This window comes from Leptolyngbya sp. KIOST-1 (assembly GCF_000763385.1).
Taxonomy (GTDB): Bacteria; Cyanobacteriota; Cyanobacteriia; order Phormidesmidales; family Phormidesmidaceae; genus Nodosilinea.
This window is the reverse complement of record NZ_JQFA01000002.1, coordinates 2,457,845-2,686,672: the sequence shown is the minus strand read 5'-3', so window position 1 is coordinate 2,686,672 and position 228,828 is coordinate 2,457,845. Positions and strand designations below refer to the sequence as shown.

Genomic DNA, 228,828 nt, shown 5'->3' with positions numbered 1-228,828 from the left:
ACGCGGGCTTGGGCCTGCTCCAGGGCGGCCTGGGCGCTGCGCTGCTCGCGGGCGGCGGTGTCCAGGTCGGTGGCGGCCACCGCTCCCCGCTCAAACAGGGCCTGGCGGCGAGCCAGCTCGCTGCTGGCCAGATCGAGCCGCGCCTGGGCGTCGCGTACCTGGGCCTGGTTGGCCGTCACCCCCGCCTCGGCCTGGGCAATTTCCTCGGGGCGGCTGCCCCGGCGCAGATCCGCCAGGGCCGCCTCGGCTTCGGCCACCGCCGCCCGGTTCTGGGCCACCTGGGCCGCGGTGTCGCGGCTGCGCATGCGGGCAATGGGCTGGCCCGCCTCGACGCGATCGCCCTGTTCTACGAAAAGTTCTTCCAAAATTCCGGCATTTTCGGGGCTGAGGTTGACCGTCTGCACCGGGCGCACCGTGCCGCTGGCGCTCACCCGCACCGTCAGCGGTTCGATCGCCGCCTGCGCGGTCAGGGCCTCCACATCGTAGGCTGTCTGGCGGCTGCGCCAGAGGCCAAACCCCACCGAGCCCGCTACAAGCGTGGCGGCGGCCAGCCCGGCCAGCAGCCAAACCAGCGGACGACGCACCTTACCGATCAGAGGAACCTGCATACTTTAATCCTGAATCCTGTATTCAGCGTCTGGAGGCCAGCGGCCGTAGTCCGCAGCCCCATTCAAAAGGTGGCCAGAACGCGACCAACTAAACTACTCAGTTTAATTGTAGCGATCGCAGCTTGCCCCTTACTCTGGGGTAGGGCACTGGCTATCCAGGTGGCCCCAGGCATTGACCCAGCCCCAGACATGGGTCACGGTTTGGCGTAGGGTTTTAGACGAGGTTGCCATGGCAGAAACTTCCCTCAAGGTGGCGGTGGTGGGCACCGGCTTTGGTCAGAAGGTGCACATTCCAGGTTTACAGGCGCACCACCGCACCGAAGTGGTGGCGGTGTACCACCGCAATCTGGCCCAGGCCCAGGCGATCGCCGCCGCCCACCGCATCCCCCACGCCTGCGACACCGTCGAGGCCGTGGTGGCCCTGCCGGAGGTAGACGCCGTCACCATTGCCACGCCCCCCTTTCTGCACCACGCCCAGGCCCAAACCGTGCTTGCCGCCGGTAAGCACCTGCTGCTCGAAAAACCCACGGCCCTGTCGGTGACCGAGGCCCAGGCCATTGCCGAACTGGCCCGCGATCGCCAGCGGGTGGCCACCCTGGACTTTGAGTTTCGCTTTGTGCCCGCCTGGCAGCACCTGGCCGAACGGCTAGCCGAGGGCTATGTCGGCAACCTGCGGTTCGTCAACATCACCTGGACGGTGCCGGGCCGCGCCGATCCCAGCCGCGCCTGGAACTGGTATGCCCGCCAGGACCAGGGAGGCGGGGCCCTGGGGGCGTTTGCCTCCCACAGCTTTGACTACATTACCTGGCTGTTTGGCCCCATTCAGCGGCTGTGCGCCCGCCTCAGTACCGCCATTCCCCACCGCCCTGACCCGGCCACAGGTGAGCTCAAGCCCGTCGATGCCGACGACACCTGTAGTTTGATGCTGGACCTGGCGAATGGTGCCCCCTGCCAGGTCGCCATCAGCTCGGTCACCTACGCTGGCCGCGGCCACTGGGTGGAGGCCTACGGCGATCGCGGCACCCTGGTGCTGGGCAGCGACAACCTCAGCGACTACGTCCACGGCTTCAAGCTCTGGGGCAGTCAGGGGGGAGCACCCCTGGCCGAAATTCCGATTCCCGATCGGCTCCAGTTTCCCACCACCTACAGCGATGGTCGCATCGCCCCCTTTGTGCGGGTGGTCAACCACTGGGTCAGCGATATCGATCGGGGCTTCGCCACCGCCCCTTCCATTTGGGACGGGGTGCGATCGCAGCAGCTGATGGATTTGGCCCACGCCTCCCATCGGCAAAACACCTGGGTCGAGGTGTCTCCACTCCCAGATCAGGTATAGAAATGTTCCTGATTTAGCTGTGTAACCTGGCGGGCTTGGGGCGAAGCGGTATCCTCAAGGGCATCCTTAGGGTAACTAAAGATTGGCTGCCCAAATGCCCTTGGTTTATTGTGCAAACCAGATTCCCTGAACCCTCTAGCCACCGTCCGGTGATTCATGTCGTTCCAAAGATATCCCCTAGCTACAGTTCAAAAGGTCAGCCAGTTCATTCGTGAAACGCTGGTGCTGCCTCCCCATGAACAACAGCCGGGCCAGGCCCCCACCCAAGCCGACGACGACAGTCCAATCCCGGACTCGCTCAACGCCCTGGGCGATCTGTTCCGAGTGGGCGATATGCCGGAAGACAACGTACCGGCGCCCAACACAGAGGGACGGTGGTTTGTCAGTACCCTCGACCCTGCCGACGCCCTGACCAAACTGCCGGGCCTGTGGATGCGGCCCGGCATTCGTCTGGTCACCTACCTGCGCCAGGACGGCAACGGCGGCATGGGGGCCACGGTGGCCCTGCCGGGGCTGCTGAGCACCACAGAATATTTAGAAGATGCGATCACCAACGTCACCGCCGCCGACCAGGTGCCCAGCCCCATGGGGGCACTGCCCAACCTGATGGCGGGCATCGAGGGCGATGGCTCCCTGGCCTCGTTCCTAACCGCCTCGATCTTTACCCGCGAGTTGCGGGAGTTTGGCCGCTTTGGCCGCTATGCCCGCTGGACTCACCACCGCTTTGTCGCCGCCCCGCCCCAGCAGATTCCCTGGCAGTGGCGCTCCAAAATGCCCGAAGACTTTTCTCCCAAAGTGGTGCTGCGCCAGGACTCCGAAGTGATTGTGGAGTTTTACTCCTGCCGGGTGCAAAAGCCCATCGCCCTGTTTCGCCATCTGGATCGCTACCCGCCCAACAGCTACACCGCCGTAACCCAGGACCAGGTGGTGGCCGTGGCTGGAAACTAGTCCTTAGTCAATCCGGTGACGACGGTTGCTATGACCCGAGGTGGAAGGTTTACGGTGCCCGGTTCAAGGCTAGCTTTGGACACCGGTGGGGGACGGCGACCTCGGTGGCGAGGGAGCCGATGGACCTCAGATAGGCGCTCCTGTTGTCGTTGGTTTTAAGTATCTAAAAGAAAATCTTCTAAAAGGTAGGACGTTAGGGCGTAGGTTTGTGCTCCAATAACAGCGGGTCCAACGCAAGCCTTGCCCTATGGATTTTAACCATCTGAGTTTTTATGTGGAGGCGGTGGCCCCCTGGCGCGACTGGTTTGTCAACGCCTGGGGCGCAGTTTGTGCTGGTCCAACCCCAGGGGAAACGGCGGATCAAACCCAGGAGCGAGCCCTGGTCTACATCGGTCAGGTGCCGCTGCTGATCGTCGCCGACAGGGCCGTGGTCGCCCCCTACCTGCACCGACATCCGCCGGGCATTGGCGATGTGGCACTGCGGGTCAACGGACTGGAGTTGATGCTGGAGCAAGTCCTGGCCGCCGGGGGAAGCCTGGTGCAGCCGATTCAAACCGATTCCTGGGGTCGTGGCCGCTGGAGCAAAATTCAGGGATGGGGTTCGCTCAGCCACACGCTGATCGAGTCGCGTCAGCCGGAGATTTGGGTGCCGGGCATTGCCCCTGGCCATCCGCTGATCTCTGGTACTAGCTTGATCAGCGCCATCGATCACGCGGTCCTCAACGTACCGACTGGCGAACTGCCCGAGGCGATCGCCTGGTATGTCAATCAGCTCGGCTTCCAGCCCCGTCAGCGCTTTACCATCGACACCCCCCACTCCGGGCTGCGCAGCCAGGTGCTGGCCCACCCCCAGGGCAAGGCCCAGCTGCCCATCAACGAGCCCGCCACCGCCAACTCCCAGGTACAGGAGTTTTTGGACCACAACCGGGGGGGCGGGGTGCAGCATGTGGCCCTGCACACCACCGACATTGTGCAGACGGTGGGGCAGCTGCGGGCCGGGGGCGTGCGGTTTCTGGCGGTGCCCCCCAGCTACTACGAAACGCTGCGGCGGCGACCGGGGTATTCGACCCAGGACGACATGGAGGGGGACTGGCTGCGTCAGCGCGAGGCGGCGATCGCCCAGCTGGAAATTCTGGTTGACTGGGAACCGCATCGGCCCCAGGCGCGGCTGCTGCAAACCTTTACTCAGCCGCTGCTGAACATTCCAACGGTGTTCTTCGAGCTGATCCAGCGGCAGGTGGTGCAGGTGCAGGAGGAAGCCGTGCAGGCCCAGGGGTTTGGCGAACGCAACTTTCAGGCCCTGTTTGAGGCGATCGAGCGCGAACAACTAAAACGGGGCAGCCTGGTCTAGCCGCGAAGGGCCAGGGCGGGTGGTCAAGTCTGGCTAAAAACCGTTTACTGTCAGCGCTGCCATGTCTGAGCCAACCCGCAAGCGAGGGGCTGTAACCCTTGATGCTTGAGGCAGCGGAGCCTAGTTGGTGGCAGCCCTCAGCGCAGGAAGCTGGTCACGCTCCAGAGGGATACGCAGGTCACCGCTGCCGCCACCGCATCGGGGCTGGCCCAGGCAAACTGAGCCCCCTGGGGAATCAGCAGCTGGCCCACCGTCAGACCCAGGGCCAAACCCACCGCCAGACCACCGATGGTGAGCAGCACCGAGCGCCAGAACTTGTTCTCTTTGCGGTTGAGGAAGTAAATGGCGACCCCAATCGCCACCGCAAGGGCCAGGGACGGGGCGGCAAAGCCCAGCACCGCCAATCCTCCGTAGACCACCGCAGGCCAGAGGATGTCGTCGCGGCTGGGGGTGTCCACCAGGCTGTTGAGCCAGTCGGGGCGGGACAGGCTGGGGGTGGCTTTGGCGGGCGGCGGTGGCTCGGGGGTATTTTCGGCAAAGCGAATGCGATCGGGCACTTTGATTTTGCCCTCCTGACGCAGCCGCAGCCGCTCCATCAAAATGGCGTCATAGGCGGCTTCCACGGCGGCTTTCTGCTTGGGCTCCTCGGCGTACTGCCCGACCAGGCGATCGCGGGCCTCCTGAATTTCTTCAAAGGTCGAGGCCTCGGTCAGCCCCAGCAGTTCGTACGAATTTTGGTCGCTCATCTGCAAAACCCCACAAGCCCCCAGACGACTTAACAACAATAGCTGAGTTGGCCCGCTCATCGCCATCAACCAACGGGGCCATCAACCAACGGGTGTTCGTCTACACCCAGTGTAACCAGCCACCCCGTAATTAGGGAACACCTAGGCCGGATGCGTATACCTTGGCCCATCTTACGGCCTGGGTATACCTGGAGCAGGGGGCCAGCAATTTTTGTTTGCGTGGCGCTGGAGAGGAGTTCACCCCGTAGGATGGGGAAGAGTTTGAGCAAATTGAAACGATTTATTAACGTTGTCAACGCCCATGGGTACACCACCTCTACTGCTGGCTTGGGTGCTGGGTGGGGCACCGCTTAGCTGGCTGGCCCAGGCGCCTGCGGGCGTCAACGGGCTCTCTGTCCAACCCAGCCCTGGCTCCGATGTCACCGGGTTGGTCAACACCTTGATTGTGCTGCTGCTGGTGGCCACCGTGGTGGCGCTGATCACCCGGCGGCTGCGGATTCCCTACGTGGTGGGGCTGGTGCTGGCCGGGCTGACGATTACAAAGTCGCTCTTGCCTGGGTCGGTGGGCCTCAACCCGGAGATTATTCTCAACCTGTTTTTGCCAATTCTGATCTTCGAAGCGGCCATCAACACTGACATTAGCCGACTGCGCAGCACGATTAAGCCCATTGCTCTGATCGCGGGGCCAGGGGTGCTGCTGGCGTCAATTATTACCGCTGCCCTGCTGCAGTGGGGGCTGGGGTTGGCGACCATCACCGCCGCCGCCATTGGCGTGATTTTGACGATTACCGACACAGTTTCGGTGATTGCCGCCTTCAGAACGGTGCCGGTGCCCCCTCGGCTGGCCACTATTGTGGAGGGCGAAAGCCTGTTTAACGATGGCACCGCTCTGGTGCTGCTGGGCATTCTCACCACTATTCATCTCCAGGGGTCATTTACGGCCTGGGAGGGGGTGCAGCAGGTGGTGATTGCCTTTGTGGGCGGCGGATTGCTGGGCCTGGGGCTGGGCTACCTGTGTGTAGGCCTGTTTCAGCAGCTCGACGACGCCCTCAGCAACCTGCTGCTGACGGTGGCGGTGTCTTTGGGCACGTTTCAGATTGGTCAGGCGCTGGGGGTGTCGAGCGCGATCGCCGTTGTGGTGGCCGGCCTGGTGATTGGCGAACTGGGCTTTCGCCAGACCTCGGCGTCAACCAAAGTCACCCTGCTCAACTTTTGGGAGTACGCTGGCTTTGGGGTCAATACCTTTATCTTTTTGCTGGTAGGCATCGAGGTGGACCCAGACGTGCTGCTGCAAACCATTCCGGCGGCCCTGTTTGCGGTGGTGGCTTACCAAACTGGCCGCATTTTGACTACCTACCCCCTGCTGTACCTGCTGCGCTTTGTCGATCGCCCGCTGCCCCTGCGCTGGCAGCACGTGCTGATCTTGGGCAATGTTAAGGGGTCGCTGTCGATGGCGCTGGCGCTCAGCCTGCCCCCCGGTCTGCCGGGGCGGCAGCAGGTGGTGGCCCTGGTCTTTAGCACGGTGCTGGTGTCGCTGGTGGGCCAGGGGCTGAGCCTCCCCTTTCTGGTCAAACGGCTGCGGCTGAGCGCTCCCTCGCGCCACAGGCAGCGCATGGAAACCCTCCAGCTCAATCTGATTGCCGCCAAAGCTGCCCAGCAGGAACTGGCTAACCTGCTGCAGTCGGGTAGCCTGCCCAAAAATCTCTACGAAGAGCTGTTTGCCGCCTACCAGGCCCAGATTGCCGCTGCCGATCGCGACCTACGGGCCTTCTATAACCAGCGCACCTTTAGCGATCGCGACCACCTCGAAGACCAGAGCCAGCTCGATGGCCTGCGCCGCCGCCTCTATCTGGCCGAAAAAGGGGCCGTCAACGATGCCCTCCGCAAGGGCCTGCTGTCGGAAGACACCAGCCAGGCCTACGTGCGATCGCTGAACGAAAAGCTGCTTTCGCTGCGGGACGAGTGAGGGGTGGAGCGCGGCGACTGTCCTACACCGATTCCTCCAGGGCCGATGACAGGTCATAGGGACCGTTGGGAGCAGAAAATCGACCGTTGATTTGTCTCAGCCCCTGGATGTGGTAAATACGGCGATGGCTATCAATTAACAACCCCTCGATTACCCTAGTAGTCTGCCAAGGCAATAATTTTTAGCTTTGACGCTCCACTAGCCCAGGGCGATATCCTAGGGTTCTATTTCCCTAGAGGCCCTCAGGTCACAGCAGCGGCGATGCAGAGTCCGGCGAGTTCTATTCAGCAGGTGCCCTTCCAGGTGGGGGGCACCCTGCGGGCCGATGACCCCACCTACATCCAGCGGCAGGCCGACACGGCGCTGTACGACGGGCTGCGCCAGGGGGAGCTGTGCTACGTGTTGACCGCCCGCCAGATGGGGAAGTCGTCGCTGATGGTGCGGACCAAGCACCGCCTTAGCCGCATGGGCTGGCGCTGTGTGGCCCTGGATCTCAGCGGCCTGGGCACCGAGGACATCACGCCCAAGCAGTGGTACAAGGGGCTCTGTGCCCAGATCTGGCTGGGGCTGGAGATGGGCAGCTACCGGGAGTTTCAGGACTGGTGGACGGCCCAGCCGGAGCGGCCGCCGGTGCAGCAGTTGGCGGCCTGTCTGGAGTACCTGGTGCATGGCTTGCCCCAGGCGGTAGCCGAGGCCATGTCCCAGGCCCCGATCGCCATCTTTGTCGATGAGGTGGACAGCGTGCTGGCGCTGAAGTTCGCCGTCGATGATGTCTTTGCCCTGATTCGCTACACCTACAACCAGCGGGCGATCGCCCCAGCCTGGCAGCGGCTCACCTTTGCGCTGTTTGGGGTGGCCACGCCGTCGGATCTGATTCGCGATCGCCGCCGCACCCCCTTCAACATCGGTCGCGCCATTCCCCTGGCGGGGTTTTCCCTGGATGAGGCCCAGCCCCTGGCGGCGGAGCTGGGCCTACCTCCGGCCCCGGCCCAGGCGGTGCTGGCTGCCATTCTGCACTGGACGGCGGGCCAGCCCTTCTTGACCCAAAAGCTGTGTCGTCTGGCCTGGCAGCAGCTCCAAGGGGAGGACGAGGTGAACCTCACGGTGGCCAATGCCCCAGCCTGGGTGGGGGATCTGGTGCAGCGGCGGGTGATCCACACCTGGGAGACCCAGGACGACCCCGAACACCTGCGCACCATCCGCGATCGCCTGCTGCGCCAGCCCCAGCGGACGGGGCAACTGCTGGGCCTGTACCAAACCCTGCTGGGGAAGGGGGCGATCGCCTACACCGGCAACCCGGAGCAGACGGCCCTGCTGCTGACGGGCCTGGTCAGCCGCCACCAGGGGCAGCTCCAGGTCAAAAACCCGATTTACCAGGTCATCTTTGATGCTGACTGGGTGGCCCAGGCCCTGGCGGCCCTGTGCCCCTACAGCGGTCTGCTCCAGCAGTGGGTGGACTCGGGCCAGGGCGACTCGGCCTACCTGCTGCGGGGGGCGGCCCTGGCCGAGGCCCAGGCCTGGCAGCAGGGCAAAAGTCTCAGCGCATTGGATTACCAGTATTTGCAGGCCAGCGAGGCGGCTAAACAGGTCGAAATTCAGCAGCAGTTGGATACCGCCCAGCTCCAGGCGGAGAATGCTCGCCTGCGCCAGCGGCAGGAGGTCAGCCGCCTGAAAACGGTGCTGCTGGGGGTGGTATCGGCGGCCCTGGCGGCGGCTTTGGGGCTGAGCACCCTCACCTGGCAGCAGTATCAGCGGGCCAAGGCCAGCGAGGTGGCGGCCCTGGCGGCCTCCTCCCAGGGCCTGTTTGCCTCCCACCAGCAGCTCGATGCCATGGTGGCGGCCATCCGGGCCAAGGGGGCCCTGGGACAACTGTCTCGCCCCCGGCCCGACCTCCGGCACCAGGTGGATCAGGCCCTGAACCAGGCGGTGTTTGGCAGCAATGAGTTCAACCGGCTGACCCGCCACGCCGGGGGGGTGCTGACGGTGGACATCAGCGCCGATGGTCGCTATATCCTCACCGGGGGCAACGACAAAACCGCTCGCCTGTGGGCCAAGGACGGCACTCTGCTGCACACCCTGGTCCACCAGGACACGGTGCATCGGGTGGCCTTTAGCCCCACCGGCGATCGCCTGGTCACGGGCAGCCTGGACGGCACCCTCCAGGTCTGGAGCCTGGCGGGCCAGCGCCTCCACCACATTCAGGCCCACCCGCAGCCGGTCTGGGGGGTGGCGGTCAGCGCCGATGGAGCACTCATGGCCACCGCCAGCAGCGATCGCACCGTCAAGCTCTGGCGCGCCGATGGCTCCCTCAAGGCCACCCTGCCCACCAGCGAGGTGGCCTGGGCCGTCGCCTTTAGTCCCAACGGTCGCCAGGTGGCCGCCGCCCTGCTCGACGGCACCATTCCCCGCTGGACTCCCCAGGGGCAGCCCCTGCCCACCCTGCTAGCCCACCAGAGCGAGGTGTGGGATATCACCTATTGCCCTGGGTCGAACCGTCTGGTCTCCGCCAGCTCCGACCACACCGTCAAGGTATGGGACGCCGAGGGTGCCCTGCTGCACAGTCTCCAGCCCCCCGCCGCGGCCACCCAGCTCAGCGTCGATTGCGGCGGTGGCGGCGACGAATTTATCGCCGCCAGCGGCAAAAACAACGCCGTCACCCTCTGGCGCGCCGACGGTACCTACGTTCGCACCCTGCGGGGCCACCGGGCCGTGATTCGCGGCGTGGCCCTGGGGCCAGAGGGCACCGTCGCCGCCTCCGCTAGCGACGACGGCACTGTGCGGCTGTGGCAGCGCCACCGCTACCTGCTGCGATCCCTGGAGGGCCACAGCGATACGGTGTGGGGCATTGTGGTCAGCCCCGACGGCAAAACCGTGGCCTCGGTGGCGGGGGCCGATGAGCTGATGCTCTGGCAAAACTCTTCCCCAACAGCCTCCCTGAGGCTGAGGCAGTTGTCGGGCACCTTTGACGCCGCTGGCGGCACCCTGATCACGGCGGGCTTTTCCAGCCTCCAGGGGTTCAGCGTCGATCAGCTGTTGCAGCAGCGCCCTGTGCCCCTGTGGCAGCGGACCTTTCCGGGAGGATCCACCTTCGCCGTGGGGATCAGTACCCCTAGGGCCTCGGGCCCGCCCTACATTGCCACCGGCAGCGACGACGGCAGCCTGCGCTTCTGGACCGCTGTGGGTCGCCTCACGGGCAGCGTTGCCGCCCACCGGTCTCGCATCTGGCAGATTGCCATCAGCCCCACGGGCGATCGCCTGGTTTCTGCCAGCGAGGACGGCACCGTCAAGCTGTGGCGGCGGGACGGCACCCTGATCGAGACCCTGGTCGAGCAGATGGGAGCCTTTTGGGGCGTGGCCTTCAGCCCCGATGGCGATCTCGTTGCCGCCACCAGCCTGGACGACAGCCTGCACCTCTGGCGGCTGAGCGATGGTCACCACCAGCGCATTGACGGCCAGAGCGAGGGGCTCACCCGGGTGGCCTTCAGCCCCGACGGCCAGACCATCGCCACCGGCGGCATCGATACCACCGTGAAGCTGTGGAGCCGGGAGGGCTCTCTGCAAAATACCCTGCCCGGTCACACCGGCCTGGTCACCAGCCTGGCCTTCGACCCCAGGGGCGACTACCTCTACTCCGGCAGCGACGACAGCCAGGTACTGGCCTGGGATCTCCAGCAGATTTCCACCCTCGATCCCATGGCCTACGCCTGCGACTGGGTGCGCGACTACTTTGGCACCAGTGAGCGGCTGCCCCCCCAGCAGGTGGCCGCCTGTGCCCAACCGCAGTGAGGACCAGCCCTAGGCCTGGGTCTCGAACTGGGCGGCAAAAAAGCGTTGGTAGAGGTCACACAACGGATAGGCCAGCCCGTTCTCGGTGCGGATCAGCCCCATGCTTTCCAGGCGCATGGTGTCGATCGCATTCAGCGCCCAGCCCCGATCCTGGGCGTCGATCACGGCCTGCCAGGCGGCCAACACCGCTGGATTTTTCCGCAGTTGAGCCCAGAGTTCCTGCAGGTGGCTGTGGAAAATGCTGGCCGGGGTGGTGGCGCTGTTCAGCAGGTCGGGGGCAGCTTGTTCCCCCTGGGCCAGGCTGTAGAAGCTCAGATTGGCCAGGTAGGGGTGGCCCGCGATCAGCCGGTAGAGGGCCTCCAGGGTGAAGCGCTGGCGGGGGGCGTCGATGGTGGGCAGCCCGTAGCGGCGACCCAGCTCTAGAAACTGGGCCAGGGTAAAGGGCGGCAGCCGGACGGAGTGGCCCACGTTGAAGGGGGAAACGTCGAGATTTAGGGCGACGTAGCTGTCGGTGTCGTAGACCAGCACCAGCCGCAGCCGCTGCCAGGGGCTGCTGTCTTTGGAGCGCTCGTGCCAGAAGCGCAGCAGGGACAAAAAATCCTGGGCCACCGATGCAAAGAAAAAAACTCGCTCCAGGGCGTTGATTGATAGCACCAGCGGGACTTCGGCCTCGGTCAGCACCTGCTGCACCACCAGACCGCCGTTGACCTTGCTGCCCAGATCCGGGTCCCAGACCTGATCTAGCGGCAGGTCTAGGTCCAGGGTACGGAGCATCGATCGGCAAAACCACCGCAGCAGCCCGTCGATGCTGCCAAACGCATCGTCGTCGGCCTCTAGCAGGTCGATGCGGCAGGATCGATAGCCCTGGGCGGTGCCGTAGGTGATCACCCGCTGCAACAGGGAAGTTTTGCCAAAGCGGCGGGGGGCTTTGATGCAGAGCAGTCCGCCGGGGCGGAGGATTTCTCCGCAGGCGGTGTCCTCCACCGGAGGACGGGCAATGTAGAGGGCAGACCCCAGGGGCAGGGGGCCCGAGGGAAAGTCAAAGCAGGCCGAGGAGAGCTTGACGGGGGCAGGGGCGATCGCCGCCGCATTCCCCCTGGTTGCCCTTTCAGCCGCAGCTAACGCACCACCTGCCTCCCCGGCAGTAGCCGCCTTCTCATTGACAATGCCAAATAGTAATCGCAGGTTTTTTTTAGTAACTGTGGAGCCGGTTTGGGCTGAAAGTTCGGCCCAGAGTTTGGCTCCCACCTGCTTAATGTATTCCTCCACATAGCCCGATTCGTCGGCCATGTGGCGATAGCGCAGTCCCTGCCAGGAGCCCTCAACCACCAGCTTTTCTAGCGTAGTCAGGGGGCGCTGGAGGGTTTGCTCAACTAGCCGAAAAAGCTCATTGCTGGTCATGGGAACGCTGGGAAAACGCCATCGGCGATCGGATATCCCGTCAAAGGTCTCCTCCCCAACCATAGAGCATTTACAAACCTCCGTCACAGCTTCCCTCATAGCTCATGAATGGAGATTTCAGCGGCCCAAATCGATGTGAGTCAGGAGGGATTTTAGTTGTTCTGGGAGGGGGGCTCGCGCATGGTGACATTGCCCGTATCTACAACGCGACCATCCCGCGACAGGGTGCAGGTGGAGCCGCTGTTGGGCACAAACAGTTCCCAACGAGCTTCGCCCCGGAGGTTGCTGTAGTTGTAGCCTTCGGGGTTGGGCTCCCGTTTGGCTTCGGTGTTGAGGAAGATGACGCGATCGCGGCGAGAGTAGATCCGCATGGTGAGGGCGCTGCCCGGTGCTTCCGGATCGCCAGCGCGATAGATGTTGACGGCGTAGGCGGCCCCATCGCAGTAGGCAATGCTGTAGTCGGCGCGGGCCGGGCTAACCATGACGGACAGCGAGGCCAAGGCCCCCGTTCCCAACGCCAAGCCAAGACTGGACAAATAAGCGGCTAAGGAATTTCCCATCGATAATTCTCCAAATTAAGCCCAACGATCCTAAGCTTTCGGCAAACCATTTTGGCTTTGGCAGAAATTTTTCTAAATATTTTTGATTAACGCCTTTAGGGATTTTAATTAATAGAACTTGCTTTTCTAACCTTTCTTTCTTTTGTTGCCTGATAAGGTAGTTTGGGGCGTTTAGATCTAACTTTTTGCGATCGCAGCAATCCCCAAAATATTTTTAACTTCTGGACTAAGTCGCAATAAATGCTGCTAGATTCAAACTGCGACTTTGAGATGGTAGATTTGTGTCGCCTGGCTCAACAAAATGTTTGGAGTCAGCTCTTTTTTTAAACAAAGATTGTTGAGTAGTTAAGGATCGCAATCATCATGTTTGGATATTTGCCCCTGGTAATGGCCATGGGATTGGGAGCGGCGATCGCCCCGGTCAATTCCCTGTCCACCCCACCACTGATGGCCCAGGCTCAGCTTTACGGCACCGTCATTCCCAACGAACTGAACGTGCGGAATGGAGCGGGCACCGATCGCCCCGTGCTCTACGTGCTCCACCGCGACGCCGTGGTGCGTATCACCGGCCAGTACGGCGATGGAGCCGACAGCTGGTACAAGATCGTGCCCATGACCAGCGGCTATCCCCAGACCGAGGGCTGGGTCTCCGGGGCCTACCTGAAGGTGAGAAATAGTCCCCCTTCCGCCTCCTACTACGACACGGGCTATCAAGCGGGGCTGGCCGATGCCCAGGCGGGCCGCACCTACGACCCCGTGGGCGGCAGCCGCGATCTGCCCGCCGATGCCTCCCGTGCCTACACCCGAGGCTACAGCGATGGCTACACCGCCGGACGTCCCGGCAATCCCTCCGGTCTCCAGCGCTACTACGACGATGGCTACCAGCACGGGCTGGAGGATGGTCGTGCGGGCCGCACCTACGACCCGGTGTCCGGCAGCCACGGCCTGCCGGACAACCTGTCGCGGGAATACACCCGGGGCTACGCCGACGGCTACCAGCAGGGGCGGCCCTAGTCGCAGTGTTTCAAAGGTCGTTTCAGCAGTAGTGCCACTTATCACCGCTTAAACCTATGACCGCAACGCTGTCTACAAATACCCCAATTCAAATTCGGGGGTTGACCAAAACCTACGCCAATGGGTATCAGGCCTTGAAAGGGGTCAATCTGGATATCCCCATGGGTATGTTTGGGCTGCTGGGGCCAAACGGAGCCGGAAAATCTAGTCTGATGCGCACCATCGCCACCCTCCAGGAGGCCAGCGAGGGCACCATCCAGTGGGGCGACATCGACGTTCTGCAAGAGAAGGTGAAGGTGCGCCAGGTGTTGGGCTACTTGCCCCAGAGCTTTGGCGTGTACCCAGGGGTATCCGCCGAAAAGCTGCTGGATCACTTCGCGGCACTGAAAGGCATTACCAACGGCAAAGAGCGCAAGGAACTGGTGAAGCACCTGCTGGAGCAGGTGAATTTGCACGAGGCCCGCGATCGCGCCGTCAGCGGCTTTTCGGGCGGTATGCGGCAGCGGTTTGGCATTGCTCAAGCCCTGGTGGGCGACCCCCGACTGGTGATTGTGGACGAACCCACCGCTGGCCTCGACCCGGCGGAACGGGTGCGCTTCCTGAATTTGCTGAGCGAAATCTCGGAGCGGGCGGCGATCATTCTCTCCACCCACATTGTGGAGGACGTAAGCGAGCTGTGCCCCCAGATGGCGGTGCTGATTGCGGGCGAGATTCGCGCCACCGGCCAGCCAGCGGATCTCATGGATCAGCTAGCGGGCAAGGTATGGCGGATTCAGATCAAGCGCGATCAGCTGCCCAGCTATGAGGAAAACTACCAGGTACTCTCCACCCGCTTCTTTATGGGCGACATCATCGCCCGCATTTACAGCAAAGCCGACCCCGGTGCTGGGTTTGAGGTGGTTGAACCCGACCTGGAAGACGTCTACTTCTGCGTCATGAAGCAGATTCCGGCCTTGCAATCCTCAGTGATCCGAAACGCTGTCGTCTCCTAGATTCCAGGGTTCTTCAAGAACCCTGGAATCTCAAGCCCCTTCACTCTTCGCCTTGCCCCATGACCACCCATCCACCCATCCACCCATCCACCCCTGCCCCCGCCCCCTGGCAACCCGTCTGGGAGATTATCCGGTTTGAATTGCGAGAAAGCCTCCGCACCCGCTTTTTGCCGCTGGCCTTTGGCTTTTTCTTGGTCGTGGGGCTGCTGGTCATGCATGTCAACGGCAGCGATGTCCTGTTCTTTCCATTTCTCAGGCAAGCCGCAGGTACTGCCACCAAACCAGGGGAGATAATTCCCTACGCCAATGCCCCCCTGGCAATTATGAATACGGTGAGCCTTCTAGCGGGGATTCCTCTGGCAATTGTGGTAGCGGGCATCTTTGCCGATCGCGCCACCAAGGACTACACAGCCAACATGGATGGGCTGCTGTTCACCTCGCCCCTGAAGGAATGGCAGTTTGCCACAGGGCGATTAATCGCCAGTTTTTTGATCAGCCTGATTGTTTTCCTGGGATTGGGGTTCGGACTTTGGCTGGGGTCAATTTTGCCCTGGATGGCCCCTCAACGCATCGCTCCCTTCAATCTCCTCAGCTATGTCCAGCCGTACCTCGCTTTTGTCATTCCCAATATCCTGATTTTTGGTCTGTTTAGCTTTGCTCTGGGATTACTCAGCCGCCGCACCCTAACCAGTTACCTGAGCATCGTTGGGCTATATTTGGCCTCCAGCATTGTTGCCTTCACCTTTTCTGCGCTTAACTTGGGTGCGTTCTTCAATATTCTGGCGAATCCCTTTGGGGCTGGCTCCGTAGACTACGCTGTCCGGTTTTGGACCAAGATTGAGCAAAATACCTTGTCGGTGCCCTTTGCCCCGGCCATCTGGCTGTCGCGGTTGATCTATCTGGGGCTGAGCGTGGCCTTTTTTGCCTGGGTTTGGCGACGGTTTAGCTTTGCAGGCATGGCCACAGCCCGACCCAACCCCCGCCTGGATCAATTCCTAGACTGGGTAGAACGGCGGTTCCTGGTTTGGAAAACCACCCCACAGCGGGAACTCCCGGCACAAGCCGCCCCTGCCCGGTCTGAATTGGCAGCACTCCCCACCGCCCACCGCCACTATAGCCCCGGCGCCCAAGCGAGCCATGTCTGGCGCATCGCCCAAATGGAACTTAAGCGGTTGATCTGGAACCCGCTGGTGCTGGCGGTTTTAAGTATTAGCGTGCTGGTGTTGATGGTGTTGGTTGGCACGTCTATTCGCGACAATTCCGGTTTGCCCGCCCTGCCCGCTACAAGCTTCATTGTAGAAATGGCATCCTTGCTGATGAAGTTCCTGGCCCCGCTGTTGATTATTTTCCTGGCCGGGGATCTGGTCTGGCGGGAGCGGGAGGTGAAGGTAGACCCCCTCACCGATCCGCTACCCGTGCGCAGTTGGGCCTTGGTATTGGGTAAACTGCTGGCCCTAGCCCTGATTCTGGGGCTCGTCCTGGTTCTACTAACGGTGGGCGGGCTACTGGCCCAGACCCTACAGCAATACACCCACTACGAACTGGGGGTTTACGCCGTTGGGTTGTTTACCCTCGTGCTGGTGGATTTGCTGTTGATCAGCATTCTGGCGATGACCATTCAGGTGCTGGTCAACCAGAAGTTTCTGGGCTATGTGCTGTCTGCCGCCCTGGTGATTGTGTTCGCCCAGGGAGATGCGCTGTTTCGGTCGGCGCGATTGCTCCAGTACGGCTATAAACCCGATGCCATCTACAGCTCGATTAGCGGCTATGGCGGGATGTTGGAGCCAGTCCGCTGGTACCAGGGCTACTGGTTGGCGATCGCCCTCCTGCTCCTCTGCATCTCAGCTCTGTTTTGGGTGCGGGGCGTCGATACCCAACCCAAGCAGCGCTGGCGCATTGCCCGCCAGCGCTTCACCCGCCCCATGCAAACCGTCATGGGCCTCAGTGCCCTAGCCGCGATCCTCCTGGGGGGCTGGATTTTCTACAATACCCACCTGCTCAACCCGGCTCCTAGCCGCGCCCAGGTGGAAGCCCAGGTGATTGCCTACGAACAAGCCTACGGTCGCCTGATCGAGGCCCAGCCCAAGATCACCGCCGTGGATTGGCGGGGGGATCTGTACCCCGAAGCCAATGGCCACTTTGCCGTCAAGGGCACCTATACCCTAGAAAACAAGACCCAAAAGCCCATTGCCACCATTCTGCTGAACCTGCCCAGAGGCATTCAGGTCAATCAACTGACGGTCAACGGGAACGCTGCTACCACCACGGCAGAACATCCTGTGGTGCAAGCCTACGAATTTCCTCTGGCGGTTCCCATGCCACCGGGAGCCACTGCCGAAGTGAGCTTTGACCTGTTTAAACGGCCCGGCCCAGCAGTGGCAGAAGAAGGCATTAAGGATTTCAGCAGCCATTTCGAGAATGGCTTGAATTTCAGAAGCCTTGACTTTATGCCCATGGTCGGATTTTTCCAGCGGCCCCGGCTTAAGAATGAGCAGAAGCGCGAGCAGGCAGGCCTGCCCCCCCTCGATCCAACCGTCGAAGCCGCCAGACTGACCCAATACACCCCCCTCATAGCCGCTGGGGATGCTGACTTGGTCCAGTTCTCGGCCACTCTCAGCACCAGCGCTGATCAGATCGCCATTACCTCCGGCGAACTTGTGCAAGATTGGGTGGAGGGAAACCGCCACTACTTCCAGTACCAGAGCCAGGAGCCCATCCTTCCGGTGGTGCCCATCCTGTCGGGGCGGTACGAGGTGCTCAAGGACAACTGGCAGGACGTCCAGATCGAGCTGTACTCCCACCCAGGGCACGATCGCAACCTGGAACGCATGGTGCGGGGTATGAAAAACACCCTGGACTACGCCACTGAGAACTTCGGCCCCTTCCCCCACAAAACCCTGCGCCTGGTGGAAGTGCCCTACGTGGGCGAAGCCGTCAGCTTTCCGACCACCATCACCCGGGGCGAACGCTTTGGCTATCTGACTAAATTCGACGACAACGACCCCACCAGCGTAGACGAAGCCTTCCGCATTGCCGCCCACGAAACCGCCCACCAGTGGTGGGGACAGCAGCTCCTACCATCAGCCGCTCCAGGGAACAAATTTCTGCTGGAAGCCCTGCCGGAATACACCGCCAACCAGGTCTATGGCCGAGAATATGGCCCCGAAAAACTGGGGTTTGCCCTGCGTCGCAACCTGGATGGCTACTTGCAGAATCGGTCGCAATCCGATGTACCCCTGGTGGAGGCAGAGGCCCAGCACCTGGTTTACCTAAAAGGTGCCTTGGCTCTGTTTGCCCTGCAAGATTACCTGGGTGAAGATGTGGTGAATGGCCCTCTGGCTAACCTGCTGAAGCAGTATGCGGACGTGCCGCCCTACCCCTCTGCCACGGATCTGGTCGCCGCCCTCCGGGCCGTGACTCCCGCAAAATATCAGTACCTGATCGCCGACCTGTTTGAGACCGTTACCCTCTACGACAACCGGGTTACTGCCGCCGCCGTCATCCCCCGCGCCGACGGCCAGTTCGATGTCACCCTCACCATCAACACCGCCAAGGTGCGATCGGACGACATTGGCAACGAAACCCCCACCCCCATGAACCAGGAGGAAATCGATGTCGGAGTTTACAACGCTGAGGGCAAGCTGATCTACCTGAAGAAGCACCCGTTCTCCGACGGCGAGAGCCAGATCACCCTCACCGTCGATCAAGCCCCCGATCGGGTCGGCATTGACCCCCTGCACAAACTGATCGACAAACTGCCCGACGACAACATTGGGACTGTCATTGAGCAGGCCAGCCGCTGAATCCCAGCCATGGGGCCAATCGTGGCTGACTTCCAGAGGAATGCGATCGCGCTATACTAAGCGTAGTCGTTATGAGTTTACCCAGGGAGGTACGCCATGCAGGTTCGTATTCAGCGAATAGTTGAGGCGGTGAGGGCGGCGATCGCCCGCAGCAACGCCGCTGTGGCCGAGGGGCGTCGTTTGGTGCGCCAGGCCCGCGCCTAGCTGCACAGGCCCATAAAATCGAGCATCTGTCGCACCAGTCCAGGTTTGGTGACAGCCAGAATGGTGGAACCGCTCTCCAAAATGGTGCTGCCGTTGGGAATAGTCAAATCCTCGTGGGGGTGGGCCTGGTACCCAATAATCAATGTCCCGGCCGGGAACCGGGTATCCTGGGCGATCTCGGCCAGGGAGCGCCCCACAATGGTGCACTGCTGGGGAATCGGCAGCTTTAGCACCTCCACCTGCCCCTGCTCAAAATGCATCATCGCCTCCACCTGCGGGTATTCAATGGCGCTCACCATGCGGTTGATGGTGAGTTCCGTGGTGCTAATGGTGTGGGTGGCCCCGGCCAACTGGTAGGGTTCGGCAAAGTCGCGATCGCTCATGCGCACCACCGTCTGGGGCACGCCGTAGTGCTTGGAGAGGGTAACGATTGCCAGGTTGAGGGCGTCTTCCGGCAGGGCCGCAATCACCGCGTCGGCTTTGCGAATGCCTGCCTCCAGCAGCGTGGTGGTGTTAACGGCGCTGCCTTCAAACGCCATCACGCCAATTTTCTCGCGGGCGTACTGGCAGGCCAGCGGGTCGGTGTCCACCACCGCCACGGTGTGCCCCTCATCGAGCAGGGTTTTTGCCAGTTCCAGGCCCAGCATGCCAGCGCCGCCAATTAAAACGTACATGCTTTGTGACTCCTTAAGTCTGTGACTCCTTAAAAACAATGCTGGTCAAGCTGCTTTAGCGTGTCCCAACTCAATATCTATTTCGGTATCTCACCGCGATGGCCCAACGGGTTGAGTTCGCGTCCTGAGAAAGGGTGTTTTTTGAGTTGGGATACGCTTAGGGTAAAGTAACCCTCCAGAGGGATATACCAAAGTTTGAGGGTCTAGTATGCTCACCCGAGGAGGGGCCGTACTCAACCTGACTGACTAGAGACTCTACCCCATTTCCCATACTGACCTCTACGGAGCTATTCCATGAAAGGACTGACCGGCAAAACTGCCCTCGTGACCGGTGCTTCCTCAGGCATTGGTCAATCGATCGCCATTCGCCTGGCCCAGGAGGGCTGCAATGTGGCCATCAACTACCGCAAGGACAGCGAAGGGGCCGAAGACACCCGCCGCCAGGCCATGGAAAAGGCCTGCCAGGGCATCGAGGCCTGCGGGGTCAAAGCCCTGCTGGTCCAGGGCGATGTGTCTAAGGAAGAGGATGCGATTGCCATGGTGAAGCAGACCATTGAGCAGTTGGGTCAGCTCGATATTTTGATCAACAATGCCGGTGTGCAGACCGAAAGCCCCTCCGAGGCGATCGAGGCCGACGACTTTGACTGGGTGCTGGGGGTCAACCTGCGCGGGGCCTACCTGTGCGCCCGTGAAACCATCAAGCACCTGCTGGCGCAAAAACGCTCCGGCAGCATCATCAACATTTCAAGCGTCCACGAAATTATTCCACGACCCCAGTACCTCAGCTACTCCATCAGCAAAGGGGGCATGGGCAACATGACCAAAACCATGGCGCTGGAGTACGCCGCCAAAGGCATTCGGGTGAACGGCGTTGCCCCCGGAGCCACCATTACCCCCATTAACGAGTCCTGGACAGAGGATCCCGAGAAACAGGCCGAGGTCGAAAGCCACATCCCCATGGGCCGAGCGGGCACCAGCGACGAAATGGCCGCCGCGGTAGCCTTCCTCGCCTCTGAAGAAGCCGCTTACATCACCGGGCAAACCCTGTACATCGACGGCGGGCTCACCCTGTATGCCGATTTCCAGGAACCGTGGTCAGCGTAAAACTAGGTGTCGGGTGTCAGGGGTGCGGTAAAAGGTGTACGGTTCACGGTTCACGGTGGGACCGCAAACCGCAAACCCTGAACCGCAAATCGTGAACCGTCAACCCTGAACCCCAAACCCCATTCCTGAAGAACTGTTACACTTCCTCAACAATCGGTATTACCCATCGCTGCCGCGATGATACGATGCCCATCAAACGCCCATTAAGTGGTTGAGAGATAGGACTTCATGACTGAAACACTGACAGGTCAAACACCTATTTTTGGAGGCAGCACCGGCGGTCTCCTCACCAAAGCCCAGGTCGAAGAAAAGTATGCCATCACCTGGACCAGCCCCAAGAAGCAGGTTTTTGAAATGCCTACCGGTGGTGCGGCTTTCATGAACGAAGGGGAAAACCTTCTGTACCTGGCCCGCAAAGAGCAATGCCTGGCCCTGGGTCGCCAGCTCCGCGCCAAGTTCAAGCCCAGAATTGAAAACTACAAGATTTACCGGGTCTATGCCTCTGGCGAAACCCAGTATCTGCACCCGGCTGACGGTGTCTTCCCCGAGAAGGTCAATGAGGGCCGTGGGGCTGTCAACAGCATTGGCCGCAACATTGGGGCCAACCCCGACCCTGCCACCATTAAATTTAGCGGCAAAACTCCCTACGAAGTGTAAGCGTTTTTCTTAGGGTTTCAGACCTGGAACCCTAAGAAAAACCCTGCAGTGTAACGCTGCTAATCGCTGACTGTGACTGTTGTGTTGTGAGGGGCGTAGCTTAGGCTAGGCCCCTTTTGCTATCCAAGTCCGATTGCATCCAGGGTCATGTCTTTGTGCCCCCGCTGGGGCGGTAGAATAGGTGCCATGATTTTTCCCGCCTTTGAGCAGTTTCAGGCCTACGCCACCCAGGGCAACTTTGTGCCGGTCTATCAAGAGTGGCTGGCCGACTTAGATACCCCTGTGTCAGCCTGGTACAAAGTTTGCGCCGGGCAGCCCTACAGCTTTTTGCTGGAGTCAGTGGAGGGGGGCGAAACCCTGGGCCGCTACAGCTTTTTGGGCTGCGATCCGCTGTGGGTGTTAGAGAGCCGGGGCGATCGGTCGATTCAAACCCACCGCGATGGCACCGCCGTTGAGCATGGTGGCAATCCCTTTGACACCCTGGCCACCTGTCTTGCCCCTTACCGTCCGGTCAAGCTGCCCGCCCTGCCCCCTGGCATCGGTGGTCTGTTTGGCTTCTGGGGCTACGAGCTGATCCGCTGGATCGAGCCAACGGTGCCCATTTATCCGCTGGAGGAGGGGGATTTGCCCGACGGGCTGTGGATGCAGGTGGACAGTCTGCTGATCTTCGACCAGGTGCAGCGCAAGATCTGGGCGGTGGCCTACGCCGACCTGCGCGATCCCGCAACGGATCTGCGGGGAGCCTATGAGGGAGCCTGCGATCGCGTCCGGCAGCTGCTCCATAAGCTCACGCTGCCCCTGGCCGCAGAGCCAGCAACCCTGGCCTGGTCCCCCCCGTCCAGCCGCACCCCCGCCGTGGACTACATCAGTAACCGTACCCCCGCCGAGTTTTGTGCCAGCGTGGAGCGGGCTAAGGGCCACATTCAGGCTGGAGACATTTTTCAGGTGGTGATCTCCCAGCGGCTGAGCACCACCTACGCCGGAAATCCCTTTGACCTGTACCGCTCCCTGCGGCAGATCAACCCCTCCCCCTACATGTGCTATTTCAACTTCTACGACTGGCAGCTAATTGGCTCCAGCCCTGAGGTGATGGTCAAGGCTACCCTGGCCGACGACGACTCCAGCCAGCCCCGCATTGCCACCGTGCGCCCCATCGCTGGCACCCGCCCCCGGGGAAAAACCGCCGCCGAAGACACTGCCTACGAACACGACCTGCTGGCCGACCCCAAGGAGCGGGCCGAGCACGTCATGCTGGTTGACCTGGGCCGCAATGACCTGGGCCGGGTATGCCTCAGCGGCACCGTGCAGGTGGACGAGCTGATGGTGATCGAGCGCTATTCCCACGTTATGCACATTGTCAGCAATGTGGTGGGGCAGCTCAGCCCCAGCAAAACCGCCTGGGATTTGCTCAAGGCCTGCTTCCCGGCCGGTACCGTCAGCGGCGCGCCCAAAATCCGGGCCATGCAGATCATCCACGACCTGGAGCCCTGCCGTCGTGGTCCCTACTCTGGGGTCTACGGCTACTACGACTTTGAGGGGCAGCTCAACACCGCGATTACCATTCGCACCATGGTGGTGCGGGCCCTGCCCGAGGGCGGTCACAGCGTTGCTGTCCAGGCTGGGGCCGGGCTGGTGGCCGACTCAGTGCCTGAGTTGGAGTATCAGGAAACCCTGAACAAGGCGCGGGGCATGCTGGAAGCAATTCGTTGCCTGGGCTAATGCTGCTGGGCAGAGGTGGTACTGGCTTTATTGGGGTGCCGGGTGTCAGGTATCAGGAATGATTAGCTGAGCTAGGCGATCAGGTACTGGCTGCGCAGCTAGGCTGCTTACAGGGGCCATACCTTGGCCTGTTCTGCGGGTGTACTGAGAGACTATGTTGCCAGACCGATCGCCCGTTACAGACAACCCTCTGCCCAGGTGACCGAGGGAAATTGCCCGGCCCTAAACTGCGTGACGCGCCCCTGGTCGTCGGTTTCAAACACCAGTCGATAGACATCTTCGCCTGGATCCTGGGGGGTGAAGATCACGGTTTTGCCCAGGGTGTTTGGGTTGGTGGTTGCCTCTAGCTGGTTGCCGTACACCCGGACCAGATCGCGCTCGGTGGAGCCAATGCGAATGCCGCTGCGGGTGGTCGTCAGGCTGCCGGGCCAAACATCGACTCGCAGAACCCGGTCGTTGATGGCCATTAGCCCAACCGGTTCGGCGTAGTCCTGAATGCGGTAATACTGGCACTGGCCCTGGCTTGCTTCGGCGATCGCCACCAGGTCCAGCCCTTGCTCCCGCAGCTCCTCCAGGGTGATGCCAATGCGAATGGGGCCAAGGCCCGTGGTCTTGAGCGGGGCCGCCAGCAGCGCCAGGGTCGGGACTTGAGTCGCGTCGATGCCGGGGGAGAGGGCGATCGCCCGCTGCATCACCCGCAGCGAGTTAAGCGGGGCCAGCACGCCATGGAGCAGCGTACTGGCCTTGGGAACGTAGTACAGCGATCCGGTCCCTGAGGCCGCCGCCTGGCTATGGGTCGCCTGGGCTACCCCCCGCGACTGTTGACTGTGGCCAGCGGCCAGCAGGCCCGCCAGAGACGCCGTGGCGATCGCCGCCAGTACTCCAAGCCTTGGTTTTTTCCCTGTGACCATTCTGTTAAATCCGATGCGTGACTCAGCGTGTGTTGTAATCGGCAGGTGTGCCATCTGCGGGGGCAGGGGCGGTGAAATAACCGACAGTTTTAGCTCTAGCCAACCCTGAATTTAAACCGAGACTTTAGGCTGAAACAAGCGTAAAGCTTAGGCAAGAACTATCATAATGGGCAAGCCCAGTCAACATTGTGACCGGCTGCTCTAGTTTAGCAGTAGCCGACGCCCTGCCCAATGCCGCCGCTGTTTCCCCCCTTGCTTCGATTGAAACGTTGGACCCGCTCTCGGTCTGGGGTTGGCTGGCGATCGCTTGTCCCGGCTGGCTTGGCGGCGATCGCCGCAGGTCTGGCTCTGGCGGCCGCGATCGCTCCACCGTCCCCCGAGGCCCCAACCACCCTGATGCCGGTGGCGGCCTCGGGGCAGGCCAGGGGGCTGAGGGGGTGGTTGGGCTGGGGGCGCTACCCGCAACAACCCCTGGTGCTGCCGCCGCCGGTACTGCCCCAGCCCCTGCCGCCCCAGCAGGCCTGGCCCGAGCTACCGCTGGTGCAGGCTCAGCCCGGCTTTAGCGATCTCGACAGTGGTCACTGGGCCTGGCCTGTACTGGCCGATCTGAGCCGGCGCAACCTGGTGACGGGCTTTCCCGACGGTACCTTTCGGCCAACAGCCCCCATGACTCGGGCCGAGTTTGCGGCTCAGCTGGCCCAGCTATTTCCGCTGTCTCCGGAGCGATCGCAGCAGGTTCAGGTCCCCGCCTACGCCGATGTGGCCGCCAGTAACTGGGCCTACGACAGCGTGCGGCAGGCAGTGCAGATGGGATTCCTCAGCGGCTATCCCGACAACAGCTTTTTGCCCAACCAAACCATCAGCCGCATCCACGTGATTGTGGCCCTGTCCAACGGGCTGACGCTGAAGTCGAGCAGTAACCCGGCGACGGCGCTCAAAGCCTACCCCGACCACGGCCAGGTTCCCCCCTGGGCCCTCCGTCCCCTGGTCGCAGCGGTGGAGGCCGGTTTGGTGGTGAACTACCCCGATCGCGACCAGCTAGCGCCCAATCGCCCGGCCAGTCGGGCCGAGGTCGCCGTTATGCTCCATCGGGCTCTGGTCTACACGGGGTCGCTCAAGGCTGTCCAGGGGCCAGGGGGCGGGCTGGAGGCTCCTACCCCCTGATTGGCAGACCAGTACGCCTGTGCGGAGTTAAACGTATAGCGAAGGCTATAGTCCCGCTATAACCCCCAAAGATGCTGCATCACTGTGGGGATGCAGCCTACGGGTACCGATCAGTATGTGGGGAAAGACGCTTGGTAGCTGCTAAAAAGAGGGGAGCGAAATTCCGTCCATGCCGTCCTGCTCGAGGGTGGGCAGCTCCAGGCGCTGGCTGCGGCGCGTCCGCATCGCCAGTCGGTAGCTGACGCTCTGGAGTTCAGCCTGGAGCTGGCGGTTTTCCCGCTGAATCTCAGCGACCCGCTGCTTGACCGCCGCCATCCGATCGGCAAACTTTTGTCGGTACACCGTGGGTAGCTCCTGCACCACCTGCTCCAGCATCCGGGTGCGATCGGTGAGTTCCTGCACGGTTTGTCGCAGCTGCAGCACTTCGCCGTCGCGCTCTTCGAGCTGCCCTTGGTAAAAATCAATTTGCTTTTCAACACCGCGCAGCTGGTCGCGCAGAGCAGACATCTCGGCCTGGTGTTGCTCAGAGACCTCTGGGCTGGGCACAAACCCGGCGTTGCCCTTCACCAGCCGAAACAGCTCCTGGGAAAGCTGCTGCACAAGCTGATCGCGAATGGCCAACTCAGACTCAAGCCGGGCGATTTCCGCCTGGTGTTCATTCATGTCTGTATATGAGGACTGCGCCACGAGATTACTCCCACACCAACAACTAACCTAACTGCTCGATGCCCCAAAGCCTGAACCACCCTGCGTCCAGCCTTTGCCCAGAACGGCCAGGGCTGGCCGATGTAGCTGAGTCTTGCTGGGCCTACTGGGCCTAAATTGCCAGGGTGGATAAGTTGCTGATAATTTATAACACCTGCTAGAAAAGTTGGCACACCTAATTCAAATCTCCAGCGCTAGGCTTAACACTTAATGCAAAATGCCGCTGGTCAATCTACCCCTCAGGGCAGATTGACCAGCGGCACGGTTTGACCAGCGGCAGGGTGAAAATCTTGGGCTGTCACCGTGGCCTGGACTACTCTTCTTCGTCGCTAGCCGTAGCAGCGGCGACAGCCACGGGTTCTTCGACCTCTGCGGGCAGGGGTTCATCAGATTCTTGCTTCACGGTCAAAAATCGAATAACTTCATCGCTGAGGCGCATGGCCCGCTCCAGGGGAGCGATCGCCGCCCCAGGCCCGGTGTAGTTCATCTGGATGTAGATGCCCTCGCGATGGCGGTCGATCTCGTAGGCAAGGCGGCGCTTACCCCGGTGCTGCGTCTCCAGGATAGAAGCGCCCTGGTCCTTCAGCATGGCCTGGTACTTGCCGATGGTGGCATCAATGGCCTCGTCGTTTAGATCGGGCCGCAAAATGTACATGGTTTCGTACATGTAAGCTCTCATGAAAACTCCTTATGGACATAGTGGCCTTTAGCAGCCAAAAATGGGCATAAATAAGCGCTAATGGCGATCGCCACCCAGCGCCCACCCATGCCGAGGCATTGGCGCAAAGACAAGGATCTACAATCATACCAAGAATTAGCAGGCCAAGAGTAAGAAAATTATGGCGCAACGCTACGTTAGGGTTCAGTCTCAAACCGGGCAACTACACTACGGGCTGCTGCGTCCCGATCGCAGCGTGCAGGTGCTCGACGCACCACCCTGGCTCCAGGGACAGCCCACTGAGACTGAACTACTTCCCGGCGGCTACGACCTGCTGGCGCCCTGCGCCCCCTCCAAGGTGGTGGCTGTGGGCAAAAACTATCCCGACCACGCCGCCGAGATGGGCACCGCTACGCCGACTGAACCGCTGCTGTTTATCAAGCCCTCCACCGCAGTGACGGCGGCGGGGGCCCCCGTTTACTACCCTACCCAGGCGTCGCAGGTGGACTACGAAGGTGAACTGGCGGTGGTGATCGGCGATCGCTGTGCCCACGTGCCCCCCGAGGAGGCCCGCGCCAAAATTTGGGGCTACACCATTGCCAATGACATCACCGCCCGCGATCTGCAAAAGCGCGACGGTCAATGGACCCGCGCCAAGGGCTTTGACACCTTTTGCCCGCTGGGGCCCTGGATTGTGCGTGAACTGAGCCCTGGGGCCAGGCTGCAAACCTTTCTCAACAACCAGGAAACCCCCGTGCAGTCGGCCTCGGTCGACGAAATGACCTACAGCCCTGACTATCTGGTGGCATACATCAGCGGGATCATGACTCTGCTGCCGGGGGACGTGATTTTAACCGGCACCCCCGCCGGAGTCGGTCCCCTCAGCGTGGGGGATCAAGTCAGAGTGGCGATCGAAGGCATTGGTACTCTGGACAACTCCATCACCCTGAGGGCCTAGGGGCTGTCATCAATTAGCGGCCAACCGCCCAAAAATTAAAGGCTACAGCCCCTAGCCTGTCTTTTGGGTCGGGTGTGGCAACGCTTAATATACCGAGCTTTTGACCAAAATTGATGACACGCCCTAACGCACCTGCATGTGCACCGCCTCTGAAATGGTTGGAATCTCGGCGTACAGACCGCGAAAAGTCTGAACCAGGGAAAACCCAACCGAGATCAGCATGCCTAAAAACAGGACGTTGGAAAGGGTATTAAACAGCAGCGCCCCAAATACACTGGGATCCAGCAGGCTGAGAATCAGGCTAAACACCGCCAGAATAATGCTGAGTAGAATGGCCTGCATAGTGTTGAAGCGGATAAACCGACTGATATTTTCGTTGCGCACCACCAGCAGGATCAGGGCAAAAAATACGATCAGGCCGAAGAAGGGAATGGTTCGCTCCAGGGTGCCGTAGACGGTAATCAGCGGCGCCAGGGGCAGCAGCAAAAACCCAAAGACCGGAAACTGGCTAATCAGCTGAAGACCGTAGGGCAACCCCGCCGTAACTGGCAAAATATAGGGCAGGGCCGCCAGCAAGCGATCCACAATGTTGGGGTTGGGGGAACTGCTCCAGGTCATAATGTTTCTCCAGGCGACAGGCTAAAGGCTACCGAGTCATAGCTTTACCATATCGCAAACTCCAAGGGGGCGGACATGTTGCGGCGGCGACCGGGTCGCCCACACCGGGACTCAGGCCCACCCGATCGCCCCGAACCAGCCTTTGGCAGTCCCATTGGGTAGGCCGTGCCCACCAGCGCAACATCAATGTCCTTGGATAGGCTTTGAATGGGTCTGCTGAGCGCCACCAGGCCGCTTCCCCAGACGACAGGTCCGCAAGTTTTTCCTACTCAATGTCCGCCACTCGAAAACCCATCTGGCACTCAAACTGGGTCGGCTGAGCCTGGTCTAATCCAGCGATGCGACGACCGCACCGCAGTACCCCTTGCTGCCAGCGGGGCTGGCCGTGGCGATCGGCCATCAAACAGTTGCAGCACACCGTCTGGGGTGAAATGAGTTGGCTTTCAGTCATGATGACCAACATGGCGGTTACCTCCCCCGGGCCAGGGTTAACCTGATCTTTCTCTAATCTTAGGATGCCCTAGAGAACCTGCTGTGTGCTGGCATACGCAATCAAACGCAAACGGGCAGCCCTCCCGTGAGGCTGAAAACGCAGCGGAGGACCCACCCGTTTGCGACGAATGGAGAACGCCTAGTTCAGCGCCAAAGCTAAAAATTGGGGTTCCCGTAGGTGGGTAAAGCGGAGCGGATGCTGTTGGCGAAATCAACAATCTGCAAAATACTTTTGGAAAAGTTGCCCCCAAAAGCCCCCCCGGCCCCCAATCCTGGGGGTGCCGGAAGGTCAAAGTCCCCCAACTTTGGGGGACTTTGGGGGCCATCGCCGAGCAATTCCATGACGAAATAATTCGCCAACAGCATCAGCGGAGCGTAACCCGACGGCAGTCAGCCTTGTTGGGTTCTGCTAGCGCGCCACCCAACCTACAAGCTGTAACCCCTGGGTTTTGAGCGTTGAGCCGTTGATTGACGTCAGCCCCTAGTCTTTGGCCTGGCTGACTTCCCGAGACTCTGTGGAGGAGGGCCCTTTGCGCTTTTTGGGCAGGGGCACACCCCGCTCAGACCCCTCGGCATCGCTGCTGTGGTGCTCCCGCTGCCAGGATGGCACGGTTTTGTCGTAGGCCATCTGCAATGCGGCAGCGGCGATGGTACGCAGGTCATACTCTTCGCTGAGCTGAGACACAATGGGCAAAAACGAGGCCAGCCGCTCGCTGGTAATGGCTTCTCGCACCTGGTTGCGCAGCCGATCCAGATTGCGGGCGGCAATTTCAGCCCGGGTGGGAATTTTCATCAGGGTCATGGGCTGCTTGGTGTGGCGCTCAATTTGCCGCAGCTTGTACTTCTCCAGGGGAGTGACCAGGGAAATGGCCACCCCGTTTTTGCCCGCCCGTCCGGTGCGCCCAATCCGGTGCACGTAGTTTTCCATGGCGTCGGGCATGTCGAAGTTGATCACGTGGGTGAGGTCGTCGACATGGAGCCCGCGGGCGGCAATGTCGGTGGCCACCACCAGCTTCACCTGCTGCTGACGAAACCGCATCATCAGCCGCTCGCGCTGGGACTGGCTGAGGTCGCCGTGGTACTCATCAACGCTATAGCCCGCCGCTTGCAGCTGACGGGTGAGGTCGCCAGCGGTGCGGCGAGTTCGCACAAAAATAATGGCGGTTTCGGGATCCTCCAGCTCCAGGATCGGCTGCAGGGCCCGCACCTTCGTCCAGCCCCGGGGCACGATGTAGCTTACCTGCTGAATCTGCTTGGGGGAAGCCTTGGGGGACTGCACCGTCACGGTGACGGGCGAGTGGAGATACTTGGTGGCCAGCTCGCGGATTTCGGGGGCCATGGTGGCCGAGAAAAAGGCGGTTTGACGATTGGCCGGGGCCTTGCTGAGAATTTTTTCTACGTCTTGAATAAAGCCCATGTTGAGCATTTCGTCGGCTTCGTCGAGCACCAACCAGCCGAGGTTTTGCAGCGACAGGGTGCCCCGATTGAGCAGATCGAGCACCCGGCCCGGAGTTCCCACCACAATTTGAGTACCCCGGTTGAGCTGATCCTGCTGGCGCTCGATGGACTGACCGCCGTAGAGGGCCAGCACCTTGGGCCGCCCGCTGAGGCGAAAGCCGCGCATGGCCTGGCAGACCTGAATGGCGAGTTCGCGGGTGGGGGTGAGTACCAGGGCCTGAACAGCCGGGTTGCTGGGGTCAACCTGCTCCATCAGCGGCAGCGAAAAGGCGGCGGTTTTGCCGGTGCCGGTCTGGGCCTGACCAATCAAGTCGCGGCCCGAAAGCAGATGGGGAATGGCCTCCGCCTGAATAGCCGTGGGTTCTGCATAGCCCAAGCTTTCCAGATGGCTCACGCGGGCTTCTGACAACCCCAGGCTAGTAAACGATAAGGTCATGGTGGTTCCTTGGGACAGTGGACAACGGGTACAGGAAAGCGGGCGAGAAATTGTCAGGGATAAACGTTAGGGATTGAAGGTCAGGGGGCCAGAGTCAGGGCCGGGGTGGGCGCTGCGATCACCGGAGCCACATCGCCGAATAGGTCGTAGGTGTCGGCGGCGGTGATGGTCACGGGCACGATTTGATTGAGGGGGGCGGCCCCGCTCACGTAGACCAGGCCGTCCACCTCGGGGGCAAATCGGGCCGATCGCCCGATCGCCATACCCGTTGCCGGGTTTTCCTGCTCGATCAGCACATCGACCACGCGGCCAATGTGATCCCGGTTGTGCGCCCAGGCAATCGGCTGCTGGGCCAGCATCAGGACTTCGCGGCGGCGATCGCGCTCGGCCTCGGGCACCGGGTTGGGCAGATCATAGGCCGGGGTGTCCTCCTCCGGGGAAAAGCCAAACACACCCACGTGGTCAAACCGATGGCGCTCGACAAAGGCCAGCAGGTGCTCGAAGTGGGCCTCGGTTTCGCCCGGGAACCCAACGATAAACGTAGTCCGCAGCACGGCCTCCGGCAGGGCGTCTTTGATCCGGTGGATGACGTCGTCGTTCACCTGCCCCTGCCAGGGCCGGTTCATGGCCCGCAGCACTTCGGGGTGGGAGTGTTGCAGCGGCAGGTCGAGGTAGGGCAGCACGTTGGGGGTGTCGCGAATGGCGGCGATCACGGCTGGTGTCAGGCCCGTGGGGTACGCGTAGTGCATGCGAATCCAGGGCACATCGACCTCCCCCAGGGCGCGCAGCAGTTCGGCCAGCTGGGGCTTGCCATAGCGGTCTAGGCCGTAGTTGGTGGTGATTTGGGAGATCAGCACCAGCTCCTGTACCCCCTCGGCGGCCAGCTGGTGGGCCTCAGCCACGATGGACTCAATCGGGCGCGATCGCTGATTGCCTCGCAGGTGGGGAATGATGCAGAAGGCACAGCGATAGTCACAGCCCTCGGCGACCCGCAGGTAGGCAACGCTGGAGGCGGTGGTGCGATAGCGGGGTACGGTTTCGTCGGCGATGTAGGTGGGCTCTGGGGAGACCAGCTTTACTCGCTCTCCGGCTTCGGCCCGCTCAATCACCTCGACGATGCGGTTGTAGTCGCCGGTACCCACCAGGGCCACGGCCTCGGGAATTTCCTCGAGCAGCTCGTGCTGAAAGTGCTGGGCCAGACAGCCCGTAATGACGACTTTCTTTTGGGCGGCGGCCAGCTCCACCAGGGTGCGCACCGACTCTTCCCGCGCCGCTTCAATAAAGCTACAGGTGTTGACCACCACGTAGTCGGCCAACTCCTCGTTGGCATCGACCTGATAGCCGGCCTGCACCAGCAACCCCAGCATGTGCTCGGTATCGACCCGGTTCTTCTCGCAGCCCAGGTGGTTAAATGCAACCGTTGGCTTTAGCCCCATGGTGTCCCTTAGTGTCTCTCGAATTTTGTGATCACGCCAATTCTGCCAAAGACGTTAGTCGGTAATTGCTGGGGGTAGCGATCGCATCGGGCGATCGCGCACCGCTTAACAGGTACCAGCATGACTCACGCTACCACTTAGGCATCCATCAATCCTGTGTTGACGAATTGCCCAGCAAATCTTTTGGCCAATGGCACCAGGGGGCAATACAAATTAACACTCATAAATAATACAACACAAAAGCAGCCGGTGTCCCAAATCGGACCCCAGGGGTTGATATGCTGATAGGGTAGATTGGCCGTTGCCGCAGCAAGCGCTGTGGCAAGCTGCGATGATCTAGTGTCCTATAACGTTCTGCGAGTCCAGGCAAAATTCACGTGGACTTAATCGAAGTATTCAACACCCACAACCCGGTCATTGGGGTATTACACCTGTTGCCCCTACCCACCTCACCTCGCTGGCAGGGGGATTTACAGGCCGTTGTCGATCGCGCTGAGCAGGAGGCCACGGCCCTGGCCTCGGGCGGCGTCCACGGCATTATTATTGAAAACTTTTTTGATGCCCCCTTTGCCAAAGGGCCGGTAGACCCGGCGGTGGTCAGCGCCATGGGGCTGGTGGTGCAGCGCCTGCAAACCCTGATCACGCTACCTCTGGGCATCAATGTGCTGCGCAACGATGCCCGCAGTGCTCTGGCGATCGCCACCTGTACCGGGGCGGCATTCATTCGCGTCAACGTGTTGACCGGGGTAATGGCTACCGATCAGGGCCTGATTGAAGGCTGTGCCCACGACCTGCTGCGCTACCGCAAAGAGCTGGGCAGCTCGGTGAAAATTCTGGCCGATGTGCTGGTCAAGCACGCCCGCCCCCTGGGATCGCCCAACCTGACCACCGCCGTGCAGGAAACGATTCACCGGGGCCTGGCCGACGGCATTATACTGTCGGGCTGGGCCACGGGCAGCCCCCCCAGCCTCGAAGATCTGGAGCTGGCCAAGGCCGCTGCGGGCGATCGCCCGGTGTTCATCGGCAGTGGGGCCGATGTGGACAACATTAACACCCTGATGAAGGCTGCCGATGGGGTCATCGTTGCCAGTTCTCTCAAGCGCCAGGGGGACATCAACCAGCCCATTGACCCGATCCGGGTCGGGCAGTTTGTCGAGGCAATGCAGGAGGGGTTGCAGACCCTGGAGGGTAATCCCCTGCCGACCATGGTGGCCCCTTAGGGATTGATTGAGCTCAAATCAGCTCAAAGCTGACGGGTCGGTGGGGTTTCAGGTGCCCAGTTTGGTGCACGGCGCCAGGTTTCAGGTGCAGGGCTGGAACTAGAACCGCAGCCCTGAAACGGGGAATCGTAGATTGCTGCTTCGCCACTGTGCAAATCGGCTGAGTACTGGGGTGCCTGTTGCCCCTTTGGGCTATGCATTAAGATAGACCCGGGAGCCACAGTCCTCGGCACTATTGGCTACCCTAGTCAGCAGGTGAGTTGGATTAACCGTTTTGGAAGAGAGACGCATTATGAGACGCCGCCGCCAGGAGAGCCGCTGGATTCACCGATGGTCACGCTGGATGGTAGCGGGCATTGCCTCGGTGGGCGCGTTAGGGACGGCGTTCCTGACGATCAATAAACTGACCGGCGGCGGCGGTGCCTGTCCTACGGAGGGCTGCGAGCGCGTGTTTGCCAGTCCCTATGCAACGATCTTTGGGCTGCCGTTAACTCTGTTCGGGTTTTTGGCCTACGCCACAATGTTCACCCTGGCGCTGGCTCCCCTGGTGATCAATCCCGACCAAAATAAGGTGCTGCGCCAGAAGCTGGAGGCCTGGACCTGGCCGCTGATGTTCATGGTGGCCTCGTCTATGGTGGTGTTTAGCGCCTACCTGATGACGCTGCTGGCGTTTGAAATCCAGGCGTTCTGTCCCTACTGCGTTTCGTCGGCCCTGTTTGCCCTGGCGATGTTTGGCATCGTTCTGTTTGGCAACCGCTGGGATGATTTGGGCCAGCTGGCATTTATCGGCTTTATTGTCGGGATTGTCACCCTAACCAGTACCCTGGCCATCTATGCGCCCATTCGAGCTGGCGGCGGCGGCAGTCGTCCAGCTACCGTAGCGGCCGGGCAGCCTGGGCCACCGGTCACCACCGCCTCTGGCCCCGCTGAAATAGCGCTGGCCAATCACCTGAATGATATTGGCGCGACGTTTTATGGAGCCTGGTGGTGTCCCCACTGCCACGACCAAAAGCAACTGTTCGGGGCCGAAGCCGCCACCATCTTCACCTACGTCGAGTGCGCCGAGGATGGGCAAAATCCCCAAACCGCTCTGTGCCGCTCTAAGCCGGAAATTACTGGCTTCCCCAGCTGGGAGATCAACGGCGAATTCTACGCCGGTACCCAGAGCCTGACCCGCCTGGCGGAGATCTCGGGGTACACAGGTCCGATGAACTTCCAGCGCTAGGGCTTGATTTAACAAAGCCCATTTGTTATGTCCCAATGACATAAAGGGGAGGACATCTACAGGTGATGCCCTCCCCTTTGTGTTGGTGGTCTATAACAATTGATGACAGCGCCTTAGGTGACAAGCCCTACCCCTAGCACCACCATCACGAACAGGATCAACGCGATCAACAGAAAGCTGCCAAACAGGATTCGAGAGATTTTCGCCGCCCCACGTGCGATGCCGGAAAACCCTAAAACCCCCGCAATAACGGCTATGACTAAGGCGATAGTGGCCCAGGTTAGTAGATCCATTCGCGTTCTCCCGCAAGCAAGCAACGCCTTCAACCTAGAGGTTTGCTCCAGTCCTGTCGTCTACCTTTTGAGTGAGGCCTCCTTGGCCCTCGTCGGCTGTTCGGGGGGCGATAGCGGGAGTTGATGGCATCCCCTGAAGTCTATTGGGGCCAAATGTAGCCCAGGTCGTCGATGGTCAGAGGGGTGTCGGGAAAGTCGCGCTGGGTGAACTGGCGGATGAGAATGACCCCGCCAAAGTGGTCGTCGAGGTAGGGCACGCCGTTGCGATCGAGGGCGACTGGGATAATCCGACCGCCCACAAAGTTGCCCCCGGCATCGAGATCGGTCTGGAGAATCAGCGAGGTGCCCAGGGGGCCAACGGTGGAGAGGCTGCGGTAGCCGACAAAGTTGCCCAGGGAATAGGCGATCAGCTTGCCCTGGTACAGCTCAAGCGCTCTGGGCACGTGGGGGCCGTGGCCTAACACCAGGTCTGCCCCGTGGTCAATGACGGTGCGGGAGAACTGCACCACGTTGCCGCGATTTTCAGAAAAGAAAAATTCGGTCTGGTCGCGGGTGACGGTGGCGTCGGTACCTTCCTTACCCGCATGGAACGACACAACGACGATGTCCGCCTGAGCCTTCGCGGTCTGTACCAGGGCGATCGCCGCCTCCAGATCCTGCACCCGGTTGTGCTCAGGGTAGGTGCTAAAGCCAATGAAGGCCACCGTTTGCCCCCTGGCCTCGACGTACAAAATTTCGTTTTTGCGGCCCACGGCCTTCATCCCCGCCGCCTCGATGTGGGCGATGGTGTCCTCAAACCCCTGCTGGGCGAAATCCATGGAGTGGTTGTTGGCCACGCTGAGCACGTCGAAACCGGCCTCTTTGAGCACGCTGGCGTACCAGGGCGGGGTGCGAAAGGCAAAGACATTGCCCCGGCTGGTATCTTTGGCGCTGCGGGGTACCTCGGTCAGGGTGCTCTCGAAGTTGCCAAAGGTGATGTCGGCGTCGCCCAGGTGATACTGAATGCTGCCAAACAGGTACTGCCAATCCTCGGGCAGGCGGTAGCGCTGGTAGTCGCTGCCGGGGATAATGTCGCCCACGGCTTTGATCGTGAGGGTGACTGGAGTTGCCAGAACCGGGGGGGCGATCGCGGCGGTCCGCTCTGCGATCAGCGGCTGCAGGGGCGTGGCCTCAGGGGGCGTCCCCGAGGCGATGGCGGGCAGGGTCGCTGCTGAAGTTTGAGTCACATCGGCCGCAGTCAGCTCGGCGTCAGCGACCTCGGCGGGGCGCTGCTGGGTGTACCGCCACTGGGTTACCCCGCCAGCCAGGCCAAACCCCAGGCCGATCGCAGTCAAGGTCAGCGCCCACGGCCAGCGGCGATCGCGCGGTGCCGCCAGTCCATGCTCCGCCTGCCCGGCGGCGGGCAGGCCCTGAGGGATACCCGCAGATTCGGGTGAGTGAGCCATCTGGGAGTGCCCCTCGGCCTGGGCGGGTAAAACCGTCTCGTGCGCCTGGGCTGCCTGCGGCATAGGGGGCGCTGGCAGCCCAGGGTCCAGATCAAAGTCGCGCTGCCAGCGGTTGAGCAGGCGCTTCTCCGTGCCGTCGAGGACCTTGAGGTGGGCGATGGTCTCTAGCCTCAGGGCACTGACGGCGGCGTGAATGGGAGGCAGGTAGAGGTCTAACGGCAGCGGTGGGGCGGCGGTGAGAAAGACGTACAGGGTGCGATCGCGCCGCGAAACCTCCACGCGCACCCGGCTGTCGTCTACAACGGTGGCCAGTATTTGGGCGATCGCGCCCAGGTTTCCCGCCTGGGCTTGGGTCCAGGCCACCGATTGGGTTAAATCAGCAATACTCACCGTAAACAGCCATTCTGCACTGCGCTACGCCAAATCATAGCGCCAGGAGAATAGTTTGAGCCGTTTTGACCCGTTTGAGCCGCCATATAGCCATTGCGCTGACCCAGTTCTGGCTAGCAACAGGGGCAGATGTCCTAAGCGCAATGGCCATCGCTATACCTACAAAAAGCCCCGCTGGTCACAACCAGCGGGGCAACAGTGGGTTTATACGGAACGCTAGAAACGTTTGTAAGTGGTCAAGCGACTGCCGCCGCTGACCACCCCCCTATCGAGGAGCTTTGATATCGCGGTAGCGACCCTGGCGACGGGCGGCCCCCCGACGACCGGGGAGACCCACGCTGGCCATCCCCAGCAGGCCCAAAGCCACCTTGGCACCGGGCCGATGGGGCATAGTCTGGGTTTGGGCCTGGGTGGGCTGATAGGGCTGAGTCGTCTGGCGATACTCGGCTCCAGCCAATGAAAGTAGCCCCGCCACAATAAAGGCGCTGAGATGGCTGAGCGATTTGTCAACCGCAGGCACCTCGTAGTGGGTTGAAAAGGTTCTGACTAGAAACCAAATAAACAATCCAACGCAAATTAGCAGGGCGATCGCGTTAATGGCCGGACTATGGGCAAAGGTGTAGATCGCACCTTCGGTGGGACCGTCAATCGCGCCCTCAAACTCTTCAAAGGTAGAGAATGGACTGGACATGGCACTTGTTCCTCAAATGTTAAGCATTCTACTGGGGGCAATTCAGATTTTTTGAGCCGCCTCAGGCATGGTCACGGGAGCCATGGGAGAATGGCCGTTTTGCTGGGGCAGGATGGAGTATTCCGGATAGCCCTCAATGCCAAAGTCAGCCAGGTCCAGACCGGCGATTTCTTCGGCCTCAGAAACGCGCAGCAGGCCCAGCTTTTTGAGCACAAAGCTGACCCCATACCCGGGCAGAAAACCCAGCAGTATTGCACAGATGAGCGCCCCAATCAGCTGAGCCCCAAAATTGATCGCAGGTATCCCATCCGGCTGAGGATAACCAGCGGCAAAAATGCCCACCATGAGGGAACCAAATACCCCGCAGTAGCCATGGACAGCAAATGCCCCAACAGCATCGTCAATGCCGGCTCTTTCGACCGCATTGCCAACAAAGGGCATGGTGTAAGCTCCAACAAAGGCGAGGATAATCACAATCGCCGGGCTATAGATATCCATGGCCGCTGCCGAAGAAATAATGCCCGCCAGTCCACCCGAAATGGTGTAAAACGGGTCGGCCTTAGAACCCATGTAGGCACCAACCAAACCGGCAGATAGCGCCAGAGTGGTGTTGACCCCGACGGAGGCCAGCGTCATCGGCGTGCCGTAGATGGTGATCTCGACCGTCTGACCCGGCACAAAGATCACGCAGGCGGCCAGGAAGGCGTAGAACCCGACAAAAATCAGCATTAACCCCACCATAGTGAGGGGCAAATTGTGGGGCATAATTACCCGAGGTTTGCCCTGGGCATCAAACTTGCCAATCCGGGGACCGAGGTTGAGCAGCACCCCAAGGGCAAAGAACCCCGCCACGGCGTGGAGCAGGGCAGAACAGCCAAAGTCGTGGTAGCCCATCTGGGTAAAGAACCAGCCGTAGGGGTTCCAGCCCCAGGAGGCGGCGACCACCCAGGTAAACGAGCCCAATACAATGGCCAGAATGCCGTAAGCTCCGATCTTGATCCGCTCAATCACCGCGCCGGAGAGAATCGAGGCGGTGGTCATGGCAAACAGGGCGAAGGCGAACCAGAACACGCCCGTTAAATTATCGGCGATGTTGGGACCCAGCGCCGGGGACCAGGGGTAGGAGGCTTCCACCAACTCCAGCACCTCACCGACGGTGCCACCAGCGGCGGCATCAGTCCAGGGTCCGACAATGCCGCCCTGGAGGGGAAACAGCGGAAAGGCGTTGTAGACCCACCAGCCAAAGAAGAAGAAGGTGAGGCCCACCAGCGATAGGGTCATCAGGTTTTTGACCATGGTGGCCAGGACGTTCTTGGAGCGGGCTGCGCCACCCTCATACGCTAAAAAGCCCACATGGATTAGCAACATGAGCACCGAGGCCCAATAGTAGTAAGACTCTGAGACAAAAGTTGCTAAAAACTCTTGCGATTCAGGAGACATAGATAACTCCTAGCTGTCAAATAATTTGCACGAAGGAACCGACGAAAATGCAACGACCAACCTGTGAATTTAGCGATTGTCATTGCACCTAGGACATCGACCCTTGCTGCGGCCCTTGCTGCGTTTGGAGACTGAAGCAGGGCAATGGCGTATAGCCATCGCTTTAAGGGAATCGGCTATGTCCTAACTGGTCTGACGGGGCTTCACAAGTGGGCTAAATTAGGTAGATGAAGCTGAGCGATACAGCCGTTCGACTGTGCCAAGGCAAAGCACTACAGCTCTCTTGGAGAACTGTTAGAGCTGTAACAAGGCCAGAAGCAAATCAATCAAACCCAGGGCTAGAGATGAAGTTAAATCAGTTGAAAAACTCCCAATATTGGGCCGGACTTGGTACAACTAAGCCAGTCAAGTCGCCTTAACCAACTTGTTATGTCAAGAGTGTGCAATGCAAGCTAGGTATGAGCTGTAGTGAGCGATACTGAACTGTGGTTGAAGGCTTGAATCAGCGCCCAAAAAGTTTCAATTTGGTGGCGAGCCAGGTGTAGTTCTAAACCCGATCGACTCCCCATCGGGTGGTGCCAAATCAGTACAGAAATGGAGTTTACCTGAGCGGGTACTGCCCTGTGCAGCGGCAATGGGGTAAGTCGGTGGGGGGCTCGAACGGTGGCCAGCGCCGCGATCGCAGGCCAACCCTCCCCCGGCAGAGCCACCGCCCCCAGCCAGTCCAGCGACTTCACCCACAGGCTGAGGTTGAGCGCCGCGACCCGCTGATCCAGCGGGCCAGGGTAGGTGACACGAAAGTTGCGATCGCACAGCCGCAGCACCGCACAGGGCAATCCGTCCAGCTCGGTCTCCAGCGACTGAAACGGGGCCAGGTGATCCACCGCCTCGCCGAATAGTGCTCTGGCGGCCACCAGCCCGTCGACCCCCGCCATATCCCAGGGCTGTGAAACCGTGACCTCTTTGTTAAATTCGTTCATGCTCGCACCCGATTTTTGGTGGGGTCAAAGGTGGCTAGGGGACCCACCGTGGCCAGCACCCGCCGTTTCAACCCATCCAGCAGACCCACCTCCACCGAGGTTCCAGGTTCGGCATACTCAGGCACCACCTGGGCCATGGCGATGCTGGCGTTGAGGATGGGCGAAAACGTGGCGCTGGTGATCTGCCCCACCCGCCACTGTTCCCCGGCGGCAAACACCGGCTGCCCGTGGGCCGCCACCTCTGGCCCCGTCAGCACCAGGCCCACCGCCAGCCGGGGGGGACGGCGACGGATCGCCTCCAGCGCCGCCCTGCCGATCAAGTCGGGCTTTTTCAGCGCCACGGCCCAGCCGATACCCGCCTGGTAGGGCGAGGTCAAATCGTCAAACTCATGGCCCCTGGCCAGCAGTCCGGCTTCAATACGGGCGCGATCGAGCGCCTTCATCCCCAGGGGCAGCATTCCCCAGGGTTGTCCGGCCGCCATCAGCATTTTCCATAGGGTCGCGCCGTGCTGGGGCGACACAAATAGCTCGTAGCCCAGTTCTCCGGTGTAGCCCGTGCGCGAAATCAGCAGTGGCAGGTGCTCCACCTGAGCCTCGATAAATTGAAAATAGCCCAGGTTCGCCACCTCGGGCACCAGGGTTTGGAGCAGGTTGCGAGCCAGGGGGCCCTGGAGGGCCAGGTTGTGGAGATCCACGGTCTCAATGGCCACCGTCCAGCCTTTTTCCTGGGCGACCTTGTGCAACCAGGCACCGTCAGTATCGCAGTTGCCTACGTAGCGGTAGCGGGTGGGGCTAAAGCACAACACAATGCCGTCATCGACAATGCCGCCGTGGGGGTTGAGCAGGCAGCCGTAGGCCCCCTGCCCAGGGGCAATTTTCTCTAGATTGCGGGAGAAGGCGTGCTGCAGCAGGGCAAAGGCATCGGCTCCACGCACCTCAAACTTCCGCAGCGCCGAGAGGTCCATCAGCGCGGCCCGCTGGCGCAGCGCCCAGTACTCCGCCTGGTCGCCCTGGTGGGCAAAGCTGCCGGGCACCCAAAAGCCGTTGTACTCGGTCAGGTCGTCGGTGAGCTGGCGAATGCAAGGGGTGAAGGCGCTGTCCTGGGTGAGGCGCAGGGGAAAGTCCGCCGCGACCCGTCGACCAATTGCGCGGGCAAAAGTCTGCCCCGCCGCGTAGATCCGCACGTGAATGGGGGTGGGATGCCAGCCGTTGGCTGGGTCGATGTCGTCGGGGCAGGCGGAACTGGCGCAGAGCACGTCCTGGTGGGCCAGCAGCAGCACGTAGTCGCCGGGGCGCGACAGGGGTTCGGCAAAGCCGATCGCCCCCTGGCCATCGACGCTGGTGTTGTAGAAAAAGTTGAGCGCAGGCCAGCCTGGACGGGGAGCAATGCCGTAGGGAGCCAGCACCCGGTTGAAGTTGTCGCTACAGCTGGGGTGACCGGGATACCCGGCGTCTTCGTAGTAGCGGGCGGTGCAGGCAAGCAGAAAACTGTCGTGGCGACCGCAGGTATCCTGCACCACTTCGACCAGGGGCTGCATCGCCTGGGAAAAGACCTTGCTGGGTAGCCCCGCCTGGGGGACCGCCAGCCCCGTCAGCGTGCGGGTGACGGTGGCATCCAGCGGATCGCCATAGCCCTGGCCACCAAAGGCCAAAAAATCGGAGCACTGGGAGCCTGCCACATCAATAAGTTGGACGTACTGGCCAGCGGTGACGGGGTAGGCGATCGCGTCTCCCGGCGCAATTCGATACTCTGCCACTACCTCACCCAGGGGCGGCGGCACATCACTGTATCGCTTTGCTATGGGACGCTGGAGGGGAGTTGTCATAACAAGATTCCACCAGATGTCCTTGGGGCGCGTGGTGGTGCAGGCTACCGAACCGGGGGGGGCTGACGCGCAAACCGGAAACCGCAAAGGCTCGCGAAAGCCGTAGCGCTGGCGAAACTCTAAACCCGATTACTGACGAACCTCTAAAAGTAAGTGGGTGAAACCCTGGGGTTATCTGACGATTTCCCAAAATAGGGTATTGACCCGAAAGAAAATTTTGTCGGGATCTGCATTTCTGCCCTTGGTCATTTTTAGAGCGGTTTTCCACCTTACTTTGCCCCTTAGCTCTGCGATCGCCGGAGTGGATGTGGAGTTTTTGGCAGCTAACGAGGGATCTGCCTGCAAATTTATGGGTATTGCAACCTGCTGTTTTTCACAGTTTGGGCTGACTAAAAAAATGGATCCAATTGCTGACAGCTTGAACGCCAAACGTAGCGTCCAAAGTCGCCAAGAAAATAAAATCATCCCAATGTTATCTATGCCTAACATTTTGGGTAGAATCTCTCTTGAGCAAGAGGTAACTTTCGCATTTTTGTATTCCTTTCGCCGTCACTCCGCTGATTCAAGACGTTCTGGCTTGCTCTGTTGGCCCAGCCACGGTTGGAAACAGGATGTTTTCAGGTTTGTGGAAGGCTTGCAACATTTATTACCTGTATTTTTTGCGCGATCGCAATTTAGACTCCCATGCTAAACCGCTTCATTAATCTCACCGGACTGGCTCTGGTGCTGAGTTTAACCGTGCCTGCTGCCCATCAGGCCCGCTCCAGTTACTGGCCCAACGCTGCTGGGAATACTGCCCCTGCATCAGAGGTGACACGGGAGTTCTCTGCCCTGCTGCCGCAGACCGCCGCATTGCTGGGCGAAAGCAGCCAATCTCTCACCGCCGAGACCACCATTGCCCCCCCGGCTGAATCTACCCAGGCCTTTGCTCCAGCACCAGAGAATGTGCGGTTAGAAATTCACCTGCGGCGTCGCGAAGTCTTAGTCTACCAGGGTGCAACCGTTGCCAGCCGCTATCCCGTTGGGATCGGTCGAGTCGGTTGGGAAACGCCGACTGGCACCTTTCGAGTGCGCCAGATGCGCGAGCACCCCACTTGGATCAGTCCATTTAATGGACAACGAATTCCCGGGGGTGATGCCCGCAATCCCCTGGGAACGCGATGGATTGGTTTTTGGACCGACGGCAACAACTGGATTGGGTTTCATGGCACTCGTAACCCCGCAACGGTAGGCAGAAACTCCTCCCACGGATGTCTTCATATGCACAGGGCTGACCTGGAGGACCTGTACCGGCAAGTCAGACTTGGCACCCCAGTCACGGTGCTGCCGTAGTTAGTTTGAGTGCGCTGACCTCATTCAGGTAGTAGAAAATCTCAGCTAATGCTAAACCAACGACAGATAAGGTCCAGCATGAGCCTCTTTAAGCTTTGAACTAACGCTCTTAAATGAGCCACGTTGAAATCGCTTTGAAGAGGTATTTTATGAACGCTCAAAATCGTATTACTTTGGCCCTAACTGGTTTAGCTGGAGCTTTGGTAACCGGGGTGCTGGTGGGTATGCCCAGTGTAACGGCTCAAGTTGGTGGTGGTGAACAAGCCCCCGGCACCACTCAGCAGCAACCCGGTACCACTGGCGCGGGTCAGCAACAGCAGCCCGGTACCACTGGCACCGTTCAACAGCAGCAGCCCGCCACCCCTGGCACTGGTCAACAGCAGCCCGGTACCATCCAACAGCAGCAGCCCGCCACCCCCGGCGCAGGTCAGCAGCAGCCCGGTACCATCCAACAGCAGCAGCCCGCCACCCCCGGCGCAGGTCAGCAGCAGCCCGGCACCATCCAACAGCAGCAGCCCGCCACCCCCGGCGCAGGTCAGCAGCAGCCCGGCACCATTCAACAGCAGCAAGATCAGTTTGACGATGACGCTCAGTTTGAGGCCGACGACAACGGCGACAACGGCGTTCGTGCCCTGTGGTAATGGAAAAGTTGGGGCTTAGCTTGCAGAATTGAGCCCCAACGAGCGGCAGAAGCAGGCAACACCAGCTTTTGCGGTTAACGCAGTCTATACAGGTTCAGCGTTGCGGTCTGGAACGACACCTTCCCGCCGTAACGCCGAATTTTTGCAGGGGCTTACCTGACCAGAGAACATCCGCAGGTCGGCTGTGCTTGATGAGTCCTAGGGCACAACTCTTACCGGTGTGCCCATTTCAATGCGGCCAAACAAGGCTTCTACGTCGGCATTGTGCATACGAATGCAGCCGTGGGACGCCGCCGTGCCGATGGACGAGGGGTCAGAGGTGCCGTGGAGGCCGACCCACATGTGACCGTCCGTCCAAAATCCAATCCACCGGGTGCCCAGTGGATTGCGTGAGTCATGGTTCGGAATTCGCTCGTCGGTGAAGGGATGTATCCAGATAGGATCTTCCTGCATCTGGCGCACTCGGAAGGTGCCGACGGGGGTTTCCCACCCAGCTCTGCCGATGCCAATCGGGTACTGCTCGATCCGCTTAGTACCCTCGTATAGCGTTACCCGACGCTGGCTGAGGCTGATCTCTAACCAAACCACTTCTTCAGCGGCTCTGGTTGAGTCGGCAAGAACCGCGGGAGAGTTAAAAAAGGAGGATGCTGAGGCGTGGGGATAGTCTTGCAGCAGCAGCCCCCCAATGGCATAAGGCGCAAGCCCCGCCGCTGCTACAAAACTCATGAGGCCAAATAACTGATTCCACGTTCTCATACTGGATCTCCTCGCCCTTTGTCTGACGTTCGGGCGATCGCCCAAGCGCCAATGGCCAGCCCAACCCACACCATTGCCAATCGAATAGCCCAGATCAGCCAACTGACCGAAGTTCGCTTATTTCAGCCTAAAAAGAGTGTCAGCAATTGCCAACACTCCATAGGACTGAAGTTTTCCCTTTGGTCAGTGTCCTGATCGGTCACCCGAGACGGTTACCCTGCCAAACTAACGACTCCCACGGCGCTAAGGCTGTGCACAGGGGAACAGCCCCGCTAAACTAGCGATAATCTAGTGGCATCGATTCTGGCCAAACCCCCTTAACTGTCAGCTCCAAACCAGGCCAGGGGCGGTGACCGCTCATGGATATGTCAGCCAAGGTTGATTGATAATAGCCCCTACGGATCCTTTCCCGCTCTCTCCCTACCATGCTCGGCTACTTGCTCAGGCGTCTGCTGATGGCCATTCCCACCCTGGTGGCGATTAGCGCGGTGATTTTCGTTATTTTGGCGCTGTCGCCCAGCAACCCCCTGGGGGATCTCGCCACCAACCCGGCCATTACGCCGGAGGTGCGGGAGAACATTGTGCGATCGCTCGGTCTCGATCAGCCTATTCATATCCGTTACTTAAAGTGGACGGCGGCGCTGTTTACCGGCAACCTGGGCTACTCCTTTACCAGTCGCCTGCCGGTAGTAGACCTGATTGCCCAGCGCCTGCCCGTCACCCTCTGGATCATTGGGGTGGCCTACCTGCTGAGCGTGGCCCTGGCCCTGCCCCTGGGCATTGTGGCGGCTCTGCGGCAAAACACCTGGGTGGATCGGGCGATTACCACCGTAGCGTTCATGGGGTTCTCAACCCCGCCATTTTTTTCGGGCCTGGTGCTGATTATTGTGCTGAGCGTGCGGTTGGGCTGGCTGCCTTTTATCTACGACAACACTCTGGTGGTGAGGGACCTGGGCAGTCTGGGGCAGTGGCTGCGGCAGTCGATCATGCCCATTGCCACGCTGGTGCTGTTTCAAACGGCGGTGCTGCTGCGGTTTGTGCGGGCCGCCATGCTGGAAGAAATTCCTCAGCACTATGTAAAAACCGCACGGGCCAAGGGACTGGGGCGCTGGCGTATCGTCACCCTGCACATGCTGCGCAACGCGCTGATTCCCGTTGTCACGCTGGTGGCGCTGGATATTCCCACCATTTTTACCGGGGCGCTGGTGACCGAGCAGGTATTTCGGGTGCCGGGGATTGGGGCGCTGCTGATTGAGTCTATCTACCGCAGCGATACCCCAGTCGTCATGGGGATTGCCTTTATTTATGGGGTGCTGGTGGTGGCCTTTAACCTGGTGGCGGATCTGCTCTACGTCGTCATTGATCCCAGGCTGCGCTATGGCCACTAACGTTGAGCTGGCGACTCGGCCCATCGATCCCGGTGGCCGAGCCGATCGCGCCTGGCGACGGCTATGGGGCGATCGCACCGCCCGGCTGGCCCTGGTGGCCCTGGGCCTGCTGCTGCTGGCTGTCACCGCTGGTCCGCTGCTCTACCAGGGGTCTCCCAGCGCCATCGACTTTGGCCGCGCCCTGCGCCCGCCGGGCCTGGCACACCCCCTGGGCACCAATGATCTGGGCCAGGACCAGCTGGCCCGGCTGCTGGTGGGGGGGCGCATTTCCCTGGCGGTAGGGCTGACCGCCACTCTGGTGGGCCTCAGCCTGGGGGTGGGCATTGGCGTGCTGGCCGGGTTCTACGGCGGCTGGCTGGACAGCCTCCTGATGCGCCTCACCGACCTGTTTTTGGCCCTGCCCCAGCTGCCCCTGGTGCTGCTGGTGGTCTACCTGTTGGGGGACCCGGTGCGCCGTGCCCTGGGGCCAGAGCAGGGTATCTTTTGGCTGATCGTGTGGGTGATCGGCGGCCTGAGCTGGATGCCCGTGGCCCGCCTGGTGCGGGCCGGATTTTTGAGCCTGAAGCAGCGCACCTTTGTCCAGGCGGCGGTGGCCCTGGGGGCGCGGCCCTGGGGCATTGTCAAAACCCATCTGCTGCCCAACATTTTGGGGCCGGTGATTGTGGCGGCCACCCTGGGAGTGGGCAACGCCCTGCTGGCCGAATCGACCCTGAGCTTTTTGGGGGTGGGCTTTCCCCCCGATGTGCCCACCTGGGGGCGGATGCTGTTCGATGCCCAGAACTACATCGAGAGCGCCCCTTACCTGGTGCTGGCTCCGGGCCTGGCGATTTTTTTGACGGTGCTGTGTATCAATACCCTGGGCGATCGCCTGCGGGATAGCCTCGATCCGACCAGCCGGTAGTCAGCCAGGCAAGTCTGCGACGAGGCAGACCCCTGGCGGTAGACTGGGCTTGGTACTCTACACCCCAGCCCCCTGTCTCGGCGGGTGCTCCCTATGGCTCTTCCCCAGCAGCAGCTGCTCACCCAGGTCGCCCGGATGTTTCCGGATGCGCTGTTCTACGCCCCGACCCAGGCCCAGATGGTGGCCCTCACCATCGATGATGTACCGACACCGGGCGATCGCAACGATGCCTCCACCCGGCTGATTCTCACTGCCCTCGATCGCTACAACCGCACCGCCGCGCACCCGGTGCGGGCCACCTTTTTTGTGATCACCGACCACCTCAACCCCGGCAGCACCATTCTGCAGGAGATCCTGGCCAGCGGCCACGAGATTGCCAACCACGGCACCACAGACACCACCCCTGCCATTTTGCAGCCGGTCCAGTTTGCCCGCCATTTTCAAGAGGCCCACGATCGCATCACCGACTTGATCCAGCAGCCGATTCGCTGGTACCGACCAGGACGCGGCTTCTATAACCGGGCCATGGTCGACCACATTCGGCTCACCCCCGGTTACGAGTCGCTGGTGGCTCTGGCCTCCATGGTTCCCTTCGATACCCTTAGACCCCTTAGTACCCCCAACCTCAACACCTGGTACCTGTCCCGGTTTATCTTTCCGGGGGCAATTTTTGTCATGCACGGCGGCTCCCTGGAGCGCTGTGTGCAAACATCCCAGGCGCTGCCCACCCTGCTGAGCCTGATCGATCGCCAGGGCTACCGGGTGGTCACCCTCTCAGACCTCTACGACAGCTTGGCGGCGACCGGCCCCACCGCTACAGCAGAAATTCCCACAGCGCCGCCGCCACCCCATCCGCATCCACCCCAGGGGCCACCCAGTCAGCCCCCTGTTTAACCGGCTCCGGAGCATCGCCCATGGCCACGCCAATGCCGGCGTAGCGCAGCATTTCCAGGTCGTTGAAGTTGTCGCCAATGGTCATCACCTGGTCAGGCTTGAGATCCAGCAGGTCTTCGGCCAAAAACCGCACCGCTTCGCCCTTGTGGGCTAGGGGATGGGTGGCCTCCACGAAGTATTCCACCGATCGCGTCAGGTACAGGTCTTCTGTAGGGTAGCGCTGGCTCAGGTGGGCCAAAATATCGCTGAGTAGGTCGATGTTGGTGCTCAGCGTCAGCAGCTTCGTGGTTTCGATCGCCACATTGTTGCTCAACAGCAGGGCCAAATCTCCGGCGGCGATCGGTCGAATGCCCGATCGCTGAGCATAGGCTTCAGTGTCGTCGATAATGCTCCGCACGTGGAGCTGATCGTCGATATACAGGTGAATCGACAGGTCATTGCGGGCCTCCATTGGGGCCAGGTAGGCCAAAATTTCCAGCGCCAGCCGGCGGGGTAGGGGCGTATGCCGGTGCAGCGTTTGGGTTTTGGGATCCTTAATGAAGGCCCCCTGGTAGGCCATCAGGGGTAGTGCCGAACCCACCAGCTGGTGAAACCGCAGGGCCGACTGGTACATGCGCCCGGTGGCGATCGCCACGGCAATGCCGCGCTGCTGCACCTGCCGAATGGCCTCCAGCACGGGGGCGGTGATTTCGTTGGAGACACCAGCTAGGGTGCCATCAATATCGAGCACAAGAAGACGAATGTCGACAGTCATGGGGTGAGCCTGGTGTGTTTTCCCTATGGTAGGCAATTGAGTCCTTGTAAGAGTTCTAACTGTCGCTGATACAAGACGAGAGCACCTTTCTCCAGCAAATCGCCATCTACCTAAAGGTAGGTATCTTTATTAAAACGTGAGCCCTCAGTAAAGCCCACTGCCAGAGCGCCCGCCCCAAGCTTACCTGGAGTAGCTTAGATCCAAGAACATAATTCTTCCTAACAACCCCCATGCTTTCCCCTGTGATTCTGGCTCAAAAACCTGAGGGGTTAAGTCGAAACTTGCCCAGCAGACTCCGTATTTTCTCTGGTTCTGCTAACCCTGGTTTGGCTCAAGAAGTGGCCCAATACCTACATTGCGAATTAGGGTTAATGGTGCGCAAGCGTTTCGCCGATGGTGAAATTTATGTTCAATTTCAAGAATCCATTCGTGGCTGTGATGTTTACCTGATGCAGCCCACCTGTCAACCGGTCAACGATCACCTGCTCGAACTCTTAATCATGATCGATGCTTGTCGGCGGGCATCGGCTCGGCAGATTACCGCTGTCATTCCCTACTACGGCTATTCTCGAGCCGATCGAAAAACTGCAGGGCGCGAGTCAATTACGGCCAAGCTAACGGCTAATTTAATTACACAAGCTGGGGCTCACCGCATTCTTGCCATGGATTTACACTCAGCCCAAACCCAAGGCTACTTTGACATTCCAGTAGATCACATTTTTGCTGCTCCCGTTCTGCATCGCTATCTACGGACTAAGGAAATCGATGACGTTGTGATTGTATCGCCTGATATTGGTGGTGTAGCTCGCGCCCGAGCCTTTGCCAAACACCTCAATGATGCACCTCTTGCGATTATCGATAAACGTCGCCCGGACCACAATTGCGCCGATATTATGAATGTGATTGGTGAAGTAAATGGTAAGACGGCAGTTATTATTGACGACATCATTGATACGGCGAGCACAATCACAGAATGTGCCCGCGCCCTCAAAGAGGCAGGGGCAAGTACGATCTATGCCTGTGCTACCCACGCTATCTTTTCTCCGCCAGCAATCAATCGCATTTCAAACGGTTTTTTTGAGAAGATAATTGTTACTAATACGATTCCAGTCCCTCAAGAAGAAGTTCAGCAACTCAAAATTCTATCCGTTGCCGAACTGATAAGCGAAGCTATTCGCAGAATTCATAAGGAGTATTCTGTCAGCAGCATGCTTCAGTCGCCTTAAGAGCTAAAAATTAAACATATGTTTGATTCTTCTCAACATTTTTAAGGAAATACCAGCATTAAAAATAAAATGCTTATTTTTAATTGTGTAGACATTATTTATTCAATAACTAGCTGTATTGTAAAACACGCTTGGAGCAAAAATATGCTATTCACTAAAGAAAAAAAATCTTTGTTGGTCTACTTGCTTGCGTTACGTCCTAAGCAATGGACAAAAAATTTAATTGTTTTTGCAGCCCCTATTTTCTCCTTGCAGCTTGATCCTGTTTCCTTGCTGCAATCTTTTCTAGCCTTTGTACTTTTCTGCGGCCTCTCTAGCGCCTTCTACTTGCTTAACGACATCGCTGATGTTCAATCAGATCGTTGTCATCCTACCAAGTGTAAGCGCCCAATTGCTGCAGGCTTGGTAAGCATTCCTACCGCCCTAACTATGGCCGGAATTTTGTTGGTGGGAACCGTAGCCGTTGGTTGGCTCCACCAGCCGCTGCTCGGCAGCACGCTGATAGCGTATGCCCTAATGCAGGTCGCCTACAACTTACGGCTCAAGCATACGGTCATCCTTGATGTAATCTGTATCGCCTCGGGCTTTGTGCTCCGAGCGTGTGCTGGGGCCGCTGCTACGGGAATTGTGGTTTCGGTGTGGTTCTTGCTCTGTACCGCTATGTTGGCCCTGTTTTTGGGGATTGAAAAACGCAAAGCAGAGCTTCGCGTTACAAAACTCAAAGGGGGACAAACTCGCCGTGTCCTTTACCGTTATTCTCAGCCCTTGCTAACCCGGATGGAAGGTACTGTTACTACTGGAGTTATTATGACCTACGCACTCTGGAGTGCTGGGCCTGTTGTTAACGGGGCAACTACGCCTTGGATGATGATTACTCTTCCCTTTGTTGCCTATGGAGTATTCCGCTACCAGTTTCTCAGCGATCCAGAGGAAATTAGTCGTCGCGCTAATGGTACCGACCACGGTGGCAAGACTGAACGACCGGAAGAGATCTTGCTTAGCGACCGTCCTCTTGGGCTGACCATAATTGCTTGGCTGATGATGGTTATCGCCGTGCTTTCACTGCACAATCAAGGTATTTTAGCCTAAAGTTTTGATATCAACTTCGAAGTTTTAGTTTGGATGATGTTAGGAGAAAAAGCCAACTCAGCTCTCTTAATCACAGGCAAAAATTTGATGGATTTTACTATTCATAGCTTTACGGGATCTGATCATGCCAATAACAGAGAGATATACCCTCAGAATTAGACAACTCAGCCAGATTGACCGAAGCCTGCTGAGGGAAAAAGGTATTCGAGGCATCATTCTTGACCTCGACAATACCATCGTCTCTGAGGATGATGTATACCTTTCCCCTGATTCTGAAAACTGGATTCGTGAAGCTCAGCATGAGGGCCTGAAGCTCTTTTTGCTGTCCAACGGCAAGCGAAAATATCGAGTTAACTATTGGTCTGCTCGTTTAAATATTTCAGCTATTAGTCCTGCCCGTAAACCATTCCCAAAGAGTTTCCGCAGGGCGATTCAGATCATGCAACTTAAACCTCGTCAGGTGGTTGTCATTGGTGATAGTTTTCACACCGATGTTTTAGGTTCAATACTAGTGGGCTGTTCTTGTGTTCAAGTGGCGAGCCTTCCTCATCCGCCCCGTTGGTGGGAAAAAATTCTTGGTAAATGGGTACAGGTTCCATACCTTAATACTGAAGAGCTTTGGTTGGCAGACTGCGAATATCTTTACCCTTAATTTTTAATTGATTGTATACCAATGACTAATCCATTGATATTTGGTGTTCTAATAACTTCTACTGTCGGTTTGAATACTTTTGCACAAGTCTTACTCAAGATGGGATCTGGTAAGACTCTGCCAAACATATACTTGCTGGGCGGAGTTTTAGCATACGGCATCAGCACCTTAATGTATATTTTAGTGTTGAGTAAAGTGAATCTATCTGTGGCCTACCCCTTGGTAATTGGTTTGACGGTGATCTCTACCACTGTTTTTGGAGCTGCGTTTTTTCAAGAAAAAGTCGGGATAACTGCCTGGCTTGGAATTGGCCTTATGCTAAGTGGCATCTGGGCTATTGCTTTTGCAAAGAATTGAATGCTGTAGCTAATAGAATTAATTTCACAAATTAGATTTTGGGAGGCTGCTTAAGCCGGCTCTTCCGGGTTCAGGGTGATAAGCTCGGCTAATATTCAGGCGCAGCAAGGCTTTCAGAGAATGCAGGGAAAGTAAAATGTATCAGCCAGCACACTTTCAACCACAGATCCGGAAGAGCCCTTAAGCCTTAAATTTGTACGGTAAATCGGCCTTAGTATTTTGTTTTGTACTATTTATTGATTAAGAAGGTTTGAAATCATGATCAAATTTATATCTCGAAAGACATTAAGTAGCGACTTGGCAAAACTTTTCTATCTCTTCTTTATCGGGTTTTTTCTGCGTTTTTTTCTGTTGACAAACCAAAGTCTTTGGTTTGATGAAGGCTTGACTCTTGACAATATTGAAGCTTCTTCGTTCGTCGAACTTATTACAAGATTAAGGAATTTGCCGCACAGTGATATTTTTCAGCCTTTGTATTATGTTTTCTTGTATGTTATACGCCTATTTTTGGGAGATTCGGAGTTTGTTTTAAGGGGGTTCTCGGCAATTCTAGGTTTTTTAGTGTTGCCCATGTTATATGGCCTTGCTAGGCGCTTGTATGGTAAAAACCACAGCATATGGACTCTTTTTATTCTGGTTTTTAGTTCCTTTTTGATTGGCTACAGTCAAGAGGCGAGAAACTATTCCTTGTTGATTTTTATTGCATCGCTACAGCTTTGTATATTCAGTGAAGTTTTGGACGCGGATTCATCTAAAAAACCTTTATCAAGGTTCTTTTTTGCAATCATTTCTTCAATTGGTTTGTTCTGCAGTGTTCAGTCTATTGTGTTTACTGCATCATTAAGCTTTTCGCATTTATTAATTTTTAGGAAGTGGAGGCACTGGATTCAATGGTGGTTGCCTACTGCGATTTTTTGTTTGTTTCCAATAGTTTATTTCCTGACTTTGCCTGCTGATGCAAATCCATCAACCGTTAATATATCGAGGTTCGGTTTTCCTATTATTTACAATGCAGCTTTTGTGATTTACGGGATTTTAGTTGGCACTACTTATGGACCATCGCAAGAGCAGTTGAGAGGAGATGATAAGCTGGCAGTGGTTTTAGGGAGCTGGCCAGTTCTTTTGATATTTATCGCTGTTGTTTCTGTAATTTTTCTGCTTATTATAAGGCTGTTTCTTCAGCGTGACTTTAGGAGCAAAATTTTCCGGCTGGATTGCTTCTTTATTTGTCTTGCAGTTACCTCTTTTGTCTTGGCAATAGTTATGGCTCTAATTACAAAGATGAATTTGGTTCCAAGGCATGCCTACTACCTCTGGTTGCCTCTAGCCATGATTTTGCCATCGTTATTGCATGGCCCATTCCTGATTGGAAAAGTTAGACCCCTTTACAAGGCGATAGCTAGGTTATCAATCCTGTTTTTCATATTTCTAAATTTATATTCCGTTTCCAATTATTACTTCGATCAGAGCTATTGGCGAGATGATTACCGATCCGTTGTTCGTTATTTGATTGAAAATCGAGTTTCTGGTAGTCCATCTGTATTGCTTTTTGGCTCTACTAAATTGATCAGATACTATGGCGATTTTGAAACAATAGATGGTCACGAAGTTGCTTGGAAAATGTTGTCAGGAGATGATTATTGGTTAAAAAGTTTGTCTTCAGTAGCTAATGACTCAAAAAAAATTATATTGGTTGTTAATCGGAAGCATTTTTTGGAGGCAGAATTTCCCCTCGAAGAAAAAATTTCTGATGCATATAAAATAGACTATATAGTTGAGGATTTTAATTATTTCCATATTTACTATTTGTCAGCCATTTGAAGTTTCTAGTACTCTGAGGCAGAACTAAGTCTATCATTCACGAGACTAAGGGTTTACCGGTGTAATTCCACTTAAAGGGCTTGGCCAAGGTGCGATTGTAGTAGTCCACAAAGGCGAGGATTTTAGCTTTGAGGTCAGCCTGACTGGTGAAGTTGGAACGGCGTAGGAGTTTGCTCACCAGGATGCTAAACCAAACTTCAATTTGATTGAGCCAGGACGAATGTTTAGGCGTGAAATGCACGACCAGGCGATGAGAAGGGTCTTTCAAAAAATCAGCGCGAGTGGCCATTGAGGCCAGAATGCCGGACTTACCCTTTTCGCCTAGCTCAAGGGGTTCAGGTTCAAGTTCAGCCACTACGCGCACCAAGGCCTCGGATTGATGAGTATTGAGACAATCCATAACGAGATGAATTTTGGGAGCGCTGGGTGCTGGGCCCAGGAGGGCTCTGAGATGAGCCTCTAAATCAGCCTCGGTTCGGGTGTCCCCGACACTGGCTTGGTCAATCTGGCCGGTCGCGACATTCAGCGTGGCGATTAAGGCCTGGGTGCCATGACGAATGTACTCAAACTCCACCTTTTCACAGCGTCCCGGCTTCATGTCCAGATTCGGCATCGCCCGTTCTAGGGCTTGAATACCGGTCATCTCGTCGAGGCTGTAGGTCAACTCACCGTGCTCGCTGCGCGCCCTGGCCTGCTGATAGACACCGCAGATGTCGGTAACTTTGGCGGCGAACTCAGGATCCGGGGGGGATGGAGCCAGTAGCGAGTCTGGTGGGGTTTAAGTTCGGCTTCAGCTAACAATCGCCCGACGTGACGGGGGCTGATGGTGTCGACAATGCCCTGCTTCATCATCTCATCGGCCAACTCGCAACCCGTCCAATGGCTGATGGGGCGACCATACTGCTCAGGCGGGGCGCAGGCCAGGGCATAGAGTTGCGTGATTTGCTCCAACGTGAACGTCGGCGGGCACCCCGCTCGAGGCGCATCCTGGAGTCGATCTTCGATGGGTAACTCACGGGCACTCAGCTCTAGCCACCGACTGCGCCAGAGACGACTCGTATCTTTGGTAATCCCGAGTTCCCGAGCAATCTCGCCATGACTGGCACCTTGAGCGGCACGCAAGATGATGGACGCTCGCAGCGCAATCTGCTGGGCTGTGCTCGGTCGCCGAGCGATTTTCTCTAGGCCCGTCTGTTCATCGGTCGTTAGCGTGATGGGAGGAGCGGCAAGTCTTGGCATGGCAACTCAGTTCCGTGCGCTCTACCCTTAAATAGTAGATCTACTTGGCTCTTCCGGGTTCAGGGTGATAAGCTCGGCTAATATTCAGGCGCAGCAAGGCTTTCAGCGAATGCAGGGAAAGTAAAATGTATCAGCCAGCACACTTTCAACCACAGATCCGGAAGAGCCATCTACTTTCGCCTCAGAGTACTAGGAGGTCAGGTGACAGAATCATCGGTTTGGATCGAAGACGATCGCAAGTCGGAATCTAAGCAAACCGATAGTGGTCTATGCGCTCAAAATTTCGCTAGGGGGTGTTTGAACGCACAATTCCGCTGTCGACTTGGATTTAAACCGACTATGTATAGGTTGACTGTAAAAACGGCATGGTGGATTTGACTATGCCCAAACTGGTAAGCAAGCCGCAGCGGGTCGTCAAAGTCGAAACCCAATAGACCGTAGGGTAAGAGAGCCCGCGATCGCCCGCTCTCTTACCCATTCAGGAGGTGAAATGCTCAACACGGTTGCCCACGATAGGCGGTTTCAAGACCGTGCCGACGCCGGACAACAGCTGGCTGATCGGCTCAAAGGCTATGCCCAGTGCCCAAATCTGCTGGTGCTGGGCCTGCCCAGGGGCGGCGTGCCCGTGGCCTACCCGGTGGCCCAGGCCCTTCAGGCTCCCCTGGATATCTGCCTGGTGCGCAAGCTGGGGGTGCCAGACCATAAGGAACTGGCCCTGGGGGCGATCGCCTCGGGCGGAGTGCGCGTGTTGAACGACGATGTGGTGAAGGGGATGGGGATTTCTGCCGCCGCCATTGACGCGATCGCGGCCCGAGAACTGGAGGAGCTACAGCGCCGCGATCGCGCCTACCGGGGCGATCGACCGTCGCCCTCCATCCGCGATCGCACCGTTATTCTGGTCGATGACGGCATCGCCACCGGGGCTACCATGCGGGCCGCCGTTTCCGTGATCCAGCCCCAAGGACCAGCCCGGCTAATTGTGGCCGCCCCGGTGGCCGCCCCGGCCCTGTGCCAGGAGTTGAGCCTGATGGTGGATGAGGTCGTGTGTGTGGTCATGCCGCCAACGCTGCGTGCGATCGGCTACTGGTACCAGGACTTTTCCCAAACCAGCGACGACGATGTTCGCCACCTCCTGAGTTGTTCGGGCTGAGGCCTCAGGCGTTTTCCTGCCAGGCGGCTTCAAAAAAGGCGAGTTCGCACTCCATCGCGTAGCGGTAGGCGGCCCGATGGCTGGGGGTATCGACAGCCTGCTCATCGATCAGCGCCTCCAGTTGAGCGGCCAGGGGCTCAAACTGGTCGCTGCTGTAGGTCTCGATCCAGGCGCTGTAGCGGTGGGGCGGCGGCTCCAGCTGGGCCAGAGACTGCCCCAAAAAGGCATAGAGCCGCATGCAGGGGGCCATAGCGATCGCCGTTGCCCCTGGGGGTTGCCCCCAGGCGGTGCTGAGCAAAAAATCGGTGTAGCGGCGGGTGGCGGCACCGGGGGACACCGAGGTCAACTCCACGCCCCATTCCTTGGCATAGCTGCCGTGCAAATTGAGCTCGGCCAGTACCCCATCCGCAAGCTGGTGAAACACCTGAAACGCTTCCCAGGTAGCCGCTTTGGCGGCAGCAATGCTGTAGGCCCGGGCAAAGGCTTCAAGGAAAAAGGCGTCCTGACCGACGTAGTAGGCAAAGGTTTCAACGGCCAGGGTGCCGACGCCCAGGCCCTGCACAAAGGGGTGCTGTAGACAGGCCTGGGCCAGATCGGCGTTGGCGTTCCAGAGGGAGAGGGAGAGCGACATGGGGCAGGGGGAAAGGGTGAGGATAGTTAAGGTGTGGATGGTTTGGCGGCGAGATTTGGTGCCGAGAGATTGAGGTGGGTGCGCATCGGATTTTGCCCTAGGCAGATTGGACAGCCAGGACGGCTATCCCACAAGCTTTTCCCACAGCCCCTTTAAGCCCGAGAGCCTGCCTCTTGTGGGATGGGCTTCTGGCTCGTTCCGCCTCATTCAAGAATAAATCAGACCAGACTCACAGCAGCGCCTGGGCCAGATCGAGGGAGAAATAGTAGGCGTTGTTCGCGTTGCCCCAGAGCACTTCAAATGGGAGACTGGGTTCGCCCAGATGGCTGATAACCAGGCGCGCGTGGGGCATAGCCGAGCTGCGGGTGTAGTCATTGACCGTGACCACGGTGGGAAGTCCGGCGGCAACGGCGGCCTCTAACCCCTGGCGACTGTCTTCGACCACCAGGCAGGTGGCGGGGTTGAGGCCCATGGCGTCGATCACCAGATGGTAAATGTCAGGGGCGGGTTTTTTGTTCGCCACCATGTCGCCCGCCGCAATCACCTCAAACCAGGTGGGCGACCCTGGCCCCAGCAGGTGCTCCAGCAGCGGCAGCACGCTGTCCTTGGCGCTGGTGGTGGCGATCGCCAGGCGTACCCCTTCCCGCTGCGCTGCGGCGATCAATCGCCGCACCCCTGGCCGCAGCGGGATGACGTTGCTGGCAACCAGCGCCTGAAAATGGCGAGCCTTGGCCTGATGCAGCGCCACCACCAGCGCCTCGATCTCTTCCTGCGGCGGCACCGGGGGCTGGTAGCGCTCAATGTAGTGACGAATGCGCTCCTTGCCCCCAGCCACCCGCAACAGCTGACCGTAGAGGCCTACCGGCCAGTGCCAGGGTAGACCAAACTCCTGAAACGCCTGGTTAAACGCAACCCGGTGGCCGTCCCGCTCGGTTTCGGCCAGGGTACCATCGACATCAAAGATGAGCGCGTCAAGGGTTTTCATGGGCATTCGTGGAGACGACCGACGGGAGATATGGAGATAGCACCTACCACCGGAATCTAAGGGCAGATGTTGCCGACTCTGAACCCAGGCAGACTGAGAGAGGCCTGGGGGCAATGTCTATTTCCATCGCACTCGGCCTGTCTCGCCCGGCCTGTTAGGTCAAAATGGGTAGGTCAAAACGGCAGAAAGCACAACGATTCTAGCCGAGAAGCCCACCGTTTCACCGTAGGATGAAGAGGCGACCTGGCCCCAGGTCAGAGTCGGCCCCAGCGCAGCAGACTGTTGTCAACGGTTACGAAGGACATGGATATCAAAAACGGGTTTGTCGCCACGGTAGGTAATACTCCGCTGATTCGTCTTCCCAGCGTTAGCGAGGCTACGGGGTGCGACATTCTGGGCAAAGCAGAGTTTCTCAACCCCGGTGGGTCGGTCAAAGACCGGGCCGCCCTCTACATTGTTGAAGACGCGGAGAGAAAGGGGCTGCTGAAGCCCGGCGGCACCGTGGTTGAAGGCACCGCAGGCAACACCGGCATTGGTCTGGCCCACATCTGCAATGCCAAGGGCTACCGCTGCTTGATCGTCATTCCCGACACCCAGTCCCAGGAGAAAATTGACCTGCTGTGCACCCTGGGCGCTGAGGTGCGCACCGTGCCCGCCGTGCCCTACCGGGACCCCAACAACTACGTCAAAGTCTCGGGGCGGCTGGCCGAAGAACTCGACAACGCCGTCTGGGCCAACCAGTTTGACAACCTGGCTAACCGTCTGGCCCACTACGAAACCACCGGTCCCGAGATCTGGGCCCAAACCGAGGGCCGAGTCGACGGCTGGGTAGCCGCCACGGGCACCGGCGGCACCTACGCGGGCACAGCCCTGTTTCTAAAGGAGAAAAATCCGCAGATTCGCTGCGTGGTGGCCGACCCCATGGGCAGCGGCCTCTATAGCTATGTCAAAACGGGGGAAATCAATATCCAGGGCAATTCGATTACCGAGGGCATTGGCAACAGCCGCATCACCGCCAACATGGACGGCGTCCCCATCGACGATGCCATTCAGGTGGACGATACCGAAGCCCTGCGCACCATCTATCAGCTGCTGTACCAGGACGGCCTGTTCATGGGCGGTTCTGTGGGCATCAACGTGGCGGCGGCGGTCCGACTGGCCCAGCAGCTTGGCCCCGGCCACACCATTGTCACGGTGCTGTGCGACGGTGGCTCGCGCTATCAGTCGCGCATCTACAGCCGCTCCTGGCTGGAAGAGAAGGGCCTGTGGTCAGAGGAACTGGCTCCTCCTGCACCTGCCGCTGCGATCGGTGAGGCGATCGCCTAGGGGTTACGGCCTCAGCCGCCGACCCGCTCTCTCCGCTGTCGCCCCTAGCCACTGCCTAAGGGGGACTGTGGTTGCAGATCAGATCGACTACACTAGGACAAATTAAAGGGGTTAAATGGGATACTTGCAGCGCAGCTACTCCCAGAGTCAACGCGCCTCCAGGCAATCCCAGCCAGTCTGCTTCTGTAATTTTCGGGGACACACCTGTGACCGATCCGTCTGACAAGTCTTCGCTACCGCCCGAGCCTGCCCTGACTCCGGGTTCGGTACCCAAAAAACAGGCGTCCCAGCCCAACCCCTGGGTGGAAGGGCTGCAAACTATTGGGCTCAGCGTAGTGCTGGCGTTGGGCATTCGGCACTTTGTGGCAGAGGCGCGCTACATTCCCTCTGGTTCTATGGAGCCGACGCTCCAGATCAACGATCGCCTGGTGATCGAAAAAATTAGCTATCACCTCAACCCCCCTCAGCATGGCGACATTGTGGTGTTTTGGCCCCCCGATAGCCTGACCACACCGGGCAGGCGCCGCGATGCGTTTATTAAGCGGATTGTGGGTCTGCCGGGAGACGTTGTGGAAGTGCGCGATGGTGAGGTGATTCGCAACGGCGAGGTGCTGGATGAACCCTTCATCAAAGCCCCGCCCGACTACCAGTGGGGACCTGAGGAAATACCCGAGGCATCCTTCATGGTGCTGGGCGACAACCGCAACAGTAGCTATGACAGCCACGCCTGGGGATTTGTGCCCCAGGAAAACATTATTGGCAGAGCCGTGGTGCGATTTTGGCCACCGGGCCGGGTTGGCCTGATCGACGATTGAGCCGTGGGGCGATGGTAGCCGCCGGGCGCTAGTACTGGTTGGCAGAAATAGAGCAACCCTTGCTGGGGGTGTCAGGTGTCAGGAACAGTTGACTGACTTCTGCCGCAGAGTACTAGCGAGAAAAACGCGGCGATCGCCGTGGGGTAAGCGCGAGAATAGCCGCTTTGTGTCGATTGATTTCTTCCCCAGATGCTTAAATCTTCCGGGGTTTATTCAGGGAACCTTAACACAGTTGCTTAGGATAGGGCTGATGTCCGGTTTAAGCAGGTGTCAAAGGTCAGCTTTTGGCTGACGCTGCTATCCTGGTTATCGGTCGGGTTTTGCCCTAAAGCCTAGCTTTGGTGGCTGTTGCGCCACGGCTGCCGCTGTCAATTTAGCCTCTCAGGAGGCATGTGTTCCCATTGGTTGTATGACTTTTACCCCTGCCGATAAGCCATCCTTTGCCATTACTACCCCGCTGTACTACGTCAATGGTTTACCCCATATTGGCAGCGCCTATACGACCATTGCTGCCGATGTCGTAGCTCGGTTTTATCGGTTGATGGGGCACCCGGTGCTGATGATAACCGGCACCGATGAGCACGGCCAAAAGATTCAGCGCACCGCTGAAGAACGGGGGGTTTCGCCGCAGGAGCACTGCGACGAATTTGTGGCTGGGTTTGAGCGGTTGTGGCAGCTATTAAATATTGACTGCGATCGCTTCATTCGCACCACCGCCCCCCGCCACAATGTCATCGTCAACGAGTTTTTTCAGCGGGTGTGGGACCGGGGCGATATTTACAAAGGCCAGCAGCAGGGCTGGTACTGCGTCTCCTGCGAAGAATTTAAAGAAGAGCGCGACCTGATTGGAGAAAAGCGCTGCCCCATCCACACCAACAAGCCGGTGGAGTGGCGCGACGAGTCCAACTACTTTTTTAAGCTATCTAACTATCAGGAGCAGCTAGAAAAGCTCTACGCCGATCGCCCCGATTTTATTCAGCCTGAGTCGCGCCGCAACGAGGTGCTGAGCTTCGTCAAGCGGGGATTGCAGGATTTTTCCATCTCGCGCATCAACCTCGACTGGGGCTTTCCAGTACCCACCGACGCCGACCACACTCTCTACGTTTGGTTCGATGCCCTGTTGGGCTACATCACCGCTCTGCAAGACTCTGACGAACCGCCCAGCCTGGACAAGGCGATCGCCCACTGGTGGCCGATCAACACCCACCTGATTGGCAAAGATATTCTCCGCTTCCACGCCGTTTATTGGCCTGCCATGCTGATGTCGGCGGGGTTGTCCCTGCCCGAGCGAGTGTTTGGCCACGGCTTTTTGACCAAGGACGGTCAGAAAATGGGCAAGAGCCAGGGCAACACCCTGGACCCGGTGGACCTGGTTGAGAAGTACGGCCCCGACGCGGTGCGCTACTATTTTTTGCGCGAAATTGAGTTTGGCAAAGACGGCGACTTTAACGAAACCCGCTTTATCAACGTGCTCAATGCGGACCTGGCCAACGATCTGGGCAACCTGCTCAACCGCACCTTGAAAATGGCGGCCCGCTACTGCGAAGGTCGGGTGCCCGATGTCGATCGGCAGGCGATCGCCCTAGACCATCCCCTGCGGGCGATCGGAACTGCCCTCACCGACACCGTGGCCCAGGCCTATTCCCAGTTGGCCTTTAGCCAGGCCTGCACCGCTACCCTGGCGCTGGTGCAGGCCAGCAACAAGTTTTTAGACGAGCAAGCGCCCTGGAGTCTCTACAAGCAGGGCAAACAGGCCGAAACCGAGCTGGTTCTGTACGCTGTGCTGGAGTCGGTGCGGCAGGCCGCCTACCTGCTGTCGCCCATCATCCCCGACCTCAGCAACCGGATTTATACACAGCTGGGCTTTGCCTTCGAGTTTAACGACAAAACCCTGGGCCAGAGGGTCGCCTATGCCGACCACGCCGCCTGGGGTTACCTTCCCCCCGGCCAGCCCCTGGGAGAAGCCGCACCCGTCTTTCAGCGGCTAGAGCTACCCACCCCAGCGGCCAGCCCCTGATCAACACTGCTTCAGCCCTGTTACGTTCGCTTCAAATTTAAACCCATACCCATTTAATAACCACTTAAAACCCCATGTTAGATACTCACCAGAACCATTCTCTCCTTAGCGACGACGCCATATTCACCCCAGAGCAGGTGCTCGACAATCGGGGGCGGGTGGCTATTTTTATCGATGGATCCAATCTGTTCTATGCGGCCCTGCAACTGGGGATTGAAATCGACTACACCAAGTTGCTGTGCAAGCTGACCTCCGGGTCACGGCTGTTTCGATCGTTTTTCTACACCGGGGTAGACCGTACCAACGAAAAGCAGCAGGGGTTCTTGCTGTGGATGCGGCGCAACGGCTACCGAGTGATTGCCAAGGACCTGGTGCAGCTGCCCGACGGCTCGAAAAAAGCCAATCTGGACGTCGAAATTGCCGTTGACCTGGTGGCCCTGGTCGACTACTACGACACGGCGGTACTGGTCAGCGGCGATGGCGATCTGGCCTACGCCGCCGATGCCGCCAGCTATCGGGGGGCGCGGGTGGAGGTGGTCAGCCTGCGATCGATGACCAGCGACAGCCTGATCAATGTGGCCGATCGCTACATTGACCTGGAAGGGGTCAAGGACGACATTCGCAAGCTGCCCCGAAATTCTGCCAGTCAAAACTACACCTATCGCCCGCTGTCTAATTTAGCTACCGCAGAGGAACCTCCGAACGATAGCCTAGCGATCGGCGAGTAGTTTTTCCCAGGCGCAGCATGGCACAGTGGCGGCGGTTAATGATTAGCGGGGCGGCGATCGCCGCCCTGACGGTAGGCCTGTATAGCTTGATTGGCCCTGGCCCGGATCCCAATAGCGGGGTGGTAGACACGGCCAACGATCCAGAACCCGGCCTCACCCTGCGCGATGTCACCCTGGAGCAGCCCGATGACCAGGGGCAGCTGCTGTGGCGAGTGAAGGGTGACGAAGTCACCTACAGCACTGACCAGCAGGTGGCCTTCATCACCAGGCCCGACGGCGACCTGTTTCAGGATGGGGAGGTAATCTACAGGGTCGTTGCCGACACGGGGGAAGTGCGGGAAAACGGCAGCGTGATTCTGCTGCGCGGCAATATTGTGGCCACCGGTGTCCAGAACGGCTCCATTTTGCGCGGCAGCGAAATGGAGTGGCGACCCCAAAATGACGTGCTGATCATGCGCAATCAGATTACCGGCACCCATCCCCAGCTGCGAGCCGCCGCCGATGAGGCGCGGGTGTTTAACCGCGAAAACCGCATGGAGCTAGAGGGCAACGTGGTGGCCAACACCGTGGTGGAAGATCCCCAAACTGAGCCCTGGCTCAAGCTCCAGGCCCAGGAACTGACCTGGTTTTGGCAGGACGAGCGCATCGATAGCACCCAGCCCCTGCGGGTTGAGCAGTTTAAGCAAAACGCCATCAGCGATGTCGTCACCGGCCAGCGCGGTTCTGTGGACCTGGCGGAGAAGCTGGTTGCCCTGCGGGGGCAGGTGGCGATGCAAATGCTGGAACTACCGCTCACCATGACCAGCGAGGCCCTGGATTGGCAGGTGGATCAGGAGCAGGTAGCGGTCAACCAGCCCCTGACCCTAGTCCACCCCGAAAACAGAATTCGGGTCACCGCCAGCCGGGGTCAGATGGACCTGGCCGCTCAGCAAATTCTGCTGACCCAGGACGTGGTGGCTGTTGGCGAAACCAATCAGACCCGCATGACCAGCGATCGCCTCAGGTGGGACGTGGAAAGCCAGACGGTGGTGGCCGAAGGCCGAGTCAACTATCGCCAGGTCAACCCCACCCTCAACCTCAACGGCTCCCGCGCGGTGGGTCGCCTCGACGATCAAACTGTTGTGGTGGACGGCGGCCGCGTCGTCACCGAAATTGTGCCGAATTAGGGGTATTCGGCGTCAGGTCGCCGATATCGGGTGCAGACCTGAGCCTTCGACCGCAGCCCATAAACCCTAAACTGCTCACCCCAGTCCTGCTGAGAAACGTTCCATGCCATTGACCTGTCAGTCCCTGCTGCAAGCCCACCCGATCGCCTGGGAAAAGGCCACCACCCATCCTTTCTTGAGCGGTTGCCACAGCGGTACCCTACAGTCAGCCCAGTTCAACACCTGGCTGGTGCAGGACTTTTTGTTTGTCAAAGCCTTTACCCGCATGGTGGGCCGGGTGCTGGCCGCCGCCCCCGACGACCACATTGACGGGCTGCTGGCGGGGCTGGGGGCCCTCAAGGACGAGCTGCTGTGGTTTGAGGCCAAGGCTGCCGAGCGATCGCTCAATCTGGTCACTCCCCTTCAGCCCACCTGTCAGTACTACTGTGAGTTTATGGCCAGCCTGGCCATTGCCCCCTACCCGGTGCAGGCCACCGCCCTGTGGGCGATCGAATATGCCTACAACCAGGGCTGGCAACTCCCTGGCCCCATGCCCGAACCCTACACCGAGTTTGCCGATCGCTGGGGCAACCCCGGCTTCACCGACTACGTGCGCCTGCTGGCCGCCCAGGCCGATGCGGCCCTGGCCACCGCCAGTCCCATGGTGGAGGCCGAAGCCAAAGCTGCCTTTCTGCGAGTTGCCGAACTCGAAGCCGCCTTCTGGCAAATGGCCTTTGCCCTGGGGGATGAGGGTAGGTGAGGTCGTAGGTGAAATAGGCCTGGGAGGGCTTGATTGTCACGGCTCCTCAACGACTCATCTCTCTATCATCCCTCTATCCCTCTACCTCCCCATCACCTCACTTGCCCTCTTCCTCCACCCCGGCCCGGTGCTGCAAGACCGCCTGCCGAAACCCCAGCACCACCAGAATGTTTGACAGAGTCAGGAACGCCTCGGCTCCCCCGTGCAGCCAGTCGACATTGGCCAACTCTTCACCCAGGCCCACCTTGGCATAGATGCCCGCCGGAATGGTCACGGCCACAAACACCAGCAGCGCATAGAACCCGGACAGCGCCAGGCGGGGAGTTTCTTTGGTTTGGCTCATGAACCACAGAAACCCCAGGTAGGGGAAGAGGGACATGGCAAAGAGAGTGTTTTTGTCGAGCATTGGGGATGGGTGAGGGGGGAGGTAGGCGGGTGGGTGAGTAGGCGGGTGGGGAGGGAGGGGTAAATTGCTGCTTGAAATCTGAAATCCAAAATCTAAGAATTTCAAATCTAAAACTTACTTGGCGCTGGTTGCCGAAGCGCTGCCCTGCCGCCAGATCCACCAGGCGGCGAGGCAGAGGGTAGCATTGCCCACCACCGTCATGGCGGCCTGGAAAGTCACCAGCCAGGCCAGCCCGGGCGCGTTGTCGAACAGGTGCCAGGTGCAGGCGGCCATAGCGCTGACCAGGGCTGGAAACATGGCGATCGCCAGCCACCGCCACACAGGGCGCTGGGTTACTGCCGCAAACTGCCAGATGAACCACATCGCCGCCATCCACTCCAGCACGCTTGAAATGTGGATCATCCAGGTGGGTAGCGACAGGGCGTGCATGGGGTTCAGAGCGTGACAACAGCCTCTATTGTAGAGAGGTCGGGGCAACGGCGTATAGCGGTTTTATCGCGATGGCCATTGCGCTTAGGACATCTGCCCCTGTTGCTCGCCAGAACTGGGGCAGCGCAATGGCGTATAGCCATCGCCCCACGCGGTTACAGATTGTCCTAACAGTTCTGGCGATGGCAATATCAGCGGGTTGATCGGGGGCAGGAGACATGCGAGCGGTTTTGTGTGGCTACTACGGCATGGGCAACGGCGGCGACGAAGCGCTGCTGGCCACCCTGCTGCAAATGCTGCCCCCCAGGGTGACTCCGGTGGTGCTGTCCGGCAACCCGGCTGAAACTGCCCAGCGCTACGGGGTGGAGGCGGTGCCCCGCAAAGCCTTGAAGCCCGTTCTGCGGGCGTTGCGAGGGGCCGATGTGTTTATTTGGGGCGGGGGGAGCCTGCTGCAAGATGCCACCAGCCTGCAAAATCCTATTTACTACGGCGGCCTGATGGCCCTGGCCCAGTGGCTGGGGCTCAAGACCCTGGCCTGGGGCCAGGGCATAGGTCCGCTCAACCATCCCCTCAGTCAGGGGCTGGGGCGCTATACGCTGGGCCGCTGTGACGCCGTCAGCGTGCGCGACAATGGCTCGGCGGCCTGGTTGGCCCGCTGGCAGGTGCCGGGCATGCAGGCCCCCGATCCGGTGTGGGCCCTGGAGGCTGCCCCTGTGGAGGGGCTGTGGGATCTCCCCGCCCCCCGCGTTGCCGTGGCCCTGCGTCCCCATCCCTGGCTTACCGAAAGCCGCCTCGACCAGTTCACTCAAGCCCTGGCCGCGTTTCAATCGGCTACCCGGACCTGCCTGCTGCTGGTGCCGTTTCAGCCCGGCAAAGATCTGCCCATTGCCGAGTATATTCAGCCCCGTCTGCCCGGCCCCAGCCACATCTACACCCTCAGCGACCCCCACCAGCTCAAGGGGTTGTTTCGCGGCGTGGAGATGACCCTGGGAATGCGGCTCCACGCCCTGATCATGGCGGCGGCTGAGGGCTGCCGCTGTTTTGGGTTCAGCTACGACCCCAAGGTCAGCCAGCTGATGACCGACCTTGATCTGCCGGGCTTTGATCTCAATCCCCGAGCGGTGGCCCATCGCTGGCCAGAGACCCCGGAGCAGGTGACCCAAGCCTGGCTGGAGGTCTACGCCAACGGCGACCCCTTGACTCCAGAGCAAATCAAATCGCGGGTCGATCGCGCCCTCATGCACCAGGACCTGCTGCACGACGTGCTAGGGGCGTCATCCATTCACTCTTAATGATCCAAGAACTATATAATCCAAGAACTATAGGCGACGGCCCCTCGCCTGTTGTTTGGGTCGGGCGTGGCACGGCTGTTAGTAGACGGTTGTTAACCGGACTTAACGACACGCCCTAAACCCGCTGACCCCTTAGCCCAGGGCCTGCTCGATCGCCGCCTTCAGCTCGGGGTCGTTGGGCGGAGTTTGGGGGTCAAAGCGGGCGACCACGCTGCCGTCGCGACCGACCAGAAACTTGCCAAAGTTCCAGGTGATATCCGGGCCTTCCCCCACCAAAAACTGGTAGAGCGGGCTGCGGTTGGGACCGTTGACATCCTGCTTTTCGAGCAGGGTGAAATCGACGTCGTACTTGGTTTTGGTGAAGTCTTTGATTTCTTCAGAGCTGCCGGGTTCCTGCTGCCCGAACTGGTTGCAGGGCACCCCTACAATCATCAGGCCGCGATCGCCATAGGCTTTGTCCAGGTCTACCAGACCGCTGTACTGGGGTGTCAGACCACACTTGCTGGCCACATTTACAAACAAAATGACTTTGTTGGCCAGGGATTCGGGGGCCAGAGGCGCACCGTCTAGGGTAGCCAGGTTGGAAGGAAGAGACATAGGGCTTAACTGTCTGCACAACGTCTTAATTATCGGCCATCAAACGGCGATCGCTGTGTATGCCGGGGTGACTTTGCGGGGGCAGGCGGCTTGCTACCGCTCCCCCTGCTCAGCCTGCCACACCGCTTCAAAGGTAAAGGGCAGCGCGGCGGCTTCGACCGAAATGGAGTCAATTCCCCAGTCGACTAGATCTGCAATTAGCTCGGGATGGCGCACCGGGGCCTGTCCACAGATAGAGCATATCAGGCCGTAGCGGCGAGCCTCCTGCACCAGGTGAGCCATCGCCAGGCGCACAACGGGATGGCGTTCGTCGTAGGCTGAAGCCATGGTGGGCTGGTCGCGATCGACGGCCAGCAGCAGTTGGGTTAAATCATTGGAGCCGATGGCAATGCCCTGAATTCCGGCCTGGGCGTAGGCGGGCAGCAGAAACAACACCGAGGGCACCTCAGCCATAATCCACAGGGCAAAGCCTTCAGCGTCGAGCAGGCCCGTGCGCTCAACCCGCTGCCGACAGGCGATCGCCTCTTCGACGGTGCGCACGAAGGGCAAAATTAGCTGCAAATTGGTGTATCCGGCCCGCTGCAGCGTGGCCAGAGCCCCTAGCTCCACCAAAAACAGGCGATCGTCCACTTCGTAGCTGAGGGTGCCGCGCAGCCCCAGCATTGGGTTGGGCTCGACCGATGGGCTGCCCTGCAGGGCCTGCCATTCGTGGGAGCGCAGATCGAGACTGCGGTAGCGCAGGGGCTTAGGCCCCAGGGCCTGGGCGATCGGCTCCAGCTGCTGCACCAGACGGCTTTGCAGCTCGGCCTCCTGCCCCTGATTCACCCAGTCCCACGGGTGACGTCCATCCAGCACCTCCAGCAGCAGCCACTCCGATCGCAGCAGACCAATGCCCTGGGCGTAGTCCATGGGCAGGGTGTCCAACTGCCGAGTCTGGCTCAGGTTGATCATCACCTGGGTGCGCAGGTGCTGGTAGCGCACTCTGTGCTGGGGCGACAGCTCCAGGGGCGGAGCCAGGGTTTGAAACTGAGCCAGGGCGGTTGCAAACTGCTGGTGGTTGGTGGCCTCCTCGGTCAGCCCGTAGACCACGCCGCGATCGCCGTCCAGCCAGAGCACCATGCCCGTTTCCAAGAGCTGGGTGGCCTGGGGTGCCCCAACCACGGCTGGAATCCCCACCTCCCGGGCCAAAATTGCCGCATGGCAGGTGGCCCCGCCCCGCTCGGTCACAATGCCCGTCACCGCCTCAAGCTGCATAAAGACATCGGGCTGGAGGTCGGGCAGCACCACGATGGCCCCCACCGGCAGGGGCTCGGGCAGATCCTGGGGGTGGTTAGCGACCACCGCCACCCCCTGAATTCGCCCTCCCGCGGCACCAATGCCGCGCACCACCGTACTGGCCGAGGGCAGGGGAGGCTGAGCGCTGGGGCGGGCCGAGGGGGTCGGAGGCCGCGCAGGGGTCACTGGCGCGGGGTCACCCCAGGGAGTTGCTTCGGTGATCACCAGGGCGGGCTGGGCGGGATTGGGGCCGGGGTGTAACAGCCATTCCAAACGGATTCCGCCCCTGCCGAGGGCCGCCTGGGCCTGCTCCGCCAGGCCCACCAGGCGGGCCAGCTGAGCCGTATTCAGAGGCGGGGGCAGCTCCGGGCAATCGCGCTCCAGGAGGGCAATGGGCTGGGCTGTCGCCGCTGGATTGGGGTGGTACTTAGAGGGCGGCAGCAGCTGGTAAACCCGTTCCTGAAACCCCGGTTCCCAGGTAGCCGTAGCCAGGGTGCTGCGGCTGGTGCGGCAGCAGGCGGGCCGCGCCTCTCCCTGGCTGAGGGCAAACCCCAGCCCGGCCACCGCCGTCACGGTGATCTGCCCCCGCTCAAGGGTCAGGGTGCCGGAGGCGATCGCTGGGTAAACCGGCATAATCAGCGTGGCCAGGCTGAGGTCCCTGAGCCGCTCGCAGTGCAGCTGCCAAACCGCCAGGCAGCGGGCCGTCAGCGCCTGGCTCCAGAACTGTGGCAGCACCTGGGGCAGCAGGGCGTAATCGGCCTCCACCTGGGCCGGCAACAGCCCGCTGCCGAGCAGCGAGGGCGGAACCGACCAACGCTCCGACGGCCCATCGACCCACAGCGACGAGCGCAGCATCCAGGCGGTGGCCACCATGTCCTGCTCTGGGGCGGAGTTGGCCCAGTCGGCCCAGTCGGCCTGGGCGGTTGGGGTGGCCCCCATGGCCTGCTGCCAGCGCTGACTGCACTGCTGCAGGACGGCATAGCCGCCCTGGCAAACGGCGGCCAGGCGATCGTCCGCCAGGTCTAGCCCGGCTAGTTGCTCCAGGCTGCGGTGCCAGGTAGCGGCCGTCAGCACCCGCCCCTGGGCGACGGGCAGCCCCTGCTGCTTTAGGCAACTCAGGTAGTAAGCTTTTTGACCCACCGCCCGCAGATCGGCTATGCCCAGGTCATCCAGTTGTCGAAGCCAGGTCATACCAGAGGTAAAAGGCTAGCCCTCACCAAAAACCAGCCGGAGGGAGATGGCCAACGTATTGGATTTTAATCAAGGCCTATAGTCGCCCCAGAACCCTCACCCATTCCATCCGTCGAGGCCCCGTGCCCTGGGGCGATCGCCGAGGAGCGTCTTCTTTAAAGTGTCATTTGCAGAATCATCATCTTATAGTTTTGATTCTACGCGATGACCATCGCCTTAACCGACCGCCTCACCCGTCCGCCTCACCCCAAACACCCGTCCAAAGGTCCACAATCGGACCCAACTCAAACAAAGCTTGGTTATTTTTACCCTCGCCACGGTCGCCAGCCCGCTTTGACAATGGATTTGGCAGTGCCAATCCCAGCCCTGCCCCACACCATCAGGGTAATTCTCTATGCAGAAGCAGACGCCATTTTCGTCCACGTCAACCTGGTTGAGTCAAGGTAAACAGCAGCTATTGAGCCTATTTCTGGCCAGCCCCTGCCCGCTGTGTCAGCGTTCGACCCCGGCGGTGCTCTGCCCCAGCTGCGATCGCCAGGTGCGGCAGTGTCAGACGACAATTCCCTGCGATCGCCGCTGGAATGACCTGACAATCCTGAACTGGGGGCACTACGAAGGCAGCCTCCGCCAGGCGATCGGCAGCCTCAAGTACAGCGGTCAACGGGAGATCGCGCGGGTTTTGGGCGCTGCCCTGGGGCAGACCTGGCGCGACCACCAGCCTACCCCCCGGCCCCATTCCGTGGCCATTGTGCCTATTCCTCTCCATCCCGCCAAGCTGCAGCAGCGCGGCTTTAACCAGGCCGATCTGCTGGCCCAGGGGTTTTGCCGCACCACCCGGCTGCCCCTGTACAGCCACGGGCTGCGGCGCATTCGGGCAACCCAGGCCCAGCACAGCCTGAACCGCACCGCCCGCCACCAAAATTTAGCCCAGGCCTTTGCGGTCGATCCAGCCCAAATCGGTGCCCTACGAAATACTACGGTGTGGCTGCTCGACGATATTTTCACCACGGGAGCCACGGCCCAGGCCGCCGCTCAAACCCTGCGCAACAGTGGCATTGCGGTAGCCGGCATCTGCACGGTGGCTCGCGCGATCGCCGCTGAAACCCAGGGCGCTGTCCCCACCATCTCTCCATCCCAGGGCACAGGGACTACCCAGTAGCAGAGGCTACCTTAATAATTCTTTGCCACTGCCATAACCCGGGGCAAGTGCATTAGTATAAATCTAAAGAAATTATTAACAGCTGCTATGAACCCTCAGCTTCTACGACGCCTGTGGTCTTTGGTAGAACGGTCGCAGAGCAGTCATCTCCTGGCCCTAGATGACCATAGCCTGGTGCACTGGCTGTTAGACCAGTTCACGGGGCAGCAGTCCATTAACCAGGCCGAAGCCGATCAGCTGCACGGCTATATTCTCGCTAAAATCCCCCTTATCCGCGACCTGGCCCAGGAGCGCTAGGTACAGCCCAATACTTACTCTGCGGCATAGGCGGCCTAGATGTATCCCGTTGCTGCGGATCTCAGGTACTTGGTTTTTAGTGATCAGAAACGCTTAGCTAATCATGCCAGGCGGTTCCAGTCGTCTGCCCGGTTTTGGATGGCTATGACCCATGCAATGTAACAGTTCGCTGGGTTTTAGGGTGTAAAGGCACGTAACTCAGAGACTGTCATACCTCTAAAACGTTTGCCTCCTACGCCTCACTAAACCTCAGGTCAACGCCTAACGCAGCGTCAAAGCTAAGAAGTTAGGGTTCCCGTAAGTTGGGTAAAGCAGAGCGTAACCCAATGGCAGTCAGCCTTGCTGGGTTCTGCTAGCGCGCCACCCAACCTACAAACTTAGGTTTGACTAAACCTTAGGTCAACGCCTAGCGCCCTGACAGATCGATGGCCAGAACAAGGGAGCCCTTAATCCACAGACAGGTTAACGGCGAAGGTTTAAAACTACGGACGTTTCGCTATTGCCAGATATAGATATCGCGCTACCCCACTTTGAATCTCCTCCAGCTATATTGTTATCTCTGATGCAAAATGAAAACTCAAACCGTTGGAGTGTTAAGCAAGTGCAACACTCTTGGTTTCTAAAGAGTGTAGATTTTGCAGTGTTTTTTTTCTTGTGAGTGAGGATTGATTCATGCGTAAGTGGGGTTTATTAGCAGCCGCCCTGGGGCTAACGATAGCCGCCTGCGGTGGCGACACCACAACTACCGCTGGCGGTGGCGGGGGAGCGGCCCCTGCCGGAGGCAGCCGTTTGGATACTGTTACAAGCCGCGGTCAGCTGATCTGTGGCGTTGATGGTGGCATCCCTGGTTTTAGCTTTGTCGATGAGGCAGGCACCTATTCCGGACTGGATGTCGATGTCTGCCGGGCCGTAGCCGCCGCCGTTTTAGGCGATGCCGATGCGGTAGAGTATCGCCGTCTGGATTCTACCGAGCGCTTCACCGCCCTGGCCGGTGGCGAAGTTGACATGCTCTCTCGCAACACCACCTGGACCATTAGCCGCGATACCAGCCTGGGTCTGGAGTTCGCCCCTACCACCTTCTTTGATGGCCAGGGTATGTTGGTGCGCACCGACAGCGGCATCACCGAGCTGACCGACTTTGAAGGGCAGGCCGTGTGCGTAGAGACCGGTACCACCACCGAGCTCAACCTGACTGACCAAATGCGCCAGCTCAACGTCAACTTCGAGCCGGTGGTGTTTCAGGATGCCGATGCAGCCTACGCCGCCTACGACGAAGGCCGCTGTGAGGGCATGACCTCCGACAAGTCGCAGCTGATTGCCCGCCGCAGCACCCTCAGCAACCCCGATGACCATGTTCTGCTTGAAGTCACCATGTCCAAGGAGCCCCTCGGCCCGGTGACCGTCAACAACGACTCCGCCTGGTTCGACGTGGTTAAGTGGGTCACCTTCGGCCTGATGCAGGCTGAGGAGTTCGACATCACCTCGGACAACATCGCCACCTTCGAGGGCACCGAGAATCCTGATATTGCTCGTTTCCTGGGCCAGGAGGGGACGCTGGGCACCGATATGGGGCTGCCCAACGACTTTATGGTGCAGGTGATTACCCAGGTGGGCAACTACGGTGAAATTTTTGATCGCAACCTGGGGGCAGGTTCCCAATTTGCCCTGGAGCGCGGCCAAAATGCCCTCTGGACCGACGGTGGCCTGATGTACTCTCCCCCCTTCCGCTAAGCCACAGGCGACGAGTGACCTGGACCCTCTGGTCTTAGCTGGTCACGTCTGAGGGCTGTCATCCTGAGCCCCTGAGCATTCAATCGCCAACAGCCACGGATCTAACCCTGCGTTTGGGTTGGGCTTGGTGTGTTGGTGGCAAGAGGGGTTGGCCCGATATTGATGACATCCCTTGAGCTTGAAAGGCGCAGCTAGTCTGCGCCTTTTTTATAAACCCTTGTAACAAATTGAACTTTTCTTGACATCCCTCCTGGATTATTTTGCATACAGCTTTTGCCCGATTTAGCCGATTCAACCGCAGGTGACATAGATGGCCCACAACAGCGGCAGTACACCCTTCAACCTCAGGGTGATGCTGCGGGACGAGCGATTCTGGAAGATTGCCTTCCAGGTGATTACGCTGATCGTCGTGCTGCTCTTGCTGAGCTTTTTCCTAGGCAACTTGAACCGCAACCTGACTCAGCAGGGGCGGGTATTTGGGTTTGCGTTTTTGCGCAACCCAGCTGGTTTTAGCATTGGCGAAAGCCTGATTCAGTATCGCCCCAACGACCCCTACTGGCGGGCGCTGCTGGTGGGCCTCAGCAATACCCTCAGCCTGGTGGCGGCGGGCATTGCTCTAACTACGGTGTTGGGAACCGCGGCAGGGGTGGCCAGTTTTTCTAAAAACTGGCTGCTGTACAAACTCAGCCGCCTCTACGTCGGGCTGGTACGCAATGTGCCGCTGCTGCTCCAGCTGTTTTTTTGGTATTTCGCCATCTTTGGCATGCTGCCTCGCCCCGTCGACCAGCTGGGGGTGTCGGGGCTGATGATTTTGAACAACCGGGGGATTTTTATTCCCTGGGCGGGCAGTGCGGGGCTGGCGCTGCTGGGCATTGGGGCAACGATCGCGGCGGCGATCGCGGCCCTGTACCTGTGGCAGTGGCGCACCAGACTGCGGATTGAAACCGGCACTGGGGGGCGAAATCAGTTGATTGGCCTGATTGTGCTGGGCGTGGCGTGGATGGGGCTGATGGTCTTTGGCCTGGGCTGGACCTTCCCCGAGGCCCTGGAGGCCGGCGGTGTAACCGGTGGGCTGCGGCTGACGCGGGAGTACGCGGCGGCGCTGACGGCCCTGGTGTTCTACACCTCCGCCTTTGTGGCGGAAATTGTGCGGGCGGGGATTCAGTCGGTGTCTAAGGGGCAGTGGGAGGCAGCCCGGTCCCTGGGTCTGCATGCGGGGATTGTGATGCGGCTGGTGGTGTTTCCCCAGGCGCTGCGGGTGATCATTCCGCCGCTCAACAGCGAGTTTATGAACCTGACGAAAAACACCAGTCTGGCCTTTGCGATCGCCTTTCCGGAGATGTACTCCGTCGCCACCACCACCTATAACCAGACGGGCCGTCCGGTGGAAGTTTTCCTGGTGATTATGGCGACCTACCTGGTGCTCTGCCTGATCATCACCCTGGTTATGAACCAGCTCAACCGCACAGTCCAGTTCAAGGAGCGCTAAGCGATGACCACCGTAACCCCCGATTCGTTGTCCTCTGCGCCCCCAGAGGTCCTGGCCCTGGGGCCGGTTGCCTGGGCCAAAAAAAATCTGTTCAGCGACTGGTTCAATAGTCTGCTGACGGTGGTGCTGGTGCTGGTGCTGGGCGGCGGGATATTGAGCCTGATCCACTGGGCCCTGACTACGGCCCAGTGGCAGGTAATACCCAACAACTTCGACCTGTTGATGACCGGCACCTATCCCCCGGCCCTGTATCCGCGCATCTGGGCGCTGCTGGCGATGATCTGCGGTTTGGCGGGGCTGTCGTGGGGGGTGCTGGGGCGCAACCTGTCCACCCTGTTTAGCCGCAACATTCTGATTGGCTTTGCCGTTGTCTGCGCCTTTATTGTGATCTTCCCGCCCACCCGGCCCAGTACCCTGCAACTGCTGCCGATTGTGGCCCTGGTGGCGGTGAGCGCTGCGGCCGGTCGTCAGGTGGGGCGGCGGGTGCGCGGCATGGGTAATATTCTCTCGCTCCTGTGGTTCCTGTCCTACTTTGTGGCGATCTGGCTGATTGGCGGTGGCCTGGGGCTCACCCCGGTGCGCACCAACGAGTGGGGCGGGCTACTGCTGACGCTATTTACCGCTGTCAGCGGCATTGTTCTCTGCTTCCCCCTGGGGCTGCTGCTGGCCCTGGGGCGGCGCAGTGCCCTGCCGCTGGTGCGCTGGCTGTCGACCATTTACATTGAGCTGGTGCGGGGGGTGCCCCTGGTGGCGCTGCTGTTCATGGGGCAGGTGATGATTCCGCTATTTCTGCCAGTGGGGTCTCGGCCCGATCGCATTCTGCGGGCGATCATTGCCCTGGCTCTCTTCAGCGCCGCCTACCTGGCCGAAAACGTACGCGCCGGTCTTCAGGCGGTGCCCCGAGGCCAGCACGAGGCGGCTGCATCCCTGGGGCTCAATAAGCCCATGACCCTGGGCTTTATCATCCTGCCCCAGGCGCTCAAAATTGCCATCCCGGCGATCGTGGGGCAGTTTATCAGCCTGTTTCAGGACACTACCCTGCTGGCCGTTGTGGGCCTGGCGGAGCTGCTGGGCATTGGCCGCTCCATTTTGGCAAACCCGACCTACCTAGGGCGCTTTGCCGAGATGTACCTGTTTTTGGCGGTGATCTACTGGGTGTTCTGCTACGCCATGTCCCTGGGCAGTCGCCGTATCGAAGAAAAACTCAATACTGACCATTAACCATTGCCTAAAAGGAGGCTTGGGCGGTGGCTGAAGCCGGGGATGATTGGGGCGCGATCGCGACTAAATGTCTCTCCGTGTAACAGTTAACAGTCTGGCGTTCAGAAACCCCTTAGGGTTAAGGCAAAATAGCATTACTCGCCTGCGATTAACGTGTCTAATGCTTTGAATTCGTTGTTGTTTTTGCGTCGTTAGCGACCCGTCTCAGGGTCTCACCTAAGAGGAAAACGTTCATGACACAGTTTCAGACGGAGCAACCACCAGCCCATCAGATGGGTACTGAGCCAGTGATTGTCGCTCGCGATGTGGAAAAGTGGTACGACAACGGCTTTCACGTGCTCAAAGGCGTCAGTATGACGGTCTACAAGGGCGAAGTGCTGGTGGTCATGGGGCCGTCTGGATCGGGTAAGTCCACCTTTATTCGCACCTTCAATGCCCTCGAACCTTACCAAAAAGGCTCCATTGAGGTAGACGGCATTACCATTTCCCACGACCTCAAAAACATTGAGGCCATCCGCCGCGAGGTGGGCATGGTGTTTCAGCAGTTCAACCTGTTTCCCCACCTTACCGTGCTGCAAAACGTCACCCTGGCCCCGATCTGGGTGCGTCGCTGGCCCAAGGCCAAGGCCCAGGAGGTGGCGATGCAGCTGCTGGATCGGGTCGGCATTTTGGAGCAAGCCCACAAGTTTCCGGGGCAGCTGTCCGGTGGACAGCAGCAGCGGGTGGCGATCGCGCGCTCCCTGGCCATGCAGCCCAAGGTGATGCTGTTTGACGAGCCCACCTCCGCCCTCGACCCAGAGATGGTGCGGGAGGTGCTGGACGTCATGCGTGGGCTGGCCAAATCGGGGATGACGATGGTTTGCGTCACCCACGAAGTCGGCTTTGCCCGCGAGGTGGCCGACCGCGTGGTGCTGATGGACGGCGGCTACCTGGTGGAAGAAAACACCCCCCAGGAGTTTTTCAGCAATCCCCGGGAAGAGCGCACCAAAAAATTCCTGTCCCAGATTCTTTAGCTTTCCAATTGACTGGAGCGTTACCCTGAAGGGTGAGCAGGCTCAAACGGGCCATGCTACTTTTTCCCTGCCCCGGTGAGTAGAGCGCCAGTCTCGCTATGGATATCCTGGAACAGATTCGCCTCGACTACGAGCGCTTTCCTCAAGATCAGAGCTATCACCTGTACGCTGACGATGTGTACTTCAAAGACCCGCTCAACGAGTTTCGCGGTGTCGATCGCTATCGGCGCATGATCGGATTGATCAATCGCTGGTTCAAATCCGTGGAGCTAGACTTGCACAGCATTGAGTATGCCAACCCCGCTCAAATTAACACCCGCTGGACCCTCCGCTGGGTCGCCCCTGTCCCCTGGCAGCCGCGAATGAGCATTCCAGGGCACAGCGAACTAGCCCTGGGAGCCGACGGCAAAGTGATTTCTCACATCGACTACTGGCACTGCTCCCGCCTATCGGTGCTGGGGCAGCTCTTCTCACCGCAGGGTTGACGTTGGTTGAGAACAACGCTAGCAACCCCACTCTCCCCTGGGATGGCTACAATCATTGCCATAGAGAGAGATTGGGATATGCGAACGTTTCAGAAGTCACTGGCGAACCTATGCCTGCTGTTTGGCCTCTCAACTCTGCTGCTGGCGGCCGTATACGCCATTGGCTCCGGCGATGAGTTTGAGCCGGAGGACTCCGCCGAAGCTGGGGTTGCTCTGGTCATTTTTGGCCTGGTTCCCACAGCTTTAGGCGGTTGTCTAACCTGGAATCGCCGTCACCAGAGCCAGCAGTCAACCCAGACGCTGGCGCTCCAGCAGGAGCAGTTGTTTTTGCAGCTGCTCCAGAATCAGGCCGGCGACCTGACCATCATTCAGTTCGCGGCGGCAGCCCAGATTCCCATTGAGCAGGCCAAGGCGTTTCTGGACCAAAAAGCCCGAGTGCTTAACGCCTCCTTTGAGGTCAAAGACACCGGGGCGATCGTCTATCGTTTTCCCCTCTAAGACCCTACAGGTATTCGCGACCCAGGTAGGGCTGCAGGACTTCAGGCACCCGTACCGAGCCGTTGGCCTCCTGGTAGTTCTCCAGGATGGCGGCCATGGTACGGCCAATCGCCAGCCCCGAACCATTCAGGGTGTGGACATACTGGGTGCCTTTCTGCCCCGCTACTTTAAAGCGAATATTGGCGCGACGGGCCTGAAAATCGAGGCAGTTGGAGCAGCTAGAAATCTCGCGATAGCTCTCGGAGGAGGGCATCCACACCTCCAGGTCGTAGGTTTTGCAGCTGGAAAACCCCAGGTCCCCCGTACACAACTCCAGCACCCGGTAGGGCAGCCGGAGCTGTTGCAGAATGTCTTCGGCGTCGGTGACCAGGGCCTCTAGGGCCTCGAAGGACTGCTCTGGGTGGACAAATTTGTACATCTCCACCTTGTTGAATTGGTGGAGACGAATCAACCCCCTGGTGTCTTTGCCGTAGCTGCCCGCCTCACGCCGAAAGCAGGGGGTATGGGCGCAGTAGTGAATGGGCAGCTGCTCGGCGCTCAAAATTTCGTCGCGGTGCAGGTTGGTGAGGGGCACCTCGGCGGTGGGGGTGAGCCAAAGGTCATCGTTGCGGCACTGAAAGCTCTCTTCGGCGAACTTGGGCAGCTGGCCGGAGGCGGTGAGCGCCGCCGAGTTGACCAGGTAAGGGGGAATGACCTCGGCGTAGCCCGCTCGGGTATGGCGATCGAGCATAAACGAGATTAACGCCCGCTCTAGGGCTGCTCCAACGCCCATCAGAGCGACAAAGCGGCTCTGGGCAATTTTTTCGGCGGCACGCTTAAAGTCTAGAATACCGAGGGTTTCGCCAATTTCCCAGTGGGGTTTGGCGGGGGACTGGGGCAGGTACTCGTCGCCCCAGCGACGCACTTCTACGTTCTCAGTCTCGTCTTTGCCAGGGGGGGTGCTATCGCTGGGCAGGTTAGGCAATCCCAGCAAAATGGCCTCGATCTGAGCCTTGATCTCGCGCTCCTGGGGCTCCAGGGTTTGCAGCTCGGCTTTGACCTGGTTCCCCTCCTCCTTCAGGGCGGCGACCTCTGGCCCATCCGGGGCGGCACCGGCCTTGATGGTTTGGCCTACCTGCTTGCCGATCTCGTTGCTGCGGGCCTGGAGCTGCGATCGCACCGTTTCTAGCTGGCGCTGCTGCTGGTCTAGCTCTATCAGCGGGGCCAGGTCATACTCGCCCCGCTTGGCCAGAGCGGCCTGTATGCGCTCTGGATGTTCTCTGATTTGCTTTAGATCCAGCACAGCAGCCCTCTAAAATCTGATCCTTGGCGTGGGCAAAAGCCGTTGCCAAGAGAACAGAATATCAGGATTCCTAAAACACCTGCTCAATCTCAGCAATTTCGGGAATAAATTCGCGCAGGCGGCGCTCGATACCCATGCGCAGCGTCATCGCTGAACTCGGGCAAGAGCCACAGGCCCCCTGCAGCCTCAGCTTAACGACGGGGCCATCAATTTCGACCAGTTCTACGTTGCCACCGTCGGCGAGCAGGTAGGGGCGCAATTCGTCGAGCACCTGCTCGACATTATCGGAGGTCAGGGCCAGGGTTTCCATGGATTATCTCGTCTCTAGGTAGTGGTCTATCTCTATTTTAAGGACTTTGCTGCCCATAGCCCCAGTGATTGGCTTAATGAGCAGCATAGACAACGTGCAAAGGGAGGGGGCTCAGACTTAAGCTCCCTCCCTCGGCATTGATTAAGTTGTGATAGCGATCAAGAACCGATGGACTACATCAGGCCGATCTGAGACAGGATGCCCTGACCAGTTAGGAACTCAGTAGCCACACCGATCACGAAGCCCAGCATAGCCAGACGACCATTCCAGGTTTCTGCGAAGTTAACAAAGCCGAACTTGGTTTCGTTGGTTTCCATGGTGGATATCTCCTAAATGATAGAGGTGCGAAAATCAATATCCTGTTACTTAATGTAACACTATTTTTGGAGGGCGGGGTCTGGAGATGATGACTTTATCGAATGAATACGATTGAAAGATTCACAGGACGGCGGGTCCAGGCCAGGGTTGGGCAAAATCTAGAGGTTGGTCAGCCAGGTAACGATGCCGTGGCCAGTAATGGCTTCAAATAGGACGGCGGACACAAAGCCAATCATGGCCAGGCGACCGTTGAGTTTCTCGGCGTACTCGTTGAAGCCAAACTGCTGGCTGCTGTCGACGTAAACCTTAGGCTCAACAGCGAAGTTGTTAAGACGACCGCCCTCTTCGGTGGTGTAGCCATTAGTAGTCATAGGTACTGTTCTCCTTTGGTATTTCCGTAGAGAAATTGTAACGCAATGTAAACAAATGTTGCAATACGATTTACATTCCCGCTGGCGTCATCTCCGCTGTACATTGGCTATCGGTGCCCTGGTCCCTGCATGAGGGATGCGCTAAATGGCGAAAGGTTGGGCCCGTTCCCCCTGGTGGCCATGGTTGATGACGTTAATTGACTTGCAGAACAGCACGGTATTGGTCACGGGGGGCTCCCGTGGTATTGGCGAGGCGATCGCGCGCACGCTGCACGGGGCAGGGGCCTCGCTCCTGCTCCACTACAGCCAGGGCCAGGCCGAGGCCAACCAGATCGCCGCCGATCTGGGCCATGAACGCCTTAGCCTGGTACAGGCCGATCTGGCTGTGCCTGGGGCTGCGGTAGATCTATGGCGGCGGGGACTGGACTGGCGCGGGCAGATTGACGCCGTGGTGAACAATGCCGCCACCATGCCCGCCGCCCCCATCGTCGCCGACTGGGATCGGTGGTCAATGGCCTGGCAGGAAACCCTACAGGTCAATCTGGTGGCCATGGCCGACCTGTGCCGGGAGGCCGTGCGCCACTTCCAAACCCAGGGCGGCGGCACCCTGGTGAACCTGGCCAGTCGGGCTGCGTTTCGGGGCGATGGGCCAGAGTATATGGCCTACGCGGCCTCGAAGGGCGGGGTGATTGGCCTTACGCGCAGCCTGGCCAAGGGGTTTGCCCGCGATGGGGTGCGGGCCTACGCGATCGCGCCCGGCTTTGTGCGCACCGATCGCATTGAGCAGGTGATGGCCGAGCGGGGGGCTGAGTACGTGACCCGGGACATTCCCATGGGAGCTCCGGCGGAGCCGCAGGATGTTGCCAATCTGGTGGCGTTTTTGGTGGCGGGGCTAGCGCCCCACGCCACGGGGGCGACGTTTGATATCAATGGAGCCTCTTACTTTCATTAGAGGGGGAAAATTGTGGATCCCTCGCCCCTGGGGGAGGGGTTGGGGTGAGGCAACGGGCGGACACGGCTTACCAGGTTTTCCTTGCTAGTACTCTGCGGCGTGTGTTGGCCAACCATTCGTGACACCTGGCACCCGGCACCCAACACCTACAGCAAGAGTTGTTATATTTCTGCCCGCCAATCCTAGGTCTAGACTAGTGGCGCACAACTGGGGGCTAAAGCCAGATCTGCTGCCGGGGCCATTTCGTTGGCCCCAGACCCCCGTCGACCAGGGGCGTCGCCCCTGCTGAGGCGCTAACGCGAACATTGGCCGCCCTGGACCCGATGGAAAGAACTAGCCGATCATCGGTTTAAACTTCTGTTTTGCCGATTGCTCTGCGGGCGACCCTGACCTTCCTCATCCACCCACACACCCATCCACCCACACACCCATCCACCCATCCACCCATCCACTCCCCCACCCCCCTACTCCCACCGCACCACCGCAGGCTCGGTCTGCACCAGCAGTTTGCCCCGCGAAAAAACGTGGGTCACGGTGGCGCGGCGGCGGATCGCCTCGTAGGGGCTGTCGGTATCGAGCACAATCAGGTTGGCGGGTTTGCCCACTTCGAGGCCGTAGGCGTCTTCTAGGGCAAGGGTTTTAGCCCCGTTGGCGGTGATCATGTCGTAGCAGGCGGCGATTTCCTCCTGGCCGGTCATCTGACAGACGTGGACGGCCATAGCGGCGACATCGAGCATGTTGCCGGTGCCCAGGTTGTACCAGGGGTCCTGAATGCAGTCGTGGCCGAGGCTGACGTTGAGGCCCTGCTGCCAGAGTTCTTTGACTCGGGTGACGCCGCGTCGCTTGGGGTAGGTGTCGGTGCGGCCCTGGAGGGTGATGTTGATCAGCGGGTTGGCGATGAAGTTGATCTGCGATCGCGCCAGCAGGCTCATTAGCTTGAAGGCGTAGGCGTTGTTGTAGCTGGCAAAGGCGGTGGTGTGGCTGGCGGTCACCCGCGATCCCAGGCCCGATCGCACCGCGCAGGCGGCCACTACCTCCAGATAGCGGGACTGGTCGTCGTCAATTTCGTCGCAGTGAATGTCGATCAGGCGATCGTAGTGCTGGGCCAGCTCAAAGATGCGGTGCACCGACTGCACGCCGTCTTCGCGGGTCATTTCGTAGTGGGGAATGCCGCCCACGGCATCGGCCCCCAGCTTCAGCGCCTCGTTCATCAGCTCCAGATTGCCGGGGCTGCCGTAGAGGCCATCCTGGGGAAAGGCGACGACCTGGACTGTGATCCAGTCTTTGACCGCGTCGCGCACCTCTAGCAGGGCCGTGAGCGCCACCAGATTTGTCTCGCTGACGTCGGCATGGCTGCGTACATACAGGGTCCCCTGTTCGGCCTGAAGTTTGAGCGTGGCGATCGCCCGTTCCTTCACGTCTGTCAGGCTGAGGGACTGCTTGCGATCGCGCCAGATTTCAATGCCTTCAAACAGCGTGCCGCTCTGGTTCCAGCGGGGCTGCCCAGCCGTGAGAGCCGAGTCCAGATGGACGTGGGACTCGACGAAGGGAGGGCTAACGAGCTTTCCCCCCACCACAATGTCCTGAGCTGCCTCTGCCCCCAGGTGGGGCTCCATAGCCGTAATCAGCCCATTGTCCAATCCGATGTCGATCACCTCTCCGTTGAGGAGCCGACAACTGCGCAGAATAGTATCCATACCCCCAGGCCTGCCCCAAAGCGCACCGTACTCTGGCTTCGACTATAGCAACTTGATGAACTGGGGATCGGCTCTGTAAAAGTGGGAGACCCAAAAAGTGGGAAACCCAAAATACAAGTGTCCCCGGCCTACCAGGCAGGTGGGCCGGGGAGAATGCACCAGAGAGAAGGAGATCGAAGCATTTGAGCCGGGTCAACCGGGTGGCGTGGACTTCGCAATTCTCCCCTATCCCTGGCGCAGCCCCTAGCGGGCTGAGGCGGCAAACAGCCCTGGAGCATAGGCCTCGATCACTTTGCCCGTCTGAGCACAGGTAATCATGAGATAATCACAGGCCGCACATTGGGTACGCACCAACTGGTCGGGGTCAATGTGGTGCCTTTCGGCCAAATGCCCACAGTTTGGACAGTGAACTTGTTGAGAATGACCAATCATTTTGTGACTCCGGCAGCTTTTTAATGAATAAACCAGAAATGTTATCGGTGGACTGTTCTGGGCAAAAAGAATCTCGCAATGGCTTATATCACTGCGAGAACCGATGATAAAGTTGCAGATAAAATTACTGCGTTCCCTCTTGGTTTATTATTACGCTGATTTATAGAAGGTGCAACGTTATTTTATAAATGCTTAACCTTGGGATCATGTCAGGACGGGTGATCCCCGCCGTTGGATAGAGCAATCTCTGGGACATTGCTGGGAGGGTTTGCTTCCCCAGGTAGAGCAATAATGGCGTTGGTTTTGGTGATTAAATGTCCATGGTTGGATCCTGGGCAATTGGTTTAAACGTCGGCCAGTTTTGCTAAAGGTCAGCGGTTCTTTTGTGGAAAAGGGGACCTAGGTAAACAGTTCTAGGATGTTCTTAGGTGGGGTAGGTGTCAGTAACTGAGTGAAAAGACGGCCTAAAAGCTAGGCTTTAGATTAATAGACAAGTTGGCTACAGGGCCCAGATCGCAGCTCTGGTAACGTTAATCGACGCAGTTTTTGGGTTCCCATGCGCTATAAAATCCACCACATGACTCAGTATCGTTACGCTCAGCCGGTTGTGCTGCGCCACCACGTTCTGCGTCTCCGCCCCCGCAGCGACGGGGCTCAGCAGCTCCTGAGCTTTGGTCTCGAGGTAAGCCCTAGCCCCAGTCAGCAAACGGCGATCGCCGATCTGGAGGGCAACAGCACTCTGGGTCTCTGGTTTGCCCCCACTCCGACCGACCAGTTTACCCTGGTGACCACCGCCGAAGTTGAAACCTACCGCTCAAACCCCTTTGACTATCTGGCCGAACCCTGGGCTGCCACCCTGCCCGTAGACTATCCCACCACCGCCCGCACGGCCCTGCTGCCCTACCTCAGCTCAACCCACGACCCCATCGCCCCAGGGGTAATTGACCTGGCCCAGGACCTGGCCCACGACGTCGATGGCAATGTGGGGCTATTTCTCACCGCCCTGGTATCCCGCATCTACGAGGACTGCGACTACACCACCCGGTCCACCGGGCACCCCTGGCCGGGGGGGATAACCTGGGCTAAAAAACTGGGCAGCTGCCGCGACTTTGCGGTGCTGTTTATGCAGGCCTGCCGGGCGGTGGGCCTGGCGGCCCGCTTTGTCAGCGGCTACGAAGAGGGCGATCCCAACGTCGCCGAACGCGATCTGCACGCCTGGGCCGAGGTCTATGTCCCCGGCGGCGGCTGGCGTGGCTTTGATCCCACCCATGGGCTGGCAGTCAGCGATCGTCACATTGCCCTGGTGGCCAGCCCGTTCCCAACCCAGACCCTGCCGGTTCATGGCAGCACCCAGGAGGGCAGTCGGGTGAGTTCTGTGCTGGAGACAGAGATTCGCGTTGAGGTGCTGGGACCTTAGGGCCTATTATTCTCCCCTTGCCGACGCCTCAGCGCCCCACGGTCTGGCGAGCCCGCTGCCGCAGTTCTCGGGCAGGGCCATGGTCAGGGTTGATCTGGAGCGCCTTTTCGAGGTCAATGATGGCCTGGTCGAAGCGTCTCAAGGTCCAGTTGGCCTCCCCGCGTATGGTCCAGGCCTCCGCCGACTCCCGATCGCGAGCGATCGCCTGATCAACGGCGGCCAGCGCCTCCGCCGACCGGCCCAGCTTTTGCAGCACCCGCCCCCGATCCAGCCAGGCCTCAAACATGGCGGGCATGAGGTTATTCGCGCTTTCATACAGGGCCAGGGCGGCCAGCAGTCTGCCCTGCTGTTCCTCTGCATTCCCCTTGCTGCGCACCGCTTCGGGGTAGTAGGTGCTGTAGGCCAGGGCATCGTCACAGGCGGCAATTGCTTCAATGGGGCGCTTCAGGGCAATTAGCGTTTTGCACCGCCCCAGGTAGGCGGGGGCGAAGTCCGACTGGCTCTCCACGGCCTCATCGTAGATGGCCAGGGCATCGGGGTAGCGGCCCTGGCGCAGCAGGCGATCGCCCTGGCGCGTCAGCAGGGCAGCTTTTTCTTCGGGCGGCAGCATCCGCCCCAGATCGATGTCCAGGGAAGGTAGCACCATCGACTGAAAGGGCTTGGTTATCCCTGCACCGTTGATCTCCAGGGCAATGGTCAACCCACTGCGCCAGAGCACCAGGCCGAGACTGAGGACCCCCAGCAAACCCACCGCAACCAGCGATGGGCGGCGACCGTAGGGCTGAAAGGCGACCGCTTTGGCCCCGCCGGCAGCGAGGGGGAGCGGTGCCTTGCCGTGGGCCGTGGGGTAGGCCAAATCGACCGGAAACAGAGAGGTGGAATCCTGGTCATCGGCGAAGGCCGTTGGTTCTGAGGTTTCGCTGGGCCCGTTGCCTGGGTCGTTATCATCGCCGGGGAAGGTGGGGCCACGTCCGTTGGAGCCCTTCATCCAGGTTTGATAAATTTGGGTGCCCACCAGACCGTGTAGGGGGTTGGGCAAGTTTTGCAAAGCCTCCAGGGCCTCCTGGGCGGTGGGGTAGCGATCGCGAAAGTCGTAGCGAACCATCCTGTCGAGCACCGCCGCCAACTCTGACGACACCGTGGGCGCATGCTGCCGCCAGTCCAGCTCACTGGTCAAAGGGTCTTCCTCAATCTTTTGGGGGTGCAGGCCGGTTAGCGCCCGAATCCCCAAAATCCCTACGGCATACACATCGCTGCTAAACCGGGGCTTGCCAGCGTACTGCTCATTGGGCATATAGCCATGGGTGCCAATTGCCACCGTGATATTGGTGGCACCAGTTTCGGCGTCGAGCAGCGGCGACGACGTCACCTGCTTAACCGCCCCAAAATCGATCAGCACTAGCTTCCCATCGCGGTGGCGGCGAATCAGGTTGGAGGGCTTGATGTCGCGGTGGATAACCTGCTGACGGTGAACAAATGCCAGAATCTCGAGCACCTCCTGCAGTAGCAGCACCACCCGCGTTTCTGACCAGGGCTTGCCCTCTTCAACCTGGCGGTTGAGGCGGCTGCCTTCGATGTACTCCTGGGCCAGGTAAAACTCTTGATCTTCCTCAAAGTGGGCCAGCAGCGCAGGAATTTGGGGATGGTTGCCCAGCTGATACAGCACCCGCGCCTCGGTGTCGAATAGGCGACGGGCCATATCGAGGGTGCCGGTGTCCTTATCCTGCACCTTGAGCTGCTTGATCACGCAGCGAGGATGGTTGGGCAGGTGTAAATCAGTCACCAAGAAAGTGCGGCTGAACCCCCCTGACCCCAGCCGCCGGATAACCTGGTACCGACCTCCTAGCAATGTTTGCTCCATGCTGCCCAAAATGTCTTCGTCAGCCTGGCTGTATTGATTACAGATGCCTCGTTTGCCGTCGCCTTGTAGACGCTATCTTCCCAGAGGTCTAGCCCTGGGATCTGGCCGACACGCTACCCTCTCAGGCGCGATTTCAAAGGCCAGGGCTGTCTACAGCTACACACCTTACCCCTGATATACCAAGTCCAGATCGGGCTCTGTAGTGTTCCCACCGGCAAAACTCCACCTCTGGACCGGGATTTTTTATACCAGCTTCAGTTTAGGCGCTCAGGGGCCACTCCTGAACCGCAGTAACGAATCAGAACCGGCGGCTTAGATATCCTCTACAGCACTTTATCCTAAGTTTCCAGATCCCAATGGTTTAAAGCGCCAGGAACGGTTGGCTGACCCTTTCTGCCCGGACCTGCCGTGGTTAGGACCACCCAAAAGCCTGGTTGAGCTAACATTTTTGGGAATATTTCGGGGCATACTCTGGGCAAGCTAGACCCACAACCTGCGATCGCCCTCCTGTGGCTTATGGTACTGGTTCCCCATTGATCAGTGGTATGACTAGTGCCATCCCTATCGTTTATTTCGAGTCCTATGTCAACGCCCCCCAGCCCAGATGCCGAAATTTACTTGGCCGTGCTGAACCACCTGGCCGAGGCCATTGTCGTGGTAGACGAGGCCGGGAGATGGCTCTTTGGCAACGCTGCCGCTGAGGCACTGCTGCCCGGAGGGTTGGCAGGCCTGGGGGGCAGTGGCGATACGCCCTGCGATTACCAGCTACTCGACAGCCACCACCATCCGTTAGGGACGGAGCAGCTGCCAATTTCCCGCTGTCTGCGAGGTCAGCACTTCCAAGACGAGGCGTTTTTGCTGATGTGCCAATCCCCACCCCACAGCGAGTGGGTGGCGATCGCGGCTCAGCCCTTAGCCAGCTCAGGGCAGGCGGCGGCCCTGATCACCCTGCGCAATATTTCTGCCGCCAAACAGCAGGAAACCAATCTACTCCGGCAGGCCTTCCACGATACCCTGACCGGCCTGCCCAATCGGGATTTGTTTATGGATCGGCTGGGCCATGCCCTAGCCCGCGCCCACGACCACCCCCAGAGTTTGATGGCGCTGCTGTTTATCGACCTCGATCGCTTCAAGGTCATCAACGACAACCTGGGCCACTCGGTAGGCGATGAGCTACTGGTGGAAGTGGCAACCCGGCTGCGATCGCAGCTGCGTGACGATGCCACTGTCGCGCGTCTGGGAGGCGACGAATTTGCCGTTTTAATTGAGGACATTGCCACCACCTCCACCGCCATCGATCTGGCCGAAACCATTCAGGCAGCCATTGCTCAACCCCTTTTTCTGCAGCAGCAAGAGGTGTACGTCGATGCCAGTATTGGCATTGCCCTTGGCCCTGGCCGTTACCAGAGCGCGGGCGACTGGCTGCGCGATGCCGACGCCGCTATGTACCAGATTAAAGACAACCCTGACCAAACCTGGCACGTATTTGATAGCTCGCTGAAGGTGCAGCAAGACCTTCGCCTGCAAACCGAAATAGACCTGCGTCAGGCGCTGGTGGCCAACGAACTGCGGCTGCACTATCAGCCCATCGTCACCCTCAATACCGAAGAAATCTGTGGGTTTGAGGCCCTGGTGCGCTGGCAACACCCCACCCGAGGGCTGCTGATGCCGGGGGATTTCATTCATATTGCCGAGGCCACGGGGCTGATCATTCCTCTGGGCTGGTGGGTACTGGCCGAGGCCTGTCGCCAGATGCAGCTCTGGACGCTGGAGTTTCCGGCTATGGCCGACTTTACGGTCAGCGTCAACATGTCGAGTAAGCAGTTCTCCCAGCAAAATCTGGTCGGCAAAATCGAGCAGATTCTGGCAGATACCGGCTTTGCGGCCAACCGGCTCAAAGTTGAGATCACCGAAGGTGTGCTGATCGACCACTCAGACAGCATTATTGCCACCCTGGAGCAGATTAAGGCGTTGGGAATCAAGCTGCTGGTGGATGATTTCGGCACCGGCTATTCGTCGCTCAGCTATCTGCATCGCTTCCCCTTCGACTGCCTTAAAATCGATCGCTCGTTTATTGAGAATGCCGACCAGGACTTCGAAAAACTGGAGATTTTGCAGTCCGTTGTGCGACTGGCCTGGAACCTGGGCCTCGACGTGGTCGCCGAAGGGGTTGAAACCCCCCGCCACCATGCCCAGCTCAAAGCCCTGCGATGCGAGCTGGGTCAGGGCTACTTATTTTCACGGCCGCTAGCACCGGAGGCGGTTGAGGCTATGATGGCGACAAAAGTTGCCATCCCCCCGCCATGCTGATTCGTAAACTGCTCGACTGCCCTGAATTTACCGCCGGGGATGGCACCCGGTTGCGGGAGCTGCTGCATCCCGACAAGCAGGATCTGGCCCTGCGCTACAGCCTGGCCCATGCCGTGGTCCCCGTCGGTCAGGTGTCCACTCCCCACGCCCTGGCCACCTCAGAGGTGTACTACATCCTCAGCGGCCAGGGTGAAATGCATATCGATGACGACCTCAGCCCGGTCGAACCGGGGGATGCCGTTTACATTCCGCCCCAGGCGCGCCAGTTTATTCGCAACACGGGCGACAGTCCGCTGGTCTTTATTTGCCTGGTTGACCCGGCCTGGCGACCGGAAGACGAAACTGTGTTTGGTCCGATGGAGTAGCTAACGCCCGGGCCACCACCCCAGTCCACCGCGAAGCAATTGCCAGCATGCCTTAACTCGCTGCCAGAGGCTGCGGCGACGGGGGCGCAGGCCACAGCGCTTGAGCTGCCGCAGCAGCTGATCGACCACGGCATCTCCCTGGGCGAGTTGGGCGGCTACGCAGTGGGGTTTATTGAGGCAAGAGGTGCACAACATGGACGTTGAGCCTTGGTTAGGCGCGAAGAAGATCAGGGGCAGTTAAAGGATCAGACCATGGTCTGGCCCCCTATCATTCTGCTTCGCCAAACTGAAAGCTGCTTGCAACGAACACATTCTTAAGGTGAAGCATGGTCAGTGTGAAGCATGGTCGCACCCTGAACTCTACCGCTGGCCAGTTAACGTTCTGGAAGTATCAATGTTAAGCCCTTGAAGCTTTTGGGCTAGTCTGAGGTCAGGCTGCGGTAGGATGACCGCAAGCTTCTTGACGTCAAACGAAATATTGGTGGCCGATATGCCTGTATCCACAACTGCTTTGCAAGAGGTGCGTCAGCGCGATCGCGCCTGCCTGGAAACCAATAATCCCTACCAGCAGCTTCAGGCCCTCCACGAAATTTGGCCGCGGGTGGCGGAAGTCTACGGCGACGTGATTGCCCTCAACGATCCCCACGGCCAGCCCGCCGCCACCCTGACCTACCGCCAGATGTGGGACGCCATTCGCACCTTTGCCAGCGGCCTGCAGGCCCTGGGGGTAGAAAATCGCGCCCACGTGGCCCTGTTTGCCGACAACAGCCACCGCTGGTTCATCGCCGACCAGGGCATTATGACCGCGGGCGGCATGAATGCCGTGCGCAGTGCCACCGCCGAAACCGAGGAGCTGGTCTACATTGCCCAGCACAGCGAGAGCACTGTACTGGTGGTCGAGTCCGTGGCGCTGCTGAATCGCCTGCAGAATCGCCTGGATACCCTGCCGATCACCCTGGTGATTTTGCTTTCCGACGAAGAGCCCCCCACCGACGGACGGTGCAAGGTTCTCAACTTCGCCCAGCTGATGGCCCTGGGAGCCGAGCGCCCCTACACCCCGGTTAGCCTCCAGCCCACCGACCTGGCGACGCTGATCTACACCTCTGGCACCACCGGTCAGCCCAAGGGGGTGATGCTCAGCCATCGCAACCTGCTGCACCAGATCAACACCCTGACGGCGGTGGTGCAGCCTCAACCCGGCGATCGCGTCGTGGGGATTTTGCCCTCCTGGCACAGCTTTGAGCGCACCGCCGAATACTTTTTGCTGTCCCGCGGCTGCACCCAGACCTACAGCAGCATTCGCCACCTCAAGGCCGACCTCAAGGCCACCAAGCCCCAGTACATGGTGGGGGTGCCCCGCCTGTGGGAGTCAATTTACGAAGGGGCGCAAAAGCAGTTCCGTGAGCAAACCCCCGGCAAACAAAAGCTTATTTTTACGTTCTTTGGCCTCAGCCAGCGCTACGTCGAAAACCTCTGGCGCTGGCAGGATATGAAAATTGATGAGCCCGAGCTTTCGTTTCCCCAGCGGCTGGGTTCGGGGCTGATGGCTCTGGTGCTGTGGCCCCTGCACCAGCTGGGTAAAAAGCTGGTCTACGGCAAGGTGCGAGAGGCCACGGGGGGGCAGGTCAAGCAGCTGATCAGCGGCGGCGGTTCCCTGGCTCGACACATCGATATTTTCTTTGAAATTATTGGTGTGCCGCTGCTGGTGGGCTATGGACTCACCGAAACCGCGCCGGTGCTCTCGGCCCGCCGACCCTGGCACAACCTGCGCGGGGCGGCCGGTCAGCCCATCCCCTTCACCGAGGTCAAAATTGTCGATCCCGAAACCCGCCAGGAGCTACCCCAGGGCAGCCAGGGGCTGGTGCTGGCGCGGGGGCCGCAGGTGATGGAGGGCTACTACCGCAACCCCGAGGCCACCCAAAAAGCGATCGACCCCGAGGGCTGGTTTGACACGGGCGATCTGGGCTGGATCAGCCGCGACGGCAACGTGGTACTGACCGGGCGAGCTAAAGACACGATTGTGCTGACCAACGGGGAGAACATTGAGCCCCAGCCCATCGAAGACGCCTGCATTCGCAGCAAGTACATCGATCAGATCATGCTGGTGGGGCAGGATCAGCGATCGCTGGGCGCGCTGATTGTCCCTAACCTGGAGGCGCTCCAGGGTTGGGCCACCGCCCAGGCCCTCTTTGTGGCCGTTCCCGGCGATGATACCCCCGTCCCCGCCGACTGCACCGCCATTACCCTCGACGACGGGCGGGTGCAAAAGCTGTTTCGCGACGAACTTGGCCGCGAGGTGAAAGATCGCCCCGGCTACCGCCCCGACGATCGCATTGGTCCATTCCGCCTGGTGCTAGAGCCCTTTTCCATTGACAATGGCCTGCTCACGCAAACCCTAAAAGTCCGCCGTCCCGTGGTTGCGGACCGGTATCGCGATATGATTGACGCGATGTTTGCCTAGCGGTAGGTGGTGTCAAGACTTCGCTACCCTACGGCTGTACCCTGAAAAAGAGTCCGGTTCGCGACCCCTCAGGTCGTAGCCAGTAGTAGTGATTTATTTATTGCGTCAAAGATTATGGATGAAACTCAATCGTTGCTGCTCAAGCGAGTGGTCAACATTAAAGCTATTGTGACTCCCCTCTGGAAAGAAGAGGCCCAGAAGCAATTGCAAGCCCAAATCAACCAGGTGGACAGTCGCCTGCAGCAGCTCGAAATGCAGGGGCAACGCATGGTTGCTGAGCTTCAGAAGCAGGCCGAAAGCCAGCCCAACAGTCCGGCGATTCAGCAGCAGATGGGCAGCATTCAAAGTCAACTCAACCAGGACAAAAGCAAACTCCTGCAGCAAAAAAATCAGAGCCTACAGCAGCTTCAGGAAGTGCAGACCCTGGACATTGATGCTGAAGTTGAGCAGGGCAAGGTGGAAAGCTTCTTCAACGTATCGGTTGGGGACAACCTGGTGCGCAAGCTGCAGGTCGAGATTTTGATCAAAGACGGCGTGATCCAGGAAATTCGCGGCGAGCTGTAGGGCGTGCCATCCATTGAGGCTAAAAGGCCGGTTTATCCAGCCTGGCCACGCCCGACCCCAAACCAGGCTCGGGGCTGCAACCCTTTGATTTTTGGGCGTTTAGCAGCTAATCGATGACAGCTCTAAGGGCGTATCATTCATGCTGGCCCGATGTCACAGTTGGAATCGTCACTGACGACCTTACTGGCAACCTTTGCGGGGCGCGATCGCCGCCTAATTTGACCTCCTGACAGAAAGATCCCCGCTTGGGACCGTCCTTGGGGATAAAATAAGTCCTTGGCATCTCTGCCGCTCTGTCGTTATTCATCCCCTTTCGGAAGCCACCTCCATGATTCGCGAAGTCTTCATGCCTGCCCTGAGCTCCACCATGACCGAAGGCAAGATTGTGTCTTGGGTCAAAGCCCCTGGCGATCGGGTGGAAAAGGGCGAAACCGTGGTGATCGTCGAATCTGACAAGGCCGATATGGATGTGGAGTCGTTCCACGAAGGCATTCTGGCGGCGATTGTGGTGGAGGCGGGGGGAACCGCTCCGGTGGGAGAGGCGATCGCGCTGTTGGCCGAAACTGAGGCCGAGATCGAAGCTGCCCAGCAGCAGGCCGCTGCCAAGGCCAATACCGCTGGTGGTGAAGCCGCCCCTGCCTCAGCGGCGGCCCCTGTCGCCGTGGTTGAAGCCCCGGCTCCAGCCAGCCAAAACGGGGCCTCCTCCGGCAGCCGCAGCGGCCGGGTGGTGATCTCCCCCCGCGCCCGCAAGCTGGCTAAGGAACTCAAGGCCGACCTGAGCAGCCTCCAGGGCAGCGGTCCCCACGGTCGGATTGTAGCCCAGGATGTCGAGTTGGCAGCGGGCAAAACCCCCACCGCCACGGGTCCTGTGGCTACCCCGATGGCCGCTGCGGCACCTCCGGCAGCGGCCCCTCTGCCCGCTGCACCCCCCCCAGCCGCTCCCGTGCCCAGCGCCGCCGCCCTCGGCCAGGTGGTGCCGTTCAACACGCTACAGCAGGCCGTCATTCGCAACATGGGGGTTAGCCTGGCGGTGCCCACCTTCCACGTGGGCTACACCATCACCACCGACAATCTCGACGCCCTCTACAAGCAGATCAAGTCCAAGGGGGTGACCATGACTGGCCTGCTGGCTAAGGCCGTGGCTGTCTCCCTGCAAAAACATCCGCTGCTGAACGCGGGCTACACCGATCAGGGGATTCAGTACCGCTCGGGCATCAACATCGCCGTGGCCGTGGCCATGGAGGGGGGTGGCCTGATTACCCCGGTGCTCAGGAACGCCGACCAGTACGATATTTACTCGCTCTCGCGCACCTGGGCCGATCTGGTGGCGCGATCGCGCACTAAACAGCTCCAGCCCGACGAGTACAACTCGGGCACCTTTACCCTGTCCAACCTGGGCATGTTTGGGGTCGATCGCTTTGACGCCATTCTGCCGCCGGGGCAGGGATCAATTTTGGCGATCGGAGCCTCGCGCCCCACGGTGGTCGCCACCGCCGATGGCCTGATGGGCGTCAAGCGGCAGATGCAGGTCAACATTACCTGCGACCACCGCATCATCTACGGAGCCGACGCCGCTGCCTTCCTGAAGGACCTGGCCAACGTGATTGAAAACAATCCCCAGTCTCTGACGCTCTAGTCCTGCTCTAACCTGCGGATTGTCCGACCTGTGCATTGATGGATCTGGCCAGACCTCAGGCTGGTCAGATCCATCAATGCAACTTACCCCAGTCTCTCCAGGGCTTGATATTCTGAAGGCAGTTTGCCCTCAGTACGCACTGGTTATGAATTCAGTCGATCTCGCCTTCCTGCCCGCCCTCGAACAGGCCCGGCTGATTCGCGCCAAGGAAATTTCTCCCCTGGAGTTGACGGAGATTTACCTGCAGCGGATTGAACGGCTCAACCCCGAACTGGGGGCCTACGTGACGGTGATAGCGGAGCAGGCCCTGACCGACGCCAAGGCCAAAACCGAGCACCTGGCCAGCAACCCGGAGGATCTGCCACCCCTGTTTGGGGTTACGGTGTCCGTTAAGGATCTAAATCCGGTGGAGGGGGTGGCCTGCGCCTACGGCATTAAGGCGGCCTGCGATCGCATTGCCAGCCAGGACGACTACATCGTCGGCAAGCTGCGCCAGGCGGGCCTGGTGATTTTGGGCAAAACCGCCACCTCTCAACTCGGCTCACTGCCTTACACCGAGCCGCCGGGCTTCCCGCCCGCGCGCAACCCCTGGAACTTAGACTACACGCCGGGGGGCTCCAGCGGCGGCGGTGCAGCGGCCCTGGCGGCGGGGCTGTGCGCCATTTCCCAGGGGTCCGACGGCGGCGGGTCGCTGCGGGGGCCTGCCTTCTGCTGCGGTTTGGTGGGGCTGAAGGCCTCCCGAGGGCGGATCAGCTTCGCCCCGGTGGGGGAGCGACTCAACGGGCTGGCGGTCAACGGCCCCCTTGGCCGCACCGTAGCCGATACCGCTGCGCTCCTGGATGTGCTCAGCGGCTATGAACTGGGCGATCCCTACTGGCTGCCCGATCCAGACCCCTCGTTTTTGGCCGGACTCCACTCCCCGCCCAGGCCCCTGCGGATTGGCTATGCCACTCGCCTCGACCCGATTGGCGAGATTGACCCGGTCTGTCGTCAGGCCATCTACACAACCGTGCAGCAGGTCGAAGATCTGGGCCACAGCGCTGAGGAGGTCACCTTCCCCAATCTGGAAGACCTGATCGAGCCCTTCGTGGTGGTCTGGGAATGCGTGCTGGCCGAGGTGGGCGTGCCCTGGATTGTGATGGAAAAGATGAACCGCTGGCTCTACTGGCGGGCCTGGCGGATCAACAGCGGTGCCTACCTGCGTTCAGTGGCCAAGCTGCAGCAGGTGGCCCGGCAGATTGTGCGGTTTTGCCAGCCCTACGACGCGCTGATTTTGCCGGTGTACATGCACCCGGCTATCAAAGTGGGAGAGTGGAAAACGCTGCGATCGCCCAAAATTCTTGACAACGTGATCAACTGGGTGGCCCCCTGCCCGCCGTTCAACGCCAGCGGTCAGCCAGCGCTGGCTATTCCCACCGGCTTTGCCCCCAGCGGGGTGCCCATTGGGGTACAGCTGGTGGGCCGTCCCGCTGACGAAGCCACCCTCCTGGCCCTGGCCGCCCAGCTTGAGCAGGCCGCCCCCTGGAGCCATCAGCGGCCCAGCTTTGCTGACATAGAGATCTAGGGGCTGTCATCAATTAGCTGCTAACGCTCAAAAAACAAGGGTTACAGCCCCTAACCTGTCGTTTGGCATGAAAAATCAGGGCCTGGATGGCGCTGAACTGGCGCATCTAGGCCCTGGAGCAGGAACTACGCAGAAGAAAACGACGACGGAGCGATCGCTAGGCTTTGCCCGCAGGCTCAAACTTGTGGGCGTGGTCTTGCAGCAGCGAGCTGACCTGGTTCAGCACGTTGTCGCCACCTTTTTTCTGAATGGTTTGGCGCTCGGGGTAGAAGTCGGGCTGATCGAGGTTGCGCGAGATTGCCTGCTGCACCTGCTCAGCAATGAGGGCAGACAGATCGCCACGGGCATTTTCCCGCTGGAAGTTAGCTCCTTCTTCGGTAGTGGCGTAGAGGGGCGGCAGACGGTTGAGGGCATAGGCGGCGATATCGCCCAAATCGAGGGTTTTGTCGGAGGTGGACTCAATTTCGGCCACCCTGGAGATCGCCTCAGTCAGCACCAGTTCTTCCATCACGTTGATGAACTGTTTGCGGGGTACAGCCACCACTTCCCCCGTCAGCAGCGCACCCATCAGGCGATCGAGAGCCATGTATTCTTCAATCGAAAGCTCAGCGGCGGTGTCGCAAATGCGACCGACCTCAGCTTCCATGGCGGGGGTGAGATAGCCATCTTGTAGGGCTTGCTCAACAATCTTTTCGATAGTCATTTGGCCAAAAGCTCCATAAACGGTGGATTAACGGCTTTTACTGAAATCAGGGGACTGGATAACGACGGGGGTAGGCATCCACCTGGGGTTATTGTGCCCCAATCAACTAGGCAGGCGACAGGAACATATAAAGACTGCTTGGGGGCGGCGTGACGAATTACGAATATTTGAGAAAGCCAATGGCTTGTTTCCAAATTTGGTGCTTGCCCTGGGTTTCGGTTTCCAGGCAAATGCACTGCGGGTCCTGCCATAGAACCCGCCCGACGAGGACATCGCCAGTAATGAGCTTGACTTCCACAGAAGCCTTATCGCGAATCAGGTTTTGAACCTGGCGAACGCTGGGAACCCCGCTGGCAAACTCTTGAGACATGGTGCTACGCCACTGAACTTACGCTGGTCTTACGGTACCCCGTTTGCCAGGGCCAGGTGACAGGGCGGGGAAATTTGTTAAGGAAGGTGAGGGGTGAGGAGTGGCCGGGTATGTCTAATCCGCCCCACCCCCTACGCCCCACCCCCCACCCTTTAACTTCCCAATTTAGTTAATAATTAGGATTCATCCCCTTAACATCGGCGCAGTATGGAATTCAGCAAGTACCACGGTCTGGGCAACGACTTCATCCTGGTGGACAATCGCCATCAGCCAGAGCCAGTGCTGAGCCCTGAGGATGCGGTACGGTGGTGCGATCGCCACTTTGGCATCGGCGCTGACGGGGTCATCTTTGCGCTGCCGGGGCAGGCGGGCACCGACTACACCATGCGGATCTACAACTCCGATGGCTCCGAGCCGGAGATGTGTGGCAACGGCATTCGTTGCCTGGCCAAATTTTTGGAAAGTCTGGAAACCGCCGATGGCCGAGCGCCCCAGGCACCCCACACCTATCGCATTCACACCCTGGCGGGGGTAATCTCGCCTACCCTACAGCCTGACAACCAGGTGACGGTGGACATGGGGCCGCCCCACCTGCTGGCCCAGGAAATTCCGACCACCCTGGCGGCGGCGGACGAGAAGGTGGTGGCGGCACCGCTGACGGTAGCGGGGCAGACCTGGGCTGTGACCTGCGTCAGTATGGGCAACCCCCACTGCATCACCTTTGTGGAGGATGTGGCGGCGATTGCGCTGGAGGCTATCGGTCCTCAGTTTGAGCACCACGAGGTTTTTCCCCAGCGCATTAACACCGAGTTTATCCAGGTGGTGCGGCCCGACTATCTCAAAATGCGGGTGTGGGAGCGGGGAGCTGGCATTACCCTGGCCTGCGGCACCGGGGCCTGCGCGTCGCTGGTGGCGGGGGTGCTGAATGGACTGTGCGATCGCGCCGCTATCGTAGAACTGCCCGGTGGCCCGCTCCAGATTGAGTGGTCAGCCGCCGACAATCGCGTCTACATGACTGGTCCGGCGGAGTTGGTCTTTCAGGGCAGTCGGTAGGGGGTGTAGGGTGGTGCACGGTATACGGTTTACGGTGCAAGGCTCGAACCGCAAACCGCAAACCGTATACCGCAAACCGCAAACCCCAATCTCCTAGCGCTTCACCAAAATGCCGTGCAGCCCAGCGGCTTTGGCCCCTTCAAAGTCGTCGGTTTTACTGTCGCCGATGTGCCAGGCCTGGCTGGCATCGCAGCGGTGTTTTTGCAGAGCAGTGGCAAAAATCAGCGGATCGGGCTTGGCGGCCCCCGCCTCCGAGGACAGGGTGACTGAACTGAGGTAGGTGGCCAGGTTGAGCTCCTCCAGCACCTGGTAGAGCCGGGTATCGAAGTTTGAAACTACCCCCAGGGCAATGCCGCGCCGCCGCCAGCGTTCCAGGGCGGGGAGCACATCGGGGTATAGCACCCAGGGGGCGGCGGTGGCGAAGTGGGCGTAGAGATCGGCAAAAAAGCTGTCGAAATCGACGAAGCGATCGAGTAGCCCGGCGCTGCTAAAGGTCTGCTGGGCAATCACTCGCCACCAGCGATACTCCTGCTCCGGCACCGTAGCCGGATCGCTGCCGGGAAAGGCCATCTCCGGGGCGGCCCCAAAGGCACGAAGAAAAGCCTGATTCAGAGTTTCTGGGTCGGCCTCAATGCCGTGGTGCTGGGCCAGATCGGCATAGATAGCCCCAACGCTGCCCCTGACGCCAAACAGAGTGCCAACCGCATCTAAAAAAATGACCTGGGGCTGGGGAATATTAGCCATGGACACGGAGCCTACAGGAATCTACAGAACAGCTAGTCACTCTAGATATTAGGATCGAAGCCTCAACTTGTGGTTGGTTCGTGCCTCGGCTCCAAAACCCGCCGCCTAGGATTCACTGTAGGCCTCCATGCCGACGCAGGAGCAGATCAAGTTGCGATCGCCGTAGGCCTGGTCAATCCTATTTACCGCGGGCCAAAACTTGGCGCTGCGGGTAAACGGGGTTGGAAACACCGCCTGCTCGCGGCTGTAGGGGCGATTCCAGTCTGCTACCAGGTCGGCGGCGGTGTGGGGGGCGTGTTTGAGCGGGTTGTGGTCGCGATCGCTCTGGCCCGTCTCGATCGACCGAATCTCTTCGCGGATGGCGATCATCGCGTCGCAGAAGCGGTCTAGCTCCGCCTTCGACTCGCTTTCGGTGGGTTCTACCATCAGCGTACCGGCCACCGGCCACGACATCGTCGGCGGGTGAAAGCCGTAGTCAATCAGGCGTTTGGCCACATCCTCGACGCCGATATCGGCGGATTTCTTGAAGGGCCGCAGGTCGAGAATGCACTCGTGGGCCACGCGCCCGTTCTGGCCGGTATAGAGAATGTCGTAGTGCCCGGTCAGGCGTTGGGCGATGTAGTTGGCATTGAGAATGGCCACCTCCGTGGCCCGCTGCAGCCCCGCGCTGCCCATCATGGCGATATACATCCATGAGATGGGCAGAATGCTGGCGCTGCCCCAGGGAGCTGAGGTCACCGCGCCAATCCCCTGGTGACCGCCCACCCCAGCGACCAGGCCGTGACCCGGCAGGTAGGGCACCAGGTGGGCCTTCACGCCGATGGGGCCCACCCCGGGGCCACCGCCTCCGTGGGGAATGCAGAAGGTCTTGTGCAGGTTGAGGTGGCAGACATCGGCCCCAAAGTCGGCGGGGCGGCAGAGGCCCACCTGGGCATTCATGTTGGCCCCATCCATATACACCTGCCCCCCGTGGTCGTGGACGATCGCGCAGATTTCGGCAATCCCCGCCTCAAAGACGCCGTGGGTAGAGGGGTAGGTGACCATCAGGGCAGCCAGATTGGCGCTGTGCTTTTCAGCCTTGGCCCTGAGGTCGGCCAGGTCAATGTTGCCTTCCTCGTCGCAGGTCACAGCCACCACCTGCATCCCCGCCATCACCGCGCTGGCGGGATTCGTGCCGTGGGCCGACTGGGGAATCAAACAGATGTTGCGGTGAGTATCGCCCCGCTGCCGATGGTACTCGCGGATCACCAGCAGGCCTGTGTACTCCCCCTGGGCTCCGGCATTGGGCTGGAGCGAAACGCCGTCGAATCCGGTAATTTCGGACAGCCAGTTTTCTAAATCAGCGAACAGCTGACGGTAGCCCCCGGTTTGCTCAGCCGGTGCAAAGGGGTGAATTTGGCCAAACTCGGGCCAGGTAATCGGCACCATTTCGGCGGTGGCGTTGAGCTTCATGGTGCAGGAGCCCAGCGGAATCATCGCCGTCGCCAGGGAGAGATCCCGGTTTTGCAGGCGATGCAGGTACCGCAGCATCTCGGTTTCGGAGTGGTAGCGGTGAAATGTGGGGTGGGTGAGGTAGGGGGTGGTGCGGCGGAGGGAGTGGGGGAGTGGGGGAGTGGAAGAGTGGGAGGGTGGATGGGTGGGTGGGTTGCCGGTGAAGACGGTGATCAGGTCTTGCAGATCCGGGTCGGTGACGGTTTCGTCGAGGGCCACCACCAGGGTTTCGCCGTCCAGTGCCCGCAGGTTGATGCGATGGGCTTTGGCACGGGTGAGGATGTCTGCCTGGGCGTCGCCGACGGTGACGCGGAGGGTGTCAAAGACAGGTTCGGTGGCGAGGGTGTAGCCCGCAGCGACCAGGGCATTGGCCAGGGTCTGGGTGTGGTGGTGAATGCGGGCTGCGATCGCCCGGAGCCCCTCCGGCCCGTGGTAGACCGCGTACATGCTGGCCATGATTGCCAGCAGCACCTGGGCTGTGCAGATGTTGCTGGTGGCGGCATCGCGGCGGATGTGCTGTTCGCGGGTTTGCAGGGTCAAGCGCAGGGCGGGGTTGCCGTAGGTGTCTTTGGAGACCCCCACCAGGCGACCGGGCAGCTTGCGGGCAAAGGTATTGCGGGTGGCAAAGTAGGCAGCGTGGGGGCCACCGTAGCCCAGGGGAACGCCAAAGCGCTGGGTGCTACCCACCACGATATCGGCATCAAATTCGCCGGGGGGGCGCAGCAGGGTGAGGCTGAGCAGATCGGCGGCGACGGTGACCAGAGCCTTGGCAGCGTGGGCCAGGGCTACGAATTCCTCATAGTCGTAGATAGCACCATCGCTGGCGGGGTACTGCAGCAACACCCCAAACACAGGGGTCTCGAAGTTGAACTGGCGGTGGTCGGCCACCACCACCTCAATGCCCAGGGGCTGGGCGCGGGTCTTGACTACATCGATGGTTTGGGGATGGCAGGCGGCAGAGACCCAGAAGGTTTTGGCGTCTTTTTGCTTGCGGGCGTTAAAGGCCAGGGTCATGGCCTCGGCGGCGGCAGTACCTTCGTCGAGCAGGGAGGCATTGGCGATTTCCATGCCGGTAAGGTCGGTGACCAGGGTTTGGAAATTGAGCAGCGCCTCCAGCCGGCCCTGGGCAATTTCGGGCTGGTAAGGGGTGTACTGGGTGTACCAGCCGGGGTTCTCAAGCACGTTGCGCTGAATCACCGCCGGGGTGAGGGTGTTGGCGTAGCCCAGACCCAGGTACGATCGCCACACTTGGTTTTGAGCGGCAATGCCTTTGAGGTGTTCCAGAGCGGCGGCCTCGCTCCACCCCTGGGGCAGCTTGAGGGGCTGCTGGAACCGAATGGTGGCGGGCACCGTGGCCTCGATCAGTTCATCCAGGGAGGAGTAGCCCAGCGCCTTCAGCATGGCCTTGGTGTCGCCAGCGTCGGGCCCCAGGTGGCGGGCCACAAAGGAGCTCAGCGGCCCGGCGATCGCATGAGGAGATACCCTGCCGTTGGGGCTGTGGGGCGAGGTGTTGGCGTCAAGGGTGCTGGGCTCTGGGGAAAGTTGTGTCATACCCGTCTGCGGATGGCTCCAAAAAAGGACTTTAAGGAATAGGTCTGATGCTAGGGGCTGTGATCAATTAGCTGCTAAACGCACAAAAATCAAAGGTTACAGCCCCTGGCCTGTCGTTTGGGTCGGGCGTGGCAAAGCTTGATATATCGAGCTTTTGGCCCTAATTGGTGACACGCCCTAGGACTGAGGCGATCGCCCTTATCCTTCATATTTTGAAACATGCGGGACAAATTTGCCGTAGTCCTGGGGGCAATGCGATCGCTAAGTCAGCTGCTCCACAAAGGGGAGCAGGGCGGCGGCGGTCGCCTGGGGGTTCTCCAGGTGGGGGACATGGCCGCACTGGGGAATCCAGACCAGCTTGCTGGCGGCGATCGCAGCTTCAAACCGGTGCGCGTCCTTGGTGCCCAGGATCTTGTCCTGCTCCCCCCAAACGATCAGAGTAGGGCAGCTAATTTGATCAATTTTGGCGCTCAAAAAGTTGTAGCCACCGCTTTTGGTAAAGGCAATCAGCGCCTCCTTCCACCGGGGGCAATCCAGGTGCAGGGCGGCGCAGAGTTCAGCATCCGGGGTGACCAGGGTTTTGTCGAAGTAGGCCTGGCGACTGATGCTGCGGCGCACCCTGGGGTTACGCAAAAAGGCCGTGGCCCAGCTATCGAGCGGCGGCACCATCAGGTTGCCCATGGCGGGGCCAGCGGCAAAGCCTGCCGCGTCGATTAGCACCAGTCCAGCCACGGCCTCGGGATAGGTGAGGGCAAAGTCGATGGCGGCGGCCCCCCCCATGGACGCGCCCACCAGCACCACCGGACGGTCGATTAGCTGCTGCCAAAAGCTGTGCAGGTGCAGCTTGATGGCACCGGGAGATAGCTTGGGGCAGAGGGCGCGATCGCTGAAGCCAAACCCCAGCAGGTCCACAGCCCAGGTAGGGGTGGTCAGCAGCGGCAGCAGGCGACGGAACTCAAACAGCGAGCTGTCGAACCCGTGGATCAGCAGCATGGGGGGCTGGCTGGCCTGATCGTTCTCCGCCGGCACGTGGGCGGTGGGAATGGCCACTTCCCCCAGGGGCGTTGCGATCGGCGCAACCTGCACCCGGGCCGCCAGCTGGATCGAGGTGGGGTCACTCAGCCCCGTAGCGGCGGCGGGCAAGACAGAAACAGCCATAGGACGTTGAAACACACGACAACCTGCTGCCTATTCTCACGCATTCCCACGCCCCCCGACCAGGTGATGCGATCGGTTTATGGTCTGAGCTGCCAGTCGCGCTGCCGGGGATTGGCCAGCCGTCACTGGTGGAGATGAATCATGTGGGAGCCAATAGCGATACCGTACTGACCGTAGATGTCCTGCCCCAGCAACCCGTGGCTGCCGCCGATGGCAACTCTGACCCGCTCCCGACGCAGCCCGCCCAGTTCCAGCACATCCACGTAGCCGATGGGTAGACGCACGATGCTGCCGTCAGCAATTCTGGCCTGGGTTTCGCCCACCACAGTCACGCCGACCGCCCGGGCCATTTCAGCGGTAATCAGGGTGCCGGTGGCCCCGGTGTCAAACAGCATGGGAAACGTCTGGGTGCCGCCGCTGGCTCCCAGGGTGACGGCCACGATGGGGGTGCCCCCCTGCCGCCGCTGGATCGGGATTTGAGCCGCCAGCCCCGCAGGCAGAGCCGCTTGAGGGGCCGCAGGGGCAATGGCTAGCGGGGTCTGGGCGGCGGCTGGCGCAATGGGACTGGTCACGCGATTCTGGGCCACCGCCAGGTGCTGCCGGTATTCTCGAGCTTTGGTTTTGGCCTGGGCGTGGTTGGGGCTGTCGCTGGGCACCTGCTCCATCAGGGCGATCGCCTGCTGCCAGCGGCTCGCCGCCAGCTGCCAGTCGGCCTTCGACTGAGCCGACTGACCAATGGCCACCGCGCTAGTGGCCCGGTTGACGGCTTCGCGAAAGGTGTCTGCCGCCGCGGGGGGAACAGCTGGGGCTGGTTCGGGAGCTGGCTCTGGGGCTGGCTCTGTCCCTGGAACAATGGGCGCAGGAACCGCCCGCTCCGCAGGTGTTGAAAGGCTCCGGAGCCCGACCCCAACCGGTAGCCCACAGCCCACCAGCCCCCAGGTCATCGCGCTGAGAATCAACCATCCACTGGCCGAGGGTCTGCCCATAGTCATTGCCCTGGTGAGTCCTGAGGAGATGTCCACACAAAAAAGATACTAGCTTTAACCCCGTGGCCTTAGCCGCTGTAGATGGGTACCGCCCATCCCCGGAAAAACCAGGTTCTATAAAAATTCCCTCAAGCTTTACTGGAGTCAGGATGCCCGATCGATTCTCGAAAAACCACACCCAGAGAATCGGCGTTGTTGAGATGAGTCTGAATCAATAATTCAACCCCTCGCGTACGGTCAACCGGCCAGTTGCCCCTGCCCAATTTCATGCCGACGCAGATTTATTTAATTGGCCCGCAATACTCAAAATCGGCCTTTGGCCTTAGGATAATAGCGATTCGTAGTGCTGAGTAGACTGCCATGGTTTTTCCCGATGCCCCCCCAGCGGTGCTGGTTTTGGCCGATGGTTCGGTGTTTCAGGGCTGGTCGTTTGGAGCACCGGGCACCGTCATGGGCGAGGTTGTCTTCAACACCGGCATGACGGGATATCAAGAAGTCATGACCGACCCCAGCTACTGCGGCCAGATTGTCACGTTTACCTACCCTGAGTTGGGTAATACCGGCGTCAACCCCGACGATGAGGAGTCGAGTCGGCCCCATATTCGAGGCGCGATCGCCCGCAACATCTGTGAAATTCCCAGCAACTGGCGCTCCACTCAGTCGCTGCCCAACTACCTCAAGACCCACAAAATTCCCGGCATCTTTGGCATCGACACCCGCGCCCTGACCCGCAAACTGCGTACGGCTGGGGCCATGAATGGGGCCATTTCCACCACCGTGCTCGACCCCCAGGAGCTGCTGCGCCAGCTGCAGGATGCCCCCCCAATGGCCGGTCTCAATCTGGTCGATGAGGTGACCACTCCGCAGGTCTACGAATGGACCCAGGGCACCGACCCGGTCTGGGAGTTTGGCCCCGCGGCACCGGTCTCCGGCGACCAGGCTCCGCTTACGGTTGTGGCGGTTGATTTTGGCGTCAAGCGCAACATTCTGCGCCGCCTGGCCAGCTACGGCTGTCGGGTGATTGTGGTTCCGGCCAGCACCACCGCCGAGCAAATCATGAGCTATCGGCCCGACGGTATTTTTCTCTCCAACGGCCCCGGCGACCCAGCGGCGGTGACCAAAGCGCCGGAACTGGTGCAGGCTCTCCTGGACTACTCGCTGCCCACGTTTGGCATCTGTATGGGCCACCAGATTCTAGGGCTGTCTCTGGGGGCTTCGACCTTCAAGCTGCGGTTTGGGCACCGGGGGCTGAACCAGCCCTGTGGCCTGGAACGTCAGGTCGAGATTACCAGCCAAAATCACGGTTTCGCCCTCGATGCCACCTCCATTCCCCAGGACACCGTCACCGTGACCCACCTCAACTTGAACGATCAGACCGTGGCCGGGCTGGCCCACAAGACCCTGCCCCTATTCTCGGTGCAGTACCACCCGGAGGCCAGCCCTGGCCCCCACGATGCCGACTATCTGTTTGCTAAGTTTGTAGACACAATGCGTAGCCACCGTGAGCAGCTCTTGCCGCTTCACAACAAGTCCATTTAGAAGTTGAGCTTTCGGCCCTAAACCCCGGCATTTTCTGGCAGGATCTGGTAAAAATTGGCCAAACCGCTATATGCTATCTGTCTACATTGGGGCGTTTGTTCCGGGCTGGTTTCAGGTTTGACTTGGCTTCAAACATTACGGTTTACCCGTACGGTTTCACCCCTTGCAGGCAGTGGTATCGTGACCTATATTTAACGTCGAACTGGAGCACCGAGGAGGTTTCCCATCGCTGAATCTCTAACCCTGACCGTAAGTTTACGAGGCACTCGCGATGTCAGGGGAACCTACCAACTGTTTCGCCTCACCGGCCTTCTGGACGCGTTCTCGGAACCTGCCTTTCGCAAGGCAATGACCAAGTACGTCGATGCCGGGCCGACCAATATTATCCTTGATCTGGCGGCTATCGATTTTGTCGATAGTTCTGGACTGGGTGCGCTGGTGCAGCTCGTGAAAAAAGCCACTACCGAAGGGGGCACCGTGCAGGTGGTCACCAACCCCCGCGTGACCCAAACCGTTAAGCTGGTGCGGCTAGAGAAATTTCTGTCGCTCCAGCCTTCGGTGGAAGATGCGATCGCCAATCTAGATAACCCACCCAGCGAATAGCCTGCGCGCCCCATTGGCCTTAGCCAGAGATACCCGTGGCTGAACCGCCCGCCCCCAATGCTTCCAGCCTGGCATCGCTGCTTCAATTTGGCGATCGCTGTGCTGCTATGGCCCTATCTCCGGAGCAGATCAACGCGCTATCCCCCGTGGCTCTGGCCTACATCGGCGATGCAGTTTACGAGCTGTTCGTAAGGGGCAGTTTTTTGTTGCCGCCCAAGCGTATTCAGGCTTTTCATCAGCAGGTGGTGAATCAGGTGCGGGCTGAACAACAGGCCCAACGGGTGCAGCAGCTCCTGCCGCTGCTGAGCGAAGCCGAGCAGGACTGGCTCCGCCGAGGCCGAAATGCGTCATCCCGCGGCCCGCGGCGGATTGATAGCCAAATTTATCAGCAGGCGACGGGCTTTGAAACCCTGGTGGGCTACCTGTATTTGACCAATCCTGACCGACTGGTGGAGCTGCTGAGTACCCTGGACCTGTCGGGTCCTTCTCATTGACGCCATTAGCTGGATTGCGACCGCTGCCAGGCGGCACGCACCAGGCGAATGTCCTCGTAGCTGTAGGCGGAACCGAGGCGATCGCGCATCTCCGTCAGCGATCCGTTCTCCAGTTCCATCAGCACATCCACAATGGCCCGCTGGCGGTCGGCGCTGACCAGCCGATCGACATCTACCGTTTCTCCCTGGCCAATCAGTAGTTCCAGGTGGCTGGCAATGGTCCTGGGGCTGAGGCCTCTCTGGTCAGCGATCTCATCGATAGAGAGTCCCAGCCGGTGGAGTTCCAGGGTGTGGCGATGGGTTTCGCCCACCGCCTGGCGGCGTTCCCTGGCTGGACGCGATCGCGATCGCGTTGCCCCTGGGTCAGACTCCAGGCCGTAGTCGGCGCAGAACTGACGAATGGCGTCGGTAAACACCTGACCGTACTGCTCCAGCTTACGGTTGCCCACCCCCGAAACCTGGCCAAAGGCCGCCAGGGTTTGGGGTCGGGTTTGGGCCATCTGTCGCAGGGCACTTTCGGGGAACACCACGTAGGGAGGGACATTCTGCTGGTCGGCCAGTTTTTTGCGCAGATCCTTGAGGACGCGCAGCAGTTGCAGCATCTCGGGGCCGTCTGCCGGAACCTCGTCGGCAGGGCCAGAGACAAAGTCCTTCGGCACCGCCACCTGCACCGCCAGTTGCTGCCGCAGCACCTGCCAGCTGGCGGCGTTGAGCCTGAGCACCGGATAGCCATCGGTGGTCTGATCCACCAGGCGCTGGTGCAGCAGCGATCGCCCCAGCAGCCGCCACTCCTCCACTGAACGATCCTTGCCAATGCCGTGGGTGGAGAGCTGGTCGTGGCGGAGATCCAGGATTTTTTGCTTTTTAGAGCCCCGCAGCACATCGATGATGTGGGCCATGCCAAAGCGCTCCTGGCAGCGGGCCACGCAGGAGAGAAACTTTTGGGCCTCAATGGTCCAATCTTCAATCGGCGGCGGGTTGGTGCAGTTGTCGCACTGGTGGCACAGCCCCTCCATGGTCTCGCCCAGAATCTCGCCAAAATAGCTCAGCTGCACCCGGCGGCGGCACACCGTAGTCTCGGCGTAGTCCACCATCTGGTTGAGCTGCTGGGCAGCAATGCGCTGCTCGTTTTCGTCCGGCTTCTGGCTAATTAGATACTTGGCTGTAGCGATGTCCCCAGGGGCCAGGTACAGGGTGCAGTGAGCCGGTTCGCCGTCGCGCCCGGCCCGCCCGCTCTCCTGGTAGTAGCCCTCGATATTGCGGGGGATGTCGTAGTGGATGACAAACCGCACGTCGGGCTTGTTGATGCCCATGCCAAAAGCCACTGTGGCCACCATTAGCCGCACGTCGTCGCGAATGAAGCGGGTTTGATTTTCCCGCCGCACGTCGTCGCTCAGCCCCGCGTGGTAGGGCAGCACCGACTCTCCGTCGGCGGTCAGCTTTTCGGCCAGTTCGTTGACCCGCTTCCGGCTCAGACAGTAGATGATGCCCGACCCCTGGTGCTGCTTCACCTGGCTTAACAGCTGCTGGTAGCCCTCCCGCTCCCCCCCCTTGGGCCGCACCTCATAAAAAAGATTGGGGCGGTTGAAGCTCGACACCTGCACCAGCGGATCGCGCAGGCGCAGCTGCTGGGCAATATCCACCCGCACCCGCTCGGTCGCCGTAGCGGTTAGCGCCATCACCGGAATTTGTGGAAACCTCTCCCGCAGCACTGACAACTGCCGGTACTCGGGCCGAAAGTCGTGGCCCCACTCCGACACACAGTGGGCTTCGTCGATGGCAAAGCCGCTGACGCCGACGGACTGGATCAACCGCCCCAACAGGTCGAAGAACCCGGGACTCATCAACCGCTCGGGCGATACGTAGAGCAGCTTAATGTTGCCCGCCAGCAGATCAGCCTCCCGCTGGCGAACGCTGCTGTAGTCCAGGGAACTGTTCAGGCAGGTGGCGGCCACCCCGTTGTCCACCAGGCTATCCACCTGGTCCTGCATCAGGGCAATCAGTGGTGACACCACCACCATCACCCCCAGCTTCAGCAGGGCCGGCAGTTGGTAACAGAGGGATTTGCCACCCCCGGTGGGCATAATCACCAGGGCATCCTGGTTTTTCAGTACAGCCTCGATGACGAGGCGCTGCCCCAGGCGAAACTGGTCGTAGCCAAAGTGATGTTTTAGGGCTGTTTCAAGGGAGGGAAACGCCGCCGTCGGTGATACAACCCCAACCATAGACAATGCTCAAATGATGGCTTCACTCGTTCAAGTGTACTCCTGGGAGAAAAGTTATCGTCCCTCAACTCATTACAATGGCTGAACTAACCCGGCTCACTGGGCTTCACCCGAGCGAAGCAGGCGTAGGCCTCCGGGTAGCGCCCCAGCCGCTGCAGGGCGACGCCTCGAAACAGCCAGCCCTGGGCGTGATCAGGGGCGATCGCCAGGATGGTCTCGCTCAGCTGCAGCGCCTGACTCGGCTGCCCCAGGTGAATGTAGCACACAGCCTGGTAAACCAGGACCGAAACATCCCCCGGGCAGACAATAGCCGCCTCCTGAAAGTAGCGGAGGGCCCGTGCGTAATCGCCGGTATTGGCCAAGTCCTCCGCCTGGGCATACCACCGCCGAAACGAGTCATCTACCTGGGACGTCGACGATGTAGCCAGGGGACTGGGGGTGGGGCGCACGACCGGGGCGGCAGGAGGCTTCATAGGGGGGCAAATCACGACGGAACAACCACAGCATTCCCTGGAGTTGAAACAACAGCTCAACTGTGGCTCAACCATTCAAAAATGCTTTAGATCGAGCCAGGCAGAGGCCGCAATCGACCTGTGATCGCTGAACCACCGCTGGGCTCTAATCTCAATTCTCAAGAGCATAATCGGTCTGGCGGGCGAGAATTCTCTGACTGTCGCATAAGTTTACGTCTGCCCCCAGACACCTCAAATCTCGCTACGGTAGTAGCCTGGGCCTGATGGAGCGATCACCCCAAGCCAGTTCTGCCACCATCCAGGGGCTTCTGTAACCGACTCCGGCAGTTCGCCTCACGGCATGAGGGTTTAAGCAATCTTGCGCTGTGTTAAGCAGTGTTACAAGATTGACGTCATGACAGCATGCTGGCTTGACGGTTGCCGATATCCCGTTTAAGTTATCCACATACCCGGGCTACCACTATTCAGAAAAGCGCTATGGAAGAGCAAAAAGCTACCAAGGTCACGCTGTACTTACCCCCTGACCTGCATCGTCAGTTAAAGATTCGCTCTGCCGTCGAGGGCGAGGCCATGTCTTCCATTGCTAAGCGTGCGATCGACTTCTACTTGGCCCATGGCGATGTGGTGGCAGAGAGCCTGGATGATTCCTTCGGTCAGACCCACCGCATTCACAACTGTCCAAGCTGTGCTTCGTCAGTAGTCCTGCGGGAAGGCGAGCTGGTCGAACTGGCCCAGGTGGCCGGTGCTGCCCAGGGCAGCGGGCTGGACAACGCCGTCATCCCCGAGGTCGTAGCCGGTGCTGGTTCCCGTGAAGAAGGGGAATTGGTTGTTTGCTAGGTACAGATTTGATGGGTCTAGCTGTAGTTAGCTTAGACAGCGATTTAACTGCCCCGTAGCCTGAAAAGGGATTTGGTCATGAGAGAGGATTTAAACGTACTGGTACAAGCCCAATATCCTCTGATCTACCTGGTCACTTTTGAGGAAGAGCGGGCCGAGCAAACCATTGCCACGGTGGCTCGACACCTGTCTAAGGATCAAGACATCAAAGGACCCATGCGGGTTTTCACCTGGACAATGACTCGCGGCATGGTTGAGTTTGGCAGTCAGGGCGCAGGTACCCAAAACAACAACACCGTTTCCCCCGAGGCGGCGGTAGAGTGGGTAATTCGCCAGCGTGAGCCCGGCATCTTCATCTTCAAAGATCTTCACCCCTTCAAAGATTCCCCCGCCGTTACCCGCTGCCTACGCGATGCAATTGTGTCCCTCAGGGGCACCCGCAAAACGATTGTGCTAATGTCTCCTGTCCAGGAGATCCCCATCGAACTTGAGAAAGAGGTGGTCGTCCTGGACTTTCCGCTCCCCAATATGTCGGAGCTAGATGAGGTGCTTTCCACCGAAATGAACCGGGCTCGGGGCAGCAGCATCTCTACCGAAGAGCGCGAAAAACTGCTGAAGGCGGCCCTCGGCCTCACCCGCGACGAAGCCGAAAAGGTCTACCGCAAAGCGCGAGTTATGGCCAAGCGCCTGACTGCCGAAGAGGTGGACATCGTTCTCTCCGAGAAAAAGCAGCTCATTCGCCGCAACGGCATTCTGGAGTTCATGGATGTCGATGAGACCATCAACTCTGTGGGTGGCCTGGAGGAACTCAAGCACTGGCTGAAGCAACGTTCCGATGCGTTTACCGAGCGGGCTCGGGAATACGGGCTGCCCCAACCCAAGGGCATGCTAATCCTGGGAGTCCCCGGCTGTGGAAAGTCGCTGATTGCCAAGACTACCTCCCGGCTGTGGGGGCTGCCTCTGCTGCGCCTCGACCTTGGGCGTGTGTACGACGGCTCAACCGTGGGGCGCTCTGAAGCTAACCTGCGCAACGCGCTGCGCACCGCTGAGTCCATTTCACCCTGTATTCTCTTTATCGATGAAATCGATAAGGCCTTTGCTGGGGGGGTAGGTTCGTCCGACTCCGATGGCGGCACCTCCAGCCGTATCTTTGGTACTTTTCTGACCTGGATGCAGGAGAAGAACTCGCCCGTGTTCGTCATGGCGACTGCCAACCGGGTTGAAAAGTTGCCCAGTGAGTTTCTGCGCAAGGGCCGATTTGACGAGATATTCTTTGTTGATCTGCCCAACTCCGAAGAGCGCAAGGACATTTTCCAAATCCATCTGCAAAAGCGCCGTCGCGACATTGAGCGCTTTGACCTTGACCAGCTAACTAAGGTCTGTGATGGATTCTCTGGTGCTGAAATTGAGCAAGGTCTCATTTCGGCCATGTATGAAGCTTTTGCCCAAGGACGTGAGTTCACTCAACTCGACATTATTGCGGCGATTCGAGCTACGCTGCCGCTGTCGAAGACCATGAGTGAGCAGGTTACAGCCCTGCGGGATTGGGCCCGCCAGCGGGCACGTCCGGCGGCAGCCTCCGTCGCTGAATATCAGCGGATGGAGTTTTAACAGGCTTTCCTCCCGGCGGTATCCGGGGGAAGGGCTAGCGTTTGCTAGCAGTTAGTATCCAGATAGCCCGTGGCTAGCTGGTTTGTCTCTCTCAAACCTCGTTGTCTCTCTCAATTTCCCTACAGGAGGAAACACCATGTCTCACTTCAGCACCCTTCGCACTAAAGTGACCGATGCTGAGATCCTCAAGCAGTCTCTGGCTGACTTGGGTATTGCTACAAAGACCGAAGCTGATGTTCGCGGTTACAACGGCCAGCGTGTTCGCGCCGACCTTGTCGCCGTTCTCGATGGTGAGTACGATCTGGGTTGGTCTCGTAATGCCGATGGCTCCTTTGATCTGATCGCTGACCTCTGGGGTGTCGCCAAAAAGCACAACCAGACTGAGCTGATCAACTCCATCAACCAAAAGTACGCGGTCAATAAGACCCTGGCTGAAGTTAAGCGTCCTGGCCTGCAGAACGCCAACGTCAAGCTGGTGCTTCAATAAGCCCGTATCGCGTTCCCTAAGGTGGGATGGCCAGCACATGCTGGCCATCCCATTTTTTATTCCTCCCGTTGAGTCGTGCGCTGCTCCCGCAGCTAGACTACACTGTCGGAAAGGCAAAATCGCTCGGCTGCCCACTCTGCCCGGTATGAGGTGCCTGGTAACTATAATTGCCCCGAACGGGGGTGCGTGGTTTAGCCAATATGTCCCCTATCAGCCCGTCTGATCTATTGGCCCTGCATCAACTGGTAGTTGCCTGTGGTGACTACGCCAGCCAACAGTCTCAGCAGTCGTTTCAGGTGTTTGAGAAGGGGGCTGACGACTACGTGACGACAGTCGATCAGCTGCTGGATCAGAAGCTTTTGGCCGGTATGCAGGCGTTATTTCCCACCGACGGCATTATTACTGAAGAAAACCGGGCTACCGCTACGCAGTTCCAGCACGGTAGGGGGGTTGGGGGCGATCGCACCCTCTGGTTTGTTGATCCGATCGACGGCACCGATGACTTTATCCAGGGGCGCGAGCACTACGCGGTGATGGTGGGCAGAGTGGTGGGGGACAGGCCCCAGGCGGGCTGGATCTACGCTCCAGTCCGGCAGCAGTTAGTTTGGGGCGGTCCTGGTTGGGGTCTATTTGAGCAGACGGGCGGCGGGCCCTCGACTCCTTTGATTCCGAAAGAACCTGCTTTCGACCCGGAGCGAGCCTGGTCAATGGTGATTGGCGACAAGGATGAGCGACGGTTCGGCACCGCGATCGCCCAGCGATTCCCCACCGTCAGGTTCCTTTCCCTGGGCAGCTTTGGGCTCAAGGTGCTGGCGGTGATTACGGGGCAGGCTGGGGTCTACATCTATCTCAATGGCCGGGTGAAGCTGTGGGATACCACTGGTCCCCTGGCCCTGGCTCGGGCAGCGGGGCTGGTCTGCTGCGATCTGATGGGGCAGCCCATTCGGTTTACGACCCCCGATGTTGACCCCAACACGCTGATTCACCAGCAGCCGATCGTGGTGGGCTGGCCTCGCTACGTGGAAGCGCTGCGATCGCCCCTGGGTGAGATTGCCGCGGCGATTGGTCTGCCCTAGAGACTGTCGTTCCTTTGCCGCCGCCCGCTCAAGCATCAGGGAGGTCAACCCCTAGCCGATGATTGGGGGCGGGCTTGGCAATGCTGGTGGTAAAGGGGTTTAGGGAAAAAATGATGACACGCCCTTAGCTGTAGGGCAGGGCCTACCGGGTCTGTAGACCGGGGGGTAATCCCCGGCCGCTGTCGACCCGGCGCTGCAAACCGGGGGGCAGTCCTCGACCGCTGTCGACCCGGCGCTGCAGGCCGGGGGGCAAACTCTGTGGGTCAGCGGCGGTTGCCTCGGTGCCGGAGCCGATCTCAGGCGCCTCAACCGTCACCTCAGGGGGAAGGCCAACCTCCGTTGTTTCGGCGGTGGGAACAACCTCCTGAATTGTCGGTGGGCTGGGCTGAGGGCGGGTGCCGCGGCCTTGTCCCGGACGGGCTTCGGCGGCGGTAACGGCCAGGGCAACGGTGGACAGCAGGCTGAGAGTGGCCAGGGCAAGTTGCGATCGCAGCGACATTGCAGTCATCCTTTTGCTGAGCGATGGGGTGGGCAGCAGACCACGGTCGGGGAGGATGCCGCCTCTGTTTCCCCAGAGTACTCAATCGCTGGCCACCTTCGTCATCTGTAGATACACGCTATCTGCACCGCCGCCGGCTCTGTAGATACACGGCTGATCCCACGGGCTGGGTCAACCCCTAGAGAGCCTGGTCGGCCAGGGGCTGGCAGCGCTGATCGGTGCAGAGCGGGTAGGCCGAGTCGTAGCGGCTGGGGCGCTGCCCAAACAGCTCATAGCGGCGATCGCGCACAAAGGCGTAGACCTGATCGCCCGCCTGCTTCACCCCTGGCAAGGCGCGGTAGGCCTGGACAAAACCGTCGCCCAGGGGCAGCAGACGACCGATCTCTTCCGCCGCGTCACTTCCCTGCCAGCGGCGTTTCCGGGACGGATCGCTTCGCGAATCGGGAGCCTGGAGATCGAGCAGGATCATACCGGCTTCGCAGTCGGCGGCGGTGATGCTGTACTGGGTCAGCGTTGCCTCGTCTTGCATGGGCACGTACCGAAACTGATTGCCCTGATCGAGGGACTCCAGCAACCGCACTAGACTGACGCAGAGATTACAGTTACCGTCATAAATTACACAGTACATAGTAGTATTGCTGCTGATGGGTCATCGTCCTTAATTTTAACGATCTGGCCTTTGGGTTTGCGCCCAGAGTCAGCGTGTTCCCTGCTTCTAATTTCCTGATCTTGACCCTACGGCTCTGGGAAACACAGCTGCTGACACCGGCAATTTTGTCTTCCAGGTTGGGAGTTTAGCCGCTGTTTTTAAAGTCCTAAGTCCACGGCTAACAGCAGCAGACCAGCGTCTACCTTGGGTTGGGGATTATTTGTTAATCACCCGCCCAGTGCATTTACCTCGGCAAATCCAATGGTTGTGAAAAGACTGATCGATGGACGGTTTCAGTTCATTCGAGTTGTCAGCACCAAGGCTTACACCAAGACTTACCTGATGAGCGATCACGGCAGTTCATCTAAGTCCAAGTGCATTGTTAAGCACCTGCAATTGCCCGCTCACAACACCATTACGCTTAAATTTTTGAACGATTTGTTGGCCAAGCGGGTCAGCTTGCTCAAGCGCATGGGCGAGCACGAGGCGATCGCCAAAAACCTCTCCACGGTCCAGGAAGGGCAGGACTTCTACTGGGTGCGCGACTACGTGCCCGGTCATCCTCTCCTAACAGAGTTGGCCAATCAAACCCCCCAGAGTGAGCCCGAAGTACAGCGGTTTTTGCGCGAGAGTTTGGGCATTTTAAGCCTGATCCAGCGCCACGGTATTGCCCACCAAAACCTGCACCCCAACAATTTGATCCGCCACCGCGATCGCGGCCACTTGATCCTGGTTGACTTTGGCCTGATTCAGGACACGGGCACCCCCGAGGCCGAGTTGGTAAGCAACGGTCACTCCTCCAGTCTCAGCCCTGAGTCGGCCTACCTGCCCCAGCTCAAGCACCGGCAGTACCAGCGCTTTGCCGCCGACCACTTTGCCCTCGGCATGATTGCCGTGCAAATGGCCACTGGACTTACCAACGAGGCCATTCCGCGCCTGAGCCAGGACGATTTTCTCAGCCAGGTCAAGCTTCAGCTCGATGAGTGTTCATCGCTGAGCGGCTTGCTCAAGGACATTTTGCTACGCATGGTGTCGCCCCAGCCCGAGGCGCAGTTTCAGCAGGCCAAGGACATCCTGGCGGCGCTTCCCAATCCGGAGGCTCCCCCCGTTGCCACGCCCCCTATGGCCCCTGCCCGGCTGACAGAGAACAGCACTCCGGTGCCCGAACCGCCGCGATTGCCCACTCCCCCCTCTACCCCGACTCCGGCCTCTGGCCGCGCGCTGCCTCGCCCTCTGCTCTGGCTAGGGGCGGGGGTGGCCCTGGTGCTGCTGGGGGCTGCGGGCATTGCCTGGCTGCGCATTCCCCAAACCATGACGGTCAATGCTCTGCTGCGACAGGCCAACACCGCCAAGCAGATGGGCCAGCGCAACGACTCACTCAACTACCTCAATCAGGCTCTGGAGCTGCGGCCCAGCCATAGCCGGGCGCTCAGCCAGCGGTCAGCACTGCTGTGGGAGAAGGGCGAATCCGAACAGGCCCTGCAGGATCTCAGCGAGGCCATTGAAGCCGATCCAGAGCGGGCCGATTTGTACTATCAGCGGGGCAACCTGCGGTTTCATCTGGGCGATTTACAGGGGGCGATCGCCGACTACGGGGAAGCCCTCCAGCGCCGGGAGGCCTACACCGAAGCCCATGTCAACCGCGGCAGCGCCCGTGCCGAACTGGGGGATGAAGCCGGAGCCGTGCAGGACTACACCGCCGCCATCAACCTGGCCACCGGTGCCGAGAGTAAGGCCGTTGCCTACCTGAACCGCTGCCTGTCGCTCTCCAATCTGAATGACGATGCCGCGGCCCTTCAGGACTGCACCGAGGCTGTCAACCTGCGCCCCAACAACAGTCTGGCCTACGAGAATAGAGGCTTGGTCCGACGGCGGCTAAACGACTTCCAAGGGGCAATTCAAGATTTCACGATCGCCATTCAAATCAATTCCAGCAGTCCGGAACCCTACTACAATCGCGGGCTGACGCGACAAGACCTGGGCGACTTTGCCGGCGCTATGGCCGACTTTAACCAAACTATCCAGCTCAATCCCAACCATCCCTTTGCCTACTACGACCGGGGCTTGCTCCATGCGGAGTTGGGGAACCTTGAGGAGGCGATCGCCGATTTAGAAACCGTTGCCACCGCCTGTCTCAATGTCAGTCGCCTGGGCTGTTTTGAAGACGCCCAGTACCAGCTCGAAAAGCTCCGGGCCGCCCAAAGCGAAGACCTCTAGCTGAGCCGACCCCGGCGGCCCGTACCCCGACGATTGCGCTGCACATAGGTTGTGGCAACGGTTTCTGCGCCCAGCTCAGGGGCCTCAGCCGCAGGGGTAAAACGGGTCGGGCCTGGTTGGGCAAGACTACCGACGCCGTAAACCCCACCGACGGCGATAACGGCAAACAATACAGAGAAACGATGCCACATGATGGTCTTCCAAAACTGGACAATTCCCTTTTCCCTGAGGTCGGCAAAAATCCAGTTATTTCTAAACGGCCAGGATGAACAGTTGATAAACAATTCCACCCATTTTTGAAGCTAGGGTAGACCAGTCCCCTGGGTGAGTTTAGGTGAGGGAGTCCTTACCAGCCGCAGGATACCCCTGTGTACTGTATACAGTTTTTCTTTATAGTGAAAGCATTGACGATTGGCCCCTGGGCTGGCCCAAAATGATGGGGTAGCCCAGGCGATCTGCCCTCATCGCAGCAGTTAGGAGCGACCCATGTACAACCTGAAGGTGGTGATTATTGGAGCCGGAATTGGCGGGTTGACCGCAGGTATCGCGATGCGGCGGGCGGGCTACGAGGTCGAAATCTATGACCGCGCCCAGGAACTGCGCCCGGCTGGGGCGGGGATTTCCCTGTGGTCGAATGGGGTGAAGGTGCTCAACTACCTGGGCCTGGGCGACAAGCTGGCGGCTATCGGCGGCGAGATGAACGCCATGGAATACCGCAGCCACACCGATGAAAGCCTCAGCTATGTCGATCTGCGCCCCCTGTTTGAGCGGGTGGGCCAGCGCCCCTTTCCGGTATCACGCACCGACCTGCAGTCAATGCTGCTGGAGGCCTGTGGGCCCCGGTACGTCCACCTGGGTATGAACTGCGTCGGCGTTGAGCAGGACGAGCACAGCGCCACCGCCATCTTTGAAAACGGCGATCGCGTCAGCGGCGATCTGGTGATCGGGGCCGACGGCATTCACTCGGCGGTGCGGGCCGACGTGGTGGGGCACTGCGTCGATCGCCGCTACGCCCGCTACGTCAACTGGAACGGGCTGGTCGAGGCCGATCCTGAACTCTGCGAAAAAGACCTGTGGGTGCTCTACGTCGGCGACAACAAGCGCGCCTCCATGATGCCCGTGGGGGGCGATCGCTTCTACTACTTCTTTGGGGCTCCAATGGTTGAAGGCACCCAGGTTGACCCCGCCCACCGCCGGGACGAGTTGGCCAAAATCTTTCAGGGCTGGCCCGACAAGGTGCAGAAGCTGATTCAAGCCCTTGATCCAACCCAGACCAACCGGCTGGAGATTGGCGACATTGACCCCTTAGAGCGCCTGGTCAAGGGGCGCGTGGCCCTGCTGGGCGACTCGGCCCACGCCACCACCCCCACCCTGGGCCAGGGCGGCTGCCAGGCGATCGAGGATGCCGAGGTGCTGACCCGTTACCTGACCACCACCACCCTTGGCGTGGCCGACGCCCTCAAGCGATACGAAGCGGCCCGCAAGGAGCGCACCGCCGATCTGGTGCTGAAGGCCCGCAAACGCACCAGCACCATCTATGGCCACGTGCCCGAGGCCACCCAGCAGTGGTACCAGGACCTCAGGCAGGAACCGCCCGAGGCCGTGATCAACGCCCTGGCCAAGGTGATTCTGGCTGGGCCGATGGGTTAAATTACCAGCGTTTGCCGCTCTCGTTGACCCTGTCACTGCTGAGGGCGGCGGGCCAGTTCTGGTCAGCCTGGGCAATATGGCCTGCCACATCAGCCTGCCACTGCCGTTGCACCCCAGGGCTGTAGTTGAGGTAGAGCTTGCCGTCCACGATCTTCCAGGCGCCAGGATCGATGGAAGCGAGATAGCCGCTCTTGACGGCCCAGGCGCAGTAGCCGCCGTACTGGGGCGCGTAGGCCTCGGGTTCGGCCTCAAAGGCGGCCAGATTTTCGGCGCTGCTAAAGCGCCAGGTGGCCCCATTCCAGGTGGTTTCGTAGTCGGCGGAGCCCTTTACAGCCTTGCCCTCGGTGAAGTAGGCCACCGGATCGGCGCCGCGAATGGCGAGGCCTTCAAAGGTGTAGACCTCGGGCTGGGTGGCGGTACTGGCTGCTGCGCAGGGATTTGCCGCCGCGCAGGGGTTCGCTGCCGCACAGGGGTTTGCCGCCGCGCAGGGGTTTGCCGCCGCGCAGGGATCAACGGCTGCCTGCCCAACAGCCTCAGAGTTTACCGCCGTAGGGCTGCCACAGGCCACGGCTCCCAGGGTAAGCACAGAGGCGATCGCAACAGCGCCTAGATAGTGAATTCGCATAGTCCAATCTCCGAGAAAGACACAGCGCTATGGCCGTTGCCATAGCCAGTTAGAGCGTTAGCACCAACCCTGTCACGGCAGTCTGAGAGCCGTCTGAGAACGGCCTGAATAGAGCTTGATGGTTAGCTGAGACAGTCGGCCCCTGGACCTGGAACGGGCCTGCCCCAGCCCAGCTCTGCTCCCCAACCACGGCAGCTCTCGCTGGGCGAAGCCGGTTTCATAGAAAACTACAGTTTTGCTTGAGCGCCATTTTGAGCAGGCTCTTGTACTCGCGATCGCCCACTATATAGGCGCCAAATCGCTCCAGGTGCGGGTTCATCATCTGGGCGTCGAACAGGGCGAAGTGGTGCTGGCGCAGGTGCTCCACCAGCTTTACCATCGCCACCTTGGAGCCTTCAGAAATGCGAAAGAACATCGACTCGCCGATAAATGCACCGCCGATCACCAGGCCCAGAATGCCCCCCGCCAGTTCATCGCCCTGCCAGGTTTCAAAGCTGTAGGCCCAGCCCGCCCGGTGCAGTTCGAAGTAGACCTGCCTGAGTTCGCTCGAGATCCAGGTGGTATCGCGATCGGCACAGCCGCTGACCACCTCCTCAAAGGCCTGGTTAATGGCGACCTGAAAGCGATTTTGGTTGAGCGATCGCCGCAGCGATCTGGGGTAGCGAAAGCGATCGTCCAGCGGAATCAGGGTGCGCTGGCGGCTTGAGTACCAGCCCAGGTCGTCGCCCTCCCCGTCGGCCATCAAAAAATATCCCTGGGAGTAACCGCGAATGATGGCGTCTAGGTCGTACTGAAGGAAGGTCACGATAGGGCTCAGGGGTAGGGCTCAAGGGTACGGTGCTCGATGGATACGGGTGCCACTGATGGGTTGTTAATGAACGGGCCAGGACAGCACAGTAAGTGATGATTCTTTACGCTCAGCGGCCCTCATTCCAAGGCCAGAATCGAAGACGGTAGTATTGAGTGTACAAAAGGTTTTCCCTGGTGTTCTCGGCCCCACAATGACTGATCCCCTTAGCCCTATTATGCTGCCGCCCCCGGAGGACGCCCAACAGGAGGGGCAATGGCTCAAAGCTGCCCTGCTGACCTGGCTGAACGCCGAGTATTTGCCGGAGCCCGCCAACCGCGCGATCGCCGATCGGGTTTCCCAGGTATTTGTGCGCCAACGCATGGAGGGCGAAAACGATGTAGGCTCTCTGGTTATGGCCATTCTGACCGAGCTTCAGGCCTTTGACTTCTCAGAGAGCTTCTACGGCGAATTTACCGTCGCCAATGCCGTCGGCGACCTGCTGTTCGACAGTCTGGGGATCGATCGCTGCTGCGGTCGTTCTACTACCCTGGAGCCCAACAGCATCGGCAAGTTGCCCGACGGCGACGATACAGAAGGTGACAACCACTAAGCGGTGACAACCACTAAAGCGACGGACAAGCTGGCCACGCTTCAGCGCAAGATGGCGGAGTATCGAGATTGCGGCGTGCGGCTAGGGTGGCTGATTGACCCCCAGGAGAAGCGGGTAGAGATCTACGGCCTGGGCCGACCGACTGAGGATCTGAGCCAGCCAGAGCAGCTTTCTGGTGAAGGGGTGCTGCCGGGGTTTGTGCTCATCCTAGCAACGATTTGAGCGTAAGGGATGGCGGATTTCCAAGCCAAAAAAGGCTCGGGCAATACCCAAGCCTTTGAATAAATATTGGACCTGAGGGCAAAACCCTCACATCAGCTCAAATACCGAAAGCTTACCAGCTGGACTTGACCACGCCGGGCAGCAGTCCCTGGTGGGCCATCTCCCGCAGCTTGTTGCGGCAGAGCCCAAAGTCGCGGTAGTAGCCGCGGGGGCGACCCGTCATCCAGCAGCGATTGTGCAGGCGAGTCGGCGCGCTGTTGCGGGGAAGCTGCTGAATTTTACGGTGGATTGCCACCTTCTCCTGCTGGCTTCCGGCATTGTTAAACTCTTCCAGCAGCGCCTCGCGCTTCTGGGCATACTTTGCCACCAGTTTTTCCCGCTTGCGCTCCCGCGCAATCATGCTTTTCTTAGCCATTTGGTTTCTCTAGCCGTAAGACCTTTTTATCACAGACACAGTCTACTACTATACGCGACGCAAGCCAGGAGAGTAAACCCCACCCAGCATTTTTCCTCACCCCATCGGTCTCTGCCCTGCCCCAGGGTCGACCGCCCTAGGGGCAGAGCCGCTGACCCCTGCCGCCGGCCTGCTTTTGCCGAAAAACGAGTTCGGTTTTCTGCCCTCGGAACCGTCCCAATGCCTGACTACAGTAGAACTAAGAGATTTTTTGTGACCAGAAGAATTGTTAGGAGCCCCTATGATAACGAGCTTAATTCCCTGGATCTGCTTTGTCTGGGCTGTTGGCATCATTGTGATGCAGTTCATTAGCTAGCGCCTGAGTCTCGGTAGTGAACTGCAAAATGCACTGTTCAATAATGAGGCACGCCTTGCGCTTCAAGCTTTCCAAACAGCAGGGTTCTACCCGCCTTGCCGAACTAGACCATTGCGCTAGCGGGCAAAAATAAAGGTCGGGGCCACGTCCTCAGGCAAGTAGCCAGCGGCGCTGCACTGCCGTAGGGAGTCGGTCACCGCCAGGTCGGCGGCGGCAGCCACCCCCACCACGCAGTCAGCAAAGCGCAGGGGCAGCACGCTGCGGCGGCAGTTGTTGAGCACGGCGGTAGAGTTGGTCACCGCCAGCGACCGGTGAATAGTACCCACGCAGCTAGCCAGGTCCTGGGGGCGGCGATCGCTCTGGCAGGCCAGCAGCGCCTGGGCGACATCGACCTCCGCCACGCGAGTGACGTCGAGGGTGCAGCGAGAAAGGTCAGTGGGGTGCAGGGCCTTGCCACAGGCTCCCGCCGCCGCCCCGCCGTCTAACCCCGCCGCAATCAGCGTGGTGGTACAGGATTCAAAGTCGTTGGCGATCGCTCTGGGAGCGGAGAGCAGCACCAGCGGCGTCGCCAGTCCTGCAATTAGGGCAAACGGTATTGCAAAGCACTGGCGATGGGGTGCAGAAGCTAGAAAATGAACCATAACAGAACGTTAAAGGTTATATCGGTTGGTTAACGGGCGTAATTAGCGGTTACAGTCTGTTGGTCAATAGTTACAGAGGAATAGCTCTCTCAAGTTAGCCAATGCAGCATTGCTTTTGATCAATGCCTGCAGCCCTCAATGTTTCTGGTCGTTGAATCTTCTACAGTGAAGAGTAGCAGGAAAAACACAATTTCGTGACGCAGAGGTTAAGGCAGTATGCACCTGAGTGACATAACTCACCCCAATCAACTCCACGGTTTATCCATTCGCCAGCTCGAAGACGTGGCTCGCCAAATTCGCGAAAAGCACCTGGAGACCGTGGCCGCTAGCGGGGGGCATTTGGGGCCTGGGCTGGGAGTGGTGGAGCTGACGTTGGCCCTGTACCAAACCCTCGACCTCGATCGCGACAAAGTCACCTGGGATGTGGGCCACCAGGCCTACCCCCACAAGCTGATCACCGGCCGTTACCACGACTTCCACACCCTGCGCCAGAAGGACGGCGTGGCGGGCTACCTGAAGCGCAGCGAGAGCAAGTTTGACCACTTTGGCGCAGGGCACGCTTCCACCAGTATTTCAGCCGCCCTGGGTATGGCCCTGGCCCGCGATATGGCGGGGGACAACTACAAGGTGGCGGCGATCATCGGCGACGGCGCCCTGACCGGCGGCATGGCCCTGGAAGCCATCAACCACGCCGGGCACCTGCCCCACACCAACCTGCTGGTGGTGCTCAACGACAACGAAATGTCGATTTCCCCCAACGTAGGGGCGATTCCGCGCTACCTCAACAAAATGCGCCTCAGCCCGCCGGTGCAGTTCCTCACCGACAACCTCGAAGAGCAGTTCAAGCACCTGCCCTTCGTGGGGGGGTCGCTGTCCCCCGAGCTGGATCGGGTGAAGGAAGGCATGAAGCGGTTAGCGGTGCCCAAGGTGGGGGCCGTGTTTGAGGAACTGGGCTTTACCTACATGGGGCCCGTGGATGGCCACAACCTACAGGAGCTGATCACTACCTTTAAAGAGGCCCACAAGCACACCGGGCCGGTACTGGTGCATGTGGCCACCACCAAGGGCAAGGGCTACGCGATCGCCGAAAAAGACCAGGTGGGCTACCACGCCCAGTCGCCCTTCAACCTCACCACCGGTAAGAGCCTGCCCTCCACCAAGCCCAAGCCGCCCAGCTACTCCAAGGTGTTTGCCGAAACGCTGATCAAGCTGGCTGAAGATAACCCCAAAATTGTCGGCATTACCGCCGCCATGGCCACCGGCACCGGGCTCGACAAGCTCCAGCAGGCCCTGCCCAAGCAGTACATCGATGTCGGCATCGCGGAGCAGCACGCCGTTACCCTGGCCGCGGGCCTGGCCTGCGAGGGCATGCGCCCCGTCGCCGCCATCTACTCCACCTTCCTGCAGCGCGGCTTTGACCAAATTGTCCACGATGTCTGCATTCAAAAGCTGCCGGTGTTCTTCTGCCTCGATCGGGCGGGCATTGTTGGGGCCGACGGGCCGACCCATCAGGGACTGTACGACATCGCCTACCTGCGCTGCATCCCCAACATTGTGCTGATGGCCCCCAAGGATGAGGCTGAACTTCAGCGCATGCTGGTTACCGGCATTGACTACACCGATGGCGCGATCGCCCTGCGCTACCCGCGCGGTAGCGGCTACGGTGCCCCCCTGATGGAAGAAGGCTGGGAAGCCCTACCCATCGGCAAAGCGGAGGTGCTGCGCCAGGGCGACGACCTGCTGCTGCTGGGCTACGGCTCGATGGTGTACCCGGCCATGCAGACCGCCGAAATCCTCAGTGAGCACGGCATTGAGGCCACGGTGGTCAACGCCCGCTTTGCCAAACCCCTGGATAAGGAGCTAATTCTGCCCCTGGCCCAGCAGATCGGTAAGGTGGTGACGATGGAAGAAGGTTGCCTGATGGGCGGCTTTGGTTCCGCCGTGGCCGAGTCCATTCTCGATGCCCAGGTTCCTGCTCGGGTGCTGCGCATCGGCGTGCCCGATGTGCTGGTGGATCATGCCTCCCCCGACCAGTCCAAGGCGACCCTGGGGCTGACCCCACCCCAGATGGCGGAGCGCATTTTGGCCACTTACCAGGTAGAAAAGCCTGCCCTGGTGCGATAAGGCGGTCGGTTGGCCGGGGAACCCGTTCCCCGGCTCACTCAGAAACGTTATTTATCCGGACTGGGAGTAGCACGGCGTTTTGCGGTGCAGACAAGCCAGGTAATTCGCGATCGTGTGTTCTCGCCTTCAACTCGAGTTATTTAGGCCTGAAAGACCGTCTGATCGGGCACTGACCAGCTATCAGTCACGTAGAAGTAGCCGTTCCAGGCTGCCACAATAAATGACCCCGAGTTGCTGACAGGCCTCAGCAATGACGAGCTGGTTGCCCTGGCAGAAAGTGCCCTGTCGCTAGATGCTCAGAGCCAGCTCCATGATCTACTAAGCCGCAATGCCGAAGGAGAGCTGCTAGCAGAGGATCTAGCTATGCTCGATCGCCTATTGGCACGGGTGGATGACCGCAACCTGCTCAAGGCTAGAGCCAGCTACACACTGGATTACCTGAGCCAGTTAGCCTCGTGAGCGCATACATTCCCAGTGCTCTCTGCGGTATTTAAGTGGGTACATGACCAGCGAGAGCCGTCTTTGGGGACGATTGTCGAGATTACCCAGGTGCTTAAAACGCTGAACCCTTTGGCAGCTAAAGCGTTTGTGCAGCTCTACCTGGGCAATATTGTCGAAGATGACCCGGATAGCGAGTCATAGACGATGGAGTTTGAGTTTGACGAGAACAAGAGCCGATCAAACAAGCTCAAGCATGGGGTGGATTTTGTCGAAGCTCAGGTGCTTTGGCAGGATGACGATCGCATTGAAGTGCCTGCCCGCACCTCAGACGAGCCGAGATTGGTTATCGTAGGGAAAATTGGCACAAAGATATGGACGGCGGTTGTGACCTACCGAGAAGGGAAAGTTCGCATTATCCCCGTTAGGCGAGCACGACAGCAGGAGGTGGAACTGTATGAAGGCGGAAGCGTTTGACCAAAAGTTTGACGAGGGCCAAGAGGATATTGTTGATGACCTCGATCTGTCTCAGCTCAGACGCCCTGGCTATGAGCAGAAACGCATAGATGTTGATTTCCCAATTTGGATGATTGAGGCGCTGGATCGCGAGGCGCTGCGGTTGGGGGTGAGTCGCCAGTCGATCATCAAGGTGTGGATAGCTGAGCGGTTGGAGCATGCCTAACAACGCTTTTACGAACACCCTGAAAATTTACTATGACGAGGTTGGCAAAACGCTGACGGTCTGGTTTAGTGACCCCGCTGAAGAATTTATTGCTGAGGAAACGGGTGAAGAGGTGTTGCTGATTAAAAACCAGGCAGGCACGGTGATTGGGTTTGAGCGTTTAAACTATGAGCTTGCAGCGGGTAGTAGCCCCGTTGTTGAACTCATCAGCGCTTAGGTGGCTTCTGCAAAATGGAGGGCGATCGCCTCACCGCCCCAGTACCGTTGACACAATCACCGTCACAGTAGCAGCAGCAATCAGGCTGAAGGCCAGTTGCACAACCCACTGGGTCGCTTTCTGGTAGTTGTCAAATTTCTGGTTAAATTCGCTGTTTGCCCGGTTAGCCTGCTCAACCTCCTGGCGAAGCTCCCGCACTTCTTCGAGAATTTGCTGCGCCTGAGTGGGGTTGGCGTTGATGTCGTCGGTGGCTTGGGCCATAGCTGGGTGAGGGGTATTTTCTACTATGTTACCCAACCTCATAGCCAGAGCATTACGGCTTCAACTATCGGGCGCTGCGACAGGTGGGCGAATAGGGGCCTAATACCGCAGCCATTTGGTGAGGATGCGCATGGGTCTGCCGGTGTTGGGGCCGTTTTGGAGCTTGCTCCAGGCGCGGGGTTCGGCAAAACCGAGGCTATGGAGAATTTTGACCACCGTATCAATGCCTGTGGCAGAGCCGATGATGGTGATATGGACTGGTTCTCGGCGGGGCTGGGTGGGGGCAGGGCTGCCGGGAGGGGCGCTGTAGATTTCGCTGTTGGGGATGAATTCTTCTGACATGGGGATACTCACGTAATGTAGTCACAAATGCGACATTAGCACAGGTGCGATGTATCCACAAGTGTGACATTTACCTTCGGGTGCGGCTCTGCCAGGATTAGGGCATGGGAAGGGCAAGCGACGCACTGAAGCAGGTTTTAGATACCTACAGCATTAGCCAAAACAAGTTGGCGGTGACGATGGGCATTAGTCGCGCCAATGTGGGACGCTGGTACCACGGGCTAGACCCCAGCGCTGAAAATATTGCCCAGATTACCCAGGCACTGAAAACGCTGAACCCCTTGGCGGCTAAAGAGTTTGTGCGGCTTTACTTGGGAACTATCGTTGAGGATTAACGCCTGACCTACTGTATGCGATGGCAGTTCTGGACTCAAGAACGGCCTGACTTACAATTGAGATAAGTGTAAGGACCAGCTTCGCTATGCACCCTATTGTGAATGAGATCCAAAATTTGCCGCCCCAGGCTCAGCAGGAGGTGATCAATTTTGTTGCGGCGCTGATTAAGAAGCAGCGGCATGACCCTAACCATCGCCTAAAGCAAAGTTGGGCTGGTGCGATGCAAGCGTATCCTTATGCCTACACAAGCCTTAGCTTGCAAAAAGAAACCCTGGACGATTGGGCTAACCATATATCTGAAGGACGATGACTCAACTCAGTTCTCTAGAGATACCCGATGTTCTCTATACCCAAATTCAGGGTATGGCTTTGTCTCAGTCCCGCTCTATCAACGAGCAAATTGTGAAGCTGCTTCAGCGGGCGCTAGAGATTGAAGCCCAGCGGCAAAGCCAAACGAAGATCCTGCAAGAGATTCATCAAGCGCGATGGACGCCGCCTACGATCGCCCCCGACAGCGTAACCCTCTTACGAGAAATTCGGGGATACGATGAGTGAACCCACCCGCTGTGTGGTTGATGCCAGCGTTGCCATTAAGCTTTTTATTGAGCAAGAAGGCTCAGCCCAAGCAGAGGCACTTTTTGAGAAACTGAGCACTCAGCCAGACACTGAGTTGTATGTTCCTGAGCTGTTCTTTGCCGAATGCGCTAATGTGCTCTGGCAGTACGTGCGCCGGGCTAACTATCCGGCGGATAAAGCAAAGGCTAGTTTGGCTCGATTGAGGGCGTTGTCCTTACAAGCAATCGGTATTCAAGAGGTTGTTAGTGAGGCGTTGGAAATTGCGATCGCCCACAATATTTCAGCCTATGATGCCTGCTTTCAGATAGCTCAACATGGGTATCAACTTAAGCCGAGACAGGTTGACCGTACCAGGGATTGGGCAGTTGTGACGAAGAAGACCGCCTAGGCATAGGTAACTCTGTGAAGGTACTCAAGACGGACTCAAAGAGGTCAGGAAACTCCTGGCCAAAGAGTCGCTGAGCCGCTGTCGTACCATCAGGACGCTTGAGGTCAAAATTGTGGAGAGAGCTTCTACGGCGAATTTACCGTCGCCAATGCCGTCGGCGACCTGCTGTTCGACAGTCTGGGGATCGATCGCTGCTGCGGTCGTTCTACTACCCTGGAGCCCAACAGCATCGGCAAGTTGCCCGACGGCGACGATACAGAAGGTGACAACCACTAAGCGGTGACAACCACTAAAGCGACGGACAAGCTGGCCACGCTTCAGCGCAAGATGGCGGAGTATCGAGATTGCGGCGTGCGGCTAGGGTGGCTGATTGACCCCCAGGAGAAGCGGGTAGAGATCTACGGCCTGGGCCGACCGACTGAGGATCTGAGCCAGCCAGAGCAGCTTTCTGGTGAAGGGGTGCTGCCGGGGTTTGTGCTCATCCTAGCAACGATTTGAGCGTAAGGGATGGCGGATTTCCAAGCCAAAAAAGGCTCGGGCAATACCCAAGCCTTTGAATAAATATTGGACCTGAGGGCAAAACCCTCACATCAGCTCAAATACCGAAAGCTTACCAGCTGGACTTGACCACGCCGGGCAGCAGTCCCTGGTGGGCCATCTCCCGCAGCTTGTTGCGGCAGAGCCCAAAGTCGCGGTAGTAGCCGCGGGGGCGACCCGTCATCCAGCAGCGATTGTGCAGGCGAGTCGGCGCGCTGTTGCGGGGAAGCTGCTGAATTTTACGGTGGATTGCCACCTTCTCCTGCTGGCTTCCGGCATTGTTAAACTCTTCCAGCAGCGCCTCGCGCTTCTGGGCATACTTTGCCACCAGTTTTTCCCGCTTGCGCTCCCGCGCAATCATGCTTTTCTTAGCCATTTGGTTTCTCTAGCCGTAAGACCTTTTTATCACAGACACAGTCTACTACTATACGCGACGCAAGCCAGGAGAGTAAACCCCACCCAGCATTTTTCCTCACCCCATCGGTCTCTGCCCTGCCCCAGGGTCGACCGCCCTAGGGGCAGAGCCGCTGACCCCTGCCGCCGGCCTGCTTTTGCCGAAAAACGAGTTCGGTTTTCTGCCCTCGGAACCGTCCCAATGCCTGACTACAGTAGAACTAAGAGATTTTTTGTGACCAGAAGAATTGTTAGGAGCCCCTATGATAACGAGCTTAATTCCCTGGATCTGCTTTGTCTGGGCTGTTGGCATCATTGTGATGCAGTTCATTAGCTAGCGCCTGAGTCTCGGTAGTGAACTGCAAAATGCACTGTTCAATAATGAGGCACGCCTTGCGCTTCAAGCTTTCCAAACAGCAGGGTTCTACCCGCCTTGCCGAACTAGACCATTGCGCTAGCGGGCAAAAATAAAGGTCGGGGCCACGTCCTCAGGCAAGTAGCCAGCGGCGCTGCACTGCCGTAGGGAGTCGGTCACCGCCAGGTCGGCGGCGGCAGCCACCCCCACCACGCAGTCAGCAAAGCGCAGGGGCAGCACGCTGCGGCGGCAGTTGTTGAGCACGGCGGTAGAGTTGGTCACCGCCAGCGACCGGTGAATAGTACCCACGCAGCTAGCCAGGTCCTGGGGGCGGCGATCGCTCTGGCAGGCCAGCAGCGCCTGGGCGACATCGACCTCCGCCACGCGAGTGACGTCGAGGGTGCAGCGAGAAAGGTCAGATGTTTGAGTTGTCGTAATGCTGTGGCCGAACTACCCATGTGAGTGTCCAGATGAATCGCCTTAAAGAACGCCGATAGGCTCTCGGCTCCAACCCCTTGCTTAATCCCAAAGTGATACACCACCGCTATCACCAGGCGTACTAGCCACGGATATCCCACCGCTGTTTCCCACCAGCCTGACTCAGGGTGTTGCTCAGCGCGGTCTATCGACTGCCGATGGCGATGAACACTGCTGCGGCTCAATCCCGTCGCCTCAGCTAGCGCACTCAGCGCCGCTCGACCTTGCGTTCTCAAACATTCGGCCACCTGTTGTCGCCGCTCTCGTATAGTAGAGGTCATCGTTCCCGTTTTGAATTCGTACCGGTAACGATACCGGGCTCTGGGCGCTGCCGCAGAGCCTTTTATCTCTTCTCGATAGGGTGCTTATTGATACGTTGCACTGAAGCTCCCTTTGTCCCGCTTTACGTTGATACCCCTATCTGAACGCTTACAGTTGCCCTTGATAACCGCAGATCAAAAGTTGATTCGCGCCCTTGCTGGTACGCCTTATCAGATTCAGGCTTTGATGGATTGAACTTACGTTTCGTTTCCTCAGTGATGATGGGCGATCGCTATCGACGACAGATAATCCAGGGGTGCGATCGCCCACATTTCCCAGTTTCAACCTGATGATTGAGGGCAATAAGCCTGAATATCGCCTTTTTCTAGGGTTAGCAGGGCTAGAGTGTCCCCAGACTCAGCCACAAACTCTACCTCAAACGCTTGCTTATCCCTATAGCAGTGCACAATTGCACCCCGACTACCCTTCGGTAAGCCATGTTCAGGAAGATTGTGGGTAAGCGTAACGACATCCAGTTCTTTCAACATCCCGCTACCTCGCTCTTGTCTCTGGGGCAGGTGCCCCACGCAACATTCCCTCAGTGCTCAAGTCTTCGTCCAGGGCTTCCCAGTGGATGCCGTAGCCGCCGCCGCAGATTTCCCACTAGGCAAGCTGTTGGGGCGCTGCGTTCAGCAGTGGCGGATACTAGCGGATACTAAATTAGCGGAACGGTAATAGTGCGGCCATCCATCAGATCGATGCTGATGGTATCTTTTATGCAATGGACATCCCTCCCCCGCCTATCGATAGGAGACACTGTGGGTAAGCGCCCAACAGGCGATCTGTAACAGACACAGCAGGATGGGCAACATTAGTGGGTGGAGGTGCTTGAATCCTCCACTCACCTAATTGGGAAAGGTTAAGATTGAAAGTAGGCTATGTATATTTTCCGTTTAACTTAAGGGAATACTAGAAGCAAACCCGATATTTCAGCTATTCTTAAAGCTTACTGAATAAAGCTAAAAGGTTATAAAACCCCATTCTTTCACTGAAGACATGCTAGTTTTCTTTATTCATGGCGTTGCAACTAGAGATGTTAAGTACTCAAATTCGTTGATCGATGGCATCAAGAAGGAATTCAGTCAGGCAGAGCAAACACTGCCATATTTCTACACTAGCTTTTGGGGTCACGTCCTAAATGACTTCAACAAAATTTGGAATTCTATTGACATAGATCTCAATTCCCTTGAGAAAAGAGCCCCTGGCGTCAATGCCAAAAATTCCTTTCGATATAGGCAATTTAGGGAGGGGCTAATTTCAGAGTTTGCCGGTGATATGTTCACATACATGAATGAAAATCAAGGCCGTGAGGTAAGACGGCTGATCGCAGATCAACTACATAAGTTCATGGAGAAGCATCCAGAGGAAGAAGAGCTACACATTATTGCTCACTCCCTGGGAACAGTAATTCTTTGGGACATTCTGTTCTCGGAGAAATTTGAAGAAGACGATCCAGCCCGCTTAATCCGAAGTCTAATTTCAAAGGGAGAAAACAAAAGTAAGCCTGGAAAGGCATCTCTTTCGAGTATTACCACTATGGGATCTCCCATTTTGTTCTTCAATACCATGCTTGGTATCAATGCTCAGGATATCGAACGAAAGATTCAAGCTTACACACCGAGAAAAATCAACTGGCTGAATGTTGTACATGCCTCTGATATAATCGCATATCCTTTGGGTGCAAGCTTAAATTTAGGTGATGATAGCCAACTCGTCTTTCGTGACCAGTTTATTGACAAAGATGCAAATTTGCTAGAGACAGCAGCACGTAAGATTGGCCAGCAAGAAGTTGCTCTAATTACAAGTACGGTTGATGCTCATAGTAGTTATTGGAAGCTCCCTGAGGTTGCTCAATCTATATCCAACCAAGTCATTAGTATAATTAAATTTTCTGATAGGGTAATTACTTTGCTGAAAAAGGTCCCTGGAATGGCTCGCCCTGGTGTCAAGCTTCATTCAAAGGAAGATGTGATCGAGTCGTTTGATTTTCGTGATGGTAGCGGACGGCTGAGGTTAATCAAGAATTTCGCTAACGTGCATCATGTTTATGTCTACAGTCCTCAATTCAGATGCATTTTTTCGGGATTTGTAACTTGGGTTCACACAGAGGCTTTGCTTGAAGAGGTCGAATACATAAAGTGGGAGTTTGGTCAGAATAGTACCCGCAAGACTTGATGAATAGAATGTCACTTTCATAGAAGGATAGCCGGTCGATTGCGTAATTTTGTTGGTGCTTTCAGGCTGACGATGGCGATACTGGTGTGCTGAAGGGCGATCGCTACCAACGGTAGTTGCTCCAGGGTGGGCGATTCACTGCGATCTGAGCGTTATCTAAAGATTCCAGGGTTTTTGAAAAACCCTGGAATCTGGATGCGAAGATCCCTCTCTGTAGGCGAAATGCTTGCTGTGGAGAGATCCCAGGGTTCTTAAAGAACCTTGGGATCTGGCTTACTACTCATCGAGCATCAAACTCTGTAGCGCCGCTGGCATCAGAACAGACTCAGATTCCACAAAAGCTTGGTAGGCCGTCGCTCCACCGGCCTGTTGTTGCAACCCTCGGTAATGGGGCAGCGTTCCCCTGCGCCGTTCCACGTACTCCTGATAGCTCGAAAACTCCCAATCCTCCGGGCGCTGCACCAACCCCGCCTTCACCGGATTCAGGTGAATATAGCGAGATAGGTTCAGCAGATAGGCCTCAGCATCCACATGAATCGCTTGAAACGGCCCCTGGAAAAGCCCTCCAGAGCGCTGGCACCGCTTGTTGATCGCCTTCGTGTAGGACAGAGATAGGTATCCCATTTTCTCCGAGAGACTGTCTTCTCGCAGATACACCAGGAAATGGTAGTGGTTCGGCATCAGGCAGTAGGCGATCACATCAGCAGCTTCGGCGGCCACATGGTGGCGAAACTGGCGCAGAAAGAAGAGGTAGTGCTCGCGATCGAAGAAGATATTCTGCCGATTATTGCCTCGGTTGTAGAGGTGATAGTAGTGCCCTGGCAAAAAGGCAACTTTTCGGCGCGGCATAGCTGATCAAGCTGAGAGAACCTGCTTGTAGAGTTCCCCACTGTTAGCAAAATGCTTTGCGTAAAAAGATCCCAGGGTTTTTAGAAAACCCTGGGATCTGGCTGTAAGGCTTCCTATCGTCGGCAAAATGCTTGCTGTGGAGAGATCCCAGGGTTCTCAAAGAACCCTGGGATCTGCCTCGAACACTTACACCTTCGCTTCTTCTTTGACCAGCTTCTCCCAGCCGAGGTCTTTGAGGTTGTTGTTGCGGCGCAGGGGGCGCGTCACCAGCTCAAGAATGTCGCGGGTGTTGCCAAAGCCGTGGATTTGGGCGAAGGTAAACTCCACCGACCACTTGGTGCTGATGCCCCGCGCCTCCAGCGGGTTGGCGTGGGCCATGCCCGTAATCACCAGATCAGGGTGCAGCTCTTGAATGCGCTGGATCTGGTTGTAGTTGTCGGGCTTTTCGGTAATTTTGGGTAGGGGCGTGCCCATTTCGTTGCAGGTTTTCTCTAGCAGGGCCAGCTCCGCCGCCTGGTAGCGCTTATCCATATAGGGGATGCCGATTTCCTGCACCGTCATGCCACAGCGGGTAAGGAAGCGGGCCAGGGAGATTTCCAGCAGGTTGTCGCCCATGAAGTAGACCGAAGCGTTCTTTGAGCTGGAGGCAGTAGCCATCGACGGTTTCGACGATTTCGAGGGCACCGTCGCGGTGGGCGTACTCGTCCATCAGCTCGATCAGCCCTTCTTCAACGTCTTCGCGATCGCAGCGGGCCAGTTCGGCCAGTTTGCCGATGTCGAGGGGCTGCCCTTTGAGGTACAGAATCGCTTCGATGGTGGTGGCCAGAGTAGACATAGACCCTTGCTGACGTAGACCATTCCCCAGCTGGTGCTGATGCCCCGCGCCTCCAGCGGGTTGGCGTGGGCCATGCCCGTAATCACCAGATCAGGGTGCAGCTCTTGAATGCGCTGGATCTGGTTGTAGTTGTCGGGCTTTTCGGTAATTTTGGGTAGGGGCGTGCCCATTTCGTTGCAGGTTTTCTCTAGCAGGGCCAGCTCCGCCGCCTGGTAGCGCTTATCCATATAGGGGATGCCGATTTCCTGCACCGTCATGCCACAGCGGGTAAGGAAGCGGGCCAGGGAGATTTCCAGCAGGTTGTCGCCCATGAAGTAGACCGACTTGCCGCGAATGAATTCGAGGTAGTCTTCGACCGACTCCCAGATTTTGGCTTCGCGCTCCTCCATACCCTGGGGCTCGATGTTGAAGACCGAGCAGATTTTCTCGATCCAGGCGCGGGTGCCGTCGGGGCCGATGGGGAAGGGGGCACCGATCAGCTTGCACTTGCGGCGGCGCATCAGCGTGGTAGCGGTGCGCGAGAGGAAGGGGTTGATACCGGCGACGTAGTAGCCTTCATCCACGGTGGGTAGGTCGGTGTAGAGCTTGGCGGGCAGCCAGCCATCGACCTTGATGCCCTGCCGCTTCAGCTCCAGGGTCATTTGGGTGACGATGGGGTCGGGCACAGAGCCGAACAGCACCAGGGGCGGGTGGTCGTGGTAGGGGGTGTCTTCGGCGGGGATTTCTTCGTCTTTTTTACGGCCCAGGCCCAGCAGCTTTTGCAGGCCGCCATTCTTAGGCTCTTCCTTCGCTACCGTAGGCTGCTTGGCGGCGGCTTCTTCCTCGGTGGGGCAGCGCTGGGCCATAGCGGCGAGCACGGTGTCTTCGCCCTGGGTGAAGGCGTAGTCGAGGCCGTTGGCGCGGGCGACGACAATGGGTATGCCGATTTCGGCTTCGAGGCGGGGGGCCAGCCCTTCGAGGTCCATTTTGATGATCTCGGTGGTGCAGGTGCCAATCCAGACGATCACGGAGGGGTTGCGATCGCGCTTAATGCTCTCACACAGCCGCTTCAGCTCCTCGTAGTCGTTGAGCTGGGCTGAGATATCGCCCTCCTCCAGCTCGGCCATGGCATAGCGGGGTTCGGCAAAGATCATCACCCCCATGGCGTTTTGCAAAAAGTAGCCGCAGGTCTTGGTGCCGATCACCAAGAAAAAGCTGTCTTCGATTTTTTGGTACAGCCACGCCACGCAGCTGATCGGGCAAAAGGTGTGGTAGTTGCCGGTGTCGCAGTCAAATTCGAGGGCGGAGGTGTTGGGTTGAGCTGGGGCCAGAGTCATCGGGGGAGATCTCCCTAGTGAAGGACTTATGGCCTGGGTCTATCTATCTCCCGTCCGCCTGCACCGGAGCAGGCTTCGTCGTCGTAGTTGGCGGGCAGGGGGGAGGGAGCGTCAATGGTGAGGGGTTCTGGCGCGGCCAGAGAAACCTCCGTTTGGGCACTGCTAGGCAACAGCTTGTGGGCTTTTTCCAGCGCCTCTAGCTCCTTCACCGGGCTGATATCTAAACCCAGGGCGGAAATAATGCGATCGGGGTTGCTGCTGAGATCCACCACCAGGGGGAGCAGGGTGGTCAGGTCAGGCTCTAGGGAAGACAGGGCTCCCAAAATAAAACCCGACGCCGGTCGCCTGTGCCCGTTACTGGTCACCCAAATGCCCAATTTGTCGATCCACTCGCGGTTGTCGCGGTAGTAGGTTAACCACTTAATTTTGAGCGATCGCTTCAGTTGTTTGCTATTCACAGATCCTCGGGGCGGGGGTCGCCAACCTCATGTCCAGAGATTGATTAAACCAGAAAATCCAGTCCCTTCGGTTCTATTAATAGGTCTACATATCTGGGCTGTCGGGCAGGAGTGGTTGCTCCTCATTGGCCTCAATGGTTTGGGTATGGTCGGGGTTGTCCAGCACCATTTCGGGGTCAAAGTTCAGCCCCAGCACCTCCACCAGCGCGTCCTCGTCGGGGTTGAGCTTGTAGAAGGGCACCATCAGGTTCGACAGCTTGGGCTCCAGGGCATTCACCACCCCCAGCACCAAGAAGGACGATGGACGGCGACCGCCATCGGGGGTGCGCACCGAGGTCTGCTGCATTTGCAGCGTCAACCAGGCCCGGTTTGACTGCACGTAGTCCAACCATTTTTGGCGAATGACTTGGGTAAAGTTCTCGAAGAAGGCCATAGTCCTGACTCTTTGCTAAATCGCCTACGGGTCGCCGCTGAACGGCTGCGTACCGATGATAATGCAGCGATCCAGGAATAGAACTGCTTCGAGGGGATTTTTGCAGCGTGGAATTGAATTGTTCTGGGAACGTACCCCATTGGGTGCTGTTCCGCTAAAGCATCACCTCCTTTAAATTATCTGCCGCTCTCACCCCAGCCCCTCTCCCCGAGGGAGAGGGGGGCCGGATTCGCTTCAAAGGCTCTCACCACTGAGGAAATCCAGCTTTTTTCCAAAGTCCCTCTCCCCTCGGGAGAGGGATTTAGGGGGAGGGCATCTTTCCCTAAACCATCATTAGATCCATCTCATCGACCTCCTGCTTGGGCGCGCTTGCGGGCGGGTTGAGGTAGAAGTCCGACAGCAGGCTAAACAGTTCGCGATCGGCGGCATCCTGGGGTACCACGCCCTCGGGGCGGGCCAGAATCTGGTCGGCGATGTTGAGGTAGTACTGGCACACCGGATCCAGAGAGGGATCGCTCTCGGCCATCTCAAACACCGTCTTGCCCTTCACCCGCGAGATGCGGATGTCCTCAATCAGCGGCAGAATTTCCAGTACCGGCATGGGCACATGCTCGATGTACTTGTCGATCAGATCGCGCTTGGAGGTGCGGTTGCCGATCAGCCCGGCCAGGCGCAGGGGGTGGGTGCGGGCCTTTTCGCGCACCGAGGCGGCAATGCGGTTGGCGGCAAACAGGGCATCAAAGCCGTTGTCGGTGACAATCAGGCAGTAGTCGGAGTAGTTCAGCGGGGCCGCAAAGCCGCCGCAGACCACGTCCCCCAGCACATCGAAGAGAATCACGTCGTACTCGTCGAAGGCGTTGAGTTCCTTCAGCAGCTTCACGGTTTCGCCCACCACGTAGCCGCCGCAGCCCGCCCCCGCTGGAGGGCCGCCCGCCTCCACACAGTGCACGCCGCCGTAGCCCTTGTAGATCACATCTTCGGCCCACACGTCTTCGTAGTGGAAGTTCTTTTCTTGCAGGGTGTCGATGATGGTGGGAATGAGGAACCCGGTGAGGGTAAAGGTGCTGTCGTGCTTGGGGTCACAGCCAATTTGCAGTACCTTGCGGCCCCGCTTGGCCAGGGCCACCGAAATGTTGCAGCTGGTGGTGGACTTACCAATGCCCCCTTTCCCGTACACAGAAAGCTTGAGAGTCTGGTGAACCATAGGGGAGAATACTCATCTAGGGCGGATAGGGCCAAACCCGGTCCAGGGGCGATCGCGCTTAGATAGGCATCCTACCCGCTGGACCTGGCCCGCTGGACCTGGATTGACGATTAAACAAACAGGGTCAACGCAGTTGCCTACGCGCCCAGGGTGTTTCGGCTGTTTGGATTATGGACATAGGAACTGGGGCTTGGGAAGGGGGTGAGCTGACAAACAGCCCACCCCGAAAGACTCCTGTACTCTTGGGGCAACCTGAAGAACTCAGGGAAGCCCAGAAACAGCCTCAGACAAATATAAAGACTCTAATGGCTTTTTATAGGCTTGCTTAGCTTAAATGGAAACAATAGCAAAAACGACAACCTTAAAACTTCTGGGGCATTAAGCGTTCTCAAATCACTCGACTTTGCGTAGCCTGCGGCTTTGGACCGGCCTGAATGGGGGCGATCGCCTTCGTCCCCCCTGAACCGGCGGCGGTGAAGGGCCCTAAATGGACCTCGCTAGCGGGGGGCAGAGGCCAACCGCCCAATCGCCCAGGGATTTTTCTATACATTCGTAAACTTTTGCCCTGTGCAACGGAATATTACAGAGCGGGCAGCAGCATCCCATCCCTGAAACGACCGCTATAGCACCAAGGCAGCGAGACACTCGCTGTGCCCCGCTGCCTTGCAATAGAGAAACGCTGTTTTTTAAAGCTGAAAGCTGCCCGCGATCGCCTTGGGCTACTGACCCAGCAGAATGGAGGCCAGAGCACCGATGCGATCGAAGTCGATCTGGGAGGCGATCGCCATCACCCGTCGACCATCGACCTGTAGGGTACTGGCTTCGATGGTGCGCAGCACGTCGAGGATGGTCAGCTGCCCGCTGGCCGCTGTATCCAGGACGGCATTGCGCAGCAGCAGCCAGCCGGGGTTGTTGTTGTCGGAGAAGGTCACCGTGGTCGCCAGGAGCCGCCAGAAGAATTGGCCGGCAAAGGTATTGGAAACCTCGCGCAGGTTGTCTACATCGACCAGCACATTTTGGGTCAGGACCTGCCGGGCCTGTTCTTCTTCAATGCGAAGGACATTCAGCAGCAGCTGCAAATCGCGGCTGGGAATTCCCGTCTGGGCAAAGGACTCCAGATCGCTGACCGAGATGGGCGGAGCCTCCAGGGAGCCGTAGGTGATCTGGATGTTCTCAACGGCGGTGGCCTGGGGAGCCGCCACGGCCAAACCCGTGAGGGAGGCGGCCACCAGAGCCAGCCCAGTGGTGCCGCGCCCCAGACCGCGCAGCAGCGCTGCGGACGACCGGGATAGCTGATCTACAAGTAAGCGTGGATGCATAGTGATTTACGCACTCCTACTCCAGGATAATTTAGGACGATGATCGGACTCGAAACGGTTCTACACAATGTCTACGCTTCACCCCACCATTGGTCTAATTCCTGCCGCTGGGCTCGGTAGTCGGATCTCACCCCTGCCCATGAGCAAAGAATTATTTCCCCTTGGTTTTCGCATGGTAACGAGCAGAGCAGGGGTTCGCCCAAAGGTAGTGTGCCACTATTTGCTGGAGCAAATGCGGCAAGCCGGGGTAGAGCAGGGGTTTGTGATTCTGCGCCCGGGCAAATGGGACATTCCTAATTTTCTGGGGGATGGGGCCGATCTGGGCATGCGGCTGGCCTACCTGACGGTGCATGTGCCCTTTGGAGTGCCGTTCAGCCTCGATCAGGCCTATCCCTTTTTGCGTGGGGCAACGGTGGTGCTGGGATTTCCAGATATTTTGGTTGAGCCCCAGCCGGTCTACCGGGTACTGCTCGATCGCCTGCACGGCAGCACGGCGGATGTGGTGCTGGGGCTGTTTCCCACCGATCAGCCGGAGCGGGTGGGGGTAGTCGATTTTGATGGCGCGGGGGTGGTGCGGGGCATCTACGAAAAATCGAGCTTGACCCACCTGCCCTATATGTGGGCGATCGCCGCCTGGCGGCCCACCTTCTCGGAGTTCTTACATGGGTTTGTGCGCGATCGCACCCAGGCCCTGATCGGTGAACAGCTACCGCAACACCTCACCACGCTGCCCGACTACACCGAAACCCCCATTGGCGATGTCATTCAGGCCGGGCTGGAAGCGGGGCTACGAGTCGAGGCAGAATGTTTTTCTACCGGACGATACCTGGACATCGGTACCCCCGAGAATTTGGCGATGGCCATCCGGCAGCACACCATGCCCCTGGGTTACCCCCCGGCCCTGTAACCACAGCAGTTACCCCGTTTCCTGGCCAGAGGTGGATTGCGGATTAGGAGTCGAAAGGAGCCAGTCTGCCTGGCATGAGGCGGCCAACCGTTCCTGACGCCTCAAACCTAATCCCTGAAAGCCGCAGCGGTGCCGCTATTGTACCGCCGAGGGCTAGTCGTCGAAGTTGATGTCGTCCGGGCCGAAATCATTACCCAAGACCGAGCCAGACACCGTGTGCTCTAGCTCCATGCGCTGCTCCATCTGGCGCAAAAAGTAGCCAGTCATCATCGCAGAGGCCAGCAGTCCAGCCAGGTTTTCGCGATCGGTGGTGACCTGAACGTTGAAGCCTTCGCCAGGCAGCACGCCCACCAGCCCCTGCACGTTGTGGGCAATGATTTGTTTGATTTCGCCGCTCACCGACTGAGCCACCCGGGTTAACACCTCTGGTGACTGGTGCTGGAGATATTTGAGCAACTCATTGACTTGGTCGCTGTTCGTGGACATGCCAATGAATTCAGCGTCTTCAGGGTTAAATACCATGGAATCTCAGAGACCTCTGGTCACAACGTAGGCGACGGCGGGTACCGAATGCGGGGCAATTGAACTCTAACTGAATCCAGTTTAACTGAGGCAACCCCAGGCCTGCCTTTACCTACTTACTCTTCCCGATAATAGCGTAACGAATCATGAAATATTACGCTGCCCCCATGGCTCAAGCTGGCACTACCGGGCCAAACGCCAGAGCTGGCAGTCATCAGAGGCGCGAGCACAGCTAAATATTCTCTTTACAATGTCTTGACAGAAGGAGCCATTATTCTAGTGCTTAGTCAAAAAAATTAATGACGGGAGGTGTGCCTTAGGGTTCACGGTTCACGGTAAGCGGTTTAAGGCGAGCCGTATACCGTTTACCGTAGACCGACAACCCCGTTAACCCGTCGCATTTAACTTGACTGACTACTAGGCTAAGTGGCTTAGTCTTCCTCGGAATGCTCGGGCTCTCCCTCCTCCTCTTCGTCGTCGGGGACGGCGGACGGGGCAGGGGCGGCTCCCTTGACCCGCAGTTCGGGCAGCTGGTCGATTTCAAAGTGCTGGTAAAACTTGTCGGTGACCTGCACCAGGGACGATCGCCCCTCGGCCTGGCGCCGCTTGCGCACAAAGCCCTGGGCCACCAGCTCCGGCACGTGCTGGTAGACCCCGGATCCGCGCAGCTCGACCAGGTCGGTCTGGCTGATGGGGCCTTTGAGGGCGATCGCGGCCAGGGTACGCAGGGCCCCGACGCCTAAATCGATGGGGATGAGCAAATCCACCAGAAACCGATAGCGTTCTTTGAGCTGGAGGCAGTAGCCATCGACGGTTTCGACGATTTCGAGGGCACCGTCGCGGTGGGCGTACTCGTCCATCAGCTCGATCAGCCCTTCTTCAACGTCTTCGCGATCGCAGCGGGCCAGTTCGGCCAGTTTGCCGATGTCGAGGGGCTGCCCTTTGAGGTACAGAATCGCTTCGATGGTGGTGGCCAGAGTAGACATAGACCCTTGCTGACGTAGACCATTCCCCAGCCTAGCGCCGATCGCCGGAAACGGTTGATTTTGGGGATTGGGAAAACGTCCCTGTAGGGGCAAACGGCGTTTGCCCTCAGCAGAAATGGTGCTGGTTTAATGAAACGTGGTGGTGGGGATTGCGGCGCACAGTTGGGGGTTAAAGCCAGATCTGCTACTGGGGCCAGCGAAATGGCCCCAGACCCCCCTCGAGAAGGACGTTCCGTCGTCCTTCACCTCACGGAAAGGACTGGCTGATCATCGGTTTAAACCTATGTTCTGCAAGTTGGTCTGTTGGTTGACTTGATTTGGTGGGGCCACCCGTAGGGTGCATCCGCGCAGCGATGCACCGTTCTTGAAGGCTGATCTCTGGGGTCGCAATTAGTCTAAGTTGCGCCCGGTTAGCTCGACGAAAATATCCTCCAGGTTGGAGGGGCGGGTCATTTTGCCGGTTTTGTCGGGCTGCTGGTCGAGGTAGGCGTTGGCGGCCTCCAGGGTGGGGAAAAACTGGTAGTCCCAGCGATCGCCCTGCTGGGTCATCAAAATGCCCTGGCCGTGGCGGTGGCGAAACTGCGCCAGGGTGCCCAGCTCGATCAGCTTGCCCTGGTCGAGAATGCCGATGCGATCGCAGAGATACTCGACTTCTTCCATATAGTGGGTGGTGAGCAGCATGGTCATGCCCTGCTGGTTGAGGCCGCGAATGATCTCCCACAGGCGGCGGCGGGTCTGGGGGTCGAGGCCGACGGTGGGCTCGTCGAGGAAGAGAATTTTGGGGTTGTGCAGCAGGGCGCGGGCGATTTGCAGCCGCCGCTTCATGCCGCCGGAGAGGGTTTTGACCTTGTCGTCGCGGCGATCGGCCAGTTCGACATAGTCCAGCCAGTTGCTGATAGCCGTACGGCGCTGGGGGTTGGGAATATGGTGCATGCGTCCGTGGAACTCCATGTTTTCCCACACGGTCATGTCGCCATCGACGCTGGTCTGCTGAAGTACCACGCCAATCTGGCGGCGGACGTCAAGCTGCTGGCGGACGACGTCGAAGCCCGCTACTACGACATGGCCGTCACTGGGTCGGGTGAGGGTGGTGGCCATTCGAATAGTCGTCGATTTGCCCGCACCGTTGGGGCCGAGCAGACCAAACACTTCTCCGTTAGAGATCGTGAGCGAGAGGTCGTTAACCACATCGACCCCGTTATAAACTTTGTGGACGTTTCGCAGGCAAACCGCAGCAGGCATAGCGACTGGTAAGCTCCAACCGTAAGGGTTACAGCGATCGAGGTCAGGCGAATCGGCCCTGGCTCCAGACCATCTGTAACATAATGTGAATAGTCTTACCCTAGCACCCAACTAACCCTGGTCATGCAGTTGCTTGAATTGTGAGCTGGCGAAGGTTCAGCCCTGGGGGTTAGCCTGATCCAAAATCGCCAATCCAAAATTCAAAATCCAAAACTGCCCATGCGTGCCCACATTGACCACAGCATCCTTTATTTGCACCAAAACGATGTGCCTGCCTACAAAAAGTCAGGTTCGGTGGTGCGCAACAGCTATTTTTGGGCGCTGCGGTCGATCGCCGACCGGGCGGGGTTTAACCACGACTGGGAGTTTGCCGATGTGGTGTGGCCAGCGTTGGGGCGCATGCTGGTGACGTTTATGGAGTCGGGGTATTTGGGCTACCGGGAGACGGTGCTGGAGTTTACCGACGATGTGGCAATTCCGGAGGTGCTGCGTCCCGCCAGCACCTGGATCGCCGCCGATGAATATGACGATGACGAACAACCGTAGGGGGCCATCCGCGCGATGCCCCATGCCACCGTAGGGGCGAACGGTGGTTCGCCCAGTGCAAGGTCTATGGCTCACATCAACCGCTGTGTACGAAGATTACGGTTCAAAGCCAAACCTACCGCTGGGGGCGTTTCGATTGCCCCCAGACCCCCTCGACCAGGGCCGTGCCGCCGCCCTGGACCCAACGGAAAGGATTGGCTGATCATCGGTTTAAACCTCTGTTCTGCAGATGGGTCTGTAGGCGACACTCAACCCTGCACTCCTTATTCCCTCATCCACCCGCCCACACACCCACGCACCCACGCACCCACATACCCATACATCCACACACCCACACACCCCCTACTCCAGCGACTCCCGATACCGTGCCAAAAGCGGCTGCAAGAAGTCGTAGCCGTCGACGCCGATGACGGCGAGGAACTGGCGGCGGTGGTCGGCGAGGATGCCCTCGAAGGTGTCGGGGCCGAGTTGGCCGTAGAGGATGCTGAGCAGGGCGGCGGGCTGTCGCCATTCGGGGGAGTCGATCTGGTGCAGCAGGTACATACCCAGGCAGCCGGTGAGGACGGCCTGCTCGAGGTTGCCGTCCCCCTGGTGGGCGGCGGCCATGTGGGCGAAGTTGGAGGCCATCAGGTAGCGATCGCCGATCGCCTGAGCGACCTGAAGCCCCTGCTGGAGCGAGTCGATCGCGGCTCGGTACTGGCCCAGTTTGAGCTGGGCGATGCCGAGGCTGTTGGCGCAGAGGGCCTGGCTGGGGCGATCGCCCACCTGCTCCGAGAGGGCTAGCCCCTGCTCCAGGTAGCTGAGTACCGTTTCGTACTGTTCGGTCTCGAGCAGCTGCGTCTGTCCCTGGGCCACCTGGCTGTAGCCCAGATTGGCCAGGGCGTTGGCCTGACCAATGCGATCGCCGCTCTGGCGAGCCAGAATCAACGCTCGCTGGCTGTGGCCCTGGGCGGCTTCAAAGTCCTGTTGGGCCACGCAGGTGCGGCTGAGGTGGTTGAGGCTGGCGATTTCGCAGGGCATGTCGTTGGCTTCGCGGGCCACCTCCAGGGCCTGCTGGTGAAAGCGCTGGGCCTGACGGTAGTTGCCCAGGGCCCGCTGGGAGTAGCCCAGCAGGGTCAGAATGCGGGCTTTGACGGCGGTATTGGCCACGTCCTGGAGGGGGCGATCGAGGTAGTCGAGCAGGGCGCGCAGGGGTTCTCCAGAGAGGGCCGTGAACAGGCCGCCGTAGAGGGGAAAGTAGCTCTGGTTCGCGAACTGGCGCAGCCCCTGTAGCACCAGCTGAAACGATCCCCTGGCCAACGGGCGCTGGCCTTGTTCGCCCAGGCGGTTAGAAATTTGGCCCCAGACCACGGCAAAGGTGAGAAATGTGGCGATGGAGAGGCGCTTGCCCGCCTGGGGGTCGTAGGGCTGGCGATCGAACCAGTTGACCAGGGCCAGCTGCAGCCGCTGCAAGACTACGCCCCAGGCGACCCAATCAGCCACGCCCAGGGGCATTGGCACGCCAGCGGCGGTCACAGTTTGGTGCAGGGCCAGGTCCTCAAACAGGCGCTTGAGGGCTGGCTGACTGACAATTCGGCCCCAGTGCTGCCAGGGGCTGGGGCGATCGCCCGGCTGACTAAAGCCAATCTGCTGCCCCTGGGCGTAGATCCAGCCCACCACCTCACCCTCCAGCTGCTGCCAGGCGGCCAGGCCCTGCTCCAGGCCATCGGCCAGGGTGGCCAGGGCGGGGACGGCCTCGGTGGCGGGGGCCGCCTCGGCGGGCTCCGGGGCCTGCTTGAGCCCCTGGGCCAGCTGCACCAGCTGCTCCCGCGATAGGGGATGGTCCCGGTTGGGGTCAAGGGCTGCTACCAGCTGAAACAGCCGGTCTTCCAGAGGCGCATTCACGATCTCTGCCGCTACCCCGGTCGTCACCGCCGTCGCCTGGTTGTCGGCCTGCCAGCGCTGCCACTCCCCCTGAATTGTCCGCAGGGCCCGGTGTTTACGCACGGCTTTGGCGTGTTTAAACTCGTCATCGCCGGGGGCCAAATCCGGCTCCAGGGCGGCCAGGGTAGCGGCTAGGGTTCGCTCGAACAGTTCCCCACTGCCCGGCTCTACCCCGGCCTGCAGCATGCGGTAAACCTGCTGCTTCGACTGAATTTTGCCCTTGAGGGTTGCGGCCACAATATCGTCGATGAGCGTTTGGTATGGTTGAGCCATGGGTCGCCATGCCGTTCAAAGGGTGCGGAGATGCAAAAAGGTGCCGTTGCCCCAAGTGTGCCACAGATTTTTGGCGCCACAGATTTTTGGGAGATTCAGCCCCATCCGGAGGGGCGTTGACGGCCAAACCTGGCGAAACGGCGGCGGTAGGGTAGCTTAGAAAAACAGACGTTCAATCCTCTAGGTGGCGGGTTAGGGCATGGGCGGCGGTTCCTGGAGCACCACCCACGCGGCGGTGCATCAACAGCTTAAAGACCGCTCCCTGCTGCCCCAGGGGGCAAGGGTGCTGGCGGCGGTTTCGGGCGGTCAAGATTCGCTCTGTCTGCTCAGGCTGCTGGTCGATTTACGGCCCAGGTGGGGCTGGTCGCTGCGGGTGGTGCACTGCGACCACCAGTGGCGGGCCGACTCTGGGGCCAACGCCCAGTTTGTGCAGGAGCTGTGCCAGGCGTGGGGCATTCCTTGCCATCGGGCGATCGCTGAGCTCCCCTGCGCCACCGAGGCCGCCGCTCGCCAGTGGCGCTACCGGGTGTTTGCCGAGGTGGCGACACAAGCAGGCTGTACCCATGTGGCGACGGGGCATACGGCTAGCGATCGCGCCGAAACCCTGCTCTACAATCTGCTGCGGGGCAGCGGCACCGATGGCCTGCAGGCCCTGGCCTGGCAGCGGCCCCTAGCGCCCAATAGCGCTGTTGCTGTGGTGCGCCCCCTGCTGGCCCTCACCCGCCAGCAAACCGGGGAATTTTGCCGCCAGTTCGACCTTCCCGTCTGGCAGGATGCCACCAACCAGGACACCCGCTACGCCCGCAACCGCATTCGCCTGGAGCTGCTGCCCTACCTGCGATCGCACTTCAACCCAGGCTTAGAAATGACCCTGGCCCACACGGCGGAGGTCCTGGCCGCTGAGGTCGATCTACTGGAAACGCTGGCGGCGGAACTCCACGCGGCGGCGGTTACGCCCCCGGCCACCGACGGCGGAGGCTGGAAAATTCAGCGATCGCCCCTCAGGGCGGCTCCCCTGGCTCTACAGCGACGGGTGCTGCGGCGCGTGCTCCAGCAGGCAACGGTGGCCCAGGTGGGCTTTGACCACGTGGAAAAACTGGTGGCCCTGCTGGTAGCCCCCAACGGCAGCCAGAGCGACCCGTTCCCCGGTGGAGCGATTGCGGTAGTGCAGGGGGATTGGGTAGAGGTGAGTCGGTAAGTGGGGATCCTGAAGATACAGGCCGACCGGCCCCAGGATGAGCATGGGCAGCGGCCCTGGGTTTAGCAATGGTGGATGAGAGGTTTTAAAGGAGGTTCTAAAATAAAAGGCGTTGCCGCTTCACCCGCCCTTCGACCATGGCCCTTCCCCCCGCTATACGCTATCGCCTGGTGCGCCTCCAGGCCGTCAGCCGCCCCCTCCGGCGTCCGGCGGTGTGGGGCATCCTGGCGGCACTGGGGCTGGGGGCGGTGGTGGTGCCCCAGTACCTGCGTCATCCCGAGTGGCGCAGCCGGTACAACGGCAGCACCGAGAGTCCAACCCTCACCCCCGGCACCGATCTGGGCGCGCTGTCCAGTGAAGATCTGGCCGACCTGGCGGAAATTGACAACCTGGCTCTGCTGCTCAACCAGCTGCAGCCCACTACCGCCACAGCACTAGAACAACCCGCCGCCCCCGACCGTCTGGCTCTGCCCCCAGCCACCGTTCAGCCCCCCCCACCAGGCTCTACAGAAACCTCACCCGCCAGCCCCTTCGCCCAGTACCTGGAGCGCCATCGGTTTCGCTTTAGCCCCAGCGTCGAGGCCGGGACCGAACCAGCGGCGGGCCAGCGACCAGGCCTCTCCCCCGCTACCCCAACGGCACTTCCCCCCAGCCCGCTTCAGCAGGCTCTGGCCGAACGACTCAGTGGCAGCAGCAGCCCAGCCTCCAGTGCAAACCCCGTGGGGGTGCCCAGGGCAGAGGCCAGCGCCCCTGGCGAAGAGGCACCCAGCGGGCTGACGCCCCTACCCTGGATGGTAGAAGGGAGCCTGCCGGGAGTTGATCAGCGCTTTATTCGCACCACGCCGCAGATGTCGCCGCCACCGGGCACAACGGGCTACACCCCGCCAGCGGCGATCGCGCCAGCCCCAGGGGTAACGGCACCCCAGACTGAAGCGATCGCCCCAGCCGGGCTCAATCTCGATTTCGGTGCTCCGGTAACGGCACCCGCCGGGAGTGTAGAGGTGCGATCGCCCGCAGGGTCACCGGGCACCCTGCCCAGCATCACCCTGCCGCCCCAGCCTGTGCCACCGCCCTTCTCGGCCCCCCGCCCCCCGGGCGTCTACACAGGTAATGGTTATATCAACACCTTCGCAGACCCCAGCGGGCCACCCAATTGAACTCGTCCTCCGTGGATTGTTCTCAGGGCTGGCTGCAACCCCTCCCCCATTAGGCTTGCTATGCCCAAGTCAAAAACCAGGTGAAGGTGTAACCTCGAATGGCCCCGAACCAATGCTCGTGGGCCATCGATTCATTTCGTGGGCCATCGATTCATTCATGGATAGCTACCCTAGTCGGCGTTTGATTCTGGGTAGGGATCGCTGAGCTGCTCGGTTTCGGGGCAATCCTCAGAGACGTGGAGTTCGACATCGCCCCGGGGTACCGCCGCCAGACGCTTGGTGACAGCGCCAATGCTCTCCAGGCGCACCATCTCCTCCCAGGAGCAAATCTCGTCGTCTTCCTCCGTCTCGTAGCGGAAGGTTACCAGGTCCCCTTCGATGTCTAAAATTTTGGCCCGCTCAATCCAACGCTGTTGATCCCGTAGAAAAATCCACACATCTTGACCATCACAACAGAGTTGATAGATCTTGCGGTGTAGCATAGTCGCGTCTCCTTCACAGGTAACATCAACGCTCGTATCGCCCAGATGGCGAACAGGAGCGGTCTCTGGCTGCTCTTGGGCAGCATTTCAGGTGGCGGCTTTGGTTTGGTGCCGTGGATTGGTATGGCTCCCAATAAACTTACGCTTCAGCCCTTGGGTAGATGATCCGTCGCTCATGATCTTAGCTAATTCTGGGTCTGTACCTTAATATTCCCAGGGAACCCGTCAGCCTAATCACCTGGGGCAGGCTGCGCACCACCTCTCTCTTATCAGTGAATCTATCCCCACAGTGTAACCAGTCATACAATCATCCCTCCTACGAGGCCAGACGTGAGCGCTATAGTGAAACCCTAGCCCTTGCCGCCCTGCCCTATGCTGCTCCACCTCTGTACGTGGCCTGAAGTTGAGACCTATTTGACCCGATCGACGGGCATCATTCTGCCGATTGGTTCAACCGAGCAGCATGGCCCCACCGGCCTGATTGGCACCGACGCCATCTGTGCTGAAGTCGTCGCCAAAGGGGTTGGTGACGCTGCCGAGGCCCTGGTTGGTCCCACCATCAATGTCGGCATGGCCCTGCACCACACGGCCTTTCCCGGCTCCATGACCCTGCGCCCCACCACCCTGATCGCGCTGATTCAGGACTATCTCACCCCCCTGGTACGCTACGGCTTTACCCGCTTCTTTTTTATCAACGGCCACGGCGGCAACATCGCCACCCTCAAGGCCGCCTTTGCCGAAACCTACAGTGCCCTGGCCGCCGATCGCATTCCCAACGCTGAGCGGGTACGCTGCAAGACGGCCAACTGGTTTATGGCCCAGTCGGTCTATACCCTGGCCAAGGATCTATACGGCGACCAGGAGGGCTCCCACGCCACCCCCAGCGAGGTGGCCCTGACCCAGTACGCCTATCCCGATTTCATCAAGCACGCCCCCCTGGAGCCGCAGGTTGCCCCCAGAGGGCACGCCATTTACAGCCCTACTGATTTTCGCCAGCACTACCCCGATGGCCGTATGGGTTCAAATCCCGCCCTGGCCACCCCCGAGCACGGGCAGCAGCTCTACGAGGCGGCGGTGAAAGAGCTAACCAGCGACTATCTGGCCTTTTTGGCGGCGGAGTGAGGATACGACGCACGATAGCATCGTTGTTGGTCCTGATGGCATAACCTCAGGACCAACAAAACCAAAGCCCAGTCCTTAATCGAGATCGAAAAAACACTCGATTTTGTACCTCAGGGCGACTGGAAGCACGTCTCCCCCCTTAGTTGCAGCAGCTGTGTTTGCTAGCCGCCGGGGGCACGTCGTTGGCGGGGTTTTCGTCGAAGTAGTTCAGCGGCTTGAGCATGAAGCCAATATAGGCGGTGGGCATCACCGGCCAATCTTCGGCGCGGGGAATGTGGGTGTGGGCAAAGGTGTACCACACCACCAAGTCGGTGTTGTCCACGGGGCGATCGCCCTCGGTCCACTTGGGCAGCCCTTCACCCCCAGGCGATTGGTTGGGGTAATCGCCCGCCGGGAACTTCTCGTCGGGGGCGTAGGGGGTCACCCACAGGTGCTTGGTCATGTAGGTGGCGCGGTTGATCACGCTGGCGTGGGGGCGAGCCAGGGGCAGGGTGTTTTCGCCGGGCATCAGCTTGTAGGCGGTGGGGTAGCCCGCGGCGTTGGTCTCGTTGGGGTTGACGATCTTCCAGTAGCGGGCCTTCATGGGGTCGATCAGCCGCTGGGCCTGCTGTTCGGTGGTAAGCAGGGTGGACTTGGCGTAGAAGGCGTTGCCGTAGGGGTTGAGGGTTTCGTCTTCCTCGGGTTCCACATCCACCTCATACACCGAGTTCTGCATGCCGTCGATGCACATATCCATCCGCACGTTGAAGATGTGCTGGTGGGCGGGGGCGTAGAGCTGCGGGGCGATCAGGGTGCCGTACTTGGGCACTTCGCCGGAGGGGAAAGCCGCCGTGCTGAGCATACCGGTGAGCTTGACCTCGTACTGAATGGTGCCGTCTTGGTAGAAGTACCAGAAAAAGCCGTACTCGTAGTTGCCCACGGTGGCGATGAAGGAAACCACCAGGCGGCGCGATCGCCTTACCTCGGTCTCATTCGTGCGCCAGTCCACATGCTTCCAGAGAATGCCAAAGTCTTCTTCGTGGAGGCAGACGGCGTGCTCGATCTGGGCCACCTCGCCCCGCGAGTTGGTCATAAAGGCGTCGAAGTAGCGGATTTCGCCCAGGCAGTCGCAGCCCAGCTTGAGGGAGTTGGCCAGGGTGCCGACGCCGTACTCGCCCACATCAAAGGCGTTTTTGCGGTAGTGGTGGGGCTGGGGGTCGCCGTAGGGCACGGTCATTTCCGCCAGGGAGGCGCGGTAGAGAATGGGCCGCTCTTCGCCGCCGTCGGTATAGCTGACGGTGTAGAGCACCAGCCCCTCGCGGGGGGTGAAGCCGATGCGCATTTTCCACTTCTGCCAGGAAATCTGGTGGCCCTCGACGGTGAAGCTGGGGCCTTCGGGCTGGATGATCTCCAGGGGCTTGAGGTCGGTGCGGAAGTTTTTGATGTACTCCTGGGAGTAGTTGGCGGAGTTGGGCGGCAGGGGCACCACGCCGTGGTCTTCGACCCGGATGACCTCCATTTTGTTGAGGTCAACCACGGGGATGACGCCTTCGATGGGGCGGGCGTAGCCGTTGTCGGTGGGGTTGGCCCGCACCCAGCAGAGGGCGCGGGAGAGGCGCACGCCCTCTTCGTCAGCAACGCCGTAGTTACCCGCAGACCAGGGGTCAACCATCACCAGGCTGGTATCGGTGATGCCGCGCTTGGCGATCGCCTCAATGAACTCTGGGCAAGCCTTGACCGCATTCTCGCACTCCAAAAACTCATCCAGCATGATCGGCGGCTGCACATTGGGAATGTGTTTCCAAGAGATCACGGTGCCTTCGGTGAGCGAGACGATCGCCTCGTAGGTCTGGGCGGTGGCGTTGTCGAGAATGATCGCAAAGGCTTCCCGCACGATCGCATCCCCCGGCCTGAAGCCCAGCACCGTTTCCTTGGCTGGTTCGTTCAGGGTGACGGTGGCAAAGCGGGTGCTGGCCCCCAGGGATTTTTCCTGGCGCAGGATGGCGACGGCGGCGGCGATCTCCCCAGGGGTAAGGGGTTCGAGGGGGTGGGCGATGGAGACAGTGGTAGGACGCTCTTGGGCAATGGTCATGGGATACGCTCCGGTGGGGTAGTTGGGTTGGCGTTGGGGGGGAGGGGCGCACGGCTGTGCGCCCGTACGGGGGATAAAGAGGCAGGATGGAGAAGGCCGTGAGGAAAGAACTCGGGGTTCTTCTCGGGCGTGCCAGAGGATGTGGGTTTACCGCAGAACCCCGAGTTCTGGGGCAGCGGAAAGTACGCTACGCGGCGGCGACGGGAATCGGGGTGGGTTTTTCGGCCTCCTCCAGATCCGCCAGCAGCGCCTCGGCTAGCTTGCGCTTGGCATCGGCGTCCATTTTCTTTAGCTCGTTGTGCAGCACCCGCTCGTTCACCGACTGGTTCCAGTAGTCAAGTGCGTCGAAGCCCAGCAGGGCCGACTTGCCAACGAACTGGCGCAGCACCTCGTTGGTCGGCCCCATCACCCAGCCCGCCTTGCCGTCGCGCAGGTAGCGCTCGATCTCCATGTCTTTTTTGAAGCCGGAACCGCCGCAGGCGTGGAGCATTTTGTCGCAGACGTGGGCCACATTCTTAGCGGCCTCAAACTTGATCTGCCAGTACCAGTGCAGGTAGGCGGCGCGGGGCAGGGCCGTCACATCGGCGTGGATCGCCCAGTCGCAGCCGTTGGTGAGCTGATCCATCAGCTGGCCCATGGAGAAGGTGAACATGCGGCAGGCGGTGGTGTCCATGATCGCCTCACCGAAGTAGTCTTGAATCGTCGGATAATCCGCTACCCGCATGCCCACATCCACGTGCTTTTTGCGGGTGACGTGGCCCCTGGCAATGTCGATCGCCCCCAGGGCAATGCCGTTCCAGCAGGCCGACGAGCAGAGCAAAAAGAACGGATCGACGATCTCGTCATTGCTGGCGGTGCCGTCGCCTTCGGGGCCAACCATGCGATCGCGCGGTACCGTCACCCCATCCACCAGCAGCGTGCCCGACTGGTTGCCACGCAGGCCCAGGGCGTCCCATTTGTGGGGTTCGGCCTGGACTTCCTCCGCGTAGATCAAAAAGCACGACAGGTCAGAGAAATCGCCGTTGAAGTGGGGGCTGGTGGTCTGGACAATGTACCAGTCGGCAAACCCCGCCGAGGTGGTCCACGACGCCTTTTTGTTCACCTGCCAGCCATCGGGGGTGGCCGTCGCCTTAGACGAAACGGGGTACCAGAAGTGGGAGCCCGTCTCGGGATCGGAATAGGAAAGCGTGCCGATCAGCACCTCGCTGTCCAGCCGCTTCAGCAAACCCTGCAATTCCGGGCTGTCGTGGGCGCGGAACAGGGCCGCCGCCACCGCCCCCAGGTGCATGGTGTAGCACATCGCCGTGCTGGGGCAGCCGTAGCGGGCGATCGTTTCTACCACCATGGCGGCGCAAATGTGGTTTTCCCCCAGGCCGCCCCACTCCTTGGGCACAAACAGGCTGAGCAACCCCAGGGAAGCCAGGGCTTTGAAATTCTCGCGGGGGTAGATCAGGCCGCGATCGGAGGCGATCGCATTGGGCCTGAGTACCGCCGCGCATAGTTCAATCAGCTTTGACTGAAGCACCTGCTGCTCGGGCGTCAGCAGCCACTGGGGGTCGAAGTCTTCGCTGAGGCCGGTAAAAGGGAGACCGTTCCAGGTTTTGGTGGACATAGGGGTGGATGGGTAGGGGGGTGGATGGGTTGGCGGGTGGGAGGGTGGATGGGTGGGTGGGTTAGGCCTTAGATAACTGTGGGGTTGGCGATCGCTTGAGACCTGGCCGTAACCCACCACCGGGGTACTACGCCACCAATCCACGCTTCGACAAGCTCAGCGACCGGAATTTAAGGTCATCACGCGATCGCCATCGCCGCCCCCAGCGGATCTTTGCAATACTCCGCTAGGTGCGGACTGCGGTAGCCGTCTTCGCGCCAGAGAATGGGGAAAAAACTCTCATCCATTTCTGTATTGCCCACCCGCTTGTAGCGACCGTAGATGTAGCCCTGGGGGTTGGTGGGGTGGAACTGGGCGCTGGCGGGAATCGTGTGCAACCCAATGCTGCGGAACATACCCTCGGTGCGGGTGGTGGGGCCAAGGCCGTGCCAGGTGCGCCCATGGTGGAAGGCGCAGCCCCCGGCGGGGATATCGACCACAACCAGCTCGGGTTCGGTCACTCCCGCATTCTCTGCCGCTTGCAGCATGGCCCAGCGGTAGTCCTTGGTGGGGGCATGGAACTCGCCTTCAACGCTGGAAATCGGCCATTTGTGGGAGCCCTTGGCATAGACCAGGGTGCCGTCGGCGGCGGTGGCGCGGTCTAGGGCGACCCAGCAGGTCATCATCTCGGCGGGGTTGAGGTAGTCGATGTAGACACCGTCCTGGTGCATGGCGATCGCCTGGGCATTGGGCGGCTTCATCCACAGGCTGTCCTGGCCAATTCTGGCCCCGTCCCACCCAGCTAGCATGGCGCTGAGGCGACCAATTTCTGAGGAGAGCACCAGGCTGGCGATGGTGCGATCGCTCTTCCAGCCGTTGCAGATTTCGCGGGTGATGTCGGGCAGGCTCATGCGCGGTCGCCAGTGCCACTCGTCGGGGAAAATGCCGGTCTCAAACTCGCCGTGGAACATGGGCTCCAGGCGATCGGCTAGGCGCTGGGCGTAGTCGGACGGCAGAAAGTTTTCCAGGATCAAAAAGCCGTCCTCCTGGAACTGCTGAATCTGCTCGGGGGTGAGTTGAATCGGTTGATAGTCCATTGCAAACAGATGGTCTGGGTGCAGGAAACACAGGAACGGGAGAGACTTGACTGGCCTTAGGAGAAGGTTGATTGACAAGAATCCAGATGTGGTGGGCAATGCCCACCCTACGGGAGCGATCAGCTGGAGCAAAGTCGTAGGTTGGGTGGAGCGCTAGCGGAACCCAACAGGCTAGATCCAGCGTTAGGTTTCACCAACTCACCAGGCCGAATCGAGCACGACTTTGTTGACAAAACCGGGGGAGCCGGATGTACTTGTCATAATAAGTTCTCCCCCCAAAGATTATGTGTCCTCCGTTACCCGTTGCTGAATCTCTAAGCGGTCTGACCGTTGAGTCTGGAATTCTCCACATCGCCGCCAGCGACTTCGATGCCCGTCCCATGAGCTTTTTGACCCCTGACGGTCACCGCACCGGTTACGAACCCGAACTGGCCCGCGCCATCTGTGCATCCCTGGGGCTGACACCGGTATGGCACAACCTGCCCATGGCCGAGTTCTACACCTGCCTGAGTACCGGTCAGTACGACGTGGTGTGGTTCAACCAGGCGATTACCCCCGCCCGCCTCCAGGTCGTAGGGTTTACCCAGCCCTATGGCCTGTTTGACGAAGCGGTGCTGGTGAAAAAAGGCAGGGGCATTACCTCAATCGACGACCTGGCAGGCAAGCGGGTGGGGGGGCTAGCGGACAGCACCAACATCGCGCTGGTAGAGGGGTTCCCGGGGGCGAAGGCGGTGCCCTACCCCGGCAGCGACCAGGTGCTGCCGGAGATGCTGGCGGCCCTGCGGGCGGGGGATATCGACGCCCTGATCGACGACGAACTGGTGCTGGTGGTGGCTGCTGAGGATGACGACTCGCTGGAAATTGCCTTTACCCTGCCGACGCGGGTGCCCTTTGCGATCGCCACCCCCAAACAGAACCCCACGCTGAATGCCACCCTCAATGCCGCGATCGCCGCTGCCCTGGCCGACGGCACCATGGCCAACCTCTGGGCCGAGTGGATTCCCTGGAAACCTTTCCCGTTTTGATGGTTTCTAGACTGGACTGTCCACAGCCCTTGAACTTGCGCGGTTTGTTAACAATCTCTACCTTTTGACCTGCGCAAGTCCATCCCTGTGGAGGAAAGGAATTGGCGTAATTTTTCTTAACCTGGTTCAGAAGCTTATTGCTGTTAACCAGTAAAGGAAACAAGCATGGTAGATGCTACCAAAGCCAATAATCCGTCGGGTGGTGAGCCTGCTAATGCTCAGACATCCCGCCCTGAAATTGCCGATCGCGATCGCCCCTTTCTGGAGAAAGTCGCCACCGAAGGTGGTTTTCCTGATGTTTACGACGCTCGCGACTTTACCGAAATTGTCTTTCGCGTTATGCGCGATCTGATGACGACGGAAGCCGCCGATCGCGTGGCTAAAGAACTTAAAAACGAAGACACCTTGCCCAATGCCAACGACAAGTCCCTGCATATGGATGTGGTTGAACTGTGGCGCGATACCAATCCCCTGGTGGGATTTCTCAGCCGGGTTCGTCCACCCTGGCAAGGCCCTGGCATCTTCAAAATTGACTCCGATCGCTTCATGTTTCGGGTCGCAAACGAAGGCGGTCTCAAGCGACCCCAAGAGGACAAATATGCCGTCCGCAGCCAGGCTGTAAAGGCCGTTTTTTCTGCTACCAAAGCCGAGCTATCGCAGGAGCGAATTCAGGAAATTGCTACCTGGATGCCCGAGGGCGAAGTTCTCGATCTCTGGCAGCAGGCCTAGGGTTTTAACCCTCACGCTCATTTTTGGATAAGTGCTGCCCCAAACTGGGGCAGCACCTTTTTTGTGTTTGGATTTGACTACCCAGGCGTTATAGGAAATCCGATTTGGTAAACCCCGATTCATAACCAGGAACCCCGTAGGGGCGTAGCACGCTACGCCCCTACAAAGCGGGTTTGTTCAGCTAGGATTCGGTATTAAAAGATTAGAGGCTAGCGGAAGTTACAAACGGTACCCGCCCAAAGATTGGTGACTGTGGCATCGGGTGCGGCAGAACTCAACAGACCAGACATGTCGCCCGTGGAAAATTCGGTTCCCAGGGTGCTCTCGAACACGTCCACAGTGTAAACCGCCTCCAAGTCACCGAGGGTTGAGCCGATGCCGATGCCGGACAGGGTGGTTAGGGTGGCGTCGGTAGCGGGGCGAGCCGACCAGCCGATAAATTCGCCATTGGCGGCATGGAGCACCAGCCCGTTGGGCCACTGGGTGATCACCTGCGGGCCCGCGCCACATTCCTCGTTTTCCCCCGACTCAATCGGTTCCCCCACCAGCCGGGTGAGGGCATTTTCCACCACGGTCATTTCGGTGCCAAAGGCGAGGGTAACGGTTGAACCGCTCTGGTCCCCTACCAGCTGCAGCCCTTCACCCGAAAGGGAGAGCAGCGATTCGGTATCCTCCACCGGGTCAGCGGGAGCGGGGTCCACCGGGGCCGGATCCACCGGATCGGTGACCACAGGGTTGGTACCCTCGGCATTGGGAGCCTCTGGGGTACGGGTGCAGGCGGCTGTCGTCAGCAGCAGGGTTAGCCCCAGGGGCAGCAGTGCGGAACAGCGAAACATCTTAATCATGGGTTTTAAACGTGATTGGCAATACAAAAAGAGCGTGGGTAGTGGGACCCATCATACCTGCCCTCAGCAACGCCGCTGCCCGCTTGCCGTCAATAGCCCTCTGGGAGCCAGTCTTCGGCCAGAATCAGGTCCAAAGCATATTGACAAGTGGCTGGAAACACCGAAAGCTCTTGCTTTGTTTGGGTGGCAGCCTGATGGCGGGCGCGGCGATAGCAGTCTGCGAGTTGCTCCGCTGGGTAGCCCTTGAGGCTAGGGCTATCCTGAATTGCCAAGTGAATCTGGGTACGAGCGTCGGTAATGGAGTCGAGCCAGCTATCGGAGCGGCGCTGGGGCTGATATTGCCATTTGAGCAGATGGAGTAGAAGGCGGGTCAGCTGGCTGGCGATCGCCCGTCGCTCACTTTTGCCCAAATCTTCCACCTCGTCGATCAAATTGGCCACGTCAATGTCTTGCCAGCGCCGCTCCCTCAGCAGTTGGGCGGTTTGGCGGGTCCATTGGCTAAAATCAGTTGAGTAGGCGTCGCTCACGGCTCACTCAATTCCTGTGCGGTGCATTGCTGTGCGGATAGCCCTTCGGGCACGGCTAGCGCCAGGGCGTGTCGTCAATTCTCCAAATTTTACACAACATCTAAGCCGGGCAGGTCGGCCTCGGTGGTGATGCAGTGCCACAGGTAGACGGCCAGGCCCAGATCGCCCGTCCACAGGCTGTAGCGCCCCAGCCCGTAGCGCTCCTTCTGGCGCTGGTATTGCGCGATCGCATGCATGGCAAACTGGCGCGTTCGCTCCAACCACCGCTCATCCAGAACGCTAGCGACGCGGCTGCACCACCCCCCTAAAGCTGGAGGCCACAATGCGGGGCCGACCGTCCTGCATCTGCACCGTGAAGCTGCGCTGCTCGCGCTGGGTGGAGCCATCGGGGTAGACGTAGGTATTCTCGCCCAAAAATTCCACGGTGTTGGCGGTTTGCCCGGTCACTCGCAGGTTCTCCACCGAGACGCGATCGAACTGGGCAAAAAATCCGGGGTCAAACTGCTGGGCCAGGGAACCGCCAAACTGCGATCGCGCCGCATCCCACGCCTGGCTCGAGACGTAGCCGTACAGGGCACTGACCGTCGCCTGGGCCGCCTCTGGGGTGAGGTCAGAGGCGGGGGCTGGTGCAGGGGCATCCTCGGCGGGGGACGGAGCGGTGGTCGCCGCTGGTTCTGGGGTGGCCGGGGGCTCGGCCTCGGCCTCGGGCTCGGCGGCGGGTTCAGCGGCAGCGGGGGGCGGGGTAGGGGTCTCAGGCGCTGCCTCCACCGGATCGGGGTCTGCGGGGGCGGTGGTTGCGATCGGGGTTTCGGCCTCGGGGGAAGAGGCTGAGCGCCAGGCCTGCCAGCCCACAAGGGCCGCGATCGCCGCCACACCTACCGCCAGCGCCCCCGCCACCAGCGGCAGCCAGGGCGACGCCGGGGAATAATCTCGCCGTCGAGCCAGAGCCTGGGCCGAGGTCCGGGGGGCCGCAGCCTGGGTGGTGAGTCGGGTGTCGCGTCGTCGCCCGACCGCCACCGTGGGGACGGTGGTTCTGGGCAACTGGCCGAGGGCGGCTATCTCCGCTTGGGGTACGTACCGACTCAGGGCCGGGGGCAGGCTCCGCAGCGCCGCCAGCGCCTCGGCGGCGGTGGTGTAGCGGGTGCGAAAGTCGTAGCGCACCATGGTATCCAGCACCTCCACCAGGGCCGGGTGGGCCTTGGTGGCAAGGTGCCGCCACTCCAGCTCGCCGCTGTGGGGGTCGGGGTGCAGCTCCGTGGGCGGGTACCCGGTCAAAGCCTGAATGCCTAGGATGCCGACCGCATAGATGTCGCTGCTAAACTGGGGCCGCCCCGCCACCTGTTCGCTGGGCATGTACCCCTGGGTGCCAATGGAAATGGTGTGGCTGAGGTGCGATCGCAGGGCGGTAGCCTGGCTGCTGACCTGCTTCACCGCGCCAAAGTCAATCAGCACGATGCGGTTGTCGCCCGCGCGGCGAATCAAATTCGACGGCTTGATGTCGCGATGAATGACACCGTGGCCGTGCACAAAAGCCAAAATCCCCAGCAAATCGCCCAGAAAAGCCGTTACCTGGGCCTCGCTCCAGGGCGTACCCAACTCCTCGGTCAGGGCGTGCCCTTCGACATACTCCTGGGCCAGGTAAAACTCCTGATCTTCCTCAAAGTGGGCCAGCAGCCCCGGAATCTGCGGGTGCGACCCCAGCCGGTAAAGGGTCTGGGCCTCGGTATCAAACAGTCGCCGCGCCGTCTGCAACTCCTCAGGGGTGCTCACCTGGGGCTGGAGCTGCTTCACCACGCAGATCGGATGCCCCGGCAGGTGCAAATCCTGGGCGCTAAAGGTCTGCCCAAAGCCCCCGACTCCCAGGGGCTGCAGCAGGCGGTAACGGCCCCCCAGCGGTTTCGACTCGGATGGAAAGTTGCGGGACGAAGCGGTCATAGTCATTGGCAGGAATTGTCAATCTATGAACTATAGACGGTAGGGAGGGGAGGCCGTTACCCCCCCTGGGGTAGCGCTCAGCCGCAAAACCCCAAGCTGAGACAAGCCCAGCCAAGCTTCTGCTGACTGATTTTGTCGTCTATAAGTTCCTGGGGTCGGGAATGGTAGGTCTAGGGTCTGGGGAGTGGTTATCCGATCACCTCTCGCAGGTGTTCGGCCAGGCGAATGGCCAGGGCGGCCAGGGTCAGGGTGGGGTTCGCTGCTGGCGAGGAGGGAAACACCGACAGATCGCAGGCGTAGAGGTTGTCGTAGGCCAAAAACTTGAGGTCCGTATCGACCACGCCATCGTTGAGCGACTGACCGTCTGGGGTTTCGCCGCTCATCCGCAGGCTGCCGACCTCGTGGGCCACCCCGCCCAGCCCGGCGACTCTGAGGCTGAGGTCGTTGTTGACCAGGGGTTGCCCGCCCAAAGCGGCGATCAGCTGGTCTTTGAGCGCGCTCATTGCGCCGTAGTACTGGTCGCCGAGGGGGCTGGGCTGCATCTGCACGACGGGCCTGGCGTAGGCGGGGCCAGCCTGCTGAATCGTGTTTTGCTCCATCAGGGGCGCATCCATCAAAAACACAATTTCGCAGAGCATGACGTTGCCCCGTTCGCGGCGGTGGCGCTCCAGCAGGGCTAGATCGACATAGCGGCCCTGGTTAAAGTCGGCCCCAAACTCCAGCACGATGTTGTACGGACGGGTGGGGCCATCGTTGGGCTGGAGCAGCACTTTGCTGGTGCTGTTGGGGTCGTAGAGGTCGGCGGTGGCGGGCAGGGCAAAGTGGGTGAAGTAGATGGGGTGGTCGGTAATGCCGACGCCAATTTTGTTGGTGGGGTCCGCCAGGCCGCTGAGCTGGGCAATTTTGGCGCTTTCGACGGTGCCCGCGCAGAGCACCACCGCCCGCCCCTGGTAGCTGCGCTCCTGCTGGGCAATCAGGTCGTAGGCCACCACGCGGCTCACCCGGTTGCCCTGGGTCTCCACCCGGCTGACGGGGTGGTTGAGGTTGATGAACAGGTGCTGGTTGCCCTGGGGGCCATCGGTCAGCATCGACTCGGTGAGCAGGTCGGCGGTGGAAAACATGCCGGTGGGCACGGTGCTGAGGTCTTGGGGGTTGGAGTACTGCACTGCCATCGGGGCGTCGAAGGCGGTGAACTCGGCCAGGGTTTGGCGCAGAAACTGCTTGACGCGGCGGCGGTAGGGGGTGGGGGGCAGGGGCACGCGGTTCATCAGGTCTTCGGCCTGCTGGTAGCCGCCGCCCTCCAGAAACCAGCGCAGGCTGCGGGGCCAGCGATCGAGCTCCCACCAGGCCATGCGGGGAATCAGGCCGCCCCAGAAGATCGATTTGCCGCCCAGGTTGAAGGCCTGACCGCCGTCGAAGGTGGAGCCAAAGCCGTTGGCAAAGTTCTGCACCTTGAAGCGTTCGTAGAGGTTCCAGACATGCTTGTCGAACTGGCCGACGCGGTGCTGGCGGGGCAGGTTGGCGGTGTGGGTGGGGAACAGGTAGCTGCCCGCCTCCAGCACCAGCACATCCAGGCCCAGGTCAGAGAGCTGGTCGGCCAGAATGCCGCCGCCAATGCCGGAGCCCACTACAATCACGTCGTAGAGGCGATTTTCGTCCAGGTTGGGGGGAAAGAACTGCTGCTGCACGTGGGGATTTTCCACCACCAGCTCCGACAGGGGCGGAAAGGTGACGGTGGGGGCCGCATAGAAGTAGTCGCCGCCCGGCACGGGCTGCAGAAACAGGTCGGGGCCGGTTTGCCAGTAGGTGCGCTCCAGCACAAACTTGAAGGTGAAGCCGCCGCCGTAGCGGGCAACGGGCAGCTCGAAGCGCCAGGCTCCATTTTCGTAGAGGCCGGGAATATCTTTGGTCCAGTTGTCCAGGTTGGTGCGGAGGGTGATCTGGCGATCGGGGCGGTAGTCAACGGTGGCAAAGCGCAGGGTAAACATAGTGGCTCTCCTGGGGTGTCGCTTTAACCTCCAGCGGGGATCAGCTATGCTCCGGACAGAGGATTGTGATCGTGATCAATCGTGTTCAATGGCCGCCCTAAAACCTTCCCTGCAGGGGCGGGGATGAATTGACAGCGGCGAAGAAACCTCCATACTGAAGGGCATGGGATGCCTGCCTGCCCCCTATTTCCCTAGAGCTGCCATGATTGCTCCCAGCGATACCCACGTTTACCCCGTGCTCTGGCAAGACGACCACCTGGTGCTGATTGACCAGCGGCAGCTGCCAGAGCGGTACAACATTGTGTCGATCCACCGCTGCGACGACGTGGTGCGATCGCTGCGGTCGGGCATTGTGCAGGGCGGGTCTGCCCTGGGCATTGCGGCGGCCTACGGCCTCTACCTGGGGGCCACCGAAATTCAGACTGACGACCCCACCGCCTTTTGGGAGCGGATCGAGGCGATTGGCGAGCAGTTTAAGCAGACCCGGCCCGACAAGGCCCACCTGCAGTGGGCGGTGGACACCATGCTGAGGGTGGTGCACCACTCCACTGCTTCGATCGAGGCCCTGAGGGTGCAGCTGCTGGCCCAGGCCCAGGCCATGCAGGCCGAGGATTTTCGCCTCTGCCACGCGATTGGGGACTTTGGCCTGCAGGTGTTGCCCAATTCCCCAGCCAAGCTCACGGTGCTGACCCACTGTAACCACGGGGCGCTAGCTACCTCGGGCTATGGCACCTCCCTGGGCATGATGCGATCGCTGTGGCAGGCGGGTCGCCTGGAGCGGGTCTACGCCGCCGAAACTCGCCCCACCTTTCAGGGGTCGCGGCTGACCGCCTGGGAATGCGTGCAGGAGGGCATTCCGGTGACGGTGATTACCGACAGCATGGCCGCCCACTGCATGCAGCAGGGGCTCGTCCACGCTGTGCTGGCCGGGGCCGATCGCATTGCCGGCAATGGCGACACGATCAGCAAGATCGGCACCTACAGCCTGGCTGTGCTGGCCCAGGCCCACCGGCTCCCCTTCCTGGTGGCGGCCCCGATTTCCACGATCGACTTTGGCGTGGCCACGGGAGAGGGGATGGCGATCGCCGAGCACCCGCCGGAAGAAATTTACCAGTTGGGCTACAGCCAGACCGCAGTGCGGGGTGGGCAACAGGTCACCGTTGTTCCCGGCGGGGCCGACGTCTACAACCCCGCCTCTGACCTGACCCCGGCCCGGTTGATCACCGCGATCGTGACCGAAAAAGGGGCCTTTATCCCCGATCGGTTGGGGGAACTGCAAACGGCGTAGGGCCACCGGAGCGTTGACTTTTCTGGAGCAAACGGCGCTCTCTGGCGCTGCATCATTATGATTAGGGGGAACCGCTGCTCGTCATCCCGTTTCCCCTCGCCCAGCCATGCCCACCCCGCGCCCCCCCGCCAACGTTGCCAGGTATTTGCTGACGGTCCTCGTCGTCATTGCTGCCGTGATCGGAGCGCGGTTTTTAGTCACCTGGGCGGCGGAGCTTTTTCTGCACCCCATTCCGATTTTGGGGGGCTGGCTCAAAAGCCTGGAGATCATTGAGTTCAGCGTGATTGTGCTGTTTGCCTTCCTGGGGTTTGGGCTGGGCAGCGCCACCCGCCACCTGTCGGCCAAGACCCCCCTGGGAATCAAGGCGATCGCCCTGCTGGTCGCCCTGCCCCTGGTGTTTTTTAGCAGCTACTGGCTGCGGCACCAGCTGTGGCTCGGCCAGCTCACCGCCCAGTCCACGCTGACTCGCCAGCAAATCACCGCCCTGGCCAACCAGGCCCTCAGCCGCGAGGGGGGAAGCCAGGGGTTTTGGGGGTACTACACCACCACCACCCGCATGCCCATTCTGCCCGCCTCCGTTGAGGAGCTGGAGCGGATGGCCGAAGACCAGAAGTGGTTTCGCTCCGAGCTAACCCGCTTCAGCGGCATTGAGCCGGGGGTGTTTTCCATGGTCTTTGACGGTGCCGGGGTGGGCATTCGCCTGTTTTACATGGTGCTGGCCGGGCTGACTGGGGTCATTTATTTCTTTAAGGGGTTGGCCGAGGCTGAGACCGCTCGGCTGCGCCGGGTGGCCCTGGGCGGCGGGGTAAAGGGCAAAGTGTGACCGGTTGAGCCGGATATTGACTTTGAGAGCGATGGTGGACGGCGAGGGACCGCGATGACAGCGGTGGCGGCGGTGGTGCTGGCCGGGGGGCGCAGCTCGCGCATGGGCCGCGACAAAGCTCTGATTTCGCTGGGGTCTGAAACACTGATTCAGCGCACCTGCCGGGTAGCGATCGCCGGTGCCGACGCGGTGTACGTGGTCACCTCCTGGGGCGATCGCTACCGCCCGCTCCTGCCCGCCTCGGTGCAGTTCATCCCAGAGCACCCCCTGCCGGAGCTGCCCGAAACCTTTCCAGGCCCGCTGGTGGCCCTGGTTCAGGCGCTGAGCTGGTTTCAAAATCGGCCTGGGGGTAGCCCCGACTGGGTGCTGGTGCTGGCCTGCGATATGCCCAACCTATCCGCAACCACCCTGGCCACCTGGCGCACCGAATTGGCCGCCATTCCCTCGCCCTACCTGGCCTACCTGCCCCAGCGTCAGCAGCGCTGGGAGCCGCTGTGTGGGTTCTACCGGGCCACGGCCCTGGAGTCGCTGCGGCAGTACGCGATCGCATCTTCGGGGCGATCGCTGCAGGGCTGGCTCCACCAGCACCCGGTCTTACCGATCGCCCAGGTCAACGACGCCATGCTGGCCAACCTCAACACCCCCGCCGACCTGGAGCAGTGGCAGCAGCGCAGGCCACCCCCGCTACCGCCAGACAGCCACGGGCCGGATATTCAGGACGTGTGAAGGACTGAGAATTTTGAACTTTGCATTTTGAATTCCGCGCAGCGGTGCTAGTTCTCTGACCTAGGGGGCACAGCCTCTGTCTCAGGTTCAGGCGGCGCTGCCTCAGGCTCAGTCGGTGCAGCCTCCGCCGCAGGCCTGGGCCAGGGAATGCGGGGGTCGGCGGCCAGCAGGCGGGCCACTTCGCGGGCCCCGTAGCGGTTGATGTGGCTGGGGTCGGCAAACAGGTGCGACTGCCAGCGCCATTCCTCTAGCAGATCCACCAGGGTGAGGGTACCCCGGTTGGCCCAGCCCTGCAAAAATCGCTGAAATTGGCGTTCGTAGCCCAGCCGCACCCCATCTAAATAGTCGTTGCTGAGGGGCAGGTTCACAAACACCAGGGGAATGTTTTGCCCCCGCAGAAACTGGGTCAGGGCTTCAAAGGACACCGTCTGCACCCCCTCCAGGCGAAAGGGGCGGTAGGCGTTGTCGTACTGGCCCCGCACCCGGGGAAAGCTGCGGTAATACACTGCCGGGTTGAACTGGTCGTTGACGGCTAAAAACCCCTGGGCGTTGATCGGGCTGGGGGGAATGGTGCCAAACTCGGGCGCTGGGGGGGCAGCGGCTGTCGGGTCACCATTGGCGGCGGCCACTGGCGATTTCTCTCGATCGTCCAGGGTGAGCACCGCACCGTCGCGGACGGCGGCATAGCCGGGGGAGGCGAGAATTTCGGCAAAGGTGCGATCGAAGCGGCCGCTGTTGAACCCGCGCGACCCCTCCGCCCAGACAATCAGTCGCGGGTGCAGGTCGGGGGCCAGGAGTTGCCGGGTCAGGAAGCTCACCACCTGGGCGGTCGCTCCGTTGACGCTAAAGTTGTAGACCCGCAGGCCGGGATAGCCCTGGGCCGCCAGCGCCTGCTGAAGCACCTGGGGATCGACCCCCTGTAGCGCTCGCGAGCTGCCCACAATCAGCACATCGGGCGGCCCCTGAGCCGCTACGTAGGCGCGGTACAGACTGACCTGCTCGTCGAGCACGTCACTGCCCAGGGCCGGAAACGCGCGGGGCAGTCCCTGCTGAGCCGCCTGCCGCTGGGCCAGGTAAAGGTTTTGCTGGTACTCCAGCGCCTTGCGCTGGCCAAACACCTGGCGGGGGTCATCGGCGGGCAGGTCTTGCAGTAGGGCCACCGCTCGACCCCAGGCCCCCGCCGCCTGATGCCACTGGGCGGCGGTAGTAGCTGTGGCGGCCAGTTGGGTGGCCTGGGTGGCTTCGCCCACGGCCTGCTGCCAGGGGTCGTGGGCGGCGATCGCCGCCCCGTTCTCGCCCCCCGCCCCAGGAGCAAGGGGAACGGTAGCCAGGGGATTGGACCGTCCGGCGCAGCAGGTGAGCAAAATGCCCACCATCATCGCCGCCGTTGGCACGCCACGGGAGGAGAACAGGAAGGTCATGGCAGTGGAGGGAGCGGGTAGACGACAGGATGGCCAGAACCGAAGGGGTTGACGGTACGCCCTGACGACGTACGCCCTGACTACAGTTTAGGAAATTGCGCTACCGGGTTGGGGCCGGCGATTGAAAGTCGTCACCAGCCCCCACGAACGAAAGGCCGACCAGGGGAGGATTTTAATTTTGGGGACTCTCTGCAATAGTGGGGCTGTCCCCAGCCGTTTTCTAGCCAAAGCGAGGTCATCGGTGGTACCCCTAAAAGACTACAACCCCGGCCAGCGCACGCCCTACGTCACCTACGGGCTGATTGTGCTCAACATCGCCATTTTTATCTACGAACTCACCCTGCCCACCTACGGGCTGACCGACTTCTTCCACGCTTGGGCGGTGGTGCCCCAGGAGTTTTCGACCAGCCTCACCACCGGGGTTTCGGTCGTCAACGCCGAAGAATGGCTGACCGTCGTCACCAGTCAGTTTCTCCACGGGGGCTTTTTGCACCTGGCGGGCAACATGCTGTACCTGTGGATCTTTGGCAACAACGTAGAAGACCAGATGGGGCACCTCCGGTTCCTGGTGTTTTACCTGCTGTGCGGCACCCTGGCGAACCTGGCCCAGTGGTTTTTTGCTATGGATTCAGGCATTCCGTCCCTGGGGGCCAGCGGCGCGATCGCAGGGGTGATGGGAGCCTACATCTTCCGCTTTCCCCAGGTGCGAATTCTCACCCTGGTGCCCCTGGGGCCTTTTCCCCTGCCGCTGAGAATACCGGCCCTGTTTTACCTGGGCCTCTGGTTTGTGCAGCAGGCCATCTACGGCGTTGCCAGCCTGGGTGCCCCCGCCATGATTGGCATGGAGGGGGGCGGCATTGCCTACTGGGCCCACGCTGGAGGCTTTGCGATTGGGGCGCTGCTGGGGCCGCTGTTTGGCCTGTTTAGCCAGCCCGACCTGGAGGTTTCCGCCGACAGCCCAGGGGTGGAGTAGGCGCTTTCCCTAGGGACACATCTCACGCCGATCGTAGGGGTGGCCAATCACCGGGATTGGCCACCCCTCTGTGTATCGTGTCGAGGGAGTACAACACAGGCGCTTGACGGCCAAAATACCTCTCATCAAACCCGGCATTCAAGCAATTGCAAGCCTTCAGGGTCGGGTTAACCCCTGGGGCTTGTCGCAGGGATGAAGAATTGTTACATTAATTTACAAATACGTAATATTTGGCAACAGCCCTGGCGGTAAACCGGTTTCTGGTCATTGCAGGCGAGGGGCAGGCGACCAGTCGGTGGCCAAAAATCGAAGGGAGGAATGTCGGGTGGTTGAAACAAGTCCTATGGAGAGTCAGTCAGTCAGCATCACCCTGGCTCAGATGCTCAACCTGTACGCTACAGGGCGGCGTGATTTTAGCCACTTCGACTTCCATGAAGCCTGGATGCCTGGGCTAGAGCTGCCTGGTATCGACCTGAGCCTGGCCAACCTGGTATCGGCTAATCTGCAGCAGGCCAAACTGGCGAAGGCCAGGCTCAGCGGCTGCAATCTGTGGCGGGCCAACCTGTGCGGGGCCAATTTAGAAGGGGCCGATCTGGCTCGCGCAGTGCTAATTCGAGCTGATTTGAGCGGGGTGAATCTGACCGCCGCCGACCTGCGCTGCAGCGATCTGCGCCTGGCGACGCTGCACCGGAGCAGTCTGCCCCAGGCCGACCTGCGCCAGGCCAACCTCAGCTATACCGACCTGCGCGGGGCCGACCTGACTGGGGCCGACCTGCGCGGGGCTGACCTGACTGGAGCCAACCTGCGCGGGGCCAACCTGGCGATCGCTCAGCTCCAGGGCGCCTGTCTCGATCGGGCCTGGTTCGACGAAGTCGATCCGCCCCACCCGGAGCTATCCTCCAGTCTCTAGGGCCTGCCGCAGGTGGCCGCCGTGGCGGGCCAGGCGCTCGGCGGCGGCCTCCGCCTCCAGATTGCCCAGATGCATCATCAACGCCAGCTTCACCTGCTGGTGGCTGCGATCGAGCAGGGTGGCGGCGGCGGCGCGGTCCAGATCGGTGAGGTCGCAGAGAATGCGCAGGGCGCGATCGCGCAGTTTGGTGTTGGTCACCGCCACATCCACCATGCGGTTGCCGTAGACCTTGCCCAGGCGTACCATCGCCCCGGTAGACAGAATGTTGAGGGCCATTTTGGTCACGGTGCCCGCCTTCAGCCGGGTGGAACCGGCCAGCAGCTCTGGCCCCACCGGTAGGCGAATGTCAATATCGGCCTCGATCGCCACCTGGTCGGCGGGCACGCAGGCGATGAAGACCGTGGTGGCTCCGCGCTGGCGAGCGGCGGCAATCGCCCCCCGCACGTAGGGGGTAGTGCCCCCGGCGGTGATGCCCACCACCACATCCTGGGGCTGAAGGTTGCGATCGGCGATCGCGGCGGCCCCGTCTTCGGCCACATCTTCCAGCCCCTCAGAACTTTTCACCAGGGCGCTGGCCCCGCCCGCAATCAGCCCCTGCACCAGGTCGGGGGGGGTGCAAAAGGTGGGGGGGCACTCCGCCGCATCCAGTACCCCCAGCCGTCCGCTGGTACCGGCCCCGACGTAGAACAGGCGACCGCCCGCTGCCAGGGCCGCTGTAGCGGCGTCGATGGCGGCGGCCAGGGGCGCTCGGGCGGCGGCGATCGCCTCCAGGGTGCGCTGGTCTTCGCGGTTGAACAGATCCACCAACTCCAGGCTGCTGAGCCGATCGAGGTCGGTGCTGCGGGGGTTGGCCTGCTCGGTGAGCAGATGGCCGCGATCGGCGGGGTCAACGGGTGGATGAGCAGACGAACTCGCAGGCACAGGCAGCATTCCCAGGACAATCAATACTCCCGCCAATGTAGAGGATGACGGGCCTAGCGCACAAACCGGATCGCCAGATAGCGGACGGGCTTGCCCTCCGAAGCCGTTACCGCCGCCACAATGCAGCTGACGATTTCAAATAGCGCCAGGGGCACCACCAGCAAAAAACCGACCAGAACCACCATCAGGGCGATCGTGATCACCCAGGCGATAAACATCGTCAGCTGAAAGTTGAGGGCGGCCTTGGCCTGGCGCTGGCTGAAGGTGGGGTGGGTAGCCGCCGCTGCCCCGGTCCCCTTGGCCAACAGCAGCGCCAGGGGGGCCACCACTCGCCAGGGCAATAAAAATGAACCGCCCCACAGCAGCGGCCAGCCCCCCAGCCACTGGCTGCCCAACACCAGGTAACTGAGGAGGGGAGCCAGGTGGACCAGGGCCACCAGGGTGGTGTCCGAAAGGGTGGCATCGGGGGCGTGGCTGGACGAGGCGGTGGGCTGATCGATAGGAGGCAGGCCGTCCACCGGCAAGCCGTTAGACGACGCCATAGCTGGAACCGGGCTTGGGGCAGTCGTACCCCCTCCAGGGGCAGGGGGGGCAGGGTCAGGCTCTGCCTCGGTCCTGGCCGCAGGGGTCGCCAGGGGGGCATCGAGGCCAAAGCTGGTCCGCCAGTCGGCTTCGGCCAATCCCGTCCGGCGGGCGGTCAGCTGCACCGTATTCAGCGGGCAGGTGAGCCCCAGGCGCAGCAGCCCCCGCTGAATCTGGGGAACCAGGCGATCGCGATCGAGGGCAGTGGAGGACTCCAGCTCGAGGTACAGCTGCTCCCCCCGCCACTGACCGCGGGCCACAACCCCATCAGCCGCCAGCGATCGCGCAATTAGATGGGCGATCGCGCGGGCGTCGCCCTGGCGGGCGCGGTCGATCAAGATGGCGAGGGGAGTCGACATGGCGGGAGGGTCTAGAGCAATTTCTCCAGCTGCTGGCGCATGCGATCGAGCTCGGCCTGGGAGAAGCCGCCGGGTTCAGCATCGCCCTCGGCCCCGGGGCCAGGTTGGGGATTGGGCTGGTCGGGGTCCCAGAGGTACTCGTCCGCGTTTTGGTCGGGGGGGACCGCCAGGGTTCCCTCCGGAATCAGGCGATTCCCGTAGCCCACCGAGGCACAGAATTCTTCAATTTCGCCCTGCTCAAAGCCCTCCACGGTGGCCGCCGGAAAATCCTGGGCTTCGAGCATCAGGGCGTAGCGGGTAGCATCGTCCTGATGCTCAAACATCAAGATTATGTTTTCTCCATTTATGGTTTCGGCGTGGATGCCCTCATTGTCGGTGCGGGCGTTAAACAACAGCACGTACACCACCATAGCCCTATCTCACAAACAGCATTATCTGTTTACTCTAGCGGGCGATCGCAACGCGAACAAAGTTACCCCGGCGATCGTCTATGAACTGGAGCGCGAAAACCTGGTGTGGTAGCACAACTTAAACGCACAGAGGATCCCAGGCATCCGCTAACTCAAATTCCATCAGTTCATTGCAGGTGGTAGGCAGAAGTTTCGGCAGTTAACTACTATGGTTTGGGTGTTCTGCGGTAGCGTAAACGGGTATGACCCCTCCTCAAGAATCAGAGCCTTCTCAAGAGCCCGAGTCTTCTCAGGAACTAGAGCCCGCTCCACCACCAGAGCCTGCTAAGGGCGGCGGTAAACCCTGGCTAACCTCGGCTCTGGTTGTAGGCTCCGGGCTGCTGGTGCTGGGGGGCAGTACGGTGCTGGGGGGCTGGCTGTGGAGCCGCAATAACCTGATTCCCTGGGTTGAGGATCAGCTTTCGGAAACCTTGAATCGCCCGGTCGAGCTGGGGCCGCTGGAGCAGATTGGGCCGACCGGCATCCGGGTAGGGCCCTCATCAATTCCCCCGACCGCCACCGACCCAGACTCCCTCGCCCTGGAGTCGGTGGAGCTCAGGTTCAGGCTGTTTGACCTGTGGCGGCGGCGGCTGCCCCTCACCCTTACCCTGGTTCAGGGGGATCTCTACCTGGAGCAAAACGCCGCAGGGGAGTGGTTTGACCTCGACATCGATCTGCCCGATCGCGACCCCGATCGCGATCCGTTTATCGCCGTCAGCGTCGATACTATCAACGTCCGAGACGGGCGGCTGACCATGGTGCCCTACGTCACCGGGGATGTCGATCCGGTGCGGGTGGCGATCGCCGACATTCAGGGTGAGCTCCAGTTCAGCGATCGGTTTATCGATGTGCCCGAGGACCCCAATTCTCCGCTGGAAACCCGGCAGCTCGACCTGGCCCTGAGCGGCAACTCCCTCCAGGGCGGCAAGATTGACGTCAGGGGGGCTGTTTTGCTGCCGCCCCCCGAAGATTCTGGCGCGGTGGCCGACGCCACCGAGGTGCCCGGTCCTGGCCTGCAGGCCAGGATCAACCTGCGCACCCAGGCGGCCCGCGCCACCGATATCATGCCCCTGATCGACTCTTTCCTCGAAAATCCGCTGCCGGTGCAGTTCCCCAGTGGGGTGGTCAGTGGCCAGGTCGATATCGAAAGCGGTGGTGGGGAGCCGTTTACCATCGTCGGCACCGCCCGCGTCCAGGAGTCCTCGCTGATCGCCCCTGGACTGCCAGAGCCTATGCAAAACCTCCAGGGCGACATGCGCTTTCGGGGCCGGGTGATCGAGTTTGAGGGGGTGACGGCGAGCCTGGGGGACTTGACTGCATCAGCAGAGGGCACCCTCGACTTTGATGGGGACTACAATTTGAGAGGGCAGGTCAATCCCTTTACCCTGGCCCAGTTTACCGACCTGTTTGAGGCGACGCTGCCGGTACCCACGGCGGGCACCTTTTTGGCCAATGTCGCCATGACGGGCCCCCTGCAGCGGCCTGTGATCGCCACTGATTTCGTTTCCCAGGGGCCAATCACCATCGATCGGGTGGCCTTTGCCCAGGTGGAAGTCAGCACCACCCTGGTGGCCTCTGGCCTGACCATCGATCGCTTCCTAGCCGTGCCTCAGGCCGGGGGAACCCTGACCGGCACCGGCACCTACAGCTTCCAGGAACCCCGCCAGCTGGCCCTTTCGGTGACGGGCGATCGCCTGCCCGTCACTGCCCTGGCCCAGCCCTACGGCCTGCCCGACACCGTGGCCCTGGGGCCTGTGTCCCTGGAGGCCGAGCTGAGCGGGCCCATCAACCAGCTGGGCGGCACCGCCAGCTGGCGCGCCTCAGCGGGAGACTATCCGGCCCGGGGCGATCTGCGCCTGGCCGACAACGTCCTGCGCTTCACCGACACCTTTGTCCAGGTGGCCGGAGGTACCCTGATCGGCATGGGCAGCCTGGATCTGGGCAGCCGCCAGTGGGAGTCAAGTGTCCGGGCCGATGCCCTTCAGCTCGCCCTGCTGGGCGCTGGCGTCGACGGGGTGCTGAATGGCTTGGCGCAGTTTTCTGGAGGGCTGAACGGCGGCATCGGCGGCATCCAGGGGCAGGGAATTGGTCAGGCGGTGCTAGCCGGAGGCACCATTAACAGCCGCGCCACCCTGGAGGGCGGCCAGTGGGTTGCCGACCTGCGGGGCCAGAACCTCCAGCTATCGGCCTTTGCCCCCGATCTGCAGGGCACCGCCGAAGGGCGCTTTCAGCTCAGGGGCCGCACCGATGCCCTCAACCTGGCCGGGGTCCGCGGCGAGGGTGAGGTGACACTTTCGGACGGGTTGGCGGCGGCGGCAGGTCGCGCGCCCCAACTGGCCCAGGTGCGCCAGCCCCTGACCGCCGATCTGGCCTGGAACGGCCAGTCGATCCTGGTGCAGCGGGCCAGCTCCGCCGGTCTCCAGGCCAGCGGTGTGATCACGCCCCGGCTGGATGGACCCGGGGCGCCCGCGATCGCCAACCTTGACCTCAATCTCAACCTCGATGGCTATAGCCTGGCGGCGCTGCCCCTGCCCCCCGTTCTGCCCGTGACCGGCAACGCTTTTTTCGACGGCCGGCTGCGGGGCCGACCCGGCGCCCTGGTGCTGACCGGCGATGCCTCCCTGGTGGCTCTGCGAGCGGGCGATCTGGCCTTTGCCTCTCCCCTCCGGGGTCCAATCGCATTCACCCAGGGCGGCCCACTGGCGATCGATCTGGTCGGCGGGGGCGATCGCGTGTTTGTCGCCACCGCCCAGGACGACCGCGACCTCCGCTTCGAGGTGCGCGGCGGCGAGGCCCTGGCCACGGGCTATACCCAGGCGGGCACCCTCTTTGCCACCGTCGAAAACTTACCCCTTAGCGATCTGCGGTTGCCCCAGGCGGGCACCGCTGGCCTTGGCACCTTCGGCGGCCTGATCACCTCCGCCGAAATCGTCGCTGACCTGCGCCAACCTGCCGTGCGGGCCAGCTTTGATATTCAAGATCCCAGCATTAGCTACATCCGGCTGCCCTCAGAGACCGTTCTGACGACCTTGGACCCAGACGCCCCGGAGCGCCCCCTGGATACAACCCGCTACGGTCGCCTGCGGGGCAATATTTCCTTCGCCAACAACGTACTCAGTCTGGCCGGGGTCACGCTGGAATCGGCCTCTGGCCTCAGTCGCTACCTGGCTAGCGGCACCTACACCCTTGGGGACACCCCCAGCATTAACGGCGAACTGGTGGTCGAGAACGGCCAGGTTCAGGATATTTTGCAGACCCTGCTGATTTTTGACTGGGCCGATTTTCGCCCCAATCTGCTCAGTCCGCCCGACTGGTTCCGCCCCGCGACCCCCGCCGAGGTAGCGTCCCTGGAGCAGGTAACTCCGGTGGGCGATCGCAACGCCAGCCTGCTGGACCAGCTGCGCCGACTGGCCGAAGTCCAGGAGCTGCAAGATACCCTGGCCGCCCAAGCCGAAGCCATGCCGCTGCCCCCCCTGGAGGAACTGACCGGCCGCTTCTCGGGCACCGTCACCGCCAGCGGCGCTATTCCCGACGACCTCACGGTCAACTTCGACCTGGCCGGGGGCAACTGGGTCTGGGGCAAACCCGACGGCAGCAACGGAGCCGTCTACCGGATTGACGAAGTCATTGCCCAGGGTAGCTACCAGGACAGCATCCTGCGCCTCGACCCGGTAAGCCTGAGGTCGGACTTCTCAGACTTTTCGCCGACCACCCAGCAGGGGGTGGCTCTGGCCAGCCTCAACGGCGAGTTAAGCTTTGACCCCGACGATCCCGAACCGCGCACCCTGCGTCTGGAGGTCAGCAACGTTCCTCTCAATGCCGTGCGGCAGCCCCTGCGGCTACCCGAGAACCTGGACGGACTGATGAACCTGGGAGCCACCCTCACGGGTAGTTTGGCCAATCCCCAGGTGCGGGGCCGGCTGGCGGTCAACGAAGCCACCATCAACCGCAACACCATCGATCTGGCCACCGCTAACTTCAGCTACGAAGACGCCCGACTCAATTTAATCAGCCGGGTGGCTGTGGATGAGGAGGTTGAGGATCCGCTGCGGTTGGTAGCCAGTGTGCCGCTTACCCTGCCCGGCTTCAACCAGCAGCCCGAGACCGACACCGTCAACATCACGCTCAGAATGCGCGACGACGGCTTTGCCCTGGTCAATCTGCTCACCCAGGCGATTACTTGGGAGTCTGGCAATGCCAACCTCAATCTGGCGGTTCAAGGGCGCTGGCCCACCGATCAGTCGGTGCAAGAGGCCTTGACAACGCTGAATGTGATCGGCGAAGCCAACTTCGACGGCGTCACCATTAGCGCTCGCAACCTGCCCGAACCCTTAACCAATATTCGGGGCAGCATTCGCGTGGTCGAAAGTCCGGCCACGACCCTGGCCCGCTCGGTTTATACCGATGGCCTGGTGCTTGATTTTCAAAATTTGCGCGGTGACTTTAGCAACGGTCAGGTGGTGGCCCAGGGCAACTTAAAACTGCTCCCCTCGGTGCAGGATCTGGCTCCCGGCCTGTTCAATAACGGCAGCACGGCTCGCTCGGCCGAAGCCGAAGGCCGCGATCCGTTTCGAGTCAGCCTGGACAACATTGCCCTTGACCTGCGGAACCCGGCGGGCACCTACCGGGGGCGAGTGGATGGCAACGTGGTGGTAGACGGCAGCGTATTTCTGCTGCCTCCCCTCGTCTACGGCGAGGTAAGACTCTCCAATGGGTTGATCACGCTACCCGAGGTCGGCGAAGGCGGAGGAACGCCCACTGCCTTTGGGCCCATGCGCGAACCCAGTATTTTTGACCCCATTCCTCCCATTCTGGAGGATTTTAAGCTGATCCTGGCTGACAACGTCCGCATTGCGGTTCCAGGCATTGTCGATGTGCGCGCCGAGGGCACCCTGGATTTAGTGGGGACCGCCCCCGATATCAAGCCCGTTGGCCGAATCAATCTGCCCTCTGGCCGGATCAACCTGCTGACCACCGAGTTTCGGCTCACGGGCAGCGAAAACTTCGCCGAGTTTAGTGAACTCGACGACACCATTGACCCCTTGCTGGTGGCCACGCTGTCGGCGGCTGTCCCCGACAGCGCGGCTGCTGGTGCTACCCTGACGGCCGCCACCCCCTTTCCCCGCAACGAAATCAGCGAGTCCAGAATCGATCAGCTGGGCCTCACCCAGGCGGGAGTCCAAACCGTTCGTATTCGTGCCAATGTCAACGGCCGCGCCAGTCGGGTGGTCAATCTCCAGGGCGTGGAGCTAGAGAGCACACCTCCCCGCTCGGAGGGTGAAATTGTGGCGCTGATCAGCGGCGGCTTTTTGGCGGCCCTGGAATCTACCCTGGGCAGCGTGTCCGGTGGCGGCGATGGGTTTCAGGGACTGCTGGCCTTTGCTGGGTCGGCACTGCTCAACAACCTCCAAAACATTTTGGGGGCAGGTCTGGAGCGCACCGACCTGCGCCTGTTCTCGGCCTCGCCACCGGGCAACCAGCAGGGAGGTGCCATCGACATCGGCGGTGAGATCGGGTTCAACTTCTCGCCCACCATTTCGGTCTCGGTGCAGAAGGTGTTTACCAACGTTACCCCAGCGCTCTTTAGCGTCCGCTATCGGGTTACCGACCAGATTACGCTGCGGGCCATTACCAGCTACGAACAATTCAATGAAAACACTGGGGCGATCCTAGAGTTTCGATTTTAAGGCTGTGATCGACTGGCCGCTAATGAAAATACCTTTCTCCACCATTGCCTGTAAGGTTTAAAGCGGGGCAATTTGCCCGACCCTCGTTGTTTTGCATACCCATGGATCCCAAGCTGCCTGACCAAGCGTCAACCCCTGCCAAAGCCGATCGCGCCGTTCCGGCAAAAGCCGCTGAGGGGGGCTGGAAATCGCTGTGGCAGGGGCAGTGGGGCAATCTGCGGGTGCTGGCGATCGCTCTGGCGATCGCCCTGACGGTGCGGGTGCTGATTGCAGAACCGCGCTACATCCCCTCCAACTCCATGGACCCGACGCTGCATATCGGCGATCGCCTGCTGGTCGACAAAATCAGCTATCGCTGGCAGCCCCCCCACCGGGGCGACATTGTGGTGTTTGCACCTCCGCCCCAGCTCGCTCGCCTCGGCTACGAAACCCGCCAGGCCTTCATCAAACGCATCATTGGCGAACCGGGTCAAACGGTCGAAGTGGTGCAGGGACAGGTGATCGTCGACGGGCAACCCCTTCAGGAGCCCTACACCCTCGAACCGCCGGCCTACAGCCTGGCTCCGGTAAAGGTACCAGCCGGGCAGGTGTTTGTCATGGGCGACAACCGCAACGACAGCAACGACTCCCACGTGTGGGGCGGGCTGCCCCAGCAAAACATCATTGGCCGCGCCCGGTATCGCTTCTGGCCCCTCGATCGCCTCGGCCCCGTCAGCTAGACAACCAGGCGTCAGCCTCAAAGAGGGATAGCCGTTCCGGCTGTCATTGGTCAGGTCGCTACCTGTGCAATGGCGTACTGCACTACTGCGGCTACTCAAAGGGTTGGGTAAGATCAAAGCGATGTGTGATCACCCGGTTTTGAGGCAGCGCCCATGCTTGTACAGCTTGTTCGCCCCCTGGTGCGTACCCAGGTGCAAATGCTCACCCAGGCCCAGTCGGCCAGCGGCAAACTGGTAGGCATGGTGTCCCAGTGGTTGGGCTACCTGGGCATCCATGCGGAGGTGACTCAGCTACACACGGCGGGCGATCGCATTCAGGTGTCGCTTTGCGTGGGCAAACCCGAGCAGTGCACCCAGTCCGAGTGGCAGCAAATTCTCAACAACCTCAACCAGGACACCAGCACCGCCGTCGAAGCCGACACCCTGATCTATACCACCATGTCCCCGGCCCAGCAGAGCAAGGTCCAGCGCCTGCTGGCCACCATTCTCCACGCCAGCGGGCAGGACCCCTTGGCTGATTGGAACAGCCTGCGTCCCCGCCTGACGGCGATGGGTATGGAGGAGGCCATGGTGGTGGGCATTCACAGTGCCCTCAAGGCACCCATGCCCATGGAGTTTTTGGTTGAGCAGCTAGAGCCCGAGGTGGCTGCCTTTGTGCTGTCCAGGGCCATCCATATTGCCCTGCTCGACCAGCAGATCAGCCAGGCCGAAGACACCGCCCTCAAAGCTCTGCTCAACGCCGTCGATCGCAAGGTGATGGCCTAAAGTCATGAACTCTGCCGCTGTCCTGTTTCACCTGGCCTTTCCCGTGGCCGACATCTCCACCGCCAAGACCTTTTACATCGAGGGGCTGGGCTGTGAACCCGGGCGAGAAACCGCCAATTCGCTCATTCTCAATCTGCACGGCCATCAGCTGGTGGCCCATACAACCGCTGACATCACTCCCCAGCAGGGCATCTACCCTCGCCACTTTGGCCTGGTATTTTTAGCAGAAACCGACTGGGAAGCCCTGCTGCACCGGGCCCAGGAAAATCAGCTCCTGTTCCACCAGAGCGAAAAGCGCCGCTTTCCCGGCACCACGCTGGAGCATCGCACCTTCTTTTTGCAGGATCCATTTTTTAACCTGCTGGAGTTTAAATACTACTGCCACCCCAGCGCCATCTTTGGCGAGGTTGAGCAGAAACAAGTGGGAGATGCCCAATAGAGCGCTGGACCAACGAGTAAACGCTTCCTACCTCGCCCCTCGGCTGCTCCCCAGCGGCCTCTACCCTACCTGTAGCCAGCCAAAAACCTGCCCTACCGTTAGCACCAGAGTGGGGGCCAGGTCTGGCATCGTCAACTGGTTCTCTGCCTCTTCCAGGGAAGCGGGTAGACGGTCAGGTAGATAGAGCTGCACCAAATTCTCGTCGGGGTCGATCAGCCAGCCCCCTAGCCCGCCGTGGTTGAGGCAGTGCAGAATGTTGCTCACCACCCGCGTTGACGACTGCTCAGGGCTCAAAATCTCGATCGTCCAGTCAGGGGCGGCGCTAAAGGTATTGGCAATGGTGCCATCCTCATTTGTCGGCAACCGCTGCCAGCGAAATACTGATACATCGGGAATGATGGATCTGCCGCCAAACGTACAGCGCAGTTCAGGCAGGGCCAGGGCAACGCGACTATCCTCAGTGACTGCGTTAATAGTATTGATCAGCTTTTGTTGGATGCGGCTGTGCCGTCCCTGGGGCATGGGTTTTTGAATAATGTGGCCGTCGATATATTCGCGGGCAGGCTTGGTCTCTGGCTGTTGCAGAAACTCAGCCAGGGTAATTGTTTTGGCAGGAGTTTGTACCATGGGCCAGAGAAATCGCATTGTGTCTATTATTGTAGACCGCTGTTATGACCAGGTGCCCTACGCAGCATGATGGCTAATGCTCTTGCCCTCCGCCCCCGTGCTAGGTTGAGAGGCAGCAATTTTTCGGTGGGCTATGCACAAAATTCCAGTCACCATCATCACCGGCTTTCTCGGGGCAGGCAAAACCACCCTGATTCGTCAGCTGCTGCAAAATCCCCAGGGGCGGCGCATTGCCGTGCTGGTCAACGAGTTTGGCGAAGTCGGCATCGATGGCGACCTACTGCACAGCTGCCAGGTGTGCGACGAAGACGAGGTCGCCGCCCCGGCTGAAACCAACATTCTCGAACTCACCAACGGCTGTCTCTGCTGCACCGTGCAGGAGGAGTTTTTGCCTACCATGCAGCAGTTGATCACCCGCCGCGACCAGATCGACTGCATTGTGATCGAAACCTCGGGCCTCGCTCTGCCCAAGCCCCTGGTGCAGGCCTTTCGCTGGCCTGAGATTCGCACCGCCGCCACTGTCGACAGCGTAATTACCCTGGTTGACTGTGAGGCCCTGGCGGCCGGAGATCTGGTCGGTGACCTGCCCGCCCTGGAGGCCCAGCGCCAGGCCGACGACAGCCTCGATCACGAAACGCCCCTCGAAGAATTGTTTGAAGACCAGCTCAACTGCGCCGACCTGGTGCTGCTGACCAAGGTGGACAGGGTGAACGAAGGTGATCGCACCCGCATTGAAACCTGGCTCACTCAGCAGGTACCCCAGTCCGTCAAAGTCCTGGGCTTGGCCGGGGGTGAGGGCAGTGCTCCCATCAGCCCCGACCTGTTGCTGGGCTTCAACGCCGCCGTCGAAGACAACCTTGACAACCGCCCCACCCACCACGACCACGAGCATGACCACGACCACGATGACGATATTGTGGCTATCCCCATCGTGCTCGATCGCGGGTTTGACCCCAAACCCCTGATCAAGCGGCTAGAGAACCTGGCCTCCAGCCACGAAATCTACCGCATCAAGGGGTTCGTCGATGTGCCCGGCAAGGCCATGCGGCTGGTGGTCCACGGCGTCGGTCAGCGGTTTGATTCGTTCTTTGATCGCCCCTGGCAGCCCAGCGAACCGCGCCAAACCCGCCTGGTGGTGATCGGCAAAGATCTGAATGAAGCGGTGATCCGGGCTGCGATCGCTGCCTAATACCAAATCCGAGTCAAAAACCCCGATTCACAACCAGCAACCCCGTCGGGGCGTACCATGCTACGCCCCGACCAATCGGGGGTAGCCGAATAGGATTCGGTACAAATCCATACCAATCGTCCGTGGCGACAGCACGACACCCTCAGCAATAGTCACAGCCGCTCCCTGAGCGAAGTTGATGGGAACGGCTATTTTTGAAAGCAACTTTAGCTTGTAAATCAGCTCACCTACCCGTCCACCCGCCTACCCGCCTACCCGTCCACCCGCCTACCCATACAGCCCCGCCACCCACTCCCCGTAGCCGTTGTAAATCACTGTCGGCTGCTCCTCCCAGGTAAACAGGGCCGTGCTCTCCCCTACCAACCGCTCCTTGGCCTGCGACCAGCGGGGGTGGGGCACATCGGGTTCTACATTGGCCTCAAATCCGTACTCATTGGGGGCGAGGGTATTCCAGTAGGTAGCGGGCTGCTCGGCCACAAACTCGATCCTGACGATGGCCTTAGCCCCCTTAAAGCCATACTTCCAGGGCACCACCATGCGAATCGGGGCACCGTGCTGTTTGGGCAGCGTGCGACCATAGACCCCCACCGCAAAGAAGGCCAGTTCGTTGGCCATTTCTGCCACTGTTAGCCCCTCGGTGTAGGGCCAGGGCAGGTTGCGGGCAAAGCCAAAGTTAGGGCCGGGGGTGACCATTGGGTCATAGAAGGAGGTGAACCGCACGTACTTTGCCGCAGCGGTCGGTTCCACCAGGGCCATCAGCGCCCGCATGGGAAAGCCAATCCAGGGCACCACCATTGCCCAGGCCTCCACACAGCGAAACCGATAGATGCGCTCTTCCAGCTCAAATTGCCGGGTCAAATCCTCCAGGTCAAAGCTGACTGGGTTCTTAACCAGCCCGCTCACATCCAGCTTCCACGGATCGGTGGGCAGCGCCTGGGCACTGGCCCAAATGTTTTTGCTGCCGCCAAATTCGTAGTAGTTGTTGTAGCTGCTGGCGTACCGCTGGGGCGTCGGTTCTCGCCCTGCATCCGCGAAAGCCCGATGACGAGGCACCGCTGGTAGGGGAACTCCCAGGCTGCGCTCCAGGTCGGCATCCATCGGTCCAGAGCGGCGACACCCCCCCGCCGAGGCCGCCAACCCCACCCCGGCCCCAATCAATGAGGTCATAAACCGCCGCCGCCGCCAGAATACCCCCTCGGGCGTAACCTTAGGGTAGGGCGATTGCCAGCCAGGACGAGCCTTGAAGAAAACCATACGTAATGTTAGCCAAGCACGATGGACGACTACGATAGGGCCAAGGGAGCGATCGCCTGCCCACCCGCCAGATCATGGCACGATCAGCGCATGGGAAGATGAGGATGACCTGAGACCATCAGCTGCAAACACTTCTAGACAGCCGGATGGATAAGACGCCCTACAAATCCTCATGCTTTTGTAACATTCTTGTATCTATTCTGAGGAATCTACGGAGAACGGGGCGAACCACAGCCAATCATTTGGCTGTGTCGTCGGATAGAAATTTAAACTGTTTCAGGCGCAACCGCAGAGAACTGGATCTTTTAACTAAAAATTCACAGAGTTGTGGATCTTTCATAAATAGGGCTGAATGCTCGACGGGATAAGGGTTAGGGGCAATCGAGCAAGCTGCTACAGAAGCCTTAAAATGCCATTGCACACCGGATTGTCGCCAATGGTGGCAACGCTTTTGAGAATACAAGCAGCAGACTCTATACTGATTAGGCGAGTCCAGGATGATCCGTAGTTCCGCTAGTGTGGCTTTTTATCCTCACCCTATAGACTGATATCACAAGCACACGATTCCTCTGACAACTGTGTTCCCGCCCTGTGTCGTCTGACACCCGTGCCCATCAATCCCGTATTGCCAGTGGCCATCCACAGAATCTAAAATCACCGATTCTAACCGGCGAGCCCTTGTCGCCACAGGCCGCCACCAGCCTCCCGATTTGGCAAGAGTTTACTCTGTGCCGAGTTTGGTCAGCGGGGATGCACGTGCTCAATTGTCCAGCTGGATTTGACGTTTCCTGAAATCGCCATGGTCGCTACTTCTCGGTTTCAAGCTAAAGGCAACACCCTGGAACTGCTGCGGCAGTATCAAAGCAACCCTGACCTCTCCCTTCGGAATCAGCTGGTACAGCTCAACATTGGTCTGGTGCGCCGTGAAGCCTATCGCTGGCTACAGCAGTCCACCGAAACCTTTGACGACCTAATGCAGGTGGGCAGTCTGGGGCTGATTCGGGCCATTGAGCGGTTTGATATGGGCAAGGGCTATGCGTTTAGCTCCTTCGCTATTCCCTACATTCGAGGCGAAATTCAGCACTACCTTCGCGACAAGAGTACCTCCATGCGCATCCCGCGACGGTGGCAGGCGTTGCAGAGTCAGTCGACTCGCGTCATTCGTCAGCTGCAGGCTGACCTGGGCCGGACTCCTAACGATGCAGAAATAGCCGCCGCCCTCGACATTGGGTTGGCCGAGTGGCAGGAGGTCAAGCTGGCCAACCGCAACCGATCGCTCCTCAGTCTCGATGCTCCGGTGCAGGACGAGGAGTCGGCCTGCCTGGGCGATCTGCTACCCGATCTGAAATATAAGAGCTTTCAACTGGCCCAGGAAGACCAAATCCGGCTGCAGCAGGCGTTGCACCAGCTCGAACAGCGCACTCGCGAAGTCCTGGAGTTTGTCTTTCTCTACGACCTCACCCAAAAAGAAACCGCCGAACGGATGGGTATCAGCGCGGTTACCGTATCGCGCCGCGTGAAGCAGGGGCTCAGCCACCTCCAAACGCTGATGGCTTCTGGAGAGGATGAAAGGGCTTAAACAACGCTACATCGGCAGAATTGAGCCGCATTGGCAGAATTGAGCTATCGTTGAGGAACATCGGCTCACGAAGCGAGGAGGCTTGGCTATGGGGGCGATCGCGTTTTTAATTTTATTTGTGCTGGGTTTCTTGCTGTCTACCATTGGCGGCATTATAGGCTTGGTGGACGCGTTTCGAGTCAGCCCAGTTTGGGGTTTACTCTCACTGCTAGTTCCCTTTGTGCTGCTGGTCTACTGCATCAAATTCTGGGGACGTAAGTGGGCGCGCAATGGCCTCATCATGAGCCTGGGCGGACTGGGGGTGATGTTGCTCTCGACCCCTTTGCTAGGAGCCTTTATCGCCCAGCGATCGGGCCAGTTTGGTACGGCTCCCGACGACGGAATGCCCGCCGAGGGCGTGGTCATTGATCCGGTGCCGGTGCCAGACGATCAGGTGGCCACTGACGAGCAATTTGCCGAACCTCTGGTGCCCGTCGCGCCTCAGCTTGCGCCCATTGCCAGAGCTGACCTGATTCAATCGACCGACCCCAATGAGCGGCTCCAGCAAATCAACCGCAGCCGTCCAGACCCCTTTGCAGCCGTGCCCATTCCACCGCCGCCCCAGGTTGTAGCTCCGCCCACTCCACCCGGGGCTCCTGCCCCCGGTGCGGCGACCCCAGGTACTGCCGGCGGTCCAGGAACACCTGTGGCTACCGCCCCTGGTACTCCTGCCCCTGGTGCTGGCGCGGCTCCTGGTGCTGGTGCGGCCCCTGGTGCTGGCGCGGCCCCTGGCGCTGGTGCGGCCCCTGGGACTCCGGGCGCAGCACAGCCGGGTGCCCTGGCACCCCTACCCCCCTTGCCGCAGCCTACCCTGGCTGAAGCCGTTCTGGTGACTGGGGTGATGACCATCGGCAACCAAAACTTTGCGGTGGTAGAAACCTCCGCTGGCAGCCAATACGTCAGAGCTGGTCAGCGCGTAGCCAATGGTCAGGTGCTGGTGAAGCGAATTGAGGTCCGGGGCAGTGATCCGGTGGTCGTGCTGGAACAAAACGGCATTGAAGTGTCTCGCCCGGTAGGTGCTCCAGCCACCCCTGCCGATGAACCATCGGTCTGAGGCCCATCTGGCAACCGTTGGAGAAAAGCCTAGGGCCAGAGCCCTGGGCTTTCTCTTTGGTCCCCCGCTCTACACCTCGCTCAAGTCGTGTCAGAATGTGAATTGCTCGATTTAGTGTGAATATTTTTTATGCCGCTTGAAACGGTTGTTTGGCAAGGGTTGTGGGGTGCGGTTTCCATTGTGATGGCAGAGGCCATTCGGGACGTGTACCACGTGGTCAGCCACTATTGGCCCCCTCTCATGCGGCTCCACAACTGGCACCATCGAGCCTACAAAAAGGACTTTTCCCCGGTCAGCCCCACCCTCTATCGCCAGGCTCAACTCTACAACGATGCTCCCGAAGCCATTGTTATGACAGGGGCCCTGGCGGGACTGGCCATATCGACGGGCATCGCCGGGCTCTGGCTGGGGGTGGCCTACGGCTTGAGCTTTTTGGCGGCGGCGATTGCCCGCTCTCAGGGCTGGCTGCTGACCACCGACCTCACCCACGAACCCGGTGAACTCACGACCATTCCCGGCAACTGGCGAGTGAACCGCACTTACCACTGGCGGCACCACTTTGACGACACTACCGCTTACTTTTCTGGCTACCTGACCTTTCTGGATAAGTTCATGGGCACCGCTGTTTCCCTCAAGGGCAAAACCGTTGCCGTTACCGGAGCCTCAGGCACTCTGGGCCGCGCCCTGCTGCAGGAGCTGACCCGGCAAAAGGCCCGCCCCATTGCCCTCACCACCTCCGCCGCCGCGACCTTTGCAGGCGACATTCCCTGCTGGAGGTGGCAGCCTGGGGCCGAAGCCGAGTTGCAGACAGCCCTCAAAAAGGTCGATATTTTGATCCTCAACCACGGGCTGAATGTGCACGGCGATCGCACCCCCGAGGCCATTCATACCTCCCTGGAGGTCAACGCCCTGTCGGGCTATCGGCTGATGGAGGTTTTCTTTAGCACTGTAGAGACATCGCCCCAGCGGGCTACTAAAGAGGTGTGGGTCAACACCTCCGAGGCCGAGGTCAGTCCGGCCTTTAGCCCGCTTTACGAGGTGTCTAAGCGGCTGATGGGGGATTTGGTCAGCCTGCGGCGGCTCGATGCCCCCTGTGTGGTGCGTAAAGTTATTTTGGGACCGTTTAAGAGCAAACTTAACCCGATCGGAGTCATGTCTGCGGATTGGGTGGCCTGGGCGGTGGTGGCGCTGGCCAAGCGGAACGTGCGCAACATTATTGTTACCATCAACCCACTGACCTATCTCGCCTTTCCGCTAAAAGAACTGAGCCGGGGGATCTATTTCAGGCTGTTTAGCCGGCGCGATCGCGGCGCGGACATTTAGCTGCGGCTAGCTGCGGTTAAAGAACTCCACCTGGGGTAGGCGGGGGTCGTTGACCATGCCCAGCCCCTGAAATCCCCAGCGGTTGATCAGTGGCTTGAGGGTAGAGGCCGTCACGGTTTCGATCGCAAACTTGTCGCTCAGGTCAGGGGCATGGGCGTTCAGGTAGCTGAGGGCGTCGTAGTCGGCGGTAAAGACTAACAAAAACCCCGGCGGCGGTGGCTGGTCAGGGCTGCTCTGGCCGTGGGGCCGGGCGACCAGGTAGCTGCCGTCGACCCGCGATCGCAGCAAATAATAAAGCTGAGACACCATAGTCTAATCTTTAGGGGAGGGCGATCGTAGGTCACTAGTACGGGTTGTCAGAAATAGGGCAACCATTGCTGAGGGTTTCAGGTGCTGGGTTTCAGGTTTCAGGAACAGTTGGCTGACTTATGCCGCAGCGTACTAGTACTTAGTCAATCTGATAACAGCGGGATCTGTAGCCTGGGTGCAAGGTTTCAGGTCTGTGGTCCAAGGACAGCCCTGTACCTGAAGCCGTACACCTTACAACCCACCTTAAACCCTACTGACCCGTTATTTTTGGCTTGGCAGACCGCTAATTTATATCTGAGAGGCGAATGCGGGGGTCCACAAAGCTCAGGGCCAGATCCGCCAGTAGGTTACCGATGATCAGCATCACGGCTCCCATCATCAGGCTGGCCATGACCAGATACAGATCCTGGGCCTGCACCGCTTCGAGAATCAGCTTGCCCAGCCCCGGCCAGTTGAAGTAAGTCTCGGTAATGAATGCGCCTCCCAGCAGACTGGCAAACTCAAAGCCCAACAGGGTAATCAGCGGGTTGACCGCATTGCGCAGGGCGTGGACGTACACCACCCGATTCTCAGAAAGGCCCTTGGCCCGGGCGGTTTGGATGTAGTTTTGGCGCAGCACGTCGAGCAGCTGACCCCGGGTGATGCGCTGGAGCCCGGCAAAGCTGGTAATGCTGAGGGCCAGGGTCGGCAAAATCAGGTGCCAGCCCACGTCGACAATTCTGCCAAACCAGTTGAGATCGTCGTGGATGATGCTGGTGCGGCCCCCAATGGGAAACAGAGGCGCTACGCTCTGGGCAAAAAACAGCAGCAGCAGGCCAGTCACAATGGTGGGCATACCCTGGCCCAGGTAGCTCAGCACCCGCAGCGCTTTGTCGAGGAAACGGTTTTGGTTGACAGCCCCCACAATGCCCATAGGCAGAGCAATCAGCCAGGTGACGACGATCGCCGCGAAGGACAACAGCAGGGTATTGGGCACCCGCTCCCACAGCAGGTCGCCCACCGGGCGTTGGTAGGCGAAGCTGAGGCCAAAGTTGCCGTGGAAAATGACCTGGTAGAGCCAGTTGAGGTACTGTCGCCACACCGGCTGGTCGAGGCCAAACTGGGCCTCGAGCTGAGCCAGGGTTTCGGGCGAGAACTGGGGGCTCTGGCGGTACTGGTCGAGAAAGTTACCGGGAGCAAGCTGAATCACAAAGAAGCTGAGCGCCGAAGCCAGCAGCAGCGTCAGCGCCGCCTGCAGCAGACGCTTCACCACATAGAGGACGGTTTCGCTGGTGGAGAAGGTCACCAGGCGGTCCCAGGGGCTGACCAGCGGACGTCGGGGCGTAGAAGACTGAGCCATTCCCAAACGGTAGAGAGGTACAGGTTATCTGTGGTGATCTTAAACCAAACGCGCCCGACCGATGGGATCGGTCTTGGGGGAAGGACGGCGATGGTTATCCCCGGCGATCGCCGGGGCCGGGGTCGGGCTTGAGCAGAACCGTGGCTACGCCGATGCCGACGATCGCCAGCCCCATCATGGGGTAAAACGCATAGGTATAGCTGCCCCACCAGTCGCGAATTTGCCCCGCGCTCAGGGTGCCGACCAGGGCACCTACCCCATAGGCAGTAAAGACCAGGCCGTAGTTTTGGGCGTACTGGTCGGGGTTAAACAGGCGCAGGGTGAGGGTGGGGGCCATGGCTAGCCAGCCTCCCAGGCAAAACCAGAACAGGCAAAAGGCCACCAGATAGGTAAGGACCTGTCCAGTTTGGGCGTGGAGCATTAGAACGCAGGCTATGACGATTAGGCTGTAGGAGGCGATCGCTACGTGGTGCGGGCGATAGCGATCGCTCAACCAGCCAAACAGAGGACGACTCAGCCCATTAAAGAGCGCAAACAGTGCCACGCTGCTGGCCGCTAGCGCAGGGTCAAGGCGAATGATCTCTTCGCCCACCGGGCTAGAGATACCGATGGCGCTCAGCCCTACCAGGGTACCGATGGCGTAGCAAATCCACAGTCCGTAGAAGGCGCGACTGGTGAGCAGTCGGGTTGGGTAGGGACGAGCTGCCGCCTGGGCCTGGAGCCGGCTGTCCGAGGCGGGATACCAGCCCTTGGGCGGAAACCGCAGGGCTGTAGCGATCGCCAGAATGATGGCCGTAAACACGATGCCAAAAACGCGCAGGGTCAGCCGCGCTCCAAAGGCTTCAATCAGGCTGTTGGCCAGGGGGGCGGTAATCAGCGGGGAGAGGCCAAACCCGACAATCGTGGTGCCCACCGCCAACCCCTTGCGCTCTGGAAACCAGCGGGCCACCACCGCCATCGGCACGCCGTAGGTCAGGCCAACTCCGGTGCCGGCAATGACACCGTAGGCCAGGGTGATGATGCCGATATGGGGGGCAATACTGGCCAGGATGTAGCCCGCTCCCAGCACCAGGCCCCCTAGGGTCGCCACCAGACGCGGACCCCAGCGCGGAATACAAAAACCGGCCACGGGCATCAGCCCGGCGTAAAAGACCAGTGCTACGGTGTAGGGCAGCAGGCTCTCCGTCGCGCCAATGCCCAACTCCAGCTCTAACGGTTTCCTAAAAATGCTCCAGGCATAAACCGTGCCCAGGCACATCAGCACCACAATGCCCAGGGGAATCAGCAGCCAGCGACCCCGTTCAGCGGGCAGCCCAAACAGGGTTAAGGGAGAGCTCTGGGAAGTGGCAGCCATGGGTTTAATCGAGGGATGGGTGGTTGACGGGGTTGAAGGAAAAATCGAAGCGACGCGGCCAGACCAATACGGTGCAGCTATCCTATCAACTCCAGTCCTGCGATCGGCCCATTTTGCCTCACCGATCAATGCCCAAAAAAATACCCACAAAAAACCCCAGCCGTCCAGAGCTGGGGTATGGGTTAAATGGCTGATTCAACGACTTGATTTAAGGGTTTGATTTATGAAAATGCGTTAGCGCTAGCTTTGCCCTAGCATCTCTCTTTACCTGTAGGGCTGTCCGTAGGGACATGCCGCAAGGCTCAGTCAGTAAACTATGACATTGTCAACACTGCAATAGATTCTATGTTAGCTCAACATTGCCCGCCGTTACAAAGACTACGGTTAAGTAAAACAACAACGTAGCGCGGCAAAATTGCGGGCGGCATAGCAGGGGCGGCATTGGCTCCTACCGAGTTGAAGGCCTCAGCTCCAGTCGGGACGGTTCTGGCTGGTTGGGAGAGCAAACGTTGTTAAGAATCACAGAAGCAAAACTCTTATCAAAATTTCTATCGAAATTTTGCGGGACGACGAATTTCTCTGGCCGCTAGATAAATTTTCTCATTGGCCTGCACCGACTTTTGCAAATTTACAATGGGGCGCGGGTAGTCAACCCCAAGGGTGACGCCAAAGCGCTTTTGCTCAACGGGTTGTAGTTTCCAGGGTTCGTGTACCTTAGCGGCGGGAACGGCCTCTAGTTCGGGCAGCCAGTGTTTGACGTAGAGCCCGTCGGGGTCGTAGTCCCTGGCCTGCTTGGGAATGTTGAAGTAGCGAAACCCGCGCGCGTCGTTGCCAACTCCCGCGGTGTAGTTCCAGTTGCCGTAGTTGCTGCACACGTCGTAGTCAATCAGGAGCGATTCGAACCACTCGGCCCCCATCCGCCAGTCAATGCCCAAATTTTTGGTTAAGAAGCTAGCCACATTTTGTCGGCCCCGATTGGACATAAACCCCGAGCAGGCCAGTTCACGCATGTTGGCATCGACCAAAGGAAATCCAGTGGTGCCGTTGCGCCAGGCGTCAAAGCGCTCCCAATCCTGTTTCCACTCAATCTGTAGTCCCCGCAGGCCGGAGGGGTAAAATACGCGATCGCCGTGCTTGGCGCAGACAAAGCGAAAGTAGTCCCGCCACAGCAGTTCAAAGATCAGCCAGTAGGTGGACTCGTTGCGAAGGCGTTCGGCTTCGTAGGCCTGCACTGTTTCGTAAATGCGTCGGGGTGACAGACAGCCCAAGGCCAGCCAGGCCGAGAGCTTGGCCGAATAGTTGGCTCCCACCATGCCGTTGCGGGTTTGCTTGTAGGTCTTGAGGCAGTCGGCCTCCCACACGTAGTGGTGCAGGCGGGCCAGACCCGCGGTTTCGCCCCCGGCAAAGGTCAGCACGGCGCGAGGGTCGGCGCGGGGCGGCTCCAGCCCAAAGTCAGCCAGGGTTGGCAGTGGGCCGGGCTCCACCGGGGGCAGCGGCGGCAGTTTGACGGCGGTGGGCAGCACCCCATCGACCGTGCTGTGCTGCTCCACCTTCTTACGGAACTGGGTAAAGACTTCGGGCAGCCGGGGCAGGGCAAAGGGGAGGTTGTCGGGGTGGTAAAGCGTGGCTCCCCAGTAGACCTCGGCCTTGCAACCCAGGCTCCCCAGCCTGGCTTCTACAGCCTGCTCGACCTGCACTTCCTCACGGGTCACCTCCTCGTGCCAGTAGACGGCCTCGACCCCGTGGGCTTTGACCAACTCTGGAATGATGGCTTCGGGTTTGCCGACCCGCACCACCAGATCGCTGCCCAGGGCCTGCAGCGATCGCCGCAGGTCGGCCACGCTCTCCAGCAAAAACTGTGCCCGGTAAGCCCCCGTTTTGGCAAAGCCAAAGCAGGTCTGGCCGAACTGGCGGGGGTCAAAGCAGTAGAGCGGCACAATTGGTTTTCCGGCTCGCAGGGCCTCATCCATAGGCTGATGATCGTGGAGGCGGAGGTCGTTACGGAACCAGACGAGGGAGGTCATGGGCGGCAGGGATTGGTCAGTGAGTCACATTATTAAGTATTCTAAAGAACTATTAACCCCCGCGCAGGAGCTTGATGATTTATGGCAATTCAGGTTGGCGATCGCGCCCCAGATTTCACCCTGTCCAGCCAGACGGGCGAGTCGGTGACCCTCAGTAGCTTCCAGGGCCAGAAGGCTGTGGTGCTATACTTCTACCCCAAGGATGACACCCCCGGCTGCACTGTAGAATCGTGCTCGTTTCGCGACAGCTACGAAGACTTTGTGGCGGAGGGTGCCGAGGTAATTGGCATCAGCAGCGACTCGCCCGACTCGCACCGGGCCTTTGCCAGCAAGCACAGTCTGCCCTTTACCCTGGTCAGCGACAGCGGCTCGGTGGTTCGCAAAGCCTATGGCGTGCCGGCTACCCTGGGATTGCTGCCGGGGCGAGTGACCTACGTGATCGATCAGCAGGGTACAGTGCGCCACATCTTTAACTCGCAGTTCAACCCCAAGGGCCATGTGGCCGAAGCGATGGGAATTTTGAAAACCCTACAGGCAACTTGATATGGAACTTCAGCCCCACCACAGCGACTTTGTGGCCTGTCTGACCGCCCTGGAGGAGGCGATCGCCGGTCTCTGGTACCCCAGTGAAACCGACGCCCCCCTGGCGATCGCCATCTACGCCGACCCCAACCTCGACGCCACCAGCCTGGGTCAGCAGCTGGGCAGCAACGCCGACACCTACCAGCATCAGCCCGCCGATGCCTTCTTTCGCCCCATCTTCGACAATTTCTACTGGAGTACGCCCCAGGGCGGTCAGTTGACCCAGCGGTACAGGCAGCTGCAGGAGATTTTGCAGACCCACCTCGAGGATCTCCATCTCTACCGGGTGGGAACTGTGGATGTAAACCTATATCTGCTCGGTCGCCACGCCAGCGGCTGCCACGTAGGAATTTACACCCATACTGTGGAAACCTAGGACCGCCTGGTAGCTGGAACTACCTTTGTCGGGGTTCCAGGTTTCGGGTTCCAGGTCCATGGCTGGTCTTGAATCTAGAACCGGCGTTGCTGAATCGAGTAATGAACCTGTAAACTTAACATCCTTTCATCCCCCCTAAATTCCCCAATTTTGAGGGACTTCGAGATTTCGACTCCCCCCAGAATTGGGGGGCTGGGGGGCACATCGTACCTGCATTCAGCAACGCTCTAGAACGTTAAGCTGTTTCTTTTAGGCGGCGCAACCCGTCATCAACCGTTTGACTGAGGCGATTGACTGAGGATTGAACGAGCTGGGGAGGACCCACAGCGGTTGGTTCAGGCCGGCCACCAGGCGTTTTATCCTGGTCACTTCGCTCAGATGACGGTAGCCTATCGGTAGAAACCGAGGCAACAATCCATGGCATTTCAAACCCCGGACTGGGTGAAGCACGCTGTCTTCTACCAGATCTTTCCCGATCGGTTTGCCCGTACCCAGCGCCATCTGGACCACCCCGCCATGGCCGTCACCCTGGAACCCTGGGAAACGCTGCCGACCCCCTTTGGCTACAAGGGCGGCGATCTGTGGGGCGTGGCTGAACATCTGGACTACCTGGTGGACCTGGGGGTCACGGCCATCTACATGACGCCGATTTTTCAGTCGGCGTCCAACCATCGCTACCACACCCACGACTACTACCAGGTCGATCCGCTGCTGGGGGGGAACCCGGCCTTTTTTGACCTGCTGGAGGCCGCCCACGCCAAAGATATGAAAGTGGTGCTCGACGGCGTGTTTAACCACTGTAGTCGCGGCTTTTTCTTTTTCAACGACATTCTTGAAAACGGCCCCAACTCCCCCTGGCTGGAGTGGTTTGAGGTGGAGGGCTGGCCCCTGTCGGCCTACGACGGGGCGCTCCCCGCCAATTACAGAAGCTGGGTTGACAACCGGGCGCTGCCCCAGTTCAAGCACGACCACCCGGCGGTGCGCGAGTACCTGATGCGGGTGGGGGAGTACTGGGTGCGCCAGGGTATCGACGGCTGGCGGCTGGATGTACCCTTTGAGGTCAAGACGGAGGGGTTCTGGCAGGAGTTCCGCGATCGCGTCAAGGCCATCAACCCCGAAGCCTACATCGTCGGCGAAGTGTGGACCGACGCTCGCCAGTGGCTCGACGGCACCCAGTTTGACGGGGTGATGAACTACCTGTTTACGGGGCCAACCATTGCCTTTGCTGCGGGCGATCGCGTTCACATGGACCTGGTAGAAGATCCCCACTACTACCCCTACCCCGCCCTGGATGCGGCAGGCTATGCCGACAAAATTCAGCACCTGCTGAAGCTATACCCCTGGGAGATTCAGCTCACCCAGCTCAATTTGCTCTCCAGCCACGATGTCGCCCGCATTTACTCGGTCGTAGGCGAAGACGACGCCAGCATGGTGCTCTCGACCCTGCTGCTGTTTACCTTTCCGGGGGCACCCAGCATCTACTACGGCGATGAGGTGGGCCTGCCCGGCGAGCTTGACCCCGACTGCCGCCGCACCTTTCCCCCCGAAAAAGAGTGGCACCGCGATCTGCTCAAAGTCCACCGCGAGCTGATTGCCCTGCGCCACCGCTACCCGGCTCTGCACACCGGCACCTACGACGTTCTGCACGCTGAGGGGATGGGATACGTCTTTAGCCGCAGCCTGGGGGGCGATCGCGTGGTGGTGGCGCTAAACTCCGGCACCGAGGACACCGTTACCCTGCCCACCGAGGCCCTCACCCCAGCGGTCAAATCGGCGGAGCAGGTCTTCGCTTACCACGGCGCAACCTGGGACAGCGATCGGTTGACTCTGCCGCCGCGCTCAGCCCTGGTGGCCATCGCCGCCTAATTGGGGGTTTTCACTCACCGCCGGTCCTGTGCCCCACGCCGCCGCCCGATCTGGTCGATAAAGAACTCCTCCAGGGTGGGGCGAGTCTGCTGCAGGGTGATCAGATGCCCCCCCGCCAGGGGAATCTGCTTGGCAAAGTCGTAGGGGTCGCCTTTGATGTGCCCAGCCCAGAGGTCGCCCTGAACGCTCATCTGGTCGAGCCAGGGTTCCAGCTCGCCCCTGCGCCCGCCCCGCCCTTTGACCACGTACTGGTCGGCGGTGCCCAGCAGTTCGTCCAGGCTACCGATGGCGATCAGTTCGCCCTGGTCCAGAATGGCGATGCGATCGCAGATCACCTCCACATCCGACAGAATGTGGCTGTTGAAAAAAATCGTTTTGCCCTCCCGCTTCAGGGCCAGAATAATCTCGCGCACCTGAAATCGGCCGGTGGGGTCCAGCCCCGACATCGGCTCGTCGAGAAATACCACGTCCGGATCGTTCATCAGCGCCTGCGCCATACCGATGCGCTGCAGCATGCCCTTGGAGTACTGGCGCAGCTGTTTTTTCTTCGCGGCCGCCTGGGGTAGCCCCACCAGGTCGAGCAGTTCGACAATTCGGCGCTGCTGGGCTGCCCGCGACAGGCCAAACAGCCCAGCGGTGTACTGCAAGAACTCCCAGCCGGTCAAAAAGTCGTAGAAGTAGGCATTTTCGGGAAGATACCCGATGCGCTGCTTCACGGCGCTCTCCCCCAGGGGATGGTTCAGGAGGGTGGCACTACCAGCGGTGGGGCGAATGATGCCCAGCAAGATTTTTAGCAGGGTGGTTTTACCCGCCCCGTTGGGGCCCAGCAGCCCAAAGGTTTCGCCTTGGTAGACGTTAAGGGTGCAATTTTGCAGCGAGGTGACCCGTTGATTGAGCCAAAACCCGGTGCGATAGGCTTTGGTTAACCTTTGGGTCTGTACCACAGCGGGGCGATTGTCTGGCGGACGGTTATCTAACTGGGTAGGATCAATCGGTAGTGGAGCGCTCATAGAAACCGTGCTAAGACCAAATAGACGACAATCAGTAAGGACTCCTTCCTAGATTACCCTTCGAAAACCTCTCCCTTGCCAGGGGCCGCTTGAGCTTTCGTTGTGCCAAGGTTAAACGGATACAGGCAGTGCCTCTAGCGGTTGGCAACGCCAGGGTCTGCCTGCCAAGGAATACGTTTAGCTTAGGTTCCATTCACCCTCATTTGATAAATCACTCTATGGATCGCTTTAAGGTTGACCGTTCAAAACTGGTAGCAGTGATTACCGGGGTAATCTCCCTGCTGCTAGCGGTTGGTTATCTCGTGCTGGTTCAAATTCTGGATTTTCGCGGCGACATGGTGCCCGCCCCGATATCTACCCTGGTGGGGATGTTCACCTATAGCCTTACAGCGATATAGCCAGAGTTGAGCGGTCTGCTGGTCCCCAGGCCCCGGAGTGGTCGGGGTAGCGGCCAGTCAGCGTTACCGGGTTAAGCCTAGGTAATCGGATACCTCTATTGGTATTCTAGAGTGCGCCTGGACAGTCCTCTTTTAGGATGGGCTTTTTTTAGGATGGGGAGAGATTGCTGTCTGTTTCACCGTTATTTTACTGCTGTACTTGTTCTGGCTATGGTGCCGCTTGAGCCCCGACCAAATTTGCTGCCCCCAATTTCTCCCTTTTCTTGGCCAAAGGTTTGGCGGTTTTTCCTTAGTCAATGGGGAGGTGGTGCCAGGACGGCCTCTGGGCCAGGGCATTGCCTGGTCTTCGTGTCTACCGCTGGCAGGGTTAACCCTCCTTTAAGTTTCTCAGGGCTGTGGATATGTTGAACCGAACCGTGAACCAGACGTCGCTACAGCCCCTGGCAACGGTTGAAACCTTTGTGGATCTGTTGAGCTGGCGGGCTGCGCAGACTCCCCGGGGCACAGCCTATCGGTTTTTGGCAGAGGGCACCCCCGAGACGGCCCAGCCCATGACCTACGGGGCGCTGCAGCAGCAGGCCCAGGCCATTGCGGTGCTGCTTCAGGATCTAAACTGCCAAAGTCAGCCGGTGCTGCTGCTCTACCCCGCCGGTTTAGATTACATTGCTGCCTTTTTTGGTTGCCTCTATGCCGGGGCGATCGCCGTTCCCGCCTACCCCCCTCGCCCCAACCGATCGCTCGATCGCATCCAGGCCATGGTCCAGGATGCTGGAGCTACCGTCGCTCTGACCGACAACGCCACCCTGCAAAAGCTGGAGCGGCGACTGGCGGAGACTCCCTCACTGCGATCGCTCTACTGCCTCAGCACCGATGGCCTCCAGCCCGACCTGGCTCAGCAGTGGCGGCCCCCAGCTATCCAGGCCTCTACCCTGGCCCTGTTGCAGTACACCTCGGGCTCCACTGCCCTGCCCAAGGGGGTGATGATCAGCCACGACAACCTGCTGCACAACTCTGAGCTGATTGGCCGCTGCTTTGGCAACACCGCCGAGAGCCGGGGGGTTTCCTGGCTGCCGCCCTACCACGACATGGGGCTGGTCGGTGGTATTTTGCAGCCGCTGTACGTGGGCGCAGAGATGACGCTGATGGCCCCGGTTTCGTTTTTACAGCGTCCGGTGCGCTGGCTTGAGGCCATTTCCCACTACCGAGCCACCACCAGCGGCGGGCCCAATTTTGCCTACGACCTCTGCGTGCGCAAAACGACCCCAGAACAGCGGCGATCGCTGGATCTGAGCGCCTGGCAGCTGGCCTTTAGCGGGGCTGAGCCAGTGCAGCAGGCCACCCTGACCCAGTTTGCCGCCGCCTTTGCCGACAGCGGCTTTCGGCCCCAGGCCTTTTACCCCTGCTACGGCATGGCCGAAACCACCCTGCTGGTGACCGGAGAGGCGGTGCAGACTGAGCCCAAGCACCTGATTCTCAAAGCCAGCGACTTGCAGCAAAACCGGGTCACTCTGGTGGATGCTAGCGATGAAGATGCGGCTCGGCCGATCGTCAGCTGTGGCCCCCCGGCGATCGCCAGCCAGGTGTGCATTGTTGACCCTGACAGCCATCGGCCCTGCCCTGCCAGCACCATTGGCGAAATCTGGGTGCGCTGGTCTCGCAGCGTGGCCCAGGGCTACTGGCGGCGAGAAGCCGCCACCCGAGAGGCCTTTCAGGCTACCCTGGCCGATGGGACCGTGGCCGATGGGTCTGGGGGGCCGTTTCTGCGCACGGGCGATTTGGGCTTTCTCCACGGCGACGACCTCTACGTTACGGGTCGCCTCAAGGACCTGATCATTATCCGGGGCCGTAACCACTACCCCCAAGATATCGAAGCCACGGCAGAACAGGCCCATCGCGCCCTGCGACAGGGCAGCGGTGCGGCTTTTTCGGTGGTGTGGGACGACACCGAGCACCTGGTGATTGTTCACGAACTGGAGCGCAGCGCCCTGCGCACCGCCGACCCCGAGGCCATCTTTAGTGCCCTGCGCCGCCAGGTGGCCGAGCACCATGACTTGCAGGTGGGGGCGATCGTCCTGCTCAAGCCCAACGCCATGCCCAAAACCTCCAGCGGTAAGGTACAGCGCCACCTGTGTCGATCGATGTTCCTGGCGGGAGAGTTTGATGTGGTCCATGGCTGGCCTGCGATAGAGGCCGCTCAGGCACTGGCTACCGCAGAGGCCCTGAACGGTGACGCGCAACTCGATGATGCGATCGCGCCGATAGCCCAGAGCTCGCTTGGGGAAGGGGGCCGCTCGACCGCCGTCACCGCTAACCTGTCGCCGAGCCCGCTGATGACCGCTGATGCGATCGCAGATTGGATGGTGAGCTGGCTGGCCCATGCCCTGAGCGTACCCAAACACACCCTCAATGTGCGTCAACCCCTGGCGGAGCATGGGCTTGACTCCTTAGCGGCAGTGGAGCTAGCGGAGGCACTGGAATCGGTGCTGGGGGTACCCCTATCGCCTACCCTGGCCTACGAGTACCCCACCATAGAGGCGCTGTCGGTGTATTTAGCTTCGGCTAGGGACACCACCACTGTCGCTGACCCCCTGGTAGAGGCCGTTGACCAGCGGGAATTGGAGCAGATCGTAAGAGAATTGGAGCTGCTGTCAGACGCAGAGGTGCAAACCCTGCTGGGCAGACAGAGTCATTAAACAATGGAGCGTGGGAGTTAGCCTGTGGAGGATCTCGCAAGGCGAATTAGCAGCCTTTCCCCAGAGAAACGGCTGCTGTTAGAGCTACAGTTGCAGCGTAAACGAGGGCTACCAGAACCCATTGCTATTGTGGGTATGGCCTGTCGGTTACCGGCAGCCTCCAACCTCCAGGCCTACTGGCGGCTATTGAGTGAAGGGCAAGACGCCATTCGCGAGGTTCCCGCCGATCGCTGGGACGTCGAGGCTTTCTACGATGCCGACCCCCAGTCTACGGGCAAAACCTACTGTCGCTGGGGCGGGTTTTTAGACGCAGTCGATCAGTTCGACCCGGCGCTGTTTGGCATTGCCCCCCGCGAAGCCCCCTACATCGACCCCCAGCAGCGGCTGTTCTTGGAAAGCGTCTGGGAGGCCCTGGAGGACGCTGGCATCGTGCCCCACACTCTGGGTGGGCAATCTGTGGGGGTGTTTGCCGCCGCCTCAACCCTGGACTACGGCCAGATGCTGTTGCAGGGGCCTGAGGTGGTGGGCACCTATACCGCCACGGGTCTGGCCTCGACCATGGTGGCCAACCGGGTGTCCTACCTGCTCAACCTGCAGGGTCCAAGCCTGACGGTCGATACGGCCTGCTCGTCGTCGCTGGTGGCGGTGCACCTGGCCTGCCAGAGCCTGTGGACTGGAGAGAGCAGCCTGGCCCTGGCCGGAGGTGTCAACCTGATCCTGACCCCCACCGTCACTGTGGGGTTCAGTAAACTGACCGCCCTCTCTCCCGACGGGCGCTGCAAAGCCTTTGATGCGGCCGCCAATGGTTTTGTGCGCTCCGAGGGCGTGGGTACGGTGGTGCTCAAACGCCTGGGTCAAGCCCTGGCCGATGGCGATCGCATCTATGCCCTGATTCGGGGCAGCGCCACCAACCAGGATGGCCGTACCAACGGTCTTACGGCCCCCAACCCCGCCGCGCAGGAGGCGGTGGTCAAGGCCGCCTACGAGCGCGGGGGCATTCCGCTCCAGCAGGTTGACTACATTGAAGCCCACGGCACTGGCACCCTGCTGGGCGACCCGATCGAGGCCAAGGCCCTGGGAAATGTATTTAGCCCCTGCCGCAGCCTCGATCGGCCCATCCGGATGGGCTCAGTGAAGAGCAACATTGGCCACACCGAGGCGGCGGCGGGCATCGCCAGCCTGATCAAGGTGGCTCTGTGCCTGCGGCACCGCACCCTGGTGCCCAGCCTACATTTCCATACCCCCAACCCCTACATTCCCTTTGACCAGATTCCCCTGCGGGTGCAGCAGCAGCGCGAGCCCTGGGCCGAAGCCGAGAACATGGCGATCGCCGGGGTGAGTTCCTTTGGCTTTGGCGGCACCAACGCCCACGTCGCCCTCCAGGCTGCCCCCATTTTCACTACCCACCCAGCTCTAGAACGACCGCTGCACCTGTTTTGCCTGTCGGCGCGATCGCAGCCCGCCCTGGCCGCCTACGCCCAGACCATGGCCACCGCCCTGGCCCAAATGCCCCAGGCCGACCTGGGCGACATTTGCCACACCGCCAACGCTGGCCGCACCGCTTTCGAGCATCGCCTGGCCCTCCTGGCCCCAGACCTCCCTACCCTCGTCACCGCCCTCAATCAATCTTCTTCACCTTCCCAACTCTCCACCTCATCATCCCCTCATCTCTCCCCCGGCGTCGTCTTTCTCTTCACCGGGCAGGGCTCCCAATACGTCGGCATGGGTCGACAGCTCTACGACACCCAGCCCGTATTTAGAGCGACCATCGACCGCTGTGACGAGCTTCTGCAACCCTACCTGGACCTGTCGTTACAGCGTCTTTTGTTTGGAGAAGATGGGGATGGGCTAGATTCACCCGCCGCTCCCCTGCACCAAACGGGCTACACCCAGCCCGCCCTGTTTGCCCTGGAATACGCCCTGGCTCAGCTGTGGATGGCCTGGGGCATTCGTCCGGCGGCGGTGATGGGGCACAGCGTGGGCGAATACGTGGCCGCCTGCGTGGCCGGAGTGTTTAGCCTCGAGGATGGCCTGCGACTGATGGCCCTGCGGGGGCGGCTGATGCAGACCCTGCCCGCCAACGGCGGTATGGTGGCGGTGTTTGCCGATGCCGATACCGTGGCGGCGGCGCTGCCCAGTACCGTCTCCCTGGCTACCCTAAATGGGCCAGACAATACCGTGATCGCTGGTTCCCAAAGCGACCTAGAAACCGTGGTTGACGACCTCCACAGCCAGGGCATTCGCACCAAGCCCCTCCAGGTGTCCCACGCCTTCCACTCGGCACTGATGGATCCTATTCTCAATGTGTTTGAGCAGAGCGCCCAGGGCATCAACTTCCATGCCCCAACGCTGCCGCTGGTGTCTAATCTGACCGGGGAATTTGTTGGCCCCGATCTGCCCCTCGATGCCCGCTACTGGCGACGCCACGCCCGCCAGCCGGTGCGGTTTGCCGATGCGATCGCAACTCTGAACGCAGCAGGCCACACCCTGTTCCTGGAGGTTGGCCCCCATCCGGTGCTCAGTGCCATGGGCAAACGCTGTGTGCCCCACAACTCCCACACCTGGCTGCCGTCGCTGCGCCGTGGCCAGTCCGACTGGCACACCCTGCTCACCAGCCTGGGCCATCTCTACCAGCGGGGGCTCAGTATCGACTGGGCCAGCTTCGATCGCCCCTACCAGCGCCAGTGGCTGAGCCTGCCCACCTATCCCTTCCAGCGGCAGCGCTACTGGATTGACCTGGCTCTGCCTCAGCCCAGCGCGGCATCGGCTGTCGCCAGTGAGCCCGCCCCTGTTCCTAGCACCGCCTACGGCATTGTCTGGCAGCCCCAGGCGATCGCCCCCGCCGCCGCCAGAGCGGGTGAACAGTGGCTAATTTGTGGGGCCAGCGATGCCCTCTGGGATAGCCTGAGTCAGACCTTGCGGCAGCAGGGAATTGAGGCCATTCGGGTGGTAGAAGGCGATCGCTTCCAGACCTTGCAGCCCCACCAATACCAGGTCTCGCTGGCCGAGGATCGTCCCTTTGCGGCGCTGATGGCGACTTTCGACGCTCAGCCGTCCCGACTGCTCGTGTTTGCTCCTGAAACCACCGATGGGGGGCTCAATACGCAGGCCATCACCGAGCCGATTCTGCACTGGGTGCAGGAGCTGGCTCAACAGCCGAGCCCTGGCCAGACCAAACTCTGGCTGATGACCCAGGGCGCTCAATCCGTGGCCGCCGCCGATGCCATCACCCGGCCCCAGCAGGCCGTGCTGTGGGGGCTAGGCCGTACCCTGCGCCTGGAGCATCCCGAATTTTGGGGCGGTCTGGTGGATTTGCCCAACCCGGCGGATGCGTCAGCAGCGGCTCCCTGGCTCGACAACTTGATTGCCCAGATCACGAATTCCCAGGGCGAAGATGAGATTGCCCTGCGCGAAGAGCAGACCTGGGTACCCCGGCTCCAGGCGCTGGATTTTGCCGCTGTGGCTAAGGCTGAAGCCCAGGCCATTCAGGCTGAGGCTACCTATTTAATTACCGGGGGCACTGGCGCTCTGGGCCAGCAGCTGGCCGCCTGGCTGGTCGAGCAAGGGGCCCGGCATTTGGTACTCACCAGTCGTCGGGGCAGCAGCCCCGAGCTGGAGAAATCCCTGGAACCCTTGCGTCAGACCGGAGCGACGGTGTGGGTGGAGGCGGTGGATGGGAGCGATCGCACGGCCCTGGCCACCCTGATCGACCGCATACAGCAGCAGTTGCCGCCGTTGCGCGGCGTCTTTCACGCGGCGGGGGTCCTGGCGGATGGCTTTGTGGCCAACCAGACCGTCGAGCAGTTCCAGCAGGTAATGCCCGCCAAACTGGAGGGGGCCTGGCATCTGCACCAGCTCACCCAGACGCTAAATTTGGACTGGTTCGTACTGTTTTCGTCCATTACGTCGGTGCTGGGTTCCCCTGGTCAGGGCAACTACGGAGCAGCCAACGCGGGTTTGGATGCCCTGGCCCAGTACCGCCGCCAGCAAGGGCTACCGGCTCTGAGCATCAACTGGGGGCCCTGGCAGGGAGCGGGCATGGCCGACCACCAGAGCGCTACTGCCCTTGCCCAGCGGGGCATGCCGCCTCTGAAAGCCTCTGAGGGGTGGCAGTGGCTTGGGCGATTGCTAACTGCTGAAACGCCTGCAACAGTAGCGATCGCCCGCCTGGACTGGCCTCGCCTGTTCCGCTACCTGCCCACCGATCGCCCACCAGCGATCATCTCGGCGTTTGTCACCGAGGAAAAGGCGGTTCTGGTCCCGCAGCGCCAGGAGGTTGACCCTGTTAGCAAGCAGGCGATCGTGCCCTCCCTGGAGCAGATTTTGGCCCAGCCCGAGGGCGATCGCGTCGCCACGGTGGCCACCTATTTGCAAACCCAGGTAGCCACAGTCATGGGGCTGTCGGAGGCTGTCCCTGTGGACGCGCCCCTAATGGATTTGGGCATCGACTCGCTAATGACCATGGAACTGCTGACCCTGTGCAAGCAGGACCTGGATCTGGTGCTCTACCCCCGCGAGGTGCTGGCCCATCCCACGGTGGCAGCCCTGGCGGCATACATTGCTCGGGAGCTGGTGCGGGTGCACCGTCCTGCCGCCAGCGATCGGCATGACGCAGGTTTAGCAGCGACAGAGTTATCAGAAGAGGCGGACACAGCTCTACCCAAGAGCCCCTGGCAGGCCCCGGCTCCGCTGGAGCCACTGCCCGCCCGCCGCAACCCACCGATGGTCTTTTTGCTGTCGGCGCCGCGATCGGGGTCTACCCTGCTGCGGGTGATGCTGGCGGGCCATCCCAATCTGTTCTGCCCGCCGGAACTCCACCTGCTGCCCTTCAACACCCTGGAGGCCCAGGCTACGGCCCTGGGCTACAGCTACCTGCAAGAGGGCCTCCAGCGGGCAGTGATGGAGCTCTTGCAGGTGAGCGCCGACCAGGCCGGGGCTCTGCTGAGCGAATGGCGGCAGCACCACACCACAGTTCCAGCGGTATACGACAAACTTCAGCAAATGGCTGCAGGGCGGCTACTGGTGGATAAATCGCCCACCTATAGCCTCAGTCTGGAGACCCTGGAGCGGGCTGAACAGATGTTTGAGGGGGCCAAATACATCCATCTGGTGCGCCACCCCTACGCCGTGATCGAATCCTTTGTGCACAACCGCATGTACAAAATCTTTGATCTGGAGCCCGATGACCCTTACCAGCTGGCGGAACAGGTGTGGCAGGCCTGCAACCAAAACATTCGCACCTTTGCCAGCGCCCTGGACGGCGATCGCCACCATACCCTGCGCTACGAAGACTTGGTGGTCGATCCAGAACCGACCATGCGCGACCTGTGTGCCTTTCTGGAGCTGCCCTTTGACCCGGCGGTGCTGACCCCCTACGAGGGGCGACGCATGACCGACGGGGTGAGTGCCCAGTCGATGGCCGTGGATGACCCCAATTTTCGGCAGCGCAGCCGCATTGAGGCCCACCTGGCCAAAATTTGGCAGGGTATTCAGCTGCCCCATCGGCTGAGCCCCACCAGCCAGGCCCTGGCGGCCCAGTTTAACTATCCCCTGCCCCAGGAACAGGCGACGACTGCGGCCACTTCGGCTGCGGCCACTTCGGCAACCGTGCTGGTTGAGTCGGCCTCAGAACCCTCCAGCTACGTGCCGCTGGGAGCGATGCGAGAAGAAACAATAGTGCTGCGTGAGCAACCCTACACCCTATGCCAATGGGGGTCGGAGGAGGGCCCCAGGGTACTCTGTCTCCACGGCATTTTGGAGCACGGAGCCGCCTGGGATGGGGTGGCAACGGCCCTGGCGGACCAGGGCTACCACGTTATTGCCCCCGACCTGCGGGGCCACGGCCGCTCGGCCCACGCAGGTGCCAATGGCGGCTATCAACTGCTCGATTTTCTGGGCGACCTCGACTGCCTGACCGCCACGCTGGACTCCCCCGTTGTGCTGGTGGGGCACTCCATGGGGGCGGTGCTGGGGGCAGTTTTGACCAGTCTGCGGCCGGAGCGGGTGCAGCAATTGGTGTTGGTGGAGCCGGTAGTGCCCGCCACTGGGCCATCCCTCGAACCCGCCACCCAGCTGGTGGCCCATCTCGATGCCCTGGCCCATGCTCCGCAACCGACTGTGATGGCGTCGGTAGCAGTGGCAACCCAAAGGCTGCTGGCCCTCAAGCCCTATCTGAGTCAGCCTGTGGCCGAGGCGATGGCCCAGCGCCTGACCCAGACGGTGGAAGGGGGCGTGATCTGGCGCAGCGATCCGCGCTTGCAGACGCGCACGACCCTGAGCCTGAGCGGTGGTCTGCTTGACCGCCAGGGCTACGGCCAAATTTTGCGGGGCATTCAGCGGACTACTACGGTAATATTTGGCCAGAATAGCCAGTTTAACCGCCCTGAAGACCTGGCTTTTTTGCGAGAAAACCTGCCCCAGGCCAATCAGGTATCTCTAGCCGGGGGGCATGACCTGCCCCTGGAAACCCCGGGCGGGTTAGCCCAAATCATTCACGCCGCCCTTGCCCCTGCGGGTTAGGCGTCGGTCCCCATCGGAGCCTCGTCAATGCCCCTAGTTCACCAGCTGTCCGTACTTTGGGAGATTCCTCTGGGGCTACTGTCCTACGGTTTCTCACGGGTAGTCAAGGCAACCCTGACGCTGATCAGCCGCTACTACAACCCCACCGATACCAAGGTTGAGGCTGACTGGCAAATCGTGTCGGCGGACTTTTTGAAGTCGCCCGTCAAGCTGCTGTGGACTATGAGCCGGGCTCGCTGGAACCTGCATGCGCTGATCGCGATCGCAGGCCCCTTCACCGTGCAGTCCACCATTACGCTGGATGTGCGATCGCTCTGGCAGTCGGCCCCCACCTGGACCGCCGTGGTCTACACCCTCAAGGGCTACAAAACCCTGACCAGCATTAGCTCCCTCACGGTGTCGCCCGATCAAGATACCGCGACCATTGAGCTGCCGCCTGGTCGCTACCTGGTGGGGTTACGCCACTACGACTGGCGCGATCCGGTGCAGCTGCCCGCCATTGTTGTAGACGGTGCCCCCGCCCTGGCCTCGGAGTCGCGATCGGCCCCGCCCGACTTCAACCAGTTCTATCGCGGGCTGGCCGCCCGCCGGGGTCTGCTGTTCAGTGCGCTAAATTTCTACGTCTATCCGCTACTGCGCTGGATGCAGTGGCTGCCGCGATCCTTTGTCAAACCGACCTTTTTGCCGGTTCCCAACCCCGAGACTCACTTTTTCTACGGTGCCCTAGACCGGGGCGAGCAGCTTACCCTGGACCTGCCCGCCCACCTGCTCGACACCCATCGCCTCTATTTCAGCCTCTACAGCCGCGACTGCTTTCCCTACGACTGGTATCCCATCACCCAAGACCACCACACTACGGACCCCATGACCGAACAGGGGGTCTATATTCTCCGGGTACATCCGAAAACCCCAGAGATGCTGGGCGTGGTGGCTCCCTTAGTCAAATTTCTGCGCTCCAGAGCCCAGCCCTGAGGTCGGATTGCCCTCAACCTGGTCACCTGCAAATTTTGCACGTCATGGCCCATGACCTACAGCCATTCGCGCCCATCGGATCGGTAATGGCCTAACGGTTCTAGCAATGGCATAACCGGGGCACAACGTCACCTGGAGTTAGCCAGCGGATATCCCTCCCTGGCGGTAGGGGATGCCCCGGTCGGAGAGGCGATCTTGAGGGGGCCTGGCTTGGTATTCTAGAAGAGCGGAGACCATTGCTAGTTCGGGCAGCCGGGCTGCTTGGCCTCAGTATTTGTGTTTTGAGCGTCTGTATTTTTAACGGTTGACTCCCCTGGCCATGGCCCCACCTGAGCGCAAGTCGATTTTGCTGTCCTTTGAAAAGCCCCTGGTTGAGCTGGAAGCTCGAATTGATCAAATTCGAGACCTGGCCGAAGAAAATGATGTGGACGTCTCGGCACAGCTGCGCCAGCTGGAGGCCCGCGCTAGCCACCTGCGCCAGGAAATCTTCTCCAACCTGACGCCGGCTCAGCGGCTGCAGGTAGCCCGCCATCCCCGCCGCCCCAGCACCCTCGACTATGTTCAAGCCATTGCCGACGAGTGGATTGAGCTGCACGGCGATCGCAGCTCCGGCAAAGACGACCCGGCCCTGGTCGGCGGCGTTGCCCGCCTGGAAGGTCGCCCTGTGGTGATTTTAGGCCATCAAAAGGGGCGCGACACCAAGGACAATGTGGCCCGCAATTTCGGTATGGCCTCGCCAGGGGGCTACCGCAAAGCGATGCGGCTGATGCGCCACGCCGATCGTTTTTCAATGCCAATCATTACGTTTATTGATACCCCAGGCGCTTACCCCGGCTACGAAGCCGAGGAAATGGGCCAGGGGGAAGCGATCGCCTATAACCTGCGGGAAATGTTTGGTCTCACGGTACCCATCGTCTGCACCATCATTGGTGAGGGGGGCTCCGGCGGGGCGCTGGGCATCGGGGTGGGCGATCGCCTGATGATGTTTGAGCACTCGGTGTACACCGTAGCCAGCCCCGAAGCCTGTGCCGCCATTTTGTGGAAAGATGCGGCCCGCTCCGGGGAAGCTGCCGAAGCCCTCAAGATTACCTCCTGGGACCTGAAGCAGCTGGGGCTGTTAGATGTGCTGCTGCCTGAGCCCGTTGGAGGTGCCCACGCCCATCCCATTGAGGCGGCGGACAGCCTGAAACAGGCGCTAGTGCAGCAGCTAAACGAGCTCTCTCAGCTCACCCCGACCGCACTACAGCAGCTGCGTTACCAAAAATACCGTCAGATTGGTGTTTTTGCCGAAGCTGCTTAGGGCATAGTGAAGAAGCCAGCCCAGGTCTAAGCCTTTTTTAGCCCCCTATCCAGGAAGGAGTTGAGTCGTGCGTAGTTGTCAGCTTTAGGCCAGCGCCAGGGTCGATGTAAACCCCCGGTGCTTGTCAATGCCGATGACGTTAATAAACCGTTTACATTTGTTAACATGGTGAATGGGTCTGGTTTGGGCTGATGGCTGAGCTGCCTCCTGTGCCTTGGAATTGTCCGGGGTTCTGCAAATCACGTTTTTGTCAATTGGTACTTTCTATTGCAGACGTCTACATTTTCTGACCTGCCGCGTCGTGCCCTGGTAACAGGGGCCAGCCGTGGTATCGGAAAAGCGATCGCCCAGGCCCTGGCCCAGGCGGGATATGATCTGGCTTTGCTGGGCCGTTCCCTGGAGTCGCTCCAGTCCGTGCAGGCGGACCTGGCCGCCTTTGAAGTGACCACGAAGGCCTACGCCATCGACCTGGCCCAGGTAGAGCAGGTGCAGGAACGGATGGTCGAGGTGCTGGCGGATTTTGGTCCCCTCAGCGTTGTGGTTAACAATGCTGGGATGGGCTATACGGGTGCGATCGCCACTATGCCGCTGACCGACTGGCAGCGGGTAATGGATCTCAACTTGACCAGCGTTTTTCAGTGTATTCAGGCTGTTTTGCCTACCCTGCGGGCCGGGGGCGGCGGCACCATTGTCAATATTGCCTCCGTTGCCGCCAAATCCGCCTTTCCCGACTGGGGAGCCTATACCGTCAGCAAGGCGGCCCTGGTAGCTCTATCGCGGGTGCTGGCCGTAGAGGAGCGGGGCCACGGCATTCGGGTCGTGACGGTGTCTCCGGGCGCGGTGAACACCTCTATCTGGGATACCGACACGGTACAGGCCGACTTCGACCGATCGGCCATGCTCAGCCCCGATGTGGTGGCTCAAACCGTTCTGCACACCATTCTCATGCCTCCTGCGGCGGTGATCGAAGATCTCACCCTGATGCCCGCTGGCGGTGCCCTCTAGTAAGTTTTTACCCTGTAGCAACCCGGCCTACTCAGCGAGTGGCCTCAATTCTGTTGAACCTTTGGAGTGTTTAAAACCCCTATGACTATCGCATCCTCGAACAGCCTGAACGACAAAGCTACCGTCAATGGTATTCCTAAAATCGCCCAGCCCGAAATTCGTCCCGATCGCACCCGCAGCTACCGCAGCGATGCCGATCAGTACCCCATTCCCGAGACCAGCCACGAAGACATGACCGACGCCGTGCGCACCATGCTGCTGTCGGTGGGCGAAGATCCTGAGCGGGAAGGGCTGCTCAAAACGCCCAAGCGCGTGGCAGAGGCAATGCGGTTTCTCACCAGTGGCTACCAGCAGTCCCTGGAAGAGCTTGTCAACGGGGCCATCTTTGACGAGGGCCACAATGAGATGGTGCTGGTGCGGGATATTAACCTGTTTAGCCTCTGTGAGCATCACATGCTGCCGTTTATGGGGCGGGCCCACGTTGCCTACATTCCCAACCAGCGAGTTGTGGGGCTGAGCAAACTGGCGCGCATCGTCGAGATGTATTCCCGCCGTCTCCAGGTGCAGGAACGACTCAATCGCCAGATTGCCGAAGCGGTGCAGGAAATTCTTGACCCCAAAGGGGTGGCTGTGGTGGTGGAAGCCAGCCACATGTGCATGGTCATGCGCGGTGTGCAAAAGCCCGGTTCCTGGACGGTGACTAGCGCCATGCTGGGGGTATTTCAGGAGGATTCTAAAACTCGAGAAGAGTTTCTCAGCCTGATTCGCCACCAGCCGTCGTTCTTCTAGTTCTTCTAAGGGCCTATCTCAAAACCACCAACTCGCGTTTGATGGATGGCCAAGCGCCTTAATGTGCCGTAGGGTGGGCACTGCCCACCAGCACAGAACCCCAACCTAGAATCAAAGTGTTTGGATGGGCTCAACCTCAAAATCTGCTGATAAAACCCCGGTTTCTCTTTCCCAGTTCCGACGGCATGACCTGTCCGTTGGCTGAGAGACCGGGGTTTTGTACTGGCAAGTCAGGTTCGCCCGGTCAAATAGCCCCAGGCATAGGCGGCATCGGCCATGCTTTGCATCACGGTGAACTCGTTGATGCTGGGCACAAAGTAAATATCTAAGTAGGTCTCAACGGAGGGCCACTGGCGGGCCGGAGGCACGGTCACTGACTCCAGCACTCCAAAGTGCCATTCATCGCCGTAGAACCCTGTGTCGATGGGACCATAAAGAGTAATGCCCGGCAGCAAGTCTCCAGTGATGCGCTGATCGACAATCAGCGGGTGCTGGGGCGATTTGTGGCCCAGACCGGTGGTATAGGTCATGTTGTCGGGGTTGGCCCCGGCGGAGAACTGGCAGGCCAGGAGGGCCGCATTGAGATAGCGGTCTTGACCCGTCAGCGCGTGGGCCCGCAGCAGGGTGCGCGCCTTCGGTGCCCCTAGGCCGTTGCCCCAGCCCACCGGGGCGTAGGGGTGGGACTTGGCCCAGCCAAAGGCAGTGGTTTGGCCAGTTGCCATAGCGGCATCGGCTTCGGCCAGAAGCTCGGCTTGCAAATCTGTTTGCAGATCGGCATCAACCTGGTCGGCGGGCATGGAACCATAGAGAAAATCGATTTCCTGCCGGGGAGGGGCGACCAGGTGGTTGTCACGGGCATCGGCGGGGATGGCTGAGTGGGCGGCGAGGAAGCGATCGTGCCAGGCGCGATCGCCGCTCAGGCGATAGATCTCCAGGGCGGCCAGGGCGCGATCGGCCTCAATCCGATCGCCCACCCAGTCCAGGGCCTCAATGCCCTGGCAATGGCGGTCTTCGGCCCAGGTCCAGGCCGCCAGGGCGCTGTCGCGGTAGCCCTGGACCTGGTCGGGGGCGTAGGTGCCGAGTAGTCGGGCGGTGCGGGCGGCGACCCCAGCGTAGATGTAGCTGCTCCAGGGGTCGGGGGCATAGGCCATAATCGACAGCGACTCCTGCCAGCTGGTCTCGCCGCGCCTGGGATGCTCCTCCGACTCAATGCCGCCGCGAATTCCACCTTCAGGGGTTTGCAGACGGCGGAAGAAGTCAACGCCCCATAGCGCTTCGTCGAGCAGATCGGGGAGGTCGTTATCGGACTCTGGAATGTTGAGGGCCAGTTCCATCGGCTGGGGGAACAGTTCGATCAGCTCGAGTAACCAGCGGGCTACCTCCAGGTGCTGAATGCGGCGGTCCCAGTCGCCCGCATCGAAGTAACCGCCCCAGGCATTGTCGACCGGAATCGTCGTTTTGCCTTTGACCAGGTTGGCAAAGTTGCCTTCATCGGTGCCCTGGGCGTTGAGGCCGTTGCCCGTGTCCATCAGCCCTGTGTTCGAATGGTAGACGGTGACCCCATCGTCGGGATGGAAGGGGCGGGGACGTACCACATCGGTGTAGGGGGGACCCAGGGCAATGCCGCTGCGCTGGTGATAAAACCCCCGAGCGGCCAGGTAAAAAGCCTGCTGCCAGGCATCCTCGGCGACGGCAAAGGGGTGGGAGCAGCCCACAGTGTCGACGCAGAGGCGATAGCGACCGGGCCGGTCGAGGGTGCTAAAGTCGAGTTCGTCAACGTCGGCGAGGGTATAGGTGCGATCGCGGGGGTCTTCGATGTCGCCGCTGTGGTGGCGGCGTTGGGCCTGCCCGGTGAATACGGCCTGATCGGTGGCTTCGTCGATCACCCGAAACGGTAGGCCCTCCGGGTAACTCAGTCCGCCCCCTGTTCCCATCCAGGTCGATAAAAAGCCAACTTTGAGCGAATCGTCGGGGCGAAAACCCACCGCTGAGACATGGACGGCCTCACTCAGCTGGTGTTCGGGCTGGTAGGTTAGCCTCAACGGGGGCAAATTTTGTCCGACCGACTGAATTTGATAGGTTTGTCCCGGCGACAGGGGAGCTGGCAGGCGCAAGTAAAAGCGATGCTCCATCGCCCAGCGCAAATTGCCACGGCGGTCTATGCGGGCCAGATCCACGGGTTTACTCTTGCGGTACACCTCCACGGGGGGAGTAGACTGCCGATAACCAGGGGCGTTCCCGGACTGTATGCGGTAGCTGCGGGGTTGGCTGGCGCGATTGGCGTTAAACGGGGTGTCAATAAATCGATCGAATCCGTAAAGGATGTCTTGGCTGGGACTAACCAGCGTTCCCAGGGCTTCCCCCTGCCGAATGAGCCAGGTGTTAAAGCCTTCGGTTTCCAGTCGGTCTTGGGGCTGAGGCTGGTAAGGAACCTGGCGGGCGTGGATTACTTCTCCCTGGTGCACGGTAATCTCTACCACCTCAGGACTGACCACGGCTATGCTCACCTCGGGTTGATCGGCGCTGGCGTTGGGCAGACGCCCCAATGTGCCTGTGCCACAGGCTACCGCAAAAGCCAGTAGACCCAGCCACAGCGCTACCCGACGCGGCCAGCGATTGATTGCGAACCCCATGCTTTAAATCCTCTTCTCGGCCATTTCCCTGACGCGGTTGGGCTTGCCCCAGCTTGAACCCGGGGGTTGGCCCAACGCTCTCGGGCGATCGTAGCCACTCCTGAACAAGGGTGTGGGGAGGCTTTAGAAGAGCTAACCAAAGTTTTACGGCAGCTAAACAATTGGGGCTTTGCTTCATGAAAAGTGAGCTAATATCTAAGCCGATTCAGCCCCTCAAGAGCCGCTTGAAGCGACATTTTGAAGCTTGAGAGCCAATTTTTAGGCTCAAATGGGACATGTTGGGGAGCTGGAGTTGATGTAGTCAATGGCCCGCGATCGCCATCGGAGCGGGCCCAACTTCGGACCAAGCGCCGAGCTAACTTCTGTGGTACGGGGGAGATCGACCCAATTGCGGCTAAGGCAGTTTTTTTCGGGAGTGGTCAGTATAGCCGGGGTGTGTCTGTTGGGCAGCCTGCCGGCAAAAGCCAGCGCGCGGCTCCAGGCCTGGCAGTTTGACCCCGGCCAGAACCGCCTTGTCTTCACCACCGAGAGCAGCGTAGAGCCACAGGTCAGCCTGTGGCCTAGCCATCAGCTGGTCATTGATCTGCCCGGTATCGTGTCAAATGATGCCCTGGGCGATCAGTTCATTGGCGGTACGGTGCAGGCGGTACGGGTGATTCAGGCCGACGCCCACACCACCCGCCTGGTGCTGGATCTCAGCCCCGATTACAACCTGGACCCCAAGCAGGTCAAAGTGTGGGGTATGACCGCCCAACAGTGGGTTGTCCAGCTGCCGGGTAGCCTTGGCGCGATCGCCGGTGGAGACTTTCCCAACAGTCCATTGACCATTCCCGATCTCTCGAAGGCGGCGACCCTGCGCCCCTTAACAACCGTAGGGGCCGAGCCGCTGCCGCCCTTGATCAGCCGCAATCAGGTCAACCCGGCAGCGGTCAGGGCCACGGCCACGGTGCTGCGAGGGGTTCAGGCGACCGCCGAGGGGTTTTTCATCCCCACGGCTGGAGCGGCCCCCCAGGTGCAGGTCTACCGCACCCGCGATGCCAACCAGGCGCGACAAATTGTGATCGATCTGCTGGATGCGGCGATCGCCCAGGGGCTGTCCGCCGAGGCCCTGCCCCAGGGGCGCTACGGGGTTCACCGCTGGAGCCTGACTCAGTTTGCCACCGCGCCCCCCGCCGTGCGCGTTACCCTGACCCTGGACGGGTATAGCCCCGACTGGCAGATTACGCCCCTGGCCAATGGCGGCATTTGGCTGACCCCCATCGGCGTTGCCCCCAGCCAGATTGCCGCACCGCCCACAACGGTAGTGCTGCCGGTGATCAACTCAGCGGCAGCACCAGCGCCCGTGCACCACGCCGTAGCACCTCCGGCGGTGGCGAGTCCAGCCCCTCAGCCGGTAGTCACAGCCCAGCGGCCCAACCGGGGCCAAGTGCTGGTCATGCTCGACCCCGGCCACGGTGGGGCCGACCCTGGGGCCGTTGGCATTGGCGGTCTGCAGGAAAAAGGCGTGGTGCTGGCGGTGGCCCAGCATACGGCGGCGGCGCTTCAGGCTCAGGGCATCGCGGTACAGATGACGCGCCAGAGCGATCAAACGGTGGATTTGCAGCCCCGGGCCACTATGGCTGAGGCCGCCCGAGCGACGGTCTTTGTCAGCATTCACGCCAACGCGATCAGCATGCAGCGCTCGGAGGTCAACGGTTTGGAGACCTACTACTACTCGGAGGCGGGGCGGGTGCTGGCCACCGCCCTACAAAATCAGGTCTTGAGTACCCTGGCCATGAACGATCGCGGCGTGCGCCAGGCCCGGTTTTTAGTGCTGCGGCGGACCTCTATGCCCTCAGCCCTGATCGAAATTGGCTTTGTCACCGGGGCCATCGATGCACCCAAGCTGCGCGACCCCCGCTGGCAGGCCCAGATGGGCCAGGCGATCGCCCAGGGGATTGTCAACTACCTAAACGGTCGCCCCTAGGGCTCTGTCAAACCTAAGTTTGTAGGTTAGGTGGTGCGTTAGCAGAACCCAACAAGGCTAACTAGGGGCTGTAACCCTTACTTTTTGAGCGGTTAGCAGCCCATTGATGACAGCCCCTAGGATTTCTGGCGCGGTTTGGCGGGAAAGTGCAGCACCAGAATGTTGGTATCCCAGTTGGCGCGAACGATGGCTTCGGGCTCGCGACCCAGGGCAGACTGGCCAACAATGTGGGTGCTGGCGATGAGAACCAGCAGGGTGTTGGGCTGAACTGCCTCGGTGACGCGCTTGACCGTGTTGCCATGCACCAACTGTGCTGAGATGTCCTTCTCCTGGAGTAGGGCCGTGAGCTTGCGATCGCGGGCCGAGCTAACGGCCACTTGCACGACATGCAGGGGAGCCTTGAGCTCTTCGGCCAGGGACTGGGTGATCGGTAGGGTCTTTTTGATCTGGCCCAGGCTCGCCTGCCGACCGGTAATCGCCAGCACCACCTTTTCGGTATTCTCGATCGGCTGTGGAAAGCGGCTGATCAACACTGGAATGGTGGCCGATCGCACGATGGTATCGATAACGCTGCCAAAGAAATTTTCCTGATAGGTCGAAAAGCCCTTCCACCCGCAGATCAGCAGGTCAGCATTGCGCTCTTGAATGGTGCGCAAAATGCCCAAAGCAATGGAGTCGTCAATGCGGCCAATGGTTTCGACCGGAATTGCGGCGGCATGGGCAATGGTTTCGGCGGTATCGAGCAGCCGTTCCTGGCGGTTTTTGTCGGCCTCTGCAATGGGCTGGTTGCGGTCGGGCAGCACATGCAGGGGCAGCAGCGTCCCCCCAACCCGCTTGGTCAGAATAATCGCCAGCTGCAGCAGATTGTCCTCGGTGCTAGGGTTTGCCACTGGAATCAAAACGCGCTTGCCCAACAGCAGCACGGCTGGGGCCTGCTGGTCACTGGCCGGGGCCGGGGCCGCCTCAACGGACTGAGTCTGAAGCTGACCACCCCAGCGGGCCACCACCCACGGCGACAACACGCAGCTGACCAGAATCATCAGAATGATGGCATTGACCACCACCTCGTCTACCAGGCCAATGTCAAAGGCAATGGTGATGGCGGCCAGGGTAGAGGCCGCCTGGGCCATGGATAGGCCAAACATCACCATGGTGCTGGGAAACGGCCACTTGAACCAGCGGGCAGATCCCCAGGCGGCCAGAAACTTACTGAGGAGCTCAGCCAGCACGATGATGGCGACTAAGACCAGCGACTGGGGCTCGCGGAGCAAAATCAGCGGATCTACCAGCATGCCCACCGAAATCAGAAAGATGGGCACAAACAGGGTATTACCAATAAACTGGACCCGGTTCATCAGCGGGCTGAGGCGAGGGATGATCTGAGTGATGGCCACCCCCGCCAAAAAAGCCCCTACAATCGGTTCGATTTCGATCAGGCTGGCCAGGTAGGAGGCGACAAAGAGGGCCGCCAGCACAAACGTAAACTCAGCCCCCTCATCGTGGCCAAATTTTTTAAAAAACCAGCGGCCCAGCCTGGGCACCCCCCACAGCACCGCAAAGGTATAGATCGTCAGGGCCGGAATTAAAAACAGCCAAAAGCCCAGGGTTAGATCGCCCTGGTCGGCCTTGACCACCACCGCCAGCACCAGCAGCGCCAGTACGTTGGTGATTAGCGTGGCTCCCAGAGTAGCGGTGGAGGAGGGGTGTCGCATGATGCCCAGTTTGTTGAGCACCGGCAGCGCCACCAGGGTGTGAGAGGCCAAGCAGGATGCCACCAGCACCGCCGCCCAAAAACCGTAGCCCAAAGCCACCATCACCCCGGTGCCGATCACCATGGGCACAACGAAGGTAGCCAGACCAAAAATAATGGGTTTGTCGGCGTTGCGCTTGAGGTCATCGAGGCTGGTTTCAAGTCCGCCCAAGAACATCAGGAACAATAGCCCGATGGTGCCCAGCAAGACAATGGTGCTATCGCGCTCTAAAATGCCCAGGCCGTAAGGGCCAACTAAAACCCCGGCCAAAATCAGGCCAATAATGCCCGGTAGCCGCAGCCGTTCAACTAATAGGGGGGCCACCAGCATGATCGCCAAAATGGTCAGAAAGATAGCGACCGGATCGGTAATCGGCTCCTGCAAAATTTGCCCCAGGGGCAGGGGAACGACCTTAGCAAGGGTTCCTGACGCGGCGATCGCCGCAAAAAAATCCAACCCGAAATGCGTCATAACCTGCTTGGTAGGGAGCTGCTTTGAAATACCCAATCTATATCACCATCCAGAGGCTAGGCCGCCAACCTGCCTGGGGAAATAGATGATAGTCGATGGTGTTGACCTTACCTTATCTGCTAACCACGGGCTGGGGAGTAACTCCAGTATCGCCGTAGAACTCCCCACTGGATTCAGCAGAGAGTTCTGCTAACAGAGCCAGCAGTTCCCGCTCAAAGGCGACCTGGGCCCGGTTGGTTCGGCCACCGATATAGACGGTCTCCCCCTGCTCCAGAGCCCACACCTGGGAGTGGGAGACATAGCTCATGATCACCCCCAACATCAGCAGGCCAAAGCCGCCATAAACGAGGGGAATGCCGGGGTCGGCCTTGATCTGAAGACCGGTACTGCCGACAACATCCACCAGTGTTAGCGTCACCCCGTTAATTTCCGCAGCCATACCCTGGCGCACAGTGGAGATCAGCTGTCCGGCATTGTCATAGATCAGGACCGATCCCTGCAGGTCGCTGGCTAGCAGCGTAACCCCTGCGCTCAGGTCGGGTTTGGTGGGTAGCCAGGTGCCCCAAAACCTGGGGCCGTCATTGTCCAGCAGCTGCATGGGCAGTTGCAGAATGGGGCTGTTGTTGAGCTTTACCCGCACCGCCGCAATGCCCCAGTCAGCCTGGTAGAGGGTCACTCCCCGGTGCCGCAGCGGCTCGTTGACGTAAATGGTTTTGCGATCGATCTCGGTCCCCGCCAGGTCCAGCACGGACAGATCGGAGTAGAACTGGTCAATGGTGCCTTCGGGGGTGTAGTCGATCCAGAATCGGTTGACTCGCACCGCCCAGTCCTTGGGAATTTGAGCCGCCGCCCAGGGGCCAGCATCGAAGACATTGCGAATCTGAAAGGTCTCGCCACTGGGCACGATTTCCTGGGCAAAGAAGCCGGTCATGGCTCCCCAGATCGACCCCAGCAGAATGAGAATCATGCTGGCGTGGACCACAATCGGGCCAATGCGCCCCACGATTCCCTTGCGCCCGTAAAGCTGGGGGCCATCCTGAAACACCCGATAGCGCCGCTGGGTCAGCCGCATTGAGAGGGTAGCCAGGTCGGTGGCGGAAAGCTCAGCGCTGAGGGCTAGCTTTTGGAACTGGCGCGGTTGGGTGTAGTACTTCCACCGTTGGGCTGCCCCCAGCGCCGGAAACTGCCGGGTAAAGGTGCAGGCCACCAGGCTGGCCCCAAAGACGATCAGCAAGGCCAAAAACCACCAGGTGCGATAGACGTGATCCAGTCCGGCGGTCAAAATCACTTTCCAGCTCAAAAAGCCAAACAGGGCCGGATCGGTGGGGTAGTTAGCCTGGTAGAACTCGAGGGTTTGCCCCTGCTCAATCACGGTGCCGCTGACGCTGAATGCGGCGATCGCAAGCAACAGGAGAATCGCCAACCGTAAATCGGCCAACAGCGGCAGCAGGTCTTGGCGAAAGTAGTCGCGCAACCCGTTCCAGAGGGAATCGTTTGGAGTGTCAGATCGAGTCATAGTATCCCTCGTATCCCAAAACAGGTCAGCTTAGAACCGTGACATGAGGCCTAAGAGTATTCCATCTAAAAAGTATTCCATCTAAATAAACGTCCCCTTTGAGGTCGCAAACTCGGCCCGCTGGGCCTGTTGGTGTAAAACCCTGGAAAGTATTTAGCTGGAACACTTTAAACCAGAGTAGACGGCAGCAGCCGCGACAGCAGCGAAAAGACACCAAACCCCAACAGCAGCGCTCCGCTGGCGGGGGTCACCCAACTCGACCACTGGCGCAACGCCAGCAGTCGCCTGAGACTGGCGGTAAAGGTGCCAGCCAGCACCAGCGGCGCAACGTAGCCTGTGGCATAGGCCAGCAGCAGGGCACTGCCTAGGAGCGGATCTTGGGTGGCGGAAATCCAGGCCAACAGGGTGGCCAGCACCGGGGTACTACAGGGCGATGCCACAATGCCAAAGGTTAGACCCAGGGCGTAGGCGCGCAGCCAGGGGGGCAGGTTGAGGCTGTCGAAACTGGGGCCAGCCCCGGCGGGTAGGGCCAAAGGCACCACCCCCAGCAGGTTTAAGCCCATGACGATGGCCACTAAACTCACGATTAGGGGAAGCCCCCAGGCCACCTGGCCGTAGACCAGGCCAAACAGACCGGCCCCCAGACCCAGCAGCGCCAGGGTTGTGGCTAGCCCCAGCGCAAAGGCGAGCGATCGCAGAAGGGTATCTCCTCTGCGATCGCTCGCGTAGCCCCCCATATACCCCACCATGATGGGCAGCATGGATAGCAGACAGGGCGACAGGCTCGTCAGTAGACCGGCCACCCCCACCACAGACAGGCTCACCCAAGACACATGGGTGAGCTGATCATTCACCAGTTGGTTAGCCCACTGGGCCAGATCGTACAGATAGAGCTGGAGGGTTTGGAACATCGACCGACGGCTGGAATGCAGAAGCATCCACTATTGTAACAATCCTTCAACCCACTCTCAGAACCCAGCTTCAGGAAAGCAGATGGCCGCCATCCATCACGCGTAGCGACACCCCTTCCCGGAGCTTAGGTTTTGCCCTGTCCTGGATTGCTACTGGCTCGGTCAGGTTAATTTCTCGCGCCGCCCGCACCAGCAAAGCCGCCGTCGCCAGGCTGGCTACCATCGAGCTACCCCCGTAGCTCAGCAGTGGGAAGGGCAGCCCCGTCGTCGGCAATACCCCCGTGGCCACCCCCATATTCAACAGAGACTGGCCCACCAAAACCACCATCGCCCCCACCGCCACCAGCCGATGGAGCGGATGCTGCAACCGTAGGGCTACCAGCAGGGCTACGGAGGCATAACCAGCCAGCAGCATCAGCAGTACCAGACACCCTACAAAGCCAAACTCCTCAGCAAACACCGCAAATATAAAATCGGTGTACTGAATGGGCAGGGAATACAGCTTCTGCTGCGATAACCCAAACCCCTGCCCCCACAATCCCCCAGACCCAATCGCCAGCAAGCTCTGCACCAGCTGATAGCCCTGGTCCCCCGGATCGGCCCAGGGATTTAGAAACGAAACAATTCGCTGGCGCTGATAGGTCTTGAGGCTAATGCTGATCCCGGCGGTCAGTAGCCCTCCGCCAGCGGTCAGCCACAGGTAGGTGTAGGGAAGCCCAGCCGCTAGGGCAATCAGCCAGAGCGTCAGCCCACAAATGGCCGCTGTACTCAAGTTGGGCTGCATTAATATCAGCCCCAGAATGGCCGTAAAGACACCCAGCCAGGTGAGACGAGTGGCCCAGGTGAGCTGTGGCCAACGCCCGAACAGCCGCGCCCCCTGCAAAACCAGGCAGGGTTTAATCAGCTCCGATGGCTGAATCATGAATGGTCCCAGGGGCAGCCAGCGGGTCGCCCCATTGACCGTCACGCCCAGAGTAGGAATCAGAGTTAGAGCCACCAGCCCCACCAGGATCAGGAGTACAATGCCTGACCCTTTAAGCAAACGATCCAGGGACGTGTGCACAATCCGATTGAAAACTACCAGACCAATGACGGCCCAGAGCAACTGCACCATGACGTAGTGCAGGCCATAACCGTGCTCTGCCACCGCCACGGCATAGGAGGCGGAAAACAGAATCAGTAGCCCGCCTCCCAGCCAGATAAAGGTGAGCCACCGTAACCAGCGCGCCTCCGCCGACCACTGCGCTACCGTGGAGTCAACCCATGGAACCAATCGAGCAAAATTCACCCTGCTACCCCGCGTGCCCAAGGGCCAACTCTTTCAAGGGCCAAGTATAGCGGAGCCGGCAATTTTTGGTGATTGTTGAGCTGACTAAGAATTACAAAGGTTATTCCTTATAAAACACAACGGCAGGGCTAGCCCCTAGGCCCACCCTGCACGTATCGCAGCATTGAAAATGCAGTAAAAATTTTTGTCAAATGCTCTGCTCTGGACGCTTGGGGAACGCCCCCAGACGTTAGCGAGTTATAGCAGACCAGTGTTGGCCCCTTGCCGCCCCGTCGCCAACTCAACCTTAACGATTTTGCCACCCATTTTTTGAATCCGCTGCTGCTCTTTGAACCAGTTCTCGTAGGGTACCAGCTTGGTAAAAAAGGTATTTTGAAGTTCGCGCTGGGTCCGAATCCTGGTTTGGCTGGGAACACAGGCGGTGACTTTAAACATGCGCATGGCCAAAAACTCTCCTGCTATCTCACTGGACAGACGTAAACACTGAAAAGCCAGAGTCGAAAGTCAATGCTAGGGACAGCAGGAAGACAATACAGCACAACCCAGTGTCCTCAACACTCACCCCTGACTCTGGCCTAGGTGCGCTTTAGCCACAGGCCAAAGCGCTATGGATGAGCCTGGACTAGCTCAAACCAGAGCAGATGTAGTCGAAGTAAACGCCCATTTCCTTACCGGCATCAGCGCCCACCAGGCTGGCGGTCACTTCTTTCATGGCTTGGATGGAGTTGACGGTAGCACCGATGGGTACACCCAGGGAGTTGTAGGTTTCCTTCAGACCGTTGAGCACGCGCTCATCCAGAATGGAGGGATCCCCAGCCAGCATGGCGTAGGTGGCGTAGCGGAGGTAGTAGTCGAGGTCGCGAATGCAGGCGGCATAGCGACGGGTGGTGTACATGTTGCCACCGGGGCGGGTGATATCGGAGTACAGCAGGGACTTAGCCACGGCTTCCTTCACGATTTCAGCGGCGTTAGCGCTGATGGTGCTGGCGGCACGCACCCGCAGTTCACCGGTCTGGAAGTAAGCCTTGAGCTTGTCGAGGGCGGACCCGTCCAGGTACTTGCCCTGCACGTCGGAGGAATTGATAACAGAAGTAATTGCGTCTTGCATGGGTGAAGCTTCCTTAGAACTGACGTAATCTCAACAACGAATCGACGGAGTAGCGCAGCGGCGACTACTGCATAGCGCCGACAACATAGTCGAAGTAGGATGCGGCTTCAGCAGCATCGTCGCTGGACAGCAGCCCGGTGGCGACAGCCTTCATAGAGCGCACAGCCTCAGCTACGGCGGGAATGGGGGTGCCCAGGGAGTTGTACATTTCGCGCACGCCCACCAGACCGATTTCTTCGATGGGGGTGACATCACCAGCGACCACACCGTAGGTGATCAGACGCAGGTAGTAGTCCATATCGCGCAGGCAGGTGGCAGTCATTTCTTCGCCGTAGGCATTGCCACCGGGAGAAACAACGTCGGGGCGCTTTTGGAACAGCTGGTTGCCGGCTTCCTTAACGATGCGCTCGCGGGATTCGGTCAGCACCTGAGCAATCCGCAGACGGCGCTCGCCAGAGGTAACAAAACCTTTGATGCGATCCAGTTCACCAGGGCTGAGGTAGCGAGCCTCAGCGTCGGCATTCACGATTGACTTCGTGACAATACTCATTGATGGATTCCTCCGAAAAATATGACCAGGTGGTATGAAACTGGCATTTAAGGGTGCAGGGCCAGAGCCAACTCTAAACAGAACCTCAGATCTGGCGGCCTTCCCGATTAATTGTCCGGTATCGTGTCAGCCTTCTTCAAAGCAGCGAAATATTTTGTAACAGTTTCCCTCAGATTCTGTAAGGGCTGATGGCAAGGCCTTCCTGAGGCCCTGGCCCAGATCCAAAGCTTCAAAAAACTGTAAACCGGAGACTGTTTAGCATCCGGCTTTAATATTTCGCAACAAGTTTGCAGGTCTCGGGGCAGAGTCGCTGTCTTAGGTTGAAAAAATCGGCTAACTCCCAGCTATCTGCTTATCCACGAATACCGTTATCCACAAAGCCGGCGCACGGCTATACCGCCACCGCCGCTAGCCAAGCCAGCTAACGGCATGGGGACAGCTACAAGCCATCCCCATGCCGAGCGGAACCTAGGCGCGACGATAGGGCACGCCCTGCTCGCCGAAGTAGCGCAGGTACTCAGCGGAGTCGAGCATAGCTTCGGCAACGGCCATTGCGCCCTGCCGGGATGCGATCGCCCCGTATTCAGCCCCATCCTCCAGGGTGCGGCCCAGCAGCTGACGACCCATGATCGTCACCAGCTTCGCCGTTGGGTAGGCGGACACAAACCGCTCCTGGTAGGCGGGGGACTGCACCAGCTGGCGAATGAACTCGCGCAGGGTGATGCGATCGCGTTTCACCAGGGCTTCAGCGTCAGCCAGTCGCCACTCAGCCGGAATGTCTCCGGCAGGCAGCACCATGACCTGGCGATAGACTGCCGCCAACACCTGGTCGACCTGCTCCGCACTGGCCCCGGGCTGATGCCGATAGAAGCGGGTAGTCAAGCCGGCTGTCGCCGCCTCTGTCTCCACCGCAGCCCGCTCCACCGAGGCCCGCCCTACCGAAGCCGCCAGCTTGGCATTGGCGGCCTCCTGGGAGGCGACGGCCCCTGCCATCAGGGGCATATCGGCAGCATCGAGATCCGTAGAGGCACTGCTGAAGCTAGGTACGATCAGATCGCGGTTTTGCTTCGTCAGGCGGTTGTACAGCTTCTCGGTGTTCGGGAAGTTGGCCGCTGGCAGGGTGGGATAGCGGCGATAGGGGACCGTGTCTTCGCCAAAGTTTTCGGCGTACTCAGGGGTGTTGAGCATGGCTCGAATGAACCCGCGAATGCCCTCGCTGGCTAACACCTGGTTGTACTTGCGAATTTCGGCCTGATCCATGGGAGCGCGACCCAGGAAGTGCTTGGTACCAAACTCAATCACCTGGGTGTTGGGATAGGGCGCATAGAACTCTTTGATGTAGAGCGTTGAGCAGCCCAGCCCTTCAATGAACTCCTTCAGGTTGATTTCGCCGTTACCCAGTTTGCTCTCCAGGGCAGTGAACTCGCTCTTAACGATGTAGGGGGCGATGTCACGCTCGAAGATCTGGCGATAGGCCGCGGCGGTTACCAGCTTGAGGTTAGGCTTGTCGGCCAGAGAGGTGAGCTTGAAGATCTTGGTCTGCTGCCGCTGGCGGTTAACCCCCTGGGCCAGACGACGCTGGACGTCGGGGATAGCCCGTTCTTCGGAAACTGAACCCAGCTCTACAAAGCGAGGAACGCTGGTGTCTGCCACCGGCACCATGCCTTTCTCAGCCAGGCTACCCGCCCGCATACTGCGCAGAGACAGCCCTTTGGGCGTCAGGTAGCGCTCGTAGGGAACGGTATCTTCCCCAAAGGCTTCGTTGTACTCCTGGCTGTCGATAATTGCGTCGACCAGGGCGTAGAACCCTTTCTTGGCGCAGATGTCGAAGTAGGCGTTGGTCTCGTTGCGACCGTAGGTGGGGCGGCCCAGCAGGCGGCGGTGAATGTATTCCACTGCCTTCATCACGTACAGCGATGACCAGTAGGTCTTGCGGAAGGCTTCGGACTTGGCGATCGCCCGAATGAACTCCTTCATGGAGATTTCGCCGTTCTCCAGCTTAATCTCGGCAACCTTAGAGCGCTGACCTGAGTACACCTCGCGGCCAAACACCTGCCGATAGGCAGCGCTGATTACGGCCTGGGTCGAGCTTTCGGAGTACCGGATGCTGTTCTTGGTGTTTCCGGTTCTGGGCACCTGATCCAGCTTGAACACTTTTGCCCCCAGGGAACCGGGATTCTCGGGTCGGGCCGCAGGGTTGCTCAGCTGGTTGTTGATGCCAGGCCCCCGGTGGATCAAAATCCGTCGGGTATCTTTGTTGAAGAACGCTGGCGTCGCGCTGACGTTACGGGTTTCCTTGGGGAAGATGGCGCCAAACTGGATCTCCAGCGGATCGTTGCCCGATCCGTAGGGATGCTGGTCGGGCAGAGGCTGCTCGTAGGCCGCAAACAGCGTAATAAACTGCGGCTTTTTGCGGAAGGGGGCGCTGTAGTTAAATAGCTCAAACTGGGGCCCCCAGTTGCGGCATTCCTGGGCTTCCTGGCCCAGGCCGCGCAGGTAGGGCACCGTCTCTTCGCCGAAGTAGTCGGCGTACTCCTTGGAGTCAACCAGGGCATCGACTAGGGCCGCAAGGCCGCCGCTGGACACGATGGCAAAGTAGTCGCGCACCTCTTCGCGGGAGCTGGGGGCACGGCCCAGAATATGGCGAAAAGCTAGCTCCAGAGCCCGGCTATTAATGTAAGGGTCAAAGAAGTTCTTGCGATACAGCGGTGATTTGGCCAGACGGCGCACAAACTCCTTCATAGAGATTTCGCCGTTCTTGACCTTCGACTCCAGGTCGGAGACCGAGAGGGAGTAGGCACGGGTAATGTCGCGCTCAAAGACCTGTCGGTAGGCGGCTTTCACCACGTCATTTTTCTCGACCGCCGAGAGACCCGGCTTCATGGCGTACTTGGGCCGTCGCTCAGCGGCATTGAAATAGATCTGAGGCAGCTCCAGACCCTGGAGGTCGGAAGAAGGACGCTGGCGCAGCTTGTTGGATGGGGTTGGCGCTTTAAATTCGCTCAACAGCACGTCGAAATACTGGCTGACGATGCCCTGGGCCTCGTCATCACCGCTGACATAGCGTAGGGAGCCCGCCTTCATGGTTTGAATGGCCACGATGGTGGCAGCCGAAGAGCAGGCGTTTTCAATGATTTCCCGCAGCCCCCGCACGTTGACGGAAATGATGTTGGGATCGCCCGCCACAATGGCGTAGGTCACGTAGCGCAGGAACCAGCTCATGTCGCGCAGCGACTTGGTCATATTGCTGGGGCCGTAGCGCGACACGCTGATGGGGCGGAACCCAGGCGGAACCGGACCCGAGGGCGTAGAGCTGAAGAGATTTTGGAACAGGCCACCGCCACCGCTTTCGATGAAGGTTGAGGTGCCCAGCCGGGAAGCCTCGGTTTCATCTAAAACGGTGCCGGCCCGAGTTTTTTCGACCGGTGATTCGCTTTCGACCCGCTCCAGGTAGGCCAGGGGGGACCCCCCAGTAAAGATGCGGTTGGCCGCCTGGGAGACAATTAACTCAGAGTAGCGGGTCAAAATCTCAGCAATCTGAACCCGCTTCAGGCCGGAATTAAAAAAGCCCGACAGCTCCTCTAGCTCCCCTCGGCCCATGTAGCGGTCTTGCTGCTCGGCCTGGGAAATTGTGGCCACCGGCAGAGTTTGGTAGAGCTGGGGCCGCGCCGGTGCACTTCCACCACTTGCTTTAACACTCATGCGTTTTCAAAGGCTCCCTATGCGGACAATGACGGCATCAAATTAAAGAATCTATTCAATCGGTACGGTGCAGGACTTTGGCCTGTGCCAGGGGCACCGATCGGGCAGTCTCCCTGAACCAGCGTAAAATCACTGAACCCGTTTGAAGGTAAAGCGTTGTTAACCTCACCTACTGGGCACCCAAGCCGGGCACCGAATGCAGTATCTATAGATGGCGGGGCTATAGCTGACCTGAAATCAGATTAAACCGTTTCAGGACAGCAACACAGATTGTTAAAAACTGTGTAACATCCCACCCTGCAAATGCCTTTGGTCATCATAGAGGATGGCCACTACACCCCTGAGAGGGTGGATAAGTTTTGTAACGTTTCGTGATAAAGCTGAGGTTTCAGAGGCTTGAAGGCTACTTCTGGACAAGGTTTGCTCTGCTAGTCAACGGTAACGTTTGAGGTGAACTGAACTGCCTGTGAACCAAAAGATATATAGATGTAGTTATGGACGACCCGACCACAACCCAAACCGTCAGCGATGCGGTAGCCCGCCTTTACAACACCTATCCGTTTCCCCCAGAACCCATTCTGGATCAGGCTCCGCCGGGGTATAACTGGCGCTGGTACTGGCCCACGGTACACAGTTTTTGTACCGGGGCCGCCCCAGCCTCGGGTGCGGTACGGGTGCTGGATGCAGGCTGTGGGACTGGAGTCAGCACTGAGTACATCGCTCACCTCAATCCCCAGGCCGAGGTGCTGGGCATTGATCTGAGCGATCGCGCGATCGCCACCGCCACCCAGCGCTGCCAGTCCTCCGGAGCCACCAACGTCCGGTTTCGCCAGCTCAGCATCTACGACGTCGACCAGCTTGAGGGAGACTTTGACTGGATCAACTGCGTTGGTGTTATCCACCACATGCCCGATCCGCTGCGGGGGCTGCAGGCGCTGGCGACAAAACTGGCCCCCGGTGGGTTTATCCATCTATTTGTGTACGCCGCCATTGGTCGCTGGGAAATTTCGCTGATGCAGCGGGCGATCGCCCTTGTCCAGGGCCGCCAGCGGGGCGACTACCGCGACGGCGTGCAGGTGGGGCGACAGCTTTTTGCCAGCCTGCCGGAGGGCAACCGCCTCAAGCAGCGGGAGCGCGATCGCTGGGCCATGGAGAACCAGCGCGACGAGTGCTTTGCCGACATGTACGTGCATCCGCAGGAAGTGGACTACACCCTCGACAGTCTGTTCGAGCTAATCGACCAGTCGGGCCTGGAGTTTGTCGGCTTCTCCAACCCCGAGGTGTGGCAGCTCGATCGCCTGCTGGCCGCAGACCCCGCCCTGCTGGAGCGCGCCCGGCAGCTACCCCAACCGGACCAGTATCGGCTGATCGAACTACTCGACCCGGAAATCACCCACTTTGAGTGGTTTCTGGCTCGACCGCCCTACCCCCGGTGGAACTGGGAAGACAATGCCGCCCTGCTGGCCGCAGTCCCCACCCGCAACCCCTGCATGGAGGGCTGGCCCAGCCAGAGCATTTTTGATCAAAACTATCAGTTCGTCACGCTGACCCCCCAGGAGGTCGACTTTCTCAAGGCTTGCGACCATCACAACGGCTCCGGCTCAGGGCAACCCCCCGCCACCGTGGCCGATCTAGTGGCAGAATCCGGATTTACCCTGCAGGACGTCCAGCAAATGCAGCAGCGACAGCTGATTCTGCTGCGCTAATCGCGGTGGATATCAGCAGCGGCGATCGGACGATGGGCGATTTACTTTTGAGAAGGGTCTATTAAGTATTATTGCCGTGATATGATCTGCAATGGCCTGCACGAGCGGGCTAAACCCTTTAACGGCTAAGGATTAGGCGCTTTCGTGGCCCCATTGCCCTCCGAACACACCGACTCTACTGCTCCGGCAGAGGTAGGCCCAGGTCAGACCAGCGGTCCTGGGCTGGGCCCAGCCTCAGAAAATGCTATGGCAGAGTACTACCAGCTGCAGCAAAACCTGCTGCTCACCACCCTGGCTTTTACCGGTGTGATCTTTGTCTCCGTCTGGTTGGCCTATTCTCTCCCAATTGCTCTGAATTATTTAATAGGAGCGTGCGGTGGTGTGGTTTACTTGAGGATGTTGGCAAAAAGTGTGGCCAACATTGGGCGAGGCAGCCAAAAGTTAGGCAGTGGCCGATTGGCCCTTGTGGTCGGTCTGGTTTTAGTGGCTACCCAGTGGCAGCAGCTTCAGGTCGTACCCGTTTTTTTGGGATTTTTGACCTACAAGGGGGCGTTAATTGCTTACACCCTCTGGACTGCAGTGCTGCCTAAATCACCGTCGGAGTCTTACCAGGAGCCTGGTTCTCCTTAGATCGGTGGTTCCCTAGCATAGCATGCTTTTTCCTGGTAGGTCTGAAGGAGAAGTCGATTTAAGAGATGGCGCTCAATATGCTAATGATTCATCCCTTAGTCCTGGCAGAGCTAGAGGTTGGCCAGCATCTGTACTGGCAAATCGGAGGTCTCAAGCTTCACGGTCAGGTGTTTCTGACCTCGTGGTTTGTGATTGGCGTGCTGGTGCTGGTGTCGTTCCTGGCCACTCGCAACATTCAGCGGGTGCCCTCTGGCTTACAGAACTTCATGGAGTACGCCCTGGAGTTCATCCGTGACCTGGCCAAAAACCAGATTGGCGAAAAAGAGTATCGGCCCTGGGTGCCCTTTGTAGGCACACTGTTCCTATTCATTTTCGTCTCTAACTGGTCCGGGGCGCTGATTCCCTGGAAGCTAATTCACCTACCTTCAGGCGAGTTAGCCGCTCCCACCAACGACATTAACACCACCGTGGCCCTGGCCCTGTTGACGTCGTTGGCCTATTTCTACGCTGGGTTTAGCAAGCGCGGCTTGGGGTACTTTGCCAAGTACATCGAGCCTACGCCCATCTTGCTGCCCATCAACATTTTGGAAGATTTCACCAAGCCCCTCTCCCTCAGTTTCCGTCTGTTTGGAAACATCCTCGCCGATGAGCTGGTGGTCGCTGTGCTGGTTTTGCTGGTACCTCTTTTCGTACCGCTGCCGGTCATGGTTCTGGGTTTGTTCACCAGCGCGATTCAGGCGCTGATCTTTGCAACCCTGGCAGCGGCCTACATCGGTGAGGCCATCGAGGGGCATGGTGGTGAAGGGCATGAATGATCCCTGCGGGGGCATTCAGTTTGGCATTGGCTGGTAGGGCAGGTGCTGCCAGCCGACGTGGTCCTAGGGCCGCACTGACAAGAGACGCCAATCGAGCGTTGTCTACGACCTGATTAACGAGTTGTTGATTGTCCAAATCGAGGTAAGACATGGATCCTATTATTGCAGGCGCTTCCGTAATTGCAGCTGCTCTGGCTGTTGGTCTAGCCGCTATCGGCCCTGGTATTGGTCAAGGTAATGCAGCGGGTCAAGCGGTAGAAGGTATTGCTCGTCAGCCCGAGGCCGAAGGTAAGATTCGCGGCACCCTGCTGCTGAGCTTGGCCTTCATGGAAGCCCTGACTATCTACGGTCTGGTGGTTGCTCTGGTGCTACTGTTCGCCAACCCCTTCGCGTAGCCCTCCCTTGGATTGGGGATAGGTGAGCAACCTGTCCCCAATCCATCAGGTTCGCGATCTTCATCTTCGGAATTTCACTCCTTGGAAATTTCACCTTGTAGTGCTGGCCCTGGGCCGAGTAGAAGGGCATACCCACAATGATGAATTTTGTTTGGTTACTGGCGGTCGAGGCCGCTGAAACGGTTGAAGAGGGCGGCGGTCTGTTTGACCTCGACGCTACTCTGCCGCTGATGGCGGTTCAGTTTGTGCTGCTGGCGGTGGCGCTCAATGCGCTGTTTTATAAACCCCTGGGCAAAGTTTTAGACGAGCGCGACGGCTACATCAGTTCCAATCAGGTGGATGCGGCCGAGCGACTGGCAAAGGCTGAGCAGATTGCCCAGCAGTACCAGCAAGAGCTGGCCGAAACCCGTCGTCAGGCCCAAACGGTGATTGCTGAGGCTCAGGAAGAAGCCCAGAAGATTGCGGCCCAAACCGTTGCCTCGGCCCAGCAGGAGGCCCAGGCCCAGCGGGAGCAGGTCCAGCGGGAGCTGGACGAGCAGAAGAGCCAGGCCATGGCCACCCTGGAGCAACAGGTGGATGGCCTGAGCCGACAAATTTTAGACAAGCTGCTGGGTTCCTTGGCAGCCTAGGCTATTGGCGATGGAGGGGTGCCCTAGGCTCCCGGCATTGCCCGCGTCGTTGACGGAAAGTAGGGAATATGACTATTGGTTGGTTACTGGCGGCGGAAGGAAGTGGGTTTGGTGTGGATTTCAATATCCTTGAAACCAACCTGATTAATCTGGTCATTATTATTGGTGTGCTGTACTACTTTGGCGGCAAGTTTTTAGGGAACACCCTCTCGACTCGCCGGTCAGCGATTAAGACAGCCATTGTTGAGGCTGAGCAGCGCAAGCAGGAGGCCGCCGCCGCGCTAGCGGAGCAGCAGCAGAAGCTGGCCCAGGCTCAGGAGGAAGCTAAGCGAATTTTGGCCGAGGCCCAGACGACAGCGGAACGGACTCGGGGGGAAATACTGGCTCAATCTCAGGTCGATGTGGAGCGGATGAGAGCCACCGCCGCCCAGGACCTCAGCTCCCAGGAGACCCGGGTGATGCGGGAACTGCAGCAGCGCATTGCTGCCCTGGCGATCGAGCGCAGCGAAGCAGCCCTGCCTGGCCAGCTCAATGATGATCTGCAGCGGCGTCTGGTTGATTCCAGCATCGCCCTGCTCAAAGGAGAGTAGCCATGAACGACACAACACTGAGTTCTGAAATTGCCGGTCCCTACGCTAAGGCACTGATGTCGGTAGCTGACGACAACGGCGCTGTCGATCAGGTAGGCGGTGAAGTGGCTGAACTGCTGGATGTGCTGGCCAGCTCTGAAGATCTAGTGGCGTTTTTGGCCAATCCGCTGATGCCTGCTGAGGCTAAGAAAGCAGTAATGCGTCAGATCGCTGACGGCAAGGTCAGCGGCTTCGTCATGAACTTTCTCATGCTGCTGGTGGATCGCGGTCGAATTGCTTTTCTTCAGCCTGTGCTGCAGCAGTATCAATCCCTGCTGCGGGAGCGCAATCAGACCGTGCTGGCGGATGTGACGTCAGCTGTAGAGCTGTCTGAGGATCAGCAGAACGCGATTCGCGATCGCGTCAAGACCATGACCGGGGCCAACAGCGTCGAGCTGTCGATCGAGATCGACCCATCCCTGATTGGGGGTCTGGTGATCAAAGTGGGTTCTCAGGTGATCGATGCCAGCCTGCGAGGGCAGCTTCGTCGCATTGGCATGCAGCTGACGGCAACCGCCTAGTTGGCCCAAGTTTGCCCCGCTGTTGGGCAGTTTCTCTGACGTCTCGTGTTTATGTAGGTTTATCCAGAGCAAGTCCTATGGTTAGTATCAGACCTGACGAAATCAGCAGCATTATTAAGCAGCAAATCGAGCAGTACAACCAGGAGGTCAAGGTCTCCAATGTGGGTACGGTGCTGCAGGTGGGTGACGGGATTGCCCGCATCTACGGCCTTGAAACCGCCATGTCTGGCGAACTGCTGGAGTTTGAAGACGGCACGGTCGGCATTGCCCTCAACCTGGAGGAGGACAATGTCGGTGCGGTGCTGATGGGCGACGGCATCAATATTAAAGAGGGCAGCGCCGTCACCGCCACCGGCAAAATTGCGTCGGTGCCCGTAGGTGAGGCCATGCTGGGCCGCGTGGTGGACGCCCTGGCCCGCCCCATCGACGGCAAAGGGGATGCACAGACCACCGAAACTCGCCTGATCGAGTCTCCCGCCCCTGGGATTATTGCCCGTAAGTCGGTGTACGAGCCTCTGCAAACCGGCATTACCGCCATCGACGCGATGATTCCCATCGGTCGGGGTCAGCGGGAGCTGATTATTGGCGACCGCCAGACTGGCAAGACCGCGATCGCGATCGATACCATCCTCAACCAGAAATCTGAGGATGTGGTGTGCGTCTATGTGGCGATCGGTCAGAAAGCCGCGTCGGTGGCTCAGGTGGTGGATGTGCTGCGCGAGCGCGGTGCCCTCGACTACACCATTGTGGTGGCAGCTAATGCCAACGACCCGGCTCCGCTTCAGTATCTAGCTCCCTACACCGGTGCTAGCCTGGCCGAGTACTTTATGTATAAGGGCAAGGCCACGCTAATTATCTATGATGACCTCACCAAGCAGGCCCAAGCCTATCGCCAGATGTCCCTGCTGCTGCGTCGTCCGCCCGGTCGTGAGGCCTACCCCGGAGACGTGTTCTATCTGCACTCTCGCCTGCTGGAACGGGCGGCTAAGCTCAGCCCCGAACTGGGCGAGGGCAGCATGACCGCCCTGCCCGTGATCGAAACCCAGGCGGGTGACGTGTCGGCCTACATTCCGACCAACGTAATTTCGATCACCGACGGGCAGATCTTCCTCTCCTCTGACCTGTTCAACTCGGGTCTGCGCCCTGCCATCAACGCTGGTATTTCGGTGTCGCGGGTGGGCTCTGCAGCCCAGATCAAGGCGATGAAGCAGGTGGCCGGTAAGGTGAAGCTGGAGCTGGCTCAGTTTGACGAGCTGCAGGCCTTTTCGCAGTTTGCCTCTGACCTGGATGCCGCCACCCAGAAGCAGCTGGCCCGGGGGCAGCGCCTGCGCGAGCTGCTGAAGCAGCCCCAGTACTCTCCCCTGCCGGTGGAAGAGCAGGTGGCGATCATCTACGCCGGCATTAACGGCTTTATGGATGAGGTGCCCGTCGATCAGGTAACGGCTTTTGCCAAGTCCCTGCGCGACTACCTCCGCAACAGCAAGCCCAAGTTTGCCGAGCTGATCCGCAGCGAGAAGAAGCTCGGCGATGAGAGCGAAGCTATCCTCAAAGAGGCGATCGCTGAAACCAAGCAAGCCTTCATGGCGGCAGTCTAGTCTCCTGTTTCGGCTGGGGTACCGCTCGATGCGGTGCCCTGGCCCTCGACGACCCCCTAGGGACCCACTATGCCTAACCTAAAAGCGATTCGAGACCGCATTAAATCCGTTAAAAACACCCGCAAGATCACCGAGGCAATGCGCCTGGTGGCTGCGGCTAAGGTGCGTCGCGCCCAGGAACAGGTGATTGCCACTCGGCCCTTTGCCGATCGCCTGGCCCAGGTGCTATACGGCCTGCAAAGCCGCCTCCGGTTCGAGGATGCCGATTTGCCATTGCTCAAGCAGCGTGACGTGCAAACCGTTGCCCTGCTGGTGATTTCGGGCGATCGCGGCCTCTGCGGTGGCTACAATACCAACGTTATTCGTCGAGCCGAAATCCGCGCCCAGGAGCTGGCCGCTGAGGGCTTGAACTACAAGTTTGTGATTATTGGCCGCAAGGCTAATCAGTACTTTAAGCGCCGTGATCAGCCCATTGAGGCCAGCTTCATCGGCATGGAGCAAATTCCCACCGCCGATGAAGCCTCGACCATCGCCGACGAACTGCTGTCGCTGTTTTTGTCCGACGAAGTCGATCGCGTTGAGCTGATCTACACCCGGTTTGTGTCCCTGGTCAGCTCTCGCCCGGTGATTCAAACCCTGCTGCCCCTCGACCCCCAGGGGCTTGAGGTCTCCGATGACGAAATTTTCCGTCTCACCACTCGCGGCGGCAACTTCCAGGTGGAGCGGGAGAAAGTGGCGGGCCCAGCCCCGACCGACTTCCCCCAGGACATGATCTTCGAGCAAAATCCGGTGCAAATTCTGGATGCGCTGCTGCCGCTGTACCTGAACAACCAGATCCTGCGCGCCCTGCAGGAGTCAGCGGCCAGCGAACTGGCGGCTCGGATGACCGCCATGAACAACGCCAGCGATAACGCTAAGGAACTGGCCAAGTCCCTCAACTTGACCTACAACAAAGCCCGTCAGGCCGCTATTACCCAGGAGATTCTGGAAGTGGTGGCTGGGGCCAACTCCCTGGGCTAAGCCAAGGTTGGGGTTTAGGTTTTGGCCTGTTGCCCCGTTGGCTGTTGCTCAGGCCCTCTGGCCACAGCTAGCAACTAACCTACAGACACGATTCAAAAGCCCGACACAGCTGTGTCGGGCTTTTTCTATTGGTGGGTATTATCCGTGGCGCGTCTGGTGCCAGGCCCAGGCGTGGGCCAGAATGGTGTCAATGTCGGCGTACTGGGGGTTCCAGCCCAGGACGCTGCGGGCGCGATCGCTGCCGCCCACCAGCGCTGGTGGGTCGCCAGGGCGGCGCTCGACTTCCACCACCGGGATGCTCTTGCCGGTCACTCGCTCTGCCGCCTTGATCACCTGTCGCACCGAGAAACCGCTGCCGTTGCCCAGGTTAAAGACGTTGCTCTCGCCGCCCTTGAGCAGGTATTCCAGGCCCAAAATGTGGGCATCGGCCAGGTCGCAGACGTGAATGTAGTCGCGCACGCAGGTGCCATCTGAAGTAGGGTAGTCGGTACCGAAGACGCTGATGGATTCTCGCTTGCCCAACGCCGTTTGCAGCACCAGCGGAATCAGGTGAGTTTCGGGGTTGTGGTCTTCGCCCAGTTGGCCGCCGGGATGAGCCCCCGCCGCGTTGA

General features: G+C 59.9%; 213 protein-coding genes (2 of these 213 only partly in view). 113 read left to right on the top strand and 100 right to left on the bottom strand.

Going from position 1 to position 228,828, the window contains the following annotated elements; translation table 11 throughout:
* Positions 1-608, bottom strand: the beginning of a protein-coding gene (locus tag NF78_RS11985; protein WP_035986627.1) for an efflux RND transporter periplasmic adaptor subunit. 736 nt of this gene lie to the left of the window's left edge; only the first 608 of its 1,344 coding nucleotides appear in the window; the start codon lies at positions 606-608; its stop codon lies off the left edge, out of view.
* Between the two features lie 229 nt (positions 609-837).
* Between NF78_RS11985 and NF78_RS11980 the strand changes: the two genes are divergently transcribed.
* The 3 genes from NF78_RS11980 to NF78_RS11970 all read left to right on the top strand — a co-directional run bounded on the left by NF78_RS11980 (position 838) and on the right by NF78_RS11970 (position 4,240).
* Positions 838-1,941, top strand: coding sequence for a Gfo/Idh/MocA family protein (locus tag NF78_RS11980; protein WP_035986626.1), 1,104 nt, complete (start codon positions 838-840; stop codon positions 1,939-1,941).
* A gap of 156 nt (positions 1,942-2,097) precedes the next feature.
* Positions 2,098-2,889 (top strand): hypothetical protein, encoded by a 792-nt coding sequence (locus tag NF78_RS11975; RefSeq protein ID WP_035986624.1) that lies wholly within the window; start codon positions 2,098-2,100, stop codon positions 2,887-2,889.
* A 247-nt stretch (positions 2,890-3,136) separates the two neighbouring features.
* Positions 3,137-4,240: a 4-hydroxyphenylpyruvate dioxygenase family protein gene (locus NF78_RS11970; RefSeq protein WP_035986621.1), complete on the top strand. Its 1,104-nt coding sequence runs from the start codon at positions 3,137-3,139 to the stop codon at positions 4,238-4,240.
* A gap of 137 nt (positions 4,241-4,377) precedes the next feature.
* Here the strand turns inward: NF78_RS11970 and NF78_RS11965 are convergent, their stop codons facing one another.
* Positions 4,378-4,986 (bottom strand): CPP1-like family protein, encoded by a 609-nt coding sequence (locus tag NF78_RS11965; RefSeq protein ID WP_035986619.1) that lies wholly within the window; start codon positions 4,984-4,986, stop codon positions 4,378-4,380.
* Between the two features lie 301 nt (positions 4,987-5,287).
* Here NF78_RS11965 and NF78_RS11960 point away from each other — a divergent pair, with 301 nt between their 5' ends.
* The gene (locus NF78_RS11960; RefSeq protein WP_081972595.1) at positions 5,288-6,952 is read left to right on the top strand and encodes a cation:proton antiporter; all 1,665 of its coding nucleotides are present in this window, start codon (positions 5,288-5,290) and stop codon (positions 6,950-6,952) included.
* 261 nt (positions 6,953-7,213) lie between these two features.
* Positions 7,214-10,738, top strand: coding sequence for an AAA-like domain-containing protein (locus tag NF78_RS11955; protein ID WP_052050234.1), 3,525 nt, complete (start codon positions 7,214-7,216; stop codon positions 10,736-10,738).
* Between the two features lie 9 nt (positions 10,739-10,747).
* Here NF78_RS11955 and NF78_RS11950 read toward each other — a convergent pair whose 3' ends face one another.
* Both NF78_RS11950 and NF78_RS11945 read right to left on the bottom strand, forming a co-directional pair.
* The gene (locus NF78_RS11950; RefSeq protein WP_035986617.1) at positions 10,748-12,139 is read right to left on the bottom strand and encodes an AAA-like domain-containing protein; all 1,392 of its coding nucleotides are present in this window, start codon (positions 12,137-12,139) and stop codon (positions 10,748-10,750) included.
* A gap of 152 nt (positions 12,140-12,291) precedes the next feature.
* Complete coding sequence (locus NF78_RS11945) at positions 12,292-12,699, bottom strand: hypothetical protein (RefSeq protein WP_156119741.1); 408 nt, start codon at positions 12,697-12,699, stop codon at positions 12,292-12,294.
* A gap of 363 nt (positions 12,700-13,062) precedes the next feature.
* Between NF78_RS11945 and NF78_RS11940 the strand changes: the two genes are divergently transcribed.
* Genes NF78_RS11940 through NF78_RS11930 form a run of 3 tightly spaced genes read left to right on the top strand, consistent with a single transcriptional unit; the run spans position 13,063 to position 18,508 of the window.
* Positions 13,063-13,713, top strand: a complete 651-nt coding sequence (locus NF78_RS11940; protein WP_035986612.1) for an SH3 domain-containing protein — start codon at positions 13,063-13,065, stop codon at positions 13,711-13,713.
* A gap of 56 nt (positions 13,714-13,769) precedes the next feature.
* Positions 13,770-14,705, top strand: a complete 936-nt coding sequence (locus NF78_RS11935) for an ABC transporter ATP-binding protein (protein WP_035986610.1) — start codon at positions 13,770-13,772, stop codon at positions 14,703-14,705.
* Positions 14,706-14,764: 59 nt separating this feature from the next.
* Positions 14,765-18,508, top strand: coding sequence for an ABC transporter permease/M1 family aminopeptidase (locus NF78_RS11930; protein ID WP_035986608.1), 3,744 nt, complete (start codon positions 14,765-14,767; stop codon positions 18,506-18,508).
* Positions 18,509-18,708: 200 nt separating this feature from the next.
* Here NF78_RS11930 and NF78_RS11925 read toward each other — a convergent pair whose 3' ends face one another.
* Positions 18,709-19,386, bottom strand: coding sequence for a potassium channel family protein (locus tag NF78_RS11925; RefSeq protein ID WP_035986607.1), 678 nt, complete (start codon positions 19,384-19,386; stop codon positions 18,709-18,711).
* A 294-nt stretch (positions 19,387-19,680) separates the two neighbouring features.
* On the opposite strand from NF78_RS11925, the gene NF78_RS11920 reads away from it, so the two are divergent.
* From NF78_RS11920 to NF78_RS11910, 3 genes are all read left to right on the top strand, one after another.
* Positions 19,681-20,490, top strand: coding sequence for a glucose 1-dehydrogenase (locus NF78_RS11920; protein ID WP_035986605.1), 810 nt, complete (start codon positions 19,681-19,683; stop codon positions 20,488-20,490).
* Between the two features lie 228 nt (positions 20,491-20,718).
* Positions 20,719-21,147 carry a photosystem I reaction center subunit II PsaD gene (locus NF78_RS11915; protein ID WP_035986603.1) on the top strand — a complete coding sequence of 143 codons (429 nt, stop codon included), beginning with the start codon at positions 20,719-20,721 and terminating at the stop codon, positions 21,145-21,147.
* Between the two features lie 186 nt (positions 21,148-21,333).
* The gene (locus NF78_RS11910; RefSeq protein WP_035986600.1) at positions 21,334-22,866 is read left to right on the top strand and encodes an anthranilate synthase component I family protein; all 1,533 of its coding nucleotides are present in this window, start codon (positions 21,334-21,336) and stop codon (positions 22,864-22,866) included.
* Positions 22,867-23,042: 176 nt separating this feature from the next.
* Here the strand turns inward: NF78_RS11910 and NF78_RS28195 are convergent, their stop codons facing one another.
* Positions 23,043-23,777, bottom strand: a complete 735-nt coding sequence (locus tag NF78_RS28195; RefSeq protein WP_052050231.1) for a hypothetical protein — start codon at positions 23,775-23,777, stop codon at positions 23,043-23,045.
* Between the two features lie 261 nt (positions 23,778-24,038).
* Between NF78_RS28195 and NF78_RS11900 the strand changes: the two genes are divergently transcribed.
* Positions 24,039-24,941, top strand: coding sequence for an S-layer homology domain-containing protein (locus tag NF78_RS11900; RefSeq protein WP_197064819.1), 903 nt, complete (start codon positions 24,039-24,041; stop codon positions 24,939-24,941).
* 141 nt (positions 24,942-25,082) lie between these two features.
* Here the strand turns inward: NF78_RS11900 and NF78_RS11895 are convergent, their stop codons facing one another.
* Entirely contained in the window at positions 25,083-25,628 is a 546-nt protein-coding gene (locus tag NF78_RS11895; RefSeq protein WP_318655463.1) for an Npun_F5560 family protein, read from the bottom strand.
* Positions 25,629-25,959: 331 nt separating this feature from the next.
* Positions 25,960-26,325, bottom strand: a complete 366-nt coding sequence (gene rpsF, locus NF78_RS11890; RefSeq protein WP_035986594.1) for a 30S ribosomal protein S6 — start codon at positions 26,323-26,325, stop codon at positions 25,960-25,962.
* A 160-nt stretch (positions 26,326-26,485) separates the two neighbouring features.
* Here rpsF and NF78_RS11885 point away from each other — a divergent pair, with 160 nt between their 5' ends.
* Positions 26,486-27,262, top strand: coding sequence for a fumarylacetoacetate hydrolase family protein (locus NF78_RS11885; RefSeq protein WP_035986591.1), 777 nt, complete (start codon positions 26,486-26,488; stop codon positions 27,260-27,262).
* A gap of 123 nt (positions 27,263-27,385) precedes the next feature.
* Here NF78_RS11885 and NF78_RS11880 read toward each other — a convergent pair whose 3' ends face one another.
* The 4 genes from NF78_RS11880 to rimO all read right to left on the bottom strand — a co-directional run bounded on the left by NF78_RS11880 (position 27,386) and on the right by rimO (position 31,702).
* A complete protein-coding gene (locus tag NF78_RS11880) occupies positions 27,386-27,880 on the bottom strand; it encodes a Tic20 family protein (protein WP_035986588.1) in 495 nt (164 codons plus the stop codon).
* Between the two features lie 265 nt (positions 27,881-28,145).
* Entirely contained in the window at positions 28,146-28,343 is a 198-nt protein-coding gene (locus tag NF78_RS11875) for a hypothetical protein (protein ID WP_035986585.1), read from the bottom strand.
* 510 nt (positions 28,344-28,853) lie between these two features.
* Complete coding sequence (locus NF78_RS11865) at positions 28,854-30,266, bottom strand: DEAD/DEAH box helicase (protein ID WP_035986580.1); 1,413 nt, start codon at positions 30,264-30,266, stop codon at positions 28,854-28,856.
* 80 nt (positions 30,267-30,346) lie between these two features.
* Positions 30,347-31,702, bottom strand: coding sequence for a 30S ribosomal protein S12 methylthiotransferase RimO (rimO, locus tag NF78_RS11860; protein ID WP_035986578.1), 1,356 nt, complete (start codon positions 31,700-31,702; stop codon positions 30,347-30,349).
* 377 nt (positions 31,703-32,079) lie between these two features.
* Here rimO and btpA point away from each other — a divergent pair, with 377 nt between their 5' ends.
* Positions 32,080-32,922: a photosystem I biogenesis protein BtpA gene (gene btpA, locus NF78_RS11855; protein WP_035986575.1), complete on the top strand. Its 843-nt coding sequence runs from the start codon at positions 32,080-32,082 to the stop codon at positions 32,920-32,922.
* Between the two features lie 292 nt (positions 32,923-33,214).
* Positions 33,215-34,147, top strand: a complete 933-nt coding sequence (locus NF78_RS11850; protein WP_035986573.1) for a vitamin K epoxide reductase family protein — start codon at positions 33,215-33,217, stop codon at positions 34,145-34,147.
* A 113-nt stretch (positions 34,148-34,260) separates the two neighbouring features.
* Here the strand turns inward: NF78_RS11850 and NF78_RS11845 are convergent, their stop codons facing one another.
* From NF78_RS11845 to NF78_RS11820, 6 genes are all read right to left on the bottom strand, one after another.
* Positions 34,261-34,440, bottom strand: coding sequence for a DUF1328 domain-containing protein (locus tag NF78_RS11845; protein WP_035986572.1), 180 nt, complete (start codon positions 34,438-34,440; stop codon positions 34,261-34,263).
* Between the two features lie 140 nt (positions 34,441-34,580).
* Positions 34,581-36,275, bottom strand: coding sequence for a CapA family protein (locus tag NF78_RS11840; RefSeq protein WP_052050227.1), 1,695 nt, complete (start codon positions 36,273-36,275; stop codon positions 34,581-34,583).
* Between the two features lie 265 nt (positions 36,276-36,540).
* Positions 36,541-36,966 carry a hypothetical protein gene (locus NF78_RS11835; RefSeq protein ID WP_035986571.1) on the bottom strand — a complete coding sequence of 142 codons (426 nt, stop codon included), beginning with the start codon at positions 36,964-36,966 and terminating at the stop codon, positions 36,541-36,543.
* Positions 36,967-37,008: 42 nt separating this feature from the next.
* The gene (locus NF78_RS11830; RefSeq protein ID WP_035986568.1) at positions 37,009-38,406 is read right to left on the bottom strand and encodes an ammonium transporter; all 1,398 of its coding nucleotides are present in this window, start codon (positions 38,404-38,406) and stop codon (positions 37,009-37,011) included.
* 452 nt (positions 38,407-38,858) lie between these two features.
* Complete coding sequence (locus NF78_RS11825) at positions 38,859-39,386, bottom strand: hypothetical protein (protein ID WP_035986565.1); 528 nt, start codon at positions 39,384-39,386, stop codon at positions 38,859-38,861.
* Positions 39,383-41,212 (bottom strand): DUF1989 domain-containing protein, encoded by a 1,830-nt coding sequence (locus tag NF78_RS11820; protein WP_052050224.1) that lies wholly within the window; start codon positions 41,210-41,212, stop codon positions 39,383-39,385. The genes NF78_RS11825 and NF78_RS11820 overlap by 4 nt, the downstream gene beginning before the upstream one ends.
* A gap of 684 nt (positions 41,213-41,896) precedes the next feature.
* Between NF78_RS11820 and NF78_RS11810 the strand changes: the two genes are divergently transcribed.
* Together NF78_RS11810 and NF78_RS31110 are read left to right on the top strand one after the other, a co-directional pair.
* On the top strand, positions 41,897-42,544 hold the full coding sequence (locus NF78_RS11810) for a L,D-transpeptidase (RefSeq protein ID WP_081972592.1): 648 nt from the start codon (positions 41,897-41,899) through the stop codon (positions 42,542-42,544).
* Positions 42,545-42,693: 149 nt separating this feature from the next.
* Positions 42,694-43,185, top strand: coding sequence for a hypothetical protein (locus NF78_RS31110; protein WP_156119739.1), 492 nt, complete (start codon positions 42,694-42,696; stop codon positions 43,183-43,185).
* A gap of 198 nt (positions 43,186-43,383) precedes the next feature.
* Here NF78_RS31110 and NF78_RS11800 read toward each other — a convergent pair whose 3' ends face one another.
* Positions 43,384-43,941, bottom strand: coding sequence for a L,D-transpeptidase (locus NF78_RS11800; protein WP_197064818.1), 558 nt, complete (start codon positions 43,939-43,941; stop codon positions 43,384-43,386).
* Between the two features lie 425 nt (positions 43,942-44,366).
* Between NF78_RS11800 and NF78_RS11795 the strand changes: the two genes are divergently transcribed.
* From NF78_RS11795 to NF78_RS11785, 3 genes are all read left to right on the top strand, one after another.
* Positions 44,367-45,329: an ABC transporter permease gene (locus NF78_RS11795; RefSeq protein ID WP_035986557.1), complete on the top strand. Its 963-nt coding sequence runs from the start codon at positions 44,367-44,369 to the stop codon at positions 45,327-45,329.
* On the top strand, positions 45,319-46,230 hold the full coding sequence (locus NF78_RS11790; protein WP_081972591.1) for an ABC transporter permease: 912 nt from the start codon (positions 45,319-45,321) through the stop codon (positions 46,228-46,230). Before NF78_RS11795 ends, NF78_RS11790 begins: the two co-directional genes overlap by 11 nt.
* A gap of 93 nt (positions 46,231-46,323) precedes the next feature.
* Positions 46,324-47,124, top strand: a complete 801-nt coding sequence (locus tag NF78_RS11785; RefSeq protein WP_052050220.1) for a polysaccharide deacetylase family protein — start codon at positions 46,324-46,326, stop codon at positions 47,122-47,124.
* On the opposite strand, the gene NF78_RS11780 is transcribed toward NF78_RS11785, so the two are convergent.
* The gene (locus NF78_RS11780; protein WP_052050216.1) at positions 47,045-47,878 is read right to left on the bottom strand and encodes a Cof-type HAD-IIB family hydrolase; all 834 of its coding nucleotides are present in this window, start codon (positions 47,876-47,878) and stop codon (positions 47,045-47,047) included. The two genes, NF78_RS11785 and NF78_RS11780, sit on opposite strands and share 80 nt — an antisense overlap.
* Before the next feature lie 230 nt (positions 47,879-48,108).
* Between NF78_RS11780 and NF78_RS11775 the strand changes: the two genes are divergently transcribed.
* From NF78_RS11775 to NF78_RS11755, 5 genes are all read left to right on the top strand, one after another.
* On the top strand, positions 48,109-49,104 hold the full coding sequence (locus NF78_RS11775; RefSeq protein ID WP_052050212.1) for a ribose-phosphate pyrophosphokinase: 996 nt from the start codon (positions 48,109-48,111) through the stop codon (positions 49,102-49,104).
* A 69-nt stretch (positions 49,105-49,173) separates the two neighbouring features.
* Positions 49,174-50,193: a decaprenyl-phosphate phosphoribosyltransferase gene (locus NF78_RS11770; protein WP_263970585.1), complete on the top strand. Its 1,020-nt coding sequence runs from the start codon at positions 49,174-49,176 to the stop codon at positions 50,191-50,193.
* 124 nt (positions 50,194-50,317) lie between these two features.
* Positions 50,318-50,845 carry a YqeG family HAD IIIA-type phosphatase gene (locus NF78_RS29360; protein ID WP_072016055.1) on the top strand — a complete coding sequence of 176 codons (528 nt, stop codon included), beginning with the start codon at positions 50,318-50,320 and terminating at the stop codon, positions 50,843-50,845.
* Between the two features lie 21 nt (positions 50,846-50,866).
* Entirely contained in the window at positions 50,867-51,202 is a 336-nt protein-coding gene (locus tag NF78_RS11760) for an SMR family transporter (RefSeq protein ID WP_035986551.1), read from the top strand.
* A 297-nt stretch (positions 51,203-51,499) separates the two neighbouring features.
* Complete coding sequence (locus NF78_RS11755) at positions 51,500-53,023, top strand: glycosyltransferase family 39 protein (protein WP_197064817.1); 1,524 nt, start codon at positions 51,500-51,502, stop codon at positions 53,021-53,023.
* 37 nt (positions 53,024-53,060) lie between these two features.
* Here NF78_RS11755 and NF78_RS11750 read toward each other — a convergent pair whose 3' ends face one another.
* The gene (locus NF78_RS11750) at positions 53,061-53,687 is read right to left on the bottom strand and encodes a transposase (RefSeq protein ID WP_197064816.1); all 627 of its coding nucleotides are present in this window, start codon (positions 53,685-53,687) and stop codon (positions 53,061-53,063) included.
* The gene (locus tag NF78_RS11745) at positions 53,684-54,262 is read right to left on the bottom strand and encodes a helix-turn-helix domain-containing protein (protein WP_072016054.1); all 579 of its coding nucleotides are present in this window, start codon (positions 54,260-54,262) and stop codon (positions 53,684-53,686) included. The genes NF78_RS11750 and NF78_RS11745 overlap by 4 nt, the downstream gene beginning before the upstream one ends.
* Before the next feature lie 490 nt (positions 54,263-54,752).
* Between NF78_RS11745 and NF78_RS11740 the strand changes: the two genes are divergently transcribed.
* Positions 54,753-55,412: a phosphoribosyltransferase gene (locus NF78_RS11740; RefSeq protein ID WP_035986546.1), complete on the top strand. Its 660-nt coding sequence runs from the start codon at positions 54,753-54,755 to the stop codon at positions 55,410-55,412.
* Between the two features lie 4 nt (positions 55,413-55,416).
* Here NF78_RS11740 and NF78_RS11735 read toward each other — a convergent pair whose 3' ends face one another.
* Both NF78_RS11735 and NF78_RS11730 read right to left on the bottom strand, forming a co-directional pair.
* A complete protein-coding gene (locus NF78_RS11735) occupies positions 55,417-56,043 on the bottom strand; it encodes a TenA family protein (RefSeq protein ID WP_035986544.1) in 627 nt (208 codons plus the stop codon).
* A gap of 229 nt (positions 56,044-56,272) precedes the next feature.
* On the bottom strand, positions 56,273-57,028 hold the full coding sequence (locus NF78_RS11730; protein ID WP_035986543.1) for an HAD family hydrolase: 756 nt from the start codon (positions 57,026-57,028) through the stop codon (positions 56,273-56,275).
* A 303-nt stretch (positions 57,029-57,331) separates the two neighbouring features.
* Between NF78_RS11730 and NF78_RS11725 the strand changes: the two genes are divergently transcribed.
* The 6 genes from NF78_RS11725 (at position 57,332) to NF78_RS11700 (ending at position 63,819) form a co-directional block, all read left to right on the top strand.
* The gene (locus tag NF78_RS11725; protein WP_035986540.1) at positions 57,332-58,354 is read left to right on the top strand and encodes a cysteine synthase A; all 1,023 of its coding nucleotides are present in this window, start codon (positions 57,332-57,334) and stop codon (positions 58,352-58,354) included.
* A 206-nt stretch (positions 58,355-58,560) separates the two neighbouring features.
* Complete coding sequence (gene lepB, locus NF78_RS11720; protein ID WP_081972590.1) at positions 58,561-59,169, top strand: signal peptidase I; 609 nt, start codon at positions 58,561-58,563, stop codon at positions 59,167-59,169.
* A gap of 409 nt (positions 59,170-59,578) precedes the next feature.
* Positions 59,579-61,186, top strand: a complete 1,608-nt coding sequence (gene metG / locus NF78_RS11715; protein ID WP_035986538.1) for a methionine--tRNA ligase — start codon at positions 59,579-59,581, stop codon at positions 61,184-61,186.
* A 74-nt stretch (positions 61,187-61,260) separates the two neighbouring features.
* A complete protein-coding gene (locus NF78_RS11710) occupies positions 61,261-61,914 on the top strand; it encodes an NYN domain-containing protein (protein WP_035986536.1) in 654 nt (217 codons plus the stop codon).
* Between the two features lie 17 nt (positions 61,915-61,931).
* Complete coding sequence (gene lptC, locus NF78_RS11705; protein ID WP_225885285.1) at positions 61,932-63,080, top strand: LPS export ABC transporter periplasmic protein LptC; 1,149 nt, start codon at positions 61,932-61,934, stop codon at positions 63,078-63,080.
* A gap of 103 nt (positions 63,081-63,183) precedes the next feature.
* Positions 63,184-63,819 (top strand): TenA family transcriptional regulator, encoded by a 636-nt coding sequence (locus NF78_RS11700; protein WP_035986530.1) that lies wholly within the window; start codon positions 63,184-63,186, stop codon positions 63,817-63,819.
* Between the two features lie 97 nt (positions 63,820-63,916).
* Here NF78_RS11700 and NF78_RS11695 read toward each other — a convergent pair whose 3' ends face one another.
* Positions 63,917-64,225: a DUF3593 domain-containing protein gene (locus NF78_RS11695; protein ID WP_035986527.1), complete on the bottom strand. Its 309-nt coding sequence runs from the start codon at positions 64,223-64,225 to the stop codon at positions 63,917-63,919.
* 114 nt (positions 64,226-64,339) lie between these two features.
* The gene (locus NF78_RS11690) at positions 64,340-64,654 is read right to left on the bottom strand and encodes a DUF2499 domain-containing protein (RefSeq protein WP_035986525.1); all 315 of its coding nucleotides are present in this window, start codon (positions 64,652-64,654) and stop codon (positions 64,340-64,342) included.
* A 218-nt stretch (positions 64,655-64,872) separates the two neighbouring features.
* On the opposite strand from NF78_RS11690, the gene csaB reads away from it, so the two are divergent.
* Positions 64,873-65,946, top strand: coding sequence for a polysaccharide pyruvyl transferase CsaB (gene csaB / locus NF78_RS11685; protein ID WP_035986524.1), 1,074 nt, complete (start codon positions 64,873-64,875; stop codon positions 65,944-65,946).
* Between the two features lie 132 nt (positions 65,947-66,078).
* On the opposite strand, the gene NF78_RS11680 is transcribed toward csaB, so the two are convergent.
* Both NF78_RS11680 and NF78_RS11675 read right to left on the bottom strand, forming a co-directional pair.
* Positions 66,079-66,543 carry a glutathione peroxidase gene (locus NF78_RS11680; protein ID WP_035986521.1) on the bottom strand — a complete coding sequence of 155 codons (465 nt, stop codon included), beginning with the start codon at positions 66,541-66,543 and terminating at the stop codon, positions 66,079-66,081.
* A gap of 93 nt (positions 66,544-66,636) precedes the next feature.
* Entirely contained in the window at positions 66,637-69,009 is a 2,373-nt protein-coding gene (locus NF78_RS11675; protein ID WP_035986519.1) for a putative PEP-binding protein, read from the bottom strand.
* Positions 69,010-69,442: 433 nt separating this feature from the next.
* Here NF78_RS11675 and NF78_RS11670 point away from each other — a divergent pair, with 433 nt between their 5' ends.
* The 8 genes from NF78_RS11670 to NF78_RS11635 all read left to right on the top strand — a co-directional run bounded on the left by NF78_RS11670 (position 69,443) and on the right by NF78_RS11635 (position 76,902).
* Complete coding sequence (locus NF78_RS11670; RefSeq protein WP_197064815.1) at positions 69,443-70,168, top strand: ComF family protein; 726 nt, start codon at positions 69,443-69,445, stop codon at positions 70,166-70,168.
* A gap of 87 nt (positions 70,169-70,255) precedes the next feature.
* The gene (locus NF78_RS11665) at positions 70,256-70,465 is read left to right on the top strand and encodes a hypothetical protein (protein ID WP_035986518.1); all 210 of its coding nucleotides are present in this window, start codon (positions 70,256-70,258) and stop codon (positions 70,463-70,465) included.
* Between the two features lie 672 nt (positions 70,466-71,137).
* Positions 71,138-72,196 carry an amino acid ABC transporter substrate-binding protein gene (locus tag NF78_RS11660; protein ID WP_035986516.1) on the top strand — a complete coding sequence of 353 codons (1,059 nt, stop codon included), beginning with the start codon at positions 71,138-71,140 and terminating at the stop codon, positions 72,194-72,196.
* A 310-nt stretch (positions 72,197-72,506) separates the two neighbouring features.
* Positions 72,507-73,685: an amino acid ABC transporter permease gene (locus NF78_RS11655; RefSeq protein ID WP_035986513.1), complete on the top strand. Its 1,179-nt coding sequence runs from the start codon at positions 72,507-72,509 to the stop codon at positions 73,683-73,685.
* A gap of 3 nt (positions 73,686-73,688) precedes the next feature.
* Positions 73,689-74,906: an amino acid ABC transporter permease gene (locus NF78_RS11650; protein ID WP_035986511.1), complete on the top strand. Its 1,218-nt coding sequence runs from the start codon at positions 73,689-73,691 to the stop codon at positions 74,904-74,906.
* A gap of 287 nt (positions 74,907-75,193) precedes the next feature.
* Complete coding sequence (locus NF78_RS11645; protein WP_412768530.1) at positions 75,194-75,919, top strand: amino acid ABC transporter ATP-binding protein; 726 nt, start codon at positions 75,194-75,196, stop codon at positions 75,917-75,919.
* A 98-nt stretch (positions 75,920-76,017) separates the two neighbouring features.
* Positions 76,018-76,404 carry a DUF2358 domain-containing protein gene (locus NF78_RS11640; protein WP_035986507.1) on the top strand — a complete coding sequence of 129 codons (387 nt, stop codon included), beginning with the start codon at positions 76,018-76,020 and terminating at the stop codon, positions 76,402-76,404.
* Positions 76,405-76,482: 78 nt separating this feature from the next.
* Positions 76,483-76,902, top strand: a complete 420-nt coding sequence (locus tag NF78_RS11635) for a hypothetical protein (RefSeq protein WP_035986505.1) — start codon at positions 76,483-76,485, stop codon at positions 76,900-76,902.
* A gap of 4 nt (positions 76,903-76,906) precedes the next feature.
* Here the strand turns inward: NF78_RS11635 and serS are convergent, their stop codons facing one another.
* From serS to NF78_RS11615, 4 genes are all read right to left on the bottom strand, one after another.
* On the bottom strand, positions 76,907-78,184 hold the full coding sequence (serS, locus tag NF78_RS11630) for a serine--tRNA ligase (RefSeq protein ID WP_035986503.1): 1,278 nt from the start codon (positions 78,182-78,184) through the stop codon (positions 76,907-76,909).
* A gap of 70 nt (positions 78,185-78,254) precedes the next feature.
* Positions 78,255-78,494, bottom strand: coding sequence for a NifU family protein (locus tag NF78_RS11625; RefSeq protein ID WP_035986501.1), 240 nt, complete (start codon positions 78,492-78,494; stop codon positions 78,255-78,257).
* Between the two features lie 173 nt (positions 78,495-78,667).
* Positions 78,668-78,811 carry a chlorophyll a/b-binding protein gene (locus NF78_RS11620; protein WP_035986499.1) on the bottom strand — a complete coding sequence of 48 codons (144 nt, stop codon included), beginning with the start codon at positions 78,809-78,811 and terminating at the stop codon, positions 78,668-78,670.
* A 159-nt stretch (positions 78,812-78,970) separates the two neighbouring features.
* On the bottom strand, positions 78,971-79,183 hold the full coding sequence (locus NF78_RS11615; RefSeq protein ID WP_035986496.1) for a chlorophyll a/b-binding protein: 213 nt from the start codon (positions 79,181-79,183) through the stop codon (positions 78,971-78,973).
* Between the two features lie 187 nt (positions 79,184-79,370).
* Here NF78_RS11615 and NF78_RS11610 point away from each other — a divergent pair, with 187 nt between their 5' ends.
* On the top strand, positions 79,371-80,135 hold the full coding sequence (locus NF78_RS11610) for an SDR family NAD(P)-dependent oxidoreductase (protein ID WP_035986495.1): 765 nt from the start codon (positions 79,371-79,373) through the stop codon (positions 80,133-80,135).
* A gap of 464 nt (positions 80,136-80,599) precedes the next feature.
* On the opposite strand, the gene codA is transcribed toward NF78_RS11610, so the two are convergent.
* On the bottom strand, positions 80,600-81,832 hold the full coding sequence (codA, locus tag NF78_RS11605; RefSeq protein ID WP_035986493.1) for a cytosine deaminase: 1,233 nt from the start codon (positions 81,830-81,832) through the stop codon (positions 80,600-80,602).
* 988 nt (positions 81,833-82,820) lie between these two features.
* Between codA and NF78_RS11600 the strand changes: the two genes are divergently transcribed.
* Positions 82,821-83,681: a transglutaminase family protein gene (locus NF78_RS11600; protein ID WP_035986491.1), complete on the top strand. Its 861-nt coding sequence runs from the start codon at positions 82,821-82,823 to the stop codon at positions 83,679-83,681.
* 28 nt (positions 83,682-83,709) lie between these two features.
* On the opposite strand, the gene NF78_RS11595 is transcribed toward NF78_RS11600, so the two are convergent.
* Positions 83,710-85,542, bottom strand: a complete 1,833-nt coding sequence (locus tag NF78_RS11595) for a protein kinase domain-containing protein (protein ID WP_035986489.1) — start codon at positions 85,540-85,542, stop codon at positions 83,710-83,712.
* A gap of 582 nt (positions 85,543-86,124) precedes the next feature.
* Between NF78_RS11595 and NF78_RS11590 the strand changes: the two genes are divergently transcribed.
* A complete protein-coding gene (locus NF78_RS11590; protein ID WP_052050206.1) occupies positions 86,125-87,852 on the top strand; it encodes a putative bifunctional diguanylate cyclase/phosphodiesterase in 1,728 nt (575 codons plus the stop codon).
* Entirely contained in the window at positions 87,846-88,217 is a 372-nt protein-coding gene (locus tag NF78_RS11585) for a cupin domain-containing protein (protein WP_035986487.1), read from the top strand. Before NF78_RS11590 ends, NF78_RS11585 begins: the two co-directional genes overlap by 7 nt.
* Here the strand turns inward: NF78_RS11585 and NF78_RS31105 are convergent, their stop codons facing one another.
* Entirely contained in the window at positions 88,218-88,412 is a 195-nt protein-coding gene (locus tag NF78_RS31105) for a hypothetical protein (protein WP_156119738.1), read from the bottom strand. It lies immediately after the preceding gene.
* A gap of 295 nt (positions 88,413-88,707) precedes the next feature.
* Here NF78_RS31105 and NF78_RS11580 point away from each other — a divergent pair, with 295 nt between their 5' ends.
* The 4 genes from NF78_RS11580 (at position 88,708) to NF78_RS11565 (ending at position 94,442) form a co-directional block, all read left to right on the top strand.
* On the top strand, positions 88,708-90,678 hold the full coding sequence (locus NF78_RS11580; RefSeq protein WP_035989484.1) for a long-chain fatty acid--CoA ligase: 1,971 nt from the start codon (positions 88,708-88,710) through the stop codon (positions 90,676-90,678).
* A gap of 114 nt (positions 90,679-90,792) precedes the next feature.
* Positions 90,793-91,242 carry a YlqD family protein gene (locus NF78_RS11575; RefSeq protein WP_035986485.1) on the top strand — a complete coding sequence of 150 codons (450 nt, stop codon included), beginning with the start codon at positions 90,793-90,795 and terminating at the stop codon, positions 91,240-91,242.
* 328 nt (positions 91,243-91,570) lie between these two features.
* Positions 91,571-92,878 carry a dihydrolipoamide acetyltransferase family protein gene (locus NF78_RS11570; RefSeq protein ID WP_035986483.1) on the top strand — a complete coding sequence of 436 codons (1,308 nt, stop codon included), beginning with the start codon at positions 91,571-91,573 and terminating at the stop codon, positions 92,876-92,878.
* A 145-nt stretch (positions 92,879-93,023) separates the two neighbouring features.
* Positions 93,024-94,442, top strand: a complete 1,419-nt coding sequence (locus tag NF78_RS11565) for an amidase (protein ID WP_035986481.1) — start codon at positions 93,024-93,026, stop codon at positions 94,440-94,442.
* Between the two features lie 157 nt (positions 94,443-94,599).
* On the opposite strand, the gene NF78_RS11560 is transcribed toward NF78_RS11565, so the two are convergent.
* Together NF78_RS11560 and NF78_RS11555 are read right to left on the bottom strand one after the other, a co-directional pair.
* Entirely contained in the window at positions 94,600-95,145 is a 546-nt protein-coding gene (locus NF78_RS11560) for a late competence development ComFB family protein (protein ID WP_035986479.1), read from the bottom strand.
* A gap of 157 nt (positions 95,146-95,302) precedes the next feature.
* Entirely contained in the window at positions 95,303-95,515 is a 213-nt protein-coding gene (locus NF78_RS11555) for an Hfq-related RNA-binding protein (protein WP_035986477.1), read from the bottom strand.
* A 207-nt stretch (positions 95,516-95,722) separates the two neighbouring features.
* Here NF78_RS11555 and dapF point away from each other — a divergent pair, with 207 nt between their 5' ends.
* Positions 95,723-96,568, top strand: a complete 846-nt coding sequence (gene dapF / locus NF78_RS11550) for a diaminopimelate epimerase (protein ID WP_035986476.1) — start codon at positions 95,723-95,725, stop codon at positions 96,566-96,568.
* Between the two features lie 93 nt (positions 96,569-96,661).
* On the opposite strand, the gene NF78_RS11545 is transcribed toward dapF, so the two are convergent.
* The 4 genes from NF78_RS11545 to NF78_RS11530 form a co-directional block, all read right to left on the bottom strand.
* Complete coding sequence (locus tag NF78_RS11545) at positions 96,662-97,312, bottom strand: HAD-IA family hydrolase (RefSeq protein WP_081972589.1); 651 nt, start codon at positions 97,310-97,312, stop codon at positions 96,662-96,664.
* A 105-nt stretch (positions 97,313-97,417) separates the two neighbouring features.
* Positions 97,418-100,354, bottom strand: coding sequence for an aminomethyl-transferring glycine dehydrogenase (gcvP, locus tag NF78_RS11540; RefSeq protein ID WP_035986474.1), 2,937 nt, complete (start codon positions 100,352-100,354; stop codon positions 97,418-97,420).
* A 261-nt stretch (positions 100,355-100,615) separates the two neighbouring features.
* Positions 100,616-101,512, bottom strand: a complete 897-nt coding sequence (locus NF78_RS11535; protein WP_035986471.1) for an alpha/beta fold hydrolase — start codon at positions 101,510-101,512, stop codon at positions 100,616-100,618.
* Between the two features lie 122 nt (positions 101,513-101,634).
* Positions 101,635-102,498 carry a TIGR02281 family clan AA aspartic protease gene (locus NF78_RS11530; protein ID WP_225885284.1) on the bottom strand — a complete coding sequence of 288 codons (864 nt, stop codon included), beginning with the start codon at positions 102,496-102,498 and terminating at the stop codon, positions 101,635-101,637.
* A 360-nt stretch (positions 102,499-102,858) separates the two neighbouring features.
* On the opposite strand from NF78_RS11530, the gene carA reads away from it, so the two are divergent.
* From carA to NF78_RS11515, 3 genes are all read left to right on the top strand, one after another.
* Entirely contained in the window at positions 102,859-104,037 is a 1,179-nt protein-coding gene (gene carA / locus NF78_RS11525) for a glutamine-hydrolyzing carbamoyl-phosphate synthase small subunit (protein ID WP_035986468.1), read from the top strand.
* Positions 104,038-104,262: 225 nt separating this feature from the next.
* Positions 104,263-104,640, top strand: coding sequence for an STAS domain-containing protein (locus tag NF78_RS11520; protein ID WP_072016051.1), 378 nt, complete (start codon positions 104,263-104,265; stop codon positions 104,638-104,640).
* Positions 104,641-104,675: 35 nt separating this feature from the next.
* A complete protein-coding gene (locus tag NF78_RS11515) occupies positions 104,676-105,134 on the top strand; it encodes a Mini-ribonuclease 3 (protein WP_035986462.1) in 459 nt (152 codons plus the stop codon).
* A gap of 5 nt (positions 105,135-105,139) precedes the next feature.
* Here the strand turns inward: NF78_RS11515 and recQ are convergent, their stop codons facing one another.
* Positions 105,140-107,359 (bottom strand): DNA helicase RecQ, encoded by a 2,220-nt coding sequence (recQ, locus tag NF78_RS11510; protein ID WP_035986459.1) that lies wholly within the window; start codon positions 107,357-107,359, stop codon positions 105,140-105,142.
* A gap of 86 nt (positions 107,360-107,445) precedes the next feature.
* Positions 107,446-107,832 carry a tetratricopeptide repeat protein gene (locus NF78_RS28190; RefSeq protein WP_052050203.1) on the bottom strand — a complete coding sequence of 129 codons (387 nt, stop codon included), beginning with the start codon at positions 107,830-107,832 and terminating at the stop codon, positions 107,446-107,448.
* A gap of 570 nt (positions 107,833-108,402) precedes the next feature.
* Between NF78_RS28190 and NF78_RS11500 the strand changes: the two genes are divergently transcribed.
* The 4 genes from NF78_RS11500 (at position 108,403) to NF78_RS11485 (ending at position 111,843) form a co-directional block, all read left to right on the top strand.
* A complete protein-coding gene (locus tag NF78_RS11500) occupies positions 108,403-108,669 on the top strand; it encodes a hypothetical protein (protein ID WP_263970584.1) in 267 nt (88 codons plus the stop codon).
* A gap of 78 nt (positions 108,670-108,747) precedes the next feature.
* Complete coding sequence (locus NF78_RS11495; protein WP_035986454.1) at positions 108,748-110,280, top strand: AAA family ATPase; 1,533 nt, start codon at positions 108,748-108,750, stop codon at positions 110,278-110,280.
* A gap of 136 nt (positions 110,281-110,416) precedes the next feature.
* On the top strand, positions 110,417-110,767 hold the full coding sequence (locus NF78_RS11490) for a DUF1257 domain-containing protein (protein ID WP_017299886.1): 351 nt from the start codon (positions 110,417-110,419) through the stop codon (positions 110,765-110,767).
* Between the two features lie 200 nt (positions 110,768-110,967).
* The gene (locus NF78_RS11485; protein ID WP_035986450.1) at positions 110,968-111,843 is read left to right on the top strand and encodes a 3'(2'),5'-bisphosphate nucleotidase CysQ; all 876 of its coding nucleotides are present in this window, start codon (positions 110,968-110,970) and stop codon (positions 111,841-111,843) included.
* Positions 111,844-111,985: 142 nt separating this feature from the next.
* Here the strand turns inward: NF78_RS11485 and NF78_RS11480 are convergent, their stop codons facing one another.
* The gene (locus NF78_RS11480) at positions 111,986-112,351 is read right to left on the bottom strand and encodes a hypothetical protein (RefSeq protein ID WP_156119737.1); all 366 of its coding nucleotides are present in this window, start codon (positions 112,349-112,351) and stop codon (positions 111,986-111,988) included.
* A 169-nt stretch (positions 112,352-112,520) separates the two neighbouring features.
* Complete coding sequence (locus NF78_RS11475; protein WP_035986445.1) at positions 112,521-112,970, bottom strand: thiol-disulfide oxidoreductase DCC family protein; 450 nt, start codon at positions 112,968-112,970, stop codon at positions 112,521-112,523.
* Positions 112,971-113,252: 282 nt separating this feature from the next.
* Between NF78_RS11475 and NF78_RS11470 the strand changes: the two genes are divergently transcribed.
* Entirely contained in the window at positions 113,253-115,208 is a 1,956-nt protein-coding gene (locus NF78_RS11470; protein WP_035986443.1) for a tetratricopeptide repeat protein, read from the top strand.
* Here the strand turns inward: NF78_RS11470 and NF78_RS31100 are convergent.
* The gene (locus tag NF78_RS31100) at positions 115,205-115,399 is read right to left on the bottom strand and encodes a hypothetical protein (protein ID WP_156119736.1); all 195 of its coding nucleotides are present in this window, start codon (positions 115,397-115,399) and stop codon (positions 115,205-115,207) included. The two genes, NF78_RS11470 and NF78_RS31100, sit on opposite strands and share 4 nt — an antisense overlap.
* A gap of 295 nt (positions 115,400-115,694) precedes the next feature.
* Here NF78_RS31100 and hpxO point away from each other — a divergent pair, with 295 nt between their 5' ends.
* On the top strand, positions 115,695-116,858 hold the full coding sequence (hpxO, locus tag NF78_RS11465) for an FAD-dependent urate hydroxylase HpxO (RefSeq protein ID WP_035986441.1): 1,164 nt from the start codon (positions 115,695-115,697) through the stop codon (positions 116,856-116,858).
* Between the two features lies 1 nt (position 116,859).
* Here the strand turns inward: hpxO and NF78_RS11460 are convergent, their stop codons facing one another.
* Both NF78_RS11460 and aat read right to left on the bottom strand, forming a co-directional pair.
* Positions 116,860-117,483, bottom strand: coding sequence for a YHS domain-containing (seleno)protein (locus tag NF78_RS11460; protein WP_035986439.1), 624 nt, complete (start codon positions 117,481-117,483; stop codon positions 116,860-116,862).
* 217 nt (positions 117,484-117,700) lie between these two features.
* Positions 117,701-118,288 carry a leucyl/phenylalanyl-tRNA--protein transferase gene (aat, locus tag NF78_RS11455; protein WP_035986437.1) on the bottom strand — a complete coding sequence of 196 codons (588 nt, stop codon included), beginning with the start codon at positions 118,286-118,288 and terminating at the stop codon, positions 117,701-117,703.
* A 196-nt stretch (positions 118,289-118,484) separates the two neighbouring features.
* Between aat and NF78_RS11450 the strand changes: the two genes are divergently transcribed.
* Positions 118,485-118,883 (top strand): hypothetical protein, encoded by a 399-nt coding sequence (locus NF78_RS11450; protein WP_035986435.1) that lies wholly within the window; start codon positions 118,485-118,487, stop codon positions 118,881-118,883.
* A gap of 3 nt (positions 118,884-118,886) precedes the next feature.
* The gene (locus NF78_RS11445) at positions 118,887-119,105 is read left to right on the top strand and encodes a Uma2 family endonuclease (RefSeq protein WP_081972585.1); all 219 of its coding nucleotides are present in this window, start codon (positions 118,887-118,889) and stop codon (positions 119,103-119,105) included.
* A gap of 112 nt (positions 119,106-119,217) precedes the next feature.
* Here NF78_RS11445 and rpsN (NF78_RS11440) read toward each other — a convergent pair whose 3' ends face one another.
* On the bottom strand, positions 119,218-119,520 hold the full coding sequence (gene rpsN, locus NF78_RS11440) for a 30S ribosomal protein S14 (protein WP_035986410.1): 303 nt from the start codon (positions 119,518-119,520) through the stop codon (positions 119,218-119,220).
* A gap of 471 nt (positions 119,521-119,991) precedes the next feature.
* Positions 119,992-120,516 (bottom strand): hypothetical protein, encoded by a 525-nt coding sequence (locus NF78_RS11435; RefSeq protein WP_156119735.1) that lies wholly within the window; start codon positions 120,514-120,516, stop codon positions 119,992-119,994.
* Between the two features lie 216 nt (positions 120,517-120,732).
* Here NF78_RS11435 and dxs point away from each other — a divergent pair, with 216 nt between their 5' ends.
* The 6 genes from dxs (at position 120,733) to NF78_RS11405 (ending at position 123,977) form a co-directional block, all read left to right on the top strand.
* The gene (gene dxs, locus NF78_RS11430; protein WP_035986434.1) at positions 120,733-122,640 is read left to right on the top strand and encodes a 1-deoxy-D-xylulose-5-phosphate synthase; all 1,908 of its coding nucleotides are present in this window, start codon (positions 120,733-120,735) and stop codon (positions 122,638-122,640) included.
* Positions 122,641-122,871: 231 nt separating this feature from the next.
* Positions 122,872-123,099 carry a hypothetical protein gene (locus NF78_RS11425; protein WP_052050198.1) on the top strand — a complete coding sequence of 76 codons (228 nt, stop codon included), beginning with the start codon at positions 122,872-122,874 and terminating at the stop codon, positions 123,097-123,099.
* Positions 123,100-123,114: 15 nt separating this feature from the next.
* Entirely contained in the window at positions 123,115-123,282 is a 168-nt protein-coding gene (locus tag NF78_RS31095) for a hypothetical protein (RefSeq protein ID WP_156119734.1), read from the top strand.
* 3 nt (positions 123,283-123,285) lie between these two features.
* The gene (locus NF78_RS11415; protein ID WP_035986432.1) at positions 123,286-123,555 is read left to right on the top strand and encodes a BrnT family toxin; all 270 of its coding nucleotides are present in this window, start codon (positions 123,286-123,288) and stop codon (positions 123,553-123,555) included.
* A complete protein-coding gene (gene brnA, locus NF78_RS11410) occupies positions 123,536-123,760 on the top strand; it encodes a type II toxin-antitoxin system BrnA family antitoxin (RefSeq protein WP_035986430.1) in 225 nt (74 codons plus the stop codon). The genes NF78_RS11415 and brnA overlap by 20 nt, the downstream gene beginning before the upstream one ends.
* Positions 123,753-123,977 carry a DUF2283 domain-containing protein gene (locus tag NF78_RS11405; RefSeq protein ID WP_035986428.1) on the top strand — a complete coding sequence of 75 codons (225 nt, stop codon included), beginning with the start codon at positions 123,753-123,755 and terminating at the stop codon, positions 123,975-123,977. The genes brnA and NF78_RS11405 overlap by 8 nt, the downstream gene beginning before the upstream one ends.
* Positions 123,978-124,007: 30 nt before the next feature.
* Here the strand turns inward: NF78_RS11405 and NF78_RS11400 are convergent, their stop codons facing one another.
* Both NF78_RS11400 and NF78_RS11395 read right to left on the bottom strand, forming a co-directional pair.
* Positions 124,008-124,238, bottom strand: coding sequence for a hypothetical protein (locus NF78_RS11400; RefSeq protein ID WP_035986425.1), 231 nt, complete (start codon positions 124,236-124,238; stop codon positions 124,008-124,010).
* Positions 124,239-124,337: 99 nt separating this feature from the next.
* Complete coding sequence (locus NF78_RS11395) at positions 124,338-124,580, bottom strand: hypothetical protein (protein ID WP_035986422.1); 243 nt, start codon at positions 124,578-124,580, stop codon at positions 124,338-124,340.
* 104 nt (positions 124,581-124,684) lie between these two features.
* Here NF78_RS11395 and NF78_RS11390 point away from each other — a divergent pair, with 104 nt between their 5' ends.
* From NF78_RS11390 to NF78_RS11375, 4 genes are all read left to right on the top strand, one after another.
* Positions 124,685-124,915 (top strand): helix-turn-helix domain-containing protein, encoded by a 231-nt coding sequence (locus NF78_RS11390; protein ID WP_035986420.1) that lies wholly within the window; start codon positions 124,685-124,687, stop codon positions 124,913-124,915.
* Between the two features lie 86 nt (positions 124,916-125,001).
* Positions 125,002-125,226 carry a DUF2281 domain-containing protein gene (locus NF78_RS11385; RefSeq protein WP_035986418.1) on the top strand — a complete coding sequence of 75 codons (225 nt, stop codon included), beginning with the start codon at positions 125,002-125,004 and terminating at the stop codon, positions 125,224-125,226.
* Positions 125,223-125,471: a hypothetical protein gene (locus NF78_RS11380; RefSeq protein WP_035986414.1), complete on the top strand. Its 249-nt coding sequence runs from the start codon at positions 125,223-125,225 to the stop codon at positions 125,469-125,471. Before NF78_RS11385 ends, NF78_RS11380 begins: the two co-directional genes overlap by 4 nt.
* A complete protein-coding gene (locus NF78_RS11375) occupies positions 125,464-125,880 on the top strand; it encodes a type II toxin-antitoxin system VapC family toxin (RefSeq protein ID WP_052050195.1) in 417 nt (138 codons plus the stop codon). Before NF78_RS11380 ends, NF78_RS11375 begins: the two co-directional genes overlap by 8 nt.
* Here NF78_RS11375 and NF78_RS32395 read toward each other — a convergent pair.
* Positions 125,819-126,016: a DUF6399 domain-containing protein gene (locus tag NF78_RS32395; RefSeq protein WP_225885348.1), complete on the bottom strand. Its 198-nt coding sequence runs from the start codon at positions 126,014-126,016 to the stop codon at positions 125,819-125,821. The two genes, NF78_RS11375 and NF78_RS32395, sit on opposite strands and share 62 nt — an antisense overlap.
* Positions 126,017-126,159: 143 nt before the next feature.
* On the opposite strand from NF78_RS32395, the gene NF78_RS11365 reads away from it, so the two are divergent.
* Positions 126,160-126,378 (top strand): Uma2 family endonuclease, encoded by a 219-nt coding sequence (locus NF78_RS11365; RefSeq protein ID WP_081972585.1) that lies wholly within the window; start codon positions 126,160-126,162, stop codon positions 126,376-126,378.
* A gap of 112 nt (positions 126,379-126,490) precedes the next feature.
* Here the strand turns inward: NF78_RS11365 and rpsN (NF78_RS11360) are convergent, their stop codons facing one another.
* The 5 genes from rpsN (NF78_RS11360) to NF78_RS33455 all read right to left on the bottom strand — a co-directional run bounded on the left by rpsN (NF78_RS11360) (position 126,491) and on the right by NF78_RS33455 (position 128,539).
* Positions 126,491-126,793: a 30S ribosomal protein S14 gene (rpsN, locus tag NF78_RS11360; RefSeq protein WP_035986410.1), complete on the bottom strand. Its 303-nt coding sequence runs from the start codon at positions 126,791-126,793 to the stop codon at positions 126,491-126,493.
* A gap of 471 nt (positions 126,794-127,264) precedes the next feature.
* Positions 127,265-127,549 carry a hypothetical protein gene (locus NF78_RS29350; protein ID WP_052050190.1) on the bottom strand — a complete coding sequence of 95 codons (285 nt, stop codon included), beginning with the start codon at positions 127,547-127,549 and terminating at the stop codon, positions 127,265-127,267.
* Positions 127,444-127,923 (bottom strand): AsnC family protein, encoded by a 480-nt coding sequence (locus NF78_RS29345; protein ID WP_072016048.1) that lies wholly within the window; start codon positions 127,921-127,923, stop codon positions 127,444-127,446. Before NF78_RS29345 ends, NF78_RS29350 begins: the two co-directional genes overlap by 106 nt.
* A 321-nt stretch (positions 127,924-128,244) precedes the next feature.
* A complete protein-coding gene (locus tag NF78_RS29340; RefSeq protein WP_072016047.1) occupies positions 128,245-128,451 on the bottom strand; it encodes a DUF4926 domain-containing protein in 207 nt (68 codons plus the stop codon).
* A 4-nt stretch (positions 128,452-128,455) separates the two neighbouring features.
* A complete protein-coding gene (locus NF78_RS33455) occupies positions 128,456-128,539 on the bottom strand; it encodes a hypothetical protein (protein ID WP_412768529.1) in 84 nt (27 codons plus the stop codon).
* A gap of 420 nt (positions 128,540-128,959) precedes the next feature.
* On the opposite strand from NF78_RS33455, the gene NF78_RS11350 reads away from it, so the two are divergent.
* Complete coding sequence (locus NF78_RS11350; protein WP_052050186.1) at positions 128,960-130,138, top strand: hypothetical protein; 1,179 nt, start codon at positions 128,960-128,962, stop codon at positions 130,136-130,138.
* A gap of 276 nt (positions 130,139-130,414) precedes the next feature.
* Here the strand turns inward: NF78_RS11350 and NF78_RS11345 are convergent, their stop codons facing one another.
* The 8 genes from NF78_RS11345 to NF78_RS11315 all read right to left on the bottom strand — a co-directional run bounded on the left by NF78_RS11345 (position 130,415) and on the right by NF78_RS11315 (position 136,552).
* Positions 130,415-130,987 carry an REP-associated tyrosine transposase gene (locus NF78_RS11345; protein ID WP_035986407.1) on the bottom strand — a complete coding sequence of 191 codons (573 nt, stop codon included), beginning with the start codon at positions 130,985-130,987 and terminating at the stop codon, positions 130,415-130,417.
* A gap of 186 nt (positions 130,988-131,173) precedes the next feature.
* Complete coding sequence (locus NF78_RS11340) at positions 131,174-131,602, bottom strand: nitrogenase component 1 (RefSeq protein ID WP_035986405.1); 429 nt, start codon at positions 131,600-131,602, stop codon at positions 131,174-131,176.
* Positions 131,511-131,822, bottom strand: a complete 312-nt coding sequence (locus NF78_RS33245; RefSeq protein WP_318655462.1) for an SMC-Scp complex subunit ScpB — start codon at positions 131,820-131,822, stop codon at positions 131,511-131,513. The genes NF78_RS11340 and NF78_RS33245 overlap by 92 nt, the downstream gene beginning before the upstream one ends.
* On the bottom strand, positions 131,705-133,138 hold the full coding sequence (locus NF78_RS11335; RefSeq protein WP_156119732.1) for a ferredoxin:protochlorophyllide reductase (ATP-dependent) subunit N: 1,434 nt from the start codon (positions 133,136-133,138) through the stop codon (positions 131,705-131,707). The genes NF78_RS33245 and NF78_RS11335 overlap by 118 nt, the downstream gene beginning before the upstream one ends.
* A gap of 26 nt (positions 133,139-133,164) precedes the next feature.
* Positions 133,165-133,596, bottom strand: a complete 432-nt coding sequence (locus NF78_RS28185; protein ID WP_052050184.1) for a DUF5331 domain-containing protein — start codon at positions 133,594-133,596, stop codon at positions 133,165-133,167.
* 85 nt (positions 133,597-133,681) lie between these two features.
* The gene (locus tag NF78_RS11325; RefSeq protein WP_035986403.1) at positions 133,682-134,029 is read right to left on the bottom strand and encodes a DUF5331 domain-containing protein; all 348 of its coding nucleotides are present in this window, start codon (positions 134,027-134,029) and stop codon (positions 133,682-133,684) included.
* A 322-nt stretch (positions 134,030-134,351) separates the two neighbouring features.
* Positions 134,352-135,233, bottom strand: a complete 882-nt coding sequence (bchL, locus tag NF78_RS11320; RefSeq protein WP_035986401.1) for a ferredoxin:protochlorophyllide reductase (ATP-dependent) iron-sulfur ATP-binding protein — start codon at positions 135,231-135,233, stop codon at positions 134,352-134,354.
* Between the two features lie 719 nt (positions 135,234-135,952).
* On the bottom strand, positions 135,953-136,552 hold the full coding sequence (locus tag NF78_RS11315) for an alpha/beta hydrolase (RefSeq protein ID WP_035986399.1): 600 nt from the start codon (positions 136,550-136,552) through the stop codon (positions 135,953-135,955).
* A gap of 67 nt (positions 136,553-136,619) precedes the next feature.
* Between NF78_RS11315 and NF78_RS11310 the strand changes: the two genes are divergently transcribed.
* Positions 136,620-137,459: a sugar phosphate nucleotidyltransferase gene (locus NF78_RS11310; protein ID WP_035986397.1), complete on the top strand. Its 840-nt coding sequence runs from the start codon at positions 136,620-136,622 to the stop codon at positions 137,457-137,459.
* Positions 137,460-137,612: 153 nt separating this feature from the next.
* Here the strand turns inward: NF78_RS11310 and NF78_RS11305 are convergent, their stop codons facing one another.
* From NF78_RS11305 to NF78_RS11295, 3 genes are all read right to left on the bottom strand, one after another.
* Positions 137,613-137,981: a DUF760 domain-containing protein gene (locus tag NF78_RS11305; protein ID WP_035986395.1), complete on the bottom strand. Its 369-nt coding sequence runs from the start codon at positions 137,979-137,981 to the stop codon at positions 137,613-137,615.
* A gap of 431 nt (positions 137,982-138,412) precedes the next feature.
* Positions 138,413-138,967, bottom strand: a complete 555-nt coding sequence (scpB, locus tag NF78_RS11300) for an SMC-Scp complex subunit ScpB (RefSeq protein ID WP_035986394.1) — start codon at positions 138,965-138,967, stop codon at positions 138,413-138,415.
* 390 nt (positions 138,968-139,357) lie between these two features.
* Positions 139,358-140,209: an ABC transporter ATP-binding protein gene (locus tag NF78_RS11295; RefSeq protein ID WP_035986392.1), complete on the bottom strand. Its 852-nt coding sequence runs from the start codon at positions 140,207-140,209 to the stop codon at positions 139,358-139,360.
* 219 nt (positions 140,210-140,428) lie between these two features.
* Between NF78_RS11295 and NF78_RS11290 the strand changes: the two genes are divergently transcribed.
* Positions 140,429-140,755, top strand: coding sequence for a hypothetical protein (locus NF78_RS11290; protein WP_035986389.1), 327 nt, complete (start codon positions 140,429-140,431; stop codon positions 140,753-140,755).
* Positions 140,756-141,097: 342 nt separating this feature from the next.
* On the opposite strand, the gene NF78_RS11285 is transcribed toward NF78_RS11290, so the two are convergent.
* Positions 141,098-142,951 carry a tetratricopeptide repeat protein gene (locus NF78_RS11285; protein WP_035986386.1) on the bottom strand — a complete coding sequence of 618 codons (1,854 nt, stop codon included), beginning with the start codon at positions 142,949-142,951 and terminating at the stop codon, positions 141,098-141,100.
* 199 nt (positions 142,952-143,150) lie between these two features.
* Here NF78_RS11285 and tilS point away from each other — a divergent pair, with 199 nt between their 5' ends.
* Entirely contained in the window at positions 143,151-144,149 is a 999-nt protein-coding gene (gene tilS / locus NF78_RS11280) for a tRNA lysidine(34) synthetase TilS (protein ID WP_035986382.1), read from the top strand.
* A 137-nt stretch (positions 144,150-144,286) separates the two neighbouring features.
* Complete coding sequence (locus NF78_RS11275) at positions 144,287-145,306, top strand: hypothetical protein (protein WP_035986379.1); 1,020 nt, start codon at positions 144,287-144,289, stop codon at positions 145,304-145,306.
* Between the two features lie 170 nt (positions 145,307-145,476).
* Here the strand turns inward: NF78_RS11275 and NF78_RS11270 are convergent, their stop codons facing one another.
* Positions 145,477-145,788, bottom strand: a complete 312-nt coding sequence (locus NF78_RS11270) for a DUF6679 family protein (protein WP_035986376.1) — start codon at positions 145,786-145,788, stop codon at positions 145,477-145,479.
* A 372-nt stretch (positions 145,789-146,160) separates the two neighbouring features.
* Between NF78_RS11270 and NF78_RS11265 the strand changes: the two genes are divergently transcribed.
* Positions 146,161-146,910: a creatininase family protein gene (locus NF78_RS11265; RefSeq protein ID WP_035986373.1), complete on the top strand. Its 750-nt coding sequence runs from the start codon at positions 146,161-146,163 to the stop codon at positions 146,908-146,910.
* A 139-nt stretch (positions 146,911-147,049) separates the two neighbouring features.
* Here NF78_RS11265 and NF78_RS11260 read toward each other — a convergent pair whose 3' ends face one another.
* From NF78_RS11260 to NF78_RS11250, 3 genes are all read right to left on the bottom strand, one after another.
* Positions 147,050-148,981, bottom strand: a complete 1,932-nt coding sequence (locus NF78_RS11260; RefSeq protein ID WP_035986372.1) for a primary-amine oxidase — start codon at positions 148,979-148,981, stop codon at positions 147,050-147,052.
* A 187-nt stretch (positions 148,982-149,168) separates the two neighbouring features.
* Complete coding sequence (locus NF78_RS11255) at positions 149,169-150,593, bottom strand: acyl-CoA dehydrogenase family protein (RefSeq protein ID WP_035986369.1); 1,425 nt, start codon at positions 150,591-150,593, stop codon at positions 149,169-149,171.
* A gap of 179 nt (positions 150,594-150,772) precedes the next feature.
* Complete coding sequence (locus NF78_RS11250) at positions 150,773-151,669, bottom strand: phytanoyl-CoA dioxygenase family protein (RefSeq protein WP_035986367.1); 897 nt, start codon at positions 151,667-151,669, stop codon at positions 150,773-150,775.
* A 284-nt stretch (positions 151,670-151,953) separates the two neighbouring features.
* Between NF78_RS11250 and NF78_RS11245 the strand changes: the two genes are divergently transcribed.
* Together NF78_RS11245 and NF78_RS11240 are read left to right on the top strand one after the other, a co-directional pair.
* Positions 151,954-152,694, top strand: a complete 741-nt coding sequence (locus tag NF78_RS11245; protein WP_052050181.1) for a substrate-binding periplasmic protein — start codon at positions 151,954-151,956, stop codon at positions 152,692-152,694.
* 165 nt (positions 152,695-152,859) lie between these two features.
* Positions 152,860-153,423: a DUF2267 domain-containing protein gene (locus tag NF78_RS11240; protein WP_035986364.1), complete on the top strand. Its 564-nt coding sequence runs from the start codon at positions 152,860-152,862 to the stop codon at positions 153,421-153,423.
* 209 nt (positions 153,424-153,632) lie between these two features.
* On the opposite strand, the gene NF78_RS11235 is transcribed toward NF78_RS11240, so the two are convergent.
* The 5 genes from NF78_RS11235 to NF78_RS11220 all read right to left on the bottom strand — a co-directional run bounded on the left by NF78_RS11235 (position 153,633) and on the right by NF78_RS11220 (position 158,718).
* A complete protein-coding gene (locus NF78_RS11235) occupies positions 153,633-154,268 on the bottom strand; it encodes a hypothetical protein (protein WP_035986362.1) in 636 nt (211 codons plus the stop codon).
* Positions 154,269-154,357: 89 nt separating this feature from the next.
* Positions 154,358-154,795: a DUF29 domain-containing protein gene (locus tag NF78_RS11230; RefSeq protein ID WP_035986360.1), complete on the bottom strand. Its 438-nt coding sequence runs from the start codon at positions 154,793-154,795 to the stop codon at positions 154,358-154,360.
* 89 nt (positions 154,796-154,884) lie between these two features.
* The gene (locus NF78_RS31090) at positions 154,885-155,055 is read right to left on the bottom strand and encodes a hypothetical protein (protein ID WP_156119731.1); all 171 of its coding nucleotides are present in this window, start codon (positions 155,053-155,055) and stop codon (positions 154,885-154,887) included.
* Positions 155,056-155,074: 19 nt separating this feature from the next.
* On the bottom strand, positions 155,075-156,730 hold the full coding sequence (locus tag NF78_RS31835; RefSeq protein ID WP_052050178.1) for a serine/threonine-protein kinase: 1,656 nt from the start codon (positions 156,728-156,730) through the stop codon (positions 155,075-155,077).
* A gap of 188 nt (positions 156,731-156,918) precedes the next feature.
* Positions 156,919-158,718, bottom strand: a complete 1,800-nt coding sequence (locus NF78_RS11220; RefSeq protein WP_052050175.1) for a GMC oxidoreductase — start codon at positions 158,716-158,718, stop codon at positions 156,919-156,921.
* A gap of 202 nt (positions 158,719-158,920) precedes the next feature.
* Here NF78_RS11220 and mtnA point away from each other — a divergent pair, with 202 nt between their 5' ends.
* The 3 genes from mtnA to NF78_RS11200 all read left to right on the top strand — a co-directional run bounded on the left by mtnA (position 158,921) and on the right by NF78_RS11200 (position 161,555).
* On the top strand, positions 158,921-160,006 hold the full coding sequence (mtnA, locus tag NF78_RS11210) for an S-methyl-5-thioribose-1-phosphate isomerase (RefSeq protein WP_035986354.1): 1,086 nt from the start codon (positions 158,921-158,923) through the stop codon (positions 160,004-160,006).
* 106 nt (positions 160,007-160,112) lie between these two features.
* Positions 160,113-160,829 (top strand): hypothetical protein, encoded by a 717-nt coding sequence (locus NF78_RS11205; protein ID WP_035986352.1) that lies wholly within the window; start codon positions 160,113-160,115, stop codon positions 160,827-160,829.
* A 54-nt stretch (positions 160,830-160,883) separates the two neighbouring features.
* On the top strand, positions 160,884-161,555 hold the full coding sequence (locus NF78_RS11200; protein ID WP_052050173.1) for a molybdenum cofactor guanylyltransferase: 672 nt from the start codon (positions 160,884-160,886) through the stop codon (positions 161,553-161,555).
* 47 nt (positions 161,556-161,602) lie between these two features.
* Here NF78_RS11200 and NF78_RS11195 read toward each other — a convergent pair whose 3' ends face one another.
* Positions 161,603-162,976, bottom strand: a complete 1,374-nt coding sequence (locus tag NF78_RS11195) for a hypothetical protein (RefSeq protein WP_052050170.1) — start codon at positions 162,974-162,976, stop codon at positions 161,603-161,605.
* Between the two features lie 241 nt (positions 162,977-163,217).
* Between NF78_RS11195 and NF78_RS11190 the strand changes: the two genes are divergently transcribed.
* Together NF78_RS11190 and NF78_RS11185 are read left to right on the top strand one after the other, a co-directional pair.
* Positions 163,218-163,949 (top strand): rhomboid family intramembrane serine protease, encoded by a 732-nt coding sequence (locus NF78_RS11190; protein ID WP_035986350.1) that lies wholly within the window; start codon positions 163,218-163,220, stop codon positions 163,947-163,949.
* Between the two features lie 343 nt (positions 163,950-164,292).
* A complete protein-coding gene (locus NF78_RS11185) occupies positions 164,293-164,859 on the top strand; it encodes a pentapeptide repeat-containing protein (RefSeq protein WP_035986347.1) in 567 nt (188 codons plus the stop codon).
* Here the strand turns inward: NF78_RS11185 and murQ are convergent.
* Genes murQ through NF78_RS11170 form a run of 3 tightly spaced genes read right to left on the bottom strand, consistent with a single transcriptional unit; the run spans position 164,842 to position 167,131 of the window.
* Positions 164,842-165,780, bottom strand: a complete 939-nt coding sequence (murQ, locus tag NF78_RS11180; RefSeq protein ID WP_225885283.1) for an N-acetylmuramic acid 6-phosphate etherase — start codon at positions 165,778-165,780, stop codon at positions 164,842-164,844. The two genes, NF78_RS11185 and murQ, sit on opposite strands and share 18 nt — an antisense overlap.
* Before the next feature lie 53 nt (positions 165,781-165,833).
* Positions 165,834-166,721, bottom strand: coding sequence for a DUF4870 domain-containing protein (locus NF78_RS28175; protein ID WP_052050164.1), 888 nt, complete (start codon positions 166,719-166,721; stop codon positions 165,834-165,836).
* Between the two features lie 11 nt (positions 166,722-166,732).
* Entirely contained in the window at positions 166,733-167,131 is a 399-nt protein-coding gene (locus NF78_RS11170; RefSeq protein ID WP_035986345.1) for a DUF3110 domain-containing protein, read from the bottom strand.
* A 242-nt stretch (positions 167,132-167,373) separates the two neighbouring features.
* On the opposite strand from NF78_RS11170, the gene NF78_RS11165 reads away from it, so the two are divergent.
* From NF78_RS11165 to NF78_RS11150, 4 genes are all read left to right on the top strand, one after another.
* Complete coding sequence (locus NF78_RS11165) at positions 167,374-172,857, top strand: translocation/assembly module TamB domain-containing protein (protein ID WP_081972584.1); 5,484 nt, start codon at positions 167,374-167,376, stop codon at positions 172,855-172,857.
* A gap of 101 nt (positions 172,858-172,958) precedes the next feature.
* Positions 172,959-173,576 carry a signal peptidase I gene (lepB, locus tag NF78_RS11160; protein ID WP_035986342.1) on the top strand — a complete coding sequence of 206 codons (618 nt, stop codon included), beginning with the start codon at positions 172,959-172,961 and terminating at the stop codon, positions 173,574-173,576.
* Positions 173,577-173,729: 153 nt separating this feature from the next.
* Positions 173,730-174,341 (top strand): hypothetical protein, encoded by a 612-nt coding sequence (locus NF78_RS11155; protein ID WP_035986340.1) that lies wholly within the window; start codon positions 173,730-173,732, stop codon positions 174,339-174,341.
* Between the two features lie 4 nt (positions 174,342-174,345).
* On the top strand, positions 174,346-174,780 hold the full coding sequence (locus tag NF78_RS11150) for a VOC family protein (RefSeq protein ID WP_035986338.1): 435 nt from the start codon (positions 174,346-174,348) through the stop codon (positions 174,778-174,780).
* Between the two features lie 60 nt (positions 174,781-174,840).
* On the opposite strand, the gene NF78_RS11145 is transcribed toward NF78_RS11150, so the two are convergent.
* Positions 174,841-175,407: a Uma2 family endonuclease gene (locus NF78_RS11145; RefSeq protein WP_035986335.1), complete on the bottom strand. Its 567-nt coding sequence runs from the start codon at positions 175,405-175,407 to the stop codon at positions 174,841-174,843.
* A gap of 133 nt (positions 175,408-175,540) precedes the next feature.
* Between NF78_RS11145 and cobW the strand changes: the two genes are divergently transcribed.
* Complete coding sequence (gene cobW, locus NF78_RS11140) at positions 175,541-176,596, top strand: cobalamin biosynthesis protein CobW (protein WP_035986333.1); 1,056 nt, start codon at positions 175,541-175,543, stop codon at positions 176,594-176,596.
* 267 nt (positions 176,597-176,863) lie between these two features.
* Here cobW and msrP read toward each other — a convergent pair whose 3' ends face one another.
* A complete protein-coding gene (gene msrP, locus NF78_RS11135; RefSeq protein ID WP_035986329.1) occupies positions 176,864-177,850 on the bottom strand; it encodes a protein-methionine-sulfoxide reductase catalytic subunit MsrP in 987 nt (328 codons plus the stop codon).
* Positions 177,851-178,649: 799 nt separating this feature from the next.
* Between msrP and NF78_RS11130 the strand changes: the two genes are divergently transcribed.
* The 3 genes from NF78_RS11130 to NF78_RS11120 all read left to right on the top strand — a co-directional run bounded on the left by NF78_RS11130 (position 178,650) and on the right by NF78_RS11120 (position 181,845).
* Positions 178,650-179,429, top strand: coding sequence for an RNA polymerase sigma factor SigF (locus NF78_RS11130; RefSeq protein WP_035986328.1), 780 nt, complete (start codon positions 178,650-178,652; stop codon positions 179,427-179,429).
* Positions 179,430-179,517: 88 nt separating this feature from the next.
* Positions 179,518-180,522, top strand: a complete 1,005-nt coding sequence (locus tag NF78_RS28170; RefSeq protein WP_052050161.1) for a hypothetical protein — start codon at positions 179,518-179,520, stop codon at positions 180,520-180,522.
* A gap of 129 nt (positions 180,523-180,651) precedes the next feature.
* Complete coding sequence (locus NF78_RS11120; protein ID WP_035986326.1) at positions 180,652-181,845, top strand: bifunctional sterol desaturase/short chain dehydrogenase; 1,194 nt, start codon at positions 180,652-180,654, stop codon at positions 181,843-181,845.
* Positions 181,846-181,851: 6 nt separating this feature from the next.
* Here NF78_RS11120 and NF78_RS11115 read toward each other — a convergent pair whose 3' ends face one another.
* The 4 genes from NF78_RS11115 to NF78_RS11100 form a co-directional block, all read right to left on the bottom strand.
* Positions 181,852-182,154: a hypothetical protein gene (locus NF78_RS11115; protein WP_035986324.1), complete on the bottom strand. Its 303-nt coding sequence runs from the start codon at positions 182,152-182,154 to the stop codon at positions 181,852-181,854.
* 283 nt (positions 182,155-182,437) lie between these two features.
* Entirely contained in the window at positions 182,438-183,493 is a 1,056-nt protein-coding gene (locus tag NF78_RS11110) for an ABC transporter permease (RefSeq protein WP_035986322.1), read from the bottom strand.
* Positions 183,494-183,587: 94 nt separating this feature from the next.
* Positions 183,588-184,847, bottom strand: coding sequence for an OFA family MFS transporter (locus NF78_RS11105; protein ID WP_035986320.1), 1,260 nt, complete (start codon positions 184,845-184,847; stop codon positions 183,588-183,590).
* Positions 184,848-185,395: 548 nt separating this feature from the next.
* Positions 185,396-186,871, bottom strand: coding sequence for a DASH family cryptochrome (locus tag NF78_RS11100; protein ID WP_035986317.1), 1,476 nt, complete (start codon positions 186,869-186,871; stop codon positions 185,396-185,398).
* A gap of 81 nt (positions 186,872-186,952) precedes the next feature.
* On the opposite strand from NF78_RS11100, the gene NF78_RS11095 reads away from it, so the two are divergent.
* The 3 genes from NF78_RS11095 (at position 186,953) to NF78_RS11085 (ending at position 189,695) form a co-directional block, all read left to right on the top strand.
* Positions 186,953-187,414, top strand: a complete 462-nt coding sequence (locus tag NF78_RS11095; protein WP_035986315.1) for a peroxiredoxin — start codon at positions 186,953-186,955, stop codon at positions 187,412-187,414.
* Position 187,415: 1 nt separating this feature from the next.
* On the top strand, positions 187,416-187,829 hold the full coding sequence (locus NF78_RS11090) for a nuclease A inhibitor family protein (RefSeq protein ID WP_035986312.1): 414 nt from the start codon (positions 187,416-187,418) through the stop codon (positions 187,827-187,829).
* A gap of 417 nt (positions 187,830-188,246) precedes the next feature.
* A complete protein-coding gene (locus NF78_RS11085; RefSeq protein WP_035986310.1) occupies positions 188,247-189,695 on the top strand; it encodes a glycoside hydrolase family 13 protein in 1,449 nt (482 codons plus the stop codon).
* Between the two features lie 14 nt (positions 189,696-189,709).
* Here the strand turns inward: NF78_RS11085 and NF78_RS11080 are convergent, their stop codons facing one another.
* A complete protein-coding gene (locus NF78_RS11080) occupies positions 189,710-190,705 on the bottom strand; it encodes an ABC transporter ATP-binding protein (protein ID WP_052050158.1) in 996 nt (331 codons plus the stop codon).
* A gap of 218 nt (positions 190,706-190,923) precedes the next feature.
* Between NF78_RS11080 and NF78_RS11075 the strand changes: the two genes are divergently transcribed.
* The 7 genes from NF78_RS11075 to folE all read left to right on the top strand — a co-directional run bounded on the left by NF78_RS11075 (position 190,924) and on the right by folE (position 204,381).
* Complete coding sequence (locus NF78_RS11075; RefSeq protein WP_052050156.1) at positions 190,924-191,103, top strand: hypothetical protein; 180 nt, start codon at positions 190,924-190,926, stop codon at positions 191,101-191,103.
* 401 nt (positions 191,104-191,504) lie between these two features.
* A complete protein-coding gene (locus NF78_RS11070) occupies positions 191,505-193,796 on the top strand; it encodes an AMP-binding protein (RefSeq protein ID WP_052050152.1) in 2,292 nt (763 codons plus the stop codon).
* A 24-nt stretch (positions 193,797-193,820) separates the two neighbouring features.
* Positions 193,821-200,315: a type I polyketide synthase gene (locus tag NF78_RS11065; RefSeq protein ID WP_156119730.1), complete on the top strand. Its 6,495-nt coding sequence runs from the start codon at positions 193,821-193,823 to the stop codon at positions 200,313-200,315.
* Positions 200,316-200,342: 27 nt separating this feature from the next.
* Positions 200,343-201,287: a DUF6208 family protein gene (locus NF78_RS11060; RefSeq protein ID WP_035986306.1), complete on the top strand. Its 945-nt coding sequence runs from the start codon at positions 200,343-200,345 to the stop codon at positions 201,285-201,287.
* Between the two features lie 319 nt (positions 201,288-201,606).
* On the top strand, positions 201,607-202,587 hold the full coding sequence (gene accA / locus NF78_RS11055; RefSeq protein WP_035989416.1) for an acetyl-CoA carboxylase carboxyl transferase subunit alpha: 981 nt from the start codon (positions 201,607-201,609) through the stop codon (positions 202,585-202,587).
* 267 nt (positions 202,588-202,854) lie between these two features.
* Complete coding sequence (locus NF78_RS11050) at positions 202,855-203,592, top strand: SDR family oxidoreductase (RefSeq protein WP_035986304.1); 738 nt, start codon at positions 202,855-202,857, stop codon at positions 203,590-203,592.
* Positions 203,593-203,673: 81 nt separating this feature from the next.
* Positions 203,674-204,381, top strand: a complete 708-nt coding sequence (folE, locus tag NF78_RS11045; RefSeq protein ID WP_035986301.1) for a GTP cyclohydrolase I FolE — start codon at positions 203,674-203,676, stop codon at positions 204,379-204,381.
* A gap of 230 nt (positions 204,382-204,611) precedes the next feature.
* Here folE and NF78_RS11040 read toward each other — a convergent pair whose 3' ends face one another.
* Positions 204,612-207,014, bottom strand: a complete 2,403-nt coding sequence (locus tag NF78_RS11040; RefSeq protein WP_052050148.1) for a glycoside hydrolase family 9 protein — start codon at positions 207,012-207,014, stop codon at positions 204,612-204,614.
* A gap of 415 nt (positions 207,015-207,429) precedes the next feature.
* On the opposite strand from NF78_RS11040, the gene NF78_RS11035 reads away from it, so the two are divergent.
* Complete coding sequence (locus tag NF78_RS11035) at positions 207,430-208,980, top strand: N-acetylmuramoyl-L-alanine amidase (protein WP_035986299.1); 1,551 nt, start codon at positions 207,430-207,432, stop codon at positions 208,978-208,980.
* 116 nt (positions 208,981-209,096) lie between these two features.
* Here the strand turns inward: NF78_RS11035 and NF78_RS11030 are convergent, their stop codons facing one another.
* The 8 genes from NF78_RS11030 to NF78_RS10995 form a co-directional block, all read right to left on the bottom strand.
* Positions 209,097-211,202: a cation:proton antiporter gene (locus NF78_RS11030; protein ID WP_035986296.1), complete on the bottom strand. Its 2,106-nt coding sequence runs from the start codon at positions 211,200-211,202 to the stop codon at positions 209,097-209,099.
* Between the two features lie 112 nt (positions 211,203-211,314).
* Entirely contained in the window at positions 211,315-212,718 is a 1,404-nt protein-coding gene (locus NF78_RS11025; protein ID WP_052050142.1) for a cytochrome c biogenesis protein, read from the bottom strand.
* Positions 212,719-212,885: 167 nt separating this feature from the next.
* Complete coding sequence (locus tag NF78_RS11020; RefSeq protein WP_035986295.1) at positions 212,886-213,629, bottom strand: cytochrome c biogenesis protein CcdA; 744 nt, start codon at positions 213,627-213,629, stop codon at positions 212,886-212,888.
* 70 nt (positions 213,630-213,699) lie between these two features.
* On the bottom strand, positions 213,700-214,902 hold the full coding sequence (locus tag NF78_RS11015) for an FtsW/RodA/SpoVE family cell cycle protein (protein WP_263970582.1): 1,203 nt from the start codon (positions 214,900-214,902) through the stop codon (positions 213,700-213,702).
* A gap of 252 nt (positions 214,903-215,154) precedes the next feature.
* Positions 215,155-215,358 carry a phycobilisome linker polypeptide gene (locus NF78_RS11010; RefSeq protein WP_035986291.1) on the bottom strand — a complete coding sequence of 68 codons (204 nt, stop codon included), beginning with the start codon at positions 215,356-215,358 and terminating at the stop codon, positions 215,155-215,157.
* Positions 215,359-215,539: 181 nt separating this feature from the next.
* Positions 215,540-216,025 carry an allophycocyanin subunit beta gene (gene apcB, locus NF78_RS11005; RefSeq protein WP_017299911.1) on the bottom strand — a complete coding sequence of 162 codons (486 nt, stop codon included), beginning with the start codon at positions 216,023-216,025 and terminating at the stop codon, positions 215,540-215,542.
* A 64-nt stretch (positions 216,026-216,089) separates the two neighbouring features.
* Positions 216,090-216,575, bottom strand: a complete 486-nt coding sequence (apcA, locus tag NF78_RS11000) for an allophycocyanin subunit alpha (protein ID WP_035986290.1) — start codon at positions 216,573-216,575, stop codon at positions 216,090-216,092.
* A 468-nt stretch (positions 216,576-217,043) separates the two neighbouring features.
* Positions 217,044-220,277, bottom strand: a complete 3,234-nt coding sequence (locus NF78_RS10995; RefSeq protein WP_035986289.1) for a phycobilisome rod-core linker polypeptide — start codon at positions 220,275-220,277, stop codon at positions 217,044-217,046.
* A gap of 494 nt (positions 220,278-220,771) precedes the next feature.
* Between NF78_RS10995 and NF78_RS10990 the strand changes: the two genes are divergently transcribed.
* From NF78_RS10990 to NF78_RS10950, 9 genes are all read left to right on the top strand, one after another.
* Positions 220,772-221,983, top strand: a complete 1,212-nt coding sequence (locus NF78_RS10990; protein ID WP_035986287.1) for a class I SAM-dependent methyltransferase — start codon at positions 220,772-220,774, stop codon at positions 221,981-221,983.
* Positions 221,984-222,229: 246 nt separating this feature from the next.
* On the top strand, positions 222,230-222,613 hold the full coding sequence (locus NF78_RS10985; protein WP_052050139.1) for an ATP synthase subunit I: 384 nt from the start codon (positions 222,230-222,232) through the stop codon (positions 222,611-222,613).
* Positions 222,614-222,696: 83 nt separating this feature from the next.
* Positions 222,697-223,428: a F0F1 ATP synthase subunit A gene (gene atpB, locus NF78_RS10980; RefSeq protein ID WP_263970581.1), complete on the top strand. Its 732-nt coding sequence runs from the start codon at positions 222,697-222,699 to the stop codon at positions 223,426-223,428.
* A 149-nt stretch (positions 223,429-223,577) separates the two neighbouring features.
* Positions 223,578-223,823 carry an ATP synthase F0 subunit C gene (atpE, locus tag NF78_RS10975; protein WP_017299905.1) on the top strand — a complete coding sequence of 82 codons (246 nt, stop codon included), beginning with the start codon at positions 223,578-223,580 and terminating at the stop codon, positions 223,821-223,823.
* Positions 223,824-223,960: 137 nt separating this feature from the next.
* Positions 223,961-224,452 (top strand): F0F1 ATP synthase subunit B', encoded by a 492-nt coding sequence (locus NF78_RS10970; protein ID WP_035986282.1) that lies wholly within the window; start codon positions 223,961-223,963, stop codon positions 224,450-224,452.
* Between the two features lie 68 nt (positions 224,453-224,520).
* Positions 224,521-225,042: a F0F1 ATP synthase subunit B gene (locus NF78_RS10965; RefSeq protein ID WP_035986280.1), complete on the top strand. Its 522-nt coding sequence runs from the start codon at positions 224,521-224,523 to the stop codon at positions 225,040-225,042.
* A gap of 2 nt (positions 225,043-225,044) precedes the next feature.
* Entirely contained in the window at positions 225,045-225,602 is a 558-nt protein-coding gene (atpH, locus tag NF78_RS10960; RefSeq protein WP_035986279.1) for an ATP synthase F1 subunit delta, read from the top strand.
* Between the two features lie 77 nt (positions 225,603-225,679).
* Positions 225,680-227,197 (top strand): F0F1 ATP synthase subunit alpha, encoded by a 1,518-nt coding sequence (gene atpA / locus NF78_RS10955; RefSeq protein ID WP_035986276.1) that lies wholly within the window; start codon positions 225,680-225,682, stop codon positions 227,195-227,197.
* Positions 227,198-227,266: 69 nt separating this feature from the next.
* The gene (locus NF78_RS10950) at positions 227,267-228,217 is read left to right on the top strand and encodes a F0F1 ATP synthase subunit gamma (protein ID WP_035986274.1); all 951 of its coding nucleotides are present in this window, start codon (positions 227,267-227,269) and stop codon (positions 228,215-228,217) included.
* A gap of 138 nt (positions 228,218-228,355) precedes the next feature.
* Here the strand turns inward: NF78_RS10950 and galE are convergent, their stop codons facing one another.
* Positions 228,356-228,828 carry the 3' portion of a UDP-glucose 4-epimerase GalE gene (gene galE / locus NF78_RS10945; RefSeq protein ID WP_035986272.1) on the bottom strand. 526 nt of this gene lie beyond the right edge of the window, so 473 of the gene's 999 nt are visible here — the last part of the coding sequence; its start codon lies beyond the right edge, outside the window — the gene reads right to left on this strand; the stop codon is at positions 228,356-228,358.

Coding starts and splice junctions, on each gene's coding strand:
- NF78_RS11980 (WP_035986626.1), top strand. CDS start 838: ATGGCAGAAACTTCCCTCAAGGTGGCGGTGGTGGGCACCGGCTTTGGT.
- NF78_RS11975 (WP_035986624.1), top strand. CDS start 2,098: ATGTCGTTCCAAAGATATCCCCTAGCTACAGTTCAAAAGGTCAGCCAG.
- NF78_RS11970 (WP_035986621.1), top strand. CDS start 3,137: ATGGATTTTAACCATCTGAGTTTTTATGTGGAGGCGGTGGCCCCCTGG.
- NF78_RS11965 (WP_035986619.1), bottom strand. CDS start 4,986: ATGAGCGACCAAAATTCGTACGAACTGCTGGGGCTGACCGAGGCCTCG.
- NF78_RS11960 (WP_081972595.1), top strand. CDS start 5,288: ATGGGTACACCACCTCTACTGCTGGCTTGGGTGCTGGGTGGGGCACCG.
- NF78_RS11955 (WP_052050234.1), top strand. CDS start 7,214: ATGCAGAGTCCGGCGAGTTCTATTCAGCAGGTGCCCTTCCAGGTGGGG.
- NF78_RS11950 (WP_035986617.1), bottom strand. CDS start 12,139: ATGACCAGCAATGAGCTTTTTCGGCTAGTTGAGCAAACCCTCCAGCGC.
- NF78_RS11945 (WP_156119741.1), bottom strand. CDS start 12,699: ATGGGAAATTCCTTAGCCGCTTATTTGTCCAGTCTTGGCTTGGCGTTG.
- NF78_RS11940 (WP_035986612.1), top strand. CDS start 13,063: ATGTTTGGATATTTGCCCCTGGTAATGGCCATGGGATTGGGAGCGGCG.
- NF78_RS11935 (WP_035986610.1), top strand. CDS start 13,770: ATGACCGCAACGCTGTCTACAAATACCCCAATTCAAATTCGGGGGTTG.
- NF78_RS11930 (WP_035986608.1), top strand. CDS start 14,765: ATGACCACCCATCCACCCATCCACCCATCCACCCCTGCCCCCGCCCCC.
- NF78_RS11925 (WP_035986607.1), bottom strand. CDS start 19,386: ATGTACGTTTTAATTGGCGGCGCTGGCATGCTGGGCCTGGAACTGGCA.
- NF78_RS11920 (WP_035986605.1), top strand. CDS start 19,681: ATGAAAGGACTGACCGGCAAAACTGCCCTCGTGACCGGTGCTTCCTCA.
- NF78_RS11915 (WP_035986603.1), top strand. CDS start 20,719: ATGACTGAAACACTGACAGGTCAAACACCTATTTTTGGAGGCAGCACC.
- NF78_RS11910 (WP_035986600.1), top strand. CDS start 21,334: ATGATTTTTCCCGCCTTTGAGCAGTTTCAGGCCTACGCCACCCAGGGC.
- NF78_RS28195 (WP_052050231.1), bottom strand. CDS start 23,777: ATGGTCACAGGGAAAAAACCAAGGCTTGGAGTACTGGCGGCGATCGCC.
- rpsF (WP_035986594.1), bottom strand. CDS start 26,325: ATGAGAGCTTACATGTACGAAACCATGTACATTTTGCGGCCCGATCTA.
- NF78_RS11885 (WP_035986591.1), top strand. CDS start 26,486: ATGGCGCAACGCTACGTTAGGGTTCAGTCTCAAACCGGGCAACTACAC.
- NF78_RS11880 (WP_035986588.1), bottom strand. CDS start 27,880: ATGACCTGGAGCAGTTCCCCCAACCCCAACATTGTGGATCGCTTGCTG.
- NF78_RS11875 (WP_035986585.1), bottom strand. CDS start 28,343: ATGTTGGTCATCATGACTGAAAGCCAACTCATTTCACCCCAGACGGTG.
- NF78_RS11865 (WP_035986580.1), bottom strand. CDS start 30,266: ATGACCTTATCGTTTACTAGCCTGGGGTTGTCAGAAGCCCGCGTGAGC.
- rimO (WP_035986578.1), bottom strand. CDS start 31,702: ATGGGGCTAAAGCCAACGGTTGCATTTAACCACCTGGGCTGCGAGAAG.
- NF78_RS11850 (WP_035986573.1), top strand. CDS start 33,215: ATGAGACGCCGCCGCCAGGAGAGCCGCTGGATTCACCGATGGTCACGC.
- NF78_RS11845 (WP_035986572.1), bottom strand. CDS start 34,440: ATGGATCTACTAACCTGGGCCACTATCGCCTTAGTCATAGCCGTTATT.
- NF78_RS11835 (WP_035986571.1), bottom strand. CDS start 36,966: ATGTCCAGTCCATTCTCTACCTTTGAAGAGTTTGAGGGCGCGATTGAC.
- NF78_RS11830 (WP_035986568.1), bottom strand. CDS start 38,406: ATGTCTCCTGAATCGCAAGAGTTTTTAGCAACTTTTGTCTCAGAGTCT.
- NF78_RS11825 (WP_035986565.1), bottom strand. CDS start 39,386: ATGAACGAATTTAACAAAGAGGTCACGGTTTCACAGCCCTGGGATATG.
- NF78_RS11820 (WP_052050224.1), bottom strand. CDS start 41,212: ATGACAACTCCCCTCCAGCGTCCCATAGCAAAGCGATACAGTGATGTG.
- NF78_RS11810 (WP_081972592.1), top strand. CDS start 41,897: ATGCTAAACCGCTTCATTAATCTCACCGGACTGGCTCTGGTGCTGAGT.
- NF78_RS31110 (WP_156119739.1), top strand. CDS start 42,694: ATGAACGCTCAAAATCGTATTACTTTGGCCCTAACTGGTTTAGCTGGA.
- NF78_RS11800 (WP_197064818.1), bottom strand. CDS start 43,941: ATGAGAACGTGGAATCAGTTATTTGGCCTCATGAGTTTTGTAGCAGCG.
- NF78_RS11795 (WP_035986557.1), top strand. CDS start 44,367: ATGCTCGGCTACTTGCTCAGGCGTCTGCTGATGGCCATTCCCACCCTG.
- NF78_RS11790 (WP_081972591.1), top strand. CDS start 45,319: ATGGCCACTAACGTTGAGCTGGCGACTCGGCCCATCGATCCCGGTGGC.
- NF78_RS11785 (WP_052050220.1), top strand. CDS start 46,324: ATGGCTCTTCCCCAGCAGCAGCTGCTCACCCAGGTCGCCCGGATGTTT.
- NF78_RS11780 (WP_052050216.1), bottom strand. CDS start 47,878: ATGACTGTCGACATTCGTCTTCTTGTGCTCGATATTGATGGCACCCTA.
- NF78_RS11775 (WP_052050212.1), top strand. CDS start 48,109: ATGCTTTCCCCTGTGATTCTGGCTCAAAAACCTGAGGGGTTAAGTCGA.
- NF78_RS11770 (WP_263970585.1), top strand. CDS start 49,174: ATGCTTATTTTTAATTGTGTAGACATTATTTATTCAATAACTAGCTGT.
- NF78_RS29360 (WP_072016055.1), top strand. CDS start 50,318: ATGCCAATAACAGAGAGATATACCCTCAGAATTAGACAACTCAGCCAG.
- NF78_RS11760 (WP_035986551.1), top strand. CDS start 50,867: ATGACTAATCCATTGATATTTGGTGTTCTAATAACTTCTACTGTCGGT.
- NF78_RS11745 (WP_072016054.1), bottom strand. CDS start 54,262: ATGCCAAGACTTGCCGCTCCTCCCATCACGCTAACGACCGATGAACAG.
- NF78_RS11740 (WP_035986546.1), top strand. CDS start 54,753: ATGCTCAACACGGTTGCCCACGATAGGCGGTTTCAAGACCGTGCCGAC.
- NF78_RS11735 (WP_035986544.1), bottom strand. CDS start 56,043: ATGTCGCTCTCCCTCTCCCTCTGGAACGCCAACGCCGATCTGGCCCAG.
- NF78_RS11730 (WP_035986543.1), bottom strand. CDS start 57,028: ATGAAAACCCTTGACGCGCTCATCTTTGATGTCGATGGTACCCTGGCC.
- NF78_RS11725 (WP_035986540.1), top strand. CDS start 57,332: ATGGATATCAAAAACGGGTTTGTCGCCACGGTAGGTAATACTCCGCTG.
- metG (WP_035986538.1), top strand. CDS start 59,579: ATGACTTTTACCCCTGCCGATAAGCCATCCTTTGCCATTACTACCCCG.
- NF78_RS11710 (WP_035986536.1), top strand. CDS start 61,261: ATGTTAGATACTCACCAGAACCATTCTCTCCTTAGCGACGACGCCATA.
- lptC (WP_225885285.1), top strand. CDS start 61,932: ATGGCACAGTGGCGGCGGTTAATGATTAGCGGGGCGGCGATCGCCGCC.
- NF78_RS11700 (WP_035986530.1), top strand. CDS start 63,184: ATGCCATTGACCTGTCAGTCCCTGCTGCAAGCCCACCCGATCGCCTGG.
- NF78_RS11695 (WP_035986527.1), bottom strand. CDS start 64,225: ATGCTCGACAAAAACACTCTCTTTGCCATGTCCCTCTTCCCCTACCTG.
- NF78_RS11690 (WP_035986525.1), bottom strand. CDS start 64,654: ATGCACGCCCTGTCGCTACCCACCTGGATGATCCACATTTCAAGCGTG.
- csaB (WP_035986524.1), top strand. CDS start 64,873: ATGCGAGCGGTTTTGTGTGGCTACTACGGCATGGGCAACGGCGGCGAC.
- NF78_RS11680 (WP_035986521.1), bottom strand. CDS start 66,543: ATGTCTCTTCCTTCCAACCTGGCTACCCTAGACGGTGCGCCTCTGGCC.
- NF78_RS11675 (WP_035986519.1), bottom strand. CDS start 69,009: ATGACCTGGCTTCGACAACTGGATGACCTGGGCATAGCCGATCTGCGG.
- NF78_RS11665 (WP_035986518.1), top strand. CDS start 70,256: ATGAACCCTCAGCTTCTACGACGCCTGTGGTCTTTGGTAGAACGGTCG.
- NF78_RS11660 (WP_035986516.1), top strand. CDS start 71,138: ATGCGTAAGTGGGGTTTATTAGCAGCCGCCCTGGGGCTAACGATAGCC.
- NF78_RS11655 (WP_035986513.1), top strand. CDS start 72,507: ATGGCCCACAACAGCGGCAGTACACCCTTCAACCTCAGGGTGATGCTG.
- NF78_RS11650 (WP_035986511.1), top strand. CDS start 73,689: ATGACCACCGTAACCCCCGATTCGTTGTCCTCTGCGCCCCCAGAGGTC.
- NF78_RS11640 (WP_035986507.1), top strand. CDS start 76,018: ATGGATATCCTGGAACAGATTCGCCTCGACTACGAGCGCTTTCCTCAA.
- NF78_RS11635 (WP_035986505.1), top strand. CDS start 76,483: ATGCGAACGTTTCAGAAGTCACTGGCGAACCTATGCCTGCTGTTTGGC.
- NF78_RS11625 (WP_035986501.1), bottom strand. CDS start 78,494: ATGGAAACCCTGGCCCTGACCTCCGATAATGTCGAGCAGGTGCTCGAC.
- NF78_RS11620 (WP_035986499.1), bottom strand. CDS start 78,811: ATGGAAACCAACGAAACCAAGTTCGGCTTTGTTAACTTCGCAGAAACC.
- NF78_RS11615 (WP_035986496.1), bottom strand. CDS start 79,183: ATGACTACTAATGGCTACACCACCGAAGAGGGCGGTCGTCTTAACAAC.
- NF78_RS11610 (WP_035986495.1), top strand. CDS start 79,371: ATGACGTTAATTGACTTGCAGAACAGCACGGTATTGGTCACGGGGGGC.
- codA (WP_035986493.1), bottom strand. CDS start 81,832: ATGGATACTATTCTGCGCAGTTGTCGGCTCCTCAACGGAGAGGTGATC.
- NF78_RS11600 (WP_035986491.1), top strand. CDS start 82,821: ATGCGCTATAAAATCCACCACATGACTCAGTATCGTTACGCTCAGCCG.
- NF78_RS11595 (WP_035986489.1), bottom strand. CDS start 85,542: ATGGAGCAAACATTGCTAGGAGGTCGGTACCAGGTTATCCGGCGGCTG.
- NF78_RS11590 (WP_052050206.1), top strand. CDS start 86,125: ATGTCAACGCCCCCCAGCCCAGATGCCGAAATTTACTTGGCCGTGCTG.
- NF78_RS11585 (WP_035986487.1), top strand. CDS start 87,846: ATGCTGATTCGTAAACTGCTCGACTGCCCTGAATTTACCGCCGGGGAT.
- NF78_RS31105 (WP_156119738.1), bottom strand. CDS start 88,412: ATGTTGTGCACCTCTTGCCTCAATAAACCCCACTGCGTAGCCGCCCAA.
- NF78_RS11580 (WP_035989484.1), top strand. CDS start 88,708: ATGCCTGTATCCACAACTGCTTTGCAAGAGGTGCGTCAGCGCGATCGC.
- NF78_RS11575 (WP_035986485.1), top strand. CDS start 90,793: ATGGATGAAACTCAATCGTTGCTGCTCAAGCGAGTGGTCAACATTAAA.
- NF78_RS11570 (WP_035986483.1), top strand. CDS start 91,571: ATGATTCGCGAAGTCTTCATGCCTGCCCTGAGCTCCACCATGACCGAA.
- NF78_RS11565 (WP_035986481.1), top strand. CDS start 93,024: ATGAATTCAGTCGATCTCGCCTTCCTGCCCGCCCTCGAACAGGCCCGG.
- NF78_RS11560 (WP_035986479.1), bottom strand. CDS start 95,145: ATGACTATCGAAAAGATTGTTGAGCAAGCCCTACAAGATGGCTATCTC.
- NF78_RS11555 (WP_035986477.1), bottom strand. CDS start 95,515: ATGTCTCAAGAGTTTGCCAGCGGGGTTCCCAGCGTTCGCCAGGTTCAA.
- dapF (WP_035986476.1), top strand. CDS start 95,723: ATGGAATTCAGCAAGTACCACGGTCTGGGCAACGACTTCATCCTGGTG.
- NF78_RS11545 (WP_081972589.1), bottom strand. CDS start 97,312: ATGGCTAATATTCCCCAGCCCCAGGTCATTTTTTTAGATGCGGTTGGC.
- gcvP (WP_035986474.1), bottom strand. CDS start 100,354: ATGACACAACTTTCCCCAGAGCCCAGCACCCTTGACGCCAACACCTCG.
- NF78_RS11535 (WP_035986471.1), bottom strand. CDS start 101,512: ATGGCTGTTTCTGTCTTGCCCGCCGCCGCTACGGGGCTGAGTGACCCC.
- NF78_RS11530 (WP_225885284.1), bottom strand. CDS start 102,498: ATGGGCAGACCCTCGGCCAGTGGATGGTTGATTCTCAGCGCGATGACC.
- carA (WP_035986468.1), top strand. CDS start 102,859: ATGGTTTTTCCCGATGCCCCCCCAGCGGTGCTGGTTTTGGCCGATGGT.
- recQ (WP_035986459.1), bottom strand. CDS start 107,359: ATGGTTGGGGTTGTATCACCGACGGCGGCGTTTCCCTCCCTTGAAACA.
- NF78_RS28190 (WP_052050203.1), bottom strand. CDS start 107,832: ATGAAGCCTCCTGCCGCCCCGGTCGTGCGCCCCACCCCCAGTCCCCTG.
- NF78_RS11500 (WP_263970584.1), top strand. CDS start 108,403: ATGTCTTCCATTGCTAAGCGTGCGATCGACTTCTACTTGGCCCATGGC.
- NF78_RS11495 (WP_035986454.1), top strand. CDS start 108,748: ATGAGAGAGGATTTAAACGTACTGGTACAAGCCCAATATCCTCTGATC.
- NF78_RS11490 (WP_017299886.1), top strand. CDS start 110,417: ATGTCTCACTTCAGCACCCTTCGCACTAAAGTGACCGATGCTGAGATC.
- NF78_RS11485 (WP_035986450.1), top strand. CDS start 110,968: ATGTCCCCTATCAGCCCGTCTGATCTATTGGCCCTGCATCAACTGGTA.
- NF78_RS11480 (WP_156119737.1), bottom strand. CDS start 112,351: ATGACTGCAATGTCGCTGCGATCGCAACTTGCCCTGGCCACTCTCAGC.
- NF78_RS11475 (WP_035986445.1), bottom strand. CDS start 112,970: ATGTACTGTGTAATTTATGACGGTAACTGTAATCTCTGCGTCAGTCTA.
- NF78_RS11470 (WP_035986443.1), top strand. CDS start 113,253: ATGGTTGTGAAAAGACTGATCGATGGACGGTTTCAGTTCATTCGAGTT.
- NF78_RS31100 (WP_156119736.1), bottom strand. CDS start 115,399: ATGTGGCATCGTTTCTCTGTATTGTTTGCCGTTATCGCCGTCGGTGGG.
- hpxO (WP_035986441.1), top strand. CDS start 115,695: ATGTACAACCTGAAGGTGGTGATTATTGGAGCCGGAATTGGCGGGTTG.
- NF78_RS11460 (WP_035986439.1), bottom strand. CDS start 117,483: ATGCGAATTCACTATCTAGGCGCTGTTGCGATCGCCTCTGTGCTTACC.
- NF78_RS11450 (WP_035986435.1), top strand. CDS start 118,485: ATGACTGATCCCCTTAGCCCTATTATGCTGCCGCCCCCGGAGGACGCC.
- rpsN (WP_035986410.1), bottom strand. CDS start 119,520: ATGGCTAAGAAAAGCATGATTGCGCGGGAGCGCAAGCGGGAAAAACTG.
- NF78_RS11435 (WP_156119735.1), bottom strand. CDS start 120,516: ATGGTTCATTTTCTAGCTTCTGCACCCCATCGCCAGTGCTTTGCAATA.
- dxs (WP_035986434.1), top strand. CDS start 120,733: ATGCACCTGAGTGACATAACTCACCCCAATCAACTCCACGGTTTATCC.
- NF78_RS11415 (WP_035986432.1), top strand. CDS start 123,286: ATGGAGTTTGAGTTTGACGAGAACAAGAGCCGATCAAACAAGCTCAAG.
- brnA (WP_035986430.1), top strand. CDS start 123,536: ATGAAGGCGGAAGCGTTTGACCAAAAGTTTGACGAGGGCCAAGAGGAT.
- NF78_RS11405 (WP_035986428.1), top strand. CDS start 123,753: ATGCCTAACAACGCTTTTACGAACACCCTGAAAATTTACTATGACGAG.
- NF78_RS11400 (WP_035986425.1), bottom strand. CDS start 124,238: ATGGCCCAAGCCACCGACGACATCAACGCCAACCCCACTCAGGCGCAG.
- NF78_RS11395 (WP_035986422.1), bottom strand. CDS start 124,580: ATGTCAGAAGAATTCATCCCCAACAGCGAAATCTACAGCGCCCCTCCC.
- NF78_RS11390 (WP_035986420.1), top strand. CDS start 124,685: ATGGGAAGGGCAAGCGACGCACTGAAGCAGGTTTTAGATACCTACAGC.
- NF78_RS11385 (WP_035986418.1), top strand. CDS start 125,002: ATGCACCCTATTGTGAATGAGATCCAAAATTTGCCGCCCCAGGCTCAG.
- NF78_RS11380 (WP_035986414.1), top strand. CDS start 125,223: ATGACTCAACTCAGTTCTCTAGAGATACCCGATGTTCTCTATACCCAA.
- NF78_RS11375 (WP_052050195.1), top strand. CDS start 125,464: ATGAGTGAACCCACCCGCTGTGTGGTTGATGCCAGCGTTGCCATTAAG.
- rpsN (WP_035986410.1), bottom strand. CDS start 126,793: ATGGCTAAGAAAAGCATGATTGCGCGGGAGCGCAAGCGGGAAAAACTG.
- NF78_RS29345 (WP_072016048.1), bottom strand. CDS start 127,923: ATGACCTCTACTATACGAGAGCGGCGACAACAGGTGGCCGAATGTTTG.
- NF78_RS29340 (WP_072016047.1), bottom strand. CDS start 128,451: ATGTTGAAAGAACTGGATGTCGTTACGCTTACCCACAATCTTCCTGAA.
- NF78_RS11350 (WP_052050186.1), top strand. CDS start 128,960: ATGCTAGTTTTCTTTATTCATGGCGTTGCAACTAGAGATGTTAAGTAC.
- NF78_RS11345 (WP_035986407.1), bottom strand. CDS start 130,987: ATGCCGCGCCGAAAAGTTGCCTTTTTGCCAGGGCACTACTATCACCTC.
- NF78_RS11340 (WP_035986405.1), bottom strand. CDS start 131,602: ATGGGCGACAACCTGCTGGAAATCTCCCTGGCCCGCTTCCTTACCCGC.
- NF78_RS33245 (WP_318655462.1), bottom strand. CDS start 131,822: ATGTCTACTCTGGCCACCACCATCGAAGCGATTCTGTACCTCAAAGGG.
- NF78_RS11335 (WP_156119732.1), bottom strand. CDS start 133,138: ATGACTCTGGCCCCAGCTCAACCCAACACCTCCGCCCTCGAATTTGAC.
- NF78_RS11325 (WP_035986403.1), bottom strand. CDS start 134,029: ATGGCCTTCTTCGAGAACTTTACCCAAGTCATTCGCCAAAAATGGTTG.
- bchL (WP_035986401.1), bottom strand. CDS start 135,233: ATGGTTCACCAGACTCTCAAGCTTTCTGTGTACGGGAAAGGGGGCATT.
- NF78_RS11315 (WP_035986399.1), bottom strand. CDS start 136,552: ATGCATCCACGCTTACTTGTAGATCAGCTATCCCGGTCGTCCGCAGCG.
- NF78_RS11310 (WP_035986397.1), top strand. CDS start 136,620: ATGTCTACGCTTCACCCCACCATTGGTCTAATTCCTGCCGCTGGGCTC.
- NF78_RS11305 (WP_035986395.1), bottom strand. CDS start 137,981: ATGGTATTTAACCCTGAAGACGCTGAATTCATTGGCATGTCCACGAAC.
- scpB (WP_035986394.1), bottom strand. CDS start 138,967: ATGTCTACTCTGGCCACCACCATCGAAGCGATTCTGTACCTCAAAGGG.
- NF78_RS11295 (WP_035986392.1), bottom strand. CDS start 140,209: ATGCCTGCTGCGGTTTGCCTGCGAAACGTCCACAAAGTTTATAACGGG.
- NF78_RS11290 (WP_035986389.1), top strand. CDS start 140,429: ATGCGTGCCCACATTGACCACAGCATCCTTTATTTGCACCAAAACGAT.
- NF78_RS11285 (WP_035986386.1), bottom strand. CDS start 142,951: ATGGCTCAACCATACCAAACGCTCATCGACGATATTGTGGCCGCAACC.
- tilS (WP_035986382.1), top strand. CDS start 143,151: ATGGGCGGCGGTTCCTGGAGCACCACCCACGCGGCGGTGCATCAACAG.
- NF78_RS11275 (WP_035986379.1), top strand. CDS start 144,287: ATGGCCCTTCCCCCCGCTATACGCTATCGCCTGGTGCGCCTCCAGGCC.
- NF78_RS11270 (WP_035986376.1), bottom strand. CDS start 145,788: ATGCTACACCGCAAGATCTATCAACTCTGTTGTGATGGTCAAGATGTG.
- NF78_RS11265 (WP_035986373.1), top strand. CDS start 146,161: ATGCTGCTCCACCTCTGTACGTGGCCTGAAGTTGAGACCTATTTGACC.
- NF78_RS11260 (WP_035986372.1), bottom strand. CDS start 148,981: ATGACCATTGCCCAAGAGCGTCCTACCACTGTCTCCATCGCCCACCCC.
- NF78_RS11255 (WP_035986369.1), bottom strand. CDS start 150,593: ATGTCCACCAAAACCTGGAACGGTCTCCCTTTTACCGGCCTCAGCGAA.
- NF78_RS11250 (WP_035986367.1), bottom strand. CDS start 151,669: ATGGACTATCAACCGATTCAACTCACCCCCGAGCAGATTCAGCAGTTC.
- NF78_RS11245 (WP_052050181.1), top strand. CDS start 151,954: ATGTGTCCTCCGTTACCCGTTGCTGAATCTCTAAGCGGTCTGACCGTT.
- NF78_RS11240 (WP_035986364.1), top strand. CDS start 152,860: ATGGTAGATGCTACCAAAGCCAATAATCCGTCGGGTGGTGAGCCTGCT.
- NF78_RS11235 (WP_035986362.1), bottom strand. CDS start 154,268: ATGATTAAGATGTTTCGCTGTTCCGCACTGCTGCCCCTGGGGCTAACC.
- NF78_RS31835 (WP_052050178.1), bottom strand. CDS start 156,730: ATGACCGCTTCGTCCCGCAACTTTCCATCCGAGTCGAAACCGCTGGGG.
- NF78_RS11220 (WP_052050175.1), bottom strand. CDS start 158,718: ATGTTTACCCTGCGCTTTGCCACCGTTGACTACCGCCCCGATCGCCAG.
- mtnA (WP_035986354.1), top strand. CDS start 158,921: ATGATTGCTCCCAGCGATACCCACGTTTACCCCGTGCTCTGGCAAGAC.
- NF78_RS11205 (WP_035986352.1), top strand. CDS start 160,113: ATGCCCACCCCGCGCCCCCCCGCCAACGTTGCCAGGTATTTGCTGACG.
- NF78_RS11200 (WP_052050173.1), top strand. CDS start 160,884: ATGACAGCGGTGGCGGCGGTGGTGCTGGCCGGGGGGCGCAGCTCGCGC.
- NF78_RS11195 (WP_052050170.1), bottom strand. CDS start 162,976: ATGACCTTCCTGTTCTCCTCCCGTGGCGTGCCAACGGCGGCGATGATG.
- NF78_RS11185 (WP_035986347.1), top strand. CDS start 164,293: ATGGAGAGTCAGTCAGTCAGCATCACCCTGGCTCAGATGCTCAACCTG.
- NF78_RS28175 (WP_052050164.1), bottom strand. CDS start 166,721: ATGTCGACTCCCCTCGCCATCTTGATCGACCGCGCCCGCCAGGGCGAC.
- NF78_RS11170 (WP_035986345.1), bottom strand. CDS start 167,131: ATGGTGGTGTACGTGCTGTTGTTTAACGCCCGCACCGACAATGAGGGC.
- NF78_RS11165 (WP_081972584.1), top strand. CDS start 167,374: ATGACCCCTCCTCAAGAATCAGAGCCTTCTCAAGAGCCCGAGTCTTCT.
- lepB (WP_035986342.1), top strand. CDS start 172,959: ATGGATCCCAAGCTGCCTGACCAAGCGTCAACCCCTGCCAAAGCCGAT.
- NF78_RS11155 (WP_035986340.1), top strand. CDS start 173,730: ATGCTTGTACAGCTTGTTCGCCCCCTGGTGCGTACCCAGGTGCAAATG.
- NF78_RS11150 (WP_035986338.1), top strand. CDS start 174,346: ATGAACTCTGCCGCTGTCCTGTTTCACCTGGCCTTTCCCGTGGCCGAC.
- NF78_RS11145 (WP_035986335.1), bottom strand. CDS start 175,407: ATGGTACAAACTCCTGCCAAAACAATTACCCTGGCTGAGTTTCTGCAA.
- cobW (WP_035986333.1), top strand. CDS start 175,541: ATGCACAAAATTCCAGTCACCATCATCACCGGCTTTCTCGGGGCAGGC.
- msrP (WP_035986329.1), bottom strand. CDS start 177,850: ATGGTTTTCTTCAAGGCTCGTCCTGGCTGGCAATCGCCCTACCCTAAG.
- NF78_RS11130 (WP_035986328.1), top strand. CDS start 178,650: ATGGTCGCTACTTCTCGGTTTCAAGCTAAAGGCAACACCCTGGAACTG.
- NF78_RS28170 (WP_052050161.1), top strand. CDS start 179,518: ATGGGGGCGATCGCGTTTTTAATTTTATTTGTGCTGGGTTTCTTGCTG.
- NF78_RS11120 (WP_035986326.1), top strand. CDS start 180,652: ATGCCGCTTGAAACGGTTGTTTGGCAAGGGTTGTGGGGTGCGGTTTCC.
- NF78_RS11115 (WP_035986324.1), bottom strand. CDS start 182,154: ATGGTGTCTCAGCTTTATTATTTGCTGCGATCGCGGGTCGACGGCAGC.
- NF78_RS11110 (WP_035986322.1), bottom strand. CDS start 183,493: ATGGCTCAGTCTTCTACGCCCCGACGTCCGCTGGTCAGCCCCTGGGAC.
- NF78_RS11105 (WP_035986320.1), bottom strand. CDS start 184,847: ATGGCTGCCACTTCCCAGAGCTCTCCCTTAACCCTGTTTGGGCTGCCC.
- NF78_RS11100 (WP_035986317.1), bottom strand. CDS start 186,871: ATGACCTCCCTCGTCTGGTTCCGTAACGACCTCCGCCTCCACGATCAT.
- NF78_RS11095 (WP_035986315.1), top strand. CDS start 186,953: ATGGCAATTCAGGTTGGCGATCGCGCCCCAGATTTCACCCTGTCCAGC.
- NF78_RS11090 (WP_035986312.1), top strand. CDS start 187,416: ATGGAACTTCAGCCCCACCACAGCGACTTTGTGGCCTGTCTGACCGCC.
- NF78_RS11085 (WP_035986310.1), top strand. CDS start 188,247: ATGGCATTTCAAACCCCGGACTGGGTGAAGCACGCTGTCTTCTACCAG.
- NF78_RS11080 (WP_052050158.1), bottom strand. CDS start 190,705: ATGAGCGCTCCACTACCGATTGATCCTACCCAGTTAGATAACCGTCCG.
- NF78_RS11075 (WP_052050156.1), top strand. CDS start 190,924: ATGGATCGCTTTAAGGTTGACCGTTCAAAACTGGTAGCAGTGATTACC.
- NF78_RS11070 (WP_052050152.1), top strand. CDS start 191,505: ATGTTGAACCGAACCGTGAACCAGACGTCGCTACAGCCCCTGGCAACG.
- NF78_RS11060 (WP_035986306.1), top strand. CDS start 200,343: ATGCCCCTAGTTCACCAGCTGTCCGTACTTTGGGAGATTCCTCTGGGG.
- accA (WP_035989416.1), top strand. CDS start 201,607: ATGGCCCCACCTGAGCGCAAGTCGATTTTGCTGTCCTTTGAAAAGCCC.
- folE (WP_035986301.1), top strand. CDS start 203,674: ATGACTATCGCATCCTCGAACAGCCTGAACGACAAAGCTACCGTCAAT.
- NF78_RS11040 (WP_052050148.1), bottom strand. CDS start 207,014: ATGGGGTTCGCAATCAATCGCTGGCCGCGTCGGGTAGCGCTGTGGCTG.
- NF78_RS11030 (WP_035986296.1), bottom strand. CDS start 211,202: ATGACGCATTTCGGGTTGGATTTTTTTGCGGCGATCGCCGCGTCAGGA.
- NF78_RS11025 (WP_052050142.1), bottom strand. CDS start 212,718: ATGACTCGATCTGACACTCCAAACGATTCCCTCTGGAACGGGTTGCGC.
- NF78_RS11020 (WP_035986295.1), bottom strand. CDS start 213,629: ATGTTCCAAACCCTCCAGCTCTATCTGTACGATCTGGCCCAGTGGGCT.
- NF78_RS11010 (WP_035986291.1), bottom strand. CDS start 215,358: ATGCGCATGTTTAAAGTCACCGCCTGTGTTCCCAGCCAAACCAGGATT.
- apcB (WP_017299911.1), bottom strand. CDS start 216,025: ATGCAAGACGCAATTACTTCTGTTATCAATTCCTCCGACGTGCAGGGC.
- apcA (WP_035986290.1), bottom strand. CDS start 216,575: ATGAGTATTGTCACGAAGTCAATCGTGAATGCCGACGCTGAGGCTCGC.
- NF78_RS10995 (WP_035986289.1), bottom strand. CDS start 220,277: ATGAGTGTTAAAGCAAGTGGTGGAAGTGCACCGGCGCGGCCCCAGCTC.
- NF78_RS10990 (WP_035986287.1), top strand. CDS start 220,772: ATGGACGACCCGACCACAACCCAAACCGTCAGCGATGCGGTAGCCCGC.
- NF78_RS10985 (WP_052050139.1), top strand. CDS start 222,230: ATGGCAGAGTACTACCAGCTGCAGCAAAACCTGCTGCTCACCACCCTG.
- atpB (WP_263970581.1), top strand. CDS start 222,697: ATGATTCATCCCTTAGTCCTGGCAGAGCTAGAGGTTGGCCAGCATCTG.
- atpE (WP_017299905.1), top strand. CDS start 223,578: ATGGATCCTATTATTGCAGGCGCTTCCGTAATTGCAGCTGCTCTGGCT.
- NF78_RS10970 (WP_035986282.1), top strand. CDS start 223,961: ATGATGAATTTTGTTTGGTTACTGGCGGTCGAGGCCGCTGAAACGGTT.
- NF78_RS10965 (WP_035986280.1), top strand. CDS start 224,521: ATGACTATTGGTTGGTTACTGGCGGCGGAAGGAAGTGGGTTTGGTGTG.
- atpH (WP_035986279.1), top strand. CDS start 225,045: ATGAACGACACAACACTGAGTTCTGAAATTGCCGGTCCCTACGCTAAG.
- atpA (WP_035986276.1), top strand. CDS start 225,680: ATGGTTAGTATCAGACCTGACGAAATCAGCAGCATTATTAAGCAGCAA.
- NF78_RS10950 (WP_035986274.1), top strand. CDS start 227,267: ATGCCTAACCTAAAAGCGATTCGAGACCGCATTAAATCCGTTAAAAAC.